Here is a 230,686-nt window from a genome sequence, read left to right as displayed (position 1 = left end):
GGCACGTGTACAAGCCCTGATCGCTCTTGCCATGACAACGAGTACATGATCCCCGCCGAAATGCCCCAGGCGGTCATTAATCGCCTTGAAATGGTCAATATCCAGCACAATCAGTGCCAGCGCCCCTCTCGTGCGAGAGCTCTCGTTCAGAAATATATCAATGACGATATCAAATGCCTTGCGATTGGGCAGGCCCGTCAGGCTATCCGTCGTCGCCATCGTTTCCAGCTCTGCCTGATAACGCCGCAACGCCAAATGGGTTAACAACACCACAATCGCCGTCACCACCAGGCACAGCAGGACATTGATGTACAGGGCGTGACGAATATCACTAGTGGCCTCACTCTCGCTTTGCTCTACAAACAGGTACCAGTTCAATTCTGGAATGTAGCGCATATTGATCAACTGCTGCATGCCGTCGTATTCATACTCAAACGTTTGCGTACCATTGGCTTTGGCTTGCTGGAAAAGCCTCTGCAATTCTGAGGTGTGCATAATCTTGCTGCCCAATGGCTGATCAAAATTTCCGGACAGCGTGATCGCACCCTGCTCGTCAACAAAATACACATTACGCTTGAATTTCAGCTGGTAATGACTGATGAGCTTTTGCACGGAGTCCACCGTCAGCCCAACGCCGACCGCACCCAGATATTGCCCCTGATAATCCAGCACACGATAATTAATAAAGATGGTCAGCACATCCGCGTGTGCCATATCGCGATCTACATTGATTTCATAAGGATTTTTTAGCTCGCGTACCCGGTAGTACCATGCGTCGCGCTCTTCCTTAGGGTTGACCTGTTTCAGCAGGCCTTTGCCATAGTAATAATTACCCGTGTTCTCAGAGACAAGGAAAGAAACGAAGGCACCGTAATGATTCTGCACTTCCTGCAGATATTTGCTGATTTTGGCAATGTCGGTTTCGCCATCAATGATCCAGTCTCGCAGGAAAGTATCCGAGGCCATCATGGATGACACAAAAATCGGCCGTACCAGATCCTTCTGGATTTCCGAGTAGATATTGTCTGAGGTGAGCGGCAGCGTACTATCAACGATTGAATCGTGAATGGATACGCGCGATACCTGATAACTGACCAGAGAGGTTGCGAGAAAACCTGTCGCCAGGATAACGGTAATCAGCAGGATCAGTTTATATCGGTTCATGACTGTGATTCACAGACAGATAAGAAGGCCTTATCCATCATACGCCATACTCGCAAAAACGCTGGCAAGTGCTAATGGGCATTAGGGGCAGGAGGTGGGGCTACTGGCTGAGGATTGGGCTTGGTCGGAATCTGGTCTATCACCTGATAAAACACTTCATCCTGCTTCACCATACCCAGCTCACTGCGCGCACGCTCCTCAATAGCGGCATAGCCCTGCTTGAGGTCACGCACTTCAGCATCCAGCGTGTCGTTACGCAGTTTGAGCCTGACATTGTCAGTCTTCTGCGCAACGATTTGCTGATTGATTGCCCAGACTTTCACCCAGCTGCCTTTGCCAAGCCACAGTGGATACTGCAGCAAGGCAATCAGGGCAACAAAGATGAGTGTCAGGAATTTCACTTCAGATTATAAAATGCGTCTTTACCTGCGTAGCTGGTGGCATCACCAAGTTCTTCTTCAATGCGCAGCAGCTGATTGTACTTGGCAATACGCTCGGAACGTGACAATGAACCCGTCTTGATCTGCAAGGCATTGGTCGCCACGGAGATATCCGCAATGGTGGTATCTTCGGTTTCACCAGAACGATGGGAAATCACGGCGGTGTAACCTGCACGCTTGGCGGTTTCAATCGTAGTGAAGGTTTCGGTCAAAGTACCGATCTGGTTCACCTTGATCAAGACCGAGTTAGCCACACCACGCTTGATACCTTCACGCAGGATCTTGGCATTGGTCACAAACAGGTCATCACCTACCAACTGCACATTGCGGCCCATGCGGTCGGTCAGCAGCTTCCAGCCGTCCCAGTCATGTTCGCTCATGCCATCTTCAATGCTGATGATAGGATATTTGTCCACCCAGGCAGCCAGGTAATCAGTGAATTGTGCGGAATTGAGGCTCAGGTTTTCAGACGCCAGGTGATACTGACCATCCTTGTAGAATTCAGAGCTGGCGCAATCCAGGCCCAACAGGATATCGCGGCCTGGCTCGTAGCCAGCAGCAGAAATCGCTTCCAGGATGTATTGAATTGCAGCTTCGTTGGATGGCAGGTCAGGTGCAAAACCACCCTCATCACCCACAGTGGTCGCCAAACCCTGCTTGTGCAGGATTTTCTTCAGCGCGTGAAATACTTCAGCGCCTGCACGCAAGGCCTCACGGAAGCTAGGCAGGCCAGCTGGAATAATCATGAATTCCTGCATATCCACGCTGTTTTCAGCATGAGCGCCGCCGTTGATGATGTTCATCATTGGGGTTGGTAATTGCATGAAGCCGGAACCGCCCAGATAGCGGTACAGTGGCAGGCCGGACTCTTCAGCCGCAGCACGTGCGCACGCCATGGACACGGCAAGAATGGCATTGGCACCCAGGCGGCTCTTGTTTTCTGTGCCATCCAGCTCAATCAGGGTGTTGTCGATAAAGCTCTGCTCTTCAACATCCAGGCCAATGATGGCTTCAGTGATTTCAGTATTTACATTCTCAACGGCTTGCAATACGCCCTTGCCAAGGTAACGGCCTGTATCGCCGTCACGCAGCTCTACAGCTTCCTTGGTACCGGTAGAAGCACCAGAAGGCACAGCCGCACGGCCAATAACGCCGGACTCCAACAAGACATCGGCCTCAACTGTGGGGTTACCGCGTGAATCGATAATCTCGCGGGCGATAATATCTACAATTGCACTCATGCTTTTATTTCCTCAATTAAAAACTTGGATTTTTGTGCCAGTGTTTACAAAGTATGTTCTATAAACCCGGCTTTTTTCACCACGCGGTCGAGGTCGACCAATACTTCAAGCAAGGCCTTCATCTTGTGTAAAGGCCATGCGTTGGGGCCATCAGACATGGCCAGAGCAGGATCAGGATGCGTTTCCATAAATACACCAGCAACGCCACTGGCCACAGCAGCACGTGCCAGCACAGGCACAAACTCACGCTGGCCTCCGCTTTTGTCACCCTGGCCACCAGGCTGCTGCACGGAATGGGTAGCATCAAACACCACCGGGCAATTGGTCTCACGCATGATTGCGAGGCCACGCATATCGGACACCAGGGTATTGTAGCCAAATGAAGCCCCACGCTCACACACCATGATGGCATCTGCGCCGCCATTGGCTTCCTTGGCTTTTTGCACCACCTGGCGCATATCACCCGGTGCCAGGAACTGGCCCTTCTTGATATTCACCGGCTTGCCGGATTTGGCACAGGCGGTAATGAAATCGGTCTGGCGACAGAGAAATGCCGGGGTCTGCAATACATCTACCACAGCTGCCACATGTGGCACCTGCTCTTCAGTATGCACATCGGTGAGAATAGGCACGCCAATCTGGCTACGCACATCATCCAGTATCTTCAGGCCCTCTTCCATGCCAAAACCACGGAAGGTCTTGTTGGAGCTGCGATTGGCCTTGTCATACGATGATTTGTAGATAAAAGGAATCCCGAGCGCAACAGCCAGCTCTTTCAGCTGACCCGCGGTATCAATCGCCATCTGCCTGGACTCGATCACACAGGGACCAGCAATCAAAAACAATGGATGCTCAATACCTACATCAAAACCACAAAGCTTCATTGCCTTAAGCCTTTCTTGCTGCCTGATTGATCAACGCAGCTTCAATATAGGCATTGAACAGCGGGTGGCCGGTGCGCGGATTAGAGGTGAACTCAGGGTGGAACTGACAGGCCAGGAACCATGGATGAGCGTCCACTGGCAACTCCACCATTTCACAGAGGTTTTCGGTAGGAGTACGCGCTGAAATCACCAGCCCAGCCGCCTTCAGTTGCTCAACATAGTTGTTGTTGACCTCATAGCGGTGACGGTGACGCTCGTTGACTTCACTGCCATAGATCGCCGAGGCCTTGGTATCCGGCACAATCGGACACTTTTGCGCACCCAGGCGCATGGTGCCACCGAGGTCTGAATCTTCACTCCGCTGCTCTACCTTGCCGTCAGCGCCCTTCCATTCCGTGATCAGGCCAACCAATGGGTGCGGTGTCTTGGCATCAAACTCGGTGCTGTTGGCATCCTTGAGTTTTGCAACATTACGGCCAAACTCAATCACTGCCAATTGCATGCCCAGGCAGATGCCCAGATAAGGGGTCTTGCTTTCACGCGCATAGCGAATGGCAGCGATCTTGCCTTCTGTACCACGCTTGCCAAAGCCGCCGGGCACCAGAATGGCATCAACCTGCTCAAGCGCCGCAGTGCCATTCTTTTCCACATCCTCGGAATCTATATAGTGAATATTGACCTTGGATTCATTGTGAATACCGGCATGAATCAATGCCTCAGTCAAAGACTTGTAAGACTCGGTCAAATCCACATATTTGCCGACGAAGGCAATGTTGACTTCATGCTTGGGGTTTTGCAGGGCATGAACGATACGATTCCAGCTTGAAAGATCGGCTGCACGCGCCAGCAAATTCAACTTGTGACAGACAATCTCATCCAGCATCTGGTCATGCAACATACGCGGAATACTGTAAATACTTTCAGCATCCACCACCGAAATCACCGCTTCGTGCGGCACATTGGTGAACAATGCGATCTTGCGTTTTTCTTCCTCTGGAATGGGGCGATCTGCACGACAGAGCAGAATATCCGGCTGGATACCAATCTCGCGCAACTCTTTTACAGAGTGCTGGGTAGGCTTGGTCTTCAACTCACCCGCGGTAGGAATCCACGGTAACAGTGTGAGGTGCATGAAGCAGGTGTTGGTGCGGCCTTCCTCAATACCCATCTGGCGGATAGCTTCAAGGAAAGGCAGGGATTCAATATCCCCCACCGTACCACCCACCTCGATAATGGCAACATCTGCGCCTTCAGCACCACGTTTGACGTGGGCCTTGATCTCATCGGTGATGTGCGGGATGACCTGCACAGTCTTGCCCAGATACTCGCCGCGACGCTCTTTCTTGATCACGGTTTCATAGATCTGGCCAGTAGTGAAATTGTTACGTTTTGCCATGCGCGCGCTGATGAAGCGCTCGTAGTGACCGAGATCCAGATCGGTCTCTGCGCCATCATCGGTGACAAAGACTTCACCATGCTGGAACGGACTCATGGTACCTGGGTCAACGTTGATATAGGGGTCAAGCTTGAGCATGGTCACCTTGATGCCACGCGACTCTAGAATTGCGCCTAAACTGGCAGCTGCAATGCCTTTACCTAAAGAGGAAACAACCCCGCCGGTAACAAATACATATTTGGTCATGGAATTAAAAACTTTGGACATTGCGGACGGGGTTAGATTTTACTGTAAACGCCTATCCGCGACAAATGAGAATTGCAGCTTGCCGGGCATCATACCCCTGTATTTGGCAGGCTTTTTCCAGCTAGTGATTAAGATTCAACCACTAAGAAAAGACTCTTGACCAACGGGTTCAGCAAGCACCATCAACGACATTAATTCCCACTTTCCTTCACCCAGCGATTTAGCAAGGTGCGTGCATGATGCGCCACCTCGGAGGCTGTCAGCCCAATAGGGCCAATACCTTGTGCCACCAAATCATCTGCCGCCCTGCCGTGCAGATACACACCCAGCAAGGTTGCTTGTTCCAGGCTTAAGCCCTGGGCAGCAAGTGCAGCAATCATCCCAGCCAATGTATCGCCCATGCCTGCGCTGGCCAACCCTGGATTACCGCTATGATTGATATACCAGCGCCCATCGGGCAATGCAATCACACTGCCGCAACCTTTGAGCACCGTGACCACACCCAAATCGACCGCCAGCTTCAACGCACTGACAACGCGATCTTGCTGTATCTCCTGCGTGCTGCATACCAGCAGAGTGGCAGCCTCGCCAGGATGCGGTGTAATTACCGTCGTCCCCGCCTGGCGCTGTTGCAGCAAACGGCGTAATGCCGCATTGCCAGCAACCAGGTTGAGCGCATCCGCATCCAGCAATAAAAGCGGTGAACTACGCAATGCCTGCTCCAGCAAGGCCGCAGCGGCAGCCGATTGCCCCATCCCTGGCCCAACCGCCAGGACAGCCAAGGCTTCCCCCGCCATAAGCGATTCTGCCTGCCGCAACATCAATTCAGGCTGTGCTTCATCCACGGCCGGTGCCTGCTGCGCAAGCACACCGCAATAGACGCGCCCTGCCCCCAGCAGCAAGGCGGCACGCCCAGCCAACAATGCTGCACCTACCATCTGTTCGGCACCCCCAATCACACCGACACTGCCGTTGCTTCCTTTATGGCTATTCAATTTTCTAGGGCGCAACATCGCGGGCACATCATCCAGCAAGCTGCCCTGGGAGTACCCTGCATCAATGCCAAGGTCAGCCAGTTGCACATGGCCTGCATGATCTGGGCCATCCAGCGTAAACAGTCCGGGCTTCAAGCCAATAAAGGTCAGCGTATGGTCTGCACGGATTGCCGTATCCAACACACGCCCAGTGCGCATACACAGTCCACTGGGGATATCCAGTGACAGAATGGGGATTTGCAGCTGGTTAATCGTGGCAATCAAATCGCGATAATGCGCATCCAGATCGCGCTGCAAGCCAATGCCAAACAAACCATCAATCAGCAGATGCCAGCGCTGCCCGGCAGGTATTTCCGTCAACACCTCGCCACCGCAAGCTAGCCACGCCTCATAGGCATGCGCCGCATCTTGAGGCAGCCTGTTTCGCTGTCCGGTAAAAACCACGGTTACCCGATGCCACCAGGTTTTGAGGTATCTTGCCGCCACCAGCGCATCGCCCCCATTGTTGCCAGGGCCCACCATCACCAGCACAGCATCGCCATCAAGCCCCAGCAACTGCTTGCTGAAGTTTGCCGCTGCCAGGCCTGCCTGTTCTATCAGGCCTGCTGCCTGGTGTTGCAACTCAAGCTCGCGTAATTTTGCAAGACTATATAAAGGTTTCATCATGCGCTTTCAGACGGTTATTTCAGTCGCGGGCATCCATTGCTTAAGTTGCGCAGGGGTGCAACACCCATGTTCAGTAATGATACCTGTCACCAATCGTGCCGGGGTCACATCAAAAGCCGGATTAGCCGCCTGGCTAGTGTATGGAATCACGCGCACCGACCTCACCTCACCATGCTCATCAAGACCGTTCACCATGGCCACCTCATCCGCATCCCGCTCTTCAATCTGGATATCGCGCAACCCATCGCTGATGCGCCAATCAATGGTGGGGGAAGGTACGGCGGCATAAAATGGTATGTCATTATCGAATGCTGCCAGCGCCTTGAGGTAAGTGCCGATCTTGTTACATACATCGCCTGTACGCGTTACCCGGTCAGCACCCACAATCACGCAATCCACCTGCCCATGCTGCATCAAGTGCCCACCAGCATTATCCGTGATCACGGTATGTGCAACGCCATGCTGAGCCAGCTCCCACGCGGTCAGGCTGGCACCTTGATTACGCGGCCGGGTTTCATCCACCCACACATGCACATCCAGCCCGGCTTCCACTGCGGTATACACCGGTGCCAGTGCAGTCCCCCAATCAACAGTGGCCAGCCATCCTGCATTGCAATGCGTCAGAATATTCAGCCTGCCCGATTTGGCTGCTGCCAGTCCCTGCAGGATATCCAGGCCATGACGGCCAATGGCCTGATTCAATATCACATCTTCATCGCAAATATTGGCAGCCTCTTCCCAGGCAACCACGCAACGCCTCTCGACGGGCAAGCTTAGCAACCTGCCCAGCATACGCTCTACCGCCCAGCGCAGATTGACTGCAGTGGGCCTGCTAGAAAGTAATAACGTAGCCGCTTGGCGCAGGCCGTCATCTCCTGCATCTGTCAATGTCGCCAATGCCAGGCCGTACGCTGCAGCAGCCCCAATCAAAGGCGCCCCCCGCACTTGCATTTCGCGGATGGCCTTTGCCATGGCATCTACCGAAGCAATACCAACCACACTGAACGTATGCGGCAATCGGGTCTGGTCGATGATATTGACCTCAGGAACCAGCCCTGGGGATTTGTCGTTATCGGCAGGCCAGATTGTGCGAAATTGTTGTTGACCGATTTTCATTTGTTATGCTGGAAATAATAAGAATTCCTATCCACAAAATCTGTGGATAATTTTGTGGATAGCTGTGACTTAAAAATGTAACTATTGTAATTGAAAGGATATTTTCGAAATGCCCATTTTTTGAACTAAAAACCAAGTAATTGATTTTATTAAATAAAATCATATGTCTTTGGATTACCTATGTTTCTTGGCAAAAGCTGATGTATCACATGAGGTTGTGTGAATAACATTGAGATATTCAGCAATGTCAAGCACTACAAAAAAATCACTCAATAACCAATTGGTTGTTTACAGCCACCACCACTTGGTTACAAACAACCAATCCATCCAACCATCTCGCCAGTAAAAATAATAATTTACCTAATAAACATATACTTAATCAACCTACCGGGAATAGGCCCATTTATTGCTACCAGTAAAAAGTCTTTCCTTTTTCTGTGGTGGCTCAACATGATGTTAAATCCCACATGGCACGGTATAGATTTACGCTGGGCATATACTGACCTGTTACCAACGATCTATCGGCAAACGTCTTATAGGCGCTCGGCATACGACATCCTGCATGATGCATTAATACGCTTTGCAATCTCGACCAATCCGGATCGTATGCAGCAGCCGCACGCTTACCTGCACACCATCGTACGCAACCTCCTAATTGATAACCACAAAGAGCAGGCCCATTTTGTACCGCTGATCACGGAAGACACCGAATCAGAGCTTGCCTATGAGCTTGATCAACCACGCGTACCATCCGCTGAACATTTAGTCGATATACAACAGCGCCTCGATATCCTGCAAAAAATCATTGATCACCTGCCGCCACGCTGCAAAGAAACCTTCTGGCTTTATCGCATAGAAGGCATGGCACAACAGGATATCGCTGAAAAACTCGGCATTTCCATTAACATGGTGCAAAGACACATCATGCGGGCGATGCTTGACCTGCTGGAAGCCAAGGACCTGATCAACTAAGCTAGACATGAGCAGCAATCCATCACTCAGAACCGCGCGCGAAGCCGCCATTAAATGGTTTGTGCAGATGCAGGATGCCGATATCGAGCATCCCAAGCGCAGTCGCTTTGAAGAATGGCTGCTCTCTCATCCCAGCCACCAGCAGGCCTACCGGGAAGTCTGCGCCTTGTGGGAGGACCTGGACTCCCCGACACAACTGTTCTCGCTGGCCAGCGCCATGCAACAAAAAGAGTTCATCGAAAACACCGACCGCCGCAACAAAATACGCAGCGTAATCACCCGCACCCTCAGCGTCATGTTTTTTGCCGTGAGCGGAGTGCTTGCTTATTACAGTTACGATACTTGGCAAACCCAGCCCACCATGCACATGGTCGCCCAAGCCGACATCGGCCAGATTCGCTCTCAAGTGCTTGAAGATGGCAGCAAGATCGTCGTCAATGCCAATAGCGATATTGAGATCACCTATTACCGCAAGCAACGTCTGGTAAAAGTGCATCGCGGTGAAGTGAGCTTCGATGTGGCAAAAAGCCCTGACCGCCCCTTTGTAGTTGAAAGCGGCCCAGCCAGAATCACCGTTCTCGGCACCCGGTTTGCCGTCAACCGACTGCAGAAAAAAGTACGCGTCAGCGTCGATCACGGCACTGTCCGCGTTGAGCCCCAAAGCATAGACCTGCAAGACTCCACCTCACCCAACCGCAATGCAGAACACGTATTAACCCTGCGTGACAATGAAGTGGCTGAGATCAGCATAGAAGGCAAGGCAAAACGTATTCAGCGCCCAGCTGCTGACGGCTTCAGCTTCGAAACCGGCATCATCAACTTTGATCAGGCAGGCCTTGAGGAAATTGCCGAAACGCTCTCGCGTTACCGCAAACCGGCCATCAGCGCCCAAACCATCATTGGGCAAGATGCGAGCATTACTGCGGTGATACAGGCCAGAAATATAGAAAAATTCATTAAGGGACTACCAGGCATTACCCCAGTAAAGGTTGAAACCAGCGCTACTGAGACTGTGCTGGTAGCTAGACAAGATAAAAAGAAATAAGAAGATAAAGTCAGTCTTAGTTAATGTAAGGCTGCATTACTCAAGATTAAACCCTCACTTGAATTAACACATTCGCGATATCTTTTTACTTCCCACTATCGCAAAAGTCACATCAAGACTGAACTCATCAGTTTATTGATTTAACCCCCAACTCCTATTTGTGTTCTTCCCGTGCATTAGCAAGTCAAACATCCTCCCCCTAATTGGCTAGTCACTAAAGCAGCTTATAACAGTGAGTCTCTGCCAGACCCATAACTCATATCCCAATTATTTTGAAAAATATTTCAATATTTTTCAAAATCGACATCAGGGTTTCTATTTCCCAACAGTTATATCGGTATAAGAAGAAAATTTATCTAGGGAGAGAAACCGTTGGACGCATTTACCCTGCTATATCGGCTAGTGATTTTATCAGCGGCTTTGCTGCTGGTGACTATGCTGACCGTAGCCTCTTTTGCTATTCAAGCTGCCGAGCTCGATACCAAATTACCAGCCGTGCCGCAAAACAATGGCTCCCTTGCACCCATCAATATAGACCTGCCCAGCCAGCCGCTAGACGTCTCCCTTAAACAACTCGCCCGCAGCACCGGCATGAGCGTGGCTTTTGACAGCAAGCTAGCAAGCGACAAAACAGCACCTGCCATCAAAGGCCGTATGAAGGCAGATGAAGCACTCAAGATATTGCTAGCAGGTAGCGGCCTCGAATCCACGATTGATCGTGACAATGCCGTCATCAAACCTATTGTCCAAAAACCTGATGTAGATATGAAGCTAGAGGCTATCGAAGTCCGCAGCAAACGCTTTTATGAAATTGGGCCTCTGCCTGGGCTAGGCCTGACTAAAGAACAAATCCCCGGCAACGTCCAAAGCCTTACTGCCAAAGATATCAAGGAAGCGCATTCCTTGAGCATTACCGACCTCATGAACTCAAAGCTACAGTCAGTAAACGTCAATGATTATCAGGGCAATCCTTTTCAGATGGATGTGCAGTATCGCGGCTTCACGGCAGGTCCTCAGATCGGTACCCCACAGGGCCTTTCCGTCTTCTTTGATGGCATCCGTGTCAACGAGCCTTTTGGGGATGTCGTGAACTGGGACATGTTGCCGATGAATGCCTTGGCAAGTTTTGACGTGTTTCCCGGTTCTAATCCTATCTTTGGTTTAGGAACCCTGGGTGGTGCACTCTCCATGAAAACCAAGGATGGTTTCAGTAATCCTGGGGTTGATGCTGAAATTCTCACCGGCTCCTTTGGACGTAAACAACTTCAAGCCTCAGGGGGCTGGAATAACGGCACCGTTGGGATATTCGGTGCAGGTAACTTCTTCATGGAAGATGGCTGGCGGGAAAACTCCCCGAGCAAAGTTAACCAAGCTTTTGGTAAGGCGAGTTATCGTGGAGACAAGCTAGACCTCAACTTGAGTACCTTAGTAGTGTGGAATGATCTGGTTGGTAATGGCATGTTACCGAGTGAAATGTATAAACAAGATAGGAATGGTGTCTTTACCTCACCTGACACTACTGATAATCGGCTGTGGCAGTTCCAATTGTCAGGCAGCTACTTCGTCAATGATCACTTCACTATTACTGGGCAGGCTTATAGGAGAAATAGCAAGCGTAAGACCTTGGGAGCGGATGTTTATACTGAATGGGATAATGCTGTTGTAAAAAGAAACCTGAACGTAGGGGAGCAATTTACTTGTTTATATAGAAGTACCAATAACTATGGATTACCAGACTATTACATAGTGCCTGCAGAGGATGGTAGGTTTACTGCTTCGCGAAATGACTTTGTACGGAATGTAAGGGATTTAGGGTTTGATGCCGCAGTCGCTTTGCTGCCGACCTCGGCATTCAATGCAACTTTACCAGCAGAATTTGTGGCATATGCACAAGCTGTATTTAACCAGAACAAGAATTTACAACAATCCGTCATTTTGACACCTGGGGCAGGAGGGAGCAGTAATTTAACACCGCCCGATGCTACAGATTATTCAAATGGACAGCCGCAATATTTATATGATCCTGTAACCAATCTGACTTCAATCGCTAAAAATGGCATGGATTTAAGCCAAGTCATTGCATCAGCTGGTGCATTTTATTATTACGAACCAGATGGTAATGGAGGTGTTGGTACTAAATACGTCATGATCATTTCACCTTCTGCTGCGATTAACGGTAGTGCCTGTCAAGGTGATGTAGATTCTGGAACAGGCTTGCCTGCATTGCAAGTCCCAAGTCCTAATGGTACTGCTCAAACAGTAGATGGAGCTGCTTATAATGGTATTGGTACAGGCGTAGCTGAGGGTACTCCTACCGCGGTGCTTACCGATACTCAAATTGATCAAGTTACTGATGGTGCTTCCATCCAGTTAAATTGGAATTTAGATAAACATAAATTTATGGTAGGGGCATCTATTGATGCACCATCTGCTAAATATAAAAATGGACAGATGCTGGGAATGTTGGATGCAGAACGAGATGCATACCTAGCTCCAGATGAAATCCGTGATCAATATGCTGCAGCTAGTCAGGAAATTAGTAATAATAATTTCAAGGGCAATCAGCTCACCAAGAGTATTTACGCCAGTGAGACTTGGAGTCCAGTTGAAACGTTGCATTTTACTGGCGCATTACGTTACAACGAAACTCATGGTAAGAACAAAATTGCATCCCGAACTTATGGCTCATTTGCATGGAATCTAGCACAGCTTGAAGCATTTCCTGACTACTATAACGTCTGTGTAAACGGAGTATGTCCAACAACGGGTTATATCACTCCCGATGTGTCAAACCTGTTAAATAAACCAGAAACTGAGAAATTCCGCTATTACTCGCTAAACCCATCATTTGGCACTACTTGGCAAGCAACTCCCAATCTAAATATATATGGCAATTGGGCACAAGGCACTCGAGTCCCTTCTGTGGTAGAGCTTGGTTGTGCTTTTGATAGAACACCTGTCAATGTTGGAACACTTAGTAATCCAATATATGCTCCAAGGAGTTTAGCCGAGAACCGTTCTTGCTCTCTTCCTACAACCCTCTCAGGAGATCCTTACCTTCCACAAATAAAGGCTACAACTTGGGATTTTGGTATGCGAGGCAAGCTGAGTGATAACGTTGACTGGAATCTAGGGATTTATCGTACCGATCTTAAAGATGATATCTACATGATTGGATTCCCAGGTAATCGTAGTTTCTTTGACACCATTGGTAGCACTCGTCGCCAAGGTGTGGAGGCTGGGATCACGGCTGCTTTTGAAAAATGGCGCTTACGACTTAACTATGCTTTAACTGAAGCTACCTTCCAAGATAACTTCTGGATGCCTGCCAACGATAACAGCAGTTCGGTAGAGGAGTTTTATGGAAATAAAGATTATAGCCGTCGCATTCAGGTTAACCCGGGGAACCGTATGCCAGGTGTGCCATTACATAACATCAATGCGACAGTGAGTTATCAAGTCAGTGAGAAATGGCAAATCGGCTTGACTGCTGTGGCTCACTCATTTGCGTATGTACGCGGCAATGAAAATAACGAACATCAAAAGGGCGTTACTCTATATGACACTATAGAGGACGCACTGACGGGAACAGATATTCAAGTCGCCCGCCGCCCAACCAACAATCCCGGTACAACACCCGGCTACATGATATTCAATCTGCAGACAAGCTATAAACTGAATTCAGAATGGACTTTGGGGCTTCGCATAAACAATATTTTTGACCATGAGTATTTCACAGCTGGGCGCCTTGGTCGAAATCCATTTTCCCCATCCGTGTATGGGGCTATCGGGCAAAGTGGATACAACCATAACTCAACCGATTGGCTTAGTACAAACTTCCTCGCTCCAGGAGCGCCAAGAGCAGCTTGGATTAGCTTAAGTTATGAATTTGACCCTCGAAAATAATCGCTTTAAAAGTGTTGAATAGCATTTGTGAACCGCCCATAGAATTCAACCAGGATCAGTTTAAGGCCTCACAAAAGACTTGATCAGATTCAGGTGAATTGGTGTTGCAGGCAGCCACAAATGCCTGCTTATTCTACCGCAATGGAGAAATAGCATGAAACTTATTACTTTAAAGTTAGCTGTTATCAGTGCTCTAGGTATAGCCTCCTCACAAGTATTAGCAACAGGGCTTGTGTCTTTACCCGCAACAGGTGTATCTGTGTCAGGCGGAACTAGTGCCTACATTCTTTGCAATACAACGGGTAATTTTGGCTCTGGATTTGTTACGAAACCGACTACTAGTGCAAACAATGTATGCGCTGTATTTCCCGCGAATGAAAGCACATCTCCAGAGTCGGGGTTTAGTCTTGTGACCTCCGCTACGAGAAATGCTGTAATGAATAACACCTACACCGGCGGTGTCAATAAAACTGTAGGTCAAGTTACAGAATATGTTTGGCGGAACGATGCTGAAACCGAATGCATTTATGGCCTAAAGATACAGAATCACAATATTGATTATCATACGGCTGCTGGTAATCAATATTTTGAAGTAAACGACATAGCCAGAGCAGGTTTCAGTGGGCTAACAATCTCTGTAGGATACTCAACTATCCCTACTGTTTCAGAGCCCGTTTATAGAATAGGTAGAACTTTCACTTCTGTACAACATCGCTCATCTGGATATGCCTCACAACCATTAACAGGCCTTGGATCAAGCCCATCAATTAATGGATTAAACTCTTATCCTGGCACTGCATCGGCCTCACAACAACTAGCCGACATTAATACAAATTGGGTTAATTTCACTACCGATGTTAATTTTCTTGATGATGACGGCAGTACCGTTATTGCATCTGGCATGACATATGTCAAAGCTGCTTGCAATAGTGATGACCCAGAAGATCATGAATACAACAACGCAATCCGCTTACGTCAAACGTTTCAAGAGTTAGCTGGCGATGGTGTGACAGCAAATAGTTTTATTGAAGTTCCAGTACGTGGTTTTGTCCCCCCTAGTTATGTTCCTGCAGGAGGTATTGTTACCCCCGCTCCCACTAGCCCATTTTAAGTAATAATTTATTTATCGAAATGCAATGATTGGCAGGAAAAATACCCTGCTAATCATTGACCAAGAAATTTAAAAATTAGGAGATCAGAATGGCTATTAAAATTTTCAACTCAACAGAAACTTCATATACAGGCACTTCTTCTGGAGACTATATTGTTGGCAATGATCTTGGAAACAATATCAATGGAGCAGGTGGTAACGACGTTATTTATGGTGGAGAGGGCCGCGACACACTTAATGGTGGAGATGGTAACGACATTATTTACGGTGGGAATGGCAATGATCGCATTTTTGGTGGAGCCGGTAACGATATTTTAAATGGCGGCGCTGGAAACGACATAATCAGGACAGGCGATGGATCGGTCAATAATGGAAATAATATTATCGATGGAGGCGCTGGCAATGACATTATTCAGGCTGGCTCCGGCAATGACATCATTTATGGTGGTGAAGGCAATGATGTCATAGATGCAGGTGATGGTAACAATATCATTGACGGTGGAGATGGAGATGACAATATTTATGCTGGGTCTGGGAACGATGTCATTTTCGGAGGCGCAGGCAATGATGTAATTTATGGAGGTGCTGGTAATGACATTTTGTTCGGAGGTGATGGTATTGATTATATAGAAGGTGGAGAAAGTACTGCAGGTGATGAATCAATCACAGGTAATTTATACTTAGTAACTTCTGAAGATGCACTAATCGGGGGAAGTGGTAACGATACGTTTAAAATCAGTAATGAGCTTGAAGGTTTAACAGTTATTCAAGGAGGAGTTTCAGGTCTCGATAACTCCGGGTCTCCAGCCCGCTACATAGATGTAACCGAAGTAGAGGGAGAAGAAGAAGAGGGAGGAGAAGAGGAGGAGCTCGCGGTTTTCGATACAGAAACTGGTGAATATGTTGAAATCGAAGATCAAGAAATGTCTGAGGAAATTGAAACAGATGTTCGCTTGAATATTCAAACCCGACCAGGATCTTCAGCTATCAGCACCTATGCTACAACTATTGAAGGCTATAACGCTGTTGATACCATCGAATTCCACACTTCCGGCGATTTCTCGGAGTCTCTCCTTTTCTCAGGAATTGAAAGACTTGAACTAGCCAGCGGTGTCAACATCACACTTTCTGCCGAGCAACTTGAGGCTAATGGCGAATCTCTAAACCTCGGCTTCCTCAACCCAGGCACCCATATCTATGGTGTTGCTGGCGGCCCGACTGAATCTGTCACAATCAAACTCGAGTTTGAAGAAACAGAATTTGAGCCAGATGAGGACATCGTTGGTGCTGAAGAGGTTGAGTATGAATCTGCTACCTTTGAGGTGGACGACTACTCTGTTGCTAACCTCTTCCATAATGTAGACATTATTTACGATGCCACTGAAGGCGAAGAAGGCAGCTATGTCCGCATTGACGGAGCCAATGAGTCAGCTGGTGCCCGCGAAATCGTTCATGGCAGCGATGGAGTTGATTACGTCACTGCGCGTCTAGGCGATGATGTAGTGTACGGCAATGGCGGCAATGACCTGTTGGTTGGTCATGGTGGTGCTGACTATCTCGACGGCGGCGAAGGTGACGACATCTTCTTGATCGGCGGGTTTGGTAGTGGTGTGCAAGGCACTACTTCCAAGGCTGATGATGGTAACAAGGAGTGGATTGCTACTGGTGCCAAGCATGACGTGATTGTTGGTGGCGATGGTACTGATACGCTGCGCATCACTACAGGCATTGGCGCTAACAGCAAGGCTGCTGGTACTATCGTGTTGAACGATGCCAACTTCCAGAGCGTGGAAGTGGTGCAGGTAGGTGGTACTGTGGGTCGCCTCAATGTGGAAAACACCGCATTGCAGTTGCTCAATGACAATTACTACTTCCGCGCCAACGGCACTGTGTCTGATCTGTCCAATACGCTGGGCAACAATGGCGGCACCATCAACAATGTTGTAGTGGATGCTTCTGGCGTAACAGCCAACGGCCTGACCTTTGAGGGGAATGGCAACACCCAGACCTTCATTGGCACAACTCAGGATGATCGCTTCGTCAGTAACGGCGGACACGATACTCTGACTGGCGGCTCTGGTTCCGATACTTTTGCTTTTGGCAAGATCTGGACACAAACCGTGACCGGCGATGACGACGAAGTGCAATGGTATGAAAACGTTGGAGTTGATCTCACTAACGATGATACCGACACCATCACCGATTTCGCCAGCGGCGTGGACAAGCTCGAGCTAAACATTGATCAATTTGAATCTCTCGTTGGGTTCAATGCCAGCAACTTAGTGATCGGTTCTGGCCCACTTGATGCGGATGACTATCTTGTCTTCAACACATCCACCAATACTCTGCAGTATTACGCAGATGGCAATGGTGGCAGCGCAGCTGTGGATATCGCGATCCTCACCGGGGTCACTTCGATCGCCGCAACAGATATCGTGGTTGTTTAATTAGGTAGGCCGGGCCGGTCTTGTATCGGCCCGTTCAACTTCCTAATTTCATTTCCAGGAAACCTTGCGCACGTGACAACCAATAACAACACAGCTGTACTGAAAAAAGCCTTGATGAGGCTCACCCCTCATTACCGCAAGGTGGTTTTTTTCGGCCTGTTTACCAATTTGATGGTATTAGCCCCGTCATGGTACATGCTCGAAGTCTATGATCGCGTGATTTACAGTCGTAATCTTGGCACTTTGCTCATGCTGACCGTGATGGTGGTCTTTATTTACATGATCATGGAAAGTCTTGAATGGATACGTCGCAGCATGATGTTCCAGGCATCGCTCCAATTGGATCACACATTGAACGATCAAGTGTTCAATGCTGCCGCTGCAGCCAAGCTCCAGAACTTTAACTTCCCCGCACAACGGGCATTTTCAGACTATCGTAGCCTCAAGGAAAGCCTCTATTCCCCCGCTCTTGCCGGGCTGATCGATGTCCCTTTTATCCTGATTTTCATCATTGCCATTTTCTACATTCATAGCAGCCTGGGTTATCTCACGCTCATCGGCCTGGCATTGCAAACCATCATTGCCTGCATCAACCAATATCGTATCCAGCCGCAGATGGTGAAAGCCAACCTATATGCGCTGGCTGCGCAGAATTACTTTTCCAGCATCACTAAAAAGTCAGAGGTAATCCAGTCCATGGGCATGCTGGATGCCTTGCAAAACCGCTGGCAAGAAAAACAGCAAGGTTTCTTGCTGCACCAGGCAATGGCCTCTGATATTGCAGGCAAAAATGCCGCTTTATCCAAACTGCTACAGGTATTACAAACCTCTCTGGTGCTCGGGCTGGGTTGTTATCTGGTCATCAATCATTCACTGGAAAATGGCGCTGCCATGATGATCGTGGCTTCCATTCTTGCGGCGCGTGTGCTGGCCCCATTTACCCAGTTGATCGCGCAATGGCGTACCCTGGCTGGCGCACTGGAATCCTACGACAGACTGCAAGAGCTGCTGGATAGCTTTCCTGCCCGCGAGCCAGGGATGGCCTTACCAGCACCCAGCGGTGAGATCACGGTAGAAAACCTCAGTTACTCATTAAGTGACAACCTGCGTGAACCCTTGTTGCGGAATATCCAGTTCAAGCTACACGCAGGCGAAGTATTGCTGATTACCGGCCCATCAGCCTCTGGCAAAACCACCTTATCCAAATTGCTGGTCGGGTTGATACCCGCAAGCAATGGCAAGGTCAGGCTCGACGGCGTGGATGTGTATCAATGGGACAAAGCTACATTGGGCCAGCACATCGGCTACCTACCGCAGAATATCGAGCTGCTGGATGGTACGATTGCAGAGAATATCACTCGCTTTGGCGAGGTTGATCACGACCTGTTGAATCAGGTGATTGATTTACTCCAATTGCACACCATGCTGGCTGAATTGCCTGAGGGCATCAACACGCGCATTGGCAGTGAAGGTAGTTTCCTTTCCGGCGGTCGGAGACAGCTAATCGGACTGGCCAGGGCTATTTACGGCAATCCTGCCATCGTGGTGCTGGATGAGCCCAATGCCAATCTGGATGAAGCTGGTGAAGAGGCTTTACAGCAGATGGTGCAAATCCTCAAAAGTCGTCACACCACTTTTGTCATCATCACCCACTTGCAGGGCATCAAAACCGTGGCTGACACTATGATGGTGATGGTGAAGGGGCAGATACTGCGTTACGGCAAACCCGATGAGGTGATTGCCTCGTTGCAATACCAGCCACAGCCCACCAGCGCCAGGAGCAGCTCATGAACATCAGGCATTCCATGCGCAGCTATCTGCCATTGTTCAAGCACGAGCTGGTATCAGTCGCGATCTTCAGCATGATGACCAATCTCATGATGTTGGCTCCCACGCTTTACCTGCTACAGCTGTATGACCGGGTAATGTTGAGCAAGAACGAACTCACGCTATTGTCCATTACCTTGATCACCTGCTTTTTCTTTGTGGTCATGGCATTTTCGGAATGGGTGCGCTCCACCAGCGCGATCAAGGCGGGGGTGAAGTTTGATCAGTTGCTGACCAGCCGCTTGTTCAGGCTGGGCTTTGCAAAAAATACGCAGTCAGCCGGTCAAGAAGCCAATCAAGCCATGCAGGACCTGACATTTATCCGTCAATTCCTCACCAGCAATGGTTTATTTGCCTTTTTTGATATGCCATGGACACTCCTTTACGTTGCCGTCCTCTTTATCCTGAGTCCGGTACTGGGAGTGCTGGCCATTATCTTGTGCATCATCCAGTTTGGGCTGGCACTCTGGAACCAGCGCAGTAGTGACCAGCCTTTACAACAGGCGGGCCAGGCGCGCAGCACTGCCTTGCAATTCATCGAAAGCAAGGTGCGCAACATTGAAACCCTGCACGTGCTGGGCATGCTTCCGCATATACGTACACGCTGGCAAGCGGTGCAAAACCGCTGGAACCAGCTGGATGCTACAGCGGTACAAGTACAAAACCGCAACCAGCAGATCAACAAGTTTGCCCGTTACACCATGCAATCCGCCATGCTGGGCATAGCCGCCCTGCTAGCGGTAAAAGGCGACATCAGCATAGGTGCGATGATTGCCTCCAATGTGCTGATTGCAAGAGCACTGCAACCTTTCGACATCATTGTCAGCACCTGGAAGCAAGTCATCCAGGCACGCCAATCTGCCAACAAGATCGATAGCCTGCTTGCCAGTGAACTTCACAGTGAACCAGACTTTGGGACTCCAGAGATTGAAATCAAAGGCAAGCTCACTCTTGAGCAGTTGACGGTGACGCTGGAGAACAGCGGTAAGACCCTGCTCCACAATATCAATCTGGAGATACATCCAGGGCAGATACTGGGAGTCATGGGCCCTTCCGGCTCGGGCAAGACCACCCTGGCTCGCTGCCTGATTGGTGTATGCCCCTGGCAGGCTGGCACACTATTGGTGGATGGTTACCCGATTGCCAACCTCCCCGCGCAGACCTATGCCAAATCCATAGGCTATCTGCCACAGGATATTGCGCTGATAGAAGGCACGATTGCAGACAACATCGCCCGTTTTGAGCAGCCAGACGCTGCCAAAGTCATACAGGCTGCGCAAGCCGCGGGTATTCATGAAGGCATATTGCGCCTGCCCAGGGGATATGACACTCGCCTGGATGATACCAATGCCGTGCTTTCTGGTGGCCAACGCCAATTAGTCGGTCTGGCACGCGCCATTTACCAGCAGCCCGCCATTATCGTGCTGGATGAACCCAACTCCCACCTGGATGAAAACGGCGAGGCCAGCTTGCTGGCTAGCCTGTTGCTGCTCAAGAACCAGGGCAAGACGATAGTCATCATCTCTCACCGCAGCAACATCCTGAAAATCACCGATGTACTGCTCATTATGGAAAACGGTGCCGTCTCACACCACGGCCCCCGTGACGAAGTGATTGCCGAGTTAAACCAGAACAAGTTAAACCAGGCCAAGCAAAAGCTGGCATCAAAAGCGGCCTAAGGAGTATTGCAATGCGTTTGCCCCAGACAACACCAGCCCCGGCCAATCATCAGCTGACCAATGACGATACTCTGCCAGCAGCACATCCCAGGGTTGTCGCCCTCCATGATTACGGCAATAACCAAAACCCGACCAGGCTGGGCCTGATTATCCTTGTGCTCGGGCTGGGTGGCTTTCTGTTATGGGCAGCACTAGCCCCGCTGGATGAAGGTGTGCCTACCGACGGCGTGGTGAATGTGGAAAGCAGCCATAAAACGGTGCAGCACCTGAGCGGCGGCATTATCAACAAGATCATGGTACGTGAAGGCCAGTCAGTCCAGGCTGGCGATGTGCTGTTTACACTGGATGACACTGCCAGCAAGGCCAGGTTTGATGAAGTCAGGCAGCGTTACATGGGTTTGCGTGCGCAAGAGAGTCGCCTGACGGCTGAAAAAACCGGGGCCAGCAGCATCAGCTTTAATCAAGACCTGATCCAACAGCAGGATGATCCTTACATCCAGCAACTCATGCTCAACCAATCCCAATTGCTGCGTGCGCGCCAGCAAGCCTTGTTTGCCGATGTGGAAGCCATGCGGGAATCCATCCAAGGACAAACGGTGCTGATCGACGGTTATAAAGGCGTGCTTATTAGCTATGAATCCCAGCGCAATCTGCTCAACGAGCAACTGGCAGGCATCAAGCAATTGGTGAGTGAGGGCTATGCCCCACGCAACCAGCAGAATGAGCTAGAGCAAAAGCTGGCACAAACCTACGGCCAGATTGCCAGCACTGAGTCCAACATACTGCGCAGCCAGAAAAGCATACTGGAGCTGAATCAACGTATCAGCGCGCGCCAGCAAACCGAGAAAAAAGAAATAGACACCGAGATGGCGCAGGTCAAACTGGCGGTCCAGGCCGATGCTGAAAAGTACAAGCCCCTGAAAGATGAGCTGCAACGCGTCACCGTGACTGCGCCGGTCAGCGGCCAGGTGGTTGGCTTGCAGGTGCATACCATAGGTGCCGTGATCCAGCCTGGACAGAAGATCATGGATATTGTGCCGTTTGGCGAACCCCTGATTCTTGATGCCAAGATCCCTCCCCACCTCATCGACAAGATTCATGTCGGGCAGGATGCGGACGTGCGGTTTTCCAGTTTTTCCAATACGCCGCAATTACTGCTGGAAGGCCAGGTCAAGACGGTTTCCACCGACCTGCTACTGGAGCCTGGCAGTGGCAGCCAGCCCGCGTTCAGTTATTACCTGGCACGCGTCAATATCACGGAACAGGGCATGAAAACCCTGGGCGACCGACGCCTGCAACCTGGGATGCCAGTGCAGATCGTGATCCGCACTGGCGAGCGCACCTTGCTCACCTACCTCATGCACCCACTGGTCAAGCGTATCGCCGCTTCCATGAAAGAAGAATAAGCGTTTGCCATCATGACTCATCGCCTGCACAACGCCGACCTGAAGACCACGCTACTGTCGCTGGTCATAGCACTCCCCCTGATGTTCACCAGCCAGGCATCGGTGGCTGCAGAGAACCTGCTCAGCCTCTACCAGAAAGCATTGCAATACGATGCCCAGTACAAGGCGGCAGAAGCCATCACGGAAGCAGAGCGCGAGGAAATCAATAAAAGCCGCGCCCTCTTCCTGCCTCGTGTTCAGTTTGGGGCCAATGTGGGGCACGGTACCACTGACCGCACCACACAAACCTCGCTGGGGAGCACCGATACCCGCCTCAACTATGATATTCACAGTTACACCCTGAGCCTGCGCCAGACGCTGTTCAACAAGGAAAGTATGGCGACCTACCGCGGTGCCGAAGCCAGTATCAAAAGCAAAGAAGCCTTGTTGCTGAAAGAAAATGCCACACTGATTACACGCCTGGCCTCGGCTTATTTTGAAACCCTGTACGCCCAGGAAAAAGTCGATGTCTTGCAGAACAAGATTGATGCTACTACCCAGCAGCGTGATCAGGCCCAGCGACGCTACGAGCACGGTGAAGGCACCATCACGGAAATCAACGAAGCACAGGCCGCACTGGAACTGGCACAGGCAGAGCTGATCAGCACACAAAACTCGCTGGAAGTATTCAAGCAAAACCTGAGCACCATCAGTGGTGAACAAGTGGACAGGATTGCCCCACTGAACACCAACCAGCTACCCCTCAACATCCCGGACTCAGAAAGCCTGGATTACTGGCTGGAACAAGCCTTAGGCAATAATCCTGAAATTACCGCTGCCCGTCTTTCCGTGGAGGCTGCACGGCAGGAAGTAGAGAAAAAACGCGCCGGCCATTACCCCACGCTGGATCTGGTCGGCATCCGCTCCTATAGCGAAAATGACAGCAATAACACGCTGGGGTCACGCTTTGACACCACCACCGTTGCCCTGCAACTCAATATGCCGTTGTTTGCTGGCGGCTATACCAACGCCAGCGTCAGACAGGCCAATAGCAGGGTGGATGCTGCCGAAGAGCTGCTCAACCTGCGCACCCGCGATACAGAAGCCAATACCAGAAAATACGTCAACAGCATCCGCAGTGGACTGCTTGCACTATCTGCTTACCGGCAGGCAGTGAAATCAAGCGAGATTGCAGTTGAAGGCACACAAAAAGGCTTTGCGGCGGGCACACGCACCAATATAGAAGTACTGAATGCGCAGCAGAAACTCTATAGCAGCCGGCTGGAGTTGAGCCGCGTGCAATATGTGTTGGTGAACGACATCATCAACCTGAAACAGGCTGCTGGTGTGCTCAATGAAGCCCAGCTGCATGCGCTCAACCAGTATTTCGCCGTGAACTAGGCGCTAGCATATGCAGATATCCAGCCGCTCCGCCCGCATCAGACCAGTGCTTACCATCATGGCAGTAGTGGGGACATACCCCACACTGGCATTGGCCACCGGGTTTGTCGCACTGCCGGCAGAAGGTTTTGCTGTGGAAGATGGCACCAGTGCCTATACCTTGTGCAATAACAGCGGAAAATTCAATCCTGATGGCCGCTCCCAGATTCCATTGAAGCCAACGCCCACAGTCAGCAATACCTGTGCGGTCTTTCCACAGAGCGACCTAACGGCACCACTGGAAGGCTATACACTGGTCACTCATGCGGTACGCCAGGCGGTGATGAATAATGATTACACTGATCATGCAGATAAGAAGATAGCCAGTGTGGTTGAGTTTGTCTGGCGCAACCAGTCACAGACTCAATGCATTTACGGCACCAAGGTCATCAGCCTGTCTAGCCAGGACGCTGATTACGACACGCAAAAAAAAGGCCGCCAATACTTCCGCATCAGCGATGTGGCGCGTGGCGGATTTGGCGGCTTGCCGATTGAAGCTGCGTACGCACTGACCTCATCCAGTGCAGAGCCTGTGTATCGCATTGGACGTACGTTCACGGCAGTGCAGTATAAAAAGGGGCCGCACTATGCCAGGCAGCCCAAGACCATCCCGGCATTTCATCAGGCGATCAATGGATTAGAGCGTAAAGAGCCAGATACAGCAGCATCTATTGCCTCACATCAGTCTGCCGCCTTGAATGACAACTGGGTGAACTTTACTACCGCGATTGGCCTGCTCAAACGTCCAGCCTCTGCCATGTTGTACATCAAGACTGACTGCTCGGCCGAAGCTCCTGCGACCTTGCCAGATGCGATTCGGCTACGCCAGACCATCGCGCCTTTCATTGAGCTGAATGTTCCCGGCTTTGTGCCACCTGGGGCCACGATAGCACCGACAACTTCCGTAGATCACCAAGATACGCTTAACCCATTTTAAGGATGACACCATGTACCCCTACTCCCATCCAACAATCACAAGACCCATACACACAACCAACAAGGGCTTTACTCTTCTGGAATTATTGGTCGTCATGGTCATCATTGGCCTGCTTGCAGGCTATGTTGGGCCAAAATATTTCGCGCAGATCGGCAAGTCAGAAACCAAGACTGCGAAGGCACAGATAGACGCACTGAGCAAAGCGCTGGACCAATACCGTCTGGATACCGGCCACTACCCTACTGCCGAACAGGGCCTGGAAGCCCTGAATAGCGCACCTTCGGACGAAAGCCGGTGGCATGGCCCTTATCTGCAGAAAGCCCTACCGATAGATCCATGGGGCAAGCCTTATCTATACCGTTCACCCGGTGAGCATGGCGATTATGACTTGTGGTCGTTTGGCAAGGATGGGCAGCTTGGTGGCACCGAAGAGTCTGCTGATGTGGTGAGCTGGCAATAAGGCAATCGCTGGGAACACTGGAAAGATGCATGAAATTTGATCTAAAAGTAGCACGCGGCGCAGAGATACAATCGCTGACGATAGAGGCTGGCGATACCCTGCAGGCACAGGTGTTGGCCGAGGCACAGGGCTACAGCGTACTGGCGCTACGTGCGCAAGGCAAGATGACGGCGGGCAAAGGGTTTCGCAAGTCGAAATTCAACCTCCTGCTGTTCAGTCAGGAGTTGCTGTCCTTGCTGGACTCAGGCCTGAGTCTGATCGAGGCCATAGAGGCGCTGGCAGAAAAAGAGGCCAATGCAGAGTCGCGCACCCTGCTCAACCAGCTCATGGTTCTGTTGTATGAAGGCTTGCCGCTTTCCAGTGCGCTGGAAAGATTCCCTAACGTTTTCCCCCCACTCTATGTGGCCCTGATACGCAGCAGTGAACGTACTGGCGACATGGTGGAAGCCCTGGGCCGGCATGTCACTTATCAAGGCCAACTGGACGCCGTACGAAAAAAAATCGTGACTGCCTCCATTTATCCCGTGCTGCTGATTATGGTCGGTGGCTTGGTCATGTTGTTCTTGCTGGGTTACGTTGTGCCCCGATTCAGCACCATTTATGAAAGCGCAGGCACTGACCTGCCCTGGATGTCGCAGGTGCTGCTGGCATGGGGGCGACTGCTGCATGATCACGGATCAGCCGCGCTGACGGTCTCTATTGCAGTCGCATTAATGCTGGGCTTTCTGCTGAGTCGCCAGGCGGTGCGTGCTACCGTGATGCGCCAGGTGTGGAAGATTCCTGCACTGGGTGAAACCATGCGTATTTACCAGCTGGCACGGTTTTATCGCACATTGGGCATGCTGCTGCGCGGCGGTATCCCATTGGTCACTGGCATGCAAATGGTGGCATCCCTGTTGCAGCCTAGCCTGCGCCATAGCCTGCAGCTGGCTGAGCATGACATTCGTGAAGGCAAGCAACTGTCCACTGCCATGGAAGAGCATGGCATGACTACCTCCATCGCCATCCGCATGCTGCGTGTGGGTGAGCGCACTGGTCGCATGGGCGAGATGATGGAACGCATCGGCACCTTCTACGATGAGGAAATTGCGCGCGCCGTGGACTGGTTTACCCGCCTGCTGGAGCCATTGCTGATGGTCGTCATCGGCTTGATCATAGGCATTGTGGTGGTGCTGATGTATATGCCGATATTTGACCTGGCTGGGAGTATCCAATGAACCAGCCACTGGATCATAGATCCGTGCTCCAAGCCACACCAGTTCTTACCCTGCAGCAGGTAAAAGCTGCGCGTGAGCTGGCGGCCCAAAGCAAACAGCCCCTGCTGGATGTGCTGGAAGAAATCTCCACTTTGGACTCCGAAAGCTTCATGCTGGCACTAGGCTCCCTGATGCGTTACTCGGTCTACAGCATCCTGGCACTGTATGACATGCAGCCTGATTTCAGCCTGCTGGCTTTCTCGGATGCTGGCAAACAGGAGTGCATTGCCCTGCGCGATGCAGAAGGCAAACTACATATGGTCTATGCCAACCCGTTTGACCCGCACCTGCATAGCCGTATGAGCCAACTGGTGCGGGAGCCGGTGAGCTGGGCGCTGGCGCATCACAAGGATATCAGCGCATTTCTCTCACGTTATGAGGAGAGCATGCGCGCCATGGATGGCCTGGTACCCGAACATGGCGATATCGACAGTGGCAACAACAGTATTGAGGACATTTCACTCCGCTCGATTTCAGAAGACACCAGCCCGGTGGTCAAATTGGTACGCTCCACACTATATGACGCGCTCAAGGCCGGGGCCAGCGACATTCACATGGAAACCGACCCGCACGGGCTCACCATCAAATACCGTATAGACGGTGTGCTCAGCATGGTAGGCAGTATCAACGGCATCATGCAGGCAGACCAGGCCATCTCACGTATCAAGGTGATGTCCGAACTGGACATTGCGGAACGCCGCATCCCGCAGGATGGCCGTTTCAAGGTCATGGCACTTGGCCGTGAAGTCGATATGCGGGTTTCCATCATGCCCAGCGTTTTTGGCGAGGATGCGGTACTGCGTATCTTGGACCGCAAGGCGCTTTCTGACCAGGCAGAGGGACTGAGCCTGGATGTACTGGGGTTTGAACCCGCCATCATGGCGCGTTTTCGCCTGCTGGCAGAAGAGCCTTATGGCATGTTGCTGGTCACCGGCCCTACAGGCTCAGGCAAAACCACCACGCTATACGGCATTATTTCCGAGATTAATAACGGCCAGGACAAGATCGTCACCATCGAAGATCCGGTTGAATACCAACTGCCTGGCGTATTGCAAATCCCGGTGAATGAGAAAAAAGGCCTGACGTTTGCCCGCGGCCTGCGTTCCATTTTGCGCCACGATCCTGACAAGATCATGGTGGGTGAAATCCGTGATCCGGAGACCGCACAGATTGCCGTGCAATCCGCACTGACGGGCCACCTGGTATTGACCACGGTGCATGCCAACAATGTGTTTGATGTCATCGGCCGCTTCACCAATATGAATGTCGATCCCTACAGCTTTGTCTCTGCCATCAACGGCATCATGGCACAACGCCTGGTACGCACCTTATGCCCACACTGCGTGGTAGATGATCAGCCGGATGCAGAGCTGCTGGAGAAATCTGGCATTAGCCCTGAAGCCGCGCTTGCATACAGATTCCGTCACGGCCAGGGTTGTGGACAATGCCACGGAACAGGCTACAAAGGCCGCAAAGCCATCGCCGAATTACTTGTATTTAACGATCTGATCCGCGAACTCATCGTCACCCGTGAGCCAGTACGCAAAGTGAAGGAAGCCGCACGCGCCAACGGCACCCGCACGATGCGCGAGGCCGCGCTCGACATGGTGAAACGCGGCGAAACAACCTTACAGGAGATCAATCGTGTTACCTCCCTCGTTTAACTGGTCCCCGCCCTGGCGGGATGAATTGCGGGTACTGCTGCAGCCACACAAGCTCACTTTGCTGAGACTTAAAGGCGGCATCAAGCACACCCTGGTCGCAATAGACGAGATTGCCCTAGCTGCTACCGACAACAGCAACCTGTCCAAGGCCACCAATCCGACATTCTGGCAACCTGCGGTCACCAGCCTGAACAAGATATTGAAGGAATCGCGCTGGCGCGGCTGCAATCCGAAAGTGGTCGTATCCAACCACTTTGCAAATTATTCCATCATTCCCTGGAATGCAGGCCTGACCAGCCAGCAAGAGCAACAGGCATTTGTACGCCATTGCTTTTTGCAGGCTTACGGTGAGTTTTCACGCAAGTGGGATGTACGCACCAGCCCTGCCGCTTATGGCAGCCCCACCCTTGCCAGTGCCATTGATGATCAGCTGCTACAAGCCTTGCGACAGGAGTTCAGGCAAGCCGGCATGCCATTACGCAACATCCATCCGCACTTGATGATGGCAATGAATGTGGTACGCCAGCAATTTGGCCGCAAGCCACTGCCTCCATCACTTTGCCTGGTCATGCTTGAACATGGGCGTTTGTTGATCGCACTGATAGAAAATGGAAAATGGCTCAGCCTGCAAAGCTATGCGGCGGAATCCGACCTGGAGCTCCAGCTGGAAGCCCTGATAGAACGTGAAGCCATTATTGCTGGTACGGATGCCAGCAGCTGGCCCGTCTTTATTTATTGGCCAGAGCCCAATATCGAGGTCACTCTGCAAGGGCGCAAAGTACGCAATATTTTCTCACTGGCCACATCCACGCCGCTGCATAGCGCAAGAGTCAACATGGAAGCCTGGAGTTAAGATGCTACCGACTGTATCCCTGAATCATGCACAAACCGATGACCACAGAAATACCTGGGGATTGGCGTTGCTGATCATTGGTAGCCTGAGTGTAGTGATACTGCTCGTAAGCCTGCAGAAAATCAGCCAGAGAAACAGCGTGCTGGAGCTGGATATCAACCAGATGCAGCAGCCTGCACGTGGGGTCAAGCTCAGCGGCAAGGAAAGTAAAACCAAGCTGGAGGAGATCGTTGCGGTTAAAAGTGTGATGGAAGAACTCTCTCTGCCCTGGCAATCCCTGTTCACGGGATTGGAAAGTCTTTCCAGCCCCGATATCAAGCTGGTTTCAGTTGAACCCAACCCCAAACAGCACAAGCTGCGCATCACTGCGGAAACCAGTGATGTCGCCATCATGTTTGGCTATGTCAAAAACCTGGGCAATACGCCCATTTTCAACGATGTATTACTGCTGACGCATGAATACCATGCTGACAGCACTATGCCAGTCCGCTTTGTGGTGGAGGCGATATGGGTTCAGTAAAACAACAGCCGATTATCGTTTGGGCACAATACCAGGCGGGCAAGCTTGGCTGGCAGGGAGTCACAGGCCTTGCGCTCTTGTTAATCAGTATATTGGTGGGGATGGCAGTAGGCTGGCCAAAAGCACGCGCGCTGGACAAGCTGGAAATGGATGTGGCGAAGATGCACCAGGCAATGCCACGGCATCAAGGTCAATGGATAGACAAATCCCCACAGGCTTCCCTCAATACGTTTTACCAGTTTTTGCCCCGCGAGAACGAAGCCACCACCCTCCTTGCCAGCATTCTGGAAACCGCCGAAGGCCATGGCTTAATCCCGGACAAGGTGGACTATGTCTTGAGTCGCCACCATGCTGCGCACTTTTCCACCTACCAGATTACCTTGCCGGTGCATGGCAGCTATATGGAAATCCGTAGCTTTATCAGCCAGGTGCTCAATACCATCCCGGCCTCGGCCTTGAATGAAATCAGCCTCAAGCGCGAAGACATCACGAGTGAAACGGTGGAAGCCAGACTGCGCTTTACGCTATACCTGCAAAAGGATGATTCATGAGTCGTCCTCTCGCGCCAAGACAGATCATGATCTGGGCAGGGTTGGCACTTAGCGTGCTGGCCACCATCTGGACTTCTATGGCAGAGGACGAGAGCACTGCACAAGTAAGCGCAACCACCAGACCCACGCCAGCCTCTCCCCAATTCCGGCAAACGACGCAGCCTCCCAAGGATGCTGATGCCATGGTGCTGGACATGCAAAAACTCAAGCGTGAGCCGATGACGGATCTCACACACAATCTGTTCAGTGCTAATACTGAAAAGACCCAACAGGCGCTGGAGACACAGCAAGCGATAGCCCAACAAGCCGTGGAAATCCCCCCCTTACCTTTTACCTATGCTGGCAAGCTGGAAGATAACGGCCAGTTCACCGTATTTCTCTCCATGGGAGACAAAAATTACAGCGTCAAGACTGGCGATGTGGTTGGCGAATGGAAAGTGCGCAGCATCGCACCGCCGAAAATGATCTTGAGTTATCTGCCTTTACGCGCAGAAGTGCCTTTAATGATTGGAGATAGCCAGTGAAAGCAGTCCCTTACACCCGCATCAGCGTGATATTGCTGGTGACCGCACTCGCCGCCTGCTCTTCCCGGGAAATGAAACCGCAGGAAACAAATCTGGAATACCAGCACGTCAAGACATTGATCAATGCAGGCAAGGTGGAAGAAGGCATGGAACGCCTGCAAAGCCTGATAAACAGCTTCCCGAAAAACCCGGAATACCGGGCCTATTTAAAGCAACAGCAAGACATGCAGCTCGCGATCCTGCTCAAGGAAGCTGATCAGTTCAGGCAACACAAGCGCTGGGGCGAGGCCGATATTGCCTATCGTCGCGTGCTCGATATGGATGAGCAAAACCAGCGTGCGCAAAATGGCATACAGCAGATGCGTATTGCTAGCACCCATGAAGCAATCATGAAGCGTGCGCAAGACCTGTTGTCCAACAACGACGCAGAAGGCGCACAAAACCTGGCCCGTGCCGTTCTGGCGGAGGATGCCAGCAACACCAGCGCGCGCGCCCTGTTTGAACAGATAGAGCAAAAACGCATGGACAAGCTCACCAATCCACCGCAGATACGCTCTGCCTTCAAGCGGCCGATTTCACTGGAGTTCAAGGATGTCGCCATCAAGTCTATCTTTGAGTTTATCTCCCAAGCCGCAGGCATCAACTTTACCTATGATCAGGAATTGCGCGGCGACCAACGCACCAGTGTGTTTTTGCGCAACACGCCAATAGAGGAAGCGATTGAAGTCATACTCACCAGCAACCAGCTGGCAAAGAAAGTGTTGAACGACAACACACTCTTGATCTATCCGCAGAGCCGTAGCCAGGAATACCAGGAAACCTTTGTCCGCAGCTTTTACCTGAGCAATACCGATGCCAAGAAACTCATGAGCATGATCAAGACCGTGGTCAAGACCAAGGACATTTATGTAGATGAGAAACTCAATACCCTGGTAATGCGCGATACGGCAGAAGCCATACGTACCGCAGAGAAACTCATTATTTCGCAAGACATGGCTGAGCCAGAAGTCATGCTGCAGGTTGAAGTGCTGGAAATCAACCGACGCAGCCTGGAAAACATCGGCATCCGCTATCCCACCTCGGTAGGATTAGGTGTGCAAGGAAGAGATACGGTGAACGGCACCACTACCTTGTCTCCAGGCAAACTCACCGTGAATGAACTGAAGAACTTCAACTCCAACCTGGGCGTGTTCAGCATCAGCGACCCGGTATTGGCACTCAACCTGCTGCAACAGGATACAGACACCAACCTGCTGGCTAACCCGCATATCCGTGTCAAAAACCGGGAAAAAGCCAAGATCCACGTTGGCGACCGCATCCCGGTACTGACCAGCGTCGCCAACTCCACAGGATTTGTCTCCCAAACGGTCAACTACATTGAGGTGGGCATCAAGCTGGATGTAGAGCCTACCATCATGCTGAAGGATGAAGTATCGATCAAGGTGGGCCTGGAAGTCAGCAATCAAACCGATAGACTCACTTCCAGCACGGGGACCGTGACTTACACCATAGGCACGCGTAATGCCAATACCATACTGCGTCTCAAGAACGGCGAGACGCAGATATTGGCAGGCTTGCTGAGGGATGATGAGCAGAAAATTTCCAACGGCGTTCCCGGCCTGTCCAAACTGCCTTTTATCGGCAGGCTGTTCAGCGACCGAAACAATGACCATAGCAAAAAAGAAATTGCGCTCCTCATCACGCCGCACATCATCAACAACCTGACACCGGCAGATGCGGTCTATACCACCTTTCCAGCCGGGATTGACCGTAGCGGTGGTGCCAATCGTGGCGGGCGCCCCAATGTGGAAATCAACAACAATGTGGCCGTGCAATCAGCTGCACCCGTCAAAACGCCACAGGAGATACAGGCTGAACGTGCAGAATCCGACCGCTCATTTGCAGGATCGGTCATGCGCCCCATGGATGAAATATCCAGCCCGGATAACGGCACGCCACGATAATGCACACTCTCCGGAAAATGCGTGGCTTTACGCTGATCGAGCTCCTCGTGACTATGGTGTTACTCGCGCTCATCCTCAGCTCAGCCGCCCCTGTCATGCAGATCAGCGCCAAACGCAACAAGGAGCAGGAGCTCAAGCGTGATTTGTGGCAGCTACGCGACGCCATTGATGCCTACAAAAAAGCCGTGGATGACGGCTTGATCAAGAAAACGCCGGGGCAATCCGGTTACCCGCCCAACCTGAGGATATTGGTACAGGGAGTGGAAAACCCGCGGGACCCGAAAAAAGCAAAGATTTATTTTCTGCGTAGTATTCCGCGCGACCCTTTTGCTAATGATCCAGAGCTGTCGGCAGAAGCCAGCTGGGGTAAACGTAGCTATGCCAGCTCCTTCGAGGAACCCGCTGAGGGGGACGATGTATATGACGTCTATTCACTCTCGAATGACAAAGGCCTGGATCAGCGGCCTTACCGGGAATGGTAGCCATGCATAGCCTGCGCAAGGGATTTACGCTGATTGAAGTGCTGGTGGTGATGGCGATTGTCGCCACTCTGCTCAGCCTGGTGACGCCACGTTATTTCCAGAGCATAGACCGGGCGCGCGAAACCTCGCTCAAGCATGACCTGATTGTGATGCGAGATGCTATCGATAAATTCTACAGTGATACCGGCACTTATCCAGACACACTATATGACCTGGTTGAGCGCAAATACCTACGTGCCATTCCGGAAGACCCGCTCACGGAAACAAGCGAGAGCTGGATCGTGATTCCCCCCGAGGATCCGCAGGTCAAAGGCCTGGTATATGACATACGTAGCGGTTCAGAAGAGGTGGCAGCGGATGGCAGCTACTATGCCGAATGGTAGATTGACGCAGCGTGGATTTAGCCTGATGGGCGCGCTGCTCATCATCATGCTGGTGGGTTTCAGCCTCGCCGAGGCTGGCAACAGCTGGAGCAACATCCGCAAGCGTGAACGAGAGCAGGAATTACTCAAGGTAGGCGATACCCTACGCAAGGCCATCGGCAATTATTACAACCAGTCACCGGGCATGGTCAAGCAATTCCCCCCTACTTTGAAATCCCTGCTCAAGGATGACCGCTTTCCTGTACCACAACGCTATCTGCGCCAATTGTATATAGACCCAACTACTGGACGCCCTGGATGGGGGCTATTGTATGCCCCTAGCGGCGGCATCATGGGGGTGTACAGCCTGTCTTCAGAGCAGCCGTTTAAAACCAGGAATTTCCCTGAACGCTATAAAAACTTTGAAAAGAAAAAAGCCTATATAGAGTGGATTTTTGCTTATTTGCCAGAAGCAGATAACAGCTTGACGGAATCACTGAACTAGGGATTTTTAATACGCCAGAGCTATCCACAAAATCTGTGGATAATTTTGTGGATAGCTGTGGGTTGAAAACGTAAGCTACCATTCCATAACGTTTTTTTTAAAACGCTTAAATTTTAATCCAATATTTTTTATATATAAATCAATGGCTTATTGTATGTCATTGGATTGTTAACATTTTTTAACACAACTTAAAGTAGCACATGAGGTGGTGTGCATAAGTCAGCCAGTTTTGGCAGGATGTCAATAGCATTTTTTGTTGTTATTGCAGCAATCTGAGCAATATTTTCCTTGCGTATTTCTGCAAGTACCTCCGCAATTTTCCACAGTTGATCAGGGCTGTTGCGACCATGGTGCCCAAGCCATTCTGGAGGAATGTCAGGCGCATCTGTTTCGAGTACGATAGCTTCCAGCGGTAATACTTCTGCCAGTTTCCTGATCTTCAGCGCCCGCTCATAGGTCATCGCCCCCCCAAACCCCAGCTTGAATCCTAGCTTGATAAACGCTTCGGCTTGTTGCTGACTACCGTTGAATGCATGGGCAATACCACGTACCTTGAACCGCCTCACCTGCTTGAGTACCGCATCGACCGAACGCCTGACATGCAGCAATACCGGCAAATCATAGCGACGTGCAAGCTTGAGCTGTTCGATAAAATAAAACTCCTGTTGCTCGCGGTCATAGTCTTCAATAAAAAAATCCAGGCCGATCTCGCCCACGGCGACGATGCCCCCAGCTTCCACTTCCTCGGCAATCTGCTGCTCCAGCACCTGTAAGTCCTGCGGCTGGGCACGATCCACAAACAGGGGGTGTATACCTAGCGCCATGACACAGTGCTGGTATTGATCGCGTAGCTGCTTCACTGTGGCAAAGTTATTACGCTCCACAGCAGGGATCACGATGCATTGCACGCCGGCAGCCAACGCCGCTTGAGCGACAGCTTCTCTATCCTGATCGAACTCAGGGGCATCGAGGTGGCAATGCGTGTCGATCAGCACGGTTTATCCTGCCAATATGGGCTTGGCACGCATGAAGAGATCAGCCCCTACCTGCCTGGTATCCAGGGTGTGTAAATGCAATTTCTGTCGCATATCGGTCAGGGCATCCATGGCAAACATGCCACGTGCCTGATCACCCAAAATCACTGGGGCATAATAAAGCAGGAGCTCGTCCACCAGGCCTTGTTGCAGCAAGCTGCCATTGACTGCCTGGCCCGCCTCGACCATGAGCTCATTGATTTGTCGTTCACCTAGCAACTTAAGCAGGCTAGCCAGGCATACACGGTTGTTATTTCCAACTAGCTGCACCACCTCTGCCCCGGCCTCCTGCAAAGCATGTACATACTCAGGTTTGCCATCCACATGCGCAATCAGCACACGCCCAGCGGCCAGTATCTTGGCCTTTGTTGGCATCCTCAAATGGCTATCCACAATAATCCGCCAAGGTTGTAGGCCATGTTTCAGCTCAAGCAGGGTGTCATCACGCACCGTCAGTTGTGGGTCATCCGCCAGTATGGTAGCCACGCCGGTCAGGATGGCGCAGGACTGCGCACGCCAGCGCTGTACATCATGTCGCGCCGCAGCACCGGTGATCCATTGACTTTGCCCATTAAGCAGGCCGGTTTTGCCATCCAGACTAGCTGCAATCTTGCTCCGGACAAAAGGCTGTTGCCTGGTCATGCGTGACACAAAGCCCGCATTTAATGTCATCGCTTCAGCCTCCAACAAGCCTGAAGCCACCACAATCCCCTGCTCTGCCAGTCGCTTGAGGCCATTGCCGGCCACCAAGGGATTGGGATCCTGCATCGCTGCCACCACCCGGCGCACGCCAGCCTTGATCAAGGCATCGGCACAAGGCGGGGTACGACCAAAATGACTGCATGGTTCCAGCGTAACATAAGCATCGGCTCCTGCGGCCAGCGCACCCGCCTCACGCAACGCATGCACTTCCGCATGCGGTTTGCCAGCGCGCAAATGCGCTCCCTGCCCGACAATCCGGCCGTCCTTGACGATCACGCAGCCAACCCGCGGATTGGGACTCGTGGTATATAAACCACGTGCGGCCTGACGTAAGGCGACAGCCATATATTGATGATCTAGGGCGCTGAAACGGGTAGAAATAGTCATGATGCAGCCATGATAAAGGCTGGGCCGGGTACGGCACAATAAGGAATACGTTGATGGTGCGAGAGGATGACGCTATTCAAGCTTGCAAACTCAGGCAAGCATATAGGAATACCGAACGTTAGCGCTTCGCCTTAATCCAGATCCCGGATGACATCACTGAAGTCATCCACATCCTGAAAACTGCGATACACCGAGGCAAAGCGGATATACGCCACTTTGTCTATGGCCTTTAATTCCTGCATGACAATCTCGCCAAGATCACGCGCGATGATTTCACGCTCACCCTTGGCAAGGATTTTCTGCACGATATGATCCAGTGCACGATCCACATACTCAGTAGGCACCGGACGCTTGTGCAGGGCACGCGTAAAGGAAAGTCGCAGCTTGTCGCGATTAAATTCTTCACGATTACCGTTCTGCTTCACCACTTGCGGCAAATGCAGCTCGGCGGTTTCGTAGGTGGTAAAACGCTTGTCACAGGCAGAGCAACGACGGCGACGCCTGATGGAATCGCCTTCGTCGTTGACACGCGAGTCAATCACTTGCGTGTCGTCGTCACCGCAAAAAGGACATTTCACGCTGACTTTCCTATTGCCAACTTACTTGCCATACACCGGGAAACGCGAAGTCAAGGCATGTACTTTTTCCTTGGTCGCCGCAATGATGGACTCATCCGTCGGATTGTCCAGGATATCGGCAATCAGGTTAGCTACCAGTGCCGCTTCTTCCTCCTTGAAACCACGGGTAGTAATCGCAGGTGATCCAATGCGGATACCGGAAGTCACAAACGGGCTTTCCGGATCATTAGGAATGGCGTTTTTATTGACGGTGATATGGGCCTGCCCAAGATAAGCATCGGCCGCTTTACCCGTCAGCCCCTTGGGACGCAGGTCAACCAGGAATACGTGGGACTGCGTTCCACCCGAAATAATGCGCAAACCACGCGCTGCCAACGTCTTGGCCATGGTATCCGCATTTTTCAGCACTTGCTCTTGATAGGTCTTGAATTCAGGTTGTGCCGCTTCCAGGAAGGCCACTGCCTTACCCGCGATCACGTGCATCAAGGGACCACCCTGCAAACTTGGGAATACACTGGAGTTAAGTGATTTCTCGAATTCAGCCTTGGCCATGATCAAGCCACCACGCGGGCCGCGCAGGGTCTTGTGGGTAGTAGAAGTCACAAAGTCGGCATGCGGTACCGGGTTAGGATAGACGCCAGCAGCGATCAGGCCTGCGTAATGCGCCATATCCACCATGAAATAAGCGCCCACCTTCTTGGCGATTTCCGCCATGCGTGCCCAGTCAAAACGCAAGGCATAAGCGGAAGCGCCACCAATCAACAGCTTGGGCTTGGTCTCAACTGCGATACGCTCCATTTCGTCGTAATCGATTTCTTCTTTGTCATTGAGGCCATATGCCACGATATTAAAGAGCTTGCCGGAAAGGTTGGCTGGAGAACCATGAGTCAGGTGACCACCGTGACCAAGATTCATGCCCATCACCGTATCGCCCGGCTTCAGTATAGAGAAATACACGGCTTGATTCGCTTGTGAGCCTGAGTGCGGTTGCACGTTAGCATATTCGGCACCGAACAATTTCTTGAGGCGGTCAATCGCCAATTGCTCCACACCATCCACAAACTCACAGCCGCCATAGAAACGCTTGCCGGGATATCCCTCAGCATACTTATTGGTTAACTGTGATCCCTGCGCCTGCATTACCGCAGGGCTGGTGTAGTTTTCAGAGGCGATCAGCTCAATATGCTCATCCTGGCGATTACGCTCGGCTTCTACATACTTCCATAGATCAGGGTCGACAACGCTCAGGGTTTTTGCCGTGCTAAACATATTCTCTTCCGGGAAATGAAATTAATAGCCGAGATTTTAACATGTTCACCGTGAACCACGATTGAAACAGATTCAAGCTCAATGAAAATGATTCATGCATTCCATTCAACTCAGAGAATTGGCTATAGATCTCCCGAGTTCACGTATGGATTGAATCATGCAGGTGCGATCAATCTGGACACGATCCTCCATCACAAAGATACCACGCCCTTTTTCAAACTCCATACAGACAAAACACTACATCAATAACATCCAATCACCGTCTCAATAGAATGAATAAATCATCTTATAAATCAATGTAATAAATATAAAAATACGCCCATAGACATTGCAATCAAGTTGTACACAATAAAAAAACACTGGTGATCAACATTACTTTTCCGGGGATGGCGTTTTCAAATGCTACTAGCATGCGTTTCACAGATGTTTTTATTTCGTTGGGTATGGCTATGCATTGGCCTATGTTGCCTCACTAGCCAGGTTTATGCGGCCATTGAGCCAATTGATGCCTCTTCACAAGAGCTGCTCAGACAACAGGAACGTGAACGGGTCTTGCGCCAGCAACAAGAGATAACGCCAGATGTGCGACAACCAGCAACTACCGCATCTCCTACCCTGGTATATGCAGAAAACGAATTGCCGTGCTTTGTCATCCACAGTATCAGCCTGGCTGGGAATGAAGCTGCCCGCTTCCAGTTTGCATTAAAGGAAGTGCTCAGCGGCCCGCATCGTGCCATTGACCGTTGCCTAGGTACGCAAGGCATTAACACCGTTATGGCCCACGTACAGAATGTCATTGTGACCCAAGGTTATGTCACCAGCCGGGTATTGGCAGGCCAGCAAGACTTGAATAGCGGGCATCTTACCTTGACCGTGATTCCTGGCCGAGTGCGGCAGATTAGATTCACGCCAGACTCCAGCACCCGCATCCGGGCTGGTAATGCATTGCCTATCTCTAATGGAGACATTCTGAACCTGCGAGATATCGAGCAAGGGCTGGAAAACCTCAAACGCTCTCCCACTTCAGACGCTGATATCCAGATTGAACCTGCTGACGGCAATGCTCAGCCTGGAGAAAGTGACCTGGTCATCCGTTATCGTCAAACCCTGCCGCTGCGACTTACCATCAGCGCAGACGACGGCGGCTTTGACAGCACCGGCAAATATCAGGGCGGCGTCACGCTGTCAGGAGACAACCTGCTGGGCTTGAGCGACCTGTTCTACATCAACCATAACCAGGACCTGGGTGGTGGAGACTCTGGCAATCGTGGCTCACGCGGCAAAACCCTGCATTATTCCATCCCTTACGGCTATTGGCTGTTCAGCGCCACAGGGTCCAGCTACAACTACCATCAGCAAGTAGCCGGTCTCAATCAGTCATATCTATACAGTGGCCGCACGCAAAATGTCGAATTCAAAGTGAGCCGCATGGTGTATCGATCCGCTACAAATAAAACACTGCTGGCGCTTGGCAGCTTCTTCCGCAAGTCGTTCAACTATGTAGACGATACCGAAGTCGAGGTACAAAGACGACGGACTGCGGGCTGGACGCTGGGCCTGAACCAGAGCTGGTATATCGGCCAATCCGTCCTGGACTACACACTGAGCTATCGGCGTGGTACTGGCGCCCATCAAGCGTTGCAGGCCCCGGAAGAAGCCTTTGGCGAAGGAACATCCCGGATGGAGGTGATAACGGCTGATATCAGCTTCATGCTGCCACTCTCGGTCAACGCCCCTTGGGGAAAGCAGGCATTACGTTATTCCGCCAACATCCGTGCGCAATCCAACCTAACGCCCCTCACCCCTCAGGACCGTTTTGCCATTGGCAGCCGTTACACGGTACGCGGATTTGATGGGCAACTGTCTTTAAGCGCTGATCGCGGCTGGTTTATCCGCAATGATCTCAGCGCCATGCTGGGGCAAAGCGGCCAGGCTTTATATCTCGGCCTTGATTACGGCGAGGTCGGTGGCCAGTCCAGCGATCTCCTGATTGGCAAACAATTGGCAGGCGCCGTATTGGGTTTTCGAGGCGGGTTCAACGGCTTCAGTTACGACCTCTTTCTCGGTCAACCAATCAAGAAGCCAAATGGATTCGAGACCGCCAAGACAGTAGCCGGATTCAATCTTAACTGGTCATTTTAATTAGATGTGTGCCATCAGACATCACTAAGGGGAATCCTTCAAATGAACAAGCATTGTTATCGCCTGGTATTTAACCGTGCACGTGGGCTGATGATGGCGGTAGCAGAGCATGCCTCCGCCGCCAATCGCAGCACTAGAGCGTATTCCCGCAGGCATCCTATCTCGTCTGACCATATGGCACACTTCGTCGTACTGGCTGGCATTTCTCGATTGCAGCTATCCCTCATGCTGATCTTGGGGACTGCCTTGATCGTGCCTTATCCTGTCCTGGCTGACATCATTGCCGACCCATCGGCACCAGGCAACCAGCAGCCCATCATCAGCAACACGGCCAATGGGTTGCCGCTGGTCAATATACAGACGCCCAGTGCTGCCGGAGTATCACGCAATACCTATAGCCAGTTTGATGTGAATGCCCAGGGGGCTATCCTCAACAACAGCAACACTAATGCAGAGACGCAGTTAGGTGGCTGGGTGCAAGGCAATCCATTGCTGGCAGGGGGTACCGCACGCGTCATTCTGAATGAGGTCAACAGCAGCAATCCCAGTATCTTGAATGGCTTTATTGAGATCGCGGGTAGTCGTGCCCAGCTTGTAATCGCCAATCCAGCAGGGATCAGTTGCAATGGTTGTGGCTTCATTAATGCCAACCGGGCTACGCTGACTACGGGCACACCAATTCTGAATAGTGGGAATCTACTGGGCTATCGTGTAGGTGGCGGCAACATCAGTTTTTCAGGCAATGGCATGGATGCCCGCCAGGTAAACTATACCAACATCATCAGCCGCGCCGTTCAAGTCAACTCAGGGATATGGGCCAATGATCTCAATATCACCACGGGCAGCAATCAGGTCAATATAGATAGCAATGGCAACCAGTCCAGCGTTACCGCCATCGCCCCCAGCGCTGCCACACCACCGGCTTTTGCCGTCGATGTGGCAGCGCTGGGTGGAATGTATACCGGCAAGATTCATTTGATTGGCACTGAAGCCGGGATGGGAGTGCGTAATGCCGGGCATATCGGCGCCAGTGTCGGTGAGGTGGTGGTGACGGTCGATGGACAGATTAGCAACTCCGGTACCCTGGCCGCGCATACCGATATCCACATTACCACCAATCACGGCATGCAAAATGCTGGCTCCATCAATGCCAATGCCGAGTTGAACCTGAATGCAGGCAATATCAACAATCTAGACACCGGAAACTTCATTGCCTCCAGCACAACACTGCTCAGCCAGGGCACACTGACCAACCGCGGTACCATAGACGGAGATACCACGCATATCAGCACAAACAGGCTGGACAATATGGGGCGCGGCAGCATATTCGGTGACCACCTCAGCATCCAGGCCAGCGAGATCAACAACCTAGCAGAAACCGTGAATGGCATCACCACTGCTGCCATCATCGCGAGTCGCACACGGCTGACCCTGGCAATCGACAACCTCCAAAACCGTGACAATGCCATGCTGTTCAGTGGCGGTGATATGTCGATAGGCGGTACCCTGGATGCGTCAGGGATAGCCACTGGCAGTGCCGCTTCCATCATCAACCAGGATGCCACTATTGAAACTCTGGGCAATATGACGATTGCCGCTGCCAGCCTGCAAAACCTCAACACGGGTCTGCAAGTTCGCAGGACCGCAGAAACCACGGCTGGCTATGACAAATTCACGCCTAGAGATCAGGGCATTGTTTGGGATAGCGCAGACTACCCAAGTGCCCACATTGGTAATGTGGGCGTCGAATGGCGCTCTGCCGGGCCCTACTCTTTCCGTGAATACACCCGCTACCAGGGCACCAGCTATACCTCTCATACTGAGGTTCTCGCCTCCACTCCGGGCAAAATCCTCTCTGGCGGCAATATGCAGATTACGGGCAACGTATTGAACAGCGATAGCCAGATCATCGCTGGTGCTGCGCTGGATATCAGCGGTGCGACTATCCAAAACCTCAATACCGAAGGCCAGACTATTGTCCGCCACAGCGGTGGTGCCTGGTATTACGACTGGGATGGCAAGGATGACGAATACGACATCGACTATTTGGGCAATCACAGTCCGGGCAATATCGTCACCACCTACAACCTGACCACCTCACGCCTCGAAGGTAATGGTGCGCTGCCAGCCAGCAGCACAGTTATTACAAGCACTCCACACACAGCCAACACCAACGCCCTGTTCCAGGCTGCACCCAACCCAAATGCCAACTACCTGATTGAAACCAACCCGCGCTTCTCCAGCTACCGCAATTGGCTAAACTCTGACTATATGGCGCAGCAACTGGCATTTGACCCAGCCATCACGCAAAAGCGGCTGGGTGATGGCTTCTATGAACAACGCCTGATCCGCGAGCAAGTAGCCCGGCTTACAGGTCGCCGGTTCCTGGATGGTTATGCCAATGATGAAGCACAATATCAAGCCTTAATGAATGCGGGGCTGACCATCGCAAGCCATATCCGGCTGATTCCTGGAGTCGCCCTCACGCCCGCGCAAACGGCCCAGCTCACCAGCGATATCGTCTGGCTGGTAGAACAGGAAGTGACCCTGCCCGACGGCACCGTCACAAAAGCCCTGGTGCCCCAAGTGTACGTGCGCTTGCAGGATGGTGACTTGAGTCCGACTATCGGCATCATGGCAGGCAAGCAAATCAAGCTCGACATCACGGCCGACCTCCTCAACACAAGTACTATTGCCGGACGTAACACCACCATCATCAATGCTGACAATGTGCACAATCTGAGGGGCACTATCGCTGCGACCTCAGCCAGCATCAAGGCCGCTCGCGACATCGACAACATCGGTGGCATACTCATGGCAAAAAATGCGCTGACCCTTGAAGCTAGCAACAACATCAACCTGGAAAGCACCACTCAGAGCCATGCACAGACCATAGGAGCCAGCAGCTTCAGCCGCACCAATCTGGATCGAGTCGCAGGCTTGTACGTGAGCAACCCGAATGCCATTCTGGTCGCCAGTGCTGGTAATGACCTCAACCTGATGGCGGCCAGTATCGTCAACAGCGGCAGCAATGGGGTCACTTCGCTCAAGGCTGGCAACGACATGAACCTGGGCACGGTGCAGATCGCCGAGCAGAACAATAGCGTACGCAATACCAGTAACCGTGTTAGCTATGGCTTCACGCAAGATATTGGCACTGCCATTCAAACCAGCGGCGACATCCTCCTGCAAGCTGGCAATGACGTCAGCATCAAAGCTGGCAATCTCAATAGCGAAAACGGCAATCTTGGCATTGCTGCGACTGGGGACATCAATATCATCGCTGGTGAAGCCAGCAGCAACTTCGACCAGGCCCGAAAAACCAAACGTAGTAGCGGTGTAGGCAGCAGCACAACAAAAACCTATCGCACCATTTCAGAATTGTCTGAGGCTATTGGCAGCGCCCTTAGTGCGGACAACATCCGCCTACAAGCTGGGGCACCAGCAGAAACCACATCAGCCAGCACAGGAGACATCAACATCACTGGTAGCAATGTCGTTTCCACCACTAGCACCCAACTGCAGGCTAGCGGCGATATTAATCTCAGCTCTGCTGAAAACACCAGCTACACCTTCAATCAGAAAACCACTAAAAAATCTGGCTTCTCCACCGGTGGTTCTAGCATCGGCTATGGCACCAGCAACCTGGATCAAAAGCAAACAGGCACCACTGTCACCCAAGTCGGCAGCACCGTAGGCAGTGTGGAAGGCAATGTTAGTATCCATGCAGCCAAGACATATACGCAAACTGGTAGCGATGTCTTGACTCCCAAAGGCGATATCGACATCACTGCCCAGCAAGTCAACATCACCGCAGGCAATAACACCTCGACCCAGACTACGGAAACCAAGTTCAAGCAAAGCGGCCTGACACTCGCCATTACCAGCCCGGTGATCTCGGCCATTCAAACTGCTACCCAGATGCAACAGGCATCCAAACAAGTAGACGACTCTCGCTTACAAGCACTTGCCGCCGCCACTGTGGTCGCAAGTACAAAAAATGCAGCCGATGCAATTGCCAGCAATCCTGGTGCAGCAGGTGGCTTCAACCTCAGCCTATCAATCGGCACTAGCAAGAGCAGCAGCACATCCACGCAAACCAACAGCACGGTGCAGGGTAGCAATATCGTCGCGGGGGGCGATCTGTCTATCAAGGCTACCGGCGCTGATGAACTGTCTGATATCAATGTCATCGGCAGCACGATCAAAGCTGGCAGCGATGTGAACCTCACGGCAGATGATGAGGTGAACCTGATCGCGGCCCAGAACAAGGACACGCTCACCAGTAAGAACAAATCCAGCTCAGCCAGCGTTGGCATCAGCATTGGATCTAATGGCCTTGCCATTACAGCAAGCGCCTCTCAAGGCAAAGGCAAGGCCAGCGGCACAGATGTCACCTGGACAGAAAGCTTGGTGCAAGCAGGCAACAAGGCCATTATGGAAAGCGGCACCGATACCGACATCATCGGCTCACAAGTTAGAGGTGAGCAGGTAGTGGTCAATGTAGGCACATCTGGCAATGGCAATCTCAATGTCCAGAGCCTGCAAGATACCAGCACTTACGATAGCAAGCAGAAGAGCAGCAGTTTCAGCATCAGTATTCCAATTGGGGCCGGAGTGGCCAGCGGCTCAATCAGTTCGTCGAGCAGCAAAGCACATAGTGATTACGCTAGCGTAAATGAGCAGGCTGGCATCTATGCAGGAGATGGCGGCTTCCAGGTCAATGTGAATGGCAATACCGACCTCAAAGGAGCTGTAATTGCTTCCAATCAGTCTGCCATTGAGCAGCAGAAAAATAGCCTGAGCACTGACACACTGACAGTTTCAGATATCAGGAATAGTGCTGAATATAGCGCATCATCAGAAAGCACTGGAGTTACACTCAGTTATGATGCGTCAAAAAGCGTCAAAAAAAACACTGGCAATAACCTGGTTAATGCGCCCAGTACCCTCACACCAGATCTTGAGAAAAATGGAGAGGATAGCAGCACAACGTATAGCGCCATCAGCGCAGGAGTGATATCCATCACCAACGCTGACAAGCAGCAAGCGCTGACTGGACAAGATGCACAAACCACAATTGCCAAGCTCAACCGCGATACAGAAAATGCTAATCCCACTCCGCTGGATAAGCACGATATCGCGAAAATCCAACAAGATATTCAAGCAACTAACCAGATCATCTCTGCAGTCACGGCAGAAGCTGTGCAAGCCATCAATACTTATTACGAAAAACGTGTGAAGGAATATGATGCGCAGTATCAAGAAACCCTGAATGAAGCCCGTAGCAAGGAAAATCAAGCGCAAACCTTGGAGGTTAGTGGAGATACTGAAGCAGCCCACGCACTGAAGCAAGAAGCCCAAATATTAAGGGCACAAGCGATCAACATCCGTAATGAGCGTGATAACCCGACGCTTTCCCAAGGGGAGACCCTAGCACTCAGCTCACTGCTGATTAGCGGACTGGGAACAGGCCAAGTTAATCTTGCCAATGCTGCGACCACTTATAGCGTAGGTTCTGCGGGAGATAAATTCCTGCTCGTCGCGCAAAAACGCGATAGTGATATTGCGCAAGGCTTTGTCGTTCAGTGCCAATTGACTCCAGCTCAATGTGTAGAAGAAGCTTCCAAGAATGAATATCTGAAAAACGCCATCAATAATCCAGAGATTGCTCTTGAAGAGCGTATTGAGGCATTACGCAACCTTCAAACCCCAGATGAAAATGGTAATCCGCAATCCGTATTTGGCATCACTATTGTGGATGACAATAACGCAGGCTATAACAATGTTGCCATCAACGGCATCATGAATGAGCCAGACCGGGCATTGGTATTGGCCATCGGGCATTTACGGGATGGACAAGAAACAAAGCAGCAACTTTACTTATCCTATAACGATACACAAGGTACTGTCGCCGACTTGCTGAATGCTTCCATTGATAAATATACTGGCGCGACATCGAATACATCTGTCAATCTTGGCAACGCGATAACAGCAGCACAAAAGAAAAACCCCAATGAAAACATTTATCTGTATGCACACAGCGGAGGGACGTTAATCTCAGCTATCTCATTGAATGACCTAGTTGGCAGTGGGCAAACCCTGCCCAACCTCAAGGTTGATTTCCTCGGGCCTGCTGCTTCAATCTCGGCAGCAGCAGATGCCTCAATCAACGCAGCGGGTTTGAGCAATGCCACTCTGGAAGAAAAAATGAATTGGATTAAATACGGCAATACAAACGGTCTGCCTACAGATTTAAAACCAGTTCAGGTTCCTGATTATATAAATATTAATTATGGACTTGGTTACTACAACCACAGCAATGACACTGTGGCCACTATCGTTGGAGGTAATGTAGGAATGAGTGATCAATATCAAGGTGTCAATCTTGTTGGTCAAGTACCAGGCTCTGAATCCAGAAATATGCTCACGTCCCTGCAGGAAATCTATGCGCTATTTACAAGAAACGATAGTGCACATTCCACCTATCGCTGGAATGACCCTAAAACCTGGCCAACAACACAATTACCGAATAGCATCAGTCAACAACCAAAATTAGGAGCTCAGTAAGTGCGAACTCTCATTATCTTGGTGATAACACTCTCATTAACGGGATGTTTCAATAAAAAGGCCTATGAACGCATGGAAAACTCATACTTGCCGCCCCCGCCTAAAGCACTATCATCAAAAGTAAAAATAATTTGTGATGATAATCCCGAGATATTTGAGCCTGGTGGTTTTGCGTTAATTTATGGTGCCTTGGAACCTTTAAATAGCCCTTACTCAAAAGATGATTGTTTGCCATTTATAAGACGAGGGATAATTCGGGAGAAAGACAAACTCCCAATCACTACAGACATGCAGACAAGATACAACGTTATAGAGATTAAACCTTTTCCCGACCCTAAACACATCCCAAACATAAATCCAGAAAAAGGGGCAGTCTATGTATGGAAAACCTATGCCGGTATTACCCGATTAGACGGTGTGATCTTTTATCAACTCGTCCTCTACGAAGGTGATAAACCACCACTAGGTAGTTGGACTAAGGTCTTATCTAGTCAAAATCACTCCCTATTTGTTGAACATAAAAAATTAATGATTCATGGTCAAGAATGGGATTTTGTGTCGACTCAACCTCATGAGCCCGTAGATACCGAGGAGTGGGGAATTCCATTAAAGGCCGGAGAGGTAGCTAATGTGATGGATTTTTATCGTACAAAAATAGGCAACCACACAATTCTTGTTTATGGTTATTTTCCAAGCCCGATCCCCCACTTTGCCGAATGGCTCAATCCTCGCCGTGCATTGTTGAGAGAGTGGGTGGAAACGTTCAAGATCATGCCCTTGCCTGCTGATTATGTACTGCCCTCACCAGAGGAGATTCAGAAGTTACGTGAGGAAGAGATTCAGCGCTGGAAAGACAGTGAGGCTAAGCCGGCAGCTCGACCTGTCAAGGTTGATCCGGAACAGGCCCGCAGAACATTATCAGCGCCAATGAGGTAGTCATGATCTTATCTTTGTTGTTTAGATTCATTATGGGCGTGACTGTTATTGTGGTCTCGGGATGCTCCACCAATCAAGTACTGGATTCCTCTCCTGACACAGGCCCCACCGCACAATTGAGAGTGTTTTCCTTACCTAACAATACCTATTTATATCCTGGAAAATCTTGCTACAAGCTAGGGAGTGCTGAAGAAATTTTGGCGCATAGTGGTGGTAAATCCTTTGGTGCGTTGAATGCGCTGGCTATTCTGGGAGGCAATAAGAAAATCGGGATGCCGGAAACAGGGGATATGACATGGTCTCACCATGAGTTCTATGTGGCGGCCAATCAACCGCTCACCGTGGTGGTCTCGCTAGATCAGGGTGGTCAAAGGTCGGATGGACGGTTTTATCATTCTGGCTGTGGGCCCATTGCGGGTTATTTCTCGCCTCAAGCCAATCACCATTATGATGCGGCGCTGATAGTGAAACATGAGCGATGCTATTTACGTATGCGGGAGCTGGTCATGGATGAAGCGACAAAAAAAGTTAAGCCAACAGAGATTACCATCAAGCCAGCACCACAATGCAATGAATAGAAAAATAAGCTCACTGATCAAATAATTAACACATAAAATTACTAAAATAGTATCTATTACTTATCTCTATTAAAACGAGAATCTCATGAAAAATATCACTAGATTATTCATTATTATCAGCACATTTTCACTCAGCGGTTGTGTGACCACTCAAGGCGTATACTCGGTAGATGCATATGATAAAGATGGGAATCAACTGAATCAGATAAAGTTAGTTGCACAGGGTAGTAGCATTTACTCAACAAGAAATGCCTTATGCATGAGCTATCCAAAATCCAAGATTGTGATTCGTGATTTTAAAACGGATGCCGAAATTAAAAGTGAGAGTCCATATCAGTGCAAATAATATCTTATTTCCTCACTGATTTAGATTCTCTTTACTTACAATTAATAAAATCCACGGCGTAGCAATATAAAAATGTATTTATTCATAAAACATTCATTACTACTTTTCATTTTCACAATTTCAAGCTGCACTACCGTCAGTCAACAGCATATATTAAATACGGAAGGTAATCGGGCATACCTTACCGCGCATTATCAAGAAGCAGCTCAGCGTTATGAAAAAGCACTAGAGGCCGCACAGAAAAACAAAGACCAGCAATATATTGCCATTGCCTCATATGGTTTAGGTAGAGCTAATATCAAGCTTTGCCGATTAGACGAAGCTGAGCATTGGCTAAAAAAATCTATTCAGGCGCGTGAAGCACTGGCTGATTCCAACCTAGCATATCTGTCCCAGAACTTATCAGAGCTTGCAAGATTGTATATGGCACAGCTGAGATATGCTGACGCTATCACATTATTTTATAAAGCCACCCCCATGTTGTATCGACTCAAGGAAGATAACAACGACCCCATTGCACTTGCCAACCAATTGGATGCGTATGAAGAAGCACTGCGCAAGACTGGCCGCACTGCAGAGGCAGATACCATTGCAAACAAAGCTAAGGAGCTTAGGCAAAACAATCGTGGCAAGGTTGCCCTCTTCAAAGCGGAGGCAATACCGCAAAGTTGCCTTGCACATGACAATTAATATATGGCGTTATGGAAAAATCATGATCAGAAAAATCTATTTTTTTACATTGATTATTTGTTTAGTTAGTTGCGCATCACCGATCAATCGGAAAAATGCAGAAAACTATACAAGACAAGGCGCTATCGCCATCGCGAATGGCGATTGGCAAACAGCCCGTCGTGCATTTGCGCGTGCTGTCGTCAATGCTGATCTTGGGGGTGTTGCACCATCAACCCTTGCGGTATTGAGTTACGAATATGGCCGCTCCTTAGGTGTCACCTGCTTTTTTGATGATGCGGCTTACTATTTGAAACAGGCATACGATCTGGATAAGGAAACTGGAGGCCCGCTTTACATGAGCCTGGTTGAGCTCGCCAGGCTGAATCTGGACCAGGGGAAACTTGCAGAAGCCGCCGAATACTACCAAAAAGCGATACCTGACCTTGAGCGCCACAATGTTCCTCAAATCGGGCCTATCGGCTATGCCGACACACTTGATGAGGCTGCCTTTGCATTGGCCGCTATCAACCCAAAAGATGCATCGAAATTAAGATTACAGGCTCAAACAATTCGCTCAGAGCATCCTGAGGGTAAATCCATTACAGATCGGACTCCTTATGGGAAGTTCTGCAAGTAATCCTATTTCCAGCTCACGCCTAGTAGGTACTTGGCAATGTTGATCGCGATGTAATTTTCCGGGCTCGAATGGACAATCGCTCTACAAGCTGTAGTAAGTATGCAAGAGTAATGCCCTGTTGGCATTATCCCAAAGTTATTTCAGTGGAATTGGCAGAGGTAAATAAGGTGGGCAACTAGTGGTGGAGGGAATTTACAACAAATAGAAGATGATAGTAGGGATCTGATGACATTAATCTCCAGAAGACCTCAACTGACATTATTTGTATCAATAGAAGCTACAAAGCCCAGAGTGGGGGCAATCGTTCTCGTTAGTTTGGTAATGACAAAAGCCACACCAATGACATTAAAAGTCTCTGAAATTAGACCATTGAGTGTAAATCGGCCTAAATCAGCTCGCCCATGGTTTTAGGTAAAAACCTGTCTGAGCTTTCACGGAAACGCGAGGTGAGTAACTGCATCAATTTGAGCAATACCTTATTACCCAGCTTTGGCATGTTCACAAGTAACTCGTAGAGCGACTCACGCGTCAAAACAGCAAAATCGGTAGGTAGACTTGTGATACAGCTTGCAGAGCGTGGCAAGCCATCAATCATCGACATTTCACCGATCACCGTGCCGACTCCCACTTTGGCAATCACTTGCTTACCCTTGGTTGGAATATCTTTGACTACATCAACCTCACCGGTCAGTATCAGCAACAAATAATCGCCGACATCGCCTTCGGTCAATAGCTGGCAATCCCTTGGGGCAGCATAACACTGCATATAAGAGCAAAAATAGCGTACCTCTTCATCACTAAAATCGCCAAACAACTTGATTGTATTGACAATTTCCAGGATTTCTTCGACGTACTTATCGGCGCCGCCCAAATGGACTAAATCGGGATACATGTAATCTTTCTATTTCTTATGTATATGTGAAGACTTTAGTATATAACTACATATGTTGAGAAAATAACACATCAAACTTCTCAAAAACTCTGATAATTATTATTATTTACGCCATAATATCGCAAGCTGATCCATTATGGCACTACAATTACATACTTATTGCTAGTAAGTTATAGCCGAGCTCATGTCCTTAAATAAAAACTTAAATGATATTGAGAAAAGCCAGCTAATTGAATTAATGCATGAGTCTTTGAGAATTCGCTCACACTTTGAGCTTTTTCTCTGGATGCAAGGAAAATTACAAATTTTCCTACCGCATGAAATCATGATCACGGCTTGGGGAGACTTTTCATTAGGAGTTATATACTTCAATATAGTCTCGCCTCTACCAGGCATTAGATCCGATAAAATTTCTAATCCTGAAATCCACCCATTTCTTCAAAACCTCTTTAACTATTGGCTGAATCACGCCAAAGCGCCGTTCACGTTATCGGCTTCAGACAACATCATGCATGATTGTCGATTTGCAAACGTTGAATCGAGTTACTACTTAAAGAACATGAAGTCAGCACTAGTGCATGCTATCAAGGATCACAGAGGCAGGCATGACTGTCTGTATGTGCTTCTTAGCTCAAACACCAGCTTTCCCCACGCTTCCCGCCCGATGTTAGAGGCATTGCTACCCTACATTGACAGTGCGTTACGGCAAATAGAACACTTACCGGAGCAACATCCAGTCCCAATCAAGATTGAACCAGACACTCAGGATGAAAACATCAATATGCTTTCAGCACGTGAGTTGGAAATAATGGATTGGGTGACAAAAGGTAAAACCAATCAGGAAATCGGCATGATTCTGGACATCAGCGCCTTTACCGTGAAAAACCATTTACAACGGATATTCAAAAAACTCAATGTGCTTAACCGAGCACAGGCTGTGTCCAAGTTCAGGAAGTAAATTACCCCGACAAGAGTTTTGTAAATTGGTGTAAACAAACGTTAGACGTAAAAATGGCTGTGAAATTCACAGCCATTTTTATTTATTCGCTAAAAATTTAGCGACGTCTTAGAAGAACTTAACGTTGTTCTGACGACGACGTGCTGCAAAACCAACCAGGCCAAGGCCCAGTGCCAGCATGCCATAAGTTTCTGGTTCAGGAACAGCTGCAGTGAAAGTCAGATTGCCACCGTAAGAGGCTTGAGCGTCTGTAATAGTCGCCAGACCAGCAACACCAGCAACTGTCAGTGTGTAACTACCAGCAGCCAAGTTAGCCACTGAGAATTTCCATGTGTTAGTAGTTGATGAACCACCTGGGAAATTATAAGTCAAGTCTGTTTGAATGCCAGCAGAAGAAGCTAAAGTGACGCTTGTCAAATCAACACCAGAAAACAACAATGAGCCAATAGTCAGATATGTAGAGCTGGCAGTACCGCCAATATCTGTCGCATCAGTCAGTGTGAAAGTCCAAGTGTCGGAAAAATCACCAGGAACGCTGAAGTTGTTACCAAACAATGCTTGACCATTAATGATAGTCAATGGTGCTGTTGCTGCAAATGCAGTAACAGCAGAAAACATAGAAAAACCGAACGCCAGAGCAACTGCTTTGGCTTTAAAAGATGTAGCGATCATTGAATTGCCCCTTGAAATAAAAATTTAAATTCAAAAAAGTGCATTTCTCCTCACACACTCTTTTTAATATTTGTAGGAGCATAATCGTTGATTGCGGCTTAAGTCACAATAGCCCGATTGGACTAAGCATAAGAATCTACTTTTTAATTAGCTTAGTTACACCCTGAACAGCCCCACCACTTGCGTAAGTTTATATGCCTGATTCTCCAGTGCTTCAGCCGCAGCGGAGCTCTGTTCCACCAGCGCTGAATTTTGCTGCGTCATTTGGTCAAGTCCTGTCACCGCGTCGCTAACCAAGGCTATCCCTGTAGTTTGCTCCAGTGTCGCATTGGATATCTCGTTGACGAGGTAACTCACCTCTTTAATTTGTGCGACGATATTACTCATTTTCGAACCCGCAGCACTTGCCTGTTCGGCACCGCTGTTCACTCTGGATTCACTATCCAGAATCAGTTGCTTGATTTCTTTGGCAGCATTGGCTGAACGCTGAGCCAATGAACGTACCTCACTGGCGACTACCGCAAAGCCACGCCCCTGCTCTCCAGCCCTTGCTGCCTCAACAGCAGCATTCAAGGCCAGAATATTCGTCTGGAAAGCAATGCCATCAATCACGCCAATAATATCTGCGACCTGCTTGGATGAGTGTGCAATATCCTGCATGGTAGCCACCACCTGATCAACGACCTTACCACCCTGGACAGCCGCATCACTGGCTGACCCAGCAAGCGAATTCACTTGCTGGGCAGTATCAGCATTGCTTTTCACAGTCCCGGTCAATTCCTCCATGGAAGCAGCAGTCTTTTCCAGATTACTCGCCTGCTCTTCAGTTCGCTGACTCAAATCCACATTGCCAGCAGCAATCTGAGCTGAACTGGTGGCAATCGTGTCTGATGCATTACGCACTTGAGTCACGATATCAGCCAAACTGGCTTGCATCTCACCGAGGGAAGCCAGCACGCTATTTTTTGGCGCACTCTTTGCACCGGCCACTGCGCTTAAATCACCACTGGCAACGCGCTTTGCAGCCTCACTCAGTACATCCGGTTCCGCACCAAGAGATTGCTTGAGACTATTGGTAATCAGAAATGCAGCGAATACAGCCAGCAATACCGCAACTACACAGACAAATAAGAGAATATTTCTTTGCAAGCGATAATCATCTGCTGCTTCGGCTTCAATGGCCTGAGCCCTAGTCGCTGTATATTCTGCAAACTTTTGCGTAGCTCCCAGCAACTGCTGCAATAAAGGCCTACATTCATCATTCATCTGCTGAATGGCTAGTTCCTGCTGACTATTGAGTGCCAGGTGCACAATATTCATTGCAACCGCACCATATACCTTTTCAATCTCAGTCAAACTCTGCACCATTTGATGCGCAGCAGAGCTTTCCTCCTTCGCATGCGCCATCATATCCTGCAGCCGCGCCAGTATAGTGGTGACCTCCTCATGTGCAGCAGTGACGGCTGCTTTTTCAGTTTCCAGATCTGTAGCCTTGGAAACCAGCACTAAATTTCTCGCGGCAATGGCTCGCTTACTTACTGCAGCACCCAGGTTCATTGTTTCATTGGCTCGCGCATTCACCCCACTGATGTAGTTCGAGAACCTGAGATTTTCCTGACTCAAAGCCCTCAATGCCAATCCTGACACGATTACTACCGCCAAGACCAACACACCAAACCCAGAACCCAATCGCTCTGCTGTAGTAAGCTTGCTCATACACTACCCCCTCAGAAACATACAAAATGTCACCAATATTTTTATTCAACATTAGCAATTAGGGAGTACTTGTAATCAGGCTCCCTATAACTATATATCGTCGCGCTTCATGACTTTCTGAAGTAATAGGCAAAAAAAAGCCCTGATATCAACAGGGCTTAGCGATAATATTTAACCAACGTTTAGGATCATCAAAAACCGAGGCTATCCAATAAATCATCCACCTGTTCCTGACTTGCTACAACATCAACCGCTGTTTCTGGATTGATTTGCGGACCATTCAATAAACTATTGTCACTTTCCTTCTTCACACTGCCAGGAGAAAAATCAATCAACACCTGCACCAGCTGCTTCTCAATCTCTTGCGCAAGTTCGGTGATTTTCTTAATCACTTGCCCAGTAAGATCCTGAAAATCCTGCGCCAGCATGATATCGAGCAATTGATTTTTTGTAACATCAGTATGAGCAACGGTTTTGGATAGAAACGCCAATGTCTCATCCGCAACCTGATCATAATCTTTCTTTAAAGAAGGTACCGAGAGCAGGCTTTTCCAACGCGTCTCCAGCCCAGCTGCTTCTTGATTAAGCTCAGCCTGTAAAGGGGTTGCTATATCCGTAGCATTCAATACGCGCTCAGCCGCCTGCTCTGTCATCCGTGCTACATAGTTCAGCCTATCCCGCGCATCAGGAATCCCTTGTGCGGCTTGCTCAAGTAGCTTATCAAAGCCCAAGCCACGCAAGCTTTCATGAAGATTGCGTGTCATTAAGCCAATACGCTGCAGCATGTCGTCTTGCGGGTTCAGAACACTCTCGACTTCGTTATCAGCGTTTCCAGTAGTTTGAAGCGAGTTATCCATGCTAGCCCCCTGCTTTTGCAAGCTTTTCAAAAATCTTACCTAGTTTTTCATCGAGAGTTGCTGCAGTAAAAGGCTTGACCACATAGCCATTTGCACCCGCTTGCGCAGCAGCAATAATGTTTTCTTTCTTGGCCTCAGCTGTGACCATCAATACTGGCAGGGATGACAATGCAGGATCAGCTCGAATTTGCTGCAACATGGTTAATCCATCCATATTAGGCATATTCCAGTCAGATACCACAAACTCAAAATTACCACTTCTCAATTTCGCCAATGCCATCACACCATCCTCGGCCTCATCCACATTGTTATATCCCAGCTCTTTAAGCAGGTTGCGAACGATTCTGCGCATGGTAGAAAAATCATCTACCACTAGAAATTTAGTATTGGGATTTGCCATCGTTTACTCCGTTTCAACTTATTTATCTAACCTATCCAGCACAACAGCGTCTTTCAAAGCACCCTGACTCTTAAACCCGCAAAGCACGAGACCCGCTTGCAGCCAGATGCTGTAAGACCTTGCCTGGAATATCCTGTAGTGATGCAACCTCATGAACACCACCAGCAGCAATCGCTTCCTTAGGCATGCCAAACACGACACAGGTCGCTTCATCTTGTGCAAAGTTATGTGCACCCGCTTCCTTCATTTTCAGCATACCGCTAGCACCATCTTTGCCCATGCCTGTCAGAATAACACCAATCGCATTCTTGCCGGCAAAGGTCGCAGCAGACTCAAACAGGACATCGACTGAAGGACGATGCCGACTGACAGGCGGACCATCATCAAGCTGGGTCACATAGTTGGCTCCACTACGGGCCAGCAGCAAATGAGCATGCCCAGGCGCAATATAAGCATGCCCAGGCAGAATACGCTCGCCGCCCTGGGCTTCAGTCACCGATATCTTGCATAAAGCATCCAGGCGATTGGCAAACGATTTGGTGAAACCTGCTGGCATATGCTGTGTAATCAGGATGCCGGGGCAGTCGGAAGGCATTTGCATCAGGAAAGATTTGATGGCCTCAGTGCCACCCGTAGATGCACCCACAATAATCAGTTTTTCACTACTGGTCAGCGGATTGCCTAGCGAGGGCAAAGTAGGGCTGGCAGGACTACCGGCTGGTGCAGGCGGCTTTCTGGCAAACATGCGGGCCTTGGATGCAGCCCTGATCTTATCAGCGATCAATTGACTATATTCATGCATGCCATCTGCAATCGACATTTTGGGTTTGGTAATAAAATCAACCGCGCCCAACTCCAATGCCCGCATGGTAATTTCAGAACCACGTTCGGTTAGCGATGAAATCATCACCACTGGTGTGGGGCGCAGCCGCATCAGGCGTTCAAGAAAATCCAGTCCATCCATTTTGGGCATTTCCACATCCAGCGTCAGCACATCGGGATTCTTCTGTTTGATCATCTCACGGGCAATCAGAGGATCTGGCGCAGCGCCAACCACCTCCAAGTCAGGCTGTTGATTGATAATTTCAGTCAACAGGCTACGAATCAGTGCAGAATCATCAATAATGAGCACTTTGATAGTCATGGCATACTCTTTCTCTTATATTTCTACTTTGTACTTTAAAACAACTCAACATCACCAGCGACTGTATTGGTCTTCAACTTCTTGGCATAACTTTCCTCACGGGTGATCAGGGTATTGTTATGCATTTGTTTGAGTTTCTTGACCAGGACCCGCCCGGTACGGGGGAAGAAATAGACTTTCCGCGGGTAAATATCATTCAGGTCCTCACCCACCACGCGGATGTTCTCATTCTTCAGATACTTGCGCACAAATGCCGCATTTTTCTCACCAATATTGATTGAAGTGAAACCACTCAGCACGTTGCCACCACCAAATATCTTGGCCTCCAGATTTTCTCGTTTGGCGCCACCCTTCAACAATTGATTAATCAGTACTTCCATCGCATACGTACCGTAACGGGCTGACTCGGACACAGGGCTATTGGCATCTGCGGTATTGCCTTCAGGCAACATGAAATGATTCATTCCACCAATCCCAGAGACCCTGTCACGTATACAAGCAGACACACAAGAACCCAGCACAGTCACAATCAATATATCCTGAGCAGTTGTATAGTATTCGCCAGGTAAAATCTTGGCAGCATCACAATTGAAGGTTTTATCAAAATACAGATTGGTCGCCAGTTGCTCTTCAATGGGATTTCCCATGATTAACCTCCAGTGCCTGACTTCAGATGCCGGTTCAATTCATACACCGTTTTGCCTCTCAAACGGAAAGCATCTGTGGCATAGAGAAAGTTTTCCGAATGGCCAGCAAACAGCAAACCATCTGGCTTCATCAACGGTGCAAACTTTTTCAGGATGGTGGATTGAGTCGGCTTGTCAAAATAGATCATGACATTGCGACAAAAGATGGCATCAAATGGGCCCGTCACCGGCCAGCTATTAGCTAATAAGTTCAATGGCTTGAATGTAATCAGTTTGCGCAAATCATCCCTTACTCGCACAAAACCCTGTTGGGCACCAGTACCTTTCAAGAAAAACTTCTTTTTCTGCTCTATCGGTAATTTTTCTATCCGGTCATAGGGATAGACACCGCTCGCCGCTGTGGCCAGTACATTCGTATCAATATCAGTCGCCACAATTTCAACCGGAGGTTTTAAGGTGCCAAATGCTTCGCATACGGTAATCGCCAGACTGTAAGGCTCTTCGCCTGTAGAACTTGCACAGCACCAGATGGAAATGGGTTGCGAGGTTTTACGAATGTGCTCAGTCAAAATTGGAAAATGGTGATTCTCGCGAAAGAATGAGGTCAGATTCGTTGTCAGGGCATTGGTGAATGCCTCCCACTCCTCCGCATCCCCCGTCGCTTCTAGCTGATCAAGATAGCGCTGAAAGTTTGAAATGCCTGTCGCGCGCAAACGTCTGGCCAAGCGGCTATACACCATTTCATGCTTGGACTCAGCGAGGGAAATACCAGCCACTTGGTAAATCATCTTGCGTACGCGGGAGAAATCCTCTGCAGTAAAATCAAACTCTTTACCTGCTCCCGACTTAACCGATGTAATTGGCTTCAATTGACTATATTCCCTTTAGTTGATAACAGCGCTCAACGCCTGCTATTTAAAACTCTTCCCAATCATCACTGGAAAGATTGGTCGCAATGATTTTCTTGGAGGGAGTGGATTGAGTCACAGGTGCAGCTTTGGCAACTGGTTCAGCCTTCACACTGGCAGACGTTTTTTTGACACGATCAGTATCTCTTGTCACTTGGGGGGGCTCTGCCTTGAGCACCTGCGCCACTGGTTTTCTAGTGGGGGATTTTGCGACAGTTTTAGCTACTGACTGCGTTAACAATTGATCCTGTGCGCTACTGAGTTTGAACACACCAGCAGCCTGATCCAACTTGAGCACGTCAGTTTTCAATGCCTCGGCAGCAGCAGCGGCTTCTTCTACCAACGCTGCATTACGCTGTGTGACCTCGTCCATTTCAGTGACTGCCAGGTTCACTTGATCAATACCCGAGCTTTGCTCAATGGAAGCTGCAGAAATTTCGCCCATAATATCCGTGACGTTTTTGACCGATGAGACAATTTCCGACATGGTAATACCGGCTTGATCCACCAGTTGCACGCCCGACTCAACACGCTCCACAGAGTCTGATATCAAACCCTTGATTTCCTTGGCAGCGGCAGCTGATCGATGTGCCAGATTTCGTACCTCAGCCGCCACGACTGCAAACCCGCGTCCTTGTTCCCCAGCACGCGCTGCTTCAACTGCCGCATTCAACGCCAGGATATTGGTCTGGAACGCGATGCCATCAATCACGCCAATAATGTCTGATATCTTATTGGCCGACTCACTAATCAGCCGCATTCTCTCTTTGGCTTCATCAATGACATCACCGCCACGTGTTGCCACACTGGAAGTGGAAAGTACCAACTGATTAGCCTGGCGCGCATTGTCAGCATTTTGCCTGACGGTGGAGGCCAACTCTTCCATGGAACTGGCCGTTTCCTCAAGGGAACTGGCTTGAGACTCCGTTCGCGAAGACAGGTCATTATTACCTCTGGCAATCTCGACCACACCTGCATTGATTCGATTCACATTGGAGCGGACATCAGACACCATCGCGACAAAATTAACATTCATCTGGCTAAGCGCTCTGAGTAACATGCCAGTTTCATCGGTTTTTGCCTGGTGGAATTGCTGAGAGAGATCACCACTTGCGAGAGTATTGGCAATATGGGTCGCTTCTTTAAGCGGATTGATGACAGAATTGACCAGACCCCAGGCAAAACTGACAGCGACAAGCACGGCCACCAAGGCCGCTGCCACAATATAAGCACTTCCAAACTCAAGCACAGCGGCGCCAATGACCAACAGCATTGCCAACACAATCGCTGCCGTCGCCGCAATTAACCTGGTTTGCAAGGTCATTTGCAGGGCTCTTTTTACCTTGGAAATAAAGTCCGTTTGGAGTACCTGACCGTGCTTAATTTCCAGGCCATGACTCTTGCCTTCGCGTAGGCCGGTATAAATCCTGTTGGCTGTCTCCACTTGATGTCGTGTGGGCTTGGTTCTAACCGACATATAACCAACGACATTGCCACTTTGTCTCATCGGTGTGGCATTTGCCACAACCCAATAGAAGTCCCCATTTTTACGACGATTCTTGACCATTCCTGTCCAAGAGGAACCGGACTTGAGCGTTGCCCACATATCGGCAAACGCTTCTTTTGGCATATCAGGATGTCGCACCAGATTATGCGGTGAGCCAAGAAGCTCCACCTCATCAAAACCACTGACGCGTATGAAATCCTGGTTAATATAAGTAATTTTTCCTTGCAAATCCGTCGTTGAAACGATGGACTCTCCATCCTGCAAGAAATACTCGATATTCGTCACTGGCATATTGACACGCATACTTATCTCCTAGATCCGTACTGATCGTTTAGTCGGTCATGCCACAGGCTGTGCTGACATGACCGATGTGCGGTTTCTCTGCCTTTAATTGTGAGCCGTTAGTACTTTTTAATTGTTATGTTGTATTCCACTACCACTGCCAGTTAATTCACCTTGAACGTGCTCACCGTTGCAGACAGCTTCTGTGCCTGCTCTTCAAGACTTTCAGCGGCTGCAGCGGCTTCCTCAACCAGAGCTGCATTCTGCTGGGTCATCTCATCCATCTGGCCGATCGCAATATTGACCTGCTCGATACCAGAACTCTGCTCCTGGCTTGCCGAGGTGATTTCGCCCATGATATCGGTCACACGCTTCACTGAAGTCACAATCTCATTCATGGTAATACCAGCCTGATCAACCAGTTTATTGCCAATCTCGACCTTTTCAACAGAATCGCCGATCAGGCCTTTGATTTCCTTCGCTGCCGCAGCAGAACGCTGGGCCAGATTGCGTACCTCGGATGCTACTACTGCAAATCCGCGACCCTGCTCGCCTGCACGTGCAGCTTCAACCGCAGCATTAAGGGCCAGAATATTGGTCTGGAACGCAATCCCATCAATCACACCGATGATATCAACAATCTTGCGTGAGCTTTCCTTGATAGATCCCATCGTATCCACCACCTGGTCAACCACCTGACCGCCTTTCACTGCGGACTCAGAGGCAGAAATGACGAGCTGGTTGGCCTGACGCGCATTATCGGCATTCTGGCGCACTGTGGAAGTAAGCTCTTCCATAGAACTGGCAGTTTCCTCAAGGCTGGAGGCTTGAGACTCAGTCCGTGAAGATAAATCAGCATTCCCAGAGGCAATTTCACTGGTGGCGACCAGCATGGTATCCGTACTACTCCGCACCTCAGAAACCAGCTTGCGCAGCTCCTGTATCATGAAACGGACACCGACCAGCAACTTGCCAGGCTCATCGGATGCGTTTTCATTGATCATATCCAGCAGGTCATTCTGTCTAGGCGCCAAGTCACCCTTGGACACACGGCCAATCACGCGAATACCGTAATTAATAGGTTCAATGATGGAAATGGTAATCACCCGGGCAAACACAACCCCCATCACTAAAGCCACCAAGCCAATCACTGCGATGAGGATACGGCCACGATTACTAGACTGCCTGTTTTCAGCGGCAAGCTCAATCACCTTGGCACGCTCAAATTCCACTAGGCTCTTCAACGCCTCCTGATATGCATATCGAGCAGGCTGAAACTTTTCAATCACACTGGCATCCAGTGCTTTTTCGTCAGCACTTAATTTATTGCTGACATTCTTTTTCTCTTCAATACTTACTTGCTCATTGGTTAACCAATTCTCGAAAGCATTTACGCGGACATTTAAACCTTGCCTGATCTTAAATGCCTCCTCACGCGCTACACGATAATCAGCACGTGCTTGCTGAACCTTATCCAGAAATGGCTTGTATTCATCTGCCGCCATGAGTTCAATCGCTTGAGTCTGATACTTATCAATCTCTTTTGAGTTCTCAGCCATCTTTTCCAGGAAATATATCTCTTGCTCTTTGCTTCTGTTCTTCAGATAGGCCAGCGTATTGATGGTGTTCATGTTGGTATATAAATTCCAATCATTGAGCACTTGTTGTTTAGCCGCTGAATCCTGGACGATGCTATCGGTTTTAGACGACATCGATGTCATCAAGGTAAAACTCAACACAGCGATCACAGCCACCAGCACTAACAACACACCAAAACCGATCACCAAGCGTTTGGTGATTCTTTGGCCGTACATGTAATTCATTAAAGGATTTAATAGTTTCATGATCTTTCTCCGCCCCGCTAAATTTATCTCTCAGTTGCTGCTTAAGCTGCTGCTATCGCATCAATCAGCCCCATTTCGGAGCTTGTCATTAGTTTGTCTATATCAATCAAAATCAGCATACGATCATCCAAAGTACCCAGGCCGATCAAATAATCTGTACTCAATACCGAGCCCATTTCCGGGGCCTGCTTAATCTGTGCTGCGCTCAATGTCGTCACATCAGACACGCTATCGACCACAATCCCTGTCACGCGCCCATTGATGTTGAGAATAATGACCACCGTAAACTGATCGTAAGTCGGTGTCCCAAGATTGAATCGCAGTCGCATATCCACAATCGGCACAATAATGCCGCGGAGATTGATTACCCCTTTAATAAACTCGGGCGCATTGACAATCCGGGTAACACTTTCATAGCCACGGATTTCCTGCACCTTGAGAATATCGATACCGTATTCCTCATTACCCAAGGTAAAAGCGAGAAACTCACTCCCCTCCAATTGTGTCGCCCCTTGCGGAGCCTGTTGTGAAGGACTTTCTGATTTATTGCTAACTGGCTCTGACATGACAACACCTCTTAATGAATTGAAGGTTCAGTGATCAACTGCCTGCTTGAACGCAGTAAATTGGCCACATCAAGAATCAATGACACACCACCATCACCTAATATAGTGGCACCGGAGATACCTGCAACCTTACGGTAATTTGACTCAAGATTTTTCACTACCACTTGCTGCTGCCCTACCAACTCATCCACAAACAAGGCGGCTTTTTTACCATCGACTTGTAGTACCACCAAGATGCCTTTTTCAGGCTCGCGGTAGAGCGGCTCAATATTGAACATCTGATACAACGGAATCAGCGGCAGGTAATCTTCACGCACCTTGACCAGACGGCCCTGGCCTGTCACCTCTTTCACATCATCTGCCGCTGGCTGCAAGGACTCCATGACAAAACTCAGAGGTAATATGTAGATTTCATCACCCACACGCACAGACATGCCATCCAGAATAGCGAGTGTCAGCGGCAGTGAAATGGAGATTGTGGTGCCATAGCCAAAGGCAGATCGAATATCGACCACCCCTCCCATCGCAGTGATATTACGTTTGACAACATCCATGCCTACGCCACGACCAGAAACGTCAGTGACTTTCTCAGCCGTAGAAAAACCAGGCGCAAAAATGAGTTGCCATACATCGGCATCCGGCATGTTATCGGATACATTAAGGCCAGAAGATTTTGCCTTATTCAGGATACGTTCACGATTCAAGCCAGCCCCATCATCGCTGACTTCGATAATAATATTGCCGCCCTGATGCCCTGCGGACAAGGATAAACGTCCAATAGGGTTTTTTCCTGCAGCAGCCCTGACTTCCGGTGACTCAACCCCATGATCCACACTGTTGCGGACTAAGTGAGTCAAGGGATCAACAATGCGCTCGATCAGCCCTTTATCCAGCTCAGTGGCAGCACCATTGGTGACAAACTCCACTTTTTTACCCAGCTTGGCTGCAAGATCACGCACCATGCGTGGGAAGCGCGAAAATACATAATCCATTGGCATCATGCGGATAGACATCACCGCTTCCTGCAGATCACGTGTATTTCTAGTGAGTTGGCCCACGCTGTTGAGCAAGCGCTCATGCAGCATGGGATCCAGAGTACTGGTCCGCTGCTCAATCATGGCTTGGGTAATCACCAGCTCGCCAACCAAGTTGATCAGCTGATCCACCTTTTCAATGCCAACACGGATCGAGGTCGTTTCTTGAGTGGCCACGGCTTTGTCAGCCTCACGGCGTGGTGCCACCCGTTTATTATCTACAGGTTCTACGGGCTGACTCTCCAGTACTTCAGGCTGTATCGTCGGAACGGGATTTTTGGATGCTTCCACCTGTTCAAACAAACCGAAATCGCCTTCATCCACCAATGGAACAGGAGATGAAGCTGCAGCAGATGCTATGTGCTCGCTAATGAGTATCTTATCAACATCGACCACAAACGAGCTGACTGCCAGGATAGTATCGCGAGTATCTTCAGTTTCAAGCAACAGCGAATACTTGTTGCCAGTTTTGGGCTGTTGTTGGACTTTCCCCAATAATCCAAGCTCATCTACCAGGGTTTGTAAGTCTTTTTCCGGGATATCGGAAATTTCCAGTACGTACTTCTTTTCACTACCGGATGCAGTAGTGGACGAGCCTACGGCTGCCGGAACCAATGCTGCAGCTTCAACCGTTTGTTCCGTTATCACCAGATCATCTGGATCCAGCACAAAAGAACAGATGGCAACAATATTGTCCATGCTCTCATCGGTGCCCAACAGCAATACATGCTTGCCATTTTGTGGCGCCTTTTTCTCTACCGTCCCGAGTAATTCCAGCTCGGCAATCAATGCCACTACATCTTTCTCAGGGAGTTCAGGCAGTTGCACCAGGTAACGCTTTCCAATCTGCGGCTCAACCACAGAAGGCTTCGCTACAGCGGCAGACTGTACAGTGACTGGGGGAGCTGAGATCTGAGCACCATCTTGCTGCGCAAGGCGCTGCAACGTGGCTTTGATCTCACTGACGGCATCCGGATCAACCGCTGTTCCATGCCTATGTCCATCCAGTTGCATCTTGAGGATATCCTTGGCGGAGAGGAACACGTCCACATGCTCGGCTGTCAGTGGCATTTCATTTTTGCGGATACGATCTAGCAAATTTTCCAGGACGTGCGTAATTTCGGTCATGTCATTCATGCCAAATGTTGCAGCACCCCCTTTAATCGAGTGGGCCGCCCGAAAAATCGCATTCAGGTCTTCAGATACAGGGTTCTCAATATCCAACTCCAGCAGCAAGCGTTCGGCTTCTGCCAACAGCTCGTCGGACTCATCGAAAAATACCTGATAAAACTGACTCATATCAATCGTCATGGTCTTGCTCCACATTAAATCCTACAACCCAAGTCCACCGTGGCAGACCACTGCCAGTGGTTAATATTTTTTGTAGCCGGGGGGAGGGGTTAACCAATGACCCGTTGCACAATATCCAGCAACCGGTTGGGATCAAATGGCTTGACCAACCAACCCGTCGCCCCTGCTGCTTTACCCAATGCCTTGATTTCGTCGCTAGACTCCGTCGTTAACATTAATATCGGCACTTTCTGGTAATTGCTGAGGCTGCGGAGCGATTTGATAAGCGTTAAGCCATCCATATTGGGCATGTTCTGATCTGTCAGCACCAGATCGACCAGCGTCGCCTTGGCCTTTTTGAGTCCATCTTCACCATCCACTGCCTCAATCACTTGATATCCGGCAGCATTGAGGCTGAACGCGACCATCTGCCTTAATGATCCAGAGTCATCTACAGTCAGTATTGTCTTTGCCATATTTCCTATCCCCGTTGTTCATTCCCAGGCAAGTCTTGCCTGAAACCAATGTCATCATTCATAAAGCCTAAAATAGCTCTATGTCGCCCGCGCCCATGTGCTGCTGGTTAACTGAAGATTTCAAGTCCTTGTGCATTGAGGCTCTTTTCTCATTCAGGGACTCGCTCATCTTTTGCAAAACTACCGCAAGATCATCACTCCCATGCTCTGGGATCAGCTTCTCATGCTGCTCAGCCATTGAGAGCAATAAGGTTTTCAAGCCACCCACACGATGCAAGGCACGCGTCAGCAACTGGTTGGTCATGTCTTCAAACTGCAGGCCTGTGACAATCCTGTTCACTTCGCTCTCAATCTGCCGACTATGCATGGCGACTTCCGAAATCTCCGCTTGAGACAAATGCTCACTCACGCTCAAATTGAGCAAGAGTGCTTGCTGCGTCTGAGAAGCACGGTTGATTGCCATAAACCCTTGCACCAGCATCGCGATTGCTTCGCGTAACAACACATTCGCGCGATCAATATCCGTTTCCACATGTTCCAGATGCTCTTCACCCCAAGCACCAAGGCTCACCAAAAGCGTTTGCAACTCTTCCATTGGTATAGTCTGACTTGCCATATAAACTATCCTGTCTATGCCTGATTCAATCTGCCAAATACAAGAGATAAATGCCTCTTGATCATATTCATGATTTATTTAAGCTTTCTGCGGCAACAGGGACTTCCTCAGCAGAATTAACATCCGCCGAACCATTGTCATTCATGGTGTCTTCCTCTGCCTTTTTGTTCATGATAATAATACTGATACGTCGATTGACTGGGTTCAAGGAGTTCTCTTTGTCAAACAGAACAGCGGAAGACAAGCCGACCACTCTCAACAGTTTCTCTTCCTTCATGCCACCAGATACCAACTCCCGACGAGAAGCATTGGCACGATCAGAAGATAGCTCCCAGTTACTGTAGTATCGTTCACCACTAGGATATGGAGCTGCATCGGTATGTCCGGACAGGCTGATCTTGTTGGGAACATCATTCAGTAACTGCCCAATTTCATGCAGTATCTGTTTGGCATATGGTTGGAGTTCGGCTTTGGAAGATGCAAACATCGGGCGGTTCTGCTCATCCACAATCTGGATGCGCAAGCCCTCGGTGGTGATGTCCAACAACAATTGTTTTTTGAATTGCTGTAGCGTCTTGCTAGCCTCAATCGCTTCTTCTATCCGGGCTTTCAATTCCTTCAATCTTTCATGCTCAGCCTTGGCGACTGCCTCTTTTGCTGATTTGAGATCAGGTTTTTTCTTGCCCTCGATATCTTGCGCTTTTCTGATCTGACCTTGTTTCTTGGTCATATCATTGCCACCGCCCTTGAGTACACTGTCACTCGCCCCAGCTCCAGGGCCACCCTTCATGGCGACCTTCAAGGGAGTTTTGAAATACTCAGAAATACCCTCTAGCTCTGCCTTACTCGTAGACCCCAATAGCCACATCAGCAGGAAAAACGCCATCATCGCAGTGACAAAGTCAGCATAGGCAATTTTCCAGGCGCCGCCATGATGACCGCCGCCATGGCCTTTGACGCGCTTGACAATTATTTTGACGTTTTCCTGAGCCATCTCAACTCTCCGCGACTAGCGGGCCTTGGCCTGCTTGACGTGGGCTTCCAGCTCAGCAAACTCAGGACGCTCTGTGGAATACAAGACCTTGCGGCCAAACTCGACGGCGATTGCAGGAGCATAGCTGTTCAGGCTGGCAAGGAATGTGACCTTGGCACACTGGAACATCTTGGAAGATTCATCCGCTTTCCCCTCCAACAGGCTAGCCAAGGGGCCAACGAAACCATAAGCCAGGAGAATGCCAAGGAAAGTACCCACCAGCGCATGGGCAATCAACATGCCCAGTTCGTTTGGAGGAAGGCCCACCGACTCCATGGTATGCACCACCCCCATCACCGCCGCCACAATACCAAATGCTGGCATGCCATCACCCAGGCGAGCGATACAGTGAGAAGGCACCATGCTTTCGTGATGATGGGTGTCGATCTCGTTATCCATCAGATTTTCAATCTGAAACGCATCCATATTGCCTGATGACATCAATCGAAGATAATCTGCAACAAAATCAATCAGATGATGATCAGAAAGCAAATCAGGATATTTAGAGAAAATTGGGCTACTCTCAGGATTCTCGATGTCATTTTCAATTGACATCATGCCGTCACGACGGATTTTGGTTAGTATCTCAAACAACAGCGCCAGGAGATCCATATAGCGTGTCTTGGTATATTTGGATCCTTTAAACACAGTGGGTAATGCCTTGATGGTAGCCTTGATGGCCTTGGCATCATTACCGACAAGAAAAGCGCCAATGGCAGCCCCACCAATCATGAGCAACTCAAGCGGCTGGAATAGGGCCGCCAGATGGCCGCCAGCCATTGCAAAGCCTCCAAACACACTCCCCAATACCACTAAATATCCAATAATCACAAGCATGAGTGCAAGCTCCGCGCAGGCTTAAATTTTGCCCGCTTTAAATTAACCTCAGAATAGCAAGCAAGCCAACATTGCAATACTGGGAATTAAACTGGATTAATGGCTTATTTCCGTTGCAACATCAAACGCCTGAATACCCTCTACCATGGCACATATAACTACACGCCACTTAAAACTCCCACACGAAAATGCATGGTGAGTCTGGCCTATCCTGAATCTGCAACTTGGGAGTTATCCCTGGGATCTCAAACTCGTAACTGATAAGCACACTACCCGACCGCATTTCCTTTACCGCTTTTTGCCATAACTCAGGCATGGCAGCTGGGGAGAGGTACGCAAATACTACGTCGTACTCAGAAAGGTTAACGGCTTGATAATTGCCATACTTGAATCTTGCTGAAGATTTTTTTATAACAGCCAATAGAGCGCTAATCAGCCATGGTAAAGGAGCTACCTCAATTCCAGCACATGCAGCATTTGGCCTTTCCCGTGCCAAATACATGACCAGTCCGCCAAGCCCACTCCCCACGTCCAGGATACTGACTGGTTTGTCTTCTGGAATCAATTGCTTGACCTGACGCCAGGTGGTGGGCAAGGAAGGATAAAACGGCACCTGAGTCTTGAAAGTGCTCCAGAATAAAGCCAGGGTGAAGAGAAAAGCAGACAGATAAACCCAGGGCGGGACATTCCACTGCAGCATAAAAAAAATCGTGACAGGGAACAGAAAGTGAATGATTCGCCACCACACTGCCATACGCAAGCCTGTCGCAAGCAGAGCGGAAATCACGGATTGCAGGAGACATATCCCCCAACCGGCTAAAGTCACCGCAAACAACATATAGCCCACTTGAAGTATTACCCAGGTCAGGCCCAATGCTACCAGTTGAATAAAAAAAGCCAGGATAGCGGGGGGAAACCGCTTCCTGGCACCACTTAACTCGGAGACTGAATCTTGCTTAGACTGCATAAGATAGTGACTTGAAATTCACCACTCCATCAAGGTCACATACGCACGACATTAAGCACTCAGGGCTGCTGCCTGCGCTGCCAGCTCTCTGGATTTTTTGGTCTTGCCTGCCCGTGATGGGACATGGCATAAATTACATTGGTAGTCTTCGTGCAAATCATAGGCATTGACTACAAAATTACCGCCACAACAGCTGCATCTTTGAGTTTTAAGCATTTTGCTATCAAGAAATCGCACTAACGTCCAAGCCCTAGTCAGCGAAAGCACAGACTCATCACCCGGCTCACTTCCCACTTGTTGCAAATACAATTTGTACGCCTTCATGATGGCAACAATACCCTCAACACCCGCATGCTCAACCAGGAACTTATAGATATTCACAAATATCGAGGAATGAATGTTGGGCTGCCAAGTGAGAAACCAATCAGTAGAAAACGGCAACATACCCTTGGGTGGAGACATGCCTCTTATTTCTTTATACAACTTGATCAAGCGCTCACGTGACAAAGTCGTTTGGGATTCAAGTAATTGAAGTCTTGCCCCCAGATTGATCATCTGAATTGCCAACTGGATTTGCTCAGACTCATTAATAACGCTTTTGCTCATTTTTAGTATCCCCCCGGATTTTCTGTGTCAGTAATAACGCAAGCGAATGATTACGCTATTTCTTCCACACCATGACCAGCCATCAGAATGGCAGCATGGGCTTGAGCCTGCATTCTGTCTTTAGTATAACTAGTCAGCATGCCAAGGATTGCAGTGTCATCGAAACGGAAACGTGTGAGCATCATGTTAAAGCTACTCAACTTGAGCAACTGAGCATTGCTCAAACTTTCCAGCAAATCAGCAATCTCACCGCTTAACCCCAAGCGGAAAATGGCGGTTGCCTTGTCGGCACGAATCATTTGTTGAGCCAGCATCAAATAACTCAAGTTAGCATCTTTGATTTCGGCCATGATTTCTTGTTCGTTCATTTCAGTCCCCTTAGCGAGAAGTTAGCGCTACAAAATGTGTAGTGCGGTTGAGGCGTACTTTGATCGCTTTGGAGGGATGTACATACTGGGGTTCGTCGGTTTTTTTCGTAAGACGAACGAACATAGCCGATACAGTGTTTGTCTTACAAACACTGTATCGGCCTTGGGAGACAAGACTTTCAGAGGAGCTTTACTGCACCAGCTAGTTTTAATTGAGGCTAATTAATCTAACTTTAAATTCGTCCTTAATTGTTCTTCCGTATTCATAAACACTTAACGGCAGCACTTAAATAATCTTTAGGATAATTTTTAAAAATATTTGATTTATTTTATAACCAACTGATTTAATTAAAAAAATAAATGTAAATATTTTCCACTTAATACAACTAACGACCTCATTTAGAGAAACTTTAGGGATTTTTAGAAGAATTTTTACCATCTTCCAAAAAGAATGCGTGGCTTTATCCCTTCTGTTCTTCGATTTCATTGCTTACACCGTGCCGAATAATGCAGCCATCGATCAAAGCAGCATGATCCAGATAGAAGATGCAGCAGCAACAGTGGAGTCAAGAACATGGCGCAAGATAGCGATTTAGAGAAAACAGAACAGCCCACAGGCCGGCGCATAGAGAAAGCGCGGGAAGAAGGTGACGTTCCTCGCTCGCGTGAGTTGGCTACCTGTACCGTGCTGCTGGCTGGAGGCATGGGGCTATTGATGATGGGGGGACGCCTGAATCAGGCCATGCTGGTTAATATGCATAGCAATTTACGTATCAGCCGCGAATCCGCTTTCGACTTCAACCTGCTGATTAGCAAAATCAGCGCTGGCATTCTGGATTTGCTTATTGCCTTTGCCCCACTCGCACTGCTACTGCTGATTGTCATTATTGGTTCACCTGCATTGATTGGCGGCTGGAATGTGAGCAGCAAGGCTTTTATGCCCAAGTTCAGCAAGCTCAATCCGATCAATGGCATTTCCAATCTGTTCTCCAAAAACTCTTTGGTCGAACTTGTGAAAGCGGTCCTTAAAGCCATCCTGGTGGGATCTGTGTCTTATATGGTGATGGCACATGATTTCGACATGATCCTGTCACTTTCCACACAACCATTGGAAAGCAGCATTGCCCAAGTCGATGGCATCCTGATCAAGGGATTTCTATTCATTGTGTCTGCCTTGGTATTGATCGCGATCATTGATGTGCCCTACCAACTTTGGAATTACAACAACAAGTTGAAAATGACCAAGGAAGAAGTAAAACAAGAGTCCAAGGAAAGCGAAGGTAACCCAGAAATAAAAGCGCGCATTCGCCAACAACAACGAGAAATGGCACGCCGCCGCATGATGGCGGAAATTCCCAAGGCGGATGTGGTGATTACCAATCCTACGCACTACGCGGTAGCGATCAAGTATGACGATGGCCTGATGGGCGCCCCTAGAGTCATTGCCAAGGGCGCTGATGATATTGCCCTGAAAATTCGAGAAATTGCCAGTGAACATCAAGTCCCTACACTGGAATCGCCCAAGCTAGCTCGGGCACTGTATGCGCATACTGAGCTTGGCGATGAGATTCCACAGGCGCTGTATGCCGCAGTAGCTGAAATTCTTGCCTATATCTTTCAATTACGCACTTACAAGACTCAGGGCGGTTATTACCCCGATGTACCAAGGGCACTTGATGTACCAGATGCTCTGGATCCTCATTTCCAAGGAGCTAATGCATGAATGCCATCAAATTCCCCGCATGGCTGAGTGGCGGTAGCTCATTAGCGGCTCCGCTTATCATCATCATGTTGCTGGCAATGATGATACTGCCTTTGCCGGCAATCGCACTGGATGCGCTGTTTAGCTTCAATATTGCCCTGTCCATCCTGGTATTGCTCATAGGCTTACAAACCACCAAACCTCTGGACTTCATTGCATTCCCTACCATACTGCTGGTCACCACCATGTTGCGCCTTTCGCTCAATGTGGCATCAACCCGCGTGGTACTGACCGAAGGGCATACAGGTCCTGATGCAGCCGGCAAGGTGATTGAGGCTTTTGGCCACTTCCTGATCGGCGGCAACTACACCGTCGGTATCGTTGTCTTCGTCATCCTCACCATCATCAACTTTGTCGTGGTGACAAAAGGCGCAGGGCGGATTGCAGAAGTCGGAGCACGCTTCACCTTGGACGCGATGCCTGGTAAGCAGATGGCGATTGATGCCGACTTAAATGCGGGATTGATTGGAGAAGAGGATGCCCGCAAACGTCGCAAGGAAATCAGCCAGGAAGCTGAATTCTACGGTGCCATGGATGGTGCTAGTAAATACGTACGAGGCGATGCGGTTGCCGGTATTCTAGTCATCATCATCAATATTATCGGCGGCCTGATCGTGGGCATGGCTCAACACGACCTGAGCTTCAGCGAGGCCGTCAAGAACTATACATTGCTTGCGATTGGTGATGGCCTGGTGGCTCAGATTCCTGCCCTCATCATTTCCGTAGCAGCAGGTGTGGTGGTTTCGCGTGTTGCGGATGATCGCGATATTGGCAACCAGTTGATTGGCCAGCTATTCTCCAAGCCTAAAGCCATTTACGTGACCGCAGGCATTATTGCTGGCTTGGGATTGATTCCAGGCATGCCACACTTTGCCTTTTTGCTACTTGCTGGATTATTAGCATGGATTGCATATACCGCCGACAAAAAGCAGCAATCTGCAGAAGTGGCAACAGAGTCAGCCCCTGCCCCAGTCGCAGACTCTCCAGAAGCCAGTTGGGACGATGTCTTGCCGGTGGATGTGATCGGCCTTGAAGTTGGCTATCGGTTGATTCCCTTGGTGGATATGGCGCAAGGCGGAGATTTGTTAAAGCGTATAAAAGGACTACGCAAGAAGTTTGCTCAGGAAGTGGGTTTCCTGCCCCCTGCCATCCATATTCGCGACAACCTGGAACTGAAGCCAGCAGGCTACCGGATTACCTTGAAAGGGGTTGAACTTGCCAATGGTGAATCCTATCCGGGTCAATACCTTGCGATAGATCCCGGTAACGTGACAGGCGAACTGCAAGGCACCGCCACTATGGACCCTGCCTTTGGCCTGCCAGCCGTCTGGATCGAGGCAAATATGCGCGATCAAGCCCAGGCCATGGGATATACCGTAGTGGATACCAGCACCGTGATCGCGACGCACCTGAACCACATGATTACCTCACACGCCGCTGAGCTGCTAGGCCGCCAGGAAGTTCAGCAGCTATTGGATCATATTGGCAAAGAAGCCCCCAAACTGGTGGAAGACCTGGTGCCCAAGCTGCTCAGCCTGTCTGTAGTACAAAAAGTACTGCAGAATCTGCTGATCGAGGGTGTACACATTCGAGACATGCGCACCATCATTGAAACCCTCTCTGAACATGCACCACGCGTTCAGGATACCGACGAGCTCACCTCACTCATTCGCGTGCAGCTAGGCAGAGCGATCGTGCAGCAATTGTTCCCCAGCAGCAATGAAGTGCCCGTGATGGCGCTGGATCACAATCTGGAGCGCCTGTTGTTACAAGCCTTGCAATCTACCGCCGCTGGCGCCGCCGCAATAGAACCGGGACTCGCAGATACCTTGTCGACACAAACCGCCAATGCAGCAAAACAACAAGAACAAATGGGAATGGCACCGGTGTTACTGGTACCTGGCGCTTTACGCACTGCCCTGTCCAGATTCCTGAGAAGAGCAGTACCGCGATTGCGTGTACTGGCTCATGAAGAACTACCTGATACGAAAACCATACGCGTTACCAGTCTGATTGGAGGCCAAGCATGAACATCAAACGTTATTTCGGCAAAAATTCCCGTGATGCATTAAATATGGTGCGCCAAGAACTGGGAGCGGATGCGGTGATTCTTTCAAACCGGGCAGTCGCAGGTGGTAATGAAATTCTCGCTTTCCGGGAAGAGGACATGGCAAAACTGGTCGCTAGCAATGATCCAAAACCCAAATCACCAACCAAGCAGCCTCTGCCTCCTGTTACCCATCATGCAGAACCTGCTCCAGAGACCTTGGTATCCATGCTGAGTCGTAGCAAGCGCGTACTCAAGACGGCAGAACCATTAAACCATGCTGAGCTAAAAGCGCAGCGTGCTGACAATCGCACACCAGTAGCTCCTCAGCCTCAACCCGCCAATAGAATGCAAGCTCCAGCAATGGTCAAGCCTGTAGTCAAACATGAAGCTAAAGCCGTTGGTGTTCCGGCTGTTGACACCAAGCATGCACAAAACGGTTTTTCTTCGATGATGAAGGAAATGCGCTCAATGCGCAGCACGATTGAATCGCAATTGACAGAAATGGCCTGGGGTAATATTCAGCAACGCAATCCGGCCAAATCCAGCGTACTGCAATCAATGATTGCTGCAGGCTTTAGCGCCGGCCTGTCCCGTCAGATTGCAGAAAACACTCCAGCTCAGCACACTGAAGTCGAGGCGATGAAATGGTTACAGACTGTGATCAGTAAAAACCTGAACACCATCAACGACGAACAGCAAATACTGGATGAAGGTGGGATTTTTGCTCTGGTCGGCCCAACAGGTGTGGGCAAGACCACGACGACGGCCAAACTGGCTGCTCGTTTTGTCATGAAACATGGCGCCAAAAAGCTGGCCCTCATCACCACTGACTCCTATCGTATCGGTGGGCATGAGCAATTACGCATTTACGGCAAGATACTCGGTGTCATGGTGCATGCGGTCAAAGACGAGGCAGATCTCAAGCTGGCGCTGAATGAGCTGAAAGGCAAACACACGATCCTGATTGACACAGTGGGTGTCAGCCAGCGTGACCGTATGGTAGCGGAGCAAATTACCATGCTTTCCAATACAGGTATGCCCATCAAGAAAATTCTGTGCATGAATGCCACCAGCACAGGTGAAACCCTGACCGATGTGATTGAGGCTTACAAAAGCCGCGGGCTGGATGGCTGCATTATCACCAAGCTTGACGAGGCAGCCACCATCGGTAGCGTATTAGACGTCATCATTCGTGAAAAACTCAGGCTGTATTATGTAGCCAATGGTCAACGTGTGCCTGAAGACATCCATCTGGCCAACAAAAGCCTACTCGTCCATCACGCATTTAAGATTGCGCGCAAGAAAACAGACCATTTCCGCTTTAGAGACGAGGAAATACCTTTTATCATGGCCAATATGACTGCGGATACGAGTACTTCTGGACTCGTGGGGATGAAGCATGACTAATCACCGTGACCAAGCCACCGGCCTAAGACGCTTAATGGCCGGCCCCACCCCAAAAATACTGTCTATCCTGTCTGCGGCTCACAATAACGAGCAAACAAGATTACTCACCAATCTCGCTGCTTCACTGCACAGGCAAGGCAGCGACGTGATGATACTTGATGCGACGCAAACCCCTCTGCGCCCGGCTCAAGGCTATGGATTCGCTGCACAGCAATCCAGCTTAATTGAAGCCTTGCATCGGCCTGATCTGACTCATGAGATAATAAACACTACCGGACAAGGCTATTCTGTTGCAAAATTGCTATCTAGCGATTCTGATGCCCATTTATTGAGCAAAGAAAAAACCATGATGCAGATAGAACGCATGTTTATGGGGATGGCAGGCCAACATGAAATCGTGTTGATTGATGCAGCACTCAATAGCCAAGATACCATGCCGCTCAATATGCTGAATAAGGGAGACATATTGATTCACATGACACGAGACGCCGACTCCATCACAGCCGCTTACCGCCTCATTAAACAGCTGTGTAACCAGGTCGGCAGGCGTTCTTTTGGTGTGCTGGTTTCGCAGGCAAACGAAGCGCAGGCAAAAATAGTATTCCAGAATATTGCTGACGTGGCTCAGCGCCATTTGCACATTGAGCTGGAATTTATAGGATTAATCCCCACGGATGAACATCTTGGCCGTGCGGCCAAGTTGGGGCGTGCCGTCATTGATGCATTTCCGATGGCAAAAGCATCCGCAGCCTTCAAGGCGTTAGCCAGAAAAATAGACCATCACCACGGCCTACAGGCATCTTTCAGCTAATTTAAGGATATCTGATGTACACCTTGCATGGAAAAACCAATCACAAGGAAGAATTGCTGAAACAACATGCAAGCCTGGTGAAGAAAATTGCTTTCCAGCTCAAGGCTAAACTCCCAGCCAGTGTCGATATCGATGACTTAGTCCAGGCTGGAATGATGGGATTGCTTGACGCGACCAACCGCTACGAAGACACCCACGGTGCACAGTTTGAGACCTATGCTGCCCAGCGCATACGCGGCTCGATGATAGATGAATTGCGCCGTGCAGACTGGCTGCCGCGTAGTGTGCGCAAGAACATGCGCGATGTTGAAACTGCAATCCATGGGCTAGAGCAAAAACTGGGACGGCCCCCAAGCGAAGGGGAAGTTGCTCGAGAGCTTAATCTATCCATGGATGACTTTCAGGAAATGCTGGGCGACTGTAGCGGCCATCAACTTATTTATTATGAAGACTTCAGCGAACAGGAAAGTGGCGATCACTTTCTCGATCGCTACAACAAAGATGAGTCTGGCGACCCCCTGAAGATTCTACTCTCCGGGGATTTCCGTGAAGCATTGATTGATGCCATTGAAACACTGCCCGAGCGGGAAAAAATATTGATGGGCCTATATTACGAACAGGAAATGAACCTGAAAGAAATTGGTGCCATCATGAGCGTTTCTGAATCCAGAGTTTGCCAGTTGCATACGCAAGCTGTTGCACGCCTGCGTGCAAACTTGAAAGAAAAATTGTGGACTGGAGCAGCATAGGTGGCATAGTACTGGCGCTTGGCGGTATCCTGCTAGGCCAGGCGGTTGAAGGCGGCAAGATCAGCTCACTGATCCAGCCTGCCGCGTTCATGATTGTCATTTTCGGTACCGTCGGCGCCGTATTGCTGCAGACCAAACCCTCTTACTTTATCCAGGGGGTACGTTTAGCAAAGTGGATAGTCTTACCCCCAGAAGATGATCGCGAAAAGCTCGCACGTCGCGTGGGATCATGGAGCCAGATTGCACGTAAAGACGGCGTATTACTCCTTGAAAACTACATGTACTCGGAGCAAGACCCTTTTGTGAAAAAAGCCTTGCGCCTGCTGATCGATGGCACCCCACCTGAAAAAATTCGCGATATCTGTAATGTAGATATCAATCGATATGAAGCTTCGCAACGTAATGCCATCAAAATCTGGGAGTCGGCAGGCGGCTATGCACCCACAGTGGGCATCATGGGTGCCGTGCTGGGACTCATCCATGTAATGGAAAATCTTTCCGATCCCAGTCGCCTTGGTAGCGGGATTGCAGTCGCATTTGTCGCTACCATCTACGGGGTAGGCTTTGCCAATTTATTGTTCCTGCCCATAGGCAACAAACTCAAAAGTCTGGTACTGATAGAAACCACACGCAGGGAAATGCTGATAGAAGGCATTGTCGGTATTGCCAATGGCGAAAACCCCAAGGTAGTCGAAGATCGACTCGCCTCTTATTTAAGATAATCTCGGCTTGCGGCATGGGTAGAAGAAGAAAATTCGAAGAAGAACCAGAGAATCATGACCGCTGGCTGGTGTCTTATGCCGACTTCATCACCCTGCTATTTGCATTCTTCGTGGTGATGTATGGCATTTCCTCGGTCAATGAAGGCAAATACAAAGAACTCACTTCATCATTAGGCAGTGCATTCAGTGGTATTGCCAAAGAGGGAGAGATGAATCCAGCCTCATCAGATAGTGACTATCCTGCGGATCAAATATCCGTATCCCCATCCCTGATACATTCACTGCCACTAGCCCGCCTGCAAAAAGAGAAAGCGCGGCGCGAACAGGAAGCCATATCAGCCATGCTCTCCGACCTGTCAAAGTCGCTAAGCGCACTTTCGCAGAATGGAAAAATCAATATCACAAAAAATGATAGAGGCGTACGTATTGATATTTACGACAGCCTACTTTTCAACCCTGGATCCTCTGAGATCAAGACCGATGCTATCGCCCCGATTAATGATATTGCGCAGGTACTGATGCCAACCAGCTATGGCATTCAGGTTGAAGGACATACGGATAACATCCCGATTCAGAACAGCCAGTTTCCATCAAACTGGGAACTGTCTGCCATGCGGGCAACTAGCGTGGTGAGGCAGATGATCAAAGAGGGAATAGCAGAAAATCGCTTGAGTGCAGTAGGCTATAGTGACACGCAAGCTATTGCGGAAAATGATACGGAACAAGGACGAGCCAAGAATCGCCGGGTCTCAATTATGGTGCTGTACAAACCATTGAACAGCCCAACGCAAGAACATACCCTCTAGTCAATCAGCCAATCGAGCAAGAGGCTCTCCTGCGCTTAAACAGAATGGATTAATACCGAGGCTCAAGCTTGGGTATTGTAGAGACCGGATCCAGAACTGGATTGACCATTCGGGCCATAGAACTGGTTGGATGATGAACGTCCCAGTGTATTTAGTACATTCTGGTTGCGATTGAAATGTTTATTGATCAAGATGCCATTCAAGCGGTTAAGTTCTTTAGCCTGATCGACCAAGGCGTTGAAGCGCGCCCATGACTGCTGTGTACTTGCATCCTGTCCGGCCAACCAATTTGCCAAGCCATGCTCATCAGCCGCAAAACCAAGAGAAGATACTGTCTTGTAGCGATCCTGTGTGGCTGTGCTTAAATCTTGTAATACCTGCGCTTTTTCATTCAGCAACGCTTCCATGGTATCCACGTCTACTTTGATCAGGCTTGCCTGCTCACGCTTCAACAACAGCAACAAGGCGTCTACCAAATTAATTTCAACATCAAAGCCAGTTTGCACACTCATGGTCAGGATTGCCTTTCCCCTGCACCTACTATCTAGGTGTTGTCAGCAGGTCTTTTACAGTATTGATGAGGCCATCTGCGACCTTTTCAGAATCTACTCTGAACTGGCCACTGGAAATGGCAGATTTAATTGCACTTACTTTCTCAGCGTCATACACATTATCACTAGCTACGGCTGCTTCAAGAGATTGCAACTGTGAAGCCAGTGGTGACAATGTCACGCTTTCTCCAGCTACTGCTGAAGATTTTGGTTCGCTAGCCCTGCTGGCTGACTTGTTTTCAGTTTTCTCATTAGTGAGCGCTACTGCTTTTTGAAGTGCGTCATCGATTTTCATGGCGATTCCTTAAGCTTGTTTATTACAGCATAGATACATGCCGATATATTGCTCTTATCGGCCTGGTTTGTGTTAACTTTAGTAAAAATCGTGAAAGATTCTTCACTCACAAGCCACTGTTCCTAGGCATATCACGTCAAGCCTTAGAATATCACATCAATTTGCCCACCCTGCCTGGCCAGGCCACTAATCACCTGTCCATTGCCTACTTTGACTTTGACGCGTTGACCTTCGCCAGCATTGCCAAGTGCGGTTCCTTCGGCAGAAATTGTAAATCCATTGCCAGCAGAACTCAGCACCACTTTCTGCCCTTGCTGCACCACAGGGGTCACACGCAACATTTCCTGCCGCAACACGGTTCCTGCACTTAATGACACGCCAACACTCATGCCAACTGCCTGCGCGCTATCAGTAAAAATACCTGGTGGCAATTTTGCAAGATCGCCACGGTTTCTTGCCAGATCCTGCTCACTAATAATATGCCCCTGCGCCAAAGGAGTCGCCGTAATCAGATAATCAGCCATGACTTGCACATTGGCCTGCACATAGACTGTCCAGATGGCCGGTGCATTGCAGCGCACACCAACACTGGTTCTGCCCCATACGCGACTGCCATGGGGTAAAAACATCTGCATGGACGTACAAGCTGCAAGCTTCAATCGATTATCAATGGCGAGAGCAGAGACTGACACTTGCCCTGGATATCCTGCGCTTTGTGTGAGCAAAAAACCCTCAACTTTTTGACGCACAAGAGTAAGATCTTGATGAACATCCTCCGCACGGACTGACACAGCAACCAGACAGGAGCATATCGCGACAAGCACTATGCTTGCATGCTGCTTCACTTTCATGCTCCACCTCCTGTCATCCACTTCAATATCGTTGAAGGATTGTTAACAATTCAAGGTGGATTGTACGCAGGCAATCAAGTATAAAAACAGAAAACAGGGGTAGATTTACCCCGCTATTCAATCAATAGAATTTGCAGCAAGCACTCTAGACTCGCAATCATCTGTAATAACGGCAATATTCCGTGTTTCTTAACCAAACACAGTGGGCTGTTACCAACTGGAGGGATACATGATGAACAAGCTGGATGCGGCACTCAACTTTCACGAAACAGCGCTGCGCGTTCGCGGACAACGGCAGGAATTGCTGGCGGCTAACATCGCCAACGCAGATACCCCTGGCTATAAAGCGCGGGACATCAACTTTGCCGAGACGTTTAAACATGCTTTGTCAGGTGGCCCCAATGGCGGCCTGCCAGCTGCTACTACCAACGCAGCTCACATTCAGACCAGTGCATCCTCCAGTGGACAACCCGGTGGCGTAATGTTCCGCTCAATCATCCAAGGTAGCGTGGATGGCAATACGGTGGATATGGATGTGGAACGCACCCAGTTTGCTGATAATGCCTTGCGCTATGAAGCCAGCGTTACGATGATTAGCGGCCAGATCAAAAAAATGCTCGCTGCAGTACAGGGACAGTAACCATGCGCCTCTACCATTCCATACTGAAAGGAGACTGTCATGTCACTTTTTAATGTATTCAATATTTCCGGCTCAGCCATGAGTGCACAGGGCCAGCGTTTGAACGTGGTTGCAAGCAATCTCGCCAATGCCGACAGTGCAACCAGTGCCAATGGCCAGCCCTATAAAGCCAAGCAGATTGTATTTTCCGCCGTGCCACTCAATTCGGCAGATGCCCAGGGAGTCAAGGTCAAAGAGGTAAGAGAAGATCAATCTCCACCACAAATGAAATATGATCCCAAGCACCCCATGGCCGATGAAAACGGTTATGTCGCTATGCCCAATGTCAATGTGACAGAGCAGATGGTCGATATGATTTCCGCCTCACGCTCCTATCAAAACAACGTTGAAACCATGAATGCAGCCAAGACCATGCTGCTGAAGACCCTGACCATCGGTCAATAACCCTGAAAGCGAGACAAGATCATGGCAAGCACCTCTGGAATTTCTGACAATCTGCTGAACACAATGAATCCGACCAGCACATCATCGTCCAGCAGCATTTCTGAAACACAGGATCGTTTTATGAAGTTGCTGATCACGCAGATGAAAAATCAGGATCCCCTCAACCCCATGGACAATGCTGAAGTCACGAGCCAGATGGCCCAACTCTCGACTGTGACCGGCATTGAGAAAATGAATGCAACGCTCTCCGGATTTATTAGCAGCATGCAATCCACCCAGGCATTACAAGCGTCCAGCCTAATTGGGCGTGCAGTGCTGGTAGAAGGCAGCAGTGCATATCTTGCTCCTAGCAAAACTGAGGGCGAGTCAGAAGCCTATTTTGGCGTAGATTTACCAGTAGGAGCTGACAACCTCAAGGTCAATATCAAGGATGCTGGCGGTAATGTGGTCAAGACCTTCAACCTGAAAAACCAGGCTGCTGGCATTGCTCAAATCGGCTGGAATGGATTCAGTGAGGACGGCACCAAGCTTGCCGATGGCCGCTATACGATTGAGGCCACGGCCACCACCGGCAACAGCACAGTGGCATCAACCACCTTAAGTTACGAACAAGTCGTGAGCGTGTCTTCAGGCGCTAATGGGGTCAAGCTCAACCTCAGCAACCTAGCGTCCATTACCACCGACCAGATTAAGCAGATTTTCTGATCGAAACAGAAACACTTTAGCAGCGTGTAATTTCACCAGGAGAACAATATGGCTTTCCAGCAAGGTTTAAGCGGTCTCAATGCCGCCTCCAAAAGTATTGAGGTCATTGGCAATAACGTGGCAAATGCCAGCACTGTTGGCTTCAAACAATCCCGTGCAGAATTCGCAGATGTCTATGCCAACTCACTGGGTGGTGGTAGTGCATCCAAGATTGGTATCGGCACCAAGATAGCCGCGGTGACCCAGCAGTTTACCCAGGGCAATATCTCCAATTCCACAAACCCGCTGGATGTCGCAATCAATGGTAATGGCTTCTTCCGCATGAGCGACAATGGCACCATCAGCTACGCGCGTAATGGTCAATTCCAGCTGGACAAGGAAGGTTTTATCCAGAATGCTTCCGGGCAAAAGCTGACAGGCTATGCAGTTGTGAATGGCGTAGTACAGTCTGGAGCCCTGACTGAATTGCAAATTGATGCATCGGATCTTGCACCAAGGGCATCTACCTCAATTACCGGGCCGCTCAATCTGGATTCACGAGCTGAGATTAAAAGTGCAGCAAGCTTCAACCTGAATGATCCCACCACTTACAGCCATGCTACGCCTATAGAGGTATACGATTCCCAGGGCAATTCGCACAACGTACAACTGTATTACATCAAAACAGCCGCGAACCAATGGAGCATCATGGCCAGTGCGGATGGCGTGCAGACTCCAGCCGGCACCCCGCCGACACCTGTTGGCAGTATGGTATTTACAGGCTCAGGCTTGAACCCAACCATTACGACCAACCCATTGAGCATTCCTGTCACCACAGGTGGTACCTCACCACTTACTATCACGCTGGACCTGGTTGGCAGTACCCAATATGCAAACTCCTTCAACGAAAGTGACCTTGGACAAGATGGCTACGCGGCAGGCCGCCTCTCCAGCTTCAGCGTAGGCGCAGATGGTTCTATTTTGGGCCGTTATTCAAACGGTCAAAGCGCGGTACTGGGACAGGTAGCACTTGCCAATTTCCGCAATCTCAACGGCTTGCAACCGCTGGGCGATAACCTTTGGGCTGAAACTTCAGACTCAGGCCCACCGATTGTGGGGGTAGCCAACTCAGGCGGCCTGGGTGTATTGCAATCGTACCGGGTAGAAGAATCCAACGTGGATCTGACAGCGGAGCTGGTGAACATGATCACCGCACAACGTGTTTACCAAGCCAATGCACAGACGATCAAAACAGAAGATCAGATCATGCAGACCCTGGTCAACCTGCGTTAATCGCTGACTGACTCACCACTACATGCATAAGGAGCCGCTATGGACCGCTTGATCTATACGACCATGACCGGAATGAAACACGTCATGGAGCAACAGGCGACGACGTCAAACAATCTCGCCAACGCCACGACCACCGGATTCCGTTCACAGATAGATAGCTTTCGGGCGGTTCCTGTCATTAGCGATGGCCTGCCAACGCGTGCATTTGTAGTGGATTCTACCGTGGGAGCCAATTTCAACAGTGGCGTCATCCAAACCACTGGTCGTGAACTGGATGTCGCGATTCGCGATCAGGGGTGGTTTGCCGTGGAACGTGCTGATGGCACTGAGGCCTACACCCGCAATGGCAACTTCAAACTCAATGAAAACGGTGTACTGCAAACCCAGGAAGGCCTGACTGTCGTTGGTGACGGCGGCCCCATCACCATCCCGCCTGAATCCAAGGTGGCGATTGCCAATGATGGAACCGTGTCCGCCGTGTCCACCAATGTGGTCCCCATCATTACCAACCTGATTGGTCGCCTCAAACTGGTGAACCCCAATGATACCGATCTGGTGCGTGGTACCGATGGCTTGTTTGAGATGAAAAACCGTGCGCCGCTTGAGGCTGATGCCAATGTCACCGTTGCCAGCGGTACGCTGGAAAGCAGCAATGTCAACGTGGTTGAGGAAATGGTCAACATGATTACCCTGGCCAGGCAGTTTGACCTGCAGACCAAGCTGTTGCAAAACGCTGAGAATAACGCCACTAAAGCCGGTCAAATCTTCACTTTGAATTAAAGCCTAGCGGTATAACATAAGCATTAATTTCGCATATTCCGGCAACCACTGTTGCCAGCAACAAGGAGCAGATCATGATACGTTCGCTATGGATCGCCAAAACCGGCCTGGAAGCCCAGCAAACACAGATGGATGTGATTGCCAACAACCTCGCCAATGTCAGCACCAACGGGTTCAAGAAAACACGCGCCGTATTTGAAGACCTGCTCTACCAGAACATCCGCCAGCCAGGGGCACAATCCTCACAGCAAACGCAATTGCCGTCTGGCTTGCAATTGGGTACCGGTGTGCGCCCCGTTGCCACCGAGCGCATTCATACGCAAGGCAACCTGCAACAAACCGGCAACTCAAAAGACGTGGCCATCAGTGGCGACGGCTTTTTCCAGGTATTGCTGCCTGATGGCAGTACGGCCTACACCCGTGATGGCGCATTCCAGATGGATAATCAGGGTCAGCTGGTCACGGCCAGTGGCTTTACCATACAGCCTGCGATCGTGATCCCGCCAAATGCCCAGAGCATTACGGTCGGCCGTGATGGTACGGTATCCGTTGTGTTACCCGACAGTCCTAATGCCGTACAGATCGGCAGCTTTCAGCTCGCCACTTTCATCAATCCGGCTGGCTTGCAATCCCGTGGCGAAAACCTCTACGCAGAAACTGCTGCGTCAGGCACCGCCAATATCAACCAGCCTGGTAGCAATGGCGCAGGTATGCTGATACAGAACTATGTGGAAACCTCCAACGTCAACGTGGTGGAGGAGCTGGTCAGCATGATTCAGACCCAGCGCGCATATGAAATCAATAGCAAGGCGATTTCTACGTCAGACCAGATGTTGCAACGGCTTTCACAACTTTAAGTAACGACAATTCATCATGAATGAATTATCTGGCCGCAAAGGAACCATCATGCGATCACGACACAATCGGCATACACAGTATGTCCAATATTTACTCACAGCCATCTTGCTGGTGCTGACGAGTGCTTGCGCAGTGACGCCTAAAACCATTACCAAGGGCCCAAGCACTGCACGCCCTCCCCAACCCAGTACCGTCGCGTATAACAGCGGTGGTATTTACAGCCCGGCGACCTATCGCCCACTGCTTGAAGACAAGCGGGCGCGTTTGGTAGGGGATACCATCGTCATCAACATTACGGAAAACACCTCCGCCACCAAGTCTGGTACCAACTCTGCCAGTAAATCAGGTGAGGTCAACGCTGGTGTCACAAGCTTCCTCGGACGAACATTCCCAAGACTGAGCGCCAGCGCAAGTTCTGACAACTCCTATGATGATGCCGCCGCATCCAATGCACGTAATGTCTTCACCGGCACCATTAGCGCAACAGTGACCGAAGTATTACCCAACGGTCATTTGGTCGTCAGCGGTGAAAAACAAGTGGCCTTTGACCGTGGTACCGAATTTGTACGCTTTTCTGGCGTGATAGACCCCATGTATGTCGCTGCGGGCAATAGCGTGGCATCCAGCCGGGTAGCCGATGCCAGGATAGAGTACCGCACCAATAGCAATCTCGATGCCTCACAGGTCATGTCGATTCTTACCCGCTTCTTCTTGAGCATTGCACCATTATGAGCATGATCATGAAACATACTATTCTTGCCCTGGCTGCATTGGGTAGCCTGATCGCAGCCCCCATCACCAGTGCCGAGCGCCTCAAGGATCTGACAACAATCCAAGGGGTACGGGCCAACCAGCTGATTGGCTACGGACTGGTGGTCGGGCTCGATGGTACCGGTGACCAGACGACTCAAACCCCGTTTACCGTACAGAGCATTGTCAGCATGATGCAGCAAATGGGCATCAACCTGCCAGTGGGTACCAATCTGCAATTACGTAATGTGGCGGCCGTCATGGTGACAGGCAATCTTGCCCCATTTGCCCAACCTGGGCAAAACATGGATGTGACCGTCTCGTCCATGGGTAATGCCAAGAGCCTGCGTGGGGGCACACTATTGATGACTCCACTCAAAGGGGCTGATAACCAGGTCTATGCCATGGCCCAAGGCAATCTGTTGGTAGGCGGCGCAGGTGCAGGTGCCAGCGGTACCAGCAAGCAGATCAATCATCTAAGCGCGGGCCGCATTTCAGCCGGTGCAACCGTGGAACGTGCAGTACCTAGCCAGCTTACTGCAGGCAGCACTATTAACCTGGAACTGAAAGAAGCGGACTTCTCCACCGCCAGCATGGTCGTCGATGCTCTTAACCAGCGTTTTGGCACGGGCACTGCGACGGCACTGGATAGTCGCGTCATTCAGGTTCAACCTCCAGCCAATAGCAGCCGCGTGGCGTTCCTGGGCAATCTGGAGAATGTGGATATCAAGCCTGCACAGGGCATGGCTAAAGTCATCTTGAATGCACGTACCGGTTCTGTGGTCATGAACCAGGCTGTCACACTGGATGACTGCGCCATTTCCCATGGCAATTTGTCCGTGGTCATCAATACAGCCCCTGCCATCAGTCAGCCCGGAGCATTCTCTGGCGGTCAAACCGTGGCAACACAAGTATCCCAGGTTGAAATCAACAAAGAACCAGGCAAAGTAATCAAGCTGGATAAAGGCACCTCCTTATCAGATGTCGTCAAAGCATTGAATGCCATCGGCGCCACCCCGCAAGATCTACTGGCCATACTGCAAGCGATGAAGGCAGCCGGCTCATTGCGTGCTGAGCTGGAAATCATCTAGGGCAACATGATGGATACTCCCAACATCAACGCCGACTACAGTAGCAAGATAGCAGCCGATGCCAACAGCCTCAATACACTGAAACAAGCCGCGCGGCAGAATACTCCGGAATCAATCAAGGCTGCAGCAACCCAATTCGAAGCCCTGTTTGTCAACATGATGCTCAAAAGCATGCGTGATGCCACTCCCAAGGAGAGCATGTTCGACAGTGAGCAAAGCCGCACCTTCACGACCATGATGGATCAGCAGCTAAGTCAGAAAATTGCCAATCGTGGCATTGGTCTGGCCGAGATGCTCACCCGCCAGCTACAGGGCGGTATCAGCGGCAGTGAAACGCCGGTGGTTGATGAGCTGACCGCGCAATCAAACGCTCTGGGCAACCTGACCGCGACTGCACGCAGTATTGCCAGTGCGGGTATCCCGAGCAATAGCGAGAACAGCACGATTCCTCGCAACTCCCAGGCATTCATGCAACAGATGACACAACACGCTGAAGCTGCCAGCAATGACAGTGGCATTCCTGCCAACTTGATGCTGGGGCAGGCGGCACTGGAAAGTGGCTGGGGCAAGCGCCAGATCACCGGTGTCGATGGCACTGCCAGTAACAATCTGTTCGGTATCAAGGCAGGCGCCAGCTGGAAAGGCAAGACGGTAGACGCCGTCACCACCGAGTATATCAATGGCGTACCGCAAAAACGCATAGAGAAGTTTCGCGCTTATGACTCGTACGCAGACTCCTTCCGCGATTTTGCCAGCATGATGCAAAACAATCCGCGCTATGAAAAAGTGCTGGCCAATACCGATAGCACGGCTGGCTATGCGCAGGCCATGCAGAATGCAGGTTATGCGACAGACCCACAGTACGCGAGCAAGTTACAGCGGGTGATAGAAAGCGTGAACCGGGCGGCTTAACCCAGCAGATGACCAAGGCTATTTCAGCGAATACAGCCTGCCTTGATAAAGTTTCTGGATTTTATGCCGTTCATTCTATTAATTGATTCTCAGGCAAACTGATCGATAACCATCATGTCCAGTATATTCAACATCGGTAAAACGGCATTAAATGCAGCGCAAGTTGGCATTAATGTCACTGGTCACAATATCTCCAATGCGAACACCCAGGGCTACTCACGTCAAGTGATTGTGCAGGCCACTGCGCAGGCACAGAATTGGGGCTTTGGTTTTATTGGTCAGGGTACACAGATTGATACCGTCAAGCGGGTCTACAACGACCTATTGGCCAAGCAGCTCAATAATAGCCAATCGATCAGCAGCGCCATCAATACTCAACTGAGCAATATCAACCAGATCAACAGCATGCTGGCCGACTCCAATGCTGGACTTTCGCCCGCAATCCAGGATTTCTTCAAGTCCATCAATGACCTTTCATCCGCAACCAATGACCCGGCTTCACGCCAAGCCGTCATCTCCTCCGGTGAAGCGCTGATCAGCCGCTTCCAGAGCCTGGGAGAGCGTCTGCAGGAGATGCAGAGTAACGTCAATGCCCAGCTCACCACCAGTGTGGCCACGGTCAATACTTACGCCAAGGAAATTGCCCGCCTCAACGAGACGATTGATGCGGCAATGAGCAGTACCGGTCAACCCCCGAATGACCTGATGGATCAGCGTGATCAGCTGGTATTGCAGCTCAACAAAGAAATCAAGGGTACCGTCGTCGTCCAGGATGGCAGCAAATACAATGTGTTCATCGGCAACGGCATTCCGCTGGTGTCCGGGCTCAAGGCTTATTCCCTGGCCACCATCAACTCCCCCACCGACCCCAGCAGACTCGCAGTCGCTTATCAGTCTGGTGGCACAACCAGCCTCCTGTCAGAAACTAGCCTGCAAGGTGGCACGATTGGTGGTCTGTTGCAATATCGCAGCCAATCGCTTGATACCTCGCAGAATACCCTGGGCCAGATCGCGATTGGCTTGGCACAATCCTTCAATACCCAGCATCAACAGGGCCTGACAGCCAATGGCACCCCCGGCGGTAATTTTTTCAATATCCCGGCCCCTGAAGTGAATGGCAGTTCTCGCAACACTGGCAATGCCGAAGTGTCCAGCGGCATCGTCAATGCCAATGCGCTCACTACCAGCGATTACCGCTTGCGCTATGACGGCAGCAATTACTCGGTGACGCGTACCAGTGATGGTGTATCGCAATCATTTACCAGCTTGCCGCAAACAGTGGATGGCGTCAGCTTTAGCATAGACTCCGGCAGTATGAACTCCGGCGATGAATTTGTGATTCGCCCCACCGCCAATGCCGCCACCAATATGAGCATGGCAATATCACAGATTGCCAATATAGCTGCTGGCGCCCCTGTCGTCGCAGGCACAGCTGCTAGTGCTAACACGGGCTCTGGGGCAATAGGCAGTGTCAGGGTTGACAGCGGTTATGCCAGCGCCCCGCTCACCACGCCTTTTACCTTGAATTATACCGGTGGTAACCTGAGTGGATTCCCTGCAGGCCAGGCCATCACAGTCACAACGGCCAGTGGCTCCACAACATATCCAGCCGGTAGTTCTGTGCCCTATACAGCAGGTGCAAGCATCAGTGTGGCTGGGTTAAATTTCAGCATCAGCGGCGCACCCGCCAATGGCGACCAGTTCACCGTCAGTGCCAACACCAGCAATGCTTCCGGTGACAATCGCAACGCCCTGCAGCTTGCAGCACTGCAAACAGGCAAGACCATGAACAACGGGACAGCATCTTATCAGGATGTCTTCAACCAGCTGGTCAGCTTTGTCGGTAACCGCACCCGTGAACTGCAAGTCACAGGTGCAGCAGAAGATGAGCTGCTCAAGCAGACATTGACCACCCAGCAATCCGAGTCTGGCGTCAATCTGGATGAGGAAGCAGTGAACCTACTGCGCTACCAGCAAGCCTACCAGGCAGCGGGCAAGGTGATGCAAATCGCCAGCACCCTGTTTGACACATTGTTGTCCATCCGCTAAATACGAGGCCTATTATGCGCATTAGTACCAATTCCATGTATCAAAACGGCGTTACCAGGCTATCGCAGCTACAGGCGGAACAAAGCAAATTGATGGAACAGATTGCCAGCAAGAAGCGCATCTTGACGCCAGCTGATGATCCCGTTGGCTCGGCGCGGGCGTTGGGTATACAGAACTCACAAAGCATCAATACCCAGTACGAACGTAACCGCCAGTTTGCCGAGAACAACATGAATGCGGTGGAAGGCAATCTTGACAGCGTGACTGATATGCTGCTGGCGATGAAGTCCAGTGTACTGGAAGGTGGCAATGCCTCTTATGACAATACCCAGCGCAACTTTCTTGCAATCAGTATACGTAACAACCTGGAAGGCCTGATTGGACTCGCCAATGCCAAAGACGGCAGCGGCAATTATCTATATTCCGGCTTCATGACGGATACAGCGCCTTATAGCCAGACCGCCACTGGGGTGACCTATAACGGTGATAATCAGGTGCGCAAGTTGCAGGTATCCAATAGTCGACAGCTAGCCATCACCGACACGGCTCCCAATATTTTCCAGGCCAATGGCAATGACGTCTTTGCCTCACTGACTCAGATCGCCAACCTGCTTGCCACCCCAGTGACCAATGAGACAGAGGCACAGGCGTTGCGTGACGGGCTGGATGCAGCCAACAACGCACTGCAATCCACTATGGATAATGTGCTGGGTGTACGTGCGAGTAACGGTTCAGCGCTCAAAGAACTGGAAGCACTGAATACCGATGGCAGTGATCGAGACCTGCAATATGCCAAGTCTTTATCGGAAATTCAGGATCTGGACTATGCTCAAGCCCTATCCGACCTGACCAAACAGCAAACGGTTCTGGAAGCTGCACAGAAGTCGTTTGTGGCCATAACCAGGCTGTCATTATTCAACCTGTTGTAATGCTGCTCGCAGGCTCATGCTGATTGGCTCTGCCAGGTAACGATCCAGCTATATGCCCAGGGCTTCAACCCAGGCAAGTGAAGCAATATGGCAATCATTCACCTTGTTGGGATCAAGCTGCAGGTTGCTGGCCAATGCGATAATCCGAGTGCCGTCCTGATTCTCGCAGGCTTCCGCCAGTTCAAGAAATGGCCCGTATATGCCTTGCCTATGCAATAAGGCATCATGCACTGCCTCAGGCAGGTCTACCTTCTCCAGCACTTGCTCCATGGGCATTTCCAGCATGCGATCCAGCATGGAAAAAACCCCGACGACAAACAGATTGTCGCGGCCTGCCTTGTCAAAGTACCCATCACCGAGCAGTTCAGTCAGGCGCCCTCGCGTAATCGAGGTTTTCATGAGCGCAGGTGCGGCAGAATTTTCCCCTGCTGTCACCATCAGCAGGGTCAGCCAGCGATAAAGTTGCTTGGTGCCAATAATGGTCAACGCATGGCGGATAGACTGGATCTCACATGACAGCCCAAATCCGACCGAATTGATATAACGCAACAGTTTGAAGGAAAGCGCCGCATCACGCTTGAAGCCATTCTCGACCTCCTTCATATCAGCATCACGGCTGATCATATTGAGCAAATCCAGCACTGCAGTAAAAGCGGGGTTGATCACTTTGGCTGTAAAGGTTTCAGTATGCGCAAAATAGAAACCCTGGATCAAATGAAACCCTATTTTCTTGCAAGCTTCATACTGTTCCTGCCGCTCAACTTTTTCTGCCACGATCTTAACCGTCAGACTTTGATAATCAAGGAAACGTCGCGCAACATCATCCATGGAACGTGAAAGTGTATCGATCTTGATAAAATCAGCACAATCAATCAACGGTGAGCCCAGCAATGAATCACCTTTGTCCTTGAGCGCAATCTTGTATCCACGCTTGCGCAGGAAATGGCAACGCTCCACTACAGCTGTAGTTGGCGCAGTGATATCGCTCAGTTCGAGGACGGTTCTTGCGGGTGGCAACAATTCGAGGAACTCGCTTTGTAGCATTTCCTCGCTGACATTGATGAAGGCCATCTTGTCACCCAACAACCACTGGGAACCCATATCACTAATCGTATTCACCAGCACACGAGTGCATGCCTGCAGGCTATTCTCAAACACGGCCGTGGTAGCTTCACCGCTATGCCTGAAGAACAGCTCATAGGCCACGATATCCTGGTTAATATTCATGATTGGCTGACGGCCAATAAATGCCTGATCTTGTCTCATACACTCAAACTTTCAATATTGATATCTGCTGCCGGTGTCACATCAAAATTTAATTAGCCGGGGTGGCGGTCACTGGCTGTGCTATTTCCTGCATAAAACTCATGCTTTCATACATTAACCTTTGGACAGGCTGCAACATATAGGGCAATGCCAACATCAACACCAGAAAACCCAGCCCGATGGTAATGGGGAAACCAATCCCGAACAGATTTAGTTGTGGCGCCGTTCTTGTCAGAATACCCAATGCCATATTCGCCATCAATAATGCCGTCACAATCGGCAGCGAGATCATCAGTCCGGCACTGAATATCTTGCCCCCCCATAACGCGATTTTATATGGATTTAGCCGAAAACTGGGATCTGCAGTAATCGGAAAACTTTGAAAGCTGTCAGCCAGTGTGGAGATCGCCATCAAGTGTCCGTTAATGGCAAAAAAGATCAACATGGATAGCACGACGAGGAATTGACCAATGGCGGTACTCTGCCCCTGTGTTTGAGGATCAAAGAAACTGGCAAAGCCCAAGCCCATGGTCATACCGGAGGTATGGCCTGCCATTTCAACCGCAGCAAAGATGATTCTGAGGCTAAACCCCATGGCAGCCCCTATCAGGATTTGCTGCGTCAGGATCAATACACCATTCATTGAGAAGATTGATAAGGGCGGAATATCAGGCATGGTAGGAATAATCACCAGCGTCAATACCAGTCCGAATCCAAGCCGGATGGTATTGGGTAATGCCCGATGACTGAATATGGGTGCAGCTACCAGAAAAGCCAGTATGCGAGTAAGCGGCCAGAACAGTGTGGCAATCCACATCTGCAGGAACTCACTACTGACCGTTACCATACTAACCTGCCAGTGATGGAATACTGGTCAGTACATGCCGCAGGTAATCAGTGATCACAGACAACATCCAGGGGCCAGCAATCAGCAATGTGGCAAAGACACCGAGCAGTTTGGGAATAAAGGTCAATGTGGCTTCATTAATCTGTGTAGCTGCCTGGAAAATACTCACGAGCAAACCAATGACCAGCACCACCAGCAAGACAGGACCAGCCACCAGTAGCAATACTTCCATGGCCTGGCGGCCTATTGTCATTACACTTTCAGGACTCATCATGATCGGGGCCTCAGTAAAAACTCTCGGCAAGCGAGCCGAGCAAGAGCTGCCAGCCATCCACCAGCACAAACAACATCAGCTTGAACGGCAATGCCACAATCGCCGGTGACACCATCATCATCCCCATCGACATCAGAATACTGGCTACCACCATGTCAATAATGAGGAAGGGAATGAAGATGGCAAATCCGATCTGAAATGCAGTTTTCAGCTCGCTGGTCATGAATGCAGGCACCAGTACTCGCAGGGAAACATCTTCTGGTTTTTCTACAGCTTCACTGCGCGACATTTTGAGAAACAAGGCCAGGTCAGATTCACGGGTCTGCCTGAGCATAAACTCCTTCAGCGGCACCACGCCTTTGGCCATCGCCTCCTGCATGGAAATCCGATCTTGATCCAGGGGCTGATAAGCCTCTGTGTAGATGCGGTCAAATACCGGGCCCATGACAAACAAGGTTAAAAATAATGCCAACCCCACCATCACTTGATTGGGGGGGGACGATTGCGTACCCAGAGCCTGCCGCAACAAGGACAGTACAATGATGATGCGGGTAAAGCTGGTCATCATGAGCAAGGCAGCAGGCAAAAAAGACAGGGAGGTGAGTAACAGCAGGGTCTGGATAGTGAGCGTGTAATTCTGCCCTCCCCCTGCAGCAGGCTGGCTACTGATCAAGCCAACACCACTAGGTTCAGCCGCGCTTGCCAGCATAGGCAAGATCAGCAAACAGCAGGCAATACAATATTTGATAAAGCGGTTACACATGATAGATCAGGATTTTCTCGACATGGATTTCTTCAGCCACGCTGAAAAAGGAATGCCTGGGGTAACAGGCCCCTGCTCGGCGACAATCGCAGAAATATCAGCACCAGCCTCCAGGTTGGCCAAACTGCTTACTTGCCCAGCAGCAACGCCTACTACAATCCAGCGATCCGCCACCTGCACCACCACCACCTTCTCCCGGCTGCCCACACTCACCCCACCCACTATCCGTACAACAGATTGCTGCTGGCTGATGCCTGGGGTCAGACGCTTCACGAGCCAGGCAATAGCTACCATCACCCCTAACACGAGGGCCAGGCCCACTATCATCCGCAGCAGACTTCCGCTAGGAGATATTTCCTGGGCCTCTGCGGCTTGTGCCATCAAGGACATCAGCAGACAGCAGACAGCGCTTAAATAAACGAGAGAAGAGCGGAACATAATGTACCTATTTATTGATCTTGCGGATACGTTCAGCAGGCGTAATGATGTCGGTGAGACGAATGCCGAACTTGTCGTTGACCACCACCACCTCACCCTGGGCAATCAGGCAGCCATTCACCAGCACATCCATGGGCTCGCCCGCCATGCCATCCAGCTCCACCACTGAGCCCTGGGCAAGTTGCAGCAAATTCTTGATTGCAATCTTGGTTCTACCCAGCTCCACCGTTAACTGCACCGGGATATCGAGAATAAAGTCGATATCATTCTGTGTTTCGTGCAGTTTGTTCTTGGCAGAAAACTCGGTAAAAACGGGTGCCTGTTCAGCAGTATTATCCTGTAGCACAGTGGCTTCCGCCTCACTTTGCTCCGCCATGGCCGCACCCCAGTCGTCCATTATTTGCTCTTCATTGGGATCAATCGCCATCAGCTGCTTCTCCTTTTACATATTCGGTCGAATTTGATCGCAGCAACTTTTCCACGCGCAATGCATATTGACCGTTAAAAACACCGTACTTACACAACATGACGGGTACATTATCCACGTTCGCCTCTATATTCTCAGAAATGGAAAGCGGGATCACATCCCCCACCTTCATGTTGAGTATGTCCCCCAGCTGCATCTTGGCTTTAGCCAGGTCAGCCACCAAGACAACTTCAGCGCTCTGTATTTGCTGCGTCATCAAACGCACCCAGCGTTTATCAACCCCCAGCGTCTCACCTTGTAAGGGCGAGGTCAGCACATCGCGTATTGGTTCTATCATGGAGTAGGGAAAGCAGAAATGGACTTCCCCACTGGATGCCCCAAGCTCAATATTGAATGTAGTGGAGACGACAACTTCATTGGGTGTTGCAATATTGGCAAACTGGGTATTCATTTCAGAGCGAATATACTCGAACTCCAGTGGGTACACTGGTTCCCAGGACTTGGAATAGGTTTCGAAGACAATCGCCAATATCCGCTGAATGATGCGCTGCTCAGTTTGGGTAAAATCTCGTCCTTCGACCCGGGTATGAAAACGCCCATCCCCGCCGAACAGGTTGTCAACAATCAAGAATACCAAGGTTGGGTCAAACACCATCAAGGCGGTACCACGCAGTGGCTTCATCTGCACCAGGTTCAGATTGGTAGGTACCACCAGATTACGGATGAATTCGCTGTATTTTGAAATCTTGACCGGCCCAACCGACACTTCTGTGGTACGGCGCAGAAAATTGAACAAACCGATTCTGAGCAAGCGAGCAAAGCGCTCATTGATAATTTCCAGCGTCGGCATACGCCCACGCACAATCCGTTCCTGAGTGGCCAGATTGTAGTTGCGTACGCCATCAGGATCGTTAACAGGAGTGTCGTCTTCCTGCTCATTCGTCACCCCCCTGAGCAGGGCATCGACTTCTTCCTGGGAGAGAAAATTATCCGCCATGACTTAAGCGATCTATTGAATCACGAATGAAGTGAAGAACACAGCCTTGACTGCCTGCGGCTTCTCACCTGCCACAAAAGGCTCGGCAAGCTGGGCAATAATCTCCTTGGTCAGCGCCTTCTTGCCTTCTACGCTCAGCACCTCGGAAGATTTTTTGCTACTCAGCAAAATCAGGATACGGCTACGCACACTGGGCATATGCAGCTTGATCAGATCAGCCTGTGCAGCGTCTTCCACCTGCACGCTGATATCGGTTTGCAGGTATTGCTCATCAGGGTCAGGTTGCAAATTGACGGTAAAGGTCTCAAGTGTGAGAAATACCGGATCTTGGGCTACTTTTTTTTCTTCTTTGGGTTTGGCATCATGCCCACCGGAATGCTGACCAAAATACCAGGCGGCACCACCGCCAATAGCGGAAAGCAAAAGTACGCCTACCACTGCAAGGATGATGATTTTTTTGGATTTTTTCGGCTTGACTTCTTCTGCTGCCGCTTCTTGCTGTGCCATGTTTCTACCCTTCTTGCCGGATTTACTATCGCGTTCGAAATATTATGAAAGAAATGCAACGATAGGATGCACGAAATAGAAGGAGGAAACTAGGCTAAATCTGAAAATTAGCCTATATCCACTATATTTGAAGATGAAATCAGTCCATCAGCGGCCGTCAATCAAGCAAACGTATCTACCAAGCCCATCACTCTGGCAGCTTTGGCCAATACCTGGCTGTTGTCATTGCCATCGGTCGTGCCAGTGGAAGCAGCGGTCGTTCCATTGCCCCCTTGTTGCTGGGCTTGCGTATCGCGCTCACCAGAGCGGACATTGGTTTGTCCCAATTGCAAACCGGATTGCCCCATCATGTCACGCAAGTTGGCCATACCGTCTTCCAGCGCCCTTCTCACATCGGCCTGATCAGACAAAAAGGTAGTATCTGCCTGGTTGTTATGCACATGGATGATCACCTGCAATGGCCCAAGATCAGGAGGGTTTAGTGTCAACGACGCGGTCTGCTCGCCACCAGCTGCCATCCATACTACTTTCTGCCCTATCGCCTGATTCCAGCCTTGCTGGCCAAATGGCACCGCAATTTGTGTACTGCGCATATCCACCGCACCCGACTGAGCAAGGGATGCTTGCGTTACACTGGGCGCAATGGCGGCAGGGACTTGCAGATTCACCTTAGCCAGCGCATCAGCAAACTGGTTGCTGTCCTTGGCACTGTCGGTCAATGGCGATGACGCTACCGCCACATCAGGCATCGCCTTGACAGTCACCGTCTTTTCAAATGGAATATCGGCCTCAGCCTTGGTGAATCTGCCCTTGTTTAGCGCCTCCTTATCCAGCAACAACTCTGGCTTGTCTTGCAGGACCAGTTCGTCCTCCATTACATCGGCACGCGGGGCTACTCTTGGTGTGACTGGTACTGCCGCAATTTCAGGAGAATTTTCTGCGGTTGCTTGTACCAATTGAGCAAGCTCTTGAGGTAAGGGACTCCCTCCCTCACTCGCTTGCTCAGGCAAGGTCTTATCCAACTCTGCATCCCCCCCCCCGGCGACGTCGGGAATTTCAGCCGGTGGAGGCGTGATCAATGCATTTGCCAATTGAAGGTTCGCCTCTAGTGATTCTTCACCCGGCTTTACCGTCAATTGCTGAGGTTGGCGCTGAGCCAATGGTTCCTTGCTTTCTGCAGCCTTATTTGCATCATGCTTGGACTGCCTGGCCAGCATACGCTGAAACTCGGACGCCTCAGTTTTGGCTGGCGGGTTACTGTTCTTTTTCATCGCAGCAGCACTGGCTGCCGCATTGTTGATGATTGCCTGGTTGGCAGAGGATGGTAGTGGAGTGTTCTGCATCATATTGTCCTAAGCCGTTTATTGTCGGGTATTGTTTCTACTGGCGCGCATAGCGTATTCGTCCATCATCTTCTGGTCTTTTTTCAACTCGGCAAGCTGTACTCGCTTTTCAGCGCGCTCCAGCAAGACATCGTAAGACATTTTCTTTTTCTGGCACTCTTGCCACTCCTGCTTGCGTAAATGACAAATCTGCCGCACCCGTTCAACACTTTCGGTCTGCGTCACAATCGCCTGCGACAGCTTGCCAAGAAAATTCTGGTAATTCTGGTAGACCTCGGCCGTGATGCCATTGGCCATGGCGTTATCGCGCTGACTGGCATAATCTGCACGGTATTGCATTAATATTGCCAGGCTTTTTTCCACTTCAACCAACTGCCGGTTCGCCTCACCCAAACGCTCCACGGCAGCTTCCACGTCTTTTTCAGCTAAATCCTGCAAGGTGTTCAGTACCACTGTCTTTTGACTAGACATGCGCGAGTCCCCTCATTTCACTCATTAATGCACCGCCCCATTGCCAACCAGCTCAGCCAATACGTTGACACTATCGTTCCAACCCGCAGACTCTGCAATATCCTGCTGCAAAAATGCCTCAACAGCCTCATGCCTGAGAATCGCTTCATCCAGCACGGGGTCGCTCCCTGCCTCATAAGCACCCACATTAATCAAATCCTGATTACGGGTATAACGCGAATTCAGCTGCTTTAATTTACGCGCATTTTTCTGGTGTTCAGCCGAGGTAATATTGTGCATGGCACGACTAATCGACTGCTCAATATCAATGGCGGGATAATGCCCACTTTCCGCCAGGGTTCTACTGAGCACAATATGTCCATCCAGAATCGCACGCGCAGAATCAGCAATCGGGTCCTGCTGATCATCGCCTTCTGTCAATACGGTATAAAACGCGGTAATCGAGCCTTCGCCAGGTTTACCATTACCAGCTCGCTCCACCAGCGCTGGCAACTTGGCAAATACTGAAGGTGGATAGCCCTTGGTGGCAGGCGGCTCACCTATCGCCAGGGCTATCTCACGCTGTGCCATGGCATAGCGCGTTAATGAGTCCATAATCAGCAAGACATGCTTGCCTTCATTGCGAAAATATTCTGCAATGGCCGTGGCATAACTGGCCCCCTGCAACCGCATCAAGGCTGGAACGTCAGCCGGCGCTGCCACTACCACAGACCTTGCCAGGCCTTCTGGCCCAAGAATCTGCTCAATAAACTCCTTCACTTCGCGACCACGCTCGCCAATCAGACCCACCACAATCACATCGGCGGTGGTATAGCGCGCCATCATGCCCAGCAAGACACTCTTACCAACCCCTGAGCCAGCAAACAAGCCCATGCGCTGACCCCGCCCCACCGTCAACATGCTATTGATTGCACGCACGCCCACATCCAGCACATCTTCAATCGGTGCCCTGGATAAAGGATTGAGAGGGCGTGTATTCAATGGCACACTGTTTTCATTACTGAGCGGCCCAAGCTCATCCAGTGGTCGTCCAGCGCCATCCACCACACGTCCCAGCAAGGCATCACCTACCGGCAAATGTCTGGTACGGTCAATGGCGCGGCGCCTTGGGTGCTTGGCCTGATTAGGCTTGGGCAAGGCTTCTGCCACTTCCAGCGCAAATACCTTTGCTCCGGGTGTCACACCATCAACCCCACTTTGAGGCATCAACAGCATGCGCTCACCATCAAATCCCACCACCTCAGCTTCTACACGGCGGCCTTCAGCCAATGGCACATAGCAGGCACTGCCAATCGGCAACTTAATGCCAACAGCCTCCATCACCAACCCTGTCAGTTTGGTAATACGACCAGAAACCTCGAGCGACTCCACAATTTCCAGCAACTCGCTGCAATCGCTAAGATAGTCTTTCCAGCCCTGTTGATGGAGGAGTGCGCCAGTCATGAATGGTCTACCCAGTCATTATGTTGTGCCAGCGCATCACAAATGCGTTTCCAGCGCGTGGCATTACTTGCATCAATCTGGTTATCGCCAGTTTCCACCATGCAGCCACCACGCTCTACGCTGACATCTTCCTGAATCTGCCAGGTCGTATCCGCCATGTCTTCACGGATGTACTTCCTCACCACCGCAGCATCTTCGGGGTTAACGATCAACCTAGCAGGCCGCTGCACTGCCGACAGATAATAAATCGACTCTTGCACGATAGGCAGAATCACCGAGTTATCTACCTGCAAACGGTCCTTGATCATGGCTTTGGCAATATCCAGCGCCAAGGCAAGTAATTGTTCTGAAATCACTTCATTGCTGGTTTTCAGGGCATCAGTGAAACTATCCAGCACAGCATTCAACTTCGCTTGCTCTTGCTGTGTCTGGGCTTGCGCATCGGCCATACCTGCATCAAATCCTTGCTGCAGGCCAATTTTATAGCCTTCCCGCCTGGCATTCTCCAGCTCTGAGGCTAACCGCTCAGCTTTTTGCTCTTCGCTTTCCTGAGCTTGCACAGTTGACGGACGAGTCTCAGCCGCAGGCTCAGAAAAAGACGCCATTTCCCAACGCTGATAAGCCGTCTGCTGTTCTTTGGGAATGACGACATTAGACATAAGCGTCTTCGCCCTTACTGCCTAGCATGATCTGTCCTTCATCTGCCAGTCTGCGCACGGTCTGCAATATGAGTTTCTGCTGCGCCTCAACCTCGGACAGTTTGACCGGGCCTTTGCTTTCCAGGTCTTCCTTCATCATCTCAGCCGCACGACTGGACATATTCCTGAATATCTTGTCGCGCAGCTCTTCAGTAGTGCCTTTGAGCGCCACGATCAGTGTCTCGGATTGCACCTCGCGCAACAGGTTCTGGATACCCTTATCGTCAATCTCCATAATATTATCGAAGACAAACATTTCATCCATGATGCGCTGTGCCATATCGCCATCGTAATTCTTCAGGCCTTCCATCACCGAGCTTTCATTATCTCCGCTCATGTAGTTCATGATTTCAGCAGCCGCTTTTACGCCACCAATCTGCTGCTTCTTGATACTTTCATTTCCACTTAAGAGCTTGGTGAGGACGTCGTTCAACTCGCGCAAGGCAGTAGGCTTGATGCCATCCAATGTCGCGATACGCAACATGGCGTCCTGACGCAAACGATCAGTGAAATGCCCAAGAATTTCCGCGGATTGGTCGGGCTCCAAATGCACCAGGATGGTGGCAATAATCTGTGGGTGTTCGTTTTTGATGAATTCCGCTACGGTCTGCGCATCCATCCACTTCAGGCTCTCAATACCGCTGGAATCACGCGTCTGTAAAATGCGGTTTAACAGGCCAGAGGCCTTGTCATCGCCCAATGCCTTGGTCAGCACAGAACGGATATAGTCATCAGAATCAAGACCTAAAGATGTGTTTTTCTCGGTCTCTTCCATAAAGGCGGTCAATACGGCGTCAACCTGGTCGTGGCCAATCGATTTCATCGACGCCATCGCGCTGCCCAGCTTCTGCACCTCACGCGGCCCCAGGTATTTCATGACCTCGGCTGCCTCGTCTTCACCAAGCGCGAGCATCAGCACGGCACTTCTCACGACACCACTATCACTCATTATTATTCACCCAGTTCGTCACGATGCTGGCGACCACCTTAGGATTTTCCTTGGCAATCTGCCGGGCAGCTTCAAGGTTCTTCTTGTATCCGCGTTCGGCAGGGCTTCTACTATCAGCTTCTGCATCAGAATCCACATTTGAAAGACTTACAATGGCATCCTGATCCTCTTCATCATTTTTCGCAAGCTCAGCCTTTTCTTCTGGTGGTGGTGCCAATTTGCGCAACATAGGCTTCATCAGTTTGCGATAGAGCAGGAAAAGCACCAGCAAACCTACCCCCATCTTCAACCATTCCTTGGCCATTTCAATATTGGCAGGATCTTTCCACAATGGCAGATCGGGGAAGGATTCCATCATATCCGGCATGAAAGAGCTGTTCACTACACTCAAGGAGTCGCCGCGATCAGCATTGAATCCCATGGCCTGCTTGGCTAGGTCACTGACCTCTTTCTTTTCATCCTCAGTTAATGGACGGCTGGTGACTTTACCCTTCGCATCCACTACCTGTTTGTGATTGACCACCACAGCCACCGTCAGGCGCTTAATGCCACCCATGGGTTGCTGCTGATAACGTATGGTCTTATCCAGCTCGTAATTGGTTGTCATGTTCTTTTCAGAGTTCATGATCGGGGTAGTGACTGTTGTGCCTGGGGGCGTGGTAGTGGTGGATGTCACCACATTGGCATTCGTCGTCGTGGTTGGTGCGCCCGCAGCAGGTGCAGGTGTAGTGATCGGTGCTGTGGCAGGTGCAGGAGGTTGATTGGTCAATGCACCAGGCACGCCGCCATTGCCTTGCCCTGGCAGCGTTTGTGCTTCATTAGTCTGGGTGCTTCTGACGCTGGCACTGTCAGGTGTCTGGTTAGGCTTGTAGCTTTCAGCCGCCTGCTCCACGGTAGAAAAATCTACCTCAGCACTCGCTTCTGCATGCACATTTTTGGCACCAACCAGAGGCGCAATAATCGACTCCACCCGCTTCGCTATATTCTGCTGCAGATCATCCACATATTTCAGCTGAGTAGGATCCAGATTACCGATACCATTCTCTTTGCCATTGTCCGACAGCAAGCTGCCATTCTGGTCAACCACCGTCACATTGGATACGGGCAAATCGGGGACACTACTGGCCACCAGGTGCACAATGGCACTAACCTGGCGTTGATCCAGAGCACGGCCTGGATGAAGATTCAGCATCACGGATGCTGTGGGTTTTTGCTGGTCGCGGGTAAATACCGTGGATTTAGGCATGGCCAGGTGAATACGGGCCGCCTGAACCGTGCCGATGGACTGGATGGTACGTTCCAACTCCCCTTCAAGCCCACGCTGAAAATTGACTTGCTCAACAAATTGGGAAACTCCGAATTTCTGGTTTTCCAGCAGCTCAAAACCAATATTGCCGCCTTTGGGCAATCCCTGCGCCGCCAGCTTGAGGCGCACATCATGCACATTGTTGGCAGGGACCAAAATCGCACTGCCGCCATCGGCGACCTTGTAAGGAATATTCATCTGCTCCAGTGCAGCCACAATCGCGCCACCATCCTTGTCAGAATAGCTGGAGAACAGCACGCGATATTCTGGTTTCTGACTCCAGAGCCAGAACACGGTCATCACTGCAATCACAGCCGCGATCCCCAGCACCAGCAACAACTTATTGCCCAAAGGGGATTTAAAGTTGAGGAAACTCTGATTTGCTGTGGCTTCTGGGGCTAATGCCGCATCGTTGGCTGCTGCCATGGTCTTTCTCCTGTCCTATGGCGGATTACAAGGTGTTAATACCGCTTTATCACTGCGATGCCATTATCACGATCTCCACGCCAATCTAATCAGCAGAATAACGCGCTTTTTTATGCCTTATTCATCAGGATAGGTGGTTTGCCTGCATGCTAATCTGCTGTCATATTGAAATGAGTGCAAATGTCACTCGCAGTATAAGGAGATGGCGATGAAAACTTCAGCAATTGATTCGAGCAGAATAGAGTCCATGCTGGCACAGCTTAAGGCCGCGGCACAGAAGCCATCGGCGGAGTCGGCGATTAAAAGCCTGGCTGGCAGTGCCGCACCCGGAAAACCTGAAGCGACAGGCAGGGTGGATTTCGCCGAAGTACTGAAATCCTCACTGAATCAAGTGAACCAATCTCAAGTCACGGCCACAGAACTGGGCAAGAGTTTTGTCATGGGAGACGATAAAGTGAGTTTGTCCGATGTCATGATTGCAGGGCAAAAAGCCAATATATCGCTGCAAGCCACTATTCAGGTACGTAATCGACTGGTTTCTGCTTATCACGACATCATGAACATGCAAGTGTAATCTTTTAATATCAGAGTCTCAGTCGTCGATTTCAGCGAGATACAGACAGCAATCGCCGCATTGACTTATGCACTCTCACCAGACTTTTCCTGCTCAAGACGATATAGCCAGGCCAGAATCTCCGCAATGGCCTGATAAAGGCCAGCCGGAATATGATCATCCAGATCAACCTGCATCAACAATGCCAATAATTCACGGGACTCATGCACAAACACATTGTGCTCCTTAGCCCGTGCAATGATCTGCTCTGCCACCAGCCCCTTGCCCTTGGCAATGACACGCGGCGCAAAATCCCCAGTTTCATAGGCGAGCGCAACTGCCTGCTGCAAGGCTGGATTTTTATTCATCTTCCGTCACCGACAAGGCATCGAGCACTTGGCCATGATGCGTCAATGCTTCAGCTAGTGTGGGCAACGCTGAGCGCAACATAAGCACTGAGCCAGCATCACCTGCAGCAATCCTGATACGCAAGCGTCCTTCATGCAGCATAATGTTGGCCTCTACATTCCCCAGACCCGGTAGCTCCAGCTTCAGATGGCTGGACACCGGAGGATCATCAGCATTCTCCGCATTTGCTGCATGCCCATCCGCATCAAGTGCATCTTGGTGTAACTGCACTTGCCAATCCATTTTCTGTCCCGGCCAGATCTCGCCCTGCCATTGGAAGCGCTGGCTTTCAAGCACGGCCAATTGCTTATTGATCATGGATTCAGCGGCGTTACCTGGCTGGTTTTGTGGCTCTTGCATAATCACGCTCAAAGGCAATTTATTGGCAGCAAACTGTTCAAGATGGGACTCATAAAACAGACCAGAGCTTACCATTGCACGTTGCAAGTCCTGCGCCAACACTTGCGGCACTTGCGGGGCATTGGTTAACACCGTCTGCGCAGCCACTGCCTGTGAGCTTGAACCATTGGCGGCATTTGCCAGCTGCTGGCTGAGGATTTTCGCCCCAGAACTTAATGCAGTGGTGACTCCCTCATTAGCACCATTTGGCAGTGGGAGTGGCGTAATCAGGGAATTGAGAGATTTAGCAACGCTGCTATCAAGCTGTGCAGAAGCCTGGCTCAGCATACGAAAAGTGGGGACTGGATTATCTTGCACATACTTCAGCATCATCTGCTGGCCTATGTTGGCCTGCTGACCCAGCTCCATTCTGAAGCTGTTGCCCTGTACATCAACCTGAAACACTCCCGGCTGCAAGCGGCTGATTACTTGAGCAAAATAGCTCTGCCCTTTGACTAGCTGTCCAGCACGGAAATTAAGGTCTTGATTGGTATTTGCAATTTCCTCTACCGCCAACACCGGCGTAATCCTTGCCAGCGGTGCTATGCCAGAGGGATCAGAGGATTGCTTGATGATCATCTGCCGGGCCGGATGAGCTGCTTATAGGTATCAAACATCTGCCTGTTTGCAGCATTATTGCTTAACAAATCTGACAGTTTCACCATCCATGGATCAATGATGTTGCGGATTTGTCGGTCAGCATCAAGAATTTTCTTGATATGTGCCACCTTCATTTTTTGCTCTGGCTCCATCAATGGATCCTCGCAAACGGTCAAACTGGCACTTTTGACCCGTTCAGCACACTCAGCCTCTAGCAATGCAAGCCTTTGCCAATCATGTTGCTTGGCAGCATCGAGCATCTGGTCGGTAATCTCAACTACGGCAGCATATAAAGACAAGGTGTCCTGAGTACTCATTGCATCAAACCTTAGCTAAATTAGTAGTGTACTGTGGGACTGAGTTGCGTACAGTTGGAGCAGCAACCTGATTGTTCGCCAGGCTAACCCATGCTTCATTCAACTCGTTGAGTAATTTTACCACCTCTTCAACCGGCGCTAGATTGCTTTTGAGATTAGCCATATAGAGTCGATTACTCATATAGGCATACAAGGAATCCAGGCTTTCAGCGATTTCACCCCCGGCTTTTTTATCCAGACTCAAGCGGAGGCCGCTTTCTATGATCATGATGGCCTTCGATAAAGCGGCACTTTTTGCAGCAAAATCTTGCGCAATAATATGTTTGATCGCCAGGTTGCATGAAGCAATCGCCCCCTCGTACATCATGACAATCAGGCGTGAAGGATTGGCTGCCACGACACCAGTTTCAACTCCTACACGCGCATATTCATTCACACCAGCATGAAATCCAAACATACAAGGCTCCTTCAATTAATTAGCTATTGGCACTTAATGCCGCAAGTTGCTGGGTAAGATAAGATTGAGTGTTTTTCATCTTGGTCATGAGTACATCAAGCGCTACAAATTGAGCACGATAGCGTTTTTCCACCGCAGCCAACCTGACATCTAGAGACTCTTGCTGCTTGGTCACACGATCTATTGAATCATCTAGACCTTCACTTTTGGCTGCCAGGATGCCATCATCACTGACTAGGTCCTTGACCAGGCTACTCAGCTGCGCTGCGTAGCCAATGCTGAGAGTAACTGTACCCCTGTCACCCAAAGCGCCGCCCCTGATCACCAAGGCCAGGCCCTCTGCCGCATTACCTGTCGTTGAGCCAGTCAAGACCTGACCCCTGCCTGTTGCAGCGACCCCATTGATGGTGCCAGCCACATCAGTGCCTGCTGTTGAAACCGGGCTGGACCCAAACAAACTAGCTCCAGCATTGCCACCTGAGACTGACACCGTAGCATTACTACCGTAACCCTCAGAGGTGATTTTCAAGGCTCCGCCTTCTACCGTCACCGCTGCATATACCTTGGCATCCGTCAGTTTGGTGCGCAACTCTGCTGCCAGGTCTTCTACACTGGTGTAATTACCTGCTGCCAGCTTGATATTGTATTCACTTTCACCAATATGGATTTTCAGCTGGTCATTGACCCCTTCGACAATATTCAGGTCTGGGGCTGCACTACCAACTAAAGTCGCCTGAGTAGCAATTTGAGTCACGTTGACCGCATAAGTGCCAGGTTGTGTTTTGGCATTCTGTGTGACATAGCCAACTTTGGAGTCGGTCGCAGAACCAACTGCAGCAAACAACTTGGCAATATCATCAAAATTGGTATCAATCGCGGATTTGAGCTTGGTACTATCCACAGCAAGAGATCCATCGCGCTGAAACGTCACGCCAATCTGGCTCAGGGAGCTGAAGTCTCCAACACCGGAAATGGATGTGGTCAGGGCTGCCTTGATTTGAGAGGAAATAGAACGCGTAGTTGCATCCCCAAGCAGTACACCAGACTTTTTCTTGGTAAAGTCTGTTGTGCTCTCATCAAACTTGGTTAGATTGCGCAAGGTAGTATTGAAGTCGTTAAATGCCTTCACAAAGGCATTGACAGAATCCTGAACCTTGGTCGAGTCTTTGGCAATATCAAGCGAGACGCTGGTATCAGGGCTGGCCTTGAACAAATTCAATGTGATGCCATCCAGCACCTTGGTCACCACATTGCTGGCACTTTCCACATTGATGCCATCAATATTCAGCTTGGCATTCCTCGCTTCTTGCAATTCACCTAGGTTTTTACCTGCACCAGCACTTGCCGTAGGATCATAAGCGAGGCGAGATAACCCATCAGCATCACCATTTGCACCATCTGCGTCTGCCACAGACACCCTGATGCTATTGGCAGCGCCGGATTCCTTGGATGTCAGCACGAGGCGACCGCCATTTTGGCCATCATTCACAATTGAAGCGGTTACACCAACATCTTGCGCATTGATGGTATCACGAATGCCCGTCAGGCTATTATTTGCTGATGTGATCGTAACCGTCTTGGCACTCTTGTCTGGATTGGCTGTAAATTCGTTACTTACAGCATCATAAGTACCCAGTGTAATGGTCAGGGTTCCTGTCCCGACTGCGTCACCAGTATTGGTAAAACTTGAAGTCGCAACTTTATGGGCCTGCGCCAACTGCGCAACTTTGATAGCATAGTTGCCTATTGTTGCATTGCCATCAGCAGTAGCTGTAAACACTTCACTATTGCTGGAAGCAGCCGATTGAATCTTGAATTTTGAAGCAGTGGCGAGATTAGACAACGCTGTCTGAAAAGTGGAAAGAGAGCTTTTCAAAGTGGCATACGCAGAAATTTTTGATTGGTACGATGTTTTCTGCTGGGCAAGCAAAGTTGCAGGGCGCTGCTCCACCGTCATTAAACTGCTGACAATAGAGTCAATATCAAAATTGGTACTCGCCGATATTCCGCTGGTAGATGCCATCATGAGCCTCGCTTACTTGAACTTCAAAAACAACTCAGGCTGTTTGCCTAATCACCAAACCTTGCAATTTACCCAGAGTCTTCGCAATCTGCAGTACCTCTTCATTCGGTATCTGCCTTAATACTTTCTGCGTTTCTGAATCAACTACTTTGACTACCACCCTGCCTGAATCATTATCAGTTGAAAACTGAATCGACTGCATCACAGGAGAAATAAATTCATTAATCTGCTTTACAGCAGACTCTACATTTTCTTGACTAGCCTCAGGAGCAGGTTTCTGCTCAGCTTGCTTATTCCCTGATACACCAGACACCGGAACCAGCGGCTGTGCACTTTTTTGCAGTCCTCCCAAGCCAGAGGTTTGAGCATAAGCATCTAAATTAACAATAGCCATTTCATGACTCCTTAAGAAATTCCCGTAGCACCTTGCGATACTACGGGTCGTCTCTATTTATATATCACCTTAAGCGACTTAACCTCTTAACAAACTCAGCACATTGTTAGGCAGGGAGTTGGCTTGGGCCAGCATCGCAGTACCTGCTTGTTGCAGAATTTGACCACGGGTCAGGTTGGCAGTTTCCGCCGCGAAGTCCGCATCCAGGATTCGAGACTTGGCAGCAGATTGGTTTTCAACCGAAACCTGCAAGCTGCTGATCACTGATTCAAAGCGGTTTTGTACCGCACCAAGAGTCGCACGATTGGTATTGGCAGTATCAAGTGCAGTATCAATGGCAGCCAAGGCTGTGTTGGCAGTAGTTGCGTCCTTGATGTCGCCACTGATGCTCGACGCTGCAGTCGCGCTCACTGAAATAGTCTGGCCACTATCTGCACCTACCTGGAAGGTCATCGCTGTAGAACCAAACACTGCACTACCGTTGAACTTGGTATCACTACCAAGGCGGCCAATTTCTGAAGCCAGTTGTTGGAATTCAGCATCCAGGTTTTCACGGTCACCACTACCATTGGTTGCATTGATGGACTGAACAGCCAGTTCACGCATACGTTGCAGCGCATCAGTCACTTTACCCAGCGCACCTTCAGCTGTTTGAGCAAAAGAAATCGCATCATTCGCGTTACGGATCGCAACGGTTTGACCACGCACCTGTGCATCCATACGAGTTGCAATGGAAAGACCAGCAGCGTCATCTTTAGCGCTATTAACACGCAAACCGGAAGACAGACGTTGTAATGAAGTATTCAGGCTGGATTGCGAAGTATTGAGGTTACGTTGCGCATTCAGGGAAGCCAGGTTGGTGTTGATAATTGCAGCCATTTTTGATTCTCCTTCAGATTTAGTTAATGTCAAAAACAACGACTAAGTTGCTTTTGGTATCGCTTGACAGCCTTGAATCTCACTTCTGTTAAGACTGTTATCGGTATAGCTGGGAGAAAATTTAGCTTATTGCTGCAACTTCTTTTCTCTCTGCCATCGCCTGATTGCAATGCCATGCCCCTGATGTCGGCTTGATCATTTAAATCTTTAGAGCGGCCTCCTTTTTATCAACAAATTACACCACATTATTAATTAAATTCAATTACTTAAAATTAAAAAATTAAAAAATTAAAATTTAACCCTAAAGTTTTTCACACCGCAAAATCCTGTAAACACCTTAAAAATAAATATACAGATACTTGGAATGCGACCATCTTAACCGCGGAGGACAACAGGCAATTGAAATAAAAGGCAGGGGAAAAAGGGCTAAATCGTCAGTTAGTCTGCAGACTAACAAGGAGGAGTTCTAGTCAGGAATGGTAGATTAATCGTCAACAAGGTTATTTTTGATGGCGTAATGCGTCAACTCAGCGTTATGCCGTAAATTCAGTTTTTCCAGCAGCCGGGTTCTATACATACTGACAGTTTTGACAGAGAGTGAAAGATTCTCGGCTATATCACTTACCGCGAGGCCGGAAGCTATCATGGTCAATGTCTGGAACTCACGATTGGACAGACTCTGATGCAATGGCTTGTCTATATCACCCCCTACCTGCTCAGCCAATGCATACGCCACTTCTTCACTAATGTATTTTTTACCTTTCGCCACAGTACGAATCGCCGTAACCAATGAATCGGAAGCAGTCTGTTTGCTTAGATATCCTGAAGCGCCAGAACGAAGCGCACGAATGGCATAGGCATCTTCTCTATGCATGGAAAGCATGAGAATCGACACTCGGGGGAAATCCCGCTTAATGATTTTGCACGCTTCAATACCGCTACGATCAGGTAGCGAGATATCCAGCACCATGACATCCAGGCCTTTAGTCGCAGCAAGCTTGATGGCCTCGCCAGCATTCTTGGCATCCGCAATCACCTGAATATCTTCAGTTTCTGCAAGAATCTGCTTTAAGCCCTCACGCAAAATAGCGTGATCATCAGCAATAATGACGTTGATCACTTGCGACATTTTATTTTTCTTCCTGCCCTATCTGCACAATATTATGCATATGCCGATTAACCTGCGATCACAGGTAATGTGGTGGTGACGATTGTACCCCCTTGCAAGCCTGCATGCACCTTACACTGACCAGATAAAGCCACTGCACGCTCGGTCATGCCCCTCAAGCCGAAAGCATCAGGCTTCAATGCATCCACCGGGGCAATCCCAATCCCATTATCCATCACGCGCATCACAATATAGTCAGCAGAATATTCCAGTGTGATTTCCACCTGGGTTGCCTGGGCATACTTGGCGATATTCGACATCGCCTCCTGGCAGATCCTGAACAAGGTAATTGCATATTCCGTTGATAGCGGAATCTCGGCGTGACTGCTGACAAAATCACAAGAAATACCAATTTGTTCGGAAAACTGCACCGCCTGCCATTCCAGTGCCGCCACTATCCCCAACTCCAGCACATTAGGACGCATATCGCTTGCAATACGGTGTGCCGCTTCAAAAGTATCATTCACAATCGACTCAAGCTGGCGTACTTTAGCCTGTAACACATCCTGCTCAGGTCCAAGGCGCTTGATGATAGACGACAAGCCCAGGCGGATAGCGGTCAGATTTCCGCCCAAGTCATCATGAATCTCGCGCGCAATCTTGAGACGCTCTTTTTCCTTAATCTGCGCCATATGCGCAGAAAGCTCTGCAAGTCGCTGATGTGATTGCCTGATCGCCTGCTGCTCCTGACGACTCTGCGTAATATTGGTCATGATGCCCTCCCAGAAAATGGTGTCATCCTCCATTTTTCTTGGGCTTGCACGCAAGTTAATCCACTTGATATCTTGCCACTCTTCAATCCAAAAGCGCCCGGTCCAGTTAAATACACTCAAGGTCTTGGCAGATTTGCGCAGACTTTTCTCATATCCGGCAAGATCATCCGGATCCAGCATGGACTGGAAAAGAGCTGGCTGCTTGATGAACGTTTCAGCATCCTCACCCAGTAATGGTTTGCACGCATCACTCAAATAAAGGAAAACAACCGCCCCATCCTTATTCATGCGTGCCTGATAGACCACCCCAGGGGTATTGGAGATCATGGCACTGAGTTTAGACTCGCCTTCATTCAGAGCGTGCAAGATGTGCTGACTGAAGGCACGTCCATCCTGCAGGACAATTAATCGTTGCTGCCCTCCCAACGTCACCATCAACATGCGGAATTGATCAAAATACATACTGATATCAATCAAATACGCCGTTAAATCAACCAGTACATGGTGTTTTTCCACTGACTGCAGCAAGGCCTTAATCAGCGGCTGATCCAACGCCATCAATAAATCATCCGATCGGCTACCAGAAGCATAGCTTGCTTCGCCATGCACGATTGTAGTCACAACTTTTAAACTCACAGGGTCTATGACATAGACATCGTCCAGTGAGCTGTGCGCTGCGGCTTCAAGATACTGGCGAATTTCAGATAAAGGTGGCACGGAAAGACCTTTCATAATATCCAGCCAAGCCTACCGAGATCAGGCCACTATTTCAAGCCGATCATGATCTCTCAACGCATTAGCCCCCATTGATCCAGGAGTGTTGTATTTCGACCAATGTCTCTTGGCTAAAATACGTTATATATTTACAAATATAATGAATTATTATTTAATCCCGCCTTTGTTTCAATTCGTTACCAATATCGGGGAGCATCATGTCGAACTACATCAAACCGCTAACACTGGCGGTACTGACTACATTGTCGGTCAACTCACATATGGCGCAGGCCGAGGTAGCGCCTTATACATTGGGTGAAATCAATGTCACGACTACTAAACAGTCAGAAGATACAAGACTCTCTGGCGACACCATCAAGCAAGAGGAAATGCGGCTATTCAACCGGGAAACCGTAGGTACAACCCTTAACACTTTGTCTGGGGTCAGCATGACTCAGGGTGGTCAGCGCAATGAACAACTGGTGCAATTGCGTGGTTTTGATTTGCGTCAGGTGCCTGTGTTTGTAGACGGAATCCCGATTTACGTCACCTACGATGGCTACGTTGACCTTGGGCGTTTCAACACTTTTGATCTATCCAAGATTCAACTGTCCAAGGGATTCAGTTCCACTCTCTACGGCCCAAACACATTGGGCGGCGCAATCAACCTAGTTAGCCGTAAGCCAACGAAAGAGTTTGAAGGCAGTATCACTGCAGGCATAAAAACTGACCGCAACCTCAAATTCAATGGCTATGCTACGGATGTCAACATAGGTGGTAATCACCAAACATGGTACTGGCAAGCCAACACCTCATATGTGGACAATGAGCGCTCCCGTATGTCGAGCGATTACAAACCCAATGCGTATGAAAATGGTGGAGACAGGGAACGCGCCTATAACAGGGACGGAAAAATCAACCTGAAAATCGGCCTGACCCCAAGCGAGGGCAATGAATACAGCCTGAACTATATCAATCAGCAAGGCATGAAAGGCAGTCCTGTATACGCCGGCAGCGACAGAGGCCGAGGGGCTAACTACTGGGATTGGCCAAAATGGGATAAGGAAAGTCTGTACTTCATTTCACGTACCACTTTTGGCGACAGCGCCTACCTTAAAGTCCGGGCTTTCTATGACAAGTTCAAGAATGTATTGGAAAGTTATGACGATGCCCGTTATGCCACGATGACCAGAAACAGTTCATTCACCAGTATTTATAATGATGACACCTATGGTGCCAGCGCCGAATTGGGTTTCGATATTGCCAAGACCAATACCCTGAAGTTCGCCGCACACTACAAGCATGACAAGCACGAAGAGCACAACAAAGGAAACCCGGTTCAGACGTTTGAAGATCGCACAATTTCATTGGGTATTGAAGATACCCATCACTTCACAGAGAAACTGAGCTTGGTGACGGGTGTTAGCTATGACAAACGCGAAACTATCAAGGCCGAAGGGCTGAATAATGCAAATCAGATTTACGATTTCCCGAATGGAGATGCTCATGCGTGGAACCCTCAGGCTGGTTTGTTTTATAAGCCAACAGCTGATAGCGACATTCACTTGACCGTAGCCAGAAAGAGCCGCTTTGCAACCATGAAAGACCGGTTTTCCGGCCGTTTCGGTCGAGCAGTTCCCAACCCTGGTCTAGATACAGAAACAGCAACCCAGTATGAACTGGGCACCGGTGCTTTTGTGCTGCCAGCATTGAAATTGCAGGGTGCGGTATTCTTTATTGATACCAAAGACATGATCCAGTCTGCCAGCTTGCCAAATTCTGCCTGTTCCGCAGGTGGAGGCCAATGCTTCCAATTCCGCAATATTGGCAAAGTGGAAAGCCAGGGTATCGAATTAAATGCCACCTGGTTTGCACGTGATGATATTGAATTGGGTGGTAACTACACCTTTATCAACCGTGACAACCTCAGCAATGACCAGCGCTTGACCGATGTGCCCCGTCAGAAGCTCTTTGCATACGGAAAATGGAGAATAAACAGTGCCGTGCAAGTGTTGGCAAGTGCCGAAGCGGCATCATCGCGTTATTCCCGCCAGAACTCCGCTGTCACGGATTGGCTGTCAGCCAAGGGTTATACGACTGGCAATATCAAGGCCATGTACGCAGTCAATGCTGATTGGTTTGCGGAGGCGGGTATCAACAACATTCTCGACAAAAACTATGCATATACTGAAGGCTTCTATATGGAAGGCCGCAATATGTTCGTCAACGTCACACGCAAGTTCTAAGCAATTAATCACCAGACAGGAAACCCAATGGCCAGCGCTCTCACTATCAAGGCAGCATTGCGCTGGCCGATCCAAACTCTCTTCATCTGGCTGATGCTCCTCAGCCAGATGTCATTGGCAGACACGGCCAAAGTCGTCGTGATGACAAGCTATCCCCAGGAGGTCGTTTCGCAATTTGAAGCAGCCTTCGAGAAGCAATATCCGCAATACAAACTGGAAGTGCTCTGGCGCCAGTCGCGTGATGCAATGGCGTATTTCAAATCAGCACATCATCCTGTGGATGTTTATTGGACTCCAGCGCAACGCAACTTTGTCCAACTGGAACAGATGCATGCTTTCCAGCCTCTCAATATACATCTTGAAGGCCTGCCAGCCACACTGAATGGCTTCCCGTTGCGTGAAGAATATACATTGCCATCATGAGCCAAGCGCCTAATACTGAAGGCGCGCGCGCATTTGCAAGTTTTATCTTGTCTGATCGCGGGCAGCAATTGCTGTTTCACCCGGATATTCGCAAACTACCGATCAAACCATCCGTCTACCGCAACAAACCTGAAGGCTATTTCAATCCCTTTGAAAACAACCCAACGTTTATTTACAACGGTCGCAAAGGGCTGACACGGCAGATGCAGCAAATGGAATTTTATCATCTGGCTTTGGCGGTTCCACAGTCTCGCCATCAGCAAGACCCCTCAGTCCAACGGGGAAAATTCCTTTTTATTCAATCACAATGCGCTGCCTGCCATATCCCGCAGGTCACCACTGGCGACTTTCCGCAACTATCCGTGTTATCGGGAAAAACCATCATGCCTTACAGCGATTTTTTACTTCATGACATGGGGCCAGCTCTGGCTGATGGCAGACCAGACTTTCTGGCTTCAGGCAGTGAATGGCGAACGCCACCATTATGGGGAATCGGGTTGGCAAACACCGTGGATGAACAAGCAGGGTTTCTGCATGATGGACGCGCGCTAACCCTGCTGGAAGCCATCCTGTGGCATGGCGGAGAAGCTGAATATGTCAAGCAGCAAGTAAAGGCGATGCCAGCGCAAGACCGACAATCCTTGATTGATTTTCTTTATTCGCTTTAAAAAATAAAAGCGCGAGTACAAAGGCGCAATAGATCAAACTAATTGGGCAAAAAATGAGCAGGAAAATATAGTTTTCATGGCTATGCCAACTTAAAATATCTTTAATAAACAGTTACTTGCCTGATATTCGCAATATCCAATTCCGTTGGTGATGGGAAAAATTGGCGTTTGCTACACATTCTTTGTTAGTATACGGTCAACGCTAGGGGTCCTGAAGAGCCAATCTTCGGGTGAGATATACCCTTGAACCTGACCTGGATAATGCCAGCGTAGGAAAGCGCAAAGCCCCTCAAGGTCTATTTCCCCGAGAATCTTTGTCTGTTCCTGCGCGTGCTTGTCCTCAACGCGAGTGAACACACAATGCCTGCTTTTTCTTTCCGTCAAAAACTCAGCATGCTGGCCGTCGCCAGCACATTTGCACCTGCTGCGCTAGCCCAGAACGTCGATGCCGACGATACCGCATTGCCAGAGGTGGTCGTCAGCTCCGCACCTGCTAATGGCGTGGCACGTCGCGCCAGCGTCGGTGGTTTTTCCGAAACATCCCTGCTGTCAACGCCAGCTTCTATCAATGTCATCACGCAGGAGCAGATGCAGGATCGCAGCGTGCGCTCAGCAAGCGATGCCGCGAAGTGGGATGCAAGCGTGCAAAACTCATATAACGCTGTTGGTTTGGCAGACTGGTTCTCAATCCGCGGCTTTGTACTGGACCAGGGTGCCAACTATCGCAAGGATGGCATGGTGATTCTTGCGCAGGCCATGGTGCCAATGGAAAACAAGGAGCGTATCGAGATCCTGAAAGGCCTGGCGGGGATGCAGACAGGTATAGCCGCGTCAGGCGGCATGCTGAACTACGTGACCAAGAGACCCACCGATACCCCGCTACGCTCTGCGACATTCGAAGTACGTGAACGCGGCACGGTATATAGCGCGGTGGATTTGGGTGGACGGTCCGAAGATGGTGTTTTCGGTTATCGCATCAATGCAGCGGCAGAAGACATCAAGTCATATGTGGATGGTTCAACTGGCAATCGCAATTTCATTTCAGGCGCATTTGATTTTCGCCTAAGCCCACGCGCGCTGTTGCAAATTGACCTGGACTATCAGCACAAGTCGCAACTCACCGTGCCAGGTTTCCAGTTGCTGGGGCCTCAGCAGCGCATCCCGACAGGTATCCGCGCCAAGCAGATGCTTAATGATCAAGCCTGGAGTCGGCCTGTTGTTGATGACAGCCACAATATTGGCCTGAAATTCAACTACGAGCTTAATGACAACTGGCGCACCATCTTGCAAGCCAACCAATCGACCTTGCATCGTAATGATGCCGTGACCTTGCCTTCCGGCTGTCAGGCACAGGGCCTGATCACCGGCTATTGTAGTGATGGTGGCTATTCCATGTACGACTTGCGCCGCAAGAATGACAAGCGCTCGATCAGGACAACACAAACACTGCTGCAAGGCAACTTCACGACAGGGAATGTGCACCATGACCTGACAACAGGTGTTTCCACGCTGAACCGTCGTGACAGCTTTGCCGACTACGTGTTCAACTATGTTGGCGAAAGCAATATCTATAACCCGGTCTATTACGACAATTTTGCGCTTACTGATGTCAACCCAGTTCACTTACGTCGCAAGGATCAAGAACGCGCGTTATTCGTTCAGGATGTGATGTCCTTGACCGACCAGCTCAAACTGCATGCCGGCGTGCGCTATGTACAACTCAAGCGCGATCAGTTCAACTCATCAGGTGTTGTGACGCGCCATACGGATGACAACTTTGTCTTGCCAAACGTCGCATTGGTCTACAACGTACAGCCAACACTGGCGGTTTACGGTTCATATGCGCAGGGTCTTGAACCAGGCGGCGAAGCACCGACTGGTACCACCAACGCCGAAGTCATCATGGATCCCAGCAAGTCCAGGCAGGTGGAATTCGGTGTAAAAACAGACGTGACAACCGATGTCAGGCTGTCTGCTGCCGTATTCCAGATCAAGCGCAAGAATGAATATGTAGATGCCACGCCAACCTATGTGGTTGCTGGCACACAAGTCAACCGCGGCCTTGAATTTGCGGCACAGGGTCGTATCACACATGGCTGGATGCTGGGTACCAGCTTTACTGCATTGCAGGCAAAAGCTGAAGGCACAGACGATGCGCGTATCGAGGGCAAGCGAGTGGGTAACGTACCGAGATTCAAGTCAGCAGTGTATAGCGAATATGCATTGCCAGGCCTGCCTGCCCTCAAGCTCAATGCAACGTGGATTTACTCGACCAGCAAGGTCTTCGCTCCGAGCAACGAGATTGCGGAGTTGAACAAAACAGTAGACGGCTATCACGTGGTGAATCTGGGCGCACGCTATATGGCCAAGCTCGGCAATACGGCAACGACCTTCCGCTTTGGGGTGGACAATGTGTTCAACACATTCTATTGGGGCGATGCATCAAGCTCATTCGGCGGCTACCTGATTCCAGGGGCGCCACGCGTTTTCCGTTTGTCGGCACAAATCGATTTCTAATCGATACCAATAAAAAGCCACCAGCAGGTGGCTTTTTATTGCACTTCGTCCAGTGATAGACCATCAGATAAATAGTCAACGATTTGCATGACGCGCTGTTGCAAACTGCCATCGACCAGTCGGTATGCAATGCCAGCATCGTACAGTTTGCGCATCAGTTGGATGTGAATATGTTGGCGCACTACGTCGGATTCGCGTTGCAGCCCATCCGCTACCCATGGCGTGGTCGGTGCAGTGACGATGGTCGCACCATAGTCATGCTGTGCTGCCAGCATAGCAAGTTCGGCATCAACGCCCCCAAAATAATGTTCACTGTAAAGCGCCGTCATCAGCGGTGAGGTATCGCAGAACAGCAGGCGATTGGCGCGCGATTCGCTTTCTTCCTCGCGTTCACGCTGTGTGGTGGCGATCAGCAATTGTTCCTCGGCATATGGGGTACGCTGACGTGTCTCGACAAATTCGCGCAAGAATTCGGCTACCCAAATTGTCTGGTAATGCGCGGCAAGCGCCGCTGCCAATGTGGATTTTCCAGTGGACTCTGCACCGAGAATGGCGATACGCAGAATGGGCATGCTCACGATAAGACCACTCTTGCCGGCAGGGATCGTTTCCAGGCACGCAAGCCCAGCACTGCAAGCAGCGCAAACAAGCCGTATAGCACCGCTGTCAGGTACAGATGCTTGTGCAGGTACAGACCAATATAGAGGCCATCAATGAGAATCCACATATGCCAGTTTTCCAGTGTTTTTCGCGTGAGCAGGAACTGGGCAACTAGGCTACCGGCGGTCAGGAAGGCATCAATATGCGTGACATCGCTATCCGTGAAAGTGTGCAAGAGCATGGCGATGATGGCATAGGCGACTAGCCAGACCGCGGCAACAAGGTACCAACCGTTGCCAGACAGCTGCGTGACGTTCACGCCCTGGTGATCACGCCCGCCAAACAGCCATTGGTAAGCGCCCCATAATGACACCGCAATGAAGACGAACTGCAGCACCATGTCGCCATAGATTTTTGCGCCATAAAAAACGACAACATACAAGCCGGCAGAAGCGATCGCAAACAGCCACGCCCACGGCGATTGCCGGATGTTGAGCAGTACCATCACGATGGCGAGCAAGAAGGAGATGATTTCGAGCAGTGAGGTATGGATCAAACCGAACAGTAGCAGTGAATCGTTCATGCAATGGCGTAATGTGAGGGGTTAATTAATCGCTGCATTGCAGTCTACTAGATACGGTGTATTTGTTCGCCAGTTGTTTGCAGCGACAGGGCTTGCTCAGTAAGTAAACACAAGGTGCAAGGCTGCCCAGCCAAATATGCAGCGGTACCGACATCAATCAACACACGGTTCATCTCCCACACTGCTCTACCGGCTCAAGATCCTGTAACTCCTCATCGGTAAACAATCGCGACCTGATCAGGAAGTGTTTGCCGGTCGCCTGTTCCAGAGAAAACATCCCACCATGCCCGACGATGACATCCAGGGTTAAATGCGTATGCTGCCAGTATTCAAACTGGGTTTTATTCATGTAGAAAGACACATCGTGCACTTCGCCGACCTTGACGTCAGAGGTGCCCAGCAAGAATTCACCCTCTTGCAAGCACATGGGGGCACTGCCCTCACAGCACCCACCAGACTGATGGAACATGAGGTTGCCATGCCTGGCCTTGAGTTCGTCAATCAAGGCTTTTGCAGCCTCAGTCGCTGATAACCGTGTACTCATACGTTCTCCTCAACATTATGTACTAGTGTAGAGAAACTAAAAGTGCGCAGTACCGACCTTGCATATAACAATGATCGGCAACTGCGCACACCAGACTACAGCGTGATGGCTAACTTAGAAGAAACCCAGCGCATTCTGGCTATAACTCACCAACAGGTTCTTGGTTTGCTGGTAATGATCAAGCATCATCTTGTGATTCTCACGCCCGATACCTGATTGTTTGTAACCACCAAATGCGGCATGGGCTGGATACAAGTGATAACAATTGGTCCAGACACGCCCGGCCTGCACGCCACGCCCAATACGGAAAGCACGGCTGCCATCACGGGTCCAGACACCAGCACCCAGGCCATACATGGTGTCATTGGCAATTTCCAGCGCCTCGGCTTCATCCTTGAAGGTGGTCACAGACAACACTGGGCCAAAGATCTCCTCCTGGAAAATCCGCATCTTGTTATTACCCTTGAATACCGTAGGTTCAATGTAATATCCTTCGCCCAGCTCACCCTGCAACTTGGTAGACTTGCCGCCAGTCAGCAGCTCAGCGCCCTCTTCAAGACCCAGCTTGATATAAGACATAATGATCTCGACCTGTTCGCTCGAAGCCTGCGCACCGATCATGGTCGACTTGTCCAGTGGGCTACCCTGCTTGATCGCCTTCACTCGCTTGATGGCACGCTCAATGAACTGTTCGTAGATAGACTCCTGGATCAGCGCACGGCTTGGACAGGTACAGACCTCACCCTGATTGAGGGCAAACAAGGCAAAACCTTCCAGGCACTTGTCGAAGTAGGCATCATCCTTATCCATCACGTCTTCAAAGAAGATATTAGGCGACTTGCCTCCCAGTTCCAGTGTCACTGGAATCAGGCTTTGGCTGGCATATTGCATGATGAGGCGACCCACGGAAGTGGATCCGGTGAATGCAATCTTGGCAATACGTGGGCTGGTAGCCAAGGCCTTACCGGCTTCCACACCAAAACCGTTCACCACATTCAGTACACCTGGTGGCAACAGATGGCCGACAATCTCCATCACAATCAGGATGGATGCAGGCGTTTGCTCCGCGGGCTTCATGACAATGCAATTACCCGCTGCCAATGCAGGTGCAAGTTTCCATGCTGCCATCAGGATGGGGAAATTCCAGGGAATAATCTGGCCGACAACCCCTAACGGTTCATGAAAGTGATAAGCCACGGTTTCATGGTCAATTTCACTGATTCCACCCTCTTGGGCGCGTATACAGCCGGCAAAGTACCGGAAGTGATCAATCGCCAGTGGAATATCTGCCGCCATGGTCTCGCGGATAGGCTTGCCATTGTCGATGGTTTCGGCAATTGCAATCGTTTCCAGATTGGCTTCCATCGCATCTGCAATTTTCAGCAGGATATTGGCACGGTCCGTACCTGACGTCTTGCCCCATGCCTCTTTGGCTGCATGGGCTGCATCCAGTGCCAGGTTCACATCCTTGTCGCTGGAGCGCGCAATCTGGCAGAACACCTTGCCCGTGATCGGGCTGATATTATCGAAATACTCGCCATTCACCGGTGCAACCCACTTGCCGCCAATATAGTTATCGTATTTGTTTTTGTACGGAACCTTAATACCTAGACTCTTTAAACTATCCAGACTCATCCCACACTCCTCCAAGAGTTATTGATAATGATGGTAGCAATTGCCACGAATTATGATGCACGCAGATTAAAGCGACTCACGTACATTCGTATAAATATACTCCCTAGTCTAGTTTTTGTCCTGCAATGTGAAACAGGCCCGACAACGGGCCTGTTTGAATTACCTAACTGGATTGAGCAAGGCTGGCTGCCCAAACTCAAGAAGGTGGGCATTGGATCGCTGGAAATATTGCTTCCAGAACCCGCCTAATTCTTGCATGGTCTGGGGTGAACGGTATACCGCTTTGGTTTTGGCATCATCTGCCAGCAATCCAGCCCCTATCACATAGACCCTCGCACCAGAGAAGTCACCAAACAACTGGTTTTTCTCCACTAGCCCCAGCTCTTTTTCCGGCTGTATGGTGCGAACAGCCTGGTTTGCATAAAAGCTGGTCACAGAAGAATTTTCCAGCATATCAGAAGCAATCAGAACCACTTTCTGGTGGGCTGAAGACTGCCTGACGCGGCTTGAAATATCCTTAAGGCTACCAATTACGTCTGATTTACTGATGTTGGTACTACTCCCACCAAACGCAGATTTCAAGGCAGCACCTGCTAACTGGGAAGCTTGTTTGGGTTGTTGGGCTATGCATTGATCAAACTTGGCCAGCACAGGCTTGGATATATCGTTGCGAGCAGCTTGATTAATGAGTGGATCCAATGTGGCAGAGGCTAAGACTTCAGTGTATTGGCCTTGTGTATAAGCGGAAAAACGAATGACTGAGAATGCGTTATTCGCACCCAGGAATGGGCGCAAGTTATTCGCAATCGACTGCTTCAGGCTATTATCAAATACCGTTGTTTGATCTATCACGACAAATATTTCAGTCTCGGGCGTTGAGTCCACCACAGGTAATTTTGCGTGATAACAGCTGGGTAAGCTACCGGCTGCCTCGGCGATCCCAGCACCACTGGCAAAGAGTAAGCATATTGCTAGCTGCCACGGCTTCATAGCAGATCATCCAATTCAGAATCCAATTTAGAGCGGCTGTTTTGTTCCTGCTCTGCAAGTTTGGCTGTTTTGATGGCAGCTAACACTTCTTGTTGCAAGGCCTCCGGCAAACCATGGATATATTCCTTCTTGGCAACCTTATCCTGTAATCCCTCCAGTTGACGCAACGCATCCTGCAGGGAAATCACGGCACTGAATTGAGCAGCATCCGCTACCACCTGCGGCTTGCGCTCCTCAGCATACTTCTGAGTATGTTGACGTTGACTGTCACGGTCTTTCGCCTCCTCCTGTCGACTCAATTCCATGAAATCATAAAAACTCTTGCTGGTATGCATGCCATCTGTGCCTTGCTGGGCATTTCTATCCATCAGTTTTTGCTGAAGGGTTTCCAACTTGGACTGTGCCGTATCAGTAATATCCTGGTAATGTTCGCGTACATCGGAATAGGTGTTATATCGGCCTCGACCTATATCAACAAAGGCCGCTGCACTATTTTGACCAGCAAAGCCCCAGCGATGGCCAAAAATAACCCCCAGTATCTGCAGGAACACGAAAACAAAAGCCAGCACAATAAAGGTTGCCCAGCCGCCATGACGATCAATCGAGGTTTCATCCTGCACGGCTTTATCAACCGTGGAGAGATCCTGTGCCAGGTCGGCATCGGGTAGAGTTGCATCACTGGAAAAGTCCAGGCCATCCGCACTATTCGCTGGCGCGACATGATGGGTGCCAACCACCTCTTGATGCAATGATTTTTCCAGCACCTGTCCACGCACATAGGTGGCAAATACAGCAACAAACAGGACAAATATTGCCGTCAGAATAGTAATTTTGTAACTGGGATGTGTGCCAACACGATTACACAACTGGGTATAACGAGGTTCGCCATCGTCGATCGACTGTGGCTTGGCCAAAGGTACAGTCCCTGTGGTCAGCTTATGTTGACGACCATCCTCCGCCCACTCACGTCGGGCATGGGCAATTTTGCCTGATTTATAAAGCTCATGGCCAGCAAAGTGGGTCATGGCCACCAGAATGATGGAAATCAGGAAGGCAATACCATAAGCCCCAGTCTGCTGCAGATTTTCACTAGCCCCCGGCAAGGTATACCCTGCAAGTACATAGCTAAAACCCATGGCTTCCACAAACACCATGGCCACAGTAAGTATCCATATCCAGAAGGGAATTGCCTGACGTCCGTTATCCCCTGCCTTGGTCAGATATTCAATCTTGTCATTGAAATCCTGCTCATTCTGGATGCGGATAAATTTCTTGTAATCACGACACAGGGACTTCTCCGCCTTGAACCATGACGGATTGGTCATATCCCGATTTAAGTCCTTGGATAGACTACTGATACGTCCAATTAGAGGAAAACTCATCCAGGTGTTCAGCCACCACCACTTTACCTTTTCCCACAACGCCACCACAATCACCAAGGCAACCATCGTGCTGACCACACTCCAGGCCAGTAATGGATAAGCCTCAAAAAACTCCCGCATATTGTTCCCCTTTTTTAAAACTTAATATACATCTGAATAACGCTGCTAATTACTTTTGGCTTGTGTTTATTCTGGGCTTGAAATCCACCACATACTCAGCACCAGCGCGGTTGTAGAGTATCTTGCCACCCTTGGCAATACCGTTATTTTCTTTTGGCAAGAGAATATCTAGGCATTCAAGCCCTCCCTTGCCTTCTGCAAACAAGCGATACAGCAGGCCATTGCTACCCTGATAGATATTCACTGCAGGAGCCAATTCAATATCAGGCTTGGCATTGCGATTTTTAACTGCATCATAGCTGGCATAGATTTTGAGTTCAGGCGCATTAGCTGGTGCTGCCCCATCGCTCAACACAGCCACCTTATTCAATACCACCAAATGTCCACCTACAGTGTCATGCCAGGTTCTCCCATACAGTCCGGGCATGAAATCGCTAGTGGCATAAGCGTGATCATCCTTGAACGACTTCACAGCACCAGTATTACGTGGGCGATCCAGGTTACAACTGCTGATAGCCGTCATATCACTGGCTTCTGCTTCAGTAATCAGCCTCAAGGGTTTCTTGACTGCCTTGACCTCCCCCACATCCAGGCTTGCTTGTTTAGTGCTGAATGGCACACCGCCAAAATCAATCGCATTCACTGCCAGTATCGTGCTGGGGAGCGCTTTGGTCTTCGGCTTTTTATCATCACTCACTGCGGGCTTGGGCTTGCTAGCACTATTGGTCGCAGGCTTGGCAATGGTGCCTGTACTGGCAGGCGTGACAGCTGCAGCCACGGGCTTGCTCAGTGCAGTCTCCTTTGTTGTGGTCGCAGATTTAGCCTCAACCGGACGGTAATAAGCAGTATTGGCACGACGCGTCTGTAAGTACAGTTTGAAGACCTCCTCATTGCTCAGATCAACAATTTCAACACGCCGGTTTTTTGCTCGGCCTTGCTCAGTGCGATTATCAGCAATCGGTAGGGTTTCACCAGCGCCCTGATAATACAACTGATCCTCAGCCACTCCATTCGCCTTGAATACCTGGGCTACGGAGCGTGCACGTTGCTCTGACAAGTCAGCATTCAGCGCGGTATTACCGCTATCATCTGTATGCCCTATCAGCAGCACCCGTTTATTTTTCAGGGCTTGCGCAACCTTGTCTCTTTCCTGCTGGCTGGTACCTGCGCCCAATGATTCAAGCTGCGACTTGATTGAGTACTGGTGAGCAATTTCCGCAAAATGGGTATTGGCATCTACTTCCAAGGTGGAGGACCCACTGCGGAACTGCGGCTTGTTGTCAACATCCACCACTGACACGGAAAGCCCGACTTTCTGGGGCCCAGCTGCCGACGATCCACCACTTGACGTGGTCTGCACCTCAATCGGCGTCACCTGCATATCGAGATCATATTTCTTCTGTATCTTGGCCAGTTCGCACTCGCGCTTGTCGACCTCTGAGCCGATCAGGCCACCCAGCGCGCCACCTATCCCCAGGCCAATCAAAGTACCGAGGGCCTTGTTATTGCCACCGACCTTATTGCCAACTAGGCCGCCAATCAACGCTCCCGTCACAATGCCTATATTGCGTGCATTATTGGCGCAAGGATCATCACTGGCAAACGTCTGCTTGAAAGTTTCACGGATTGAAGGCTGGCCTGTTTTTGGGTCAGTGGTCACACAACTCTGTAATCCGAGAGCAAGCGGTAAAAGAAGCACGATCCAACGTGTTTGAAAAGGCGCCTGCGGCAAGACAATCCCCTAATAAATGATACGGTCTGATATTGTTATATGCACTAGTGTGAGTAATCGGCCTACACATGTCAACGAAGCTGCTTGCCGACACCCTATTGGCCAGATCACCCTCATCTACCATGCAAACTCATGCCATACTGATTTGATGATCACGCTTTACCTAAACAAACAAGGGCATATCTCCAGCACTCATGATGCATCCATCATGGTCATCGCCAATCAGATCGACCGCTCAGGCAGCGATAGAAAACAACAACGCATGCAACAATCACGGCAAGCAAGAGAGCTGCTTGCCGCAGCACTGGCAGAATTTCAAGGACTGCACTATACCCCGGCTACCATGCCTTTGCTTAAGGATGCCCATGGAAAACCCTGGCTTGACTTTCCCCATGCCCCTCATATCAGCATTGCACATTCGGGTAACTGGGTCAGTTGCGCTATTGCCAGATCTGCCCACATTGCCAATATCGGAATTGATATTGAAATGATCCAACATCGTAATTGGGAAGCTTATAGAGAATATGTATTCCATCCAGAAGAAAGTGACTGGATCTTGGCTGCCAATGGCGATGAGCGCAATGCACGAGGTTTGACCTGCTGGTGTCGCAAAGAGGCGATAGCCAAGGCAGTAGGAACGGGGCTGAGTTTTCCGCCATCCCATATTGGCTTTGATCAGCATCAACGCCTCATCTCACTGCCTGATGACATGGGACAAGCTCAGGATTGGCATATTCATGATAGCAATCTCCATGACGAAGCCATTCTCTGTATTGCATGGAAGGCTCTCCCTATGGACAACGCTGTATAATCCTGAGGCATTTGATGGCACCTTCAATCCTATTCAATCCGTCTTTATCACAGATTAAATAAACCTTTATATATGACAGTGTCTCACTCTCCAGCCACCCAATGGGTATTACCAATCTTGCGCTGGGCCTATTGGCATGAAGACATGCAGGATCCGCCAGAGATCAACCTGCAATTCATGGAGGCTGGATTACGCCGCAGACTGAGCCCTTTATTAAAACAGGCGCTTTCTCTTGCCCACCAATGCGCGGATGCACATACCAATCTACGCCTCGTGTTCGCGTCCCGCAACGGGGATATTTCACGTACCACGGACATGTTGATGAGCTTAACGCTTGGCGATACGCCGTCCCCCACCGCATTCAGCATGTCTGTCCTTAATGCGGCGCCTGGTACATATTCGATTGCAACCGCTGACCGCTCCCCCAATATAGCGATAGCGGCCACGGGTTCCAGCATTGGTTTTGGCCTGCTGGAAGCATGGATGCAATTCAGCAACCATCCGGATCAGCCCCTGTTATTTGTCTATGCCGATGAACCGCCACCAGCGATTTATCAGGCCAACCACCTGCATGCGGCGCCCCATGCCATTGCGCTGCTGCTAGGCCCCGATGCTCAACATGAAATCCGCTGCAGCATGCAAGCCAATCTAGAGACCATGGATAGCCCCTTCCCCCAAGCCCTGGCCTTCATCCAGTGCCTGATCAATCGCACAAGCGCATGGCAGGGCGAAGGTAGAAGCTGGCACTGGAGTCACCATGACCGCTAGGCTGCATTGGATGAATCAATTGAATTATGCTTGGCGTCTGCTTGCCACCGGGTTTTGTTTTGTGACATTCAGCGTCGGTGCATTAGTGCTGGGGGCAGTTGTATTCCCTGCACTTTACCTGACACCTGCCCATACGCGCGCCAGGCGGGCACGCAAGATTATCTGCCACACATTTGGCATGTTTCTGCAGCTGATGCAGTTAGTCGGCGTACTCAAGCTTGAAATCACTGGCGGCCACACCCTCAAGGCTCACCCAGGTGCCCTGGTGCTTGCCAACCATCCGACCCTGATAGACGTCGTCGCCCTGATCTCACTGATGCCCAACGCCAACTGCGTGGTCAAACAAGCATTGTGGGATAACTTTTTTATGGGAGGCGTCGTGCGTGCTGCCAATTACATCAGTAATGATGAGCCAGAGTTGCTGATACAAGCCTGTGCAGAGGGCATGCAACAAGGTAACCCCTTGATGATATTCCCTGAAGGAACACGCAGCGTGCAGGGCAAACCACTGAAATTCCGGCGTGGTACCGCCTATATCGCCATGCATGGAAAAATGCCCGTGATCCCAGTATTGATTAAATGTACGCCACCAACTTTAACCAAAGGGGCAAAGTGGTATAAAATCCCGCCCGAGAAGGCTTTTCTACAAATACGCGTTCTTGACCCGATATTCATATACCAATGGGCCAAGCCTGGTGACCCGCCTGCAATTGCGGCACGGCAAGTCACCAAACGACTGGAACATTACTTTACCGAGGCACTGAGTACCCATGGAAGCACTACGTCTGGAGATCAAGCAACTCATCATCAAGTCGCTTGACCTGGAAGACATCACTGCGGATGATATTGAAGACGATGCACCGCTGTTTGAATCCAGTGGCCTTGGTCTTGATTCGATTGATGCACTGGAACTAGGGGTTGCTTTGCGTAAACAGTACAACCTGACCATAGAGGCGAACAACACCAATAATCGCCAGCATTTTCAATCGGTCAGTAGTCTCGCCGCATTTGTAGAACAGCAGAAGAACTGACGCACCCTTGACGTGGTTGCAGGGAAAAGGCAGTACAACCACGCTGGGGAATCCTATTATAAAGACAGTACGGAATCACAAATGTCTGACGCAGAAATCCTTGAACGACTCAAAGCCATCTTTGAAGATACCTTTGAGGTCGATACACAAAGCATTACCATGGACACTCATTTATTCCAGGATCTGGACTTGGACAGCATTGATGCCGTTGACCTGGCCATCAAGCTACAAACCATGACAGGAAAACGTATCAAACCAGAGGATTTCAAGTCTGTTCGCACTGTAGGTGACGTGGTCGCCAATGTGCGTACCTTGCTTGCTGCCTAGGCGATGGATGTAAAAGCCCCGCTAGGCAGGCTGTATATCCTGTTGCTTTGGCTGGTCTATCCCGTCATCATTTTTTTCGGTTTGCAATGGCTTGCACCGCGCTATTTAGCGGCTTTGCTCGGCCTCACTCTGCTGTTACGCTGGCGTAAACTGCTGCCCAGCATGCTGCAACGTTTTTCCTATCTGCAAAAAGGTATTGCTGCCACGCTACTCATCTGGGTACTGGCGACAGCGCTCTTCAACAACGAGCTACTCTTGCGTACCTACCCCGCGATATTGAGCCTGGGCATGCTGTTGATCTTCGGCCTGTCACTGAAATATCCGCCCTCCACCATAGAAATTTTCGCGCGCATGCAAACCTCCGCTTTACCTCCTGCGGCAATTGCCTATACGCGTAAAGTAACCATGGTCTGGTGCCTGTTTTTCCTCATTAACGGGACAATCGCGCTCTATACCGCCTTGTATGCCAGCCGTGCCAACTGGGCGCTATACAACGGCTTCATTGCCTATCTCATCATGGGCGTGCTATTCATTGGAGAATGGCTGATCCGTCAACGTGCGATGACACGGGAGGCATAGATGCTGACTGCCTTGAGCCAGCTTTTCAGCCACCATCGTGCTCCCGATCAGATAGTGTGTCACGATGGCAACCAATATATCCACTGGGCACGGTTCTCCGGGCAGGTCGCATGGCTGGCCGCCTCTTACGCCCTGCATCCACAGCAACGCTGGCTGTTAAGCAGTGAAGATGCGCTTGATTTTATCGTGCGTCTATTTGCCTTGTTACACGCCGGTAAAGAAGTCGTCATTCCGCCCAACTTCCAGCCAGGCACAAAACAGCAATTAATTGATGCCTATGACGCGGATGCCGCCAGCATCACTCTCCCCAGCATACAATATGCAGCTACACTACAACCGGCACTGAACGCCGAATCCTGCCTGATACACCTATATACCTCCGGCAGCACGGGCTTGCCCAAGCAGGTGAGCAAGACGCTGGGGCAACTGGAACGCGAAATCGCAGTGCTGGAGCACTTGTGGGGCGCGCAACTGGGAAATGCCACCATCATTGCCAGCGTACCGCATCACCACATTTATGGATTATTGTTCCGGTTGCTGTGGCCGCTCTCTGCTGGCCGCGCATTTGATGTAGCAACCAGCCCTATGCCGGATATCCTCTTGCAACAAAACATCCGGTTTGGGCATACCGTCCTGGTCTCCAGTCCAGCGCAGCTCGCCCGATTGCCTGACCTGATGCCACTGGCAACGTTGCAACCGCAGCTTGCCATGATCTTTTCTTCTGGCGGGCCATTGCCACCTGCAATTGCCGCACAGTTCCGGCAGGATATAGGCGTTGCACCGACTGAGATTTTCGGCAGTACGGAAAGCGGTGGCATCGCCTGGCGCACACAAACAGAGGATTGCGCCTGGACGCCCTTCCCTGGCATCGTCATCGCCGCCGATCCTGACCAGGCCCTGTTGTTACATTCCCCTATCCTGGGCAATGACCAGCCCTACAGGATGGAAGATGCAGTGCAATGTTTGCCAGACCAGCGTTTTGAACTGCGCGGACGCCTGGACCGCATCGTCAAAATCGAAGAAAAACGACTGTCGCTACTCGAGCTGGAACAACAATTGATCAACCACCCCTGGGTCACCAATGCGGCAGCAGCCGTACTGCAACGCCAACGCCAGGCTGTAGGTGTGGCCATCATATTGAATATGGAAGGCGCGCGGGCATTAGAAGAACAAGGCAAACAGGTAATCAGCCGCACCTTGCGCCATAGCCTGGCACAGCATTTTGACGCGGTATTACTGCCGCGTTACTGGCGCTTTCCGGAAGCCCTGCCATTGAATGAACGGGGAAAATTGACTCAGGCTGCTCTGGTGGCGCTATTTCAGGCAAAGGAGGTCACACATGCAGCTACTCCCTGAGATTAAAGCCATCACACACACAGCACCTGATGCTGTTGCGCTTAGCCTATATGTGCAGCCAGCGCTGCATTATTTCCCCAACCACTTCCCGGACTTCCCTATTCTGCCAGGGGTCGTGCAGTTAAACTGGGCCGTGCATTTCGCTCGCGAACATCTGGCCATGACAGGCAAATTCTCTGCGCTTGAGAACATCAAGTTTCAGTCGATTGTCCTGCCACAGCAAGCCCTGGAATTGTCCTTAAAATGGCACGCCCCTCAACAGCGGCTGGAGTTTGTCTTTGCACTGGGCGCGCAGAAATTCTCCTCTGGCCGCATCATATTTGGCGGTGCAGCATGAGTTTTCAGCCCTGCCTGCTAATTCCGATCTACAACCATCAATCCACCATAGTCAGCACCGTAGACAAACTGGCGGCCTACGGCCTGACTATTTTCATCGTGGACGATGGCAGTGACCTTGCCACCCAGCAGGTGTTGGCAAAGCTGGCAAGCGATCAACCACTGGTAAAGCTGTATAGACTGCCAGTCAATGCAGGTAAAGGCGCTGCCGTCATGCATGGCATGGAACACGCTTATGCCTCGGGATACAGTCATGCATTGCAGATAGATGCCGATGGCCAGCACGATGTAGCCGATGTACCTCGCTTTCTTGAGCAAGGCCAATTGCACCCTGCATCGGTGATATGCGGCAAACCGATTTACGATGACTCCGTCCCCAAAGGCCGTTTGTATGGCCGTTACCTTACGCACTTCTGGGTATGGATAGAAACCTTGTCATTTCAGATTGCAGATTCCATGTGTGGTTTCAGGCTGTATCCGCTCACCGCGACCTGCAAGCTCATCAACCAATCTCACATTCCACGGCGCATGGACTTCGATATCGCCATCGTGGTACATCTGGCCTGGCTAGGACTGGGCTTTATCAACCTGCCCACACGCGTGATCTATCCTGTAGGCGGCTTATCCCATTTCCGCATGTGGCAGGACAACCTGAATATCAGCAAAACCCACACCAGATTGTTTTTTGGCATGCTGAAACGCCTGCCATGCCTGCTTTGGCGAAAATTATCGTCAAAAAAAGAGACCTCATTACATTGGTCACAACTAGCAGAACGCGGCACTGCAAGTGGATTGGGGCTGGTGGCGGCATGTTATCGCTGGCTGGGAAAACCATTGGCCAGACTCATGCTGTACCCAATCGTCGCTTATTTTTTTATCAGCAACCGTCGGGCGCGCACCGCATCCCTGAATTATCTGCGCAGAATCCATGCATTCCAGAGCAATACCGGCCCCCAGCCCGCCTGGAATAAGGCTTTTCATCATATGCTGTCATTTGCGCGCTCTGCGCTGGATAAACTGGGTGCCTGGATGGGCGATACTCCGCCCGTGACATTCCCTAACCAGCAGGAGATGGATGCACTGCTGGCTGCTGGCAAAGGCGCCATGCTGATAGGCGCGCATTTGGGCAACCTGGAGATGATGCGGGCAATCGCCACACTAAAAAATAAGACCTCCGTGAATGCCGTGGTTTACACCGATCATGCGCAACGCTTCAACCGGGTGCTGGAAAACGCCAATAACAGCTTCTGCATCAACTTGATTCAGGTCTCTCATTTTGGCGCAGACACCGCCATCATGCTGAAAGAGAAAATAGACCAGGGCGAATTGATCGTGATTGTAGGAGACCGCACGCCACCAGCGGAAAATGGCCGTACCACTAGCGTCGACTTTCTTGGCATGCCTGCGCCTTTTGCTCAAGGACCGTTTATCCTCGCCAGCCTGCTTGAATGCCCGGTTTACCTGTTTTTCTGCCTGCAACAGGGAAAGGGCTACCGTATTCATTTCGAACATTTTGCAGACGAGATAAAATTACCCCGTCGCGAACGCCAGCAAGCCTTGCAGGCCTATGTTCAGCAATATGCACAAAGACTGGAGAGCTACTGCCTGCAAGCACCGCTACAATGGTTCAATTTTTACGATTTCTGGGCAACACCCGCCAAGAAACAAATCCCTACTCACTTATACCAGCAGGAACAGCCCTGACGCATGAATATGCCAGATATTGAATCCCCGCAAGCCTCTCGCTCCATCACCATCGGTAGCCAGCGCATCAGTATAGAGGATGTATTGCAAGTAGCGCGCCACCAGCATGGCGTGACCCTATCCAGCACTGCCACCTTTAAGGCTCGCATCGATAAGGGAGCGGCTTTCCTGGAAAGCCTGCTGGCGAATAATGGCACGGTTTACGGCGTCAATACCGGCTATGGTGACTCCTGCACCGTCACAGTCCCTGCTGACTTGGTGAATGAATTGCCGCTACACCTGACCCGTTATCATGGTTGTGGCCTGGGCGCCTATCTGGATGATGAAGCAACACTGGCTGTGCTGGTATGTCGCCTCAACTCACTGGCACAGGGATACTCTGGTGTGCGGTGGCAATTGCTGCAACAGCTTTCCAGCCTGATCAATCACCGCATATTGCCCAATATCCCGGAAGAAGGGTCGGTAGGTGCCAGTGGCGACCTCACCCCCCTTTCCTATGTGGCAGCCGCACTGATTGGCGAACGTGAAGTGCGTTACCAGGGCAGGCTGCAACCAGCAACTGAGGTACTGCAATCGCTGAATATCCCCTTGCTGACACTGGCCCCAAAAGAAGGGCTGGCGATCATGAATGGCACTGCCGTGATGACCGGCCTTGCTTGCCTGGCCTGGCAGCGAGCTGAATATCTCACCCGCCTGTGCTGCCGCATCACCGCCATGGCGCAGATTGCCTTGCTGGGTAACCGCGGCCATTTTGATCCCCGGCTGTTTGCCGCCAAACCGCATGCTGGCCAAAATGAGGCAGCTGCCTGGATTTTCTCCGATATTGTTGAAGAATCCGGAGAGGTCATACGCCTGCAGGATCGCTATTCCATACGCTGCGCACCACACGTGATTGGCGTTGCACGCGATGCCTTGGGCTGGATGCGCCGTGATATAGAAAATGAACTCAACAGTGCCAACGACAATCCGCTGATAGACCCCGATGCCGGCGTGCTATTGCATGGTGGCCACTTCTATGGCGGTCATATTGCGTTTGCCATGGATAGCCTGAAAAATGCCGTCGCCAACCTGGCTGACCTAATGGACAGGCAACTGGCACTGCTGGTGGACAGCAAATATAACCACGGCTTGCCACAAAACCTTTCCGGCAGTGAAGGACATCGCGCTGCCATCAATCATGGTTTCAAGGCCGTGCAGATCGGCACTTCAGCCTGGACTGCAGAAGCGCTCAAACTGACCATGCCCGCCAGTGTGTTTTCACGCTCGACCGAGTGCCACAACCAGGACAAGGTCAGCATGGGGACCATTGCTGCGCGCGATTGTTTACGTGTATTGGAGCTCACCGAACAAGTGGCGGCAGCATTGATCATGGCAGCCGTGCAGGGCGTTACCTTGCGCCAGCAAGTCAGTCCAGGCAAACCCTCCGGGCTGACCAAGCCGGTGAGTGAATTTATCGCAACGACCAGCCCGCACAGTGCCTTCCTTGATGAAGACCGCCCACTGGAAGCCGAGCTGCGTGCATTGACAGGACTTATCCGCCATCAACACTGGGAGCTCTACCCCAATGCCTAAACTGAGTGCCACCGTGACTGTAGAAATCCCGTTTCATGATGTTGATGTGATGAATGTGGCCTGGCATGGACACTACGTGAAATACTTTGAGATTGCCCGTTGCGCGCTGTTGCGAGAATTCAACTACGATTACCCGCAAATGCAGGCCTCTGGTTATTTATGGCCGGTGGTCGAATGCCACCTCAAGTACGTCAAGCCTGCTCTTTACGGTCAACACGTCAGTGTCACCGCCAGTTTGCTGGAACATGAAAACCGACTCAAGATCGGCTATGAAATCACGGACACACAGACGGGTGAGCGCCTGACCAAAGGCTACACCACCCAACTTGCCGTGGATGCAAGCAATATGGAATTGCAATTCGTTTCACCCCCTATCGTATCAAGCAAACTGGAGGCCATATGCAAGGCATGAACACAGCACAAGCATGGCTGAATGTAATATTGGCAAGCGCAGTAGCCTGGTTGGCTACCAGCATCCTGACAATCCCCAGCAGCCAGGCTGCCGATGCTGAACTGCTAAGCGCCATAGGCAAACAGATAGAGCAACATCAAGTCGTGCGCGCCGACTTCACGCAAACCAAGCAAATGGCCTCGCTCAAACGTCCATTGCTGACGCATGGCAAGCTGGTCTATTCCAGCCGCCATGGCGTGTTATGGCAGATAGAACGCCCTTATCGTGTCAGCTATCTACTGGGCGAAACCAAAATCATAGAAATCAGTGCCGATGGCAGCCGCAAGGAGCGTGGTGTGCGCGACATTCCTGGACTAGCCCAGGTGGGACGAGTATTTCGCGCCATGCTGGGCGCCAACACACAGGCATTAAAAGACCATTTTGATGCGACGGTGACAGGCACCCCACAACAATGGAATATCGTGCTTCAACCCAAGCAAGCCCAGGTACAGCAGTTCTTGCAACAGCTTAAGTTAAACGGGAATCAGTTTGTGGAGCAGATAGAGATTGCAGAAACCAGTGGTGACTTGACCCAGATCAAGTTCAGTAATTCCACAGCCTCCGCACCCAGCGCCCTCGAGCAGCAATTACTGGATAGCCTGTAAGCTCCATGAGATTCAAGCTCGACGCCTTGCACTTGCGTGCCTTGCTCTGGTTGATCCTGGCATTGACTGCGGTGCTGGCTTGCGCCAGCCAGATGACTGGCCGCTTCCCGCTGCAAACCAATCTGCTGGCACTGCTGCCCACGACAGAGCGCAATCCGGTGGCAGAGCAGGCCGTGAACAAGCTTGCAGAAGCCGCAGGCAACCGTGTCGTCTTTCTACTGGGTAATGAAGATGCACCCGCCGCATTTGCTGCTGCACGTGCCTTTGCAGCGCAATTACGCTCTACCGGCAACTTCCGTCATGTGCTTGCCGATATTCCACCGCTTGATCCTAAACAGATCAGTGCTTTTTTCCAGCCTTATCGCTACAACCTGCTGAGTGATGCAGATCGTGTTCAGCTTGCCAATGAGTTATTCAAACAGCAACACTCACTACCAGATCGTCTGCAAACCAAATTGTATGCCCCCTTCCGCTTCGGCCTGACAATGTCAGCCGCGGCTGATCCATTTGGTTTGACTGATGACTGGCTGGCCAGCCTGCCACTGAAAAACCTGCAACTGGAGCCGCATAACGGCATGTTGGTCAGCCGCAGTAATGGCAAGACCTGGGTGTTTGTCAGCGCAGACCTGCCTGATTCCGCCTATAACGGTGACGTGCAGCATCAGGTGGCAACTGCCGTGGACATGGCAGAACATGTGCTCAAGACCCATCACCCTGACACCATTCTGCTACGTGCGGGTACCGTATTTTATGCCGATGCCGCACGGGCAAGTGCCGAGCAGGAAGTTCACCGCATCAGTGTTGTCTCCCTAGTCGGCATGCTGCTGTTGCTATACCTCGTCTTTCGCTCAATACGCCCTCTAGTATTAGGGTTACTCTCTGTGGGGTTTGGCATCACTGCAGCCATTGCAGTCACGCTGGCGTTATACGGGGAAATTCACCTGATCACACTGGTGTTTGGCGCCAGCCTGATAGGGGAAGCGATTGATTATGCCATCCAGTATTTTGCCGCTCACCTGGGTGCAGGAGCAGATTGGGAGCCCATGAAAGGCTTGCGACGCATCGGTGCCGGACTCACTGTCGCACTGATTACCAGTCTGATGGGCTATGGGGCATTGGCCCTGGCGCCATTCCCGGCTTTGTCGCAAATTGCCCTCTTCGCGCTGGTCGGCCTCACCTCCGCCTGGCTGTCAGTTTTCCTGTTGCTGCCTGCCTTGTTACGTACCCCTAATCGCCGCAACCCTGAAACCGCAGTGGCACTGCCAAGAAAAATCCTGCTGAAATGGCAACACCGCATCAGTGCCAAAGCATCCCTATTGGCTACGGGCCTACTGCTGGTGCTTGCCATTCCAGGATGGAGTCAACTCAAGGCGAATGATGACGTCCATTTACTCATTGCACGCTCAACCGACCTGGTGAGCCAGGAAGAAGCCATCCGTCGCATCATCGGCTTTGATAACAGCAGCCAGTTTTTCCTGGTAGAAGGCCAGGACACGGAACAATTGCTGCAGAATGAAGAAGCGCTGCATGAAAAGCTCAACCAACTGATCCAACAAGAAACACTCACAGGCTATCAAGGCATGGCTTCATTTGTGCCCTCAAGACAAAGACAAGCAGACAATCGTAGCCTGTGGAGTAACACCGTATTTGCAGATGAAAAGCAGCTGTCTTCCATGCTGGAAGAGGCCGGACTGCGCGATGAAGTAGCAATTGAACAAATCACCGCATTCAAGGCGAGTGCAGATAACAGACTAGAGCTTGCATCATGGTTGGAACAACCGTTATCCACCCCATTCCGCCACTTATGGCTGGGTAAGACCGACCAGGGCTATGCAGCTATTGTGCTGCCGCAGGGCATCAAGCATCTGGAGCACCTGCGCCAGGCAACCGCAGGCCTGCCCCATGTGACATTTGTCGATAAAGCTGGCAGCGTCAGCACCCTGTTCGAGCATTATCGGCAGTGGAGTTCGCTCTGGTTGCTGGGTGCTATTGGGCTGATCTTCCTGGTATTGTCCATGCGCTACCACTGGCAGCAATCCCTCATTATCCTGATGCCGACGGTACTGGCAATGGTGCTGACCCTGAGCCTGTTTGGTTATCTGCACATTGCCCTGACCCTGTTCAATATGATGGGCCTGATGCTGGTGCTCGGCGTGGGTGTGAATTACGCCATATTCCTGCGTGAAGGTGGCATCCATGCCGCGGCAACATTGGCAGGCGTATTGCTCTCCGCTGGTACCACGCTGCTCTCCTTCGGCATGCTGGCATTTAGCAGCATGCCTGCACTGTCCAGTTTTGGCCTGACCTTGCTTATAGGCATTGCAGTCTCGGCATTCCTCGCTCCCATGCTCTTGAGTTTTGACCGTCAACTTGATCAAAAAGCCTGAACATGAAACTTCCCGCTATTTTTGTCTGTTTATTGATTGCCAGCGTGCTCAACGCATGTGCACCCCATGATACCCAATGTGCCGCTATCCCTGGCGGAGGAAAATACTGCCTGCAGAATACTGCCCTGATACCCGCATTTGAAACCCAGCAACAGGTAGATATCACCTTCAATGGCAAACATGAGTCCATGATAGCCTCAATCGAAAACGACGCGCATGGCCTGGATTTTGTCGGCCTGACGCTATTCGGCCAGAAAATCATGCACCTGCGTTATAACAATCATGATGCCAGCGCGCTACTCAGCCCTGATAAACGCCTGGACCCCGCCCTGATGCTAGCCTTGCTGCAACTAGCCTTATGGCCTGCGGACGCGGTCATGGCCGGACTCGACCCAGCCATGCAATTGGAAGAAAGTGCACAAGCACGGCACATCAACCGCGGCGGCAAGGTACTGATGGATATCCAGTACACAGACCCTGCAATACCTTATCGACAACTGGCGATTTCCATTCCGGCCGCGCAAATGACACTGAACATCACCAGCCTGCCGGAAGAACCCTCAGCAACATCCGGTCTTGAACCATGAGCCAACGTTATTATCTTTCTGCACTCGGTATCATCAATGCCCTGGGCTATGGCAAGCACGCCATCATGCAGGGATTGTTTCAGGGAGATACCAGCGGTATGACACTGGAACAAGGATGGTTGCATGAAGGTACTGCTCGGGTGGGACGGACGCGCGGGGAATTGCCGCAGATCCCCAGCCATTTGGCCGATTTTTCCAGTCGAAATAATCAATTGCTGCTCGCGGCGATGCTTGAGATAGAAGCAGAGATAGCCGCTGCAATAGCGCATTTTGGGCCTGCACGTATAGGGGTCGTGATAGGCTCAAGCACCTCTGGCATGGCTGAAGGCGAAGCGGCCGTGATGGCTCAGCAGACCAATGGTCATTTGCCTGAAGGCTATCAATATCTGCAGCAGGAGCTGGGCACACCTGCACTGTTTGCCAGCCGCTATCTCAAGCTGAGCGGCCCGGCTTATACCGTTTCAACCGCATGTACCTCCAGTGCCAAGGCATTCCAGTCTGCGCGCAACCTGCTCAAGCATGGTATTTGCGATGCTGTACTGGTGGGCGGTGTAGATACCTTGTGTAAACTGACGATCAATGGCTTCACTGCACTGGAATCTACCTCGGCCGCACTATGCCAGCCCATGAGCCTCAATCGCCAGGGCATCAACATAGGCGAAGGTGCCGCATTTTTTATTCTGAGCAAGCAGGCATCGTCCATCGAACTGCTCGGCATAGGCGAAAGCAGCGATGCCTATCATATGTCAGCCCCCGAGCCTGAAGGTAGAGGTGCGGAGTCTGCAATGCGGGCAGCATTGACTGATGCATCTCTCAAGCCTGAAGCTATCGGCTACCTCAATCTGCATGCCACTGCCACGCGCAAAAATGATGAAATGGAAAGCCACGCGGTCGCCCGCGTTTTCCCTGCAGGCGTTCCCTGTAGCGGAACCAAGCCATTAACCGGCCATACATTGGGCGCAGCAGGGGCCACTGAACTGGCATTTTGTTGGTTGGCACTGCAGCATCAGCAATTGCCGCCACACATCTGGGATGGCATAGTGGATGACACTTTGTCACCGCTTACATTTACCGAGCAAGATCAGGCTTTCAGTGGCCATGGCCGCCGCTGCATGAGCAATTCATTCGCGTTCGGCGGTAGCAATACCAGCCTGATTATTGGCGATGCAATCACATAAAATATGAACCAAGACTTATTACCCCCTATAGTTGAATTACTCCTGCATAGCGGAGATATGGCAATGCTGGAACGCATACTCAGTGTTGGCGACGAGCAAACACTGGCAGAATGTATCCCGCAGGCAGATCGTTGGTATGCGGATGAAGCAGGCAATATGCCGGCCTGGATAGGCATAGAGCTGATGGCGCAAGCAATTGCCGCCCACGTCGGGTTACTCAAGCGCTTACAGAAAGCACCACAGAAACAGGGGGTATTGTTGGGCACGCGCAGTTACCAATCCAAGGTGGCTGCATTTACTGCAGATCAGGTCTTGCATATCGCCGTTACCCTCGCCTATCGTGATGATAGTGGCCTGGGGGCTTATGACTGCAAGATCAGTGACGATACTGGTGAACTTGCCACTGCCACGCTCAAGGTATTTGAACCCGATGACTTTGAATCATTCTTACAAGGAAATGCTGCATGAGCGCCCTCACACTATCTCGGCGTGTATTAGTCACTGGCTCAAGCCGCGGCATAGGCCGCGCTATTGCGCTGCGGCTTGCACGTGATAATTTTGCCGTGACTGTGCATTGCCGTAGCAGCAAAGTGGAAGCACAAACCGTGATGAATGACATTATCGCGGCTGGTGGCCAGGCCGATATGCTGCAGTTTGATGTGGCTGATCGGGCTGCCAGCCGGGCAGCATTGAATGGCATAGTGGAACAGCAAGGCCCTTACTACGGCATTGTATGCAATGCCGGGATTTCACGCGATGGTGCGTTTCCGGCCTTGTCTGATGAGGATTGGGATCAAGTGCTGGATACCAGCCTCAATGGTTTCTTCAATGTCGTACATCCCTTGACCATGCCGATGGTGCGCATGAAAAAAGGTGGCCGTATTGTCACGCTGGCCTCGGTATCAGGGGTCATGGGCAATCGGGGCCAGGTCAATTACAGCGCTGCCAAGGCAGGCCTGATAGGCGCCACCAAGGCATTGGCCGTGGAACTTGCCAGCCGCAAGATTACCGTCAACTGCGTCGCCCCTGGCCTGATTGCCACCGACATGATAGATGAACTCGAAACGGTCGATGAAGCACTCAAAATCATCCCGATGAACCGGGTTGGCGAGGCAGAGGAAGTGGCGGCGGCAGTAGCATTCCTCATGTCAGATGATGCCTCTTACATCACGCGTCAGGTACTAGGTGTCAATGGCGGGATTATCTGATGAAGCGCGTTGTTGTCACCGGGATGGCCGGCATCACGGCGCTGGGCAATCAATGGCAGGAGATAGAAGCAGCACTGCGCCTTGGTCAGAATGCGGTCCGGCCCATGCCGGAATGGGATTATATCGAATCGCTCAACACCCGCATTGCGGCTCCTGTCGACCGCTTTACCACCCCCAGCCATTATTCACGTAAGGTAACCCGCTCCATGGGTCGGGTCGCCTTGCTCTCAGTTCGTGCCAGTGAGATGGCATTGGCAGATGCCGGGCTCCTGAATGCCCCACTGATCAGCGATGGCCGTATGGGCATTGCCTATGGTTCCTCTTCCGGCAGCGTAGATCCAGTCCGCGTATTTGCCCATATGCTGGAAACCGGCTCCATGCAAAATGTCACATCGACCTGCTACATCGAAATGATGCCGCATACCACGGCCGTCAATATCGGGCTGTTTTTTGGCCTCAAGGGTCGCGTCATTCCTACCTCAAGCGCTTGTACCTCGGGGAGCCAGGCCATAGGCTATGCGTATGAAGCCATTCGTTTTGGCCGTCAAACCATGATGATTGCTGGTGGTGCCGAGGAGATGTCCGCCCCCAGCTCTGCCGTATTCGACACCCTGTTTGCCACCAGCAGCCGCAATGAGGCACCGCATACCACCCCACGCCCGTTTGACCGGGATCGTGATGGGCTAGTCGTCGGAGAAGGCGCTGCCACTCTGATCCTGGAAGAATACGAACACGCCAAAGCGCGTGGCGCCAACATATATGCCGAAATCGTTGGCTTTGGCAGCAATTCAGATGGACGCCATATCACGCAACCTGAAGCCGATACCATGGCAGTCGCCATGCAACAGGCCCTGGACGATGCAGGGATCCCCCCCTCAGCGATTGGCTACGTCAGCGCGCATGGCACGGCCACTGACCGCGGCGATATCGCGGAAAGTCAGGCCACCCATCAAGTATTCGGTGCCAATATCGCTATCAGCTCCATGAAAAGTTACCTGGGCCACACTCTAGGTGCTTGTGGCGCAATAGAAGCTTGGTGGGCTATTGCGATGCAGCGCCAGGGCTGGTTTGCGCCAACATTGAACCTGCAACATCCTGATCCTGCGTGTGCCGAGCTTGATTACCTTATGGGAAATGGCAGGCAAATGCAGGTGGAATACCAGATGAGCAATAACTTTGCTTTTGGTGGGATTAATACTTCAATTATTCTAAAATCCTGCGCATAAGTATCATAAAACCATATCGGGCAAGATCAGACGGAAACACTTAAAGGGGATAACAATGAAATTCAGACTACATGTTGTTTTGTTTATATTCGCCATCTTGATTGCCCCCCCTGTATTGGCAAGGGCTGTCACTGCTGTGATCAATTATGAAGATGTCCCGATTATCTCCGCCAGCGGAAAATCTTTACAGGCCAGTGATGTAGAGCAAGCCATTATCACCGGTGCTGGCATCAATCAATGGACCATCAGCCGCAGTGAGAATGGTGAATTGATCGCCACCTTGGTCGTCAGGGATAAACATACCATCGCAGTCAATATTCCTTACACTGCTGATAAATATTCTATCCTCTATCGCAGCAGCGACAACATGAAGTACGACGTTAAATATGGCGTACCTAGTATTCATCCTTTCTACAACAAGTGGGTGAGTGCCCTTAAATCCTCAATAGACAGGGAATTATTAAGGCGCTGATATGAGGAATTTTTCCTAAAAATGCGCAGAGTAGTGATCACCGGCATGGGCATAGTCTCATGTCTTGGCAATGATATAGACACGGTTTCAGCGTCCCTGCAGCAAGGACGCTCAGGCTTGCGCCATATGCCAGAATACGCCGCAATGGGCCTGCGTAGCCAGGTGGCTGGCGTTCCTGATATCAGCAGTTTACCTCCAGTGAACCGCAAGCACAGGCGCTTCATGGCGGATACCGCACTCTATGCCTACCATGCTGCCCAGCAGGCCATTCACGACAGCCAGTTGCCAGAGTCCCTGCTGACCTCTCCTAGAACCGGCATGGTAATAGGTTCAGGCGTTGGCTCACCATGGGAGCATGTCCAGGCCATGGATACCCTGCGCAACCAGGGCCTGAGCAAAGTATTGCCTTATGCCGTACCACGCATAATGGGAAGCACTGCTTCTGCCACATTGTCCACCGCTTTTTCCATCAAAGGCATTAGTTGCTCCATTACCTCCGCCTGTGCCAGCTCGGGACATTGCATAGGCTATGGCACCGAGCTAATCCAGTTTGGCAAGCAAGACATCATGATTGTCGGTGGCAGCGAGGAAACCAGCTGGGCCACCACAGCGCCATTTGATGCAATGGGAGCTTTGTCCACGCGTTACAACGATGCCACGGCTTCCCGGCCATATCATCAAGATCGCGATGGATTTGTGATTGCCGGTGGTGCAGGCATTTTGATTCTGGAAGAGCTGGAACATGCGCAACAACGTGGTGCCCATATTTATGCCGAAATCACAGGCTACGGTGCATGCTCGGATGGCCTTGATATGGTCACGCCTTCCGCCGCAGGCGCTGCCAGAGCTATGCGCCTGGCAATAGCGGGGCTTACCAGATCCTCTAGCATCGACTACATCAACACCCATGCCACCTCCACCCCGCTCGGCGATATCTGCGAGCTGCATGCCATCCGCGAGGTATTTGGTGACAAGCTGCCCCTGATATCCTCGACTAAAGGCCTAAGCGGTCACCCTATAGGTGCTGCAGCAGCCCATGAGGCTATCTACAGCCTGCTCATGATGAGGGACGGCTTTGTAGCGGGTTGCGCCAATCTTGACACGCCAGATCCCCAAATAGGCAACATGCCGGTATTAAGGGCCAATCTGCAACAGCCAATACGTAGTGCCATGTCCAATAGTTTTGGCTTTGGCGGCACCAATGTCAGCCTGGTATTCCAGTCCCTATAATACAATTCCATTACCCATCCAAAAGGAGCCTGCAACAATGAAAAATATCTTGAACACCGCCCTGCTGATCACTATCTTGTTCGCTAGCAGCCAGGCCATGGCACGTGATGACCAGAAAATGCATTCGCTGGAAGATGCCTTGAACTCCGCTGCAGCCAAGGAAAAACTGGATCCTGAAATCAAGCTGTTCTTCGGTAATCAGACCCACCCTGCTGTCGCCAAGACCCTGGGAGAGTGGAAAACCAATAAAAAAACCAATGGCTTCAACAAATCAGATAAGGAAGCCTGTGAATGGACGCTCCTGAGCGCATTGCTTGAGTTGCAAGACCGTGCCAGCAAGGAAGGCGGCAATGCCGTCATTAATATCAAGAGCAATTACAAGAATAAGGAAACCAGCAGCGAAACAGAATATATGTGTGGCAGCGGTGCCTTGATGTCCGGCGTAGCGCTGAAGGGTGATGTAGTCAAACTGAAGTAATCCATTATCAGCGACAAGCTCACATGCTTGCCGCCACCGCACTATTGCATTGGCTTGATCGCCACTGCATTCACCAGGGTTTCCTCACGCTTTTTCGGCAGGGGGAAACCTATCCACTCCCACAACCCGGCATCGGGCCGACTCCACCAGAGAAACGGTAATGAAATCTGTGCATCCGGCAAACTGAAGCCCGCATTGCGAATGATGGCAATATATTCCTCGGCGGTTTTCTGCACATGCATAGGGTGACGGAACAACAGGCGGATCTGCAATGAATGAATATAGCGCTTGGTGGATTCAGCAAACAACAGCACGCCTCCCGGTTTCAATACACGGAAAAACTCAGCCATTGCCTCTTCCTGGTCCACGATATGATGGAAAGTTTGATGACAGAACACCATGTCGAATTCATTGTCCGGAATACCTTGCATCAAGGATGCATTCCCGGCAAACAACCGTACTTGCGCAGGGCAATTCCTGGCACTGTCACTGGCACGTGCCTGCAGATCAGGATCAGCATCCAGTCCAGTAATCTGCTGGGGATTGAATCGCTTGGCCAGGGCAAAAAATGAATGACCAAACCCACAGCCTACATCAAGAATATGGGAGTATTGCGCGCGCCTTGCGGGCATTAATCGCTGAAGATCATTCAGCGCCCTATCCAATACCCTGATTTTCCACATATTGGTTTTCAGGAACCAGTTGCCGAAGCGTGTTTCCTTCACAAAAGGCAGATTCAAGCTCATGACCTAGGCAACCCTTTATTGATTTTTGAAGCCTGTCCACAAATGAAAAAAGCCAGAGACTCTGGCTTTTAATATCTCCAAGAAATTAGCCCCTACTAATATTCTTGCAACTCTAGCGAGCAGACAAGCTACTCATTATTGAATTGATTGGCCGAGACTGGAGAGTCCCATTGCTATAGGCCTATTTAGCCTGCAAGCCAATGTAGAAGCCATTCCTGTGGATAGCATTTCCAATATTATATCGCAGAATTGATTTCTATTTATCCAATTTAATCAATCTGTCATTTTTAGAATCAAACGAGAAAATTGGCTAGTTTTTTGTCTTTTACCCATGCCTCGAGGCATTCAATTGTTCATCCAGTCGAAAGAGTGCTCCCTGAAACTCCGCCACCCCAGCAATAAGGAGGAAGGCCATGCCCGGTGCCTATCAATGCAGAGACTCTAGGTGGCTAGTTGCAGATACTAATCAATCTATATGGAGGAGATGCTAACGGAAAGGTCAGAGGTGATCCTGACAATGACTCCGAAGAAATGAGTATTAGAATATGTTCTAATACTTTTAAATCTGAAACGATGGGGAATGCTCGTAACTATATGATTTTTTTGGTCGGGACGGTGTGATTCGAACACACGACCCCTTGCACCCCATGCAAGTACGCTACCAGGCTGCGCTACGCCCCGAACCGATGCTGTTCGGCAGGCCGAACAAGCAAGAAAGCGATTATATCGAAAAAGCCCGATTTCGGACAGATGAAAATGAGGTTTTAATTCAATGCGCGCTAAGTAAATCGAGCACTTCACGTAATTCAGCACGTAAAGAGACAAAGTCATAATGCGGTGTTGTGGCTGGATTAGCCAACGCATGCGCTGAAGCCTGAGCCACAGGCGAATCTTCAGCCGGATGATGACTCGCCAATCCGACCGCGGCATGGTCATCCAGGCGATTGCGTGCGCCGCTAATGGTAAACCCTTGCTCGTACAGTAACTCACGAATACGTCGGATCAGCAGCACTTCATGGTGCTGATAGTATCGGCGGTTGCCTCGACGTTTGACCGGTTTAAGCTGGGTAAACTCCTGCTCCCAATACCGCAGCACATGCGGCTTAACCCCGCACAGCTCGCTCACTTCACCAATGGTGAAATAGCGCTTCGCCGGAATTGGAGGAAGCTGGACCTTAGGCGCTTGCTCCGGCATATGCCTCCTCTACCTTGCTCTTGAGCTTCTGGCTGGCATGGAATGTCACTACACGACGTGCGGTGATCGGGATTTCTTCACCAGTTTTAGGATTACGGCCAGGACGCTCTGATTTTTGACGCAATTCAAAATTACCAAATCCTGAAAGCTTGACGCTATCTCCCGCTTCGAGTGCAGTGCGGATTTCTTCAAAGAATGCTTCAACCATATCTTTGGCTTCACGTTTATTCAACCCTACTTGCTCAAACAGCAAATCAGCCAAATCAGCTTTTGTTAATGTCATGCAAAACCTTTCCCTACTACTTTTTCTAATTTCTTAACGTGGCACCATGTTGCTGGACTAATAAATCCAGTATCGATGCCATCACTGCATCGGCTTCTACATCGGTCAGAGTTTTTTGAGTATCTTGTATAAGCACAAGAAATGCAAGGCTTTTCTTGCCTTCGGCAATGCCTTTTCCACGGTAAACATCGAACAATGCAATCTCATTTATCAGTGGATTTTTAGCAGCCCACATGCTATCTGTTAATGCTTGAATATTGGTATTTTCATCCACCAGCACGGCAATATCACGTCGTACAGGTGGGAATTTTGGCACATGCGTATATTCCGCCACTTTGCGCTGCAATAATGGCTCAACATCCAGCTCAAACAAAATGACGCTACGTGGCAGCTGATATTGCTGCTGCCATTTTGGATGCAGCTTGCCTATCCAGCCGATGGGTTTACCATGCAATATCACCTGCGCTGTTTGGCCTGGATGCAAGGCTGAATGTTGCGCTGTCACATACTGCACTCGCCCACCCGCTAGACGTTCGATCTCAGCCTTAACATCAAAAAAGTCTACTTCCCGCGCTTCTTGTGCCCATTGCTCAGGAGCCGCATCACCGTAGGCAAGCCCGGAAATACGTGTAATTTCAGCATATCCATCCGTAACAGAGGAGTAAGTGGCACCGATTTCAAACAGACGCACTCGCTCCTGCTTACGGTTAAGGTTATACATCAAGGTTTCCAGCAATCCGCCCCACAAGCCGCTGCGCATCACACTCAGGTTACTCGCAATTGGGTTCTTTAACTGGATCGGATTGGGATTACCCAACAGCTCACGTTCCCAGCTTTCATCGACAAAGCTGTAACTGACAATTTCCTGATATCCACTTGCCGCTAATGTATCGCGCAGCCAGTTGCGGTTTAAACTGGCTTCAGCCGATGGCAGCATACGCAATTGATCTTGCGGCGCAGTAGCCGGGATATTGTCGTAGCCATAGAGGCGAGCCACCTCTTCAATCAGGTCTTCCTCGATTTCAATATCAAAGCGATAGCTAGGCGGCGTCACTTCAAATACATCGCCACTGTGGGTATAAGTGAAATTCAACTTCTGAAGGATGTTTAGGACATCCTGGATATTCAGTGGAATTCCTAATACCGAGATCAAGCGTGCCATACGCAAGCTGACAGGGGGCCTGGCAGGCAAGCTACCAAGCACTTCAGTCACCGGGCCGGCTTCTCCCCCACAAATCTCCAACACCAGGTTGGTAGCACGCTCCAGCGCTGCCAAGGTATTACCAAAATCCACGCCACGTTCGAAACGATAAGAGGAATCGGTAGAGAAGTTAAGTCGGCGCGCCTTGCCTACAATGACGGCAGGGGTGAAAAATGCACTTTCAAGGAAGATGTTGGACGTATCATCCCCAACTGCACTGCTATCTCCACCCATAATGCCAGCAAGCGCGAGCGCTCCCGTACTATCAGCGATCACTAACATGTCAGGCTGTAACTCGATAGTTTGCTGGTTAAGCAACACGAGTTGCTCACCTGCACGCGCATAACGCACTTCTATATTGCCTTGCAGCTTATCTGCATCAAAGGCATGTAACGGCTGTCCCTGCTCCAGCAGCACATAATTGGTGATATCAACTATCGCGCTGATGCTGCGAACACCACTGCGTTCCAATCTACGTACGATCCAGTCTGGCGTGGTGACAGCAGCATTCACTCCTGTAATAAGGCGGCCTGTATAACGCGGGCAAGCATCGGGCTCGGAAACCGTCACAGCGTGCTGTGCATTGATCTTGGCAGCTACTGGCAATATGGTGGGTAATAAGAGAGTGGCACCGGTCAGTGCCGTCACATCGCGTGCAATACCAACAATGCTGAGGCAATCAGTACGATTGGGCGTCAGCTTGAGCGTAAACAGTTTGTCGTCTAGCTCGAATACAGTCCGGATGTCCTGACCCACTATAGTATCTGCAGCCAGCTCCAGCAAACCGCTGCTTTCCTCAGCCAAGCCCAGTTCCTTGGCAGAACACATCATGCCAAAGGACTCCACACCGCGTACTTTGGCCTGCTTGATCTTGAAGCCAGGCAGCTCTGCTCCCACCAGCGCACAGGGCGCCTTGAGGCCAGCACGCGCATTGGGTGCTCCACAGACAATCTGCAGCAGCTCATCTGTCCCGACATTCACCTTGCAGATTTGCAGGCGATCAGCATCTGGATGCTTCTCCGCACTGATGATCTCAGCCACGACCACTTTGGTGAAATCCGCAGCCACAGGCTCTAGCGCTTCGACTTCGAGTCCAGCCATGGTCAGGGCATGCCCGAGGCCTTCGCTATCTAAGGCTGGATTAACATATTGGCGTAGCCATTGTTCAGAAAATTGCATATTGTTGGTCTATCCAGAATAAGGGCTAGGCAAATTGCTTAAGAAAGCGCAGATCGTTCTCAAAGAACAAGCGCAAGTCATTCACGCCATAACGCAACATGGTCAGGCGCTCGACCCCCAGGCCAAAGGCAAAACCACGGTATTTTTCGCTGTCGATGCCTACATGTCCGAACACTTCAGGATGCACCATGCCGCACCCGCCGATCTCCAGCCAGCCGTCACCCCAGCTCATGTCCATTTCTGCTGATGGCTCTGTAAACGGAAAAAATGAAGGACGAAAGCGCACCTGAAGGTCATCGCGTTCAAAGAAGCGCTGCAAGAAATCCTGCACCACGCCCTTGAGATTGGCAAAGCTGATGTTTTCATCCACCCACAAGCCCTCAACCTGGTGAAACATGGGGGAATGCGTCGCATCAGAGTCAACACGGTACACACGACCAGGAGCGATAATCTTGAGTGGTGGCTCTTTGTCCTGCATATAGTGCACCTGCACAGGGGAAGTATGCGTGCGCAGCACATGCTGCTCATCCACATAAAACGTATCGTGCATGGCGCGTGCCGGATGATCCTCAGGGATATTCAAGGCAGTGAAATTGTAAAAATCCGATTCAATTTCCGGCCCTTCTGCCACCTCAAAACCAATAGACCGGAACAGCTCTTCAATCCGCCGCAAGGTCAGGGAAACCGGATGCAATCCACCCTGGCCAAGCTGGCGGGCAGGCAAAGTAACATCCAGGGACTCACTTGCCAGTTGGTGCTCCTGCTCTGCCAGCAGAATCGCATCACGCTTTTCCTTGAGTGCCGCCTCGACCTGCTGCTTGACCACATTAATGGCTGCTCCAGCGGCAGGACGTTCCTCTGATGAAAGTTTACCCAAACCTTTAAGTGCATCGGTAAGGCTGCCACTTTTCCCCAGGTAACGAGCCTTGGCCTGCTCTAGGTCGGCGATACTGCCGCAAGCAGAAAAGTCACGCTGGGCTTCGGAAATGATGTGATCGAGATTTTGCATGTTATTCAGTTGGACTCTCAGGATACTTTCACAAACGGCTTGTCACATTACCCAATAAATTCTTATAGATCAAACCTATAGAAAAACTGGGGCTCATCACCGGCATTTTGTGGAAAAACCCGGAAAAAAAAGGAGGCACAAGGCCTCCTTTTTCTATTGCTGTTGCTTAGGCAGCGGCGAGACCTGATTTAGCCAGTTCGGCAAACTTGGCAAAAGCCTGTTTGTCGAATACAGCCAGATCAGCCAACACCTTACGGTCAACTTCAACCGCAGACTTCTTCAGACCGTTGATGAAACGGCTGTAAGTCAAACCATACTCACGTGCACCAGCATTGATACGCGCAATCCACAGAGCACGGAATTGACGCTTCCTTTGACGACGGTCACGATAAGCATATTGACCAGCCTTCATTACCGCCTGCTTGGCAACGCGGTATACATTCTTACGACGACCACGATAACCCTTGGCAGCGTTCAGAACCTTTTTATGACGGGCACGAGCGATAACACCACGTTTTACTCTAGGCATCTCTTATCTCCTTATTGAGTTGGCATCATGGCGCGTACGCGCTTGATGTCAGTTGGGGAAATAATCGCTGTACCGCGCAGGTTACGCTTCTGCTTGGTGGTCTTCTTGGTCAGGATATGACGCAGGTGAGAGTGAGTACGCTTCACCTTGCCATTACCCAAGAATTTGAAGCGCTTTTTGGCGCTGCTCTTGGTCTTCATCTTTGGCATTTTTTTCTCCTAAAGGAACATTGAAAAGAGCGATCGGGCATGCCTTTAGGCCACGTCGCTACCTCTTTACTGCTACTACTCACAAACCACAAAATCCGTGGATTTTAAGGCTTTGCTTTCTTTTGTGGTGATAACACCATCACCATCTGACGGCCTTCCATCTTGGGAAACTGCTCCACCACTGCATGTTCTGCAAGATCGGCTTCCACACGCTTCAACAAAGCCAAACCCAGCTCTTGATGCGTGATTTCACGCCCACGGAAGCGCAAGGTCACTTTGGCCTTATCGCCTTCATTCAAGAATCGGATCAAATTGCGCAACTTGACTTGGTAATCGCCATCATCAGTACCAGGACGGAATTTCACTTCCTTGACCTGCACCTGCTTTTGTTTGAGGCGGGCTTCGTGTTGGCGCTTGCTTTCAGCATATTTGAACTTGCCGTAGTCCATCAACCGACATACCGGCGGGACTGCCTGAGGGGCGATTTCGACCAAGTCGATATCAGCTTCCTCTGCCTTGGCAAATGCTTCATTCAGACTGACAATGCCTAATGGCTCGCCATCCACCCCAACCAAACGAATCTGCTGTGCAGTAATGTCACCGTTGATTCGTACTTCCTTATCTTGAGCTATCGCAAAATCTCCCGTTATTAATTTAAATGGTCAAAATAATAGACCGCGCTACACACTAGGCATTCAGACCTTGTTGGCTACATCGCTTTTCAGACGCTCAATAAAAGCGCTGATAGACATAGAGCCCAGATCTTCGCCCTTGCGGGTACGCACGGCCACTTGACCTGCCTGCATTTCACGCTCCCCCGCCACTAAAAGGTAAGGCAGCTTCTGCAAGCTATGTTCGCGGATTTTATAGGTTATTTTCTCATTCCTCAAGTCCGAATCGACTCTAAGGCCATTTTTCCTTAATTCTTCCACAACTTGATTGACATAAGCCGCTTGTCCATCACTGATATTCAGCACCATGGCTTGCACAGGCGCAAGCCATGCTGGCATCGCTCCGGCAAAGTTTTCGATCAAAATACCGATGAAGCGCTCCATGGAGCCGACAATTGCACGATGCAGCATCACAGGGTGTTTGCGAGTGTTATCTTCATCTACATATTCTGCGCCCAGGCGCTCTGGTAAATTGGGATCTAGCTGTATCGTGCCACACTGCCAAAGACGACCAAGGCTGTCCTTTAATGTAAATTCAATCTTGGGACCATAGAAAGCTCCCTCGCCCGGCTGGATTTCATATTCAAGGTTATTCTGACGCAAAGCGGCTGCGAGAGACTCCTCGGCCTTATCCCATGCCTCATCAGAACCAACACGCTTTTCAGGACGGGTAGAAAGCTTGACCAGCACATCAGTAAAACCGAAATCCTGATAAGCCTTGTAAAGCATCACGATGAAATCAGCGACTTCGTCCCTGACCTGATCCTCGGTACAGAAAATATGCGCATCATCCTGGGTAAAGCCACGCACCCGCATCAAACCATGGAGTGCCCCAGATGGCTCATTACGATGACAGGAGCCAAACTCTGCCAGACGCAGCGGCAAATCACGATAGCTATGCAGACTGTTGTTGTATATCTGCACATGACCAGGGCAATTCATGGGTTTGACTGCGTAGTCGCGATTCTCGGAGGCGGTCGTGAACATATTGTCATGATAGTTCTGCCAGTGGCCGGACTTTTCCCATAATGTTCTATCCATGATGGTCGGGGTGCGCACTTCCTGGTAACCATATTCACGGAACATCTGCCGCATGTACTGCTCAATTTCCTGCCAAATACTCCAGCCACGTGGGTGCCAGAACACCATGCCAGGTGCTTCATCCTGCATGTGGAAAAAGTCTAATTGCCGGCCCAGTTTGCGATGATCCCGCTTCTCAGCCTCTTCCAGCATATGCAGATAGGCATCCAAGTCATCTTTCTTGGCCCAGGCAGTACCATAGATACGCTGCAACATTTCATTGTTGGAGTCGCCACGCCAGTAAGCACCTGCAACCTTCATGAGCTTGAATGCCTTGAGTTTGCCAGTGGATGGCACATGCGTACCACGGCAAAGATCGGTAAAGTCATCCTGGGTATAAAGCGAGATTTCCTGATCCACGGGGATGGAGGCAATAATTTCAGCTTTATAGGACTCGCCAATCGACTTGAAGTATTCAACCGCCTTGTCGCGCAGCATCACCGTGCGGACGATAGGGATATCACGCTTAGCCAACTCTTGCATACGTGCTTCGATCTTTTCCAGATCTTCAGGTGTAAATGGGCGCTTATAGGAAAAATCATAGAAAAACCCATTTTCTATGACTGGGCCTATGGTCACCTGCGCCTCTGGGAATAACTGCTTTACTGCTTGCGCCAGCAAATGGGCTGTGGAGTGACGGATAATCTCAAGGCCATCAGCATCCCGATCCGTAATAATGGCGAGCTCAGCATCGTCACTGATTTGATAAGAGGTATCGACAGCTTTACCATTTACCTTGCCACCCAAAGCAGCACGCGCAAGGCCTGCACCTATATTCATGGCGACCTCTGCAACGGTAACCGGCCCCTCAAACTTGCGTTCGGAACCATCTGGCAAACGAATGACTGGCATATATCCCTATCCAATAAAACAGCAAAAGCCGCATGACGGCTTTTATCAAGACGATATTCGCGCAATGCACGAACTAATTAATCGGGTGATTATCGCATAGAGCCAAGTTTCACCACAACAAACTCAGCTCAGCGTTTATAGGGTGATGCCAATGGCTCACCAATAAAGACACCCTGCACCGGCCAGGCTACGCTTTTCCAGTATGCCTCTATAGCGCTAGCTCCCATCAGGTAATGCTTGAGCAACACGGCTGAGTTAGGGAATTTCTGCCAGTAGTTGCAAGGCTCGGATACTGTGCCATAGCTTGCGGTCGCGCCAGCATCCAGCCAGCGTAGACTGCTCATTTGTCCCGTTCCGAGCAAATCTCCTCCCGTTGACGTTAAATGATCAGCCAATGCACCAGGGTAAAACTTAAGGGTATCAAGATCAGGCACCGTGACTAACCCGGTGTGATAGATCATCACGTCCTGTGCATCACGGATAGTGTCGGCTTTAAGATTCTTGATCTCCAGGAACCGCTGGGCAACCCTGCCAGACGGCGGAAAGAACATAGCACGACTGCTACGGTTCTTGTCTGAAGTATTCAAAAAGTAGGCCGTGGCTGCTGGCGCACTGTAATCACTAGCAATCCCTCTATCTATCAAGGCTTTAGCCTGATCAAAAGACTGCACAGGCAACAACATGGACAAGCGGTATCCAAAATCACCATAAGGTTGGAGTGAGCTTGAGTTGAAATAGCGGTTAGGGTGTTTGGCAGGCGCGCAAGTGTTGGCACACTGCTCAGGGTCAAACCCCATGGTCATGGCTGTAGTAATTGAATTGCACTCTACTGCGTATGGGGCCGTCCACATCATGACAATTACCTGATGCTTGGCTTCAAGCTGAGCATCTACCTCTTGCTTGAACTGGGTGAAATACTGGGCTGATAGCTTTTTGGGACTTGAGGGAATGCTGACCCGGATGAGATTGGCAACTGGTATATGACGCGCCTGCACATAGTACTCCCCGGCCTTAACGCTATCCTGATTGTCAGTATTGACGATGACCGCAATATTTTCAGGTTGCAACGCATACCCACCTTTTGTGGGTACTCGCAGAGAAATAGCCTCACCAGCCTGCCCATCAAGACTCACCCACATGAGAGCTAAAATCAGTAGATATCGCACACGCGCTTTCGTATTTTTATAGATGAATAGTCGTTAACAATAAAAATGGGAGCCTAAGCTCCCATAGATGTTACAACGTCTTTATCTAGCAGTCATCAGCCAAGGCGTTTGCGACGTACCCTGAATGCCAACAAACCCAGGCCTGCCATCAACATGGCAGCAGCTTCAGGTTCTGGCACACTGGAAATAATCAGGTTAATCGGCCCGATACCGCCCTGTGCAAATACCAAGGCCGTATAAATGCCGGTAGTAGCAATTGAAAAATTCAGTACACCTTCATCAATTGGTCCCAACAGACTTAACTGACCATAGTTTGTGGCACCCTTGCCGACCGTCACTCCCAACCAACTGAAAGAGCTGTCAATATCTTCCAGCGTCAAGGAATAATCTCCCGCCAACAATGCCACATTGTATTTGTATACCCCAGGAATCGTTGTAGCAGCATCAACTTCAAATACGGTTGCAGCATTTGCCGTCAAACTACCAGAGAACATCAAAGCCAGCAGAAAAATCTTGGCCATTATCAGTAATTTTTTCATGATCCGATCCTTAAACGTTATCAGCAATTAAAGGCGATTTTCGACGAGAAGTGTAAGCCACCAGCAAGCCTATACCCACGATCAATAGTGCCCAGGTATCGGCTTCAGGGACCAATGAGACGGTAAATCCAAAGGAACCTACACCGACCCCGTTATTGGCATCACCAAATACGCTAAAAAGGTAAGAGCCGGCAGTTAATTGCGGCAAGACAAACGTACCAGAACCATAAAATGTGCTAATCAGTGTGGCGCCCTGAAATACCTCTATACCAAATGTCCCAGGCAAGAATGCCGCAGGAAATTGGTAATCCAGTAATGCCAACTCATAAACACCCGCATCAAGGCTGTGAGAAAAGACAGTATCACTAGGCAAACTGTCGTCAGCATAAAGATAGCCGACCTCATCAAACCCCGTGGCTGCATTAGATGCTGTTGTAGCAACCAGCATTAACACACCCACTACCCACGTCATCACAAGGTTTTTCATTGCTACATCTCCCATCAAGGTTAAGACACTTGAAAGATGAGCAACATTCGGGCCAGCTAATGAAATTACATTATTTTATAATTAAATCAACACACTAAAATTATACACCGACTAAGCCTATTACTTTCCATGCACCGCAATCAGCAGGTTTTCACCATGCAAGCACCAAAGCAGCACAAGCCTCAGGCACTTCCAGCAAGAGAACTTTGCCATCTCCAACTATCAATGCACATTTGCTCTAACCCACGGGTTGCCTTCCAGTTAAGCGACTGTTCTGCATATGCTGGATCAGTGTAGCTCGCCGCCACATCTCCAGGACGCCTGTCCACCAGCTTATAAGGCACTGCACGGCCGCTGGCCTTTTCAAACGCCTTGACCACTTCCAGCACGCTATAACCCTGACCAGTGCCAAGATTGCTGGTAAATACACCAGTATCCTTTTCCAGCTTTTCTAGTGCACGCAAATGCCCTATTACCAAATCAACCACATGAATGTAATCACGCACACCCGTGCCATCAACAGTAGGGTAATCGCTGCCAAAAATAGACAACGACTCACGTTGCCCTTGTGCTACCTGAGTGATGAAAGGCATCAAATTATTAGGGATACCGTTAGGATTTTCACCGATCAACCCACTTTCATGGGCACCAACGGGATTGAAATATCGCAAAATGGCAATCCGCCACTCCGGATCTGATGCGGCGAGATCGCGCAAAACATCTTCCACCATCAACTTGCTTGCACCATAAGGATTGGTGGCAGACAGAGGGAAATTTTCACGGATAGGCACACTGGCAGGATCGCCATACACAGTGGCGGATGAGCTGAAGACAAACTTCCGCACGTTGAACTTCTTCATGACACGCAGCAATGTCACGCTACCTGCCACATTGTTATCGTAATAACGTAATGGCTGAGCTACTGACTCCCCGACAGCCTTTAGCCCAGCGAAATGCATCACCGCCTGAAATTTATGCTTTGCAAATAAACCATTAAGCAAGGCTTCATCCCGCACATCGCCCTCGACCAGCAAAGGCGCCGCGCCCGTGATCTGCTTGATGCGATCAATAATATGCGCCTGACTATTGCTGAAATTATCCAGCACCAGCACCTCATACCCAGCCTGAATCAACTCCACACACGCATGTGAACCTATATAACCTGTGCCACCTGTAACTAATATCATTAGTAAAACTATCCTTGTTAGTCTAAAAATCCTAATTAATTACTATCAATTCATTGATTGAGTCAGGGATAATGCAACTTTTCAAAAAGTGTAGATGCTGTTTTTATGATATTTTTTATCCACTGTCCCCAGTGCATAATAGTAGAAATTGCACTATCAGCAAAAGAATCAAAAATGAGTTACTCAATTGACGACATTAAATAACACCATCATCGTAACTGGTGGCGCAGGTTTTATTGGTGCCAACTTCGTACTGGACTGGGTCCACGCAGGCCTTGGCACAGTGGTAAATCTGGATAAGCTGACCTATGCAGGCAACCTAGAGAATCTAGTAGATATTCAATATAACCCCCATCATATTTTTATACATGGCGATATTGGCGATCATGAGTTGCTAGCAAAACTATTGGCTGAATACCAACCTAGAGCAGTGATCAACTTTGCCGCTGAAAGCCATGTAGACCGATCTATTCATGGTCCAGAAGACTTTATCCAAACCAATGTCGTAGGCACTTTCCATCTACTGGAAGAGGTACGGTCATATTGGAATAGTCTGGTTGCTGCAAATCCTGCAGAAAAAGAAAATCCTCAATTCCGTTTTCTACATGTCTCTACAGATGAAGTCTATGGCACATTAAGCGCTACCGATCCAGCATTCACAGAATCTACCTCGTATGCTCCCAACAGCCCCTATTCTGCGACTAAAGCAGCGTCAGACCATTTGGTAAGAGCTTACCACCACACTTATGGCTTGCCAGTGCTGACGACCAACTGCTCAAACAACTACGGCCCTTACCACTTCCCAGAAAAACTGATTCCTTTGTGCCTACTGAATGCACTAGCGGGCAAGCCACTACCAATTTATGGTGATGGTCAGCAAATCCGTGATTGGCTGTTTGTCAAAGATCACTGTAGCGCCATCCGCCGTGTGCTGGAAGCTGGCAAACTGGGTGAAACCTATAATGTAGGTGGCTGGAATGAAAAAGCTAATCTGGATGTAATCAATACCCTCTGTCAAATCCTCAATGAGCTACAGCCCAGATCAGATGGCAAACGCTATGAAGAGCAGATCACTTTTGTCAAAGACAGACCCGGACATGATCGCCGCTATGCCATTGATGCAACCAAGCTGGAACGTGAGCTTGGCTGGAAACCGACTGAAACCTTTGAAACCGGCATTCACAAAACCGTGGAGTGGTATTTGAACAACCAAGCATGGGTACACAATGTCACCACTGGTGAATATCGCAATTGGGTCAACCAAAATTATGCCGGGAGAACAGCATGAGAAAAGGCATCATTCTTGCTGGTGGGTCTGGTACTAGGCTCTACCCAGTGACACAAGCAGTTTCCAAACAACTGCTGCCGGTGTATGACAAGCCCATGATTTATTACCCGCTTTCCACGTTAATGTTGACAGGTATTCGCGATATTCTGCTCATTTCAACCCCGCAGGACACACCACGCTTTGAGCAGCTACTCGGGGATGGCAGTCAATGGGGTCTTAATTTAAGTTATGCAGTGCAACCATCACCGGATGGTCTGGCTCAGGCATTTATCATAGGCAAGGATTTCATAGGCCAGGATCCCAGCGCACTGGTACTAGGTGACAATATCTTCTATGGACACGACCTTGCGCGGGATTTAATTAATGCCGATCAACGCTATGATTCTGCCACCGTGTTTGCCTACCCTGTTAATGACCCAGAGCGTTACGGGGTAGTAGAGTTCGATGCGGCTGGTCAGGCCATCAGCCTGGAAGAAAAACCTGCAAGCCCCAAGTCACGTTATGCCGTGACTGGTTTATATTTTTACGATAAACAAGTCACGGATATTGCCGCCAGCCTCAAACCATCTGCGCGCGGTGAGCTTGAAATCACCGATATCAACAATGCCTATCTGGCTGCTGGCAATCTTCATGTAGAGCTCATGGGGCGTGGCCATGCCTGGTTGGATACCGGTACCCATGAGTCGCTACTGGAAGCCTCACTTTTCATTGAGACCATAGAAAAACGCCAGGGCTTGAAGATTGCCTGCCCTGAAGAAATTGCTTACCGCAAGGGATATATCAGCGCAGAAGACGTGGAAAAAATCGCGCAGCCTTATCTCAAGAATGGTTACGGTCAATATCTGTTGCGCATGTTGAAGGAAAAAGTTTTTTAATGAGGCACACCTTAACCACCATTCCCGATGTGATTGTCTTTGAACCTCGGGTATTTGAAGATGACCGAGGCTTTTTCCTAGAGAGCTTTAATCAGAAGTCCTTTGAACAAGTAACCCGCCAGCATTACGACTTTGTACAGGACAATCACTCTAAATCAAGCCAAGGCGTGTTAAGAGGCTTGCATTATCAAATTCAGCAGCCGCAGGGAAAACTGGTTCGTGTCGTGGCAGGCGTGGTATTTGATATCGCCGTGGATATTCGGCGTTCATCGCCTAATTTTGGGGCATGGGTAGGTGAAGTCATATCTAGCGATAACAAGAAACAGATGTGGATTCCTCCGGGCTTTGCCCATGGCTTTTTAGTCATGTCCGACAGTGCTGAGCTTCTGTATAAAACCACTGATTTTTATGCTCCCAACCATGAACGCTGCCTGTCGTGGAATGATCCTGAGATAGGTATCGAATGGCCAGAACTTGACGTACCCTTCCAACTTTCCAACAAAGATAAACAAGGTATTTCCTTAGCGCATGCAGAGTGCTTTGCATGAAACCCAGATACAGCAAAATTCTGCTGACTGGCGCTTATGGTCAGGTTGGTCATGCCTTGATCAATCAGTTGCATTCATTGGGTGAGGTAGTTGCCCTAGGACGCGAGCAATTGAATCTTGCTGACGAGCAGTCCATACGCCAAGCAGTACAGTCTTTGCAGCCAGACCTGATTGTGAATGCGGCAGCCTACACCGCCGTTGATCAGGCAGAAACTGAAACTGAGCTGGCGCACGCCATCAATAGTTCTGCGCCTAAGATACTGGCACAAGAGGCGAACAGGCTGGGAGCATGGTTGCTGCACTACTCTACGGACTATGTGTTTGATGGCCGCAAATTAACAGCCTATGTTGAAGAAGATATTACAGGTCCCCTCAATCAATATGGGGCTAGCAAACTCGCGGGGGAACAAGCAGTCCAGGCATTTCATGACCGCTATTTGATTCTGCGTACCAGCTGGGTGTTTGGTAACCATGGCGCCAATTTTTACAAGACCATCCTGAAGCTGGCGCAACAAAAGACCCATTTGAATATCGTAGCTGACCAAATCGGAGCACCGACTCATAGTCTCGCCATCGCCAAGGCCAGTGCGCAAATACTCAGGCATTGCACCAATAATCAAAGCGGGCTTTATCACATCAGCAATGCTGGTCACACGTCATGGCATGGATTTGCAGTCGCCATCATTGAGCAATATTTACAGTTGCAAGCCGCCAAAGGATGGGATGATTTAGCTTTAAATACGGATGGACTCCAAGCTATTACAGCCGCCGAATATCCCGTTAAAGCATTGCGACCAGCCAACTCTCAACTCAACAATGCAAAGTTGAAACAAGCGTTTGGCATAGCGTTACCAGACTGGAGAAATGAGCTGCATTTAGCTCTGGAACATTACGCAGATTGAATACTTAAAATAGATTTTTAAAATATGTGAATGCTGACACTGTTTGGATAATTTCATGCTTATGGTCATTGATTGGATGAAATCATTATGCCCATCAAACCGATCCATACGTCGATAACGCATTCATATTATTGAATTACCCCCTGGAGAACACATGAAAATCTTGGTTGTACATAATGCCTACCAGCTCGCAGGCGGGGAAGACAGTGTGGTACGCAATGAAGTAGCGCTCCTGCAGCAGCACAGTCATGACGTGCAATTGCACCTGGTCTCCAATGACAGCGTACGCGGCTTGTTAGGTAAAATCAGTGCGGCAGCTGGCGTTGTATTTTCCCCAGTATCTTATTTCCGTATTCGGAAAATACTACGTGAACAGCAGCCGGATATTGTGCATGTACATAACTTTTTCCCGCTGATCTCGCCAGCCGTGTTTTATGCCTGCAAGGCCAGCCACATCCCCGTGGTAATGACACTGCATAATTACCGCTTGGTGTGCCCTACCGCGCTATTAATGCATGATGGCAAGGTCACGGAACGTAGTTTGACTCACGGCCCATGGTGGACGATACCGAAGCGGGTTTACCGAAACTCTTATATAGGCACCTTGATGTTGGCGCTGATGATTGCTACGCATAAAACACTGGGGACCTGGAATCGCACCGTAGGGCGATTCATACTCTTGAGCCAGTTTTCCGTGAGTAAATTTGTACAGGCTGGGATTAACCCGCAACTACTCACTATCAAACCGAATTTTGTCGATGTAGAACAAACCCCAGAGCAGGAGCGCGCAGGCTTTTTATTTGTAGGACGGCTGTCACAGGAAAAAGGCATAGATGTATTGCTGAGCGCTCTGCGCAGGCTCCATCCAACATCAGATCAGCCTGCCATAAAGGTATCAGTAGCTGGCGACGGGCCGTTGGCCGGCCAAGTGCAACAATCAGTCCCACTAGTTGAACCTCTGGGTAGCCTCAAAACCCATGAAGTTAGGCAGTGGATGTCATCATCCAATGCCTTGATACTGCCTAGCGTATGGTATGAAGGTTTCCCCATGGTGATAGTAGAGGCTTACGCATGCGGCCTACCAATTATCGCCAGCAGGATAGGTGCATTAGCCGAGCTGATTGAAGATGGTGTGACCGGACTATTGTTCAACCCTGGCGACGACGCAGACCTGGCCGCTAAAATCCAGTGGGCTAATCAGCATCCTGAAAAGATCAAGGAAATGGGACGCCTGGCCAGACAGCGTTATGAGGAAAAATACACTTCAGAGAAAAATTATCAGGAACTCATTGCAATCTATGAGTTCCTTGTTTCCGAGCCGCAATGAATGACAAAGATCATTGCGGCTATGGCTGCGCGCCAAACGAGATCGAATATGAGTGATAAATATATCGCTGAGATGTAGCAAGCTCCAAGCCAAAAACAGCCTGTCATGAAAGCAATTTTTAAACTGCCAACGATGCATGGGTAATCGCCAGGTCATCCATGTCGATTAAGTCTCAGGCGGTAAATTTGTCGTTTTCGAATAACTGGTGGATTTACCTAATAAAATTTTTCTGACTGCGTATCGCAGCTTATCAAATGGGTTTTCTATAAACGCCATGAGCGCCCATGAGATAACAAGCGATGTAAGCAAAAGAAATAGCATATTATCGAAATTGAAAAACTCAACCACCCAGGGGTGAATTAAAAACAAGGGGAAAGTCAACGCGCCCAAGTTTTTATCCCATTTTCCACCTTTAAGCTTACTGAGTACCGGAACTACCAAGGCGGCAAAAATCATTCCCAGGCATACACTGATATTGATGCCACAAGGCAAAGCGGGCTGGAAAGTCTTGGCTATTACAAACCCAGCCAACGCCACAATACTTGCGAAGAGAACGGGCTTGATATTCAAACCTTTGGCAAACATCATCCCTGCTGCAAATACAAAAAGCGTTCCAGGCGCACCATAGTAACCCCACCATGTAGAGTTAGATAAAAATGGTGATATGATGAAAATCATAAAACTAAGCCACATCACACTTTTTAGTATTTTGTTGCTAGCTAGGAATAAAAAAGGCACCAAAATATAAAAATGCATCTCCGTTGCTAGAGACCAAGCAGGGAATATTTCAGCTTTTACACCTAACAAACTATGATAACTCAATGGGAATAATAAATAGTTTTCTAGGTGATCAACACCACCTAATGTTAGATACATAAAACTTAATACAATTAGGTAAAGAGGAAATATTCTCAAAAACCTATCGATATAAAATGTCATCGATGCACCGAAAAGCTCCTTTTGTGCATTGAATTTTCCAAACTGCATCCACATTAAATATCCAGAAAGAAAATAGAAGGATATTACTGCCCATTGCCCGGGATTCAACCCTTTGTATATAAAACCAAAATGCGACAGGGCTACTAATATCGCCAATAAAAATCTATATCCCCCTAACATAAGCTTCCCCTTCTTTCCAATTTACCAAGCAATGCTGATTGCAATTTCGCTTGATCTAAAGCTCACCCCAATAAAATATAAGGCCTGATATTTGGCATGACGATCACTGCAGTCATTTTTACAACGCAATGAACATGCAATATTACAGAACAGTAACAGCCCAATCACAATCAAGTTTTTCTTCTCTAGTGTCAAAATCTTGAACATTACTCACCACTACCCATATTGAACAAATGATCATTCACGGGTCTTGGCAATTAGGCCATCACTATTCTATCTGTAGAATTCCGCCATAACTCCAAATTGACTCCGAGCATGTCAATACAGGCAACTTGATAGCTTATGAGCGACCATATTGATCATTAAATCGGACAATATCGTCTTCCCCGAGATAAGCCCCTGACTGTACCTCTATCATTTCAAGAGGCAATCTGCCGGGATTGGCAAGGCGATGGGTCACTCCCAGAGGAATATAGGTGGACTGGTTTTCGGATACCAAGAACACCTCATCTCCACGAGTAACTTCAGCTGTGCCAGTCACAACAATCCAGTGCTCAGCACGGTGATGGTGCATTTGCAATGAAAGTGTAGCGCCAGGATTGACGACAATACGCTTGACCTGAAATCTTTCACCCATATCAATGCTGTCATACCAGCCCCATGGCCTGTGCACTTTACGGTGCAGACTGGCCTCTTGTCTGCCCTGAGCCTTCAGAAGTTCGACTACCTTTTTCACTTCCTGCGTCTGGTTCTTGTCTATCACAAGCACTGCATCAGGTGTTTCTACCACCGCAATATTGCTCACACCAACACAAGCTACCAGTCTGCTGGAAGAAAGCGCCAGAATATTTTCGCACCCCGTCAGCATGACGTCACCCTTGCTGGCGTTGCCGCCTTCATCCTGCGGCAGCACTTTCCAGTAGGAATCCCAGGCACCGACATCTGACCAACCCGCGGCCAATGGCACCACGACCCCCTTGGGTAGCGCGGCCTCAGCCTTGGTCACCTTTTCCATGACGGCGTAATCAATAGAATCACTGGGGCAGCCGGCAAACAGTACCTTATCCACTCGGACAAAATCACCGTCATCCTGCTTTTGATCCCAGGAAGCTTTAGCCACCTCGAGAATATCGGCCCGGCATTGCGCCATGGCATGCAGCCAGACCGAAGCTCGCATCATGAACAAGCCGCTGTTCCAAAGAAATTGCCCGCTTTCTATATATTGGACAGCGGTTTGCAAATCCGGCTTTTCGACGAACTTGGCAATCGCATGCGCGGCATTGTCCTTGGCCAGTGCTTCACCTTTCTGAATATAGCCATAGCCGGTTTCAGGACTATCCGGGACGATACCAAAGGTGACAATATGCCCTGCTTCCGCCTGGATAGCCGCCAGCTTGACCGCCTCCTGGAAAATTTCGGTTTCAACAATGACATGATCTGCAGGCATGACGAGCAGAATAGGATCCTGCCCAACCTGGCTGGCCTCAAGGGCGGCAATAGTCAATGCTGGCGCAGTATTCCTGCCTATGGGTTCAAGCAGCACGGTCCCAGATACATTCATCAGGCGCAATTGTTCTGCAATCACAAAGCGATACTCCTCGTTGCAGACGACCAGAGGTGCCCCAACTTGTAGTTCAGCGCCATCGCCTTGTATGCGTCTTAAGGTTGCCTGCAACAATGAATCATCATTGATCAGGTTGAGGAGTTGCTTAGGATATTTTTCACGCGAAAGTGGCCACAATCTGGTGCCTGATCCGCCGCAAAGTACTACTGGTACGATAGCAATTGACATCTTGCCCTCATCTTATTAATTGTCTTAATGGAATGGAATTGAGCCAGCCAGGCTAGCCTGGCGCTTAGCATTAATCGCTACCGAACAAGTCCCGGGTGAATACTTTGCTTTCCACATCCTTGAGCTCGGCTGTCAAACGATTGGAAACGATCACGTCGGCCTGTTGCTTGAATGCGTCCAGATCATTCACTACCCTGGAATTGAAGAACTCCGTCTCCTGCATCACAGGCTCATACACAATCACCTCTATACCCTTGGCCTTGATGCGTTTCATGACGCCCTGAATACTGGAGGCACGGAAATTATCAGAGCCTGCTTTCATGATCAGGCGGTAAATACCCACCACCTTAGGCTTCCTGAGCAGGACACTTTCCGCGATGAAATCCTTGCGTGTGCTGTTCGATGACACAATCGCATTGATCAGGTTTTGCGGCACATTGCTATAGTTGGCCAGAAGCTGCTTGGTATCCTTAGGTAGGCAATAACCACCATAGCCAAATGAAGGATTATTGTAGTGGGAACCAATTCTGGGATCCAATCCAACGCCCTCAATAATTTGACGGCTATCAAGACCATGACTGGCCGCATATGTATCCAGCTCATTGAAATAGGCGACACGCATGGCGAGATAGGTGTTGGCGAATAGCTTGATTGCTTCTGCTTCGGAGCTATGAGTCAGCAGGATAGGTACGTCTTCCTTCACGGCGCCCTCCTGCAACAACTTGGCAAATACTTCAGCACGTTCAGACATTTCTCCGACCACAATACGTGATGGATAAAGGTTATCGTAAAGCGCTTTGCCTTCGCGCAGGAACTCAGGCGAGAAGATCAGATTGTCATTGCCAAGCTTTTCCTTGATGGAAGCGGTGTAACCCACAGGTATCGTGGATTTGATCACCATTACAGCATTAGGGGCAATCTCTGCCACATCATTGATTACCGCCTCTACTGAGCGCGTATTGAAATAACTGGTTTGGGGATCATAGTCAGTAGGTGTGGCAATTACGACATAATCTGCACCAGCGTAAGCATCATGCTTATCGAGGGTTGCGCGGAAGTTAAGAGGCTTGCTTTGTAAATACTCCTCAATTTCCTTATCGACTATTGGTGAAACTCTATTATTGAGCATGTCCACTTTTTCAGGGACGATATCCAATGCAACCACCTCGTGCTTTTGAGCCAACAGAATGGCAATCGACAACCCTACATACCCGGTACCTGCAATTGCAATTTTCACAATAGACAACCTTTCAAAACAATATATTTAATAAGTTGATTTAATTTATAACTTTATTACTTAAGAAAATAATCTTTAGTGTAAACATGGACATCGTCAGCAAAGATCAAGTCATCAATTTTCCACCAGGATAATTCTGCATGTTGATTATCATGCTGCTTGATTTCAATGTAGTCTGGTAACAATATACGATGTCCAAGCACTACATAATGAGTAGATATTCCCACATCCCCGACAAAACTATCATCATAAAAATGTTGATATGCGCCCATGAGCTCAGGCTTGATATTGTGATTATTCAATGCCGTGGCAATTGAAAGCTCCTGATCCAACACCCTATTTAATGCGGCTGAAATCGTCTCATTTTTCATGATTCGACCGCCAGGTACAAACCAAAAACCTTGGGCGGGCCTGTTCAATCGGCGTCCCAATAAGACTTGATCTCGTTTCTGAATGATCAAGTCCACTGATATCAAGGGCATTGCATCAACCATGGATGCAAATTTTTCTTTGGAATAAAACATAATTTTATTAAGTAGTATATTTATCGAGCAAAGGGGATTTGGAAAATAAAAATTGTTTTATCAATATTGGAACGTATAAACCAGCCAGCATCAGCACTATAAAATAAGGAATAAAATTAATACCATCCCATGAGACAAATTTAAGACCTACGCCCTTAACCAAGCCAATAACGATAGTATTGAGCAAATAAATCACAAAAACATACTTACCCAATTGCGTCAGAATGGCAGAATCTTTGACATATTGAGCACTCACAAAAAACATCAGCGCCGGAATAGACAGCAAGCCCAAAATCAGCTTAGGCAGCAACAGATACTCACTAGCAACCAGTGCGATCACAAAAATCAGCGCCCATAACCAGCCGTAACGGTAATTATGATTGGAAAATGTTTCATAATTTCTGGCAACCCAAGCACCCACCATGATGAATAGCAAGAACTCTGCAACCCGATTCAACATAAATAAATGGGTAAGCTCATCCTGCACTATGAAGGCACACAAGCCCACCACCATCCAAATCACCTTACGTTGTATCAGCCAGTGAATCACAGGAAAAATAAGATAAAACAAAAACAGCACATAGATATACCACAAGGATGAGGCACTACTTTGTGCGGGATACAATAATATATCTAACAAGGCTGACACATCTCTACCTTGCAGATTGTCCACCTGAATAAAATGACTCGCTATCAATTTACCAAGATAAATTAATATCGCCATAATAAGAAAAGCGGGCATCAATCGCAGAAATTTGCTTTTGACGTATGAAGAAAACTGGGAAAATCCAACAAGCGGCTTATATGTATATTCAATGATAAAACCACTGAGAAACATAAAGAAAGGCATGTGGAAATAATATATAAGATACTTGCCGATCTCATACCATTCATTGCCAGCAGGTGGTTGTCTCGCGACAACATGCCCAATGACAACCAGAAGAATGGCCAAGCCCTTCGCCCTATCAAGTTCGGATAATCTTTCCCGGGACATGGCTTTACTTACCTATTGAATTCTTCAATATATGAAAAATAAACAGACTGTTAGTCACCAAATACCGTTTCCAGAGTCTGCGCGGCTCTGAAGCAAGACGATGCAGCCACTCGAGTCCACTTTTTTGCATCCACAATGGCGCGCGTACGATGGTTCCGGCGTGATAATCAAAAGCCGCGCCTACGCCTACCATCACTGCGTTAATTTTCCCCTTATGCTCGGCCATCCACTTTTCTTGCTTTGGACAACCCAGGCTGATCCACACAGTGCCCGCACCTGATTGGTTAATCTGATTAATGACAGATTGATCTTCCTTCGCAGTCAAGGGACGGAAAGGCGGGGAATACATGCCGGCAATTTTGAGTTTGGGGAAATGCTGTGCCAATTTACCCCGCAGGATATCCAGCGTGTTTTGCATGCCACCATAGAGAAAAATGGACTCTCCTGTGCTTTCTGCATGCGCACAATATTTCCACATCAGGTCAGGCCCATTGATACGCTCCTGACTTGGTTCACCTTTACGGCGAATCACCCAGGCTACTGGAGCACCATCTGGCGTTGCCATATCGGCTTGATTGATGATTGCTTCAAACTCTGGGCTCTGGGTGGCAGAAACAACAGAATGTACATTGCAAATGCAAACGTATGCGCTGTGACGAACTTTTGCCCAGGCTGCAATCTTGGACACTGCTTGTGGCCATGTAATGACATCAATATCTGCAGCCAGCACCTTCACGGTTTTTCTTAATGCACTCATTCAATTTCTCCGGGGGGTTTATCACAGCATGACGTGCCAGTGATAAGGTATTTATCATATTTAGTTTGAATGCCGAGTGACTTTCGCCTTCGACATGAAATAAGCTTTAGCTCATCTTCAGCCAATAGTGCGATGCAAATAATATGCCGTGTTTACTTGCGATACGGCGGTGCATCCATACACGCTACGATTGCATCGGCAAAATTGATGGCCATATTTTCCACAGTAAATTTCTTAGCGCTGGCAGCACATCCTGCCTTCAACCTTAGCAGCGCGTGCTCATCAGCCAGTAGATCAATCACCGATTGAGCATAGTTTTCCAGGGTATCTTCTGTAATCAAACCATTGGAATGGTTTTCCAAGTAGGCAATTTCAGGACTATGCAAACCGCAGTCCGTTGTCAGCAATGGCACTTCGCAAACAAAAGAATCAAGAATCCCCAAACCGACCAAACCAGGGTTGAGCATGACATCGGAGATCGCAAGCAGTGCCACCTTGTCTTTACCCTTTTGTGCGCCTAGGTAATGAACCCAGGGATTGCTGCGAACAAATTCCTCAACCAAGACGCTATCTGGCCCTGCCCCTACGATCAGGAATTCAAACTCCGGGATATCCTGACGTATACGCTTGGCGGCCTCCAGCATGAATTGGATACGCTTTTCTTTGTAAAGCGAACCCACATAAATACCGACTTTTTTCCCGTTTAACGATAGACGATCTTTTATGGCTTGTAATTCGTCCGGGTTTAAAGCATCGCGTAAATTTTTAAGCTCAGTCGTATCAATGGAGTTATTCAGAATGGATATACGCTCGGATGGAAATCCTGACTTTTCTATCAATGGTCGACTCAAAGGGGTATATCCTAGCCACCAATCCGCCTTTTTAGCGGTGTAGCGTTTGAATTTTTCTCGCAAACTTTTAGGATCGCCCTGCAGGTTAGCACCATGACCCCACAATACCACGCGTGGCACTGGTGACAAGAATTGAGCATATAAATTGAAAAGCAGCTTATTTTCCAAGGCAAATACCGCACAATCAACATCACCAAGTAAGGAATTAAAGCTTTGCCAGCATATTCTTCCATTTGCGAAATAATGCGTTGGCAAAACTTTAGCCCATGGGATATTGCCACTATCGTTTTTTGTCGACTCTTCTGGCGTACCGGTTCCAGCAGCTAAAACTAGCTCACAATTACGCTTGGCAAACTCTGCTCTTAATGCTTCAAAAAATGGAATACGGTAATGCGTCATCCTTCTTTGGATAACAAGCACTTTTCTGCCAGATTTATTCATTGTGTGCTCTTTTTTTTGTAATGACGAATTTTTTCAAAAACAACGCCACGTATCCGTGCTGGCATCAGTAATGCCAACAACATGAATATGTGCTTTTTCCTGAGCCCAGAAAATTGCATACTTAACTTCAGCTCTCTGAGCGCCAATGAGCGTTCGTTCAACTCGGTGAATAGTACGGCGCGAATCTCATGCCACAGACTGAGATATCGAGATAAGCTCGGCCGTTGAAATTTCCTGGATAACTCGGCCAACTCCTCTCCCACCCGATCGGGGATCGCAGGACGGCGGATATTGGCCACACGATTGATCGCTTGCTGATCCGGAATATAAAAAACGGCTGAAACTTTACTGGAAAAAGCCATGTCTCCTGCCAACGCCAATTTGGCCCAAGTGATGAGATCCTCTCCGGATTTCACGCCCACTGGGAAACCACTAATTTGCAGCAACACTGACTTCCTGGCCGCTGCTGATGAGCTATGCAAAACATGATCATAAGCAATCGAGACAGCGAAATAATCACCAACCAAACTCAACGCTTGTCCGGAAAGCTGCGGTGGATAACGCAATGCCTGCACTCGGCCATTAGTATCAATTTTGTTATATGCAGTACCTACCGACGTAACCTTAGGAAATGCATTGATCAGATCTTGAAGCTCCTGCAGATGATCTGGCATCCAGACATCATCTGCATCCAAAAATGCCACCCACTCCCTACCAGCTGCAGCAATACCCGTATTTCTGGCTGCTGCAACACCTGCGTTTTCCTGTTGAATGACTCGGATTCTATCGTCATCAAATTGAGAGACGAGCTCCATACTGCCATCCGAAGAACCATCGTCAACTACGATAACTTCATAATCAGAGAGCGTTTGTTGCAGCACTGAATTTAGCGCACGCTCAATAAACGCTTCCTTATTGTATAAAGGGATGACAACAGAAAACATAGCTTACTCAACTCTATTCAAGATTCGTGCCGGATTGCCTACCACCACTGATCCGGCGGGAACATCCTTGACAACAATGGTTCCCGCGCCTATGACTGCGTTATCCCCAATAGTCACAGCACCAAGAATGACAACATGCGCACCAATATCGACGTTATTTCCGATCACAGGCACTAAAACCGAACCAAACTCGGCAGTCTCTTTAACGCCTATGGTAGTGGTATGTCGCAATGTGACATTGTTACCTATTTTAACTTGATCATTAACCACCAGACCCATGCCATGGAATACCCGCGCATTCTTGCCTAGTGTCAAATTCCAAGGTAATTCGATACCCAATATCCACTCCACCGCGACTCGGTAAAATATCAGGAAAGGAAGACCAATAATCAACACTAGTTTATTGCTATGTCTAACTAAATAAGCACAGCGAAAAAGTAATAACACCAATCTAGCTTTGATATTACCTTTATTGATATCCCAATCCTGCAGTATGTCAGTAAGCATGCTCAACTTGATCCCTTATTCAAAAACCGCTGTCTCGACCTATCTTTCGCAGTAGCGATCGCCCATAAATCCATGCCAACAAGCTTAGGGCCAATGCACCACTTAACATGCCTATTGAGACTGCAAGAATCGAAGTCTTCATGAAGGTGAAGGTGGTTATCCCTTGTATCAAAAATGCGGTGGAAGAAAGCCAGAACCAAGCAGGTTGCTGATTCAAGCATAAAAACAATCGCTCCTGAACATTGTTGATAGACATGATCACAGCCGCGATGGCATTAATACATATCAACAAAATCAGCTGATTACCTGAAACCCCATACAGCAAAGTGATCAAGCCAGATGCCAGGCTAATCAAACCACCAACTAATACAGTGGCGAGTATATTTTTCCTAATGAGCTGAAATACCGTGCCAGTGATCAAACTTGGACTGTTTGTTTTCATGCTATCACTCAGGGATTTGATGATTACATTGCCCCAACTTGACGCCGGCATTAACACTAAAGTATGCCATTGAGTGGCAATGGCAACCAAACCAACACCCACCATTCCATAATATTTTTGTACTAGAAATATTGTACACAGCCAAGTGACAGCAGCATTAATCGTAGCTACGACCATAGTAGGACTGGAAGCAGTAAATTGTTTAATAACATGCGTGCGAGCACCCTCGTGCTGCGAAAACTGCTTTACTGGGGATTCAAGCTTTAATAATTTTGTATTAAGCACGAACAAAGGTAATAAAGAGTTGAGGATGAGTAAATAGAATGCCCCCTCAAGCCTCATCCAATAAATAACCGGGAATGCCGCCAGACTAATGCCTATAGAAGTAATTGCATACCATTTTGCAGGGACAGTGAAATTTCCAGCTCCATTGAAAAATCCCTGCAGCACTGCCCCATTGAGACTTGCAATGATGACACTTGTGCCTGTGATCATCAGAAACAAAAGTGACTGATCAGCGTGACTTTCTGCAGAAATGGATGATGAAAATAAAAAATAAAACCCAACTGCAGATACCACTGATAGTGCCAACATCAGCAGCATGTAGGATTTGGCATACCCCCTGAATACTACAGTGCTTTGATTAAAAGCCAGGGATGCAGAAATAGTTGAGTTGTTCGTAGCCACCCGGGAAAAGGGGATGGCAACTGTAGAGGCGGTATTAACAACTGCAGAATACACACCAAGGCCTTGTACACCCACTACTCTGGCGATAATAAAACTGATTACAAATCCAGCACCCCGTATCGCCAAGTTAGCAAACAATGTCCAAAATCTTGGTGTGTTTATTTTATTTATTATTATCCTGTACATTCATTCCATTCTGGCATTACTGGCTGCGAGACAACCCTCTATCCAAAGCAAATTTACTTTTCAAAACCATCCGGGAAGAGCAGCACAGGTGTCTGCTTAACTTCAATAAAGTCTGAGGTTAATTTCTGCGTGAAATTATCGCCAGCATAAGCGAAGTTTTTCAATGTCGGCTGCTTGGATACATCCAGACTGAGATTGGCTTTGGTTGTCCAGAATACCAAGGCCACCTTGCCATTCTTCTCTACTCTAACTTGATTCAGCCCATTCGATTCAAATTGCACATAATCAACGTGGCTACCAATCAACCAGGATTTGACTATGCCGTAAACCCTACCCAATGCCGTAGGCGTTGCATAATTGGACTCCACCATGGGCTTGCCCCCATATAGAGGTGATGCACCTTCCCAAGTATAGAAGTTAAAGTCAGATATCTTTAATGCTGCATTGCTGATAACCCCTTGAGCCAAGGCATCTTCAGCAGAAGTTATATTCGCTCCGGCTTGAATGGGCTTGCAGTCTTCAAGCACTGAATTGCATGAGATGTTGGTTTCAGTGTTCCAGATGGGCACATTCACCAAGTCATGGTTATCCAGCATCGCACGGATATTTCGCAATATGTTTGTAGAAAGATCTGTAGACCTACCCACATAGACATGCACACTGATGGCATCGGTATAACTACCACCACCCGCAGCCAAGAATCGTGACAAGAAGGTAATGCCAGACCCTGTGATATTAGGCCCAATCACCTTGTTGTTGGGGTCTATTGCTTTCAGCTCTTGATAGGTAATGCGCGCCAAGGTAGCCATATTTTCCGCACCGCCATCCCAGAAACCCCAGTAATCAGCCTCATTCCACAGCTCCCAAACCTTGATTTTACCTTTGTACCGGGTGCCTACACTTCTGACGTAATTACGCCAGTCATCCAGATTCACAGGCATGGTGCAAACGGAACGGCCATAAGAAGAACCATTACAAGCCTTGGCATGTTTAGTACCAGCCCACTCCGGGGTCATGCCTAAGGTATAAATAATCTGTACGTCTGGATTATTGCGCAAAGCGTAATCCACATACATATCAAGCCGTCTAGCATGAGCAGAACTGCTCCATTGAATAGGTCCCTTGTAGGGTTGCAGATTGGCCCAGGTAGTGCCTGTGTCCCACAATCTGATAGACCCTGGGTTGAAGCTGGGCCATGTGGAGTGCACACCCAGTTTATTGATATGAACGCCAAAGAATTTGTTATCTATGGTTTTAGTAGCGTAAGCGGGTAAAGAATAGGTGGTCGTTGTAGTCTTAGTGGTGGTAGTCGCCTTGTTTGTGGTTGGTGTAGTCGTGGGCTTAGGTGCTGCAGTTTGATTGCCTAGACCTGAAAAATTACCTCCACCGCTACCACCTACTACATTATCACCTAAACCCAGCTTAACCTCAGGCGTAATAGTGTTCACATTAGGAATAGTGACTACCAGATCCTGCACATTGGCAATACTTAAAATGCTACCCACTGTAGAGGGCACGACCTCTTCTAGAGTAGCGCCGTTCAAGCATAATTTGATATTGAAATCTTCAATGCCTAGTCTTACCTTGCCTACAGTATTAAGAGCGTAAATGCCTTTTAACTTAACCTGCTTCCAGCTAGTGGTGACATTGGCTGTTTGAATGGCAGCAGTCTCGTAATGTGCACCATCCCTACGGAAAAACAATCTTACTTTAGTAGGCTTGTCAGCCTTGAGCCACACACTCACCTCATATGCCTGATTCTGACCCAGCAGGGTAGGCATAATCAGTTCGGTATCTCCAGTGCCACGGGTTTTTAGCAAAAATGAAGTTGAAGGTTTACCATCTCTCACACCACACGCTGCATCAGCGGCGGCAAAGACATGGGAAGACCCGCCCCATGAATTAACTGTCCACCTTGTCTCAACAGGCGCAGCATACGCTAGCACTGCACTCAGTCCTAACAGCATCCCGCAAATAATGCTTAAATATCTGTGGCATAAAGTCATGATTTAACCCCTTCAAGTATTGATTTACTATCAGCTGTATTTATTGTTCTAACGCAGTAAACGAAAATAAAGAGCAAAAAGTAATAAACTAAGGTGTTATCACTAATAAACATCGTATTAAGGAATACAAAGCCGACTCTGACGGTATAACTTTTGGCTGTATACATCAAAGCTATCATGAACGACAGAAATATCAAGCCATACTCATAAAATATTTTGACTAAATCACTGTGGAGGTTGACTTTAGTCAATGATGAAAAGCCTGATTTTGATAACTCATATGAGGTGCCAGGTCCCTGGCCCCAAAAGAAGAATTGCTCAGGATGAGCGAAAATTTCTTTCGCCGGAAGAGCTAGAACTTCTTGCCTACCCATCCCCAGCTGGTTAGCACTTTGATTGGTGTATTCATGAATGAGAAAATCAAATTCACCAGCACCATAAAATAACAAAGTTGCAACGAACATGAGGTTTACAGGAATCATGACCCAGGGGTTGAGGAGATAGCGGCCTCGCTTCTCCCCCAGCAGAACAAATATGCAGGCCACAGCGGCACCAAGCAAGGCAATCCGCTTCAAGCAAAGGATAGCCATCACAATGCTGAGGATGAGTAAACGATAGCGCTTCTCTATTAAAGCAAAGGGGATTAACAAACCAAAAACAAAGCCAAATGGAGATTCAAAAGATGACTCAGAGGTTGCAAGATCAAAATTAAAACCACTGGTCAAAGCACCCGACATCCCGAAAAAAACCAAGGCACCAAGAAGAAAGATTAAAAAGATAGTCCAAAGGCTAACTTTGGGAATCTTATACAGCAGGGAAATAGACACCCCGGCAAAAATGAAGAACAAATCCTTGATGCCTTCATTATTGCCAAGGGGAGATAAAATAAAACCCGCTAGAACAAACGCAAAAAATGGCCAAATCTCATCACCAAATCTAACTTTTCCATCGGCGAGTAATGCCAATATCACCAGGAACGGTATGGTGAAGAAAAGATATCTCAAGAATGGCAATGTTACGCATAACAGCCCAAGCACCAATCCAAAAACAAAAACCACGTTACGAAATAAAACCGCGTTATCCTTTTGGACTGGTGCTTGTAGGAGATTAGCCATAGTTTATTGCGCCTGAAATTCCAGGAAATCCTGATATGCTTGTTTCAAACCATCACGTAATGAAGTTTGTGCTTTCCAACCAGCTTTACTTAAGCGATTAACATCCATCAGCTTACGCGGCGTGCCATCAGGTTTGGTCACATCAAAAACCAGATCACCGTCAAAACCGACAATATCCTTCACCAACTCTGCCAACTCCTTGATAGTCACGTCCTCACCCACACCCACATTGATCAATGGTGGCTCGAACTTGCCAGACTTTGTTTCGTCGCTACCTAGCAGTGCCTGGTATTGTTCATCGGACAAGTTCATCAGATAAACGCAGGCATCTGCCATATCATCGCTATACAGAAACTCGCGCTTGGGAGTGCCAGTTCCCCAAACAGTCACGGATGATGTCTTATCCCGCTTTGCTTCATGAAACTTCCGCAGCAATGCCGGAATGACATGACTATTTTCGGGATGGTAATTGTCACCAGGGCCATAAAGGTTAGTCGGCATGGCCGCAAGATATTGGGTGTCGTACTGGCGGTTATAGCTCCAGCACATTTCAATACCCGCTATCTTGGCCAGCGCGTAAGGTCTGTTAGTAGGTTCCAACGGTCCTGTCAGCAGGTGTTGCTCCTGCATGGGTTGTGGCGCTAGCTTGGGATAGATACAACTAGAGCCCAAGAATAACAAGCGACGCACCCCATGCTTCCATGCACTGTGGATCACACTATTCTGGATAGCCAGATTGTCGCGGATGAACTCTGCAGGATAAGTATTGTTAGCAACAATACCGCCAACCTTAGCTGCAGCCAAAAACACGTAATCCGGCTTATGCTCAGCAAAAAACTTGTCAGTCGCCACGCCATCCGTCAAGTCAAGTTCGGCATGGGTGCGCTTGATGATATTGGTATGGCCCTTGGCTTCCAAGTTTCTGACAATAGCGGAACCGACCAATCCCCGGTGGCCCGCTACGTAGATGCGCGCATTTTTATCCATGTCTGCTCCGGACTATTCGTTGTAGTCGTAAGCAGCGAAACCGTGCTTTTTCACCAACTCATCACGCTGTGCACTCTTCAGATCTTCGCGCACCATTTCTGAAACCAGTTCCGCGAAAGTAGTCTTTGGCGTCCAGCCCAACTTGTTTTTGGCATTGGAAGGATCGCCCAGTAGAGTTTCCACTTCTGTAGGACGGAAGTAACGTGGGTCAACCTGCACTATGCATTTGCCACTTGCATCGTAGCCCTTCTCTTCCACACCCTCACCCTTCCAAGTGATGGCAATGTCGAGTTCTTGAGCTGCTGCATTAACGAAATCACGTACGCTGTATTGCACGCCAGTCGCAATAACGAAATCTTCTGGGGTTTCTTGTTGCAACATCAGCCATTGCATTTCGACGTAGTCCTTGGCATGACCCCAGTCACGCAAGGCATCTAGGTTACCCAGGTACAGGCGATCCTGTAGATTGAGCTTGATACGGGCAAGCGCGCGCGTGATTTTGCGTGTAACAAAGGTTTCACCGCGCAATGGGCTTTCATGGTTGAACAACACACCATTACATGCATAGATGCCATAAGCTTCACGGTAGTTAACCGTGATCCAGTAGCCATAGAGCTTGGCAACGGCGTAAGGACTACGTGGGTAGAAAGGCGTTGTTTCTTTTTGTGGTACTTCCTGCACCAAGCCATAAAGTTCAGAAGTGGATGCTTGGTAGAACTTGGTTTTCTTTTCCAGGCCCAAAATACGAATCGCTTCAAGGATACGCAAAGTACCGATACCGTCGGCATTAGCCGTATATTCTGGCGTTTCAAAACTAACCGCCACGTGGCTCATCGCGGCCAGATTGTAAATTTCATCAGGTTGAACCTGTTGCACAATGCGAATCAGATTGGTGGAATCTGTCAGATCACCGTAGTGCAAAATCAGGTTTTGGTTATCGACATGCGGGTCTTGGTACAGATGATCAATACGATCGGTGTTGAACAATGAGGCACGACGCTTGATGCCATGCACCTCATAGCCTTTGCTGAGCAACAACTCAGCCAAATAGGCACCGTCTTGACCTGTAATCCCTGTTATCAGTGCAACTTTTTTTGCCATGTTATATACCTTACTGAACTCATTGAATGGAGGGGGAAGCTAAATGCCTGCAAGCCTGTGTCTATCCTTGGCAGGCAAGGAAGATAACAGGTCATTGATAAAACGATTTTGTAACGAATAGGCTTCTGCGGTATCTGGATTGATGGTCGAAACACGGAATATCAACCCATCAGCAACCAGTCCAGCCAAACCATATTCGAGTTGGGTCATCTTGGTTTCATAACCACCGGAAACCACTTTTTCGCCCACTGTTGTCCAATACGTCAGTGGCTCAGGGCGATTGCCAAGTTTGGTAAATAAGCGTTTCACACGTATATCACCATGCTTGGTCGCCACGACATCTTTGCCACCTGACACCAGTTGAAAACCTTGCGCGGGGTAACACACCTCGGGAATATGCACCTGATTACTGTCACTTTGCTCATCACCATAAGCAATCGACAACATGATGTACTCACCTTGAGCACTCATATAGGTACGGCTGAGCGTCTGCGTGTAAATCTGCTGCAGCACCTGCTCTTGCTGCGGATTGATGATGACAGCACCCGAGTCAGGCATGCGTTGCCAACCAGCAAAATTATCCGGTATCAATTGATTAAGATCTACCTTGGGACCTTGCTCGGCAAGCTTTTGCGTAGGCTTGTAGGCAACAGCAACATACGAGCTAAGCACCATCAATACTGCCAAGCCGATATTTAATAGAAGTTTCTTGTTCATATGGTCAGCCAGCACTTAGCACAGCAGGTTTTTTTAGATATTTCCGCTCTATCAACTGCAGCAGCGTATCCATCCAGATAATCAAGGAGAGAGCCACCACAAATAGCAACATGCCTGCAAAACCATGCATGAAACCTTGTCCTGCCGCATCGCCAAAATAGTATGTGATCAATGTCAGTGTCATCACGCGAATCACATTTGCAGTAAACGAGATCGGAACGATGAGTACGGCCAAAGTAATGTTTCTAAAAATAGAGTCGGTACGGACAATATTTAGATACAACAGACCGAGTGCTTCCAGAGAAATCAAAGTATGAAGACCTGCACATGCATCTGCCACTAGCAGCTGGTATGGCCCTATCTGCAGAATGACGCCACTACGTGCTATTGGAAAACCTATGCCATAAAGCACGGTTTCGGCCACATACGACACTGCAATCTTCATGGGCATCGTGATGCTATCTACAATAGCGCCAGGAATAGGGATCATGAAGATGATAAAGAACAAGGGAAACCAAAACGTCTTAACTCCAGGCCAACCCCGCATCAGTAGCAACAAGCCAAACAAGATTGGTATTTGTGAACCCAAGTCAAATACCAGAATGTTTTGTGAACGGCCTACCACATAAAATAGCAAGCCCCCGAGGAAAGACAATATACCCAAGGTTTGCGTGAACGGACTGATGTTAGTAGTCGGTTCCCAGAAAAAATCCTTGCGAACCCAGATCAGATAAAGAATCACGACCACAATGATTGGTGCGTGAGCCTGATCTTCCATCACCCATATAGTATTGGCAGTATTCCAGTAGGTAGGGGCATACATGGCTACCAGGCCAATTAAAAGGGGTAGAAACAGCAACAAGCCATGCTTAGATTGTTGCAGGGATTCAAGAATTTTCATTGTTAGAAATCAACCAATACAGTGCCAGCCACCTGGATGCCATTTGCATTCAGCCTATCTGTAAACGTTGTCACCTCTGATAACAAAGTGAGATTTTTACGTGTCACTAGTACTAGACCACCGGCACTTGCAGCCACAGAAAATACGTCAGCCCCCTTGGAGTATGCTGGTGCATCTATCAGTACAACATCAAATTTTTCCGAGACTGCCTGTACCAATTGCTTGAATGCTGGTCGTCCTACCAGCTCCTGCGGGTTCGGCGGAGTAGTACCTGCTGGCAATACTGACAGATTGGGGAAGGTGGCTATATTAACGGTGACAGCGTTAACGTCTGCGCGACCAGCCAAGACATCTGACAGCCCCAAGCCATTACCCAGCTTGAAGATATCGTCTTGACGAGCATCCCGCAAATTTGCATCAATCAACAAGGTGTTTTGACCTAGCTGAGAAAACACCACTGCGAGATTGGACAACAGATAACTCACACCCTCTTTTGGAGAGATGCTGGAAAATGCCAGAGTCTTTCTTTGCTGGGAAAACCACTGCAAAGTCAATTGGCTACGGATATTACGTAGCACTTCGACTTGGGCACTGAATGGCTGGAACGCGGCAACAAGCTCGGGGGATAACCCTGGAGTCTCCCCTGGCTGGAGGTATGGGTAATCAAATTGACGCGCTAGCACTTGCTGAATATCCGACTCAGTAATATATCCCAAGGACTTTGCTGCTTCCCCGAAGCGAATACCGCGCTCCTTATGCAGCGTCATGATCTTTTCGGCATCAGCAGCCGAAATTTTTCCCATGCGCAGCAGCATACTGCCAATACTGAAATCCGAGAATGTATCAATAGAAACGGCTGACTTGTTAGCTTCTGTCATTTTGCTACCTTACTTTTTCGCGATCAAATTGGATTTGGGGATAAATCCCAACAGCTTGGAGCCAGCAGGCATTCTCTTCAATTCTCCAAGTACAGGCGCTCTTGCGGCAAAGACCAAATCTTCTGGCAATCTTACGCGCCTGTTGATTAGCTCAGCGACTAAGGCCAAGACCACACCAAGAAAACCACCCACAAAAATAGAAATCAGGACATTCAAGAGCATATTCGGGCTGGAGGGCTTCAATGGAGGAGTAGCCGGATTCAGCAATACCACGTCTGACATATTGGATTGAGCTTCAAGATTATTGGTCGTGAATCTATCCAGCGCCGTAGTGTAGATTTGCTGGGCGTTATCGACTTCGCGAGATAGCATCGCCAATTGATCACGTTCACGATTGATTTCCAAAATCCTGGTTTTCTGGCTTGCCAATGCACCACGAATCTCATTTTCACGTTGCTTGAGAATTCTGGAGTTGCTTGCGACGTTGCCAGAAACCGAACGTGTCTGCCTGATCAGCTCAGCTTTCAGATTATCAATTTCGGCCTTCGCTCCCTGATAAGCCGGATGATTTTTTTCGTACTTCTGAGTAATGTCAGCGAACCTACCTTCAGCGCGAGCAATCTCTGTCTTCAGCCCCTGAACAATCGGGTTGGAAGCAATATCTGGCGAATCCTGCAAACCAGCACCTGATGCACCACGCTCCCTGGACTGCGCTTCCATTGTTTGGGCTTGCGCCATCACCAACTGCGACGACAGTTCATTAAGTCTGGCACTTTCAACATCCAGCCTGTTATCAACACTGACAATACCTTTGTCTTGTTGATAGGCAGATAGCTTTTCTTGCGCAACCTGCACGTTTTCACGGAACAACTTAATCTGATCATCCAGGTATTCTGCAGCCTTCTTGGAAGGATCAACTTTTAGTTGAATTGTTGTTTGCAGATAGGCATCAGCAAAAGCATTGGCCACTGCAGCAGAAAACTGAGGACTCACACCCTTGAAGGAAATATCAATCAAGCTGCTTTGCTTTGAAGGAACAGCATCAAGATTCTTGATCAACAATTCTGCCAACCAATCACTGATATCACCTTCACCATCAGTGGCTTCAACAAAGCTTTGACGTACGTTTTCATTACTCGCTAAACCCAGTGCAGAAATAACTTTTTTGGCCACATTCTTACTGGTGATGATGTCTGCCTGAGTAGACATGAATCCTGGCATCATTTGGCTAGGTATCGCCATCCCGGTGACAGGATCTGCACCCTTGTAATTTACCAGGACGGTGGCAGTAGCTTCATAAGTCCTGGATATCAGTAAACTGACTGCAACAGTAGCTGCCACTATCAGAAATAGAGTCATTGCAATCAGCTTGTACCTGAAACGCAACACAAATAAAAATTGGGAGAAACTCATTTAGCTACCTTTTGATGATCAATAACGCTTTAATCAGAACAAGCTTTCTTTGACGTAAACCACATCATCTGGCTGCAACAGGTCATCATGCTTGGCATCCAAAACCTGCATGCTACCAGAGCTGTCGCGACGCTTGATTTTCATGCCTTTCTCTGTACCACGCAGGCTCAAACCACCACCCAGCGCCAAAGCCTGAATGACGGTTGTATTGTGCTCAAGACGATATTGACTTGGGCGTTGGACTTCACCATAGATATAAAACTTAGGCGCACGCTCAACATAGACAATATCGCCACCGGATACTGTAATGTTCTTGGCAAGATCACCGTTACGCATCATGGAGGCAAGGTCTATCACTTCGCGTTGGTTAGTACCGTCACCCTTGTGCACTATCGTGATCAAATCCCCACCTTCTGGACCCACGCCAGCGGCAAGTGCCAAGACATCGGCTAATGACTTGGCACTATCCAGTGGATAACGCCCTGGCCTATTCACCTGACCCAGCACCGAGACCTGCTGGCTCTGCAATTGCGCCACAATGATATTCACGTGGGGATTCTTTAAGAAACCGCCACTTTCCAGCAAGCCAGCGATCTTGCGCTCAGCTTGAGCCGGGGTCTGCCCGCCCACCTTAACCTCACCGATTAATGGATAAGTAATGACACCAGACTCACTCACTCTGACTTCCAAACTTAGATCTGGCTGTTCAAATACAGATACTTTAAGCACATCACCCGCACCGAGAACGATGTCTAACTCTGCAGCATTCACATGGAAAGAGGCGATGGCGAGAACTGCAATTAAAAAGCGCTTTATTAAATTAATCATAATTTTCATCCATTTCTAAATTTTCAGATCTTTATTTCAACCCACTTACACCACGGGAAATATCGTCATCTGCTTTCTTTTTAACCACTTCCTTTAGTTCAGTCTTTGGCTTCTCAATAGAACTATCTAAATACTCAATTTTTGCTTCCGCCTTCAAGCGCTGCAGTTCAGCCTCACCAGCCTCCTTGCGCTTTTTATTCAATAACAACTGCTCAATTTGTGCACTTGCATCCGCCAGAGAAACGGGATTGTCTTTGACAGTATCCATCTGAACCAGCATGGTGCGTGGACCCATACCAATCACAAACAATTGTCCCTTACGTGCATCCTTAAGACGCTCGGAAATTTGTGGTGGAAGCTCAGCCACACTACGGGCGACTTCACCACGGTCATATTGCACACCTTTGGTGTCCAACCACGCCGCAACTTCCTGTAAAGACTTGAAGTTACCCAGTGAGGCTTTGAATTCATCAGTGATTTGACGGGAATCTAAAAGCAACTGCTCCATTTCCACCAACTTGCGTTCACTAAACAGTGGAGGATTTTGCTTGTAGAAAGCTTCAATCTCAGCCTTTTCAGGTTTTGCTACTGACGCAACCCTACCCTGCAGGTACGCTTGAGCCACGATTTGCGCTTTTGCACGCTCTACAGCCTGCATAACATTGGGATCACGGTCCACCTTTGCTTTGGCGGCAGCCTGCTCCAAGAGCTGGCGATCCACCAATGCACTGAGTATTTGCTTGCTTGCGGCATCTTTCTGCGCTGCTTGTACATTGGCTCTTGCCAGCTCTTCATTGAGCTGATGCACTGTGATTTCCTTGCCATTGACGCTTACCAGGGACTGACTGGCTTTATTGCCATGTGATTTGTCTCCACAGCCACCCAGAGCCAGGCTAATAGCCACGGCAATAACGCCAGACATTGCGATTTTGGTCCAGGGTTTGTATACCATTCCAGATGCAGTATTCAACATGTAGTCTCCTCAAATTTCTTTTATAAAGCGCGATAGGCTAATAAGCATTATCTTTTTTGAACACCACCAGCAATGTTCTCAAAACAATCCAAAAATCAAATGCTAATGACCAATGACGCAGATAGTCCAGATCGTATTCAATGCGCGCCTCCATTTTGTCGAGAGTTTCTGTCTCTCCGCGCAAACCATTGACTTGCGCCCACCCCGTTATGCCTGGCTTAACCTTATGTCTAAGCATGTAGCCACGGATAAGCTTGCGATACTGCTCATTATGAGCAATTGCATGCGGCCTAGGTCCAACAATACTCATCTGACCTTGCAGCACATTAATGAACTGTGGCAACTCATCTAAAGAGTTCTTCCGGAGAAATCCGCCAATAGATGTCAATCTTTGATCGCGCTTTTGAGCTTGTATGACTTTTTCACCATCTTCCATCACCGACATAGAGCGAAACTTGTAAACAATAATGGCCTCTCCATTCAGCCCATAGCGACGCTGCTTAAAAATGACAGGTCCTTTGGATGTCAGCTTCACTGCCAATGCGATGGTCAGCATGATGGGAGAAAGTATTAACAGGATAAGCGCGGCAAGAATTATGTCACTAGTCCGTTTGATTAAGCTGTTGAAACCAGTGAACGGTGTTTCCAGAATTGCCACTACAGGCACACCCGCAACATCATCAAACCTCGCTTGCACCAAATCAAAAATATAGATGTCAGGAACAAAATAGATTGAGGCCGTTGCGTCTTGCAGCTCTTCAAAAAGCTGGCGTATGCGCGGCTGAGCTGACATTGGCAGGCTAATGAAGATAATTTGCGTGTTATTGGCACGCACATAGGGAGCAATATCTGACATGGAGCCCAGCAATGGAACATTGCGCATGCCTTTGGGATGCCTTGCCACCTCTCTATCATCAAATATGCCTTTAACATCCATAAACAAATATGGATCGTCACTGATACGATTAATGAGCCTCACCCCTATATCATTGGCTCCAATGATGACAACAGATCGTACTTCACCATTTTTATGTAAATCGGACGCAATTTTTCGGATTGCAAGGTGAGTGATGATAAAAATCATCGGCACACTGGCAAACCAGGCATAAATCATCTCATCGAGATACTGACTGGAAAGATCTGCGGCGTAACCTATAAAAGCCAGCACCACGACAACAATACCCCAGCCGAACAGAATATCTCGCAGATAACCTAGCACCTTACCGCTACGCCAAGTGCGATAGAGATCCAGCCGCTCATAAACATTGGATGAAACAAAGTACGCAAGCAACGCCAGAATCAGATAATAGCCATTGAAAGGCTCACTATATAAAAGTGTGAAGCCATACAAAGTGCCAAGAATAATCAGCGGATCTAGAAGTTGCTTAAAAAAAGCGACTAAAGGTATATCGTTTACAGTCATTTAGTCACCATCAAAATTCGTACATCCCAGTAAGAGAGATGCCATTAGATTTGAACCCAGCTTGCTGAATAGAAGAGTCGCGATCACTACGGGTTAGTGATGCAGTGATTTTTAAATCATTGAGCGCCTGATAGATCACCGCCAATGAAAAATTCTTATCGGTATCTTGCCGGGTCAAGCCTATCGCGCTATCACCCTCAAAGTCGCGTTTTTCATATTTAGCGCTACCCTGCATCATAATTTTGCCAGTGACTATGTAATTTGCAGTTAGCGACGTACCGCGATTAAGTGTGTAGCTGGTTGTTACGAATGACTGGGCGTTATTTTCACGCCAAACTGACAGCCTCAAATCAGACTTGCCTGTTGCCTGCCAGGCCACATTACCCCGTGCATTAAAGCCCCTGAAATCTCGTTGAGGCAGCTCATCATGCTTACGATCAACCAAGCCACCAAGAAACTGGATTTTAGTCTTGCCAGTCACTGTCCAATCCACATTAAGCTTAAGTTCATTCTGATCATAATCGTTGCTGAAGGGCACACCAAAAATAACTTGCTGAGGCTTTTCACCCCTTGCATGACGATACATAACACCGATAACACTCTTGCTTGGAGAAAGGTAATCCAACGCAAGCTCCTGGGAGTTCTCTTCCAGGTTAGCGAGCTGTTGAGCTGCGGCGCTATAGCGCGTTTCAGTATTGGCCAAAGCCCCACGTACCCGCCACCTCGGATGCAACATCCAGCGGGCCTCAAAAGTCCTGCGATCTTGCTTACGCTGGTTGAGAGCTAAACCCTGAAAATCCGAAAATGGAACCAATGCTTCCTTGTGGTATAGCTCGATTTTACCGTCTAGCCGCTTACCAATTTTCCAATCCCATTTTCCGGTTAATTCTTTACCGTCATTATCAAGCTCGGAGTTGCGATCGAACTTAGTACGATTGGCACTGATGTCGAAATAAAATTTTTGCTGGCTGATGTACTTATCAAGAATGATTCCGACACCCGTCATAAGCATAGTGTCAGAGGTTTTTGAACTTCCCGTTGTCGCTAGAGCCTGCTGGGTATTATTGAAGCGTCGCAGGTTGTCATCATAGGAGTAGGTAGCGCTGACGTAAGGGCGAATAACATCACCGTCCATGGCAAGCACTGTAGAGTGAATACCAGCCAAGCTTCCACCTAGCATTACAAACTGGGCTGCTTTTTTTATATTCATAGATAAACGCAAAGAAATACTTCCCCAATTGCTACCAGTAATGCCACTTACCGGTATAGATAATCCAAACTCCCAAAACACCATTTGTCACCGCATGCGCGATGATCGGCATCCATATTTTTCCACTACGAATATAAAGCAATCCATATGCCAACCCAGCAATCAAACCGGCAAACCAGAGGCTGTGCTCTATCGCAAACAAAGCAGACGAGACAGCAAGTGCTAGCCAACCCACTTGCCCTGGCAGTACTTGCAGGAAAATCTGATTTTGAATCCAGCGCATCAAAAATGAGCGCCAGAACAACTCTTCCATTAAAGGTACAACCAATGCCGCACCAGCCAATCTTGTCACTATAAGGAGACAACCTTCAATGCCAGTCCCAGGATTAAATCCCTCAGATGGCTCCGAAAGCAACATCCAAGAGACATCCAGGTTAATCCAAGCGACAAATACTAGCACACCCACAGCTATTGCGGTCAACCACGCCTTGAAATCTAAAGTCGCCTCACTAAACAACTCTATATAGTTTCTACGCAAGATCCAAAGCACAAGCGCAACCAATGCAACTTTGACCCCATATAACCAGCGTAAATCAAGCCCGGTAGGGCCGTATTGCTCCAACACATCTACGCCAGCCATGAATATCATATATAACACGAAAGGAAGAGCGCGATTCCAGACTGGCCCTAAGTTCAAACTAGTCATAAGTTGTTTTATCTATATATAGGTGCCTGATGATACAAAAAATTGCCAACAAATGATATAAATTCTCATTTGATGATGTCTGACGAAATCTAAAAAAATAAGTCGGCATAAGCCGACTTATTGATACTACTGAATGACTGCTATAGATTTATGACAGTTCTTTGCCCTGGCGACGACGAGCAACAAAACCCATAAGACCAAGGCCAACAAGCATCAGGGCATATTCAGAAGGCTCAGGCACAGCAACTACTTGGTAACCACTTAGCCAAATTTCCTGGAACTTACGACCACCTTCGCTGGATGAAGCACCTTGTACGATACGCACTGCATCATTGGCAAATTCGTAAGTGTACTTGGAGGCATCAACACTCAGGAAGTAGATACCTGAATTGGGATTGTCTTCACCCAGGCTCACATCCGTACGAATCGAAACCTTGTCAGCATCGAAGTAGCCCCCATTAGCTGCAGTATCTGCATTATAGCTGGCGATGTAATCAGAACGCGCAGGATCACGCAAACGGTAACCATCTTCTGCACCAGCATATTCATCAGCTGCAAAGTACCAAGAGGCCTGGATGCTGGCTACGCCGGTGAAACCAGTGCGCACAATTGAGTTAATCTCAGAGATACCGCCACCGCCATGGATATTGCCAGTGGGATAGTTTGGCAATAGCTGGAAATAGGAGCCGATAATCAACTGATTGGTCGAGGCATTAATCCACACTGAATCGATAAACGTGCCTACTTGAATAGCAGTATCTACAGGCGAGTAAACCGAAGTAGTGATTGACTGTTGCAATGTCCAGCTGGCAGGAATGCCGCCAGTCAGGAAGAATGGATCGGTGCTGATATTGTTTACGCTACCAGGGGTGCGTGCACCACTGTTCAGAACATCCACAAAACCACCGGCATAAGCACTGCTAACGCTTGCAACTGCCAGAGCTGCGCCAATAACTACTTGCTTGATTGAAACTTGCATTTTATATTCCCCTCTTAATTGAGTCATTGCCCTATCAGCAGACAATGACTCCGTTCTAGTTAACTACTTTTCCCATAGTGCCTTGCATCAACTTAAGCAAAACGGCCTGGCATTAAGCCTGGTTCTGCTTCTTGCGGCGTGTTGCCACAAAACCTACCATACCCAGACCCAACAGCATCAGAGCATATTCGGAAGGTTCAGGTACAGCAGCAACGGTGGGGACAAAACCACCAATAAAGCCGCCAACCACTGCCTGGCCTTCTTCACCAGCCTGGTAGTAACCAATTGCCTTATCACCCAGGATGTATTCGGTGGCATCAGTCTTCACAAGGTACAGGCCGCTGTAAGGATTTCCCTCGTTCACGCTGATATCAGACTTTTGGCGCACGCCACCATCGTCATAGCCTACATTGCTGGCAAAGGAGTGATCGTCTGTACGACCAGCTTCATACATGCGCAGGTCGTAATCAGACAGGAATAACCACGCCGCTGAAGTATCAAAGCCTTCAAAACCATAGCGATAGAGGAAGTTAACTTCCTGGCTGTTGTTGACCAAGTTGATATAACGCGTACCAAATACCAGCGAGTTATCACTGCTGTCACGGAACACGAAATCAAAGATGGTGGCTTGGGCCACACCGGGCAACAACTCGACATTGGTATTAATGCGATAGTCCAGCAAAGTTAGAACGCCAGCACCGGAATTGCCAGAGTAGGCAATAGAAGTAGCGATTAACTGGGCTGGGTTGCTGCTATACCCGCTTAACCATGTGTAATTAGTTGCATCAAGGTAGAGCTTGTCACGCAGGGGGTTGTTAGCCCCAACGACCAAACCACCATTTGCAGCACTCAGTGTCGCCAAATCATCACGCAGGTCGACAAAACCACCAGCGTATGCTGACGATGCTGAAACCAGCATGGCAGCAACTGCCATAGACTTAAAATTCATCATCAATCTCCTTGTACATTTATTGTCACAACCCCTATGAACGAGGCTGCATCGGAGATAGTCATGCAAGCTGACCATCACAAATCACTACTCTGCAATTTCCAGGCCCAATTTCAGTGAGTTATGCCAGTCAAGATTCATTCAGGATTTTTTGGTTTTTACACTTTCCACACAAAATATTTACAAATCATTAACATATAGATCCAACCACGACATGAATACAGCTAAAATTTTCCAGGAATTAGTCCTAATGGACTAATCGAATAATTCATAAACTTTTGCCACCTTGCTCAGTTCATTAGGATTACCTGGCTACAACCAACCATGCTGGCTGTTTACAACAACCATCATTGCATCTTGGGTTTGCTTGCCAGCTTTTTCCAATTCAAGTCAAAGCCGAGGCCTACCCAAATCGCACGTGGCGCACCAAGCCCGATGAAGGTCGTGTTCTGCCATTGAGTGGAATCAGTATTGAAACTCCCTGTCGAGCCAAAAGGATTACGCCCTAGGTCACCAGCAGTGGAATATTCCTTGTCAAAAATGTTATCCGCCTTAACAAACAAAGTGACGCCGTGATCGAACTTGTAGGTGGCCCTCAGGTTGAATACGGCATAGCCAGGAATAGTGCCTTTTCCAATGTAGTCATAAGGGTCACGATCAAAGGGCTGATTACCACAGGGGTTGCAGGCATGCGAGGCATCTCTGGCCCTGTGATCATTGTTTTCATTGCCCCGTACAAATGAAAATGAGTGCATAACCATGCTCAACGTGGCATCAAAGCGTTCAGAGAACTGGTAATTCCAGCTGGCCTGAACAATATGCCTGGGCATTCCGGTCAGATAATCCCCTGGCTCGATATTCACATAGGCCTGCAGGGTGGTGGGTGAGGTATTACTGCTATTGTTGGGATTGATGGCATTGGCTGGAGACTCAAAGGTGGCAAGCAGATAGGTATAGTTGAGCCTGAGCTTACTCTTGCCCACAGTTCCATTCATGCCTAGCTCAATACCCTGCCGCAGGGTTTCACCAAAGTTGTCGAATACCCCTCGATTCTTGCGCCCAAGGGGCATGAATAGAATATCGTCCTTGAGTTCAGTCCTGAACAACCCTGCATTCCAGGTGAAACTATTTTGATTGCCGCGCACCCCCAGTTCATAAGAGGTTGAGCGAACCTGTTTTAAGTAGGGATCAGCAGATAATGAGGTAGGAATTGAACAGCCATACTGATAATTGGTACTGGTTGGCCCACTATCTAGGGTATGGTCTCGTGCGCACCCCAATTCGATAATCGTTGGCACCCGTGTCCCTCGGCTGATATTGCCATAGAGACTGAAATTCTCCAGAGCCTCCCAGGCAATACCAATAGAGGGGTTAAAGCTTCTATATTTATAGTCTCCATCGCTACATACAAAGCGCGCATAGGTGACAAATGGATCCCCAGGCTGAGCACAACGCTGGCGTAATGGATTGAGCAGGCCACTGCCCTGGGGGTTTAAGGGGTTGAATTCAAACTGGTACAAATCGTTGCCCCGGTCAGAGACCAAGTCATTGACTACGCGTGACCAGTTGAAGCGTGCTCCATAAGTCAGGTGCAGGGTTTCGAGCGGCGACCACGTATCACTGAAGAACAATCCCTTGGTCACGCTGTGTCCATTAAGGTTATTGCGTATCACGGGATATTTTGCCGCGTACATACCCTCAAGATAGTAAGCCTCATCTCTGACGGGAACGACTTCCTGATTTTCATTTATTTCGCCATACATTTCACGCTGGCTAAACTGAATCTTGTTCTTGTCCAGCCCGACACCAAAGACTATCTGGTGATTGCCTACATCCCAGGCTCCTTGCAAGCTGAATCCGAAGCTATCTTGCTTGAGGTTGGAGAAATTGAAGGTACCGTTGATGTAATCAATATTGGTTCTACTGAAAAGTTGTTGATACGCTTCGTAAAAATCCCCGTTGACTGCAGCCTGGTTCATCTTGCGCTTGTAAGCCAAGGCAGAAACCGTAAAGGTGTCTGTCACATCCCAACGACCATTGAGATTGTAATGATCAAGCTTGTTCGTGGATTCATCCGGCGAAGTAAACACCCATTTCCGGTTGGTTTCGGCCATTTCAACGGGTAGCATGCCATTACCAACCAATGAAGTATCAACGGTCAATGCACTTAGATTGACTTCACCACGGCTGAACTTGAAGGTGGCATTGTTGTAGAGCTGCCTCAAGTTGCTTGGCGAGTTACGCCGCCAGCCATCCTCCTCGAAATGATTGTAGGCCGTGAACAAGCCGAACATGCCATTGTTGATGCCATTGGATGCTTGAACTTGTTGCCTACCCCAGGCACCGGAAATCAATTCCCCATGCGCAAAATTATCCGTAAAACCAGTCTTGGTACGGATAGCCAGGGCACCACCCAGCGTATTCAGGCCGAATAAGGGATTGGAACCCGGTAATAAATCCATGCTGGCGATGGCATTCATAGGGAGCAAATCCCAGTTCACTACATCCCCAAACGCTTCGTTGACGCGCACACCATCCAGATAGACCGAAATCCCCTGCGGGGTGCCTATCATCGGCGAAGCGGTAAAGCCGCGGAAGTTAAGATCTTGCTGAAAAGGATTACCCGCATAATCATTGATACTCACCGACTGCATGTTGTTGTTCATATATTCGGTGATATTGATGGCATGAGATTCAGCAATCTCTTTGGCGGTTGCACTTTGTATATTTGTCGCCGCTTGCTCGCGGTCAATACCAACACCGGGCAAGGGACTCACAATCCTTACCCTGGGTGCCTTGATGACTATCTCCTGCACTTTGATAGGCGGTTCAGCAACGGCATTATTACCTTCGTTGGTATGCGGCTGACTCACGGCAGTATCTTCAACTGCCAATCCAGCCAAAGGATAAGTCATGCCACTCAAGGAAATCAAAATAGAAAGCAACCGGACTTGACTGACAAGTCCACTTCTTGGTTTTGTAAACACGTGCACCCTCCAACCCCATAGTCATAAACACTTTGTTTTTATTGGAATTGCTGGATTTTTTAGCCAGCCTAAAGAAGGGGTCAGCAAGAGTTGAGCCACGCACCCACGCAGCAAATAAGGCACTGTTTATTAGAGGAAATATGATTTACATGAGTCACGCCATCCCTGCTCAATTGGCTCCAGGTTGGCTACTTTCATGCAACCATGTGGTTACTTATAACCACCAATGTAAATGCGGGAATGGAAAGGCAGAAATGCAAAAAGCCGCACAAAGGCGGCTTTTTCAAATGTGGTAGACCCGAATGGACTCGAACCATCGACCTCTGCCATGTCAAGGCAGCGCTCTAACCAGCTGAGCTACGGGTCTATTATGTTCTGATTGAACAAAAGAGTTGCGCATTCTAGCTTAATGTCCGCACTCAGGCAATGCCATTGTGAGCAAAAAAGCACTCATGATTGTCGTCTGGAACCAGCATGCAGCAAGTGCTGCCGCTATAATAGGCATAAACATATGATAACCGCCATGAATTCCACCATTCCTCTCTCTCTCAAGATAGACCAAGTCATTGAAGGCATCGCCAATCAGGGCTACGTGGTTATTGAAGACTTTTTCAGTCTGGATGTTATCGCTGCACTCAGACAAGAGGCACGCCAGTTGCATCTGGCGGGAGCCATGCAGCGTGCAGCCACTGGCAAAGAGAATATGGCAAAACTCGATGCCGCTGTAAGAGGCGATCTGATTCACTGGCTTGGCAATACTGAACCCAGCGCCGTTCAGCAGGATTTTTTTACCTGCATGGAACAATTACGCGAGGCGCTCAATCGTCATTTATACCTGGGCCTCTTTGAGCTGGAGAACCACTTTGCCATTTATCCACCGGGCGCCATTTATCGCAAGCATTTGGACCAATTCCGTGGCAATGAGGAGCGACAGGTCAGCTGCATCCTTTACCTGAACGAGGATTGGAAAGCCGAGGATGGCGGCGCATTACGCATCTATCTGGAAGGAACAGACTCGCCTCCGGCTATTGACGTCATGCCGCACAGTGGCACTTTAGTCGTCTTCTTGTCAGCAAAATTCTGGCATGAAGTGTTACCAGCTAGACGAGAGCGTATCAGCTTAACCGGCTGGTTCAGGAAAAGAAGCGATAGCCTGCCATGAGTCAGCAAGCAGAATGGCTGCGTCAGATGTTTGATATGGAGGATTTTCGCCATACAGGGCATGCCTTGATTGACCTGCTGGCGAACCAGCTCACTAATGATATTAAAGGCCAATCAAACATACTCAACTGGCAAGAACCCCAGATTGCCGACCAACTCTGGCAGCAACCATTACCGGAAGTATCAAATCTTGATAGCAAGGGTCTTCTACAATGGCTGCAACACACCGTCATTCCTCGTAACCTGGCTGTACATCATCCGCATAATTTCGGTCATCAAATAGCGACACCGCTACCATTAACTGCACTATGTGATTTGGTCGCGGCGCTGACCAATCAAGCCATGGCAATATATGAAACAGGCCCAAGCGCTACCCTCATAGAGCGCCAGGTCATACGTTGGCTCAATACTGCAGTAGGATGGAATGCAGGCGATGGCGTGCTGACCTCTGGCGGCGCTCAGGCCAATCTCACCGCCCTGCTGGCAGCCCGCCAGCATGCCGCTGACGTATGGCAGCAAGGGCTTCAGAATGCCCGGCCAATGCGTATTCTGGCTTCAAAATTTTCTCATTATTCAGTGAGTCGTGCTGCTGGCATCATGGGGCTGGGTACCGATGCAGTGATCGCGATTGAAGTGGACGCGAATGGGCGCATGTTGCCAGATGCATTGCAAGCAGCCCATGAACAATGCATTGCTACCAATCAGATTGTGATGGCAGTAGTCGCTACGGCAGGCTGTACGCCGACAGGCAGCCTAGATCCCCTGCAAGCCATAGGCGAATATTGCCAAAGCCATAGCGTATGGTTACACGTTGATGGTGCACATGGCGCCTCGGCATTGCTCTCGAATCAACACAAAGCATTATTAAAGGGAATAGAGCTGGCAGATTCTCTGGTCTGGGATGGGCATAAATTGCTGTATATGCCCGCTACGGTGTCCGCTGTATTATTCCGTGACAAGGACGCCAGTTACAGTGCTTTTGCCCAGGATGCCTCATATCTGTTCCAGGGTAATGATGCCGAAGCTGAATCATTTAATATCAGCTATCGCACGCTAGAATGCACCAAGCGCATGATGGGACTGAAACTATGGGCGGCATTCAGTCTGTATGGACGGCAAGGCTTGGCGCAGTTAATTGATCATGCCTTTGCACAAGCAAAAAAAATGGCTTCCAAGATTCTGGCAAACCCACAGCTTGAACTACTCATGCTTCCAGACACCAATATTATCTGCTTTCGTTATCAGGACCTCACACTCAGCCCTGAACACGGCAATCGCTTACAAAGCCGGATCAGACAGCACATCGTGGCCAGTGGGAGTTTTCATTTCACACAAGTAGAAATCAACGGTGTCATCTGGTTACGCTGCACACTGATGAACCCATTTACTAGTGAAGTCGATATGGATGAGTTAATTGCCATGGTCAGGCACACAGCCACCAGTCTGAGCGAAACATCAACCTCACAATAACCAATAAAAAAAGGGGCTTACGCCCCTTTCTATTTCAAACCTGATGATTATTTGCCTGACTCCAGTGCTGCAAGACCGGCTTTGATAAAGCCATCCACTGCATTCTGTGCAGTCTCGTCATCCTGGCCTTCTGGAGGCTCATTACCTGTATCAAACCGATAAAAACGTGCCATCCAGCTCACTTTAGCATTGCTACCGTCAGCATCGACCTTGATACGGCCTGTCAGTGAACTCACTGGCAAAGCTTCCAGGGCAATTTCACCGCCCAAGCGATATGAAATCGTCTTGTTGGCAGTATCAAGCTCATCTACCTGCTGCTGGATCTTGCCACCGTTTTTCAGGGTGATATTCGTCGTTTTATCATCAACTTTTTCGCAAGCCTTCACTTCCGGATGCCACTTGGCAATGCCGCATGGCTCAGACACCTTAGCCCACACTGCATCTGCTGTTGCTTTGACAGTGACTGCCTCATCGGTCTTACGGGGAGTAGGTCCATGCGCAAATGCAGGAGCCGCAATGGCAATACTCAATACAGCAATTAATAATCTCATCTTTTTCTAAACCTCAAATGTTGTTGAACGAAAGCGAAAAATCTTGGTGGCATAAAAAATGCCAGAATCAGTAACAAGGCAGGGAAAGCCAACCATGGACGCAGATCGGTTCTGGCAGAACGCCAGCTTGCCATCCCTGTAGAGGTCACATCGTTAGCAAAAGTTCGGACTGTGCTTAGACGCTTGTAGGTAAGACCTGTAGTATCTGCAATCCGCGTTAACGTTTTTTCTTCCAGGCCAGAGAGATTGGCCTTGGTGTCTTCTGCCGGATTACGTCCGTGAGAGGCATTACGGTTATTCAAACCATCCCCTTCCACTTCCATATCAGACTCCATATCAGCCACGGACTTGGAAGTGAACATGCCGAAGGTGGCAAAGCGCATGACCTCCTCCAGCTCCCAGTAGCCAATGATATTGTCGTGCTCATCAAGCTTGGGAATTCTACTAAGCTCTTCTTTACCAGTTCCCACCAACATACCTTCCACATCCCCTGGCTTGCCCTCATAGGTAGGCAAATAATCTGGATTGGATGGAGGTGCCTGGTGACCGTCAGTGAAAAATGCCAAGTGCATTCCCTTGCCTAGCTTGGTCGTCAGATCCAGCGCGCTATACACACCGTGGGTAATAAAAGAATCTGCAGCCCAGGCCATGCGCCAGTCCATATGATTAATTGTCTGATCCAGTGCAGAAAAGTGCGCACACACCTCTAGCGGCTGCACAATATTCTGTGTGCCACGTTCGGTAAACATGCCTAACGCTACCGTAGAGCCACAAGGCAGGTCTCGCAAGGCTTCCCGCATGGCTTTTTTCGAGTACTCCAGGCGGCTGATGCTTTTGCCATCCATGGTGTAATCACGCACGTTCATGCTTTGCGTGATATCCAATACAAAGAACCAGTCAAAGACGCGGCGAGGCAAGGTAGCATGGGGTTGCAACATGCAAATCGCCAGCAGCACAACTGTTAGCAGCATCAACCGCCCGCGTATATTCAGGCTAGACAATTTGAAGCGATGCAAAATCAGGGCATCCCTCTAGGAAAACCAGGAATCGAAGGCCAGCCATCAGGGCGCTTCTCTGCCTCATCAATATCGTCGTCATCTTCGTTATAGCGGTTAGGCGTCTTCACCCCGGCAAATGACGGAGAAAGCCTTAAAGCCAGCTCAAGATTGTATTTTGCGTCTATCCATTCAGGATCTATCAGCAGCGCCTTGCTGTAGTTTTCCTTGCACAAAGACATCAAAGGCCCCACTTTGTCCCAGGCGACATAGCCTTCACCCTCAAGGATTTCCACACTCTGGCTTAAATACAGATTACCTGAATTGAAATAAGCCGCTTTACGCAGGGCATCATCCCCTTTCGCAGCCGCTTCAACGTAAAGCTCCAATGCCTTGTCAGTCTGTCCTTTATTCGCTAATCGCCAGGCATTGGCAAATAATTCTTTAGCAGACTTCCCTGCCTGCATTTCATCAGCAGCCAGTGTGCGGTTATAAATATGCGCCTTATATAGCTCCACACCACTCCATACCAATACTGCCAAAGACAGCACCGACAATAACAACATCCATGGAAATAGCCTTAAACGGCGCGCCATCTTTTAACCTCCGTCAGGTGTAAGGCAAAGAGCGCTGCAGTACAAAGCAACGCGATTAAATAAAAAATCCAGCTTAAATCCTGTCGGGCAGATGCTTCATAATATTTGACCGGCTGGTTTTTCAAGCGTGCAATATCTGCCAATGCATCTTCAACCGCCTGTGGACTTTCTGCCTCATACACGTGGTAGTTCACACCCAGTGATTGAAAATACTCATGCAATTGATATTCAGGGAAAGCATCGCGGTTTTCATCCTCAGGCGCATCTTTGAGGCTGGCACCATTAGCAGAGCGCAAATATACCCAATACAAGGAGGCGCCTTGTCGATGAAACATTTCTCGCAACATATCCTGCGTTTTTACATCCAAATGCGCACCACCGTCAGACACCAGCAAGATCGCGCGCGCGCCTGTCACTGGCCTGCCCTCAAAATAATCGAGTGCCATCCCAAGTCCACGTGCGACCGCTGTGAATCCCATCCCTCCAGCTTCAGTGGCACGTAGCGCCGCCAATACTGCCTCACGGTCACCACCCAGCGGGGCTACAAGAATAGGTGAGGTACTGAATGTCACCATTCCCAGCAAATCTTCGCGACTTTTACCGACAAATGATTGCAATACTCGTCGAGCCGCTGCCATCTTGGATTCATCATTCTTGGTGCGCGTATCGGCAAAGCTGTCATTCATACTGGCACTTCGATCCAATACGATCATGACGTGAGCACCGCGACCGACTTTTTCCATTTGCTGCTCGCCCCAATACGGACCCGACATAGCCACGGCCAAGGTCGCAATTGCCAAGGCACCAGACCAGCGCCAGAAGCGTTCTATCCACAGAGAAAGCTCGTCTTCAGGCAATCTGGAAACAGAGGGGTAAGGAAACGCTGCATGCCCGCGTACCACCAAAGGTAATAAAGCCAATAGCAGCAGAACCAACCAGCCTGGCGATTGCAACCCGGCCCCTGTACTTTGCAAAAACTCGTTCACGGAGTCTCCAGCAGGCTGAGCTGCCTTGCTAGCTTCTCAACCTGAACTTGGGTCATGGCATCAGTTTTTCCGGCAAAAAACACCTGTTGTGTCGCCATAAAGAATTGTTCAATCTCTCTTTGCTGACCGTGTAATTCAGGATGGGATGCAAACAGGGGCGACAGACTTTCATAGGTGACCGAAGCCTTGGCATAAGTATTGAACGCACGGCTCAGTATGCGCATCGCGGACTGCACATTGGCAGTGTCCGCACTGCTCTTGCGAGTACGACGTATATCTCTGGCAGCTTGGCGGAACGGCGAAGTGCGTTTACCGAGGAAAGGTAAATAATCAAAGCGCCAGGCAAAATAAAGTGCGGTAATCAACAGGCCTGCAATAGCCAATCCGAATTGCTGCAAGATAGGTTGCCATGCTTGTGGCTGAGGCTCAATTGCCTCACGTGGGGTCGCTTGCTCCTTGGTCAGCATGGTGGGTAACATGGGTGCCATCAGGATTTCTGCGGCCTGTAACCTCGCCACTAATACCTCATCGCCTTTGCGGAAGTTGAGTTCCAGCGTGCGCAATGGAATGACACGGACATCCCGCAGGGTACGGAATACCTGCCATTCGAAGTTAAGCACATGTTTAACTTTTTCAGCAGACTCACTGGTCTGGATAGCGACATTGCGTAATTCAATATGCGCACCTGCACCTAGCTTCTTGGGTAGGGATGACTCATCAAGCAGATAACCTTCAGGCGTGATAACTTCAACCCGCTGCTGCACAACATCACCGACGCGATAACCCACATCCCGGACAAAAGACTGGGCATTGATGCTTTTCTCGGCAGCAAATACTGGCAATGCGAGTAATAACAAAGGTAACAATAAACGTAGCATCAACTCAGCTCCAATAGATGTCGCGTCAGCAATCCGGCATCAAATTTATCTTCAACAAAAAACGGTGCGCGTGCGCCAAATTTGCGACAAAGGGCTTTCAAGTCATCCTTGCGCTGCAAATATCGCTGCTGGATCTGCCTGGTAAGACTTCCGCGCAGGAATAGAGACCGGTCACCGCCCCCCTCCATATCCCTTACCCTCGCCCACCCCCAACTGGGAAGATCTTTATACTCGCTACTATCCCAGAGCACGACCGGGACTACATCATGAGCAGAAAATGCGGACAATGTACGCGTGAGCAAATCTTCATCCAGATGAAAATCAGAAATCAGGAATACCAGCGAGCGGCTTGCTCTCAGCTGTTCAGTCGCATAAGGCAATGCCTGGGCCCCAACCTGCGGGCTTATTTCTGCTGCCAGTAGCTTCTTGTGAACTTCTTGAGCGATACCACGCCTGGTCGAGGGCGGAGAAAACAAATCCTGTCGTACAACATCATCACAAGCCACAAGGGAAAAAGCATCACCACTGCGAGTAGAAGACCAGGCAATAGCGGCCGTGATATCTGCCACCAGCTTTTTCTTCTCTACATTGCCGGCGAAACGCATGGAGGTTGAGGTATCCAGCAAGGCATATACGACAATCGCACCGCGCTCATAAAAGGACCGCACCACATAACGCCGGGGAATCACGCGCAAACTCGCACGTAAATCAAGACGACGGGGATCTGGATTATCCATAAAAGGAACGTGCCCAGCGAAATCCGCCCCGCTGCCAGGCGTGCGTGTCGCATGAGAGCCAGGTTGTGCACCTCGTGCTCGCCAGTGCAGGCGGTAATAAAATTCCTGTGGTGTAAAGCTTGTCAAAATAAGCCTGCCAGACCGTTTAAGGTGCAGGAGTCTTGTTCAAGACGCTCTCAAGTAACGCCGGTGCAATTTGGTCTCGGCGCAACTCATAAGCAGGGGTAAAGAATACGCGATGTCCAACGGTGTCCTGGAATACGGCCCGAATATCATCCGGTGTCAGATAATCCCTGCCTTCCAGCCAGGCTCGAGTGCGCGCTGCGCGCATCAACATAGCCATCCCGCGTGGACTGGCACCACCAGCCACCAAGCGGCTGACATCCACATCCTCAATCTCGACACCAGCTTCCACCGGATTACGCAAGGCGCGCCAGAGATTCACTGCATAATCCTGAAGCGCCAACTCAGCGCGTACAGTTTCCTGAATCACCTCAGACACAGCATTCAATTGATCATAAGGAACCAAGCCTTGCTCAAGCGTATTAATCAATGCATCCGCATCATGAAAGCGTGTACTGAACATCAGATCACGCTGCAATTCTTTGTCATCAGGTGCAAACACGGAAATTTCCATAAAGAACCGGTCACGTGCGGCAGCAGGTAATTCAAACGTTTCTTCGCGCTCAAGACGATTACGGTCAGCAAACACAGTCAAGTGTGGAAAGGAGTAATCGCGGTTAAATGCATTCACACTGCGCTCAGCCATCAGGCGTAAAAGCAAGGAGTGAGCTTGAGGGCGGGCACGGTTAATTTCGTTGAAAAAGAATACGGCCAGATTTTCTTCATGTCGCAGCAAAGGCCCTGGTGCTACCGCAGGCTGGCCATTTTGGTCAATATATGCGTGGTAGAGGAAATCACCAGGCATCAGATCAATTGCCCCCTCAATCCGCTGGTAAGACCCGCCCAGCAACCTTGAGGCTGCTTTTAAGAGTGTAGTCTTACCAACACCGACGTCTCCTTCCAGCAATACATGTCCACGAGAAAAAATCGCAATGGTCAGTGCCCTGACTTGTTTTTCCAGGCCCAGCACCACTTTATTGGTGGCCTGTTCAAAACCAAGAGCTCGTTCCCGCCACTCATTCAGATTAATGTGTTCTTGCATGATGTCGTATGTCCTGCTGACTGAAGATTTATTTGAATTACACTTGAGGAAATATGATTTAAATAAACCACAGTAAAAAAGCTGATGCCCGTAAGAGCATCAGCTTTTTCCATGAAGCAAACTTACTTCACATCAAACTTGAATGTGCCAGTTGCTTTTGCATTAGCGATACGCTTAGCGTTACGCTCATCAATTGCCTTGATAGCAGCTTCTTGCTTGCTCAGTTCAGCAGCATCATGCTTAGGATCGTACTTGGAACCAGCAATCTTTTCTGGATAGCCAGGTTTAGCTTGCCAGCAGTTACCAGCTTCTTTACAGGTTTGGCCGTCATATGAAAAAGCCAATCCAGAGGCAACCATCGCACCTACGGTTGCTACTAATGTCAAAACGCGTTTCATTGATATCTCCTTGTGTTATGGTTGCTGGTGGTACTACTTAATCCGCCGGGTGCCACCAGTCAGCATCCCGGCAGAATTCCTGAGCACGGCTAAATTTGCTTAACCATTGCGACGTTCAGATGTTTCTACAGCTTTCTTCGCTTTTTCTGGATCATTCTGCAAAGCTCTCACCCAACTCATAACATGCAGAATTTCATCAGCTTCAAGCAAACCTTGTTGCGGCCCCATCATGCCGGCTGCGCCGCCGTAAATAGTTTCAAACAGGCCTTTGTCTTCAAGATTACTTGGATAAGTCCAGTAATCATCACTCAATGCAGGGCCTAACTTACCTTCAGCCAAGTGACCATGACAACCCGAACATGCGGTTGAAAAAATCACATAACCTTTATTGACATCTTCCTGCTTCCCGTTGTACGGATTCACGCCGGTGTTCTTGAATTCCTTGAACGCTGGAGTTTCTTTCTCACCAGTGAGATCCAATGGCTCACCAGAAAGAGTTCCTCTAAAATCAAGATCAGCCTGGGCTGGCATCAGAGCAAAGCCTGAAGCAAGAAAAACACTCAAACCACTTACTACTGCTAATTTTTTAAACATTTACTACCCCGGAGTTACAAAAAAACTAGATTGGCAAGAGAGGAATACTTTCTTTCTCAAGAATCGCATTAATCTCTTTTTGATTCGATGCAATCGCCTTGTCCAGCTCCTCTTTTAGAGCTTCATCACCAAGACGTACACCCATCACTACTTCATACTGCATTGGTATCTTGCCGCCATTGGCGCGTGTCGCATTATCCTCAATCAACACCATTTTCAGAGGCGTCTTGGAATCATGCACATAACGCGACACTGATGGCGCCCATAAAGCAGCAGCATGCAAATGCATACTCACAACATCATCCACCAGCTTGCGCTCATCAATCTTGACGTAACGATTGCGTGTGGATTTAAAATCGGTCAACTCGACTTGATAGTCGAACATGTCATCAAAGCGGTTAAGTTCCAGCAGCATGTTTTTGCCAGGACTATCAGGCAAAACTCCTATGCGGAAAGTACGCTCTTTAAGGTAGGGATGATCCCATGAGGCAATATCAATTTCTCGGTCTTGGCGTGTCACAAACACATAGCCAGACTTGTAATAAGACTTGGTATTAAGAACGCGAGGATCGCCCTTATCCAAACCCAGCAATACATCACATCGTTTTTTGTCAAGAAAATCCCTGACGGCATAACGTGCATCGGACCAGTATGTAAAACTCACCTTGCGATTCAGCGCCTTGCCCAGCACCTTTGCGATGTCGTTTTCAAACCCCTCCTGCTTGTCGTTTGAGTAAGGCATCTCATCCTTACCCGCACAAACTTTCAGCTCATCTGCGGCATTTGCCTGGAAAGCCATCATTCCAGCAACACCAAGCAAAACAGCTTTAAGACCAGTAATACAGGATTTCTTATTAACAATATGCATGTGTGCTTAATTCCAAAAAAACCGTTCAACTTAAATACCGGGGCAGCCAAGCCGCCCCGGAACATGACATCAGCTATAAATCAATTACAGGCTGAATACCATCAGGCCGCCGCCCATTTGAGTGTGGTTCTGCAGTTCCTTGAAGGCACCTACAGCACCCAGACCAGCACTTGGGTCAGTCAAGTCAAATACCAGACCAACACCAGGCCAACCGCCTACACCGTACATAGAACCGATGTATTGCTTACCCTTGAACTGATAAGTCATTGGAGCACCGATACCACCAGAAGGCATCTTGAACTTCCAGAGTTCCTTACCATTGTCTTTATCAAGAGTCTTGATATAGCCATCAAGCGTGTTGTAAGCAACGAGGCCGCCCTTGGTAGCTAAAGTACCGCCCCAAACAGCAAACTTCTCCCACTTAGTCCACTTGTACTTACCAGTCACGATGTCCATGGCACGTACTTGACCCATTTCCTTCTTGGTTGGGCCGCTAGGTCCAGGGTACATAGCCAGAGTTGCGCCAACGAAGAACTGACCTGCACGGTATGGCAGCATGAACGGCTCCCAATCCATACAAATGTGGTTCAGACCAGCGTAAACAATTGGTTCATCCAGATCCAAAGCATCTAGACCTTGGTTATGGAAGCCCATCGCAGAAGGACAAACATTGGTGCTCTTGTGGTCCATACGTGTACTGAACTCTGGATCACGAACTGGAGTACCAGTCTTCAGATCCACCTTCTTGAACACGTTCACTGCTGGATCAACCTTAGCAGCCTGGATCAAGTTACCGTTGTCACGGTTAAGGGTGTACATGATGCCGTTACGGTCAATGTGAGTCAGCAAAGGAGTAACCTTGCCGTCAACTTTGTGATCGGAAAGGATCATTTGGTTCACACCAGCAAAGTCCCACTCATCGTGAGGAGTCTTTTGGTAGCCCCATTTAGCTTCACCTGTATCCAGATCACGTGCCCAGATGGTCATGGTCCACTTGTTGTCACCAGGACGCATAGTTTCATTCCATGGCGCTGGGTTACCAGAACCGTAGTAGAACAGGTTCAGCTTAGGATCGTAAGCATACCAACCCCAGTTAGTACCACCACCGATTTTCCATGCATCACCTTCCCAAGTCTTCAGACCCAGGCCAAATTGACCATAGTGTGGATTGTCGCTATTGAAGTTCTTAGCCAGCTTAACTTCTTCATCAGGACCAGTTGCAAAAGCACGCCATTGCAGTTCACCAGTTTTCAGATTGAAGGCATTAACCGCACCACGAACACCCAGCTCAGCACCGGAACAGCCAATCAGAACAGTGTTCTTGATGACGAATGGAGCTTGAGTCAGTGTAGAGCCAACCTTAGGATCACAAACTTCGATTTCCCAGACGATCTTGCCGCTCTTAGCATCCAGAGCAAGCAATTTACCATCCAGTTGCTTCTTGATAATTTTGCCATCGCCGTATGCCAAACCACGGTCAACGATATCGCAACAAGCAACAGCTTTAACTGATGCAATTTGCTTAGGCTTGTGTTGCCAAGCAATAACACCTGGATCATTCAAGTTAACAGCGTATGTGTTGTTAGGGAAGGCACTATGAATGTACATCATGTCGCCAATCACCAATGGCGCACCTTCGTGACCATTCAACACACCGGTTGAGAATGACCATGCTGCCTTCAGATTCTTAACATTGCCTCTGTTGATTTGATTCAACGTACTATTGTGCTGTCCGGTATAATTACCAGTTTGCAAGGCCCAGTTATCTGCATTCTTGGTCAATTCCTGCACGCCTGAATTTGCCTGAGCACCTTGCATCGTCGCAAGTACTAGCAAACTGCCGACAGCAGCGCCGATACCGACGTTGGTTACTCTGCCTTTCATATACTTCTCCTCATTCTGGTTTGATTACAAACTCCCTGCCGATCGGTTGTTACTCGGCGGAAACAATTTTTAACAATTTGTAACAAATGCAACAGATGAAAGATTCCCTATTAGAAAGGAAAGTATTCACATACCGTACATGCCTTATTCACATTCAGAGGCAGATATCACGGCTATCTTGGTAGAATCAGATTGAGAGAAGATGGCTAAGCTGCTGTTTAGGCAATGCGATAGGCCGCATACAACTCGGGAATAACACCCGACACGACTAAGGAATTCACGTAAGAGCGACGCGCAATAAAAAACGCCATGAAGTGTTAGTTCATGGCGTTAGTCTGAAAATCAGGTAAATTGGCTTGAAACAATTTAGCGTAATAAAGCGCTATATCCTGCCCGATAATCGGGGTAAATAAACCGATATCCACTCGCCAACATGCGTTGGTTATCGAGGCGTTTATTACCCGCCACCGCCGGAATTTCCAGCGAAGGAATGTCAACTTGCTGCTGTTTTGCCAACCAAGTGAGCAACTCATAGAGGGGAAGCGGTTCTTTATCTGTGACTAGATACATTCGCTCCACTGTTTGCTGACTCTGTAATTTCTCGATCAAAAATAGAATAAATGCTGCGCCATCGTCTCTATGGATGCGATTGGTCCAGCCGTTTCTCGCAGGCCAGCGCTTGGGATCCTGTGCAAGCTCTATCATGCGACGCCGCCCTGGGCCATAAATACCGGAGAAACGCAATATGGTGGAAGGATAATCCTGGAGTAAGGCCTCCGCTTCCAGCATACGCTTGCCACTAAACTCCGAGGCAAGGGTGGGTGAATTCTCGTCAAGCAGCTGATCCGTCTCCTGACCATAAACGCTGGTACTAGACACAAAGAACACATGCTTGAGTGTGACGGGATCCAGCGCTTGCAAGACATTTCTGAGTCCATCAACGTAGCTTGCGCGATAACCCTCGTCAGAATGCTCAGTGGCAGCTACACAGTAGACCAGGATGTCGACTTTTAGCGCAGCAAGGGCTGAGAGCCCTTCAGGCTCTGTGACATCAGCCTGAAGCAATTGCGCGCCCTCGGGCAAGGACTGCAAAGAGCGACGCAAGCCAGTGACTTCAAATGCGTTCGCACGTAACCTGCGCAACAGATCCAGCCCTAGGTCTCCGCAACCTGCAATCAATACGTGACTCATGGCACCGACGCTTCAACTGTCTCTGCAGGCCAGCTACCCTGCAGGAATTTCTCGGCACGAAATAGCGCCACGATGGTTTTGCCATCGGTCAACTCCCCCCTACGCACCATGTCCAGACATTCTTCAAGGCTCGCTTCAAACAGCTGCAATGCCTCGTCTTCATCCCGATTGTGCTCCCCGGCCTGAAGGTCACGGGCAAGATAGATATGAATAACTTCATCGGAATAACCAATACAAGGATGCTGCAAACCGAGATATATCCACTCTCTGGCGCTGTATCCCGTCTCTTCCAGCAACTCGCGCTGACCAGTGCGCAAGTGCGGCTCACCTGCATCTATCTTGCCTGCAGGGAGTTCGATGAAGACTTGATGCAAGGGATAGCGAAACTGCCGTTCAAGCAACAGATTGCCATTTTCCAGTAAAGGGATCACCACCACAGCACCTGGATGTATAACGTATTCACGCTGACTGATAGCCCCTGAAGGAATGCGTACCTGGTCACGTTTCACCAGCAGCATACCGCCCTGTGCGATCGTTTCAGATGAGATAGTGGTTTCGGTCAGATCGTGCGGATCAGGGTGATGACTTGTCATATTCAGTGTTTGCGCCAGAAATAACGATAAACGAACCCAGGAAACGCAAATACCACAAACAGGCTGAAGGTAATCGCATAAAACTCCCAGTGTCGCTCGGCGACCTGACCTACGCTAGAGCGCTCGACGGCAATCGCAATCGCCCCTACCACAAAATACAAAATAACCAGTTCCAAAAGACACCAGCCCACTGACTTGTGCTTGAGTGGAATCAGGTATAACAGGCGCCCGGAAAACCATGGCAGGTTTGCCGCCAGCAAGGCCAGCAGCAGAAGTATGGTGATTGTCATCTATCTATTGAATGCTATGAATAATGGCATAAGCGCAAACATCCATAAGACGTTGCGGCAACATGCCAAGAATGAGTAAACCGATAGCATTAATACTCAAGACCAGCTTCATGTCAACTGGCGCAACAATCGGGCTATGATCCTCAGGCTCGTCAAAGTACATATATTTGACCACACGCAGATAGTAAAACGCCCCGATCAATGCCATCAGAACAGCAAATATCACCAGGGTAACAAAGCCTGCCTGCAAGGCAGACTGTAGCACGGTGAACTTGGCATAGAACCCCAGCGTGGGCGGGATACCTGCCATGGAGAACATGATGATGAGCATCAGGAAAGCATACCAGGGGCTACGCTGATTCAGCCCCTTGAGGTCCTCGAGTCGATCCGCCTCAAAGCCCTTGCGGCTCAACAGCAAAATCATGCCAAAGCCAGCCAGTGTCATGAGCACATACGACAGGATATAGAAGGTCGCGGAAGCATAACCATTCAAGCTGGCACTGAGGAAACCCAGCAACAGAAAACCAACATGCGAGATGGTGGAATAAGCCAGCATACGCTTGATATTGGTCTGGGCAATCGCGGCAATATTGCCGATGATCATCGACATTACCGCCATAATCACCAACATACCTTGCCAATCCACCGCCAGCACAAACAGGGCCTGTACCAGCAAGCGTATCACCATGGCAAAGGCAGCAATCTTGGTGGCAGAGCCGATGAACAACGTAATGGCAGTAGGCGCGCCGTGATAGACGTCAGGCACCCACATCTGGAAAGGAGCGGCGCCCAGCTTGAAGGCCAAGCCAGCCACAATAAAGACCAGGCCAAGCACCAGTACCCCATGATCCGGTGCACCGCTCAGCAGTGCATCTGCAACCCCGGAAATATTGAGGCTACCGGTGACCCCATACAACATGGACATACCGTAAAGCAGCATACCGGATGCCAAAGCACCAAGCACAAAGTATTTCATGGCCGCTTCTGTTGAATTGGGGTTGTCTCGATCCAGTGCCACAAGGGCATAGAGACAGAGAGAAAGCAGCTCAAGACCCATGTAAAGCGTGAGGAAATGCTGGCCCGATACCATGATCATCATGCCCAGCGTGGAAAACAGTATCAGCGCATAGAACTCGCCACGGAACATGCCGCGTAGCGCCACGTACTGGCGCGTGTAAATCAGTGTGATTGATGTGCTGAGATAAACCCCCAGCTTCAACACATCAGCCAATGGATCATCCACGAACAAGCCGTTAAATGCATAGCCGACCGCGGGCACATGGGTCGCAAGCGTGAGCACGGCAGCACCAAGCAAGGTCAATTGCGCAAACACATAGATCAGGAAGCGGTTGGACGGTTTTAAAAACAGGTCCAACAGTAGGATGAACATGGCCATGCAGAGTACCAATATCTCAGGCAGCGCTGTCATCAGGTCATATTGAATGGCATTCATGATTGTTTTCTCGTCACAATTACAGGGTCGGCAGCTTGCTTGACGCCATATGCTCAAGCAACTGGCTGACGGTGGCATGCGTCATTTCAGTAATGGGCTGTGGATAGATACCAAAACCAAGCACCAGAATTGCCAGCAGGCCAAGGATCAGAAACTCGCGGCGGTTGATGTCTGTCAGCGCGGCCACATGCGTATTGGTCACTTCGCCATAGTAGACCCGCTTGATCATCCACAAGGTATAAGCCGCGCCAAAAATCAAGGTAGTAGAGGCCAGGAAGGCATACCAGAAATTGACCTGCACGGCGCCAAGGATGACCAGGAACTCACCGACAAACCCGGAAGTCCCTGGCAAGCCGGCATTGGCCATGGCAAACAGTACGGCAAACGCTGTAAAAGTGGGCATAGTGTTCACCACGCCACCATAGTCAGCAATCTGGCGCGAATGCATGCGGTCATACAAGACACCGACCGACAGGAACATGGCTGAAGAGATAAAGCCATGCGAAATCATTTGCACGATAGCCCCTTCCAATCCAAGAGGATTGAACAGGAAGAATCCCAGGGTGACAAACCCCATGTGCGAGATTGAGGAATAAGCGATCAGCTTTTTCATGTCCTGCTGCACCAGCGCCACCAAGGCGATATAGACCACCGCAATCAAGGACAGCGTGATCATGACACCAGACAGGTAATGCGAAGCATCGGGCGCTATCGGCATGGCAAAACGCAGGAAGCTATAGCCACCAAGTTTGAGGGCAATCGCCGCCAACACTACCGAGCCACCGGTAGGCGCTTCAACGTGAGCGTCGGGCAGCCATGTATGTACTGGCCACATCGGGATTTTCACGGCAAACGCCATGAAGAAAGCGATAAATATCAGCACTTGGACATGCAGATCCAGCGGCATGCGGTAGTACTCAGTAATATCGAAACTATTGCTCTGGTGATAGAGGTAGATAAATGCAACCAGCATCAACAGCGAACCCAGCAAGGTATAAAGGAAGAACTTGATGGTCGCGTAAACACGATTAGGTCCACCCCAGATACCAATCACCAGGAACATGGGAATCAGCATGGCTTCCCAGAAAATATAATAAAGAATGGCATCCAGTGCCGAAAATACCCCGATCATGATCCCCGACATGATAAGGAATGAAGCCATGTATTGTGCCACCCGCTTCTGGATCACCTCCCAGCCTGCCAACACTACAATAAACGTGGTGAAACTGGTGAGCAAGATCAGTGGAACGGCAATGCCATCTACCCCAAGGTGGTAATAAATATTAAAGGCCGGTACCCATTGCAGGCGCTCCTGGAACTGGAATCCGCCATTGGCAAAATCAAAATCCAGGTACAAAGGCAAAGTCACGGCAAAGCCGGCAATACTGCCAGCAAGGGCAAGCCAGCGTGCCAATGATGCATTTTTGTCGCTACCGGTACAAAGCACCAGCAAGCCTGCCACGATAGGCACCCAGATAGACAGGCTGAGTATTGGTAGATCGGTCATAGCGTTTTATATCTTCATGAAGAAGGTGAGCAGGAGAAACACGCCTATGATCATGGCAAAGGCATAGTGATAAATCAGGCCAGTCTGCAGGCGACGCACCACCCCGGCAAGACGTATCACCAAGTTAGCTGTGCCGTTGACCAACAGGCCATCAATCAGTTTGACATCACCGTAGTGCCAGAGCTTGCCACCGAGAAAGCGCGAGCCTGCCGCAAAGAACTTCTCGTTGAAACTGTCAAAGCCATACTTGTTATCAAGAATGTAAACAATCAGCGAACATCTGGCCCGGATAGCGGCTGGAATATCCGGATGCTTCATGTAGAAAAACCAGGCCAGTGCCACACCTGAAGCCGCCAGGATGAACGGTAATGAAGTCAGTCCATGCAAGGCCATGGCACCTGCACCATGAAAATGATGAGCCAATATGTGCATCACACCGTGGGCTTCATGATCGACATAAATGACGTCATGGAAATAGCTGCCAAACAGCATGGGCTCGATGGCGAAATAGCCGATGAAGACCGATGGGATCGCCAGCAGAATGAGAGGCAAGGTCACGACCCATGGAGACTCATGTGGTGTGTCGTTAGGCCCCAAGCCGTGATGCTCTTCATGCGCGTCATTGGCATGGCTGTCATCATGATCGGTATGGGTGTGCTCATCTACATGTGCATGATGCTGCTCATGCTCGTGATGCGTTGCCTGCATCCACTTTTCCTTGCCGTGGAATACGAGGAAATACATGCGGAATGAATAAAACGCTGTGACAAACACACCTGCCAGTACTGCAAAATAGGCAAATCCACTACCCGGAATCTGTGAAAACTTTGCCGCCTCTATGATGGAATCCTTGGAATAGAAACCAGAGAATAAAGGCGTGCCAATCAAGGCAAGTGATCCAATCAATGAGGTAATCCAGGTGATAGGCATATATTTACGCAGAGCACCCATGTTGCGCATATCCTGCTCGTGATGCATGCCCATGATCACCGAGCCTGCACCAAGGAAAAGCAAGGCCTTGAAGAAGGCATGCGTCATCAAATGGAAGACCGCCACCGAATACGCCGATACGCCCAGTGCCACTGTCATATATCCCAATTGGGAAAGGGTTGAGTAGGCTACGACTCGCTTGATATCGTTCTGGATGATACCGAGAAAGCCCATAAACAAGGCGGTAATGGCGCCAATCACCAACACAAAGGAAAGTGCAGTGGTGGAAAGCTCATACAGCGGCGACATACGCGCCACCATAAAGATGCCTGCTGTCACCATGGTGGCGGCATGAATCAGCGCGGAAATAGGCGTTGGACCTTCCATGGAATCAGGCAGCCAAACATGCAAAGGCACCTGGGCAGACTTACCCATGGCGCCAATAAACAACAGGATGCAAATGACCGTCATCAGCGACCACTCAGTGCCTGGAATCAACTCGACTTTGGCATCGGCAAATTGTGGCGCAATCGAAAACACTGCGGCGTAATCCAGGCTACCCAGGTAATACAAGACCATGCCAATACCAAGCAGGAAGCCAAAGTCACCCACCCGGTTGACCAAGAAGGCCTTGAGGTTGGCATAGATTGCAGTAGGCCGCTTGACCCAGAAACCGATCAACAGGTAGGACACCAAGCCCACCGCTTCCCAGCCGAAGAAAAGCTGCATGAAGTTATTACTCATCACCAGCATCAGCATGGAAAATGTAAACAGCGAGATATAGCTGAAGAAGCGGCTATAGCCAGGGTCTTCCTGCATATAGCCTATGGTGTAGATATGCACCATGAGCGAGACAAAAGTCACCACGACCATCATGGTGGCGGTCAGGCGGTCAACCAGGAAGCCCACCTCAAACTGGCTGCCGCCGCTCGTTAGCCAGGTATAGACTGCGCCATTGAATACATGCCCATCCAGCGCATTCATGAATACGCATACCGACAGCGAAAATGCGGCAGCGACCCCAGCAATCGTAATCCAGTGCGCGGAGGCTCGTGGCAGTTTGCGACCAAACAGGCCAACAATCGCTGCCGCGAATAATGGCAACAAAGGAATCCAGATATAAAGGCTTTGAACGTTACTCATGGGTACACGCACTCATACAAATGCTTGGAAATACAGGCTGAATATCCATGCTTGTTAACCTTTCAGTCTGTCCAGATCATCAACATTGATGGTTTTCAGGTTACGGAATACCAAGACCAGAATGGCCAGGCCGATCGCCGACTCTGCCGCGGCCACGGTCAGGATAAAGAACACGAATACCTGGCCAGCCATATCGTTGAGGTAATGGGAGAAGGCAATAAAGTTCATGTTGACGGCCAGCAGCATCAGCTCAATCGCCATCAACAACACGATCACATTCTTGCGATTGAGGAAGATGCCAATAATGCTGATGGCGAATAGCAATGAGCCAAGAATCAGGTAATGGGAAAGTCCGACACTCATCTTTTTTTCTCCGCTGCAGGCTCAGGTGTTTCGGGAGTGATTTCTTTTTCTGAGGGCATGCTGACAATGCGAATGCGGTCGGCACGCTTGACCCTCACCTGCGCAGCAGGATCGATGAACTTGGAATCCTTGCGCTCACGCAATGTCAGTGCAATCGCCGCCACAATCGCCACCAGCAACACAACTGAAGCCAATTCAAACGGCAACAGATAGTCTGTATAAAGCTGGCGACCCAGCTCAGCGGTATTGCTATAGCCGGCGGGACGGGGAGTTGGAGCACTCATCATATCCGGGCTGAAATGCTTGCTGCTTAATATCATGATCATTTCCGCCGCCATCAGCAGCCCGATGGGCAAGGCGATAGGCAAGGCGTTCCAGAAGCCTTCGCGTAATTTGTCGAGGTTGATATCCAGCATCATGACCACAAACAGGAACAGCACCATGACGGCCCCGACGTAGACCAAGACTAAGGCAATGGCGAGAAACTCAGCTTCCAGCAAGAGCCAGATGCCTGCCGCGGTAAAAAAGGCCAGCACCAAGAATAGCGCGGCATGTACCGGGTTACGGGCAGTAATGACGCGCAAGCCTGCAAACAGCAGAATGGTGGCCAAGGCATAAAAAACGTAATCCTGGAATATCATGTTTAACCTCTGTAACGGAGTAGCAATGAAAATAAGCGGCCAAAAGCAGTGGCTCACATTTCATCTTCACCTCATCACATTCCTCCTCCTGTAGTGTTTCTTTAGCTGCGGTTTTTACCTGTACTTGGCGTCAGCAGCGCGGTCAGCCGCAATCTGCGTTTCATATTGGTCACCCACAGCCAGCAACATGGGCTTGGTGTATAACAGGTCGCCACGCTTCTCACCGTGGTAATCAAAAATCCGCGTTTCGACAATCGAGTCAACAGGACAAGACTCTTCGCAAAATCCGCAAAAAATGCATTTGGTCAGATCAATGTCATAGCGCGTGGTACGGCGTGTGTTGTCTTCACGCTGTTCAGACTCGATGGTGATGGCCATCGCAGGACACACCGCCTCGCACAGCTTGCAGGCAATGCAGCGCTCCTCGCCATTGGGATAACGGCGCAAGGCATGTAGGCCACGGAAACGCGGACTTATCGGTGTACGTTCTTCGGGGAACTGCACGGTGATCTTGCGCGCAAAGAAGTAGCGCCCGGTCAGCGCCATGCCCTTGAGCAGCTCCAACAGCATAAAGCTGGCAAACAGTTCTCTGATCTTGTTTATCATGTTTAACTCTTAATTGAGACCTTCAACACAGGTAAACGCTAGATTCCGTGTGATGTCCTGCATATCCTTTAATGAAACAAATAAGCCCAGCGTGTCTGCATCATGCCGCCGACAAACAGAATCCACACCAGCGTCACAGGGATAAAGACTTTCCAGCCCAGACGCATGATCTGGTCATAGCGATAGCGTGGGAAAGTCGCACGGAACCAGAGGAAGAAAAACAACAAGGCGGCCACCTTGAACAGCAGCCACAATATGCTGTCAGGCAGGAAAGGCACAGGAGACAGCCATCCCCCAAGGAACATCAACGCTGCCAGCATCGCCACCAGGATCATATTGGCGTATTCGGCCAGGAAGAACACGGCGAAGGCCATGCCCGAGTATTCCACGTGAAAACCGGCAACGATCTCAGACTCGCCTTCTGCCACGTCAAACGGCGCTCGATTGGTTTCGGCCACGGCACTGATGAAATAGACAATAAACAAGGGAAACAAGGGCAACCAGTACCATTGCCAGAAGCCTCCAGACTGGGCGAGTACGATCTTGCCAAGATTGAGACTGTTGGCGGACATCAAGACTCCCACCAGGGCAAAACCCATGGCAATCTCGTATGACACAATCTGTGCTGCTGAACGTAGCGCCCCAAGAAACGCATACTTGGAGTTGGAGGCCCAACCAGCGATGATGACGCCGTATACCGCGACTGAGGTCATGGCGAGGATATAGAGCAAACCCGCATCAATATCTGCCAGCACCAGCGTCATATCAAATGGCACCACTGCCCACGCGGCAAATGCAGGTGCAATCGCCAGCACCGGTCCCAGCAGGAACAAGGTACGGTTGGCAGCAGTAGGGATGATGATTTCTTTCATCAATAACTTGAGGCCATCTGCCACCGGCTGCAACAAGCCGCCATAGCCAACGCGATTGGGGCCAAGACGAACCTGCATGAAACCAATGACTTTACGTTCTGCCAGTGTCAGGTAAGCCACCGCCCCCATCAAGGGCACCACGATGGCCACGATCTTGATCATGGTCCAGACCACGGGCCACAATGGCCCCAGCAGGTTTTGCACTGCATCCATCATGCGCTCACCCCTTCTTGAGGTGCAGCCACAGGAATACGCTCTATATAAATCTCACCCAGTAGATCACCCAGGCTGGCTGTCGCCGCAGTCGCCCCTGGAATCCGCACACAACCATGCGGCACACGGCTATCGGCCCTGGCTTCAAGTATCGCAGTGCCCTCACCCTGTTTGACCAGGATTTTTTCACCTTCATTAATTCCCAGCTTGGCCAGTTGTTCAGGATGCAATCCTGCCAATACCGCCTTGATCACTTGCCTGGTTTTTTGCAGGGGTGGAGAACGCCGTACTATCGCATCAGACTGGAATTGAGGGATCTCGCCCACACGTTGCAGATCGCTATCCAGCTTGACCTTGATTTCTACGTCTATCAGCTCGCGCAGATTATTGTTGAGCGTACGCCAGACTACGGTAGAGGGTTTCTCTCCACCAAATATCTCGTTCTTTACTTCCTCGCTGCTATCAAACTCAAAACCATGCAGACCTGCAACATTACCGAGCACACGCAGCACTTTCCAACCTGGGCGCGCCTCCCCCAGTGGCTTGGTCACAGCGGTAAAACTCTGCACCCTACCCTCCATACTCATGAAGGTACCGGAAGTCTCGGTGAACGGCGTAATGGGAAGTAATACTGTGGCGTCTTCCAGTGCTTCTGACTTATAGGCAGTGAGGGCAACCACGCATTCAGCCTGTTTGATCGCCGCTTTCGCCAGTGCAGCGTTATGACAATCCAGCTCAGGCTCTACATTCACCAGCACATAGGCTTTCCTGGGCGACTCCAGCATGGTCCTGGCATTCAGCCCACCCGCCTTGGGCATGGCACCGACAAGATTGGCGCCCACGCTATTGGCGCCAGCACTGAGCACACCAAAAGTAGCGCCGCAGAGTGAGGAAATCGCTTCAGCCAGGCTGAATATCTCGGTATAGCGTGGATGATGCTGGGAAATGTTGCCAAGAAACACGGCGGAACGAGGGCTGATCAAATCCATGGTTTCCCCATGACCCGTCAGGCTTAAGGCAATGGCCTGGCTGTTATCCCACACGCGGACACCTTCGAGCAGATCACTCAATGACTTGGGCAGGCAAAGGGAAAGTCGCTCCATCCCAGAAACTGCCTTGAGGATTTGCGACAGCACGTTCACCATATCATTGGGTGAGCAGATGGCCTTGTGCTTAATTGGGATGAGCGGATCATCATCCAGCGGATTCACCACGGACAACTCCGCACCATTGGCAACCGCACGACGTATGCGCTGTGCCAGCAGCGGATGTTCATTGCGCAGATTACTGCCTATCACCAGGATACGGTCCATTTCCTGCACATCAGGAATGTTGCATCCCATCCAGATCACACCCAGCCGCTTGCCGTCATGGCGAAAATCCGTATGACGCAAACGATAGTCAACGTTGTCCGAACCCAGTTCATGCGCCAGCTTGGTGGCCAAATGTGCTTCTTCCATGGTGCTGTTAGGTGAAACCAGTACACCCAGCTCATCGCTGCCATGCGTGCTTACTATTTCCTTGAGATGGCCAGCAGCAAACTCCAGCGCAGTTTTCCAATCAGTCTCGTGCCACTCGCCATGATGCTTGATCATGGGGACCTTGAGGCGGTCTGGGCTGTTCAAGCCTTCGTATGAGAATCGATCACGGTCAGAAAGCCAGCACTCATTGATGGTTTCCTTCTCACGCGGCAATACGCGTAAAACCTTGCCATCCTTGATATGGACTTCGATTTGCGAGCCCAAACCGTCATGCGGAGCGATCGACGGCCTGCGCACCAGCTCCCAGCTGCGTGCGGTGTAGCGGAACGGCTTACTGGTGAGCGCACCTACCGGACATAAATCGATAATATTACCGGATAGCTCGGAATCCACACTTTTGTCTACATAAGCCGTAATCTCGGCATGCTCGCCACGGTTGATCAGGCCCAGCTCCATCATGCCGCCCACTTCCTTGAGGAAGCGTACACAGCGTGTGCATTGGATGCAGCGTGTCATATCCGTGGACACCAGCGGGCCTATATTCTTGTTCAGGACAACGCGCTTTTCCTCGGTATAGCGCGAGGCTGGAGCGCCATAAGCCATGGCGATATCCTGCAGGTCACACTCGCCACCCTGGTCGCAAATGGGGCAATCCAGTGGGTGGTTGATCAGGAGGAACTCCATCACGCTTTGCTGTGCTTCAACAGCAGCCTTGGAACGCGTGAATATCTTCATGCCATCGGCCACCGGCGTAGCGCAGGCGGGCAAGGGTTTATTGAATTTTTCTACCTGCACCAAACACATGCGGCAGTTGGCGGCCACAGATAATTTCTTGTGATAGCAAAAACGCGGAATGGCAATTCCCAGTTGGTCAGCAGCATCAATAATGGTAGAGCCGTGCTCTACCTCGACCACTTTGCCATCTATCTCGACATTAAGCATACGCTACCTCTTGCACGACCACGCCATCCTCTACCATGCTTCTGCCGTGTTGAATGTAATACTCGAACTCTGGACGGAACTGCTTGATGAAACTCAACACGGGAGTGGCTGCGGCATCTCCCAACGCGCAGATGGTACGGCCGGAGATATTGCTGCTGACATCGGTCAACAAGTCCAGATCTTCCAGCTTGCCCTGGCCATCGACAATGCGCTTGATCACGCGGTAAATCCAGCCCGTACCCTCACGGCATGGTGTACATTGACCGCAAGATTCCTCAAAGAAAAAGTAGGACAGGCGCTTGAGCGTCTTGACCATACAAGTAGTTTCATCCATCACGATCATGGAGCCGGCGCCCAGGCTTGAACCCGCTTTGGAAAGACCATCATAATCCATGGTCGCCCCAATAATGGCTGAAGCTGGTAAAACGGCAGTTGACGGCCCTCCGGGGATGACGGCTTTCAACTGGCGCCCCTTCCATACACCTCCAGCCAGCGTAAGCAATTCTACAAATGAGATCCCCATATTCACCTCATAATTCCCGGGTTTTTCTACGTGCCCTGAGATCGAGAAAATCTTGGTTCCCCCTGAATTGGCTACGCCAAGCTCCTGAAATGCCTGGCCTCCGTGCTCCATGATCCATGGAATCGACGTGTAAGACTCCGTATTATTAACGTTAGTCGGCTTGCCAAACACGCCGTAGCTGGCAGGAAAAGGTGGCTTGAACCGCGGCTGCCCTTTCTTGCCCTCTATCGACTCGATCAATGCTGTTTCTTCGCCACAAATATAGGCGCCGTAACCATGCACAGCATAAAGATCGAAATTGAAACTGGTGCCAAACAGGTTTTCACCGAGATATCCCGCCTGCCGCGCTTCATCCAGCGCCGCCTCGAAAATCTCGTAATCCTGCCAGATTTCACCATGTATATAGTTGTAACCCACGCGCGCACCCAGGGTGTAGGCAGCTATCGCCATCCCCTCTATCAACTGGTGCGGGTTGTAGCGAATGATATCCCTGTCCTTGAAAGTCCCAGGCTCACCTTCATCGGTATTGCATACCAAGTACTTGGTACCATCAAAGTAGCGTGGCATGAAACTCCACTTAAGCCCGGTGGGGAATCCGGCACCGCCACGGCCGCGCAAACCTGACAGCTTGACCTGGCTGATAATCTCCGTGGCCTTGACCTGCTCGGTCACCAGCCGCCTGAGCTGAGCATAACCGCCCAGCTTGACATAGGTAGCCAATGAAGCGGGATCTTCCTGACCAACCGTACGCAAGCAAACCAAGGTTTGTGTGCCCGTCATTTGTCCAACCCTTCCAGAATCTTGTCCACTTTGTCCGGTGTCAGATACTCATGCATATCCGTATTGTTGATGTGAAACAGGGGCGCACCTCCGCAACAACCCATGCATTCCCCTTCTTTCAGGGTAAAACGTCCATCTGCAGTAGTTTCGTTGAACCCGATGCCCAGTTTCTTTTCCAGGTGATTAACAATCTCTTCCGAATCTCTCAGCATGCAGGAAATATTGGTACACACCGTGATCTTGTATTTACCTACTGGCTCCAGCTCGTACATATTGTAGAAAGTCGCCACTTCCAATGCGGCGATTGCCGGGATCCTCAGATAATCCGCCACTTCAGTGATGCTGTCCTTGGACAACCAGCCTTGCTCTGCCTGCACAATGCGCAAGGCAGACATCACCGCAGCCTGACGATGTTCAGGGGGGTATTTGGTCAATTCACGATCAATTTTTGCCAGAGACTCAGCAGACAAGCTCATCTATCAATCTCTCCGAATACAATATCCTGTGTGCCTATGATCGCCACCAGATCGGCAATCATATGACCACGTGTCATTTCATCAAGGGCTGCGAGATGGGGAAATCCTGGAGCCCGTATCTTGAGCCGGTAAGGCTTATTGGCGCCATCCGATATCAGGTAAATGCCAAACTCACCCTTGGGATGCTCTACCGCGGCATAAGCTTCGCCGGCAGGAATATGGAAGCCTTCGGTAAACAGCTTGAAATGGTGAATCAGCGCTTCCATGTCGTGCTTCATGCCCTCACGCTGGGGAGGAGCTACCTTGGTGTTGTCTGTGATTACCGGACCAGGATTTTTACGCAACCAGTCTATACATTGCTTGATGATGCGGTTGGATTGCCTGAACTCCTCTATACGTACCAGATAGCGGTCATAGCAATCGCCATTCACGCCAACCGGGATATCGAAATCCAGCTTGTCGTATACCTCGTAAGGTTGCTTCTTGCGCAAATCCCAGGCAAAACCGGAACCACGCAGCATAGGCCCGGTCATTCCGAGCGAGAGTGCTCGCTCTGGCGACACCACCCCAATACCGACGGTACGCTGTTTCCATATCCGGTTATCAGTCAGCAGGGTTTCATATTCATCGACATATACAGGGAAACGATTGGCAAAATCTTCAATAAAATCCAGCACTGAACCCTGACGATTTTCATTGAGGCGCTTGACGTCCTCCTTACTGCGTACAGTGGATTCCTCATATTGAGGCATACGGTCAGGCAAATCGCGGTAAACACCACCGGGGCGATAATAGGCAGCGTGCATACGAGCACCTGATACGGCCTCATAGCAATCAAACAAATCTTCACGCTCACGGAAGGCGTAAAGGAAAACGGTCATGGCACCCACATCCAGCGCATGCGCACCCAGCCACAACAGGTGATTGAGAATGCGGGTAATCTCGTCAAACATCACACGGATATATTGCGCCCGTAATGGCACTTCCAGACCAAGCATCTTTTCAATCGCCATCACATAGGCATGCTCGTTGGCCATCATGGACACATAGTCCAGTCTATCCATATAGGGAACGGATTGCAGGTATGTGCGGTTTTCCGCCAGCTTTTCAGTGCCACGGTGCAGCAGGCCGATATGCGGGTCAGCGCGTTGAATCACTTCCCCGTCCAACTCCAGCACCAGGCGTAATACCCCATGGGCTGCCGGGTGCTGCGGGCCGAAGTTCATGGTGTAATTTCTGATTTCAGCCATGATGGAATCCCTCTTGACGTATCACGCGCGGCACATTGTTACGCGGATCTATCGTCACCGGCTGGTAGATGACACGCTGCTGCTCGGGGTCGTAGCGCATTTCCACATTGCCTATCATCGGGAAGTCCTTGCGGAAGGGATGACCGATAAAACCATAGTCAGTCAGGAGACGACGCAGATCAGGATGCCCTTCATACATGATGCCGTAGAGATCAAACGATTCGCGCTCAAACCAGTTGGCGACTGACCAGAGATCAACCAGCGTTGGCAATACAGGAAAATCATCTTCTGAAGCAAACACTCTCAATCGCACACGGTGATTCAGGCTGATGGAGAGAAAATGATAGACGGTGGCGAAGCGCAAGCCGGACCATGTGCCTTCGCCATAATCCGCATAATCAACCCCACAAAGATCGATTAATTGTTCAAACTTTAACTGCGAATGGTCACGCAGCACGCTACAGACTTCCAGCAGGTTGCCGGGTTTGCACTCTATAGTGAGCTCATCAACATGTTCGACCAGTGTTGAAAGCTTGTCTCCCAACACTTGCTGCAAATTCTCTTTTAACTGTGACAAACGTGTCATATGTGTCGCTTACCGTGCAATCGTATTGGTACGCCGAATTTTGCTTTGCAGCTGGATAATCCCGTAGAGCAAAGCCTCAGCTGTTGGCGGGCAGCCTGGGACGTAGACATCAACCGGGACAATCCGGTCACAACCACGCACCACGGCGTAAGAGTAGTGATAATAACCACCACCATTTGCGCAAGACCCCATGGAAATCACCCAGCGAGGCTCGGCCATCTGGTCATATACCTTGCGCAAGGCCGGTGCCATTTTATTCACCAGCGTCCCTGCCACGATCATCACATCAGACTGCCTGGGGCTGGGACGAAACACGATACCAAATCTATCCAGATCATAACGGGCAGCGCCCGCATGCATCATCTCAACCGCACAACACGCCAGACCAAATGTCATCGGCCACAAAGAGCCAGTGCGGGTGTAATTGATCACCGTGTCCAGCGTTGTGGTGACAAATCCTTTTTCAAGTACGCCCTCAATGCTCATACCAAACCACCCATCACAGCAAACAACAATCTCACGATCACTCCCACTCCAATGCTCCCTTCATCCATTCGTAGATAAACCCTACGACCAGAATGCCAAGGAAAACCAACATGGCGAGAAAACCAAACAGGCCTATTTCCTGCAGCACAACCGCCCAGGGAAACAGGAAGGCAATTTCAAGATCAAAAAGAATAAAGAGGATAGCGACAAGGTAATAGCGCACATCAAACTTCATGCGAGCATCCTCAAAGGCTTCAAAACCACATTCGTACGGGGAATTTTTTTCGCTATCAGGGCGATTGGGTGACACCAGCTTACCAAGCACAATAGGAGCAACACCGACAGCAAGGCCGACCATGATGAACAGCAAAATCGGAAAGTAATTCTCCAGCACGTTCAAATCCTATTCAACTCAGCTTCTACAAGCTGGAACATTAAGGTACGGCAGTGAACCAAGACCTGAGTTCACCGACACTCAATTTCCCATCCATACTTCAGCCAATGATTCCCACCAAAGGAATACACTTAAAAAGAGTATGGCCTTTAATCTCGCAAGGGGCAACCCATCACCGCAATCACTCAAAATGATAGATTCACTCAGCAATATACCCTGCATTTGTTAATGAATTGTAACACACAAATTACAATTAAACATCGCCAGACACAGCCAATGGCGGGGCATTGAGATTATTCACTGTTTTTATTGGAGTAATTAATTAATACCCTTACAAAATTTCAGATTAAATGAAAATCAATTAACTTTTTGTTACAAAAATAACCTTATCAGTTACAGGTTTTGTATCACAAAAAAATGGCCAGCCTACCCGCGCTGACCATCGTTTAAAGATTATGGATAGCTAATTGATATTACGGCCCCACTCGCTTGCAACAGCACCGAGATCATCATAAGCACGCTTAAGAGCCTCTTCACGGGCGACCTGGTCAGAGAATTGAAGCGGCTGTGCATCCACAAACCATGGAGATTCCACACCTAAAAAGGCAAATGGTGATGTGAGTGCCGGTGTCAGCGCATCCATATGTGACCACGGACTAAGCCCAGGCCGCAGATCCGCTCCCCTGGTGGTAATGAACAGCACTTTCTGGCGCGTGAGGTTGCCGGAGGTAGTGCCATCCGCATTGAAATTATAGGTAAGGTTGGTGCGCACCAAATTATCAATAAACGCCTTGAAACTCGATGGCATGGAAAAGTTGTACATAGGCATGGCAAATACGAGAATATCTGACATCAAGACTCTGGCACACAGGTGATCGGAATACTCCAGGGTCTGCTTCATGACTTCCGTCCTTTCCTCCGCAGGGGTATAGGTAGCTTTGGCAAACTCACCTGTGACATGGGGCGGCGTATCCACCGACAAATCAAGGTAGTCCACCACAAGCTCAGGTATCTGCTTTTTCAGCGAAGCTACAAAATAGGCAGAAAGCATCTTTGAATTTGACAGGTTGCTTTTAGGGCTAGCATCTACATGCATTAGTCTCATCTTGGTCATCTCTTTTGATCATGGTTAAACGTGTTGGCATCTTAGAATTTGCCGACCCGTCATTACAGAGCCAAAAAATTGATAAATGAGTAGGCCATGAATCACTATGGCCTATTAATAAATAAAAAAGAGGTGTGAGTAGATTGTCATTGCCACACTCAAATGGATTAATATCTACCAAGCATGCCAAAATGCCCTACGCAAAGCATTCTCGCAGTTGTCGGGCCGCATGCTCAGCGGTCTTTTCATTGGAGATATTGGTAAAACCGAGGATGAGCCCATTGTGACTGGAGTCTGCTGTCCAATTGGATAAGGCATGTATGCCATACCCGAGTTTGTTGAATCCAGTCACTATCGCCTTATCTGAGTCGTGGCCCATCAGCTTTGCCAACACATGCATGCCGTTTTTGTGTGTATTGATTTCGATCTTATCCTCAAAGATATTGGTCAATCCCTTACGGGTAATTTCCCGGCGTTCCGCATAGAGCGCACGCATTTTTTTCAGATGCCTTGAAAAATGACCTTCGGCAATGAAATCATTCACTATGAGCTGAGAGGTAATCGGCATACCAGATTGAAAAAGATGAGCCTTCTCTGCACACACATCTACAAGACTCTGCGGCAATACAACATATCCCAACCTCAGTGCAGGAAAGAGGGTTTTGCTGAAAGTGCCTGCATAAATAACGCGATCATATTGATCAAGACTCTTTAAAGAAGGCAGTGGGTAGCCGGAGTAACGAAACTCGCCATCATAATCATCCTCTATGACCCAGGCACCAGCCTTTCCCGTCCAATCAAGCAGCTGCATACGCCGCGACCAGGACAAGGCCATGCCTAGGGGGCTGTGATGGGATGGCGTCACTATCGCCAGCTTGGCTTCAGGAGACAATCTAATTCCCTCTGATACTATCAACCCTTCATGATCAACAGGCACCCGGACAAGATTGATCCCTAGCTCATCCAACAATTTTTTTGCCAGAATATACCCTGGATCCTCCATCCAGACATCCCTGCCCCCAAGGGACAGACACCTCACCAAAAAATCCAGCGCCCCTTGATATCCCATCGTGATAAAGATTTGCCCTGGTTCGCAAACCACCCCTCGGGATAAGCGTAAATAGCCTGCAATGGATTGCCGCAGTGGCAAGTATCCCAGTGGATCGCGATAGGAAAAATCACTGGCAGAAAGGCTGCGCATTCTTCGCGAGGCAAGCCTGGACCATATTTTTCTCGGAAATGCATCATAAGCCGGACTGCCCGGCAAAAATACATAGGAAGGACTGGCTGAATTCTGCCCAGCAATAGGCGATTTAATAGGGATTTTACTAGCGGCGGGGATTGGATTGCCGACCAGCTTGAACGGCGCGTTGATATATGAACCAGCCTGCCCTCTAGAGATCAAGATACCCTCCCCCAAGAGCATTGAATACGCACTCTCAACTGTACCTCTTGCCACATCCAGCTCACTTGCCAGTACGCGTGTAGAGGGCACCCTGTCACCATTGTTCAGCAAGCCACCTTCGATGGCCTCTTTAAACCTTGTGTATATCTGAAGGTGAATAGGCTCAGCGTCAGACTTATTGAGTCTAATTAACGTATTCGATGACTGCTCCATCATGGCCTAGTTAAATTCACAATTTATGATTCTTAATATTATGCCTTGCCCTGTTTAAATTGACGATGTGAGGCAGATTTTAAGTAAAAAGCATGAGCACGACCAAATGGAAGAAGACCGAGGCAGACATACTCCAGTACCATCCATTGATGGCGACATTAAGGATTAGCTTGAATGAGCCAAGAGAATGGAAGTGCTGTACTTAAGATATTTTCGGCGCTAGCAGACTAGCCCGACAACGAAAAATAAGGTGGAATAAAAAGAAAAAACCCGCCAGACGCTAGGTCTAATGCGGGTTTAGATAATGCTTGATATTATTCTTTGGTGCCGACGGTGAGACTCGAACTCACACAGCTTTCGCCACTACCCCCTCAAGATAGCGTGTCTACCAATTCCACCACGACGGCATGGGGCTTACCCCGAGAAATCTTACTGAGGAACATCCTTGGCTGAAGAAGGCTCAGCTGGCTTGGGAGCATCCACTACCGGAGAAGTTGTGGTGATTTTCTGCACCACACTATCTCCCTGCACGCGATGACTAGTCAAATAGGCCAGACTCAGACTCGTGACAAAAAAGATGGCAACAAAAATAGACGTTGCGCGACTCATAAAATTTGAAGATCCGCTCACACCGAACAAGCTACCTGATGCACCGCTACCGAAAGCAGCGCCCATATCTGCACCCTTGCCATGTTGCAAAAGGACTAGCCCCACCACACCGAGTGCAGCAATGACGTGTATTACTGTAACTAAAGTTTCCATTTCCCTCACATCCCCCTGCTTGCTTTAAAATTGACAAGCAGCGCGACAAATTCTTTCAAAATCAGCGGCATCCAATGAACACCTGCCAATCAGACCACCGTCTATATCCGGCATAGACAGCAATTGTGCCGCATTTATCGGATTTACGCTACCCCCATAAATGATTCTTACGCTTTCTGCAGCCCCAGGATGCAAAGCCGAAATCCGTTCCCGAATGAATGAATGCGCCGCTTGCGCCTGTTCTGGCGTCGCCGTTTTATTGGTGCCAATTGCCCAGACTGGCTCATAAGCCACCACCGCATTATCAAGCAAGGCACCTCCGGAAACGGACAGGACAAAATCGAGCTGATTGGCTATCGCATATTCCATCACGCCAGACTCACGCTCCTGCAAGGTTTCGCCAACACAAAAGATGGGGGTAATGCCAAAACCCTTGGCCACGGCAAACTTGCTGGCAATATTGGCATCACTTTCACAATAGGCATTGCTGCGCTCCGAATGCCCAATGATCACATAGCTGGAATCGAACTCCTTGAGCATGGCAGCACTCACTTCACCGGTGTAAGCGCCGGCACCATGCTTGGCAATGTTTTGCGCACCCCATGCAATGTTAGTGCCACTCAATATGGCTTGCGCCTGGAATAGGTAAGGATAAGGGACACACACCGCGAAATCAGCATGATCTATGCCACGCAGGTCGCGCACAAGCGTGTCCAGCAACGTCTTGTTCTGAGCAAGGTTGCCATTCATTTTCCAGTTACCGACAACCAGCTTGCGACGCATAAAAGACCCGAAAATTTTCCCGATATTACCGTGTGGCTGCCACCATGGTCAACGCAATGGCGCTGAACACTAGCAGTGGCAAGGCTTTCAGCATGGAAGGCATCAATCGACTGCCTGCCAGTGCTGCAAACACAATTGTACCGACTTTACCCCGCGGTATTCATTGATCTGCAATTGATACACAAGCTGTACGGTGTCAGGCAGAAACTCTTCCTGCCTAAAGAAAATCGCATCAAACTGGCTGCCTGACTTTTCCAGACTGAGTTTCAAGTGACGCTCACCCACAATACGCTGGCTCACCACACTGAATTCATCAAAAAACAAAGGAGCAGGGAAGCCCTGACCCCAGACCTGGCGCTCTATGGTGTGCGCCATATCCAGCGCCAGCTCATTGACGTTAAGCCCACCATCCACCTCAATCACTGCCTCCAGATCTGCGGGCGTGAGCAAACTGGATACCACGGCTTCAAATGCCAGGTTGAATCGCTCAAAATCAGCTTCCATCAGGCTAAGACCAGCGGCCATGGCATGTCCACCAAATTTCAACAACAATCCAGGATGACGCTTGGTGAGTAAATCCAGTGCATCACGCAAATGTAAGCCAGGGATAGAACGTCCAGAGCCCTTGATCTGACCATCATTGGCACGCGCAAAGGCTATCACCGGCCTGTGATATTTCTCCTTGATCCTGGATGCAAGAATACCGATGACGCCCTGGTGCCAGTCGGGATCAAACATACTCAGGCTGAAACGCCCCTCAGTATCAATATCATCCAATACCAGCATCGCCGTGTCCTGCATGCCGGATTCAATATTGCGCCGCTCCTGATTGAGATCATGCAATTGCTGCGCCATGCCTAATGCAGCTGCGGGATTCTCTTCGAGTAAACAGGCAATGCCCAGAGACATATCATCCAGGCGCCCTGCCGCGTTCAGGCGCGGCCCTATACTAAACCCCATGTCCTGGGCACCAGCCTTGAGATAATCTCGTGCCGCTACCTGGAATAAGGCCAGAATGCCGGGACTACATTTCCCGGCACGAATACGCCGCAAGCCCTGCTCCACCAAAATGCGGTTGTTGTCATCCAGCTTGACCAGGTCGGCTACCGTCCCCAGCGCCACCAAGTCCAGCAACTCTGTCAGGTTAGGTTCAGGCTGCGCTTCAAATCTGCCACGCAAACGCAGCTCGGCACGTAGCGCCAGTAACACATAAAAAATCACGCCCACGCCTGCCAGGTGTTTACTGGGAAACTCACAGCCGCGCTGATTGGGGTTGACGATACAGGCGGCCGCAGGTGTCTCTTCGGCCGGCAAATGGTGGTCCGTGACAAGCACTGTCATTCCCAGTTGATTTGCGGTCTCCACGCCATCGATGCTGGCAATCCCATTATCGACCGTCAAGATGATGTCAGGCTTACTCTGGGCGGCCAGCATGACAATCTCCGGCGTGAGCCCATACCCGTATTCAAAGCGGTTTGGCACCAAGAAATCCACTTGCGCTCCCATACTACGCAAGCCCTTGACGGCAACCGCCGTCGCCGTGGCCCCATCGGCATCATAATCGCCTATCACCAGAATACTCTTGCCTGCGAGGATGGCATCGGCCAGCCACCTTGCCATATCAGTGTTGTTGGTCAGCAACTCTGGCGGCAACAGGCGTGCCAGCGTGGCCTCCATTTGCGCGGGCTGGGTAATGCCGCGCCCTGCCAGCAATCGTGCCAGCGCCGGATTAATGCCTGCCTGACTCAACCGCTCAGCCGTTGTCGTATCAAAATGCCTGTGTATGATCTGTACCATTAAAATATGCTTCTATTGTCTGCGGCTTGCGCCAGAACTTCCAAAGATCAAGCGGCTGCAGCTGCAAGTGCAGCACCCGCTCATGAGTTGAGAAAAACAGATCCAGCTGGCTAAGCTTTCTACCTTTAAGGCTATCCAGCAAGACCTTGCTCCACTGCCCACCCAGGCTGCTGGTTCTGCAGACGGCGATGCTATCGGCCATTGTGTGCATTGGAAGCATAGCTAGCGCAAGCATCGCTGCAACAGGCATGCGGGCAGCCACTGCCATGCCACGCACTAGCACACTATCTGTCAGCAAAGGCCTGACTGGCTGTGCCGTTAAAGGAAAGCTACCTCCACCAGACAGCCACAGGCTATTCACGGGCAACTCACCGCGTGACTCACGCGCCTGATTGACTTCATGCTCGAACAGCAGCATTTGTACTTCATTGAGCAAGGTTCGCCATTGCCACGCAGATTGGCCTTGTGGCAAGAATGCCCTGACATCACGCCCGACCACCTCAGCCAGCAAGTGTGTATGAATACCGGGAGACGCTGGCAGCCTTAAATACCAATGCCCATCTGCAGCCAATGAAAACTGCAACTGTTGTGGCGCAAAATGCTGATTGAGTGAATCCAGCAAGGCCTGAGCCTCTCCTTCAGATAAGAGCAAGGGAGCAGGTAGATTAAGCAGGAAATGATCACGTTGTAGCAAAAAATTGACAGGGGTAGCCAGTAACCAATAACCCTCTTCAGGGGGCAAGTCTTGCCCCAATCGAGTCAGAGGTGCCAACGGCCAATCGGCCTGCTGAGCCACACTGAATAAGCGGCATAACTCAGCATCCATGGCATTGTCTAGCCATTGCCTATGGCCCGCTGCAAGCAGTCGTGCCAGTGCGGCATCTTCTCCCAATTGATGGAGATTTTCGGCAAAATCGGTCAGATAAAGTTGCAGTTTCACACAGATGTCACTTTGTCATGATGCAGGTTGAGCGCTAAGATAGAAAGCATTCTCTCCTTAAAGCTGCAATATGATGGATATTATTTTATGGCGCCACGCCGAAGCCGAGGAAGGTTTTCCTGACCTCGCGAGAAAGCTGACAGCCAAAGGCGAGCAGCAAGCAGCCAGAATGGCCGCTTGGCTTAAACAGCATATGCCTGAAAACACGCGCATCCTGGTCAGCCCTGCGCAACGCACCCAGCAAACCGCCCAGGCCCTAGGGCTGGAGTTTACCACTTTGGATGAACTCGCTCCCGGTGCATCTCCGCAGATATTACTGGATGCGGCTGGCTGGCCTTTGGGTAAGGATAGTGTATTGATCATCGGCCACCAGCCCACGCTAGGCATGGCGGCAGCTTATGCTATGACGCGCAGGCTGCAATACTGGAGCGTCAAAAAAGGCGCCATCTGGTGGATTTCAAACCGTCGTCGCGGCGAAGAAGAACAAACCGTATTGCGCGCCATGCTGACGCCAGAGCTGATTTAATGATCTACTTATCGCCCAATACATCTCTGGAGCAGTTTTGAGTACAGTCCTGATTGCCAACCCCAAGGGAGGGAGTGGCAAGACTACCCTGGCTACCAACCTAGCCGGCTACTTTGCCACCCGTGGACGCCATGTCGTTTTATCCGACATGGACAGACAACGCTCGGCTTTGCAATGGCTGGAGCGCCGCCCTTACAAGCTGCCTCTGATTCATGGACTGGACGGTCGTGGTGACCATACCGGCAGCCTGAGTGCAGACTGGAACATCGTCGACTCTCCCGCAGGCTTGCGCGGAGATAAATTAAGTACCGCAGTGAAACATGCAGACTGGGTCATCGTACCCATGCAGCCATCCGCTTTCGACATGGGCGCCACACGCGATTTTCTGCAAGTGCTGCGTGAAGAAAAATCCATCCGCAAGGGCCATACTTTTGTTGCGATGATAGGCATGAGAGTTGATAGTCGTACACGCGCCGCTTCTGCGTTGCAGGACTTTCTGGCAGAGTCGGGCTTTCCTGTGCTGGGCAATTTGCGCAATGCCCAGGTCTATGCCCTGGCTGCAGAACAAGGCGCTAGCCTGTTTGATGTACGTCCATCACAGGTAAGTCGCGACTTGCAACAATGGTCACCACTATTACACTGGCTGGTTAATGCCAGCAAACGTGCTGCAAAACAGGGAGGCAGCCATGCCAAATGAAATTGAACTCAAGCTGCGCATCGCCGTCAGCGATATTCCTCGCCTGCGACGTCATCCGGTCATCCGTCAACACCTCAGCGAAAAGGCTATTACCCGCAGACTGGTCAGCACCTATTACGACACCGAGGACCTGCAACTATTGGATAAACGCTTAAGCCTGCGGGTACGACGCATGTCTGGCGGCTGGTTTCAGGCAGTCAAGGCCGCTGGTCACTCACTGGCAGGCTTGCATCAACGTCTGGAATGGGAAGACATCATTGCCAAAGGTGAACCCGACTTCACCAAAATCATTGACCCGATGCTAACGCCGGTATTTGACGATCTGACATTACGCAAGGCGCTAAAACCCATCTTTACCACCGACATGCGCCGTACAGAGTGGCAGTTGCAATACGAAGGCAGCCATATCGAATTATCACTGGATGCTGGTCAGGTGATTGCGGGTAAACAACAGCAAGCCATGACCGAAATTGAGCTGGAACTCAAGCAGGGCGATATCAAACACCTGTTTGAACTGGCGCTGGCTTTACAGGCAGACATCGCGCTGACGATTGAAAATGTCAGCAAGGCCCAACGCGGATATGCCTATTACCGCGACTTTCCCTTTACCCCATCCCATGCAAAACCGACAGGGTTGACCAAGCAGGATAACCAGCAAGAGGCATTTGAGAAGATAGCCTGGGAGTGCCTGCGTCATTTACAGAGCAATCAGGAAATCGCACTGACAGGAGCAGACCCTGAAGGTGTGCACCAGATGCGTATCGCCTTGCGTCAGCTAAGCGCGGCGCTGAGATTATTTGGCTTGGCCGATGAGGCTCTTAAAGCAGAATTGGATTGGCTCAACACCTTGCTTGGCAGCGCACGCGACCTGGATGTGTTGCTGACAGAATCTCTGCCCAAGGCCAACCTGGATCCCGGCAATGCTGCCGGAATTTACCAGCGGGCGAGAACAGCGCAAAAACGCGCTTATAGCAGATTACGTGCGGGGCTGAATAGCCAGCGCTATCAACGCTTATTGCTGGTGTTGGGCCTGAGCGCGGCCAATGGTCTTGCACCCAGCAGGCATGCTCTCGCACACACCGCCAGCAGCAAACTGGAAAAACATCTGGACAAGCTACTGGTAAAGGGCAAGAAACTGCATAAATTGGCGGATGATGAACGGCATCAGGTTCGCATCAGTGCGCGCCGTTTGCGCTATGCGACTGACTTTTTTAGCCCTCTTTACCCAGGCAAGAAAACCCAGCGCCAGGCCGTGCAATTCAGGCATGCATTGAGTGCGCTGCAGGGACTGTTGGGCAAACTCAATGATCTCAGCGTCACACGCAACTTGCTGAGCCGCCTGGCAAAACGCGACCCTGCATTGCAGCCCACATTGAGTCATTACCTCGATTGGGCAAACAAGCATGAAAAACGCCATAAAAAGTCTTTGTCAGAGACATGGAAAGCCCTGAAAGAGGCAAAAAAATTCTGGTAAGGGTGCTCGATTGAGGAAAATCCACTAAACTCGCACCCATTCGCTGGTAGTAAATCACCTGACTGTTCATTTTAAGAGATCGCCATGAATCTGGAAAAAGTAGTGTTTGGGTTTTTCATCGTATTAGCGATGACCTTGAATTTTGGCTTTTTTATTGGTGGCAGCGATAACCCTATCCACCACCATATATACGAGCTATATGCTGCCATTGTGGTGAACCTAATTGCCACAGTGCTCAAATTCGGCGATCGCACCCAAATTGGTGCCATCCATCTTTCCACCAGCCTGGTCGCCGACTTACAACTGATTGCAGCAGCTGTGGTCTGGGTTACCGTCACGGCTGGCGATGATAGCGGCACCTCGTCGCGAGTGGTTTCACTCAGCGGTGGGGCCTTGCTGGCCAATATCACCTCAGTGATTCTGCTGCTGGCAGAAACCATTACCCTGCGCCGTTGATCCTGGCGCTCAGCCATCCCGGTGCAAACGGAATTCACGATTGAATAATATATTCTTCCTGATCCTGCGGCGCATGCGTGCGCCGCTGATCACGGTGATCATCACTTATACCATTGCCATCATCGGGCTGACGCTGATGCCGGGAATTGATGACAAAGGCCAGCCGTGGCACATGAGCATTTTCGAGGCGCTCTATGTAATTAGCTACACTGCCACCACCATTGGCTTTGGTGAAGTGCCCTACCCCTATAGTTCTACTCAGCGTTTATGGATGACATTCTCGATTTACCTGACCGTCATTCCCTGGTTTTATGCCATCGGTAAGATTATTTCACTGTTCCAGGATCCGGCCCTAAAGCAAGCGCTCACCACCACGAGTTTTGCCCGCGCCGTCGCCAACCTGCACGAGCCGTTCTACATTGTGTCTGGCTATGGCGAGACTGGCAGCCTGCTGGTCAAAGCGCTTGATCACAAAGGCATACGCGTTGTCGTCACGGAAATGAATCAAGACCGGGTGAATGACCTAGAACTGGAAGACTACCAGTTCGACATCCCTGCGCTATGCTCAGATGCCCAATTGCCCGACACCTTATTGCGCGCTGGCGTGCGTCATCCCATGTGCAAAGGGATCGCCGCACTGACCGACAATGACCACGTTAATCTGGCAGTAGCGGTGGGGGCAAAATTGCTCAACCCCAACCTGACAGTGCTGGCACGCGCCGAAGATGACGACGTCGCGGCCAATATGGCCTCTTTTGGTACCGATCACATCCTTAATCCTTACCAGCTATTTGGTGATCAACTTGGGATGGAAGTACATGCGATTGGTACCTATCTATTGCATCAATGGCTCACCGGGGTTCCTGGCGACACGCTGATATTGCCTAAAGTCCCGCCGATAGGTAAGTGGATTATCTGTGGCTATGGGCGCTTTGGTAAGGCCGTGGTAGAAAACCTGGAACGCGAGCAAATCACCACCGTAGTGATCGAAGCCGATCCAGAACTTACCCACTGTGAACACTGCATCGTCGGCAGCGGTACTGAAGCAGCTACCTTGATAGAAGCGGGTATCGCGGATGCGGTGGGTATTATTGCCGGCACCAATAGCGACATTAATAACCTGTCCATCGTCATGACCGCGCAAAAGATCAATCCAGACCTGTTTGTGGTGGTGCGCAAGAACCGCCGTTTCAACGAACCCCTGTTTGAGCATTTCAATGCAGACATCTCCATGGACACCAGCGACATCATTGCGCACGAATGTCTGGCTCGTATGATCACCCCCATGATGACGCACTTTCTCCGCCTGGTCCGTACCCAGGACAACAACTGGGCAAACCAGCTGATCAGCCAGTTGGTGGGTATCGTCGGAGAAAATGTACCCGATGCCTGGGGAGTCACAGTGGATGCAGAACATAGTCCGGCTGTCGCCAACCTGATTGCCTGGGGCCTGCCCGTCACGCTGGATGCCCTGACACGAGACCCTGCCAACCGCGTAAGGAAATTGCCATTAGTTCCACTGATGCTGGTGCGCAGTGGCCAATATGAGCTGTTACCCGCACTCACCACCCCATTATTGATAGGTGATCGCTTGCTCTTCTGTGGAAGCTCATCTGGCAAGGCTGCACAGCCTATATGCCTGAGCAACCATAAAACATTGACCTGGATCATCAATGGCAGGGAAATTGCCGATGGCTGGCTCTGGCGCTGGATGACACGAAAAATTAGCAGGCTGCGTAGAGCGCTCAAACCACCAGTCAAATAACCATCAAGCTATACCCACGGTCCTTATTAATACAACATCAGTGCTGCTCACAACCTTCATAGACAAACATTGTAGGCAAGACAGCATGGCACTCAGCCGTCAGTGACCTTGCGGCGCATCAGCTTTACCTCACCACGCTGACTTTTACCTTCCAGCCTGCGTCTTTGCGAACCTCGCGTAGGCTGGGTCGGCCTGCGTACCTTGGGCAATACGGCTACACTCGCCACCAGCGCATGTAGGCGCTCTAGGGCATCATCGCGGTTAAGCTCCTGGCTGCGATGAGTCTGGGCCTTGATGATGACCATCCCATCGCGCGTAATGCGATGGTCATGCAGGCGCAACAAACGCGCCTTGACTGGTTCAG

General features: G+C 49.7%; 223 protein-coding genes, 3 tRNA genes and 1 riboswitch (2 of these 227 only partly in view). Of the genes, 86 read left to right on the top strand and 140 right to left on the bottom strand.

Annotation, left to right across the window (positions count from 1 at the left end; genetic code table 11):
- The 7 genes from LG201_RS01385 to mtnA all read right to left on the bottom strand — a co-directional run.
- Positions 1-1,164: the 5' portion of a sensor domain-containing diguanylate cyclase gene (locus LG201_RS01385; protein WP_226770394.1), read on the bottom strand. The gene continues 282 nt to the left of window position 1, outside the view; 1,164 of the gene's 1,446 nt are visible here — the first part of the coding sequence; its start codon is at positions 1,162-1,164; its stop codon lies beyond the left edge, outside the window.
- Positions 1,165-1,235: 71 nt separating this feature from the next.
- Entirely contained in the window at positions 1,236-1,565 is a 330-nt protein-coding gene (gene ftsB / locus LG201_RS01380) for a cell division protein FtsB (protein WP_226770393.1), read from the bottom strand.
- Positions 1,562-2,845, bottom strand: a complete 1,284-nt coding sequence (gene eno, locus LG201_RS01375; protein WP_226770392.1) for a phosphopyruvate hydratase — start codon at positions 2,843-2,845, stop codon at positions 1,562-1,564. Before eno ends, ftsB begins: the two co-directional genes overlap by 4 nt.
- A gap of 44 nt (positions 2,846-2,889) precedes the next feature.
- Positions 2,890-3,729 carry a 3-deoxy-8-phosphooctulonate synthase gene (gene kdsA / locus LG201_RS01370; RefSeq protein WP_226770391.1) on the bottom strand — a complete coding sequence of 280 codons (840 nt, stop codon included), beginning with the start codon at positions 3,727-3,729 and terminating at the stop codon, positions 2,890-2,892.
- Positions 3,730-3,733: 4 nt separating this feature from the next.
- Positions 3,734-5,371 (bottom strand): CTP synthase, encoded by a 1,638-nt coding sequence (locus tag LG201_RS01365; RefSeq protein ID WP_226770390.1) that lies wholly within the window; start codon positions 5,369-5,371, stop codon positions 3,734-3,736.
- Between the two features lie 191 nt (positions 5,372-5,562).
- Complete coding sequence (locus LG201_RS01360) at positions 5,563-7,032, bottom strand: NAD(P)H-hydrate dehydratase (protein WP_319006029.1); 1,470 nt, start codon at positions 7,030-7,032, stop codon at positions 5,563-5,565.
- A gap of 6 nt (positions 7,033-7,038) precedes the next feature.
- Positions 7,039-8,148: an S-methyl-5-thioribose-1-phosphate isomerase gene (mtnA, locus tag LG201_RS01355; protein WP_226770389.1), complete on the bottom strand. Its 1,110-nt coding sequence runs from the start codon at positions 8,146-8,148 to the stop codon at positions 7,039-7,041.
- Positions 8,149-8,598: 450 nt separating this feature from the next.
- On the opposite strand from mtnA, the gene LG201_RS01350 reads away from it, so the two are divergent.
- The 21 genes from LG201_RS01350 to LG201_RS01250 all read left to right on the top strand — a co-directional run bounded on the left by LG201_RS01350 (position 8,599) and on the right by LG201_RS01250 (position 34,038).
- Complete coding sequence (locus LG201_RS01350) at positions 8,599-9,120, top strand: sigma-70 family RNA polymerase sigma factor (RefSeq protein ID WP_226770388.1); 522 nt, start codon at positions 8,599-8,601, stop codon at positions 9,118-9,120.
- Between the two features lie 7 nt (positions 9,121-9,127).
- Positions 9,128-10,165: a FecR family protein gene (locus LG201_RS01345; protein ID WP_226770387.1), complete on the top strand. Its 1,038-nt coding sequence runs from the start codon at positions 9,128-9,130 to the stop codon at positions 10,163-10,165.
- Between the two features lie 435 nt (positions 10,166-10,600).
- Complete coding sequence (locus LG201_RS01340; RefSeq protein ID WP_226771895.1) at positions 10,601-14,071, top strand: TonB-dependent receptor domain-containing protein; 3,471 nt, start codon at positions 10,601-10,603, stop codon at positions 14,069-14,071.
- A 154-nt stretch (positions 14,072-14,225) separates the two neighbouring features.
- Positions 14,226-15,182: a hypothetical protein gene (locus LG201_RS01335; protein WP_226770386.1), complete on the top strand. Its 957-nt coding sequence runs from the start codon at positions 14,226-14,228 to the stop codon at positions 15,180-15,182.
- An 89-nt stretch (positions 15,183-15,271) separates the two neighbouring features.
- Positions 15,272-17,629: a calcium-binding protein gene (locus LG201_RS01330; RefSeq protein WP_226770385.1), complete on the top strand. Its 2,358-nt coding sequence runs from the start codon at positions 15,272-15,274 to the stop codon at positions 17,627-17,629.
- A 72-nt stretch (positions 17,630-17,701) separates the two neighbouring features.
- Positions 17,702-19,420, top strand: a complete 1,719-nt coding sequence (locus tag LG201_RS01325) for a type I secretion system permease/ATPase (RefSeq protein ID WP_226770384.1) — start codon at positions 17,702-17,704, stop codon at positions 19,418-19,420.
- Positions 19,417-21,135 (top strand): type I secretion system permease/ATPase, encoded by a 1,719-nt coding sequence (locus LG201_RS01320; protein WP_226770383.1) that lies wholly within the window; start codon positions 19,417-19,419, stop codon positions 21,133-21,135. The genes LG201_RS01325 and LG201_RS01320 overlap by 4 nt, the downstream gene beginning before the upstream one ends.
- 11 nt (positions 21,136-21,146) lie before the next feature.
- Positions 21,147-22,541, top strand: a complete 1,395-nt coding sequence (locus tag LG201_RS01315; RefSeq protein ID WP_226770382.1) for an HlyD family type I secretion periplasmic adaptor subunit — start codon at positions 21,147-21,149, stop codon at positions 22,539-22,541.
- A gap of 12 nt (positions 22,542-22,553) precedes the next feature.
- Positions 22,554-23,921 carry a TolC family outer membrane protein gene (locus LG201_RS01310; protein ID WP_226770381.1) on the top strand — a complete coding sequence of 456 codons (1,368 nt, stop codon included), beginning with the start codon at positions 22,554-22,556 and terminating at the stop codon, positions 23,919-23,921.
- 10 nt (positions 23,922-23,931) lie between these two features.
- On the top strand, positions 23,932-24,897 hold the full coding sequence (locus tag LG201_RS01305; protein WP_226770380.1) for a hypothetical protein: 966 nt from the start codon (positions 23,932-23,934) through the stop codon (positions 24,895-24,897).
- A gap of 10 nt (positions 24,898-24,907) precedes the next feature.
- A complete protein-coding gene (gene gspG, locus LG201_RS01300; protein ID WP_226770379.1) occupies positions 24,908-25,357 on the top strand; it encodes a type II secretion system major pseudopilin GspG in 450 nt (149 codons plus the stop codon).
- 29 nt (positions 25,358-25,386) lie between these two features.
- Positions 25,387-26,574 carry a type II secretion system F family protein gene (locus LG201_RS01295; RefSeq protein ID WP_226770378.1) on the top strand — a complete coding sequence of 396 codons (1,188 nt, stop codon included), beginning with the start codon at positions 25,387-25,389 and terminating at the stop codon, positions 26,572-26,574.
- Positions 26,571-28,277 carry a GspE/PulE family protein gene (locus LG201_RS01290; RefSeq protein WP_226770377.1) on the top strand — a complete coding sequence of 569 codons (1,707 nt, stop codon included), beginning with the start codon at positions 26,571-26,573 and terminating at the stop codon, positions 28,275-28,277. Before LG201_RS01295 ends, LG201_RS01290 begins: the two co-directional genes overlap by 4 nt.
- Positions 28,258-29,130: a hypothetical protein gene (locus LG201_RS01285; protein ID WP_226770376.1), complete on the top strand. Its 873-nt coding sequence runs from the start codon at positions 28,258-28,260 to the stop codon at positions 29,128-29,130. Before LG201_RS01290 ends, LG201_RS01285 begins: the two co-directional genes overlap by 20 nt.
- 1 nt (position 29,131) lies before the next feature.
- Positions 29,132-29,650, top strand: a complete 519-nt coding sequence (locus tag LG201_RS01280; protein WP_226770375.1) for a hypothetical protein — start codon at positions 29,132-29,134, stop codon at positions 29,648-29,650.
- Entirely contained in the window at positions 29,638-30,201 is a 564-nt protein-coding gene (gene pilO / locus LG201_RS01275; protein WP_226770374.1) for a type 4a pilus biogenesis protein PilO, read from the top strand. Before LG201_RS01280 ends, pilO begins: the two co-directional genes overlap by 13 nt.
- On the top strand, positions 30,198-30,725 hold the full coding sequence (locus LG201_RS01270; RefSeq protein WP_226770373.1) for a hypothetical protein: 528 nt from the start codon (positions 30,198-30,200) through the stop codon (positions 30,723-30,725). The genes pilO and LG201_RS01270 overlap by 4 nt, the downstream gene beginning before the upstream one ends.
- The gene (locus tag LG201_RS01265; protein WP_226770372.1) at positions 30,722-32,689 is read left to right on the top strand and encodes a secretin and TonB N-terminal domain-containing protein; all 1,968 of its coding nucleotides are present in this window, start codon (positions 30,722-30,724) and stop codon (positions 32,687-32,689) included. Before LG201_RS01270 ends, LG201_RS01265 begins: the two co-directional genes overlap by 4 nt.
- Positions 32,689-33,171 carry a type II secretion system protein gene (locus tag LG201_RS01260; RefSeq protein WP_226770371.1) on the top strand — a complete coding sequence of 161 codons (483 nt, stop codon included), beginning with the start codon at positions 32,689-32,691 and terminating at the stop codon, positions 33,169-33,171. The genes LG201_RS01265 and LG201_RS01260 overlap by 1 nt, the downstream gene beginning before the upstream one ends.
- Positions 33,172-33,173: 2 nt before the next feature.
- Positions 33,174-33,554 carry a type II secretion system protein gene (locus tag LG201_RS01255; RefSeq protein ID WP_226770370.1) on the top strand — a complete coding sequence of 127 codons (381 nt, stop codon included), beginning with the start codon at positions 33,174-33,176 and terminating at the stop codon, positions 33,552-33,554.
- Complete coding sequence (locus LG201_RS01250; RefSeq protein WP_226770369.1) at positions 33,529-34,038, top strand: type II secretion system protein; 510 nt, start codon at positions 33,529-33,531, stop codon at positions 34,036-34,038. Before LG201_RS01255 ends, LG201_RS01250 begins: the two co-directional genes overlap by 26 nt.
- A 188-nt stretch (positions 34,039-34,226) precedes the next feature.
- Here the strand turns inward: LG201_RS01250 and LG201_RS01245 are convergent, their stop codons facing one another.
- From LG201_RS01245 to glyA, 4 genes are all read right to left on the bottom strand, one after another.
- A complete protein-coding gene (locus LG201_RS01245; RefSeq protein WP_226770368.1) occupies positions 34,227-35,033 on the bottom strand; it encodes a TatD family hydrolase in 807 nt (268 codons plus the stop codon).
- A 3-nt stretch (positions 35,034-35,036) separates the two neighbouring features.
- Positions 35,037-36,161, bottom strand: a complete 1,125-nt coding sequence (gene ribD / locus LG201_RS01240; protein WP_226770367.1) for a bifunctional diaminohydroxyphosphoribosylaminopyrimidine deaminase/5-amino-6-(5-phosphoribosylamino)uracil reductase RibD — start codon at positions 36,159-36,161, stop codon at positions 35,037-35,039.
- A gap of 131 nt (positions 36,162-36,292) precedes the next feature.
- Complete coding sequence (gene nrdR / locus LG201_RS01235; protein WP_226757050.1) at positions 36,293-36,739, bottom strand: transcriptional regulator NrdR; 447 nt, start codon at positions 36,737-36,739, stop codon at positions 36,293-36,295.
- Positions 36,740-36,760: 21 nt separating this feature from the next.
- Entirely contained in the window at positions 36,761-38,008 is a 1,248-nt protein-coding gene (gene glyA / locus LG201_RS01230) for a serine hydroxymethyltransferase (protein ID WP_226770366.1), read from the bottom strand.
- Between the two features lie 423 nt (positions 38,009-38,431).
- On the opposite strand from glyA, the gene LG201_RS01225 reads away from it, so the two are divergent.
- From LG201_RS01225 to LG201_RS01195, 7 genes are all read left to right on the top strand, one after another.
- Positions 38,432-40,150, top strand: a complete 1,719-nt coding sequence (locus LG201_RS01225) for a ShlB/FhaC/HecB family hemolysin secretion/activation protein (RefSeq protein ID WP_226770365.1) — start codon at positions 38,432-38,434, stop codon at positions 40,148-40,150.
- A gap of 42 nt (positions 40,151-40,192) precedes the next feature.
- Complete coding sequence (locus LG201_RS01220; RefSeq protein WP_226770364.1) at positions 40,193-46,720, top strand: two-partner secretion domain-containing protein; 6,528 nt, start codon at positions 40,193-40,195, stop codon at positions 46,718-46,720.
- On the top strand, positions 46,721-47,656 hold the full coding sequence (locus LG201_RS01215; RefSeq protein WP_226770363.1) for a hypothetical protein: 936 nt from the start codon (positions 46,721-46,723) through the stop codon (positions 47,654-47,656). It abuts the gene before it with no gap.
- Positions 47,657-47,658: 2 nt separating this feature from the next.
- Entirely contained in the window at positions 47,659-48,234 is a 576-nt protein-coding gene (locus tag LG201_RS01210; RefSeq protein ID WP_226770362.1) for a hypothetical protein, read from the top strand.
- An 85-nt stretch (positions 48,235-48,319) separates the two neighbouring features.
- Positions 48,320-48,580, top strand: coding sequence for a hypothetical protein (locus LG201_RS01205; protein WP_226770361.1), 261 nt, complete (start codon positions 48,320-48,322; stop codon positions 48,578-48,580).
- A gap of 72 nt (positions 48,581-48,652) precedes the next feature.
- Entirely contained in the window at positions 48,653-49,270 is a 618-nt protein-coding gene (locus tag LG201_RS01200) for a tetratricopeptide repeat protein (protein ID WP_226770360.1), read from the top strand.
- Positions 49,170-49,889, top strand: a complete 720-nt coding sequence (locus LG201_RS01195; RefSeq protein WP_226770359.1) for a tetratricopeptide repeat protein — start codon at positions 49,170-49,172, stop codon at positions 49,887-49,889. The genes LG201_RS01200 and LG201_RS01195 overlap by 101 nt, the downstream gene beginning before the upstream one ends.
- Before the next feature lie 385 nt (positions 49,890-50,274).
- Here LG201_RS01195 and LG201_RS01190 read toward each other — a convergent pair whose 3' ends face one another.
- The gene (locus tag LG201_RS01190) at positions 50,275-50,781 is read right to left on the bottom strand and encodes a Crp/Fnr family transcriptional regulator (RefSeq protein WP_226770358.1); all 507 of its coding nucleotides are present in this window, start codon (positions 50,779-50,781) and stop codon (positions 50,275-50,277) included.
- A gap of 184 nt (positions 50,782-50,965) precedes the next feature.
- Here LG201_RS01190 and epsA point away from each other — a divergent pair, with 184 nt between their 5' ends.
- On the top strand, positions 50,966-51,739 hold the full coding sequence (epsA, locus tag LG201_RS01185; protein WP_226770357.1) for an XrtB/PEP-CTERM-associated transcriptional regulator EpsA: 774 nt from the start codon (positions 50,966-50,968) through the stop codon (positions 51,737-51,739).
- Between the two features lie 108 nt (positions 51,740-51,847).
- Here epsA and LG201_RS01180 read toward each other — a convergent pair whose 3' ends face one another.
- The 18 genes from LG201_RS01180 to flhD form a co-directional block, all read right to left on the bottom strand.
- Positions 51,848-52,411, bottom strand: coding sequence for an FxDxF family PEP-CTERM protein (locus LG201_RS01180; protein ID WP_226770356.1), 564 nt, complete (start codon positions 52,409-52,411; stop codon positions 51,848-51,850).
- A gap of 156 nt (positions 52,412-52,567) precedes the next feature.
- Positions 52,568-54,127, bottom strand: a complete 1,560-nt coding sequence (locus tag LG201_RS14405) for a methyl-accepting chemotaxis protein (protein ID WP_319006027.1) — start codon at positions 54,125-54,127, stop codon at positions 52,568-52,570.
- Between the two features lie 191 nt (positions 54,128-54,318).
- A complete protein-coding gene (cheZ, locus tag LG201_RS01165; protein ID WP_226770355.1) occupies positions 54,319-54,984 on the bottom strand; it encodes a protein phosphatase CheZ in 666 nt (221 codons plus the stop codon).
- 1 nt (position 54,985) lies between these two features.
- On the bottom strand, positions 54,986-55,384 hold the full coding sequence (gene cheY, locus LG201_RS01160) for a chemotaxis response regulator CheY (protein ID WP_226770354.1): 399 nt from the start codon (positions 55,382-55,384) through the stop codon (positions 54,986-54,988).
- Between the two features lie 70 nt (positions 55,385-55,454).
- The gene (locus tag LG201_RS01155; RefSeq protein ID WP_226770353.1) at positions 55,455-56,528 is read right to left on the bottom strand and encodes a protein-glutamate methylesterase/protein-glutamine glutaminase; all 1,074 of its coding nucleotides are present in this window, start codon (positions 56,526-56,528) and stop codon (positions 55,455-55,457) included.
- 35 nt (positions 56,529-56,563) lie between these two features.
- Positions 56,564-57,175, bottom strand: a complete 612-nt coding sequence (gene cheD, locus LG201_RS01150; protein ID WP_226770352.1) for a chemoreceptor glutamine deamidase CheD — start codon at positions 57,173-57,175, stop codon at positions 56,564-56,566.
- Between the two features lie 2 nt (positions 57,176-57,177).
- Positions 57,178-58,044, bottom strand: a complete 867-nt coding sequence (locus LG201_RS01145) for a CheR family methyltransferase (protein WP_226770351.1) — start codon at positions 58,042-58,044, stop codon at positions 57,178-57,180.
- Between the two features lie 46 nt (positions 58,045-58,090).
- The gene (locus LG201_RS14400) at positions 58,091-59,893 is read right to left on the bottom strand and encodes a methyl-accepting chemotaxis protein (protein ID WP_319006026.1); all 1,803 of its coding nucleotides are present in this window, start codon (positions 59,891-59,893) and stop codon (positions 58,091-58,093) included.
- 143 nt (positions 59,894-60,036) lie between these two features.
- A complete protein-coding gene (locus LG201_RS14395; RefSeq protein ID WP_319006025.1) occupies positions 60,037-61,716 on the bottom strand; it encodes a methyl-accepting chemotaxis protein in 1,680 nt (559 codons plus the stop codon).
- A gap of 41 nt (positions 61,717-61,757) precedes the next feature.
- Positions 61,758-62,282 (bottom strand): chemotaxis protein CheW, encoded by a 525-nt coding sequence (locus tag LG201_RS01120; protein WP_226770350.1) that lies wholly within the window; start codon positions 62,280-62,282, stop codon positions 61,758-61,760.
- An 11-nt stretch (positions 62,283-62,293) separates the two neighbouring features.
- A complete protein-coding gene (locus LG201_RS01115) occupies positions 62,294-64,627 on the bottom strand; it encodes a chemotaxis protein CheW (protein ID WP_226770349.1) in 2,334 nt (777 codons plus the stop codon).
- Between the two features lie 89 nt (positions 64,628-64,716).
- Positions 64,717-65,082 carry a response regulator gene (locus LG201_RS01110; RefSeq protein ID WP_226770348.1) on the bottom strand — a complete coding sequence of 122 codons (366 nt, stop codon included), beginning with the start codon at positions 65,080-65,082 and terminating at the stop codon, positions 64,717-64,719.
- Between the two features lie 67 nt (positions 65,083-65,149).
- Positions 65,150-65,698: a chemotaxis protein gene (locus tag LG201_RS01105; protein ID WP_226770347.1), complete on the bottom strand. Its 549-nt coding sequence runs from the start codon at positions 65,696-65,698 to the stop codon at positions 65,150-65,152.
- A gap of 67 nt (positions 65,699-65,765) precedes the next feature.
- A complete protein-coding gene (gene motB / locus LG201_RS01100) occupies positions 65,766-66,692 on the bottom strand; it encodes a flagellar motor protein MotB (protein ID WP_226770346.1) in 927 nt (308 codons plus the stop codon).
- 15 nt (positions 66,693-66,707) lie between these two features.
- Complete coding sequence (gene motA / locus LG201_RS01095) at positions 66,708-67,568, bottom strand: flagellar motor stator protein MotA (RefSeq protein ID WP_226770345.1); 861 nt, start codon at positions 67,566-67,568, stop codon at positions 66,708-66,710.
- Positions 67,569-67,737: 169 nt separating this feature from the next.
- Positions 67,738-68,535 carry a class I SAM-dependent methyltransferase gene (locus LG201_RS01090; RefSeq protein WP_226770344.1) on the bottom strand — a complete coding sequence of 266 codons (798 nt, stop codon included), beginning with the start codon at positions 68,533-68,535 and terminating at the stop codon, positions 67,738-67,740.
- Positions 68,536-68,586: 51 nt separating this feature from the next.
- The gene (flhC, locus tag LG201_RS01085; RefSeq protein WP_226770343.1) at positions 68,587-69,141 is read right to left on the bottom strand and encodes a flagellar transcriptional regulator FlhC; all 555 of its coding nucleotides are present in this window, start codon (positions 69,139-69,141) and stop codon (positions 68,587-68,589) included.
- A gap of 50 nt (positions 69,142-69,191) precedes the next feature.
- Positions 69,192-69,509, bottom strand: a complete 318-nt coding sequence (gene flhD, locus LG201_RS01080) for a flagellar transcriptional regulator FlhD (RefSeq protein ID WP_226770342.1) — start codon at positions 69,507-69,509, stop codon at positions 69,192-69,194.
- A gap of 455 nt (positions 69,510-69,964) precedes the next feature.
- Here flhD and LG201_RS01075 point away from each other — a divergent pair, with 455 nt between their 5' ends.
- From LG201_RS01075 to motD, 8 genes are read left to right on the top strand one after another with little or no spacing between them, the layout of a single operon-like run.
- Positions 69,965-70,105 (top strand): hypothetical protein, encoded by a 141-nt coding sequence (locus LG201_RS01075; protein WP_226770341.1) that lies wholly within the window; start codon positions 69,965-69,967, stop codon positions 70,103-70,105.
- Positions 70,084-71,232, top strand: coding sequence for a flagellar biosynthesis protein FlhB (gene flhB, locus LG201_RS01070; protein WP_226770340.1), 1,149 nt, complete (start codon positions 70,084-70,086; stop codon positions 71,230-71,232). The genes LG201_RS01075 and flhB overlap by 22 nt, the downstream gene beginning before the upstream one ends.
- Positions 71,229-73,301: a flagellar biosynthesis protein FlhA gene (gene flhA, locus LG201_RS01065; protein ID WP_226770339.1), complete on the top strand. Its 2,073-nt coding sequence runs from the start codon at positions 71,229-71,231 to the stop codon at positions 73,299-73,301. Before flhB ends, flhA begins: the two co-directional genes overlap by 4 nt.
- On the top strand, positions 73,298-74,728 hold the full coding sequence (gene flhF, locus LG201_RS01060; RefSeq protein WP_226770338.1) for a flagellar biosynthesis protein FlhF: 1,431 nt from the start codon (positions 73,298-73,300) through the stop codon (positions 74,726-74,728). Before flhA ends, flhF begins: the two co-directional genes overlap by 4 nt.
- Complete coding sequence (locus LG201_RS01055; protein WP_226770337.1) at positions 74,721-75,539, top strand: MinD/ParA family ATP-binding protein; 819 nt, start codon at positions 74,721-74,723, stop codon at positions 75,537-75,539. The genes flhF and LG201_RS01055 overlap by 8 nt, the downstream gene beginning before the upstream one ends.
- A 14-nt stretch (positions 75,540-75,553) precedes the next feature.
- Positions 75,554-76,288: an RNA polymerase sigma factor FliA gene (locus LG201_RS01050; RefSeq protein WP_226770336.1), complete on the top strand. Its 735-nt coding sequence runs from the start codon at positions 75,554-75,556 to the stop codon at positions 76,286-76,288.
- On the top strand, positions 76,270-77,010 hold the full coding sequence (locus tag LG201_RS01045) for a flagellar motor protein (protein ID WP_226770335.1): 741 nt from the start codon (positions 76,270-76,272) through the stop codon (positions 77,008-77,010). The genes LG201_RS01050 and LG201_RS01045 overlap by 19 nt, the downstream gene beginning before the upstream one ends.
- 14 nt (positions 77,011-77,024) lie before the next feature.
- Positions 77,025-77,816, top strand: coding sequence for a flagellar motor protein MotD (gene motD / locus LG201_RS01040; protein ID WP_226770334.1), 792 nt, complete (start codon positions 77,025-77,027; stop codon positions 77,814-77,816).
- A 62-nt stretch (positions 77,817-77,878) separates the two neighbouring features.
- Here the strand turns inward: motD and LG201_RS01035 are convergent, their stop codons facing one another.
- The 3 genes from LG201_RS01035 to flgA form a co-directional block, all read right to left on the bottom strand.
- On the bottom strand, positions 77,879-78,328 hold the full coding sequence (locus tag LG201_RS01035) for a flagella synthesis protein FlgN (protein ID WP_226770333.1): 450 nt from the start codon (positions 78,326-78,328) through the stop codon (positions 77,879-77,881).
- Between the two features lie 28 nt (positions 78,329-78,356).
- Entirely contained in the window at positions 78,357-78,662 is a 306-nt protein-coding gene (flgM, locus tag LG201_RS01030) for a flagellar biosynthesis anti-sigma factor FlgM (protein WP_226770332.1), read from the bottom strand.
- A 143-nt stretch (positions 78,663-78,805) separates the two neighbouring features.
- A complete protein-coding gene (gene flgA / locus LG201_RS01025) occupies positions 78,806-79,513 on the bottom strand; it encodes a flagellar basal body P-ring formation chaperone FlgA (RefSeq protein WP_226770331.1) in 708 nt (235 codons plus the stop codon).
- A gap of 229 nt (positions 79,514-79,742) precedes the next feature.
- On the opposite strand from flgA, the gene flgB reads away from it, so the two are divergent.
- The 11 genes from flgB to flgL all read left to right on the top strand — a co-directional run bounded on the left by flgB (position 79,743) and on the right by flgL (position 89,943).
- Positions 79,743-80,153: a flagellar basal body rod protein FlgB gene (gene flgB / locus LG201_RS01020; RefSeq protein ID WP_226770330.1), complete on the top strand. Its 411-nt coding sequence runs from the start codon at positions 79,743-79,745 to the stop codon at positions 80,151-80,153.
- Positions 80,154-80,192: 39 nt separating this feature from the next.
- A complete protein-coding gene (gene flgC / locus LG201_RS01015; protein ID WP_226770329.1) occupies positions 80,193-80,597 on the top strand; it encodes a flagellar basal body rod protein FlgC in 405 nt (134 codons plus the stop codon).
- 21 nt (positions 80,598-80,618) lie between these two features.
- On the top strand, positions 80,619-81,302 hold the full coding sequence (locus LG201_RS01010; protein ID WP_226770328.1) for a flagellar hook assembly protein FlgD: 684 nt from the start codon (positions 80,619-80,621) through the stop codon (positions 81,300-81,302).
- Positions 81,303-81,350: 48 nt separating this feature from the next.
- Positions 81,351-82,574 carry a flagellar hook protein FlgE gene (gene flgE / locus LG201_RS01005; RefSeq protein WP_226770327.1) on the top strand — a complete coding sequence of 408 codons (1,224 nt, stop codon included), beginning with the start codon at positions 81,351-81,353 and terminating at the stop codon, positions 82,572-82,574.
- A gap of 39 nt (positions 82,575-82,613) precedes the next feature.
- Positions 82,614-83,354: a flagellar basal-body rod protein FlgF gene (gene flgF / locus LG201_RS01000; protein WP_226770326.1), complete on the top strand. Its 741-nt coding sequence runs from the start codon at positions 82,614-82,616 to the stop codon at positions 83,352-83,354.
- Between the two features lie 74 nt (positions 83,355-83,428).
- The gene (gene flgG / locus LG201_RS00995) at positions 83,429-84,211 is read left to right on the top strand and encodes a flagellar basal-body rod protein FlgG (RefSeq protein ID WP_226770325.1); all 783 of its coding nucleotides are present in this window, start codon (positions 83,429-83,431) and stop codon (positions 84,209-84,211) included.
- 49 nt (positions 84,212-84,260) lie between these two features.
- The gene (locus LG201_RS00990; RefSeq protein ID WP_226770324.1) at positions 84,261-84,944 is read left to right on the top strand and encodes a flagellar basal body L-ring protein FlgH; all 684 of its coding nucleotides are present in this window, start codon (positions 84,261-84,263) and stop codon (positions 84,942-84,944) included.
- An 8-nt stretch (positions 84,945-84,952) separates the two neighbouring features.
- A complete protein-coding gene (locus LG201_RS00985) occupies positions 84,953-86,053 on the top strand; it encodes a flagellar basal body P-ring protein FlgI (protein WP_226770323.1) in 1,101 nt (366 codons plus the stop codon).
- Positions 86,054-86,059: 6 nt separating this feature from the next.
- Positions 86,060-86,965 (top strand): flagellar assembly peptidoglycan hydrolase FlgJ, encoded by a 906-nt coding sequence (gene flgJ / locus LG201_RS00980; RefSeq protein WP_226770322.1) that lies wholly within the window; start codon positions 86,060-86,062, stop codon positions 86,963-86,965.
- 114 nt (positions 86,966-87,079) lie between these two features.
- Positions 87,080-89,014 (top strand): flagellar hook-associated protein FlgK, encoded by a 1,935-nt coding sequence (gene flgK, locus LG201_RS00975; RefSeq protein WP_226770321.1) that lies wholly within the window; start codon positions 87,080-87,082, stop codon positions 89,012-89,014.
- 14 nt (positions 89,015-89,028) lie between these two features.
- Positions 89,029-89,943, top strand: a complete 915-nt coding sequence (flgL, locus tag LG201_RS00970; RefSeq protein WP_226770320.1) for a flagellar hook-associated protein FlgL — start codon at positions 89,029-89,031, stop codon at positions 89,941-89,943.
- 48 nt (positions 89,944-89,991) lie between these two features.
- Here flgL and LG201_RS00965 read toward each other — a convergent pair whose 3' ends face one another.
- From LG201_RS00965 to fliF, 14 genes are all read right to left on the bottom strand, one after another.
- The gene (locus LG201_RS00965; RefSeq protein WP_226770319.1) at positions 89,992-91,209 is read right to left on the bottom strand and encodes an EAL and HDOD domain-containing protein; all 1,218 of its coding nucleotides are present in this window, start codon (positions 91,207-91,209) and stop codon (positions 89,992-89,994) included.
- A gap of 49 nt (positions 91,210-91,258) precedes the next feature.
- The gene (gene fliR / locus LG201_RS00960) at positions 91,259-92,056 is read right to left on the bottom strand and encodes a flagellar biosynthetic protein FliR (protein ID WP_226770318.1); all 798 of its coding nucleotides are present in this window, start codon (positions 92,054-92,056) and stop codon (positions 91,259-91,261) included.
- 1 nt (position 92,057) lies between these two features.
- A complete protein-coding gene (fliQ, locus tag LG201_RS00955) occupies positions 92,058-92,327 on the bottom strand; it encodes a flagellar biosynthesis protein FliQ (protein ID WP_226771894.1) in 270 nt (89 codons plus the stop codon).
- A gap of 13 nt (positions 92,328-92,340) precedes the next feature.
- On the bottom strand, positions 92,341-93,093 hold the full coding sequence (fliP, locus tag LG201_RS00950; protein WP_226770317.1) for a flagellar type III secretion system pore protein FliP: 753 nt from the start codon (positions 93,091-93,093) through the stop codon (positions 92,341-92,343).
- 6 nt (positions 93,094-93,099) lie between these two features.
- Positions 93,100-93,474, bottom strand: coding sequence for a flagellar biosynthetic protein FliO (gene fliO, locus LG201_RS00945; RefSeq protein ID WP_226770316.1), 375 nt, complete (start codon positions 93,472-93,474; stop codon positions 93,100-93,102).
- A gap of 64 nt (positions 93,475-93,538) precedes the next feature.
- Positions 93,539-93,958, bottom strand: coding sequence for a flagellar motor switch protein FliN (fliN, locus tag LG201_RS00940; protein WP_226770315.1), 420 nt, complete (start codon positions 93,956-93,958; stop codon positions 93,539-93,541).
- Complete coding sequence (gene fliM / locus LG201_RS00935; RefSeq protein ID WP_226770314.1) at positions 93,948-94,955, bottom strand: flagellar motor switch protein FliM; 1,008 nt, start codon at positions 94,953-94,955, stop codon at positions 93,948-93,950. The genes fliN and fliM overlap by 11 nt, the downstream gene beginning before the upstream one ends.
- A 12-nt stretch (positions 94,956-94,967) precedes the next feature.
- Positions 94,968-95,462, bottom strand: a complete 495-nt coding sequence (fliL, locus tag LG201_RS00930; RefSeq protein WP_226770313.1) for a flagellar basal body-associated protein FliL — start codon at positions 95,460-95,462, stop codon at positions 94,968-94,970.
- 161 nt (positions 95,463-95,623) lie between these two features.
- On the bottom strand, positions 95,624-96,808 hold the full coding sequence (locus LG201_RS00925; protein WP_226770312.1) for a flagellar hook-length control protein FliK: 1,185 nt from the start codon (positions 96,806-96,808) through the stop codon (positions 95,624-95,626).
- A 15-nt stretch (positions 96,809-96,823) separates the two neighbouring features.
- Positions 96,824-97,276 (bottom strand): flagellar export protein FliJ, encoded by a 453-nt coding sequence (fliJ, locus tag LG201_RS00920; RefSeq protein ID WP_226770311.1) that lies wholly within the window; start codon positions 97,274-97,276, stop codon positions 96,824-96,826.
- Between the two features lie 24 nt (positions 97,277-97,300).
- Positions 97,301-98,719: a flagellar protein export ATPase FliI gene (fliI, locus tag LG201_RS00915; RefSeq protein WP_226770310.1), complete on the bottom strand. Its 1,419-nt coding sequence runs from the start codon at positions 98,717-98,719 to the stop codon at positions 97,301-97,303.
- Positions 98,716-99,378: a flagellar assembly protein FliH gene (locus tag LG201_RS00910; protein ID WP_226770309.1), complete on the bottom strand. Its 663-nt coding sequence runs from the start codon at positions 99,376-99,378 to the stop codon at positions 98,716-98,718. The genes fliI and LG201_RS00910 overlap by 4 nt, the downstream gene beginning before the upstream one ends.
- Positions 99,371-100,366 carry a flagellar motor switch protein FliG gene (fliG, locus tag LG201_RS00905; protein WP_226770308.1) on the bottom strand — a complete coding sequence of 332 codons (996 nt, stop codon included), beginning with the start codon at positions 100,364-100,366 and terminating at the stop codon, positions 99,371-99,373. Before fliG ends, LG201_RS00910 begins: the two co-directional genes overlap by 8 nt.
- A complete protein-coding gene (gene fliF, locus LG201_RS00900; protein WP_226770307.1) occupies positions 100,359-102,098 on the bottom strand; it encodes a flagellar basal-body MS-ring/collar protein FliF in 1,740 nt (579 codons plus the stop codon). Before fliF ends, fliG begins: the two co-directional genes overlap by 8 nt.
- Positions 102,099-102,306: 208 nt before the next feature.
- On the opposite strand from fliF, the gene fliE reads away from it, so the two are divergent.
- Positions 102,307-102,672 carry a flagellar hook-basal body complex protein FliE gene (fliE, locus tag LG201_RS00895; RefSeq protein WP_226770306.1) on the top strand — a complete coding sequence of 122 codons (366 nt, stop codon included), beginning with the start codon at positions 102,307-102,309 and terminating at the stop codon, positions 102,670-102,672.
- A gap of 65 nt (positions 102,673-102,737) precedes the next feature.
- Here fliE and LG201_RS00890 read toward each other — a convergent pair whose 3' ends face one another.
- From LG201_RS00890 to LG201_RS00850, 9 genes are all read right to left on the bottom strand, one after another.
- Entirely contained in the window at positions 102,738-103,019 is a 282-nt protein-coding gene (locus LG201_RS00890; RefSeq protein ID WP_226770305.1) for an EscU/YscU/HrcU family type III secretion system export apparatus switch protein, read from the bottom strand.
- On the bottom strand, positions 103,012-104,037 hold the full coding sequence (gene fliK, locus LG201_RS00885; RefSeq protein ID WP_226770304.1) for a flagellar hook-length control protein FliK: 1,026 nt from the start codon (positions 104,035-104,037) through the stop codon (positions 103,012-103,014). The genes LG201_RS00890 and fliK overlap by 8 nt, the downstream gene beginning before the upstream one ends.
- Positions 104,034-104,375 carry a flagellar protein FliT gene (locus LG201_RS00880; RefSeq protein WP_226770303.1) on the bottom strand — a complete coding sequence of 114 codons (342 nt, stop codon included), beginning with the start codon at positions 104,373-104,375 and terminating at the stop codon, positions 104,034-104,036. The genes fliK and LG201_RS00880 overlap by 4 nt, the downstream gene beginning before the upstream one ends.
- A 4-nt stretch (positions 104,376-104,379) precedes the next feature.
- Positions 104,380-104,832, bottom strand: a complete 453-nt coding sequence (gene fliS, locus LG201_RS00875; protein ID WP_226770302.1) for a flagellar export chaperone FliS — start codon at positions 104,830-104,832, stop codon at positions 104,380-104,382.
- Between the two features lie 19 nt (positions 104,833-104,851).
- Positions 104,852-106,858, bottom strand: a complete 2,007-nt coding sequence (fliD, locus tag LG201_RS00870) for a flagellar filament capping protein FliD (RefSeq protein ID WP_226770301.1) — start codon at positions 106,856-106,858, stop codon at positions 104,852-104,854.
- Positions 106,859-106,889: 31 nt separating this feature from the next.
- Entirely contained in the window at positions 106,890-107,249 is a 360-nt protein-coding gene (locus LG201_RS00865) for a flagellar protein FlaG (protein ID WP_226770300.1), read from the bottom strand.
- A gap of 78 nt (positions 107,250-107,327) precedes the next feature.
- Positions 107,328-108,128, bottom strand: coding sequence for a flagellin N-terminal helical domain-containing protein (locus tag LG201_RS00860; protein ID WP_226770299.1), 801 nt, complete (start codon positions 108,126-108,128; stop codon positions 107,328-107,330).
- Between the two features lie 484 nt (positions 108,129-108,612).
- The gene (locus LG201_RS00855; protein WP_226770298.1) at positions 108,613-109,257 is read right to left on the bottom strand and encodes a response regulator; all 645 of its coding nucleotides are present in this window, start codon (positions 109,255-109,257) and stop codon (positions 108,613-108,615) included.
- 47 nt (positions 109,258-109,304) lie between these two features.
- Positions 109,305-110,741 (bottom strand): PAS domain-containing sensor histidine kinase, encoded by a 1,437-nt coding sequence (locus LG201_RS00850; protein ID WP_226770297.1) that lies wholly within the window; start codon positions 110,739-110,741, stop codon positions 109,305-109,307.
- A gap of 200 nt (positions 110,742-110,941) precedes the next feature.
- Here LG201_RS00850 and LG201_RS00845 point away from each other — a divergent pair, with 200 nt between their 5' ends.
- The 4 genes from LG201_RS00845 (at position 110,942) to LG201_RS00830 (ending at position 116,577) form a co-directional block, all read left to right on the top strand.
- Complete coding sequence (locus LG201_RS00845; protein WP_226770296.1) at positions 110,942-112,969, top strand: TonB-dependent receptor plug domain-containing protein; 2,028 nt, start codon at positions 110,942-110,944, stop codon at positions 112,967-112,969.
- A 27-nt stretch (positions 112,970-112,996) separates the two neighbouring features.
- Positions 112,997-113,392 (top strand): type 2 periplasmic-binding domain-containing protein, encoded by a 396-nt coding sequence (locus LG201_RS00840; protein WP_226770295.1) that lies wholly within the window; start codon positions 112,997-112,999, stop codon positions 113,390-113,392.
- The gene (locus tag LG201_RS00835) at positions 113,389-114,060 is read left to right on the top strand and encodes a di-heme oxidoredictase family protein (RefSeq protein ID WP_226770294.1); all 672 of its coding nucleotides are present in this window, start codon (positions 113,389-113,391) and stop codon (positions 114,058-114,060) included. Before LG201_RS00840 ends, LG201_RS00835 begins: the two co-directional genes overlap by 4 nt.
- 194 nt (positions 114,061-114,254) lie before the next feature.
- Positions 114,255-114,353, top strand: a riboswitch (TPP riboswitch).
- 67 nt (positions 114,354-114,420) lie between these two features.
- Positions 114,421-116,577 carry a TonB-dependent siderophore receptor gene (locus LG201_RS00830; protein WP_226770293.1) on the top strand — a complete coding sequence of 719 codons (2,157 nt, stop codon included), beginning with the start codon at positions 114,421-114,423 and terminating at the stop codon, positions 116,575-116,577.
- A gap of 35 nt (positions 116,578-116,612) precedes the next feature.
- On the opposite strand, the gene LG201_RS00825 is transcribed toward LG201_RS00830, so the two are convergent.
- The 7 genes from LG201_RS00825 to LG201_RS00795 form a co-directional block, all read right to left on the bottom strand.
- The gene (locus LG201_RS00825) at positions 116,613-117,149 is read right to left on the bottom strand and encodes an AAA family ATPase (protein ID WP_226771893.1); all 537 of its coding nucleotides are present in this window, start codon (positions 117,147-117,149) and stop codon (positions 116,613-116,615) included.
- A 2-nt stretch (positions 117,150-117,151) separates the two neighbouring features.
- Positions 117,152-117,760, bottom strand: coding sequence for a nicotinamide riboside transporter PnuC (gene pnuC, locus LG201_RS00820; protein ID WP_226770292.1), 609 nt, complete (start codon positions 117,758-117,760; stop codon positions 117,152-117,154).
- Between the two features lie 169 nt (positions 117,761-117,929).
- Complete coding sequence (locus LG201_RS00815; protein ID WP_226770291.1) at positions 117,930-118,304, bottom strand: DUF779 domain-containing protein; 375 nt, start codon at positions 118,302-118,304, stop codon at positions 117,930-117,932.
- Positions 118,305-118,418: 114 nt separating this feature from the next.
- The gene (gene adh, locus LG201_RS00810) at positions 118,419-119,939 is read right to left on the bottom strand and encodes an aldehyde dehydrogenase (RefSeq protein WP_226770290.1); all 1,521 of its coding nucleotides are present in this window, start codon (positions 119,937-119,939) and stop codon (positions 118,419-118,421) included.
- A 159-nt stretch (positions 119,940-120,098) separates the two neighbouring features.
- Positions 120,099-120,929 carry a hypothetical protein gene (locus LG201_RS00805; protein ID WP_226770289.1) on the bottom strand — a complete coding sequence of 277 codons (831 nt, stop codon included), beginning with the start codon at positions 120,927-120,929 and terminating at the stop codon, positions 120,099-120,101.
- A complete protein-coding gene (locus tag LG201_RS00800) occupies positions 120,926-122,431 on the bottom strand; it encodes a hypothetical protein (RefSeq protein ID WP_226770288.1) in 1,506 nt (501 codons plus the stop codon). The genes LG201_RS00805 and LG201_RS00800 overlap by 4 nt, the downstream gene beginning before the upstream one ends.
- 49 nt (positions 122,432-122,480) lie before the next feature.
- Positions 122,481-124,091 (bottom strand): OmpA family protein, encoded by a 1,611-nt coding sequence (locus LG201_RS00795; RefSeq protein WP_226770287.1) that lies wholly within the window; start codon positions 124,089-124,091, stop codon positions 122,481-122,483.
- Between the two features lie 280 nt (positions 124,092-124,371).
- Between LG201_RS00795 and LG201_RS00790 the strand changes: the two genes are divergently transcribed.
- From LG201_RS00790 to LG201_RS00690, 21 genes are all read left to right on the top strand, one after another.
- Positions 124,372-124,974 (top strand): 4'-phosphopantetheinyl transferase family protein, encoded by a 603-nt coding sequence (locus tag LG201_RS00790; RefSeq protein WP_226770286.1) that lies wholly within the window; start codon positions 124,372-124,374, stop codon positions 124,972-124,974.
- Between the two features lie 72 nt (positions 124,975-125,046).
- A complete protein-coding gene (locus LG201_RS00785; protein ID WP_226770285.1) occupies positions 125,047-125,742 on the top strand; it encodes a beta-ketoacyl synthase chain length factor in 696 nt (231 codons plus the stop codon).
- Positions 125,743-125,752: 10 nt separating this feature from the next.
- On the top strand, positions 125,753-126,562 hold the full coding sequence (locus tag LG201_RS00780; protein ID WP_226770284.1) for a lysophospholipid acyltransferase family protein: 810 nt from the start codon (positions 125,753-125,755) through the stop codon (positions 126,560-126,562).
- The gene (locus LG201_RS00775) at positions 126,513-126,773 is read left to right on the top strand and encodes a phosphopantetheine-binding protein (RefSeq protein WP_226770283.1); all 261 of its coding nucleotides are present in this window, start codon (positions 126,513-126,515) and stop codon (positions 126,771-126,773) included. Before LG201_RS00780 ends, LG201_RS00775 begins: the two co-directional genes overlap by 50 nt.
- A gap of 81 nt (positions 126,774-126,854) precedes the next feature.
- A complete protein-coding gene (locus LG201_RS00770) occupies positions 126,855-127,100 on the top strand; it encodes an acyl carrier protein (protein ID WP_226770282.1) in 246 nt (81 codons plus the stop codon).
- A 3-nt stretch (positions 127,101-127,103) separates the two neighbouring features.
- Positions 127,104-127,679, top strand: a complete 576-nt coding sequence (locus tag LG201_RS00765) for a COG4648 family protein (RefSeq protein WP_226770281.1) — start codon at positions 127,104-127,106, stop codon at positions 127,677-127,679.
- The gene (locus LG201_RS00760) at positions 127,680-129,035 is read left to right on the top strand and encodes an AMP-binding protein (protein ID WP_226770280.1); all 1,356 of its coding nucleotides are present in this window, start codon (positions 127,680-127,682) and stop codon (positions 129,033-129,035) included. It begins immediately after the preceding gene.
- The gene (locus LG201_RS00755) at positions 129,019-129,372 is read left to right on the top strand and encodes an ApeI family dehydratase (protein WP_226770279.1); all 354 of its coding nucleotides are present in this window, start codon (positions 129,019-129,021) and stop codon (positions 129,370-129,372) included. The genes LG201_RS00760 and LG201_RS00755 overlap by 17 nt, the downstream gene beginning before the upstream one ends.
- Positions 129,369-131,075 (top strand): glycosyltransferase family 2 protein, encoded by a 1,707-nt coding sequence (locus LG201_RS00750; RefSeq protein ID WP_226770278.1) that lies wholly within the window; start codon positions 129,369-129,371, stop codon positions 131,073-131,075. Before LG201_RS00755 ends, LG201_RS00750 begins: the two co-directional genes overlap by 4 nt.
- A gap of 3 nt (positions 131,076-131,078) precedes the next feature.
- The gene (locus tag LG201_RS00745; RefSeq protein WP_226770277.1) at positions 131,079-132,647 is read left to right on the top strand and encodes an HAL/PAL/TAL family ammonia-lyase; all 1,569 of its coding nucleotides are present in this window, start codon (positions 131,079-131,081) and stop codon (positions 132,645-132,647) included.
- On the top strand, positions 132,640-133,059 hold the full coding sequence (locus LG201_RS00740; protein ID WP_226770276.1) for an acyl-CoA thioesterase: 420 nt from the start codon (positions 132,640-132,642) through the stop codon (positions 133,057-133,059). Before LG201_RS00745 ends, LG201_RS00740 begins: the two co-directional genes overlap by 8 nt.
- Complete coding sequence (locus LG201_RS00735; protein ID WP_226770275.1) at positions 133,056-133,703, top strand: LolA family protein; 648 nt, start codon at positions 133,056-133,058, stop codon at positions 133,701-133,703. The genes LG201_RS00740 and LG201_RS00735 overlap by 4 nt, the downstream gene beginning before the upstream one ends.
- A gap of 5 nt (positions 133,704-133,708) precedes the next feature.
- A complete protein-coding gene (locus LG201_RS00730; RefSeq protein WP_226770274.1) occupies positions 133,709-136,090 on the top strand; it encodes an MMPL family transporter in 2,382 nt (793 codons plus the stop codon).
- A 2-nt stretch (positions 136,091-136,092) separates the two neighbouring features.
- Positions 136,093-136,677 (top strand): DUF3261 domain-containing protein, encoded by a 585-nt coding sequence (locus LG201_RS00725; RefSeq protein WP_226770273.1) that lies wholly within the window; start codon positions 136,093-136,095, stop codon positions 136,675-136,677.
- Positions 136,674-137,855: a beta-ketoacyl-[acyl-carrier-protein] synthase family protein gene (locus tag LG201_RS00720; protein ID WP_226770272.1), complete on the top strand. Its 1,182-nt coding sequence runs from the start codon at positions 136,674-136,676 to the stop codon at positions 137,853-137,855. The genes LG201_RS00725 and LG201_RS00720 overlap by 4 nt, the downstream gene beginning before the upstream one ends.
- A 3-nt stretch (positions 137,856-137,858) precedes the next feature.
- The gene (locus LG201_RS00715; protein WP_226770271.1) at positions 137,859-138,323 is read left to right on the top strand and encodes an ApeP family dehydratase; all 465 of its coding nucleotides are present in this window, start codon (positions 137,859-137,861) and stop codon (positions 138,321-138,323) included.
- On the top strand, positions 138,320-139,063 hold the full coding sequence (locus LG201_RS00710; protein ID WP_226770270.1) for a 3-ketoacyl-ACP reductase FabG2: 744 nt from the start codon (positions 138,320-138,322) through the stop codon (positions 139,061-139,063). The genes LG201_RS00715 and LG201_RS00710 overlap by 4 nt, the downstream gene beginning before the upstream one ends.
- Positions 139,063-140,289 (top strand): beta-ketoacyl-ACP synthase, encoded by a 1,227-nt coding sequence (locus tag LG201_RS00705; RefSeq protein ID WP_226770269.1) that lies wholly within the window; start codon positions 139,063-139,065, stop codon positions 140,287-140,289. Before LG201_RS00710 ends, LG201_RS00705 begins: the two co-directional genes overlap by 1 nt.
- A gap of 55 nt (positions 140,290-140,344) precedes the next feature.
- A complete protein-coding gene (locus LG201_RS00700) occupies positions 140,345-140,761 on the top strand; it encodes a hypothetical protein (protein ID WP_226770268.1) in 417 nt (138 codons plus the stop codon).
- A 21-nt stretch (positions 140,762-140,782) separates the two neighbouring features.
- Positions 140,783-141,991 carry a beta-ketoacyl synthase N-terminal-like domain-containing protein gene (locus LG201_RS00695; protein WP_226770267.1) on the top strand — a complete coding sequence of 403 codons (1,209 nt, stop codon included), beginning with the start codon at positions 140,783-140,785 and terminating at the stop codon, positions 141,989-141,991.
- A 37-nt stretch (positions 141,992-142,028) separates the two neighbouring features.
- The gene (locus LG201_RS00690; RefSeq protein WP_226770266.1) at positions 142,029-142,469 is read left to right on the top strand and encodes an excinuclease ABC subunit A; all 441 of its coding nucleotides are present in this window, start codon (positions 142,029-142,031) and stop codon (positions 142,467-142,469) included.
- A 41-nt stretch (positions 142,470-142,510) separates the two neighbouring features.
- Here the strand turns inward: LG201_RS00690 and LG201_RS00685 are convergent, their stop codons facing one another.
- From LG201_RS00685 to galE, 14 genes are all read right to left on the bottom strand, one after another.
- Positions 142,511-143,215, bottom strand: coding sequence for a class I SAM-dependent methyltransferase (locus LG201_RS00685; protein WP_226770265.1), 705 nt, complete (start codon positions 143,213-143,215; stop codon positions 142,511-142,513).
- A 604-nt stretch (positions 143,216-143,819) separates the two neighbouring features.
- Positions 143,820-143,896 (bottom strand) — tRNA-Pro (locus LG201_RS00680).
- 88 nt (positions 143,897-143,984) lie between these two features.
- The gene (locus LG201_RS00675) at positions 143,985-144,410 is read right to left on the bottom strand and encodes a MerR family transcriptional regulator (protein ID WP_226770264.1); all 426 of its coding nucleotides are present in this window, start codon (positions 144,408-144,410) and stop codon (positions 143,985-143,987) included.
- Positions 144,391-144,693 (bottom strand): integration host factor subunit alpha, encoded by a 303-nt coding sequence (locus tag LG201_RS00670; RefSeq protein WP_226757146.1) that lies wholly within the window; start codon positions 144,691-144,693, stop codon positions 144,391-144,393. Before LG201_RS00670 ends, LG201_RS00675 begins: the two co-directional genes overlap by 20 nt.
- A gap of 25 nt (positions 144,694-144,718) precedes the next feature.
- On the bottom strand, positions 144,719-147,073 hold the full coding sequence (gene pheT / locus LG201_RS00665; RefSeq protein WP_226770263.1) for a phenylalanine--tRNA ligase subunit beta: 2,355 nt from the start codon (positions 147,071-147,073) through the stop codon (positions 144,719-144,721).
- Between the two features lie 25 nt (positions 147,074-147,098).
- Positions 147,099-148,082 (bottom strand): phenylalanine--tRNA ligase subunit alpha, encoded by a 984-nt coding sequence (pheS, locus tag LG201_RS00660; RefSeq protein WP_226770262.1) that lies wholly within the window; start codon positions 148,080-148,082, stop codon positions 147,099-147,101.
- 166 nt (positions 148,083-148,248) lie between these two features.
- Entirely contained in the window at positions 148,249-148,611 is a 363-nt protein-coding gene (rplT, locus tag LG201_RS00655) for a 50S ribosomal protein L20 (protein WP_226770261.1), read from the bottom strand.
- 11 nt (positions 148,612-148,622) lie between these two features.
- A complete protein-coding gene (rpmI, locus tag LG201_RS00650) occupies positions 148,623-148,820 on the bottom strand; it encodes a 50S ribosomal protein L35 (protein WP_226770260.1) in 198 nt (65 codons plus the stop codon).
- 104 nt (positions 148,821-148,924) lie between these two features.
- The gene (gene infC / locus LG201_RS00645) at positions 148,925-149,452 is read right to left on the bottom strand and encodes a translation initiation factor IF-3 (protein WP_226771892.1); all 528 of its coding nucleotides are present in this window, start codon (positions 149,450-149,452) and stop codon (positions 148,925-148,927) included.
- 63 nt (positions 149,453-149,515) lie between these two features.
- The gene (thrS, locus tag LG201_RS00640; protein ID WP_226770259.1) at positions 149,516-151,423 is read right to left on the bottom strand and encodes a threonine--tRNA ligase; all 1,908 of its coding nucleotides are present in this window, start codon (positions 151,421-151,423) and stop codon (positions 149,516-149,518) included.
- A gap of 128 nt (positions 151,424-151,551) precedes the next feature.
- Complete coding sequence (locus LG201_RS00635; protein ID WP_226770258.1) at positions 151,552-152,562, bottom strand: TIGR03790 family protein; 1,011 nt, start codon at positions 152,560-152,562, stop codon at positions 151,552-151,554.
- A gap of 122 nt (positions 152,563-152,684) precedes the next feature.
- Positions 152,685-153,128, bottom strand: coding sequence for a PEP-CTERM sorting domain-containing protein (locus tag LG201_RS00630; RefSeq protein WP_226770257.1), 444 nt, complete (start codon positions 153,126-153,128; stop codon positions 152,685-152,687).
- 10 nt (positions 153,129-153,138) lie between these two features.
- On the bottom strand, positions 153,139-153,615 hold the full coding sequence (locus LG201_RS00625; protein WP_226770256.1) for a hypothetical protein: 477 nt from the start codon (positions 153,613-153,615) through the stop codon (positions 153,139-153,141).
- Between the two features lie 182 nt (positions 153,616-153,797).
- Positions 153,798-154,802, bottom strand: a complete 1,005-nt coding sequence (gene galE / locus LG201_RS00620) for a UDP-glucose 4-epimerase GalE (protein WP_226770255.1) — start codon at positions 154,800-154,802, stop codon at positions 153,798-153,800.
- 187 nt (positions 154,803-154,989) lie between these two features.
- On the opposite strand from galE, the gene rfbB reads away from it, so the two are divergent.
- The 5 genes from rfbB to LG201_RS00595 all read left to right on the top strand — a co-directional run bounded on the left by rfbB (position 154,990) and on the right by LG201_RS00595 (position 159,742).
- Entirely contained in the window at positions 154,990-156,090 is a 1,101-nt protein-coding gene (rfbB, locus tag LG201_RS00615; RefSeq protein ID WP_226770254.1) for a dTDP-glucose 4,6-dehydratase, read from the top strand.
- A complete protein-coding gene (rfbA, locus tag LG201_RS00610; RefSeq protein ID WP_226770253.1) occupies positions 156,087-156,965 on the top strand; it encodes a glucose-1-phosphate thymidylyltransferase RfbA in 879 nt (292 codons plus the stop codon). The genes rfbB and rfbA overlap by 4 nt, the downstream gene beginning before the upstream one ends.
- Positions 156,965-157,513, top strand: coding sequence for a dTDP-4-dehydrorhamnose 3,5-epimerase (rfbC, locus tag LG201_RS00605; RefSeq protein ID WP_226770252.1), 549 nt, complete (start codon positions 156,965-156,967; stop codon positions 157,511-157,513). Before rfbA ends, rfbC begins: the two co-directional genes overlap by 1 nt.
- Entirely contained in the window at positions 157,510-158,415 is a 906-nt protein-coding gene (rfbD, locus tag LG201_RS00600; protein ID WP_226770251.1) for a dTDP-4-dehydrorhamnose reductase, read from the top strand. The genes rfbC and rfbD overlap by 4 nt, the downstream gene beginning before the upstream one ends.
- Positions 158,416-158,569: 154 nt before the next feature.
- On the top strand, positions 158,570-159,742 hold the full coding sequence (locus tag LG201_RS00595) for a glycosyltransferase family 4 protein (protein ID WP_226770250.1): 1,173 nt from the start codon (positions 158,570-158,572) through the stop codon (positions 159,740-159,742).
- 165 nt (positions 159,743-159,907) lie between these two features.
- On the opposite strand, the gene LG201_RS00590 is transcribed toward LG201_RS00595, so the two are convergent.
- From LG201_RS00590 to LG201_RS00460, 27 genes are all read right to left on the bottom strand, one after another.
- On the bottom strand, positions 159,908-160,861 hold the full coding sequence (locus LG201_RS00590; protein WP_226770249.1) for an acyltransferase family protein: 954 nt from the start codon (positions 160,859-160,861) through the stop codon (positions 159,908-159,910).
- Between the two features lie 340 nt (positions 160,862-161,201).
- The gene (locus tag LG201_RS00585) at positions 161,202-162,653 is read right to left on the bottom strand and encodes a mannose-1-phosphate guanylyltransferase/mannose-6-phosphate isomerase (protein WP_226770248.1); all 1,452 of its coding nucleotides are present in this window, start codon (positions 162,651-162,653) and stop codon (positions 161,202-161,204) included.
- 70 nt (positions 162,654-162,723) lie between these two features.
- Complete coding sequence (locus LG201_RS00580) at positions 162,724-163,890, bottom strand: nucleotide sugar dehydrogenase (RefSeq protein WP_226770247.1); 1,167 nt, start codon at positions 163,888-163,890, stop codon at positions 162,724-162,726.
- A 56-nt stretch (positions 163,891-163,946) separates the two neighbouring features.
- Positions 163,947-164,414, bottom strand: coding sequence for a GDP-mannose mannosyl hydrolase (locus LG201_RS00575; RefSeq protein ID WP_226770246.1), 468 nt, complete (start codon positions 164,412-164,414; stop codon positions 163,947-163,949).
- Positions 164,415-164,421: 7 nt separating this feature from the next.
- Positions 164,422-165,408, bottom strand: coding sequence for an acyltransferase family protein (locus LG201_RS00570; protein WP_226770245.1), 987 nt, complete (start codon positions 165,406-165,408; stop codon positions 164,422-164,424).
- A gap of 4 nt (positions 165,409-165,412) precedes the next feature.
- Positions 165,413-166,165, bottom strand: a complete 753-nt coding sequence (locus tag LG201_RS00565) for a WecB/TagA/CpsF family glycosyltransferase (protein ID WP_226770244.1) — start codon at positions 166,163-166,165, stop codon at positions 165,413-165,415.
- Positions 166,166-166,317: 152 nt separating this feature from the next.
- On the bottom strand, positions 166,318-167,457 hold the full coding sequence (locus LG201_RS00560; protein ID WP_226770243.1) for a glycosyltransferase family 4 protein: 1,140 nt from the start codon (positions 167,455-167,457) through the stop codon (positions 166,318-166,320).
- Positions 167,454-168,401, bottom strand: a complete 948-nt coding sequence (locus tag LG201_RS00555; protein ID WP_226770242.1) for a glycosyltransferase family 2 protein — start codon at positions 168,399-168,401, stop codon at positions 167,454-167,456. The genes LG201_RS00560 and LG201_RS00555 overlap by 4 nt, the downstream gene beginning before the upstream one ends.
- 3 nt (positions 168,402-168,404) lie before the next feature.
- Positions 168,405-168,908 carry a serine O-acetyltransferase gene (locus LG201_RS14390; protein WP_319006024.1) on the bottom strand — a complete coding sequence of 168 codons (504 nt, stop codon included), beginning with the start codon at positions 168,906-168,908 and terminating at the stop codon, positions 168,405-168,407.
- A gap of 19 nt (positions 168,909-168,927) precedes the next feature.
- Positions 168,928-170,175: an MATE family efflux transporter gene (locus tag LG201_RS00545; protein WP_226770241.1), complete on the bottom strand. Its 1,248-nt coding sequence runs from the start codon at positions 170,173-170,175 to the stop codon at positions 168,928-168,930.
- A 101-nt stretch (positions 170,176-170,276) separates the two neighbouring features.
- Positions 170,277-172,190, bottom strand: coding sequence for a glycosyl hydrolase (locus tag LG201_RS00540; RefSeq protein WP_226770240.1), 1,914 nt, complete (start codon positions 172,188-172,190; stop codon positions 170,277-170,279).
- Between the two features lie 35 nt (positions 172,191-172,225).
- Positions 172,226-173,344, bottom strand: a complete 1,119-nt coding sequence (locus LG201_RS00535; RefSeq protein WP_226770239.1) for an O-antigen ligase family protein — start codon at positions 173,342-173,344, stop codon at positions 172,226-172,228.
- Positions 173,345-173,347: 3 nt separating this feature from the next.
- Entirely contained in the window at positions 173,348-174,331 is a 984-nt protein-coding gene (locus LG201_RS00530) for a GDP-L-fucose synthase family protein (protein ID WP_226770238.1), read from the bottom strand.
- Positions 174,332-174,343: 12 nt separating this feature from the next.
- Positions 174,344-175,432: a GDP-mannose 4,6-dehydratase gene (gene gmd, locus LG201_RS00525; RefSeq protein ID WP_226770237.1), complete on the bottom strand. Its 1,089-nt coding sequence runs from the start codon at positions 175,430-175,432 to the stop codon at positions 174,344-174,346.
- A gap of 39 nt (positions 175,433-175,471) precedes the next feature.
- Positions 175,472-176,149, bottom strand: a complete 678-nt coding sequence (gene epsI / locus LG201_RS00520; RefSeq protein WP_226770236.1) for an exosortase-associated protein EpsI, B-type — start codon at positions 176,147-176,149, stop codon at positions 175,472-175,474.
- A gap of 4 nt (positions 176,150-176,153) precedes the next feature.
- Positions 176,154-177,050, bottom strand: a complete 897-nt coding sequence (gene xrtB / locus LG201_RS00515; RefSeq protein WP_226770235.1) for an exosortase B — start codon at positions 177,048-177,050, stop codon at positions 176,154-176,156.
- 2 nt (positions 177,051-177,052) lie between these two features.
- A complete protein-coding gene (gene epsG, locus LG201_RS00510; RefSeq protein ID WP_226770234.1) occupies positions 177,053-177,928 on the bottom strand; it encodes a chain length determinant protein tyrosine kinase EpsG in 876 nt (291 codons plus the stop codon).
- Positions 177,929-177,937: 9 nt separating this feature from the next.
- On the bottom strand, positions 177,938-179,341 hold the full coding sequence (gene epsF / locus LG201_RS00505; RefSeq protein WP_226770233.1) for a chain length determinant protein EpsF: 1,404 nt from the start codon (positions 179,339-179,341) through the stop codon (positions 177,938-177,940).
- Between the two features lie 33 nt (positions 179,342-179,374).
- Positions 179,375-180,169: a polysaccharide export protein EpsE gene (gene epsE, locus LG201_RS00500; RefSeq protein ID WP_226770232.1), complete on the bottom strand. Its 795-nt coding sequence runs from the start codon at positions 180,167-180,169 to the stop codon at positions 179,375-179,377.
- A gap of 31 nt (positions 180,170-180,200) precedes the next feature.
- Positions 180,201-181,142, bottom strand: coding sequence for an EpsD family peptidyl-prolyl cis-trans isomerase (locus LG201_RS00495; RefSeq protein WP_226770231.1), 942 nt, complete (start codon positions 181,140-181,142; stop codon positions 180,201-180,203).
- Positions 181,143-181,179: 37 nt separating this feature from the next.
- On the bottom strand, positions 181,180-182,565 hold the full coding sequence (locus LG201_RS00490; RefSeq protein ID WP_226770230.1) for an undecaprenyl-phosphate glucose phosphotransferase: 1,386 nt from the start codon (positions 182,563-182,565) through the stop codon (positions 181,180-181,182).
- Between the two features lie 10 nt (positions 182,566-182,575).
- Entirely contained in the window at positions 182,576-183,859 is a 1,284-nt protein-coding gene (epsL, locus tag LG201_RS00485) for an XrtB/PEP-CTERM-associated polysaccharide biosynthesis outer membrane protein EpsL (protein ID WP_226770229.1), read from the bottom strand.
- Positions 183,807-184,415, bottom strand: coding sequence for a CAAX prenyl protease-related protein (locus LG201_RS00480; RefSeq protein WP_264193247.1), 609 nt, complete (start codon positions 184,413-184,415; stop codon positions 183,807-183,809). Before LG201_RS00480 ends, epsL begins: the two co-directional genes overlap by 53 nt.
- Before the next feature lie 214 nt (positions 184,416-184,629).
- Positions 184,630-185,460, bottom strand: coding sequence for a PEP-CTERM sorting domain-containing protein (locus LG201_RS00475; protein ID WP_226770227.1), 831 nt, complete (start codon positions 185,458-185,460; stop codon positions 184,630-184,632).
- A 112-nt stretch (positions 185,461-185,572) separates the two neighbouring features.
- On the bottom strand, positions 185,573-186,412 hold the full coding sequence (locus tag LG201_RS00470) for a PEP-CTERM sorting domain-containing protein (protein ID WP_226770226.1): 840 nt from the start codon (positions 186,410-186,412) through the stop codon (positions 185,573-185,575).
- A 344-nt stretch (positions 186,413-186,756) separates the two neighbouring features.
- On the bottom strand, positions 186,757-189,324 hold the full coding sequence (locus LG201_RS00465) for a TonB-dependent receptor (protein WP_226770225.1): 2,568 nt from the start codon (positions 189,322-189,324) through the stop codon (positions 186,757-186,759).
- Positions 189,325-189,686: 362 nt separating this feature from the next.
- A tRNA-Val gene (locus LG201_RS00460) sits at positions 189,687-189,763 on the bottom strand.
- A gap of 156 nt (positions 189,764-189,919) precedes the next feature.
- Here LG201_RS00460 and LG201_RS00455 point away from each other — a divergent pair.
- Both LG201_RS00455 and LG201_RS00450 read left to right on the top strand, forming a co-directional pair.
- Positions 189,920-190,558, top strand: a complete 639-nt coding sequence (locus LG201_RS00455) for a 2OG-Fe(II) oxygenase (protein ID WP_226770224.1) — start codon at positions 189,920-189,922, stop codon at positions 190,556-190,558.
- Positions 190,555-192,027 carry a pyridoxal phosphate-dependent decarboxylase family protein gene (locus LG201_RS00450; protein ID WP_226770223.1) on the top strand — a complete coding sequence of 491 codons (1,473 nt, stop codon included), beginning with the start codon at positions 190,555-190,557 and terminating at the stop codon, positions 192,025-192,027. Before LG201_RS00455 ends, LG201_RS00450 begins: the two co-directional genes overlap by 4 nt.
- Before the next feature lie 47 nt (positions 192,028-192,074).
- Here LG201_RS00450 and LG201_RS00445 read toward each other — a convergent pair whose 3' ends face one another.
- From LG201_RS00445 to LG201_RS00275, 35 genes are all read right to left on the bottom strand, one after another.
- Positions 192,075-192,578, bottom strand: coding sequence for an SRPBCC family protein (locus LG201_RS00445; RefSeq protein WP_226770222.1), 504 nt, complete (start codon positions 192,576-192,578; stop codon positions 192,075-192,077).
- The gene (locus LG201_RS00440; protein ID WP_226770221.1) at positions 192,575-193,516 is read right to left on the bottom strand and encodes a VWA domain-containing protein; all 942 of its coding nucleotides are present in this window, start codon (positions 193,514-193,516) and stop codon (positions 192,575-192,577) included. Before LG201_RS00440 ends, LG201_RS00445 begins: the two co-directional genes overlap by 4 nt.
- An 80-nt stretch (positions 193,517-193,596) precedes the next feature.
- Positions 193,597-194,169, bottom strand: coding sequence for a hypothetical protein (locus LG201_RS00435; protein ID WP_226770220.1), 573 nt, complete (start codon positions 194,167-194,169; stop codon positions 193,597-193,599).
- Positions 194,154-195,155, bottom strand: a complete 1,002-nt coding sequence (locus LG201_RS00430; RefSeq protein ID WP_226770219.1) for a vWA domain-containing protein — start codon at positions 195,153-195,155, stop codon at positions 194,154-194,156. The genes LG201_RS00435 and LG201_RS00430 overlap by 16 nt, the downstream gene beginning before the upstream one ends.
- Positions 195,152-196,033 (bottom strand): hypothetical protein, encoded by an 882-nt coding sequence (locus LG201_RS00425; protein ID WP_226770218.1) that lies wholly within the window; start codon positions 196,031-196,033, stop codon positions 195,152-195,154. Before LG201_RS00425 ends, LG201_RS00430 begins: the two co-directional genes overlap by 4 nt.
- Positions 196,033-196,896 (bottom strand): DUF58 domain-containing protein, encoded by an 864-nt coding sequence (locus tag LG201_RS00420; protein WP_226770217.1) that lies wholly within the window; start codon positions 196,894-196,896, stop codon positions 196,033-196,035. The genes LG201_RS00425 and LG201_RS00420 overlap by 1 nt, the downstream gene beginning before the upstream one ends.
- 19 nt (positions 196,897-196,915) lie before the next feature.
- The gene (locus LG201_RS00415) at positions 196,916-197,935 is read right to left on the bottom strand and encodes an AAA family ATPase (protein WP_226770216.1); all 1,020 of its coding nucleotides are present in this window, start codon (positions 197,933-197,935) and stop codon (positions 196,916-196,918) included.
- Between the two features lie 122 nt (positions 197,936-198,057).
- Entirely contained in the window at positions 198,058-198,333 is a 276-nt protein-coding gene (locus tag LG201_RS00410; RefSeq protein ID WP_226757189.1) for a methanol dehydrogenase [cytochrome c] subunit, read from the bottom strand.
- Positions 198,334-198,432: 99 nt separating this feature from the next.
- The gene (gene moxG, locus LG201_RS00405) at positions 198,433-198,927 is read right to left on the bottom strand and encodes a cytochrome c(L), periplasmic (protein ID WP_226770215.1); all 495 of its coding nucleotides are present in this window, start codon (positions 198,925-198,927) and stop codon (positions 198,433-198,435) included.
- Positions 198,928-198,952: 25 nt separating this feature from the next.
- Positions 198,953-199,795 (bottom strand): methanol oxidation system protein MoxJ, encoded by an 843-nt coding sequence (moxJ, locus tag LG201_RS00400; protein ID WP_226770214.1) that lies wholly within the window; start codon positions 199,793-199,795, stop codon positions 198,953-198,955.
- 84 nt (positions 199,796-199,879) lie between these two features.
- On the bottom strand, positions 199,880-201,679 hold the full coding sequence (locus LG201_RS00395; RefSeq protein WP_226770213.1) for a methanol/ethanol family PQQ-dependent dehydrogenase: 1,800 nt from the start codon (positions 201,677-201,679) through the stop codon (positions 199,880-199,882).
- 366 nt (positions 201,680-202,045) lie between these two features.
- The gene (locus LG201_RS00390; protein WP_226770212.1) at positions 202,046-202,870 is read right to left on the bottom strand and encodes an NAD-dependent epimerase/dehydratase family protein; all 825 of its coding nucleotides are present in this window, start codon (positions 202,868-202,870) and stop codon (positions 202,046-202,048) included.
- A complete protein-coding gene (locus LG201_RS00385) occupies positions 202,867-203,463 on the bottom strand; it encodes an NUDIX domain-containing protein (RefSeq protein ID WP_226770211.1) in 597 nt (198 codons plus the stop codon). Before LG201_RS00385 ends, LG201_RS00390 begins: the two co-directional genes overlap by 4 nt.
- Before the next feature lie 2 nt (positions 203,464-203,465).
- On the bottom strand, positions 203,466-203,753 hold the full coding sequence (locus tag LG201_RS00380; protein WP_226770210.1) for a DUF2818 family protein: 288 nt from the start codon (positions 203,751-203,753) through the stop codon (positions 203,466-203,468).
- Between the two features lie 4 nt (positions 203,754-203,757).
- Positions 203,758-205,206, bottom strand: coding sequence for an NADH-quinone oxidoreductase subunit NuoN (nuoN, locus tag LG201_RS00375; protein ID WP_226770209.1), 1,449 nt, complete (start codon positions 205,204-205,206; stop codon positions 203,758-203,760).
- 19 nt (positions 205,207-205,225) lie between these two features.
- Positions 205,226-206,713: an NADH-quinone oxidoreductase subunit M gene (locus tag LG201_RS00370; RefSeq protein ID WP_226770208.1), complete on the bottom strand. Its 1,488-nt coding sequence runs from the start codon at positions 206,711-206,713 to the stop codon at positions 205,226-205,228.
- A 6-nt stretch (positions 206,714-206,719) separates the two neighbouring features.
- Entirely contained in the window at positions 206,720-208,786 is a 2,067-nt protein-coding gene (gene nuoL, locus LG201_RS00365; protein WP_226770207.1) for an NADH-quinone oxidoreductase subunit L, read from the bottom strand.
- 54 nt (positions 208,787-208,840) lie between these two features.
- Positions 208,841-209,149: an NADH-quinone oxidoreductase subunit NuoK gene (gene nuoK, locus LG201_RS00360; RefSeq protein ID WP_226770206.1), complete on the bottom strand. Its 309-nt coding sequence runs from the start codon at positions 209,147-209,149 to the stop codon at positions 208,841-208,843.
- Entirely contained in the window at positions 209,146-209,790 is a 645-nt protein-coding gene (locus tag LG201_RS00355) for an NADH-quinone oxidoreductase subunit J (RefSeq protein WP_226770205.1), read from the bottom strand. Before LG201_RS00355 ends, nuoK begins: the two co-directional genes overlap by 4 nt.
- A gap of 114 nt (positions 209,791-209,904) precedes the next feature.
- The gene (gene nuoI, locus LG201_RS00350; RefSeq protein WP_226770204.1) at positions 209,905-210,396 is read right to left on the bottom strand and encodes an NADH-quinone oxidoreductase subunit NuoI; all 492 of its coding nucleotides are present in this window, start codon (positions 210,394-210,396) and stop codon (positions 209,905-209,907) included.
- Positions 210,397-210,464: 68 nt separating this feature from the next.
- Positions 210,465-211,484 (bottom strand): NADH-quinone oxidoreductase subunit NuoH, encoded by a 1,020-nt coding sequence (gene nuoH, locus LG201_RS00345; protein ID WP_226770203.1) that lies wholly within the window; start codon positions 211,482-211,484, stop codon positions 210,465-210,467.
- Positions 211,481-213,904 carry an NADH-quinone oxidoreductase subunit NuoG gene (nuoG, locus tag LG201_RS00340; RefSeq protein WP_226770202.1) on the bottom strand — a complete coding sequence of 808 codons (2,424 nt, stop codon included), beginning with the start codon at positions 213,902-213,904 and terminating at the stop codon, positions 211,481-211,483. The genes nuoH and nuoG overlap by 4 nt, the downstream gene beginning before the upstream one ends.
- Positions 213,897-215,207: an NADH-quinone oxidoreductase subunit NuoF gene (gene nuoF / locus LG201_RS00335; RefSeq protein WP_226770201.1), complete on the bottom strand. Its 1,311-nt coding sequence runs from the start codon at positions 215,205-215,207 to the stop codon at positions 213,897-213,899. The genes nuoG and nuoF overlap by 8 nt, the downstream gene beginning before the upstream one ends.
- Positions 215,204-215,683, bottom strand: a complete 480-nt coding sequence (gene nuoE, locus LG201_RS00330; RefSeq protein WP_226770200.1) for an NADH-quinone oxidoreductase subunit NuoE — start codon at positions 215,681-215,683, stop codon at positions 215,204-215,206. Before nuoE ends, nuoF begins: the two co-directional genes overlap by 4 nt.
- A complete protein-coding gene (locus tag LG201_RS00325) occupies positions 215,680-216,933 on the bottom strand; it encodes an NADH-quinone oxidoreductase subunit D (RefSeq protein WP_226770199.1) in 1,254 nt (417 codons plus the stop codon). Before LG201_RS00325 ends, nuoE begins: the two co-directional genes overlap by 4 nt.
- Positions 216,926-217,519, bottom strand: coding sequence for an NADH-quinone oxidoreductase subunit C (locus LG201_RS00320; protein WP_226770198.1), 594 nt, complete (start codon positions 217,517-217,519; stop codon positions 216,926-216,928). The genes LG201_RS00325 and LG201_RS00320 overlap by 8 nt, the downstream gene beginning before the upstream one ends.
- Positions 217,520-217,528: 9 nt before the next feature.
- Positions 217,529-218,005, bottom strand: a complete 477-nt coding sequence (locus LG201_RS00315) for a NuoB/complex I 20 kDa subunit family protein (RefSeq protein WP_226770197.1) — start codon at positions 218,003-218,005, stop codon at positions 217,529-217,531.
- 37 nt (positions 218,006-218,042) lie between these two features.
- A complete protein-coding gene (locus LG201_RS00310; protein ID WP_226770196.1) occupies positions 218,043-218,399 on the bottom strand; it encodes an NADH-quinone oxidoreductase subunit A in 357 nt (118 codons plus the stop codon).
- Positions 218,400-218,862: 463 nt separating this feature from the next.
- Positions 218,863-219,504, bottom strand: a complete 642-nt coding sequence (locus LG201_RS00305) for an FMN-dependent NADH-azoreductase (protein ID WP_226770195.1) — start codon at positions 219,502-219,504, stop codon at positions 218,863-218,865.
- A 196-nt stretch (positions 219,505-219,700) separates the two neighbouring features.
- The gene (pdxR, locus tag LG201_RS00300; protein WP_404809703.1) at positions 219,701-221,020 is read right to left on the bottom strand and encodes a MocR-like pyridoxine biosynthesis transcription factor PdxR; all 1,320 of its coding nucleotides are present in this window, start codon (positions 221,018-221,020) and stop codon (positions 219,701-219,703) included.
- 424 nt (positions 221,021-221,444) lie between these two features.
- A tRNA-Leu gene (locus LG201_RS00295) sits at positions 221,445-221,529 on the bottom strand.
- Positions 221,530-221,551: 22 nt separating this feature from the next.
- Complete coding sequence (secG, locus tag LG201_RS00290; protein ID WP_226770194.1) at positions 221,552-221,884, bottom strand: preprotein translocase subunit SecG; 333 nt, start codon at positions 221,882-221,884, stop codon at positions 221,552-221,554.
- Positions 221,885-221,908: 24 nt separating this feature from the next.
- A complete protein-coding gene (gene tpiA, locus LG201_RS00285; protein ID WP_226770193.1) occupies positions 221,909-222,667 on the bottom strand; it encodes a triose-phosphate isomerase in 759 nt (252 codons plus the stop codon).
- Between the two features lie 102 nt (positions 222,668-222,769).
- Complete coding sequence (recJ, locus tag LG201_RS00280) at positions 222,770-224,464, bottom strand: single-stranded-DNA-specific exonuclease RecJ (RefSeq protein ID WP_226770192.1); 1,695 nt, start codon at positions 224,462-224,464, stop codon at positions 222,770-222,772.
- On the bottom strand, positions 224,436-225,404 hold the full coding sequence (locus LG201_RS00275) for a hypothetical protein (RefSeq protein ID WP_226770191.1): 969 nt from the start codon (positions 225,402-225,404) through the stop codon (positions 224,436-224,438). Before LG201_RS00275 ends, recJ begins: the two co-directional genes overlap by 29 nt.
- 73 nt (positions 225,405-225,477) lie before the next feature.
- On the opposite strand from LG201_RS00275, the gene sixA reads away from it, so the two are divergent.
- From sixA to LG201_RS00250, 5 genes are all read left to right on the top strand, one after another.
- Complete coding sequence (sixA, locus tag LG201_RS00270) at positions 225,478-225,930, top strand: phosphohistidine phosphatase SixA (RefSeq protein ID WP_226771890.1); 453 nt, start codon at positions 225,478-225,480, stop codon at positions 225,928-225,930.
- Between the two features lie 37 nt (positions 225,931-225,967).
- A complete protein-coding gene (locus LG201_RS00265) occupies positions 225,968-226,627 on the top strand; it encodes a ParA family protein (RefSeq protein WP_226770190.1) in 660 nt (219 codons plus the stop codon).
- Complete coding sequence (locus tag LG201_RS00260) at positions 226,617-228,101, top strand: CYTH and CHAD domain-containing protein (RefSeq protein WP_226770189.1); 1,485 nt, start codon at positions 226,617-226,619, stop codon at positions 228,099-228,101. Before LG201_RS00265 ends, LG201_RS00260 begins: the two co-directional genes overlap by 11 nt.
- 84 nt (positions 228,102-228,185) lie before the next feature.
- Positions 228,186-228,557, top strand: coding sequence for a DUF6394 family protein (locus LG201_RS00255; RefSeq protein WP_226770188.1), 372 nt, complete (start codon positions 228,186-228,188; stop codon positions 228,555-228,557).
- A gap of 73 nt (positions 228,558-228,630) precedes the next feature.
- Entirely contained in the window at positions 228,631-230,322 is a 1,692-nt protein-coding gene (locus LG201_RS00250) for a potassium channel family protein (RefSeq protein WP_226771889.1), read from the top strand.
- A 92-nt stretch (positions 230,323-230,414) separates the two neighbouring features.
- Here the strand turns inward: LG201_RS00250 and arfB are convergent, their stop codons facing one another.
- Positions 230,415-230,686: the 3' portion of an alternative ribosome rescue aminoacyl-tRNA hydrolase ArfB gene (arfB, locus tag LG201_RS00245; protein WP_449810936.1), read on the bottom strand. 124 nt of this gene lie beyond the right edge of the window; only the last 272 of its 396 coding nucleotides appear in the window; the start codon falls outside the window, past its right edge; it ends in the stop codon at positions 230,415-230,417.

This window comes from Methylobacillus gramineus, from assembly GCF_020532675.1.
Lineage (GTDB): Bacteria > Pseudomonadota > Gammaproteobacteria > Burkholderiales > Methylophilaceae > Methylobacillus > Methylobacillus gramineus.
Note: the sequence above shows the minus strand (reverse complement) of the source record. Positions and strands in the feature narration are given on the sequence as shown.

Coding starts and splice junctions, on each gene's coding strand:
- secG (WP_226770194.1), bottom strand. CDS start 221,884: ATGGAAACTTTAGTTACAGTAATACACGTCATTGCTGCACTCGGTGTG.
- nuoE (WP_226770200.1), bottom strand. CDS start 215,683: ATGAGCTTGTCTGCTGAGTCTCTGGCAAAAATTGATCGTGAATTGACC.
- LG201_RS00765 (WP_226770281.1), top strand. CDS start 127,104: ATGGATGTAAAAGCCCCGCTAGGCAGGCTGTATATCCTGTTGCTTTGG.
- epsL (WP_226770229.1), bottom strand. CDS start 183,859: ATGGTGTTTTGGGAGTTTGGATTATCTATACCGGTAAGTGGCATTACT.
- LG201_RS00965 (WP_226770319.1), bottom strand. CDS start 91,209: ATGAGACAAGATCAGGCATTTATTGGCCGTCAGCCAATCATGAATATT.
- moxG (WP_226770215.1), bottom strand. CDS start 198,927: ATGTTTAAAAAATTAGCAGTAGTAAGTGGTTTGAGTGTTTTTCTTGCT.
- fliS (WP_226770302.1), bottom strand. CDS start 104,832: ATGTTTGGATTTCATGCTGGTGTGAATGAATATGCGCGTGTAGGAGTT.
- LG201_RS00730 (WP_226770274.1), top strand. CDS start 133,709: ATGAGATTCAAGCTCGACGCCTTGCACTTGCGTGCCTTGCTCTGGTTG.
- fliR (WP_226770318.1), bottom strand. CDS start 92,056: ATGGTAACGGTCAGTAGTGAGTTCCTGCAGATGTGGATTGCCACACTG.
- kdsA (WP_226770391.1), bottom strand. CDS start 3,729: ATGAAGCTTTGTGGTTTTGATGTAGGTATTGAGCATCCATTGTTTTTG.
- LG201_RS00670 (WP_226757146.1), bottom strand. CDS start 144,693: ATGACATTAACAAAAGCTGATTTGGCTGATTTGCTGTTTGAGCAAGTA.
- LG201_RS01315 (WP_226770382.1), top strand. CDS start 21,147: ATGCGTTTGCCCCAGACAACACCAGCCCCGGCCAATCATCAGCTGACC.
- LG201_RS00675 (WP_226770264.1), bottom strand. CDS start 144,410: ATGCCGGAGCAAGCGCCTAAGGTCCAGCTTCCTCCAATTCCGGCGAAG.
- LG201_RS00625 (WP_226770256.1), bottom strand. CDS start 153,615: ATGAAAAACCTTGTGATGACGTGGGTAGTGGGTGTGTTAATGCTGGTT.
- LG201_RS01280 (WP_226770375.1), top strand. CDS start 29,132: ATGCTACCGACTGTATCCCTGAATCATGCACAAACCGATGACCACAGA.
- LG201_RS14395 (WP_319006025.1), bottom strand. CDS start 61,716: ATGAAACTATTAAATCCTTTAATGAATTACATGTACGGCCAAAGAATC.
- fliD (WP_226770301.1), bottom strand. CDS start 106,858: ATGATGGCATCTACCAGCGGAATATCGGCGAGTACCAATTTTGATATT.
- LG201_RS01260 (WP_226770371.1), top strand. CDS start 32,689: ATGCACACTCTCCGGAAAATGCGTGGCTTTACGCTGATCGAGCTCCTC.
- mtnA (WP_226770389.1), bottom strand. CDS start 8,148: ATGAAAATCGGTCAACAACAATTTCGCACAATCTGGCCTGCCGATAAC.
- LG201_RS01055 (WP_226770337.1), top strand. CDS start 74,721: ATGACTAATCACCGTGACCAAGCCACCGGCCTAAGACGCTTAATGGCC.
- flhD (WP_226770342.1), bottom strand. CDS start 69,509: ATGAACGAACAAGAAATCATGGCCGAAATCAAAGATGCTAACTTGAGT.
- LG201_RS00355 (WP_226770205.1), bottom strand. CDS start 209,790: ATGATATTCCAGGATTACGTTTTTTATGCCTTGGCCACCATTCTGCTG.
- nuoG (WP_226770202.1), bottom strand. CDS start 213,904: ATGCTTAATGTCGAGATAGATGGCAAAGTGGTCGAGGTAGAGCACGGC.
- recJ (WP_226770192.1), bottom strand. CDS start 224,464: ATGGTACAGATCATACACAGGCATTTTGATACGACAACGGCTGAGCGG.
- LG201_RS01180 (WP_226770356.1), bottom strand. CDS start 52,411: ATGATCGCTACATCTTTTAAAGCCAAAGCAGTTGCTCTGGCGTTCGGT.
- moxJ (WP_226770214.1), bottom strand. CDS start 199,795: ATGCATATTGTTAATAAGAAATCCTGTATTACTGGTCTTAAAGCTGTT.
- LG201_RS00260 (WP_226770189.1), top strand. CDS start 226,617: ATGCCAAATGAAATTGAACTCAAGCTGCGCATCGCCGTCAGCGATATT.
- LG201_RS00745 (WP_226770277.1), top strand. CDS start 131,079: ATGAATATGCCAGATATTGAATCCCCGCAAGCCTCTCGCTCCATCACC.
- LG201_RS00840 (WP_226770295.1), top strand. CDS start 112,997: ATGGCCAGCGCTCTCACTATCAAGGCAGCATTGCGCTGGCCGATCCAA.
- flgJ (WP_226770322.1), top strand. CDS start 86,060: ATGATGGATACTCCCAACATCAACGCCGACTACAGTAGCAAGATAGCA.
- LG201_RS00390 (WP_226770212.1), bottom strand. CDS start 202,870: ATGAGTCACGTATTGATTGCAGGTTGCGGAGACCTAGGGCTGGATCTG.
- flgE (WP_226770327.1), top strand. CDS start 81,351: ATGGCTTTCCAGCAAGGTTTAAGCGGTCTCAATGCCGCCTCCAAAAGT.
- LG201_RS00695 (WP_226770267.1), top strand. CDS start 140,783: ATGCGCAGAGTAGTGATCACCGGCATGGGCATAGTCTCATGTCTTGGC.
- LG201_RS00910 (WP_226770309.1), bottom strand. CDS start 99,378: ATGTCTAATGTCGTCATTCCCAAAGAACAGCAGACGGCTTATCAGCGT.
- LG201_RS00320 (WP_226770198.1), bottom strand. CDS start 217,519: ATGACACGTTTGTCACAGTTAAAAGAGAATTTGCAGCAAGTGTTGGGA.
- LG201_RS01250 (WP_226770369.1), top strand. CDS start 33,529: ATGGCAGCTACTATGCCGAATGGTAGATTGACGCAGCGTGGATTTAGC.
- galE (WP_226770255.1), bottom strand. CDS start 154,802: ATGATATTAGTTACAGGTGGCACAGGTTATATAGGTTCACATGCGTGT.
- LG201_RS14400 (WP_319006026.1), bottom strand. CDS start 59,893: ATGCGTGTCAATATGCCAGTGACGAATATCGAGTATTTCTTGCAGGAT.
- LG201_RS00575 (WP_226770246.1), bottom strand. CDS start 164,414: ATGTTTTATTCCAAAGAAAAATTTGCATCCATGGTTGATGCAATGCCC.
- LG201_RS01365 (WP_226770390.1), bottom strand. CDS start 5,371: ATGACCAAATATGTATTTGTTACCGGCGGGGTTGTTTCCTCTTTAGGT.
- LG201_RS01205 (WP_226770361.1), top strand. CDS start 48,320: ATGAAAAATATCACTAGATTATTCATTATTATCAGCACATTTTCACTC.
- LG201_RS00325 (WP_226770199.1), bottom strand. CDS start 216,933: ATGGCTGAAATCAGAAATTACACCATGAACTTCGGCCCGCAGCACCCG.
- LG201_RS14405 (WP_319006027.1), bottom strand. CDS start 54,127: ATGAGCAAGCTTACTACAGCAGAGCGATTGGGTTCTGGGTTTGGTGTG.
- epsG (WP_226770234.1), bottom strand. CDS start 177,928: ATGACAGAAGCTAACAAGTCAGCCGTTTCTATTGATACATTCTCGGAT.
- LG201_RS00720 (WP_226770272.1), top strand. CDS start 136,674: ATGAGCCAACGTTATTATCTTTCTGCACTCGGTATCATCAATGCCCTG.
- LG201_RS00565 (WP_226770244.1), bottom strand. CDS start 166,165: ATGAGTGCATTAAGAAAAACCGTGAAGGTGCTGGCTGCAGATATTGAT.
- sixA (WP_226771890.1), top strand. CDS start 225,478: ATGGATATTATTTTATGGCGCCACGCCGAAGCCGAGGAAGGTTTTCCT.
- LG201_RS01200 (WP_226770360.1), top strand. CDS start 48,653: ATGTATTTATTCATAAAACATTCATTACTACTTTTCATTTTCACAATT.
- LG201_RS01340 (WP_226771895.1), top strand. CDS start 10,601: ATGCTGACCGTAGCCTCTTTTGCTATTCAAGCTGCCGAGCTCGATACC.
- LG201_RS00850 (WP_226770297.1), bottom strand. CDS start 110,741: ATGAAAGGTCTTTCCGTGCCACCTTTATCTGAAATTCGCCAGTATCTT.
- LG201_RS01310 (WP_226770381.1), top strand. CDS start 22,554: ATGACTCATCGCCTGCACAACGCCGACCTGAAGACCACGCTACTGTCG.
- rfbC (WP_226770252.1), top strand. CDS start 156,965: ATGAGGCACACCTTAACCACCATTCCCGATGTGATTGTCTTTGAACCT.
- nuoH (WP_226770203.1), bottom strand. CDS start 211,484: ATGATGGATGCAGTGCAAAACCTGCTGGGGCCATTGTGGCCCGTGGTC.
- fliP (WP_226770317.1), bottom strand. CDS start 93,093: ATGTGTAACCGCTTTATCAAATATTGTATTGCCTGCTGTTTGCTGATC.
- LG201_RS01295 (WP_226770378.1), top strand. CDS start 25,387: ATGAAATTTGATCTAAAAGTAGCACGCGGCGCAGAGATACAATCGCTG.
- nuoK (WP_226770206.1), bottom strand. CDS start 209,149: ATGAGTGTCGGACTTTCCCATTACCTGATTCTTGGCTCATTGCTATTC.
- LG201_RS00735 (WP_226770275.1), top strand. CDS start 133,056: ATGAACACAGCACAAGCATGGCTGAATGTAATATTGGCAAGCGCAGTA.
- epsE (WP_226770232.1), bottom strand. CDS start 180,169: ATGATTAATTTAATAAAGCGCTTTTTAATTGCAGTTCTCGCCATCGCC.
- cheD (WP_226770352.1), bottom strand. CDS start 57,175: ATGGGAAATCCCATTGAAGAGCAACTGGCGACCAATCTGTATTTTGAT.
- LG201_RS00835 (WP_226770294.1), top strand. CDS start 113,389: ATGAGCCAAGCGCCTAATACTGAAGGCGCGCGCGCATTTGCAAGTTTT.
- LG201_RS01305 (WP_226770380.1), top strand. CDS start 23,932: ATGCAGATATCCAGCCGCTCCGCCCGCATCAGACCAGTGCTTACCATC.
- LG201_RS00440 (WP_226770221.1), bottom strand. CDS start 193,516: ATGTTGCAACCCCATGCTACCTTGCCTCGCCGCGTCTTTGACTGGTTC.
- flgK (WP_226770321.1), top strand. CDS start 87,080: ATGTCCAGTATATTCAACATCGGTAAAACGGCATTAAATGCAGCGCAA.
- LG201_RS00250 (WP_226771889.1), top strand. CDS start 228,631: ATGCGTGCGCCGCTGATCACGGTGATCATCACTTATACCATTGCCATC.
- LG201_RS01035 (WP_226770333.1), bottom strand. CDS start 78,328: ATGAGTGTGCAAACTGGCTTTGATGTTGAAATTAATTTGGTAGACGCC.
- fliN (WP_226770315.1), bottom strand. CDS start 93,958: ATGGCGATTGATCCCAATGAAGAGCAAATAATGGACGACTGGGGTGCG.
- LG201_RS01255 (WP_226770370.1), top strand. CDS start 33,174: ATGCATAGCCTGCGCAAGGGATTTACGCTGATTGAAGTGCTGGTGGTG.
- LG201_RS00800 (WP_226770288.1), bottom strand. CDS start 122,431: ATGCGGGAGTTTTTTGAGGCTTATCCATTACTGGCCTGGAGTGTGGTC.
- LG201_RS01090 (WP_226770344.1), bottom strand. CDS start 68,535: ATGCAGTCTAAGCAAGATTCAGTCTCCGAGTTAAGTGGTGCCAGGAAG.
- LG201_RS00690 (WP_226770266.1), top strand. CDS start 142,029: ATGAAAAATATCTTGAACACCGCCCTGCTGATCACTATCTTGTTCGCT.
- nuoN (WP_226770209.1), bottom strand. CDS start 205,206: ATGAATGCCATTCAATATGACCTGATGACAGCGCTGCCTGAGATATTG.
- LG201_RS01190 (WP_226770358.1), bottom strand. CDS start 50,781: ATGTATCCCGATTTAGTCCATTTGGGCGGCGCCGATAAGTACGTCGAA.
- LG201_RS00470 (WP_226770226.1), bottom strand. CDS start 186,412: ATGATGAATTTTAAGTCTATGGCAGTTGCTGCCATGCTGGTTTCAGCA.
- LG201_RS00480 (WP_264193247.1), bottom strand. CDS start 184,415: ATGGCTGGCGTAGATGTGTTGGAGCAATACGGCCCTACCGGGCTTGAT.
- LG201_RS01290 (WP_226770377.1), top strand. CDS start 26,571: ATGAACCAGCCACTGGATCATAGATCCGTGCTCCAAGCCACACCAGTT.
- LG201_RS00740 (WP_226770276.1), top strand. CDS start 132,640: ATGCCTAAACTGAGTGCCACCGTGACTGTAGAAATCCCGTTTCATGAT.
- LG201_RS01360 (WP_319006029.1), bottom strand. CDS start 7,032: ATGATGAAACCTTTATATAGTCTTGCAAAATTACGCGAGCTTGAGTTG.
- adh (WP_226770290.1), bottom strand. CDS start 119,939: ATGAGTCTGGATAGTTTAAAGAGTCTAGGTATTAAGGTTCCGTACAAA.
- fliI (WP_226770310.1), bottom strand. CDS start 98,719: ATGACTGGCGCACTCCTCCATCAACAGGGCTGGAAAGACTATCTTAGC.
- thrS (WP_226770259.1), bottom strand. CDS start 151,423: ATGCCAGTCATTCGTTTGCCAGATGGTTCCGAACGCAAGTTTGAGGGG.
- LG201_RS01155 (WP_226770353.1), bottom strand. CDS start 56,528: ATGACTATCAAAGTGCTCATTATTGATGATTCTGCACTGATTCGTAGC.
- rpmI (WP_226770260.1), bottom strand. CDS start 148,820: ATGCCAAAGATGAAGACCAAGAGCAGCGCCAAAAAGCGCTTCAAATTC.
- motB (WP_226770346.1), bottom strand. CDS start 66,692: ATGGCTCAGGAAAACGTCAAAATAATTGTCAAGCGCGTCAAAGGCCAT.
- flgF (WP_226770326.1), top strand. CDS start 82,614: ATGGACCGCTTGATCTATACGACCATGACCGGAATGAAACACGTCATG.
- LG201_RS00475 (WP_226770227.1), bottom strand. CDS start 185,460: ATGCAAGTTTCAATCAAGCAAGTAGTTATTGGCGCAGCTCTGGCAGTT.
- flhC (WP_226770343.1), bottom strand. CDS start 69,141: ATGAGCAAAAGCGTTATTAATGAGTCTGAGCAAATCCAGTTGGCAATT.
- LG201_RS00725 (WP_226770273.1), top strand. CDS start 136,093: ATGAAACTTCCCGCTATTTTTGTCTGTTTATTGATTGCCAGCGTGCTC.
- LG201_RS00790 (WP_226770286.1), top strand. CDS start 124,372: ATGGTCATCGCCAATCAGATCGACCGCTCAGGCAGCGATAGAAAACAA.
- LG201_RS00370 (WP_226770208.1), bottom strand. CDS start 206,713: ATGACCGATCTACCAATACTCAGCCTGTCTATCTGGGTGCCTATCGTG.
- LG201_RS01345 (WP_226770387.1), top strand. CDS start 9,128: ATGAGCAGCAATCCATCACTCAGAACCGCGCGCGAAGCCGCCATTAAA.
- LG201_RS00710 (WP_226770270.1), top strand. CDS start 138,320: ATGAGCGCCCTCACACTATCTCGGCGTGTATTAGTCACTGGCTCAAGC.
- nuoL (WP_226770207.1), bottom strand. CDS start 208,786: ATGAGTAACGTTCAAAGCCTTTATATCTGGATTCCTTTGTTGCCATTA.
- flgB (WP_226770330.1), top strand. CDS start 79,743: ATGATGAACAAGCTGGATGCGGCACTCAACTTTCACGAAACAGCGCTG.
- flgL (WP_226770320.1), top strand. CDS start 89,029: ATGCGCATTAGTACCAATTCCATGTATCAAAACGGCGTTACCAGGCTA.
- LG201_RS00595 (WP_226770250.1), top strand. CDS start 158,570: ATGAAAATCTTGGTTGTACATAATGCCTACCAGCTCGCAGGCGGGGAA.
- LG201_RS00450 (WP_226770223.1), top strand. CDS start 190,555: ATGAGTCAGCAAGCAGAATGGCTGCGTCAGATGTTTGATATGGAGGAT.
- LG201_RS00435 (WP_226770220.1), bottom strand. CDS start 194,169: ATGGCGCGCCGTTTAAGGCTATTTCCATGGATGTTGTTATTGTCGGTG.
- LG201_RS00760 (WP_226770280.1), top strand. CDS start 127,680: ATGCTGACTGCCTTGAGCCAGCTTTTCAGCCACCATCGTGCTCCCGAT.
- LG201_RS01120 (WP_226770350.1), bottom strand. CDS start 62,282: ATGTCAGAGCCAGTTAGCAATAAATCAGAAAGTCCTTCACAACAGGCT.
- motA (WP_226770345.1), bottom strand. CDS start 67,568: ATGCTTGTGATTATTGGATATTTAGTGGTATTGGGGAGTGTGTTTGGA.
- LG201_RS01105 (WP_226770347.1), bottom strand. CDS start 65,698: ATGGCAAGTCAGACTATACCAATGGAAGAGTTGCAAACGCTTTTGGTG.
- gmd (WP_226770237.1), bottom strand. CDS start 175,432: ATGGCAAAAAAAGTTGCACTGATAACAGGGATTACAGGTCAAGACGGT.
- epsI (WP_226770236.1), bottom strand. CDS start 176,149: ATGAACAAGAAACTTCTATTAAATATCGGCTTGGCAGTATTGATGGTG.
- fliL (WP_226770313.1), bottom strand. CDS start 95,462: ATGGCACAGCAAGAAGCGGCAGCAGAAGAAGTCAAGCCGAAAAAATCC.
- cheZ (WP_226770355.1), bottom strand. CDS start 54,984: ATGGATAACTCGCTTCAAACTACTGGAAACGCTGATAACGAAGTCGAG.
- flgA (WP_226770331.1), bottom strand. CDS start 79,513: ATGAAAGTGAAGCAGCATGCAAGCATAGTGCTTGTCGCGATATGCTCC.
- LG201_RS01320 (WP_226770383.1), top strand. CDS start 19,417: ATGAACATCAGGCATTCCATGCGCAGCTATCTGCCATTGTTCAAGCAC.
- pilO (WP_226770374.1), top strand. CDS start 29,638: ATGGGTTCAGTAAAACAACAGCCGATTATCGTTTGGGCACAATACCAG.
- LG201_RS00385 (WP_226770211.1), bottom strand. CDS start 203,463: ATGACAAGTCATCACCCTGATCCGCACGATCTGACCGAAACCACTATC.
- pnuC (WP_226770292.1), bottom strand. CDS start 117,760: ATGAACGATTCACTGCTACTGTTCGGTTTGATCCATACCTCACTGCTC.
- LG201_RS01330 (WP_226770385.1), top strand. CDS start 15,272: ATGGCTATTAAAATTTTCAACTCAACAGAAACTTCATATACAGGCACT.
- fliQ (WP_226771894.1), bottom strand. CDS start 92,327: ATGAGTCCTGAAAGTGTAATGACAATAGGCCGCCAGGCCATGGAAGTA.
- flhA (WP_226770339.1), top strand. CDS start 71,229: ATGAATGCCATCAAATTCCCCGCATGGCTGAGTGGCGGTAGCTCATTA.
- LG201_RS00635 (WP_226770258.1), bottom strand. CDS start 152,562: ATGTGGGTGAGTCTTGATGGGCAGGCTGGTGAGGCTATTTCTCTGCGA.
- eno (WP_226770392.1), bottom strand. CDS start 2,845: ATGAGTGCAATTGTAGATATTATCGCCCGCGAGATTATCGATTCACGC.
- LG201_RS00830 (WP_226770293.1), top strand. CDS start 114,421: ATGCCTGCTTTTTCTTTCCGTCAAAAACTCAGCATGCTGGCCGTCGCC.
- epsA (WP_226770357.1), top strand. CDS start 50,966: ATGTCCTTAAATAAAAACTTAAATGATATTGAGAAAAGCCAGCTAATT.
- LG201_RS00785 (WP_226770285.1), top strand. CDS start 125,047: ATGACAGTGTCTCACTCTCCAGCCACCCAATGGGTATTACCAATCTTG.
- LG201_RS00700 (WP_226770268.1), top strand. CDS start 140,345: ATGAAATTCAGACTACATGTTGTTTTGTTTATATTCGCCATCTTGATT.
- glyA (WP_226770366.1), bottom strand. CDS start 38,008: ATGTTTAGCACGGCAAAAACCCTGAGCGTTGTCGACCCTGATCTATGG.
- LG201_RS00570 (WP_226770245.1), bottom strand. CDS start 165,408: ATGTCCCGGGAAAGATTATCCGAACTTGATAGGGCGAAGGGCTTGGCC.
- LG201_RS00465 (WP_226770225.1), bottom strand. CDS start 189,324: ATGACTTATCCTTTGGCTGGATTGGCAGTTGAAGATACTGCCGTGAGT.
- nuoF (WP_226770201.1), bottom strand. CDS start 215,207: ATGACGGGCACACAAACCTTGGTTTGCTTGCGTACGGTTGGTCAGGAA.
- LG201_RS00805 (WP_226770289.1), bottom strand. CDS start 120,929: ATGAAGCCGTGGCAGCTAGCAATATGCTTACTCTTTGCCAGTGGTGCT.
- LG201_RS00495 (WP_226770231.1), bottom strand. CDS start 181,142: ATGTTGAATACTGCATCTGGAATGGTATACAAACCCTGGACCAAAATC.
- LG201_RS00865 (WP_226770300.1), bottom strand. CDS start 107,249: ATGGCTATTGTTAATTTAGATGCTTATGCTCAAACCTCTGGCTTGGGA.
- ribD (WP_226770367.1), bottom strand. CDS start 36,161: ATGACTATTTCTACCCGTTTCAGCGCCCTAGATCATCAATATATGGCT.
- LG201_RS00380 (WP_226770210.1), bottom strand. CDS start 203,753: ATGACAATCACCATACTTCTGCTGCTGGCCTTGCTGGCGGCAAACCTG.
- LG201_RS01220 (WP_226770364.1), top strand. CDS start 40,193: ATGAACAAGCATTGTTATCGCCTGGTATTTAACCGTGCACGTGGGCTG.
- LG201_RS01225 (WP_226770365.1), top strand. CDS start 38,432: ATGTTTTTATTTCGTTGGGTATGGCTATGCATTGGCCTATGTTGCCTC.
- flgC (WP_226770329.1), top strand. CDS start 80,193: ATGTCACTTTTTAATGTATTCAATATTTCCGGCTCAGCCATGAGTGCA.
- LG201_RS00305 (WP_226770195.1), bottom strand. CDS start 219,504: ATGAGACTAATGCATGTAGATGCTAGCCCTAAAAGCAACCTGTCAAAT.
- LG201_RS00585 (WP_226770248.1), bottom strand. CDS start 162,653: ATGTCAATTGCTATCGTACCAGTAGTACTTTGCGGCGGATCAGGCACC.
- flhF (WP_226770338.1), top strand. CDS start 73,298: ATGAACATCAAACGTTATTTCGGCAAAAATTCCCGTGATGCATTAAAT.
- rplT (WP_226770261.1), bottom strand. CDS start 148,611: ATGCCTAGAGTAAAACGTGGTGTTATCGCTCGTGCCCGTCATAAAAAG.
- LG201_RS00490 (WP_226770230.1), bottom strand. CDS start 182,565: ATGACTGTAAACGATATACCTTTAGTCGCTTTTTTTAAGCAACTTCTA.
- pheT (WP_226770263.1), bottom strand. CDS start 147,073: ATGCAATTTTCTGAACAATGGCTACGCCAATATGTTAATCCAGCCTTA.
- fliJ (WP_226770311.1), bottom strand. CDS start 97,276: ATGTCTAGTCAAAAGACAGTGGTACTGAACACCTTGCAGGATTTAGCT.
- LG201_RS00395 (WP_226770213.1), bottom strand. CDS start 201,679: ATGAAAGGCAGAGTAACCAACGTCGGTATCGGCGCTGCTGTCGGCAGT.
- LG201_RS01115 (WP_226770349.1), bottom strand. CDS start 64,627: ATGACGATTGATATGAGTCAGTTTTATCAGGTATTTTTCGATGAGTCC.
- fliE (WP_226770306.1), top strand. CDS start 102,307: ATGAAAACTTCAGCAATTGATTCGAGCAGAATAGAGTCCATGCTGGCA.
- LG201_RS00630 (WP_226770257.1), bottom strand. CDS start 153,128: ATGAAAAAATTACTGATAATGGCCAAGATTTTTCTGCTGGCTTTGATG.
- tpiA (WP_226770193.1), bottom strand. CDS start 222,667: ATGCGTCGCAAGCTGGTTGTCGGTAACTGGAAAATGAATGGCAACCTT.
- LG201_RS00455 (WP_226770224.1), top strand. CDS start 189,920: ATGAATTCCACCATTCCTCTCTCTCTCAAGATAGACCAAGTCATTGAA.
- pheS (WP_226770262.1), bottom strand. CDS start 148,082: ATGCAAAATCTCGATCACATCATTTCCGAAGCCCAGCGTGACTTTTCT.
- LG201_RS00925 (WP_226770312.1), bottom strand. CDS start 96,808: ATGATGCAGAACACTCCACTACCATCCTCTGCCAACCAGGCAATCATC.
- flhB (WP_226770340.1), top strand. CDS start 70,084: ATGGCGCAAGATAGCGATTTAGAGAAAACAGAACAGCCCACAGGCCGG.
- fliO (WP_226770316.1), bottom strand. CDS start 93,474: ATGGCACAAGCCGCAGAGGCCCAGGAAATATCTCCTAGCGGAAGTCTG.
- LG201_RS01110 (WP_226770348.1), bottom strand. CDS start 65,082: ATGGCAAAGACAATACTGACTGTAGATGACTCTGGATCATTAAGGCAG.
- fliM (WP_226770314.1), bottom strand. CDS start 94,955: ATGGCGGATAATTTTCTCTCCCAGGAAGAAGTCGATGCCCTGCTCAGG.
- LG201_RS00410 (WP_226757189.1), bottom strand. CDS start 198,333: ATGAAACGCGTTTTGACATTAGTAGCAACCGTAGGTGCGATGGTTGCC.
- rfbD (WP_226770251.1), top strand. CDS start 157,510: ATGAAACCCAGATACAGCAAAATTCTGCTGACTGGCGCTTATGGTCAG.
- LG201_RS00825 (WP_226771893.1), bottom strand. CDS start 117,149: ATGCCCATTCTGCGTATCGCCATTCTCGGTGCAGAGTCCACTGGAAAA.
- LG201_RS00415 (WP_226770216.1), bottom strand. CDS start 197,935: ATGCAAGAACACATTAATCTGAATGAGTGGCGGGAACGAGCTCTTGGT.
- LG201_RS00715 (WP_226770271.1), top strand. CDS start 137,859: ATGAACCAAGACTTATTACCCCCTATAGTTGAATTACTCCTGCATAGC.
- LG201_RS00880 (WP_226770303.1), bottom strand. CDS start 104,375: ATGAGTACTCAGGACACCTTGTCTTTATATGCTGCCGTAGTTGAGATT.
- cheY (WP_226770354.1), bottom strand. CDS start 55,384: ATGGCAAATCCCAATACTAAATTTCTAGTGGTAGATGATTTTTCTACC.
- rfbA (WP_226770253.1), top strand. CDS start 156,087: ATGAGAAAAGGCATCATTCTTGCTGGTGGGTCTGGTACTAGGCTCTAC.
- flgG (WP_226770325.1), top strand. CDS start 83,429: ATGATACGTTCGCTATGGATCGCCAAAACCGGCCTGGAAGCCCAGCAA.
- LG201_RS00555 (WP_226770242.1), bottom strand. CDS start 168,401: ATGTTTTCTGTTGTCATCCCTTTATACAATAAGGAAGCGTTTATTGAG.
- LG201_RS01350 (WP_226770388.1), top strand. CDS start 8,599: ATGATGTTAAATCCCACATGGCACGGTATAGATTTACGCTGGGCATAT.
- LG201_RS00315 (WP_226770197.1), bottom strand. CDS start 218,005: ATGAGCATTGAGGGCGTACTTGAAAAAGGATTTGTCACCACAACGCTG.
- fliG (WP_226770308.1), bottom strand. CDS start 100,366: ATGAGTGATAGTGGTGTCGTGAGAAGTGCCGTGCTGATGCTCGCGCTT.
- LG201_RS01210 (WP_226770362.1), top strand. CDS start 47,659: ATGATCTTATCTTTGTTGTTTAGATTCATTATGGGCGTGACTGTTATT.
- LG201_RS00445 (WP_226770222.1), bottom strand. CDS start 192,578: ATGAGATTATTAATTGCTGTATTGAGTATTGCCATTGCGGCTCCTGCA.
- LG201_RS00990 (WP_226770324.1), top strand. CDS start 84,261: ATGCGATCACGACACAATCGGCATACACAGTATGTCCAATATTTACTC.
- LG201_RS00855 (WP_226770298.1), bottom strand. CDS start 109,257: ATGTCGCAAGTGATCAACGTCATTATTGCTGATGATCACGCTATTTTG.
- LG201_RS00540 (WP_226770240.1), bottom strand. CDS start 172,190: ATGCTGTTAGGACTGAGTGCAGTGCTAGCGTATGCTGCGCCTGTTGAG.
- LG201_RS00770 (WP_226770282.1), top strand. CDS start 126,855: ATGTCTGACGCAGAAATCCTTGAACGACTCAAAGCCATCTTTGAAGAT.
- LG201_RS00425 (WP_226770218.1), bottom strand. CDS start 196,033: ATGCTACGTTTATTGTTACCTTTGTTATTACTCGCATTGCCAGTATTT.
- motD (WP_226770334.1), top strand. CDS start 77,025: ATGGGTAGAAGAAGAAAATTCGAAGAAGAACCAGAGAATCATGACCGC.
- LG201_RS00530 (WP_226770238.1), bottom strand. CDS start 174,331: ATGGATAAAAATGCGCGCATCTACGTAGCGGGCCACCGGGGATTGGTC.
- LG201_RS00985 (WP_226770323.1), top strand. CDS start 84,953: ATGAAACATACTATTCTTGCCCTGGCTGCATTGGGTAGCCTGATCGCA.
- LG201_RS01335 (WP_226770386.1), top strand. CDS start 14,226: ATGAAACTTATTACTTTAAAGTTAGCTGTTATCAGTGCTCTAGGTATA.
- LG201_RS00775 (WP_226770283.1), top strand. CDS start 126,513: ATGGAAGCACTACGTCTGGAGATCAAGCAACTCATCATCAAGTCGCTT.
- LG201_RS00750 (WP_226770278.1), top strand. CDS start 129,369: ATGAGTTTTCAGCCCTGCCTGCTAATTCCGATCTACAACCATCAATCC.
- fliK (WP_226770304.1), bottom strand. CDS start 104,037: ATGATCATCAAGCAATCCTCTGATCCCTCTGGCATAGCACCGCTGGCA.
- gspG (WP_226770379.1), top strand. CDS start 24,908: ATGTACCCCTACTCCCATCCAACAATCACAAGACCCATACACACAACC.
- LG201_RS00755 (WP_226770279.1), top strand. CDS start 129,019: ATGCAGCTACTCCCTGAGATTAAAGCCATCACACACACAGCACCTGAT.
- LG201_RS00705 (WP_226770269.1), top strand. CDS start 139,063: ATGAAGCGCGTTGTTGTCACCGGGATGGCCGGCATCACGGCGCTGGGC.
- LG201_RS01050 (WP_226770336.1), top strand. CDS start 75,554: ATGTACACCTTGCATGGAAAAACCAATCACAAGGAAGAATTGCTGAAA.
- nuoI (WP_226770204.1), bottom strand. CDS start 210,396: ATGATAAACAAGATCAGAGAACTGTTTGCCAGCTTTATGCTGTTGGAG.
- LG201_RS14390 (WP_319006024.1), bottom strand. CDS start 168,908: ATGCTTACTGACATACTGCAGGATTGGGATATCAATAAAGGTAATATC.
- LG201_RS00815 (WP_226770291.1), bottom strand. CDS start 118,304: ATGAGTACACGGTTATCAGCGACTGAGGCTGCAAAAGCCTTGATTGAC.
- LG201_RS00780 (WP_226770284.1), top strand. CDS start 125,753: ATGAATCAATTGAATTATGCTTGGCGTCTGCTTGCCACCGGGTTTTGT.
- LG201_RS00685 (WP_226770265.1), bottom strand. CDS start 143,215: ATGAGCTTGAATCTGCCTTTTGTGAAGGAAACACGCTTCGGCAACTGG.
- LG201_RS00560 (WP_226770243.1), bottom strand. CDS start 167,457: ATGAATAAATCTGGCAGAAAAGTGCTTGTTATCCAAAGAAGGATGACG.
- LG201_RS01010 (WP_226770328.1), top strand. CDS start 80,619: ATGGCAAGCACCTCTGGAATTTCTGACAATCTGCTGAACACAATGAAT.
- LG201_RS00845 (WP_226770296.1), top strand. CDS start 110,942: ATGTCGAACTACATCAAACCGCTAACACTGGCGGTACTGACTACATTG.
- flgM (WP_226770332.1), bottom strand. CDS start 78,662: ATGAAAATCGATGACGCACTTCAAAAAGCAGTAGCGCTCACTAATGAG.
- LG201_RS01270 (WP_226770373.1), top strand. CDS start 30,198: ATGAGTCGTCCTCTCGCGCCAAGACAGATCATGATCTGGGCAGGGTTG.
- LG201_RS00860 (WP_226770299.1), bottom strand. CDS start 108,128: ATGGCTGCAATTATCAACACCAACCTGGCTTCCCTGAATGCGCAACGT.
- xrtB (WP_226770235.1), bottom strand. CDS start 177,050: ATGAAAATTCTTGAATCCCTGCAACAATCTAAGCATGGCTTGTTGCTG.
- LG201_RS00590 (WP_226770249.1), bottom strand. CDS start 160,861: ATGTTAGGGGGATATAGATTTTTATTGGCGATATTAGTAGCCCTGTCG.
- epsF (WP_226770233.1), bottom strand. CDS start 179,341: ATGAGTTTCTCCCAATTTTTATTTGTGTTGCGTTTCAGGTACAAGCTG.
- LG201_RS00535 (WP_226770239.1), bottom strand. CDS start 173,344: ATGGCTAATCTCCTACAAGCACCAGTCCAAAAGGATAACGCGGTTTTA.
- fliF (WP_226770307.1), bottom strand. CDS start 102,098: ATGGCAGCAGCCAACGATGCGGCATTAGCCCCAGAAGCCACAGCAAAT.
- LG201_RS00255 (WP_226770188.1), top strand. CDS start 228,186: ATGAATCTGGAAAAAGTAGTGTTTGGGTTTTTCATCGTATTAGCGATG.
- LG201_RS00890 (WP_226770305.1), bottom strand. CDS start 103,019: ATGAATAAAAATCCAGCCTTGCAGCAGGCAGTTGCGCTCGCCTATGAA.